The sequence below is a fragment of the Paractinoplanes durhamensis genome, assembly GCF_016862175.1.
GTDB lineage: Bacteria > Actinomycetota > Actinomycetes > Mycobacteriales > Micromonosporaceae > Actinoplanes > Actinoplanes durhamensis.
On record NZ_BOML01000059.1, the window covers coordinates 1 to 226,687 of the forward strand.

Here is a 226,687-nt window from a genome sequence, read left to right on the forward strand (position 1 = left end):
GAAATGGCCCACCCGGGCAACTGGGTGGGCCATTTTCGTGCGCAAAAGTAGAGCAATTAGTCGTGGCCGGCCCTCGGAAAAGGGGTCGGCCACGACTGTTTCAGCGGCTTTCCACCGCCGTGCGGATCTGCTGGAACAGCGGGGTGGCGTCGGCGAGCGTGCGGTTCGGGAACATCGCCAGGGCGAGGCTTCCGTGGTCGGCCCAGCCGCAGACCGGCAGTTCGCCGGAGTCCGACTTCGTGGTTCCGCACTTCATCGTGCCGCCCAGGTCGCCGGCGGGTACGTCGTGGAGATCGGTGACCGCGCCCTGGTTGTCGGAGATCAGGTTGAACGCGGTGTCGAGGTCGTCCTCGGGCGTCCAGATGAGCGTGGTGCCGCCGAAGATCAGGACGTTCTTGTCGCCCGGCTCGGTGTAGACCGCGGCGACCGTCTTGTCGAGGTCCACCTCGGCGGCGAGGGCGGTCTGCAGGTAGTCGGCGGTGGACTTCGCGTCCTCGGACGTGTCCAGGGTCAGCGAGCCGATCTTGTCGGGGGTGGCCAGCTGGGCGTCCTTCTGGGACGAGATCTGCCAGGCGGTGTAGCCCAGCACACCGGCCCCACCGACCGCCGCGACCAGGAGCGAGGAGAGGACGATCATGCGCGCCTTCGACCTCGGGCGAGGGGCCGTTTCGGGCTGCTCCTCGGCGAGCTCTACGGGGCCGATGTCGATCGGGGCGTCGGACATTGCGCGAGCGTAGCAATCCACCCCCATCGGAGGAGGTGCGAATTCGCCGTCGACACCGGGCTCCGTAGACTTGTCGGGTGACCGATACGACCGAGACCCGCACCCCCGACAGCCGGCCCACCGGTGGCCTCTCCGCCCAGTACCAGCCGGGCGAGGTAGAGCAGCGGCGGTACGAGACGTGGGTATCGGCGGGCTACTTCACGGCCGACCCGGCCAGCGACAAGCCGGCCTTCTCGATCGTCATCCCCCCGCCCAACGTGACCGGCTCGCTGCACGTCGGCCATGCCCTCGACCACACCATCCAGGACGCCCTTTCCCGCCTCAAGCGGATGCAGGGTTTCGAGGTGCTGTGGCTGCCCGGCATGGACCACGCCGGCATCGCGACGCAAAACGTGGTGGAGCGCCAGCTCGCCGCGCAGCAGCTGTCCCGGCACGACCTGGGCCGGGAGAAGTTCGTCGAGAAGGTCTGGGAGTGGAAGGCCGAGTCCGGCGGCGCGATTCTCGGCCAGATGCGCCGGCTCGGCGACTCCGTCGACTGGAGCCGTGAGCGGTTCACGATGGACGAGGGCCTGTCCCGGGCCGTGCAGACCATCTTCAAGCGGCTCTACGACGACTCGCTGATCTACCGGGCCAACCGGATCATCAACTGGTGCCCGCGCTGCCTGACGGCGCTCAGCGACATCGAGGTCGAGCACACCGACGACGAGGGCGAGCTGGTCTCGATCCGGTACGGCGACGGGCCGGATGCGATCGTGGTCGCCACCACCCGGGCCGAGACGATGCTCGGTGACACCGCGGTCGCCGTCCACCCGGACGACGAGCGCTACAGGCACCTGGTCGGCACCGAGGTGGAGTTGCCGCTGACCGGGCGGCGCATCCCGATCGTGGCCGACGAGCACGTGGACCCGTCGTTCGGGACCGGTGCGGTCAAGGTGACGCCGGCGCACGACCCCAACGACTTCGAGATCGGGCAGCGGCACAACCTGCCCAGCATCACGATCATGGACGAGCGGGCGGTCGTCACGGTGCCGGGGCCGTTCCAGGGCCTGGACCGTTACGAGGCCCGGCCGGCCATCGTCGACGCGCTGCGCGAGCAGGGCCGGATCGTCGCCGAGAAGCGGCCCTACCTGCACTCGGTGGGGCACTGCTCGCGGTGCAAGACGACCGTCGAGCCGCGGCTGTCGCTGCAGTGGTTCGTCAACACCGGGCCGCTGGCCAAGGCGGCCGGGGACGCGGTCCGCGACGGCCGGGTCGCCATCGAGCCGGCCGAGCTGTCCAAGCGCTACTTCGCCTGGGTCGACAACATGCATGACTGGTGCATCTCGCGCCAGCTGTGGTGGGGTCACCGCATCCCGGTCTGGTACGGACCGGCCGGTGAGGTGGTCTGTGTCGGACCGGACGAGCAGCCCCCGACCGGTGAAGGCTGGCACCAGGACGAAGACGTACTCGACACCTGGTTCTCCTCTGCTCTTTGGCCTTTCTCCACGATGGGGTGGCCGGAGCAGACCGCGGAGCTCGCGAAGTTCTACCCGACCAGCGTGCTGGTGACCGGTTACGACATCCTGTTCTTCTGGGTCGCCCGGATGATGATGTTCGGCCTGTACGCGATGGACGACGTGCAGCCGTTCGAGGTGGTCAACCTGCACGGCATGGTCCGTGACGGGCACGGCAAGAAGATGTCGAAGTCGTACGGCAATGTCGTCGACCCGCTCGACTGGATCGAGCGGTACGGCGCCGACGCCACCCGCTTCACGCTGGCCCGCGGCGCCAACCCCGGCTCCGACGTGCCGATCAGCGAGGAGTGGTGCCAGGGCTCCCGCAACTTCTGCAACAAGCTCTGGAACGCGACCCGGTTCGCGCTGATGAACGGCGCGACGGTCGAGGGCCCGCTGCCGGAGCCGAGCGAGCTGTCCGCTATCGACAAGTGGATCCTGTCCCGGCTCCAGCACGTGATCGGCGAGGTGAACGAGCAGTTCGCGACGTACGAGTACGCGAAGGTCTGCGACACCCTCTACCACTTCGCGTGGGATGACGTCTGCGACTGGTACCTGGAGCTGAGCAAGCCGGTGCTGGCCGAGGGCAGCGCGACGACGCAGCGGGTCCTGGGCCACGTGCTCGACGAGCTGCTGCGCCTGCTGCACCCGGTCATCCCGTTCGTCACCGAGGAGCTGTGGATCGCGCTCACCGGCGGCGAGACGGTCGTGCGGGCATCGTGGCCGTCGGTCGACAAGGAGCTGATCGACGACGGCGCCGAGGAGGAGCTGGCCGCGCTGCAGAAGGTGGTCACCGAGGTCCGCCGGTTCCGGTCCGACCAGGGCCTCAAGCCGACCCAGCGGGTCACCGCCGCGCTCACCGGCCTCGGCAACGTCGGCATCGACACGCACGAGCCGCTGATCCGTTCGCTGGCCCGGCTCGACCGGCCGGACGACAGCTTCACCGCCACCGCGACCCTGGCGATCGCCGGTGCCATCACCGTCGACCTGGACACCCGGGGCACGATCGACGTCGCCGCCGAACGCGCCCGGCTGACGAAGGACAAGGCCGCCGCGGAGAAGGAGGCGGCCCAGTGCCGGGCCAAGCTCGGCAACGAGTCCTTCATCGGCAAGGCGCCCGAGCAGGTGGTCGCGAAGATCAAGGACCGCCTGGCCACGGCCGAGGCGGACCTCGCGCGAATTGATTCGGCCCTCTCAGCGTTGGCTACAGCATGAGTGAGTACGACGAGGTGGTGGCCGCGCTCAACCAGCGCGGCTTCACCCGCATGGTCTTCGACCTGCGCAAGATTCGGGACCTGATGGACGTGCTGGGCAGCCCGCAGCGGGCCTACCCGGCGATCCACCTCACCGGCACCAACGGCAAGACGAGTACGGCCCGGATGATCGACGCGCTGCTGCGGGCGCACGGCCTGCACACCGGCCGCTACACCAGCCCGCACCTGGAGACGGTGCGCGAGCGGATCAGCCTGGACGGCGAGTCGATCAGCGAGGAACGGCTGGTCGCCACCTACCAGGAGATCTCGCCGCTGGCCGACCTGATCGATGACCGCAACCCGGAACCGCTGACCTACTTCGACATGACCACCGCGATGGCGTACGCGGCGTTCGCCGACGCGCCGGTGGACATCGCCGTGGTCGAGGTGGGCCTCGGCGGCGAGGAGGACGCGACCAACGTGATCGACGCCGGGGTCTGCGTGATGACCCCGATCGGCCTCGACCACACCGAGTGGCTCGGCGACACCATCGAGGACATCGCCTGGGCCAAGGCCGGCATCATCCACAAGGGCGCCACCGTGATCAGCGCGCTGCAGACCGAGGAGGCCATGCGGCCGATCCTCGAGCGCTGCGCCGAGATGGGGGCGACCCTCGCCCGCGAGGGCCGCGAGTTCGGCGTCGTCGAGCGCTACCAGGCGGTCGGCGGGCAGGTGCTCACCCTTCAAGGGCTCGGCGGGGTGTACGACGAGATCTTCATGCCGCTGTTCGGGGCGCATCAGGCGCAGAACGCGGCGACGGCGCTCGCCGCGGTCGAGGCGTTCCTCGGCGCCGGGCCGGACAAGCAGCTCCAGGTCGAGCTGGTCCGGGAGGGTTTCGCCCAGGTCGACTCGCCGGGCCGGCTGGAGCGGGTGCGCAGCGCGCCGACGATCCTGCTGGACAGTGCGCACAACCCGCACGGCATGGCCGCCACGGTCGCCGCGCTGGAGGAGGAGTTCTCCTTCCGGCACCTGGTCGCGGTGGTCGCGGTGCTCGGTGACAAGGACGTGTCCGGCCTGCTCGACCTGCTCGAGCCGACCGCCGCCCGGATCGTGGTGACGCAGAACAGCTCGCCCCGCTCGATGCCGGTCGATCAGCTGGCCCAACTGGCCGTCGAGATCTTCGGCGAGGACCGGGTGTCGGTGGCGCAGAACATGCCGGACGCGATCGAGGAGGCGGTGGTGATCGCCGAGGACGACACATCCGGCGAGCTCAGCGGGGTCGCGGTGCTGATCACCGGTTCGGTCGTGACGGTGGCCGACGCGCGGAAACTGCTGAAGCGATGACCGAGCAGCCGGCGCCGCCGGAGAACGCGACGTCCGCCGAGGGCGAGCCGGGTGCGGCGCCGCGGCGTTCCGGTCTTCGCAATCCCCAGGCTGCCGTACGGGGTCTGGGCGCCGGCACGCTGGCACTCGAGGCGATCGTGCTGCTCCTGGCCATCCAGCCGATCCGGATCATGGGTGGCCATCTGAGCGGCTGGGGCATCGGCGCGGTGATCGCGCTGGCGGTCCTGGCGGGTGCGCTGGCCGGCATGATGAAGCGCCGCTGGGCCTGGCCGGCCGGGACGGTGCTGCAGGTGCTGCTCATCGCGTGCGGCCTGCTGCACTGGTCGCTCGCCGTGCTCGGCCTGATCTTCGGCGCCGCCTGGGCATACGCCGCCTACGTGCGCCGAACCATCCTCGGCTGACGCCCGCCCGCGGCCGCGCCCGTCCGGCTGGGGTCCGCTCGGCTGACGCGCCTTTGAAAGCGCGTCAGCCGGAAGGCCGGGTCAGCGGAAGGCCGGGTCAGCGGATGGCCCGCCACTGGGTGATCGCGATGTTGTGGTCATCCGGGTCGCGGAACGTGGCCGACCACAGCTCGAGCCGGTCGCCTCGATTGACCGCCTGCGGTGCGTGCAAGAACTTCACGCCCTTCGCGATGAGCTCGGCGTAGACCGCTTCGACGTCGCCCACCTCCAGGTTGAGGTAGATCAACCGGCCGGCCTCGGCGGACAGGCCGGTCACCGTGCGCAGCACGAGCCGGGTGTCGCCGGAGGCGAGCACCGCGCTGCCGTCGCCGTTGTCGATCTCGTAGAAGCCGAGCGTGTCCCGATAGAAGGCGATCGACCGGGCCAGATCGGTGACCAGCACGGTGATGCCCACCCCGTAGATCGCGCCGGCCGGGCCGGGCCGCGCACTCGGGTACCCCGTGATCAGGTCGTCGGCGTGCGCGTCCGGCTCGGTGCCGAGCGGCGCCGCCCAGGGCCCGACGTCCGGAGTGTCAGTTCCGGCGGTGGGTGCAACGGAAACTGGCTTGGGCGCGGCGGCGACAACCGGTTCGGGTGCTGGGGAGACGACCGTCTTGGGCGCGGCGGCGGCAACCGGTTCGGGCGCGGCGGCGACGACCGGTTCGGGCGCGGCGGCGACGACCGGTTCGGGCGCGGCGGCGACGACCGGTTCGGGTGCTGGGGAGGCGACCGTCTTGGGCGCGGCGGCGGCGGCAACCGGCTCGGGCGTGGGGGAGACAACCGGCACCGAGGCGGCGGCAACCGGCTTGGTGCCGGTCGGTGCCGGATCAGGAACCGCTGCGGCTGTGGCCGGGGCCGGGGCCGGGGCAGCAACGGGCGCCGAGGAACCCGGTGTGGGGTCCGTAACCCGCGCTGAGGCGGCCGGCGCTGAGGCGGTCGGTGTTGAGGTCGGTGGGGGTGCGGATTCGTGCTTGTCTGAGTGGCCGACCTTTTTGACGGCGGCGAAGACCGAAGCCGCCGCGGCACCTACGACGGCTGCCGCGCCCGAGACCACGCCGGGTTTGCCCTCGGCCGGGCGGGCCGGGCCGGCGGCCGCGGCCGATTCCTTGTCGTGGGCGGCGTTGGTCATGAACTGGGTGGTCGGCCGGTCGCTGGAGTCGACGATGTCCGCAGCGGGCGGCGGGGTGTAAACCGGCTGTGGCTGGACCTCGACTGGCTGGACCTCGACGGGCGGGGCGTGGGCCGGGCGCCGCGGCTCCTCGACGGGCGGGGCGATCAGGCCCTCGGCCATGGCGTCCCGCGCGGCCGGGTCGGTCCGCTCCGGAGCCGGATCCGGGTCGCCGTCGAGCGGCAGGTCGAACTCGTCGAAGCTCGGGGCCGTCGGGGCTGAGCCAGCGGCGTGCGGGGCGGCGGCGTGCGGGGCAGCGGCGTGCGGGGCGGCGGCGTGCGGGGCGGCGGCGTGCGGGGCGGCGCCGTGTGAGGCGGCGGCGTGCGGGGCCTCCGGGTGCGGGGTGGCCGGGTGCACGGTTGACGGCTCGGGGGCGACCGGTGGGGCCGTCACCGGTTCCGGTGCGGTCGGGAACGCGCTGGTCGGGGACGGTGTGGCGGTCGTCGAGGTGACGGTCGGCTCCGGGCGGCGGCGCGGCTCCGGCGCCGGCTCGTCGAGCGGCACGTCCACCGGCTGATCGAGCGGCTGATCGAGCAGGCGGTCGGTCGGCTCGTCGAGCGGGACGTCGACCGGGCGGTCGTCGTCGTGCACGGCCGGGTCGGGGCGGACGTCGGAGCGGGACGCCGTGCGCTGCTGCGGCGGGCCGGTGGGCTCGTCGCCGACGAGCGGGGCGGCCGCCGCGGCGGTGGGGGCGGTCTCCGGCTCGGCCGTGGCGGTGGCGGTGCCACCGCGGCGGTGCGGGCTCGGCCGCCCACCGGATGGACGGCTCGTCGCGGCGGCCGCGGCCGCACCCGCCGCGGCACCCGCGGTGGCTGCGGCACCCGTGGTCGCGCCGGGTGCCCGGCGCGGCAGCGGCTGCGGGGTCTCGTCGTGGTCGACCAGTTCACCCTCGAGGATCGTGCCCTCGGGGGTGTGGCGCACCACCACCGTCTCGGTGCCGCCACCGCTACCGGCGGCGGGCGGCGGGGGCGGCGGCTCGTCGGCCGGGGACCACTGCCGGTCGCGCGATGCCCACGGCGGCGGCTCCGGGTCGCCGAGCAGGTCGGTGTCGAGGTCGTCGGGGATGTCGTCGTAGGGGCCCGGCGGCGGGGGCGGCGGGTCGGCGCCGCGCTCGTGCGGGGACGCCTCGTCCCAGTTGATCCGGACCCGGCGCATGTCGTCGACGTCCACGGTGATCGGCAGCGTGTCGCCGATCATCGGCCACTTCACCACCGGGACCCGCGGCTCCCGCAGGGTCACCTCGGAGGTCGGCAGCCCGGGCGCGACCACCACGGCCTGGATCTCGGCGCGCCCGTAGACCGCCGACGACGTGGGCGGCGGCGAGATCACGCGGACCTCGGCCGTGCCGGTGACCCAGGCCCGGGCACCGCGGCGCACCACATTGACCATGCCCAGCGCGATGGAGAGCGCGAGCACGGCCAGGCCGAACACCACCACCCCCCAGCTGGACATGCCGAGGCCGAGCGCCACGACGAAGACGGCGATGGTGCCCATGACGGCCGCCACCAGCTTGCGAGCCGGTGCGATAGGACGGCCGGTCTGGTTTGCCAATGTGGACCTCCCGCTCGATACCGTCAGGTTATTGCCCGGCCGGGCCTCAGGGAAAGTGCGGTAGTCGCTTGCCGCCACTGGTGTACCGATAGGCTGAACCTCGCGCGTGTCGGTACCCTGCAGTTCTGGAGGATCTTCGTGACCAGCCCCATCGAGCGTTCCCTCGTGCTCGTCAAGCCGGATGCGGTGCGTCGCGGCCTGCTCGGCGAGATCATCTCGCGTTTCGAGGTCAAGGGTCTGGCGATCGAGGCAATGGAGCTGCGGACGATGGACGCGGCCCTCGCCGACCAGCACTACGCCGACCACGTGGATAAGGCGTTCTACCCGCCGCTCAAGGAGTTCATGACCAGCGGCCCGCTGGTGGCGCTGGTGCTCAGCGGCGACCAGGTGATCGAGGTGGTCCGCGCGATGATCGGCGCGACCGACGGCCGTAAGGCGGCCGCCGGCACGATCCGCGGCGATCTCTCCCTGTCCAACCGGGAAAACCTGGTGCACGCGTCGGACTCGCCGCAGAGCGCGGCCCGCGAGCTGGCCCTGTGGTTCCCCAAGCTCTGAACTGACGAAGAGCTGACGAAAATTTACAGCGTCTCCAGGCTCGCCGACCGGCGCGACTCGAGTTCGAAGATCTTGAGGAGCGCCGCGGCGAGGACCGCGTAGGCGAGGCCGACCAGCGCCTCCCGGCCCACCTCGGGCGCCGCCGCGGCGAACGAGTCGCCGGCCGCGAAGCGCCGGGCCGCCTCGGCCGCGTGGGTGATCGGCAGGTAGTTCCCGATCGTCACCATCCAGCCGGGCAGGCCGGAGCTGGGCACGTTCACGCCGGTGAGCAGCATCAGCAGGGCCACCGCGACGTTCGAGATCACCCAGACGTCCCGGAAGCGCAGGCCCAGCGCGCCCAGGGTGAGGCCGAAGAAGCTGCACGCCAGCGAGCCGGTCGCCATCGCCAGGAGCAGGCCGGGCAGTGCGCCCACCGGGATCCGCAGGCCCAGCAGCAGCGCGCTCACGCTGAGCGTGAAGGCGGCGATGAGCAGGCCGTTGCCGGCGTACGGCAGGGCGCGCCCGAGGAACACCACGGTCCGGCTGCGCGGGGACAGCAGCACATGGCCGAGCGTGCCGAACCGGCGCTCGTTGCCGACCGCGAGCGTGCCGCCGAAGACGCAGGCCAGCGTGGCGGCCAGGACCGCGTTGCCGACGATGTAGAAACGGTCGTCGGCGACCCGCAGCTGCCGGCCGAGGTAGGCGAAGAAGAGCAGCTGGAACAGCGGCCCGATCAGGAGCGTGCCGATGAAGACGCTCGGCCTCGTCCAGTTGAACAGGGCCCGGTAGGCGATCACGCCGCCCACGGTGATCAGCCGGAGGGTCTTCATGCGAGCGCCAAAGTGGCGGTGGCGCGAGCGCGTCGTTCGACGTACGTCAAGGCGAAGCCCCCAAGAATGAGACAGACGAGGCTGATCGCGAGGCAGATGCCGACCGAAGGCCAGACCGGGCCGCCGGTGGTGGCCTCGCGCAAAGCGCGGGCGCCCCAGGTGGTGGGCAGGACCGCGGCGATCGGAGCGGTCCAGGCCGGCAGCACGGTGATCGGGACGAGCATCCCGGAGACCAGCCAGATCGGGTATTCGAGCGTGTTGGCCAGCGCGTTGGCGTTGCGCAACAGCACGAACGTCGAGGCCAGCAGCAGCCCGAACATGCCTAGCGCGAGCACGCAGACGACGGCGGCGACCACGAACGCGGCCGGGTGCACGAAGTCGAGGCGGATGCCGTAGAGCAGCCGGCCCCAGGCCAGCGTGGCCAGCAGCGAGTACGCGCCGGTCACGCCGGTGGCAACGGTGATCGGCAGGATCACCAGGACCGGCCGCCGGGGCGCCAGCATGATCATTTCGAGGGTGCCCTGCCAGCGCTGGTTCTGGATGGCGCCGCCGGAGCCGAAGAGGACCGAGGACCAGACGCCCATCACGCCGGCGCCGACCGCGGCCTCGAGGAGGCGGTGCTGCTCGGCGCCGGAGCGGAACAGGTAGACCGCGAGGGTGGCCTGCACGATCGGGACGATCATCGCGATCGCCAGTTCGAACGGCGAGCGGCTGATCTGCTTGGCGTGCAGCAGGGTGCCGAGCAGCAGCATGCGCAGGGTCCTCATGCGGCGTTCACGATCGCGACGTACGCGTCCTCGAGGGTCGGCTCGCGGCTGTTGACCCGGCCGAGGCGGACCCCGGCCAGCTCGCGCAGGATCTCGCCCTGCACGTCCACGTGCGCGTCCGACTGGACGGTCAGCAGCTGCAGCGCGCCGCGCTCCTCGATCGCGGTCTCCCGCACCCCGGGCAGGTCGCGCAGGGCGGACACCGCGGTCTCGGGTACGCCGTACGCCTCGACCTCGACCACCCGGCGCCCGTCCGCGCGGCGCCGCAGCTCGGCCGGGGTGCCGAGGGCCTGGATCCGGCCGTCGGCGATCACCGCGATCCGGTCGCACAGTTCGTCGGCCTCGGCCATGTAGTGCGTGGTCAGCAGCACGGTGGTGCCGTTCGCGGCCAGGTCGGCGACGGTGCGGCGCAGCTCCCGGGCGGCGACCGGGTCGACGCCGATCGACGGTTCGTCGAGGAAGAGCACCTCCGGCGAGTGCAGCAGGCCACGGGCGATGTGCAGCCGCTGGCGCATGCCGCGCGAGTAGCCCTCGACCCGCTCCCGCTCCCGGCCGGTCAGGCTGACCAGCTCCAGGAGCTCGGCGATCCGTCGTTTCTGCGCGCGCGGCGGCACCCCGTACAGCTCGGCGAAGTAGCGGAGGTTGTCGAGCCCGGACAATCGCTCGTAGAGGCCGCGGTCGCCGCCGAAGACGTAACCGATCCGGCGGCGTACCTCCCGGGTCTGCCCGACCACGTCGTGGCCGCCCACCCGGGCCGTGCCGGAGGTCGGGATGAGCAGGGTGTTCAGCATCTTGATGGTGGTGGTCTTGCCGGCCCCGTTCGGGCCGAGGAGGCCGAACAGCTCGCCGCGCGGCACCGTGAAGGAGATTCCGCGGACCGCCTCGACCTCGGTCCGGCGTGGCCGGAGCCATCCGGACCGTCCCCGGTAGGTGCGGCGTAACTGATCGGCCTCGATGGCGTACTCGCTCCCCATGGGCCGGAACGCTAGGGGGCGAAGGCGTACCTAGGAAACGAATTCGGCCGGGGCCGAATCTCCGCCGAGCAGGTTGACCAGCGCGATCCCGGCCGGTTCGAGGCCGTAGAGGACGCGCCGCCCGGCCCGGCGCCGGTGCACCACCCCGGCCGCCTGCAGGCCGGCCAGGTGCTCGGACACCGTGCTGGGCGCCAGGCCGAGCGCGGTGGCCAGCCCGGTCGTCGAGGCCGGCACGGTCAGCGAGCGCAGCACCGCGGCCCGCCCCCGGCCGACCAGGATGGCCAGGCGGTCGTCGGCGTGCGGCACGGGCTCGGCGGCGAGCAGGGCGGCGCCGCGCGACTGGTAGGTCACCATGACCACCTCGGGGTGGTCGTTCGAGCAGCTCAGCGCGCCCCGCGAGAAGATCAGCGGCACCAGCAGCAGCCGTTTGTCGACCGCCTCGAAGGAATGCTCGAGCGGCTTGACCAGGGTGAGCACCGGCCGCTCCCAGCGGATCCGCTCGTGCAGCCGGGCGAGCAGGGCGTCCGGCCCGTCGGCGGCCAGCGCCCGGGCCCGGAGCAGCACCTCCTCGTCGAGCGCGGCCCGCATGGCCGGCCAGTGCGGCGCGATCGCCGCGTCCCAGTAGGCGGCGATCCCGTCGGCGAGCCGGTTCAGCGCCGCTTCCCGGTCGTCGCGGAACGGGCGGAGCAGGTCCGGCACGTCGCCGGCCGGGTAGTACGTCGCCAACTGCTCGTCGATGATCTCGGCGGGGGTCGCGCGGAACCGGTCGAGCTGCTCGCCGATGGTCGAGACCGGCGTCTCCGGGATCGGATCGAGGAAGTCCGGGAAGGACGACGGCAGCTGGAGGAAGAGCGAGGCCGGCGCGGTGGCCGGCACGGTCCGCAGGATCTCCCGGGCCCGCCGCGCCCATCCGTCGTACGGCCACGGCGCGCCGTCCGGGTTGCGGCGCAGCAGGAAGAGGCTGCAGATGACGTCGGCCAGCGGGCTGATCGCGATCCGGGTGCGGGCCAGCGTCGGTTCATCGATCTCGATGCGGATCACGGGGTGAAGTTTAAGGAACGGCCACCCGCGGGCCACGTCCGATCGATAGGCATCTCGGTATGACCTCGATCTCGCGACGCAATCTGCTGCGCGCCGGTGTAGTCGGCCTGGCCGGCAGCGCGTTCCTCGAAGCCCCTGCCTTCTCCTCGGCCGGGGTGCGACCGCTGCTCACCCACGGTGTGCAGAGCGGCGACGCCACCGCCGGTTCGGCCGTCGTGTGGAGCCGGGCCGACCGCCCGGCCCGGCTCTGGGTGCAGGTGAGCCGTCGGCCCGACCTGCGCGGCGGCCGGCTGCTGCGGGGGCCGGTCGTCACCCCGGACACCGACTTCACCGGCAAGGTGCGGCTGCGCAACCTGCCCGCCGACTCCAAGATCTATTACCGGGTACGCGCCGAGAGCCTCGACCGGCCCGGCCTCTACGGCTCGTCGGTGGACGGTTCGCTGTCCACCGCCCCGCTTCTCACCAAGGACGTCCGTTTTGTCTGGACCGGCGACGTGGTCGGTCAGGGGTGGGGCATCGACCCGGCCTACGGCGGGCTCTCATTGTTCGAGTCGATGCGCCGGCGCCGGCCGGACTTCCTGCTCCACTCGGGCGACACCGTCTATGCCGACGGACCGCTGGCCGAGGCGGTGACGCTGCCGGACGGCCGGATCTACCGCAACCTGGTGACCGAGGAGAAGGCGAAGGTCGCCGAAACCCTCAAGGAATACCGCGGCCAGTACGCCTACAACCTGCTGGACGACGCCTACAAGCGGTTCACCGCCGAGGTCGCGCAGATCAACCAGTGGGACGACCACGAGGTGCACAACAACTGGTTCCCGGGGCAGATCCTCGACGACGTCCGCTACACCGAGAAGTCGGTCGACGTGCTCGCCGCCCGCGCCCACCAGGCCTATCACGAGTGGACGCCCATCCCGTCGGCGAGCGGGCCGGTCTATCGGAAGATCTCGCACGGCCCGCTGCTCGACATCTTCATCCTCGACATGCGGACCTTCAAGGACCCGAACGACGGCAACACGTACGCCGATCCGAAGCGCGGCATGCTCGGCCAGGAGCAGCGCGATTGGCTGATCCGGGGCCTCCGGGAATCGACGGCGACCTGGAAGATCATCGCCAATGACCTGCCGCTCGGCCTGGTCGTGCCGGACGGCGCCGCCGCCCAGGAGGGGGTCGCGCAGGGCGACAACGGCGCGCCGAAGGGCCGCGAGCTCGAATTCGCCCAGGTGCTGCAGGACGCGCACCGGCACCACGTAAGCGGCATCGTGCTGCTCACCGCGGACGTGCACTACACCGCGGCCCAGCACTACGACCCGGCCCGGGCCGCGATCCAGGACTTCACGCCGTTCTGGGAGTTCGTCTCCGGGCCGGCCCACGCGGGGGCGTTCGGCCCGAATGCCCTGGATGGCACGTTCGGCCCGAAGACCGAGTTCGTGCACGCCCCGCCGGTCGCCAACACCTCCCCGGCCGACGGCTACCAGCACTTCGGCGAGGTCGAGATCGACGGCCACTCCGGCGATCTGACCGTGTATCTGCGCGACCGCGACGGCGTCTCGCTCTGGTCGACGAAGCTGACCGCACCCCGCCGGAGGTAATCCGGGTGAAGGAATCCCGGGGTGGCCGGTATCGTTGTCCAAACGCAGGCAATGAACCGGCCATCACCGGGGAGCCTCCGGAAGAAAAGGCGCAAGCCTGAGTAGAACCGGGCGGACCGGAACGCGCTTCGTAAATCCGGCGAACGAGCGGATGGGGGAAACCCCGTCAAGCGAGGTGGTACCGCGGGCGTCGACAAAGACGCTCGTCCTCGCAGTCGCATCTGTTGACTGCATCGAGGAGAACCGCCGACATGGCCTATCCCAAGCACACCGACGCCACGGGCGTACCGGCCAGCCCGGATCTGCCCGCGGTCGAGCGCGCGGTGCTCGACCACTGGGCGGCCGACCACACCTTCGAGGCGTCCGTCGCGCGCAACCCGGCCGGCGAGAACGGCACCAACGAGTACGTCTTCTACGACGGACCGCCGTTCGCCAACGGGCTGCCGCACTACGGGCACCTCTTCACCGGGTACGTGAAGGACCTGGTGCCGCGCTATCAGACGATGCGCGGGAAGCACGTGGAGCGCCGCTTCGGCTGGGACACCCACGGCATGCCCGCCGAGATCGAGGCGGAGAAGCAGCTCGGCATCACCACCAAGGCGCAGATCGTCGACCTGGGCATCGACAAGTTCAACGACGCCTGCCGTACGTCGGTGCTCGCCTACACCAAGGACTGGGAGGGGTACGTCACCCGCCAGGCCCGGTGGGTCGACTTCGAGAACGACTACAAGACCCTCGACCCCAGTTACATGGAGTCGGTCATGTGGGCGTTCAAGACCCTCTACGCCAAGGACCTGGTCTACGAGGGCTTCCGCGTTCTCGCCTACTGCTTCCGCTGCGAGACGCCGCTGTCGAACACCGAGACCCGGATGGACGACGTCTACCGGGACCGGACCGACCCGGCCGTCACCGTGACGTTCCAGTTGGAGACCGGCGAGAAGATCGCGGTCTGGACCACCACGCCGTGGACCCTGCCGTCGAACCTCGCGCTGGCCGTCGGCCCCGACATCGAGTACTCGGTGCTGGAGAAGGACGGCGAGAAGCTGATCATGGGCAGCTCGCGCGTGGCGGCGTACGCAAAAGATCTCGAAGGTTTTGATCCTGTCGGCACGGTGATGGGCCGTGACCTGGCCGGACGCCGGTACACGCCGTTGTTCGACTTCCTGGTCGAGTCGGGTGGTCCCAACGCCTTCCAGGTGCTGGCGGCCGACTATGTGACCGACGAGGACGGCACCGGGGTCGTGCACCAGGCGCCCGCCTTCGGTGAGGAGGACCAGAACGTCTGCAACGCGGCCGGCATCCCGACCATCGTGGCGGTCGACGAGCACGCCCAGTTCACCGCGCTGGTGCCGGCCTGGCAGGGCGTGCAGGTCTTCGACGCGAACAAGCCGATCATCGCGGCGTTGCGGGAGAAGGGGGTGCTGCTCAAGCAGGAGGGCTACACCCACTCCTACCCGCACTGCTGGCGCTGCGACACCCCGCTGATCTACAAGGCGGTGTCGTCGTGGTTCGTCGCGGTGACCAAGTTCCGGGACCGGATGGTCGAGCTCAACCAGGAGATCACCTGGACGCCGGCGCACATCAAGGAGGGCTCGTTCGGCAAGTGGCTGGCCAACGCCCGGGACTGGTCGATCTCCCGGAACCGGTTCTGGGGCTCGCCGATCCCGGTGTGGAAATCGGACGACCCCAATTACCCGCGGGTCGACGTCTACGGCTCCTTCGACGAGTTGCAGCGTGACTTCGGCGTCGAGGTGACCGACCTGCACCGCCCGTTCGTCGACGAGTTGGTTCGTCCGAACCCGGACGACCCGACCGGTAGGTCGACGATGCGGCGCGTGCCGGAGGTGCTGGACTGCTGGTTCGAGTCCGGCTCGATGCCGTTCGCCCAGGTGCACTACCCGTTCGAGAACAAGGACTGGTTCGAGCACCACTACCCGGGCGACTTCATCGTCGAGTACATCGGGCAGACCCGCGGCTGGTTCTACACCATGCACGTGCTGGCCACGGCGCTGTTCGACCGCCCCGCGTTCCGCAACTGTCTCAGCCACGGCATCCTGCTGGGCGAGGACGGCCGGAAGATGTCGAAGTCGCTGCGCAACTATCCGGACGTCTACCGGGTCTTCGACTCGTACGGCTCGGACGCGATGCGCTGGATGCTGATGTCGTCGCCGGTGCTCCGCGGTGGGGACATGCCGGTCACCGAGACCGCGATCCGCGATTCGGTGCGCCAGGTGCTGCTCCCGCTCTGGAACGTCTGGTACTTCTTCAGCCTTTATGCAAATGCTTCCGGCTATGAAGCGTCTTTTAGAACAAATTCCCAACACCTGCTTGACCGGTACGTGTTGGCCAAGACCAGTGAGCTCGTCTCCGACGTGCAGCGCCAGATGGATGAGTACGACATCTCGGGTGCGGCCGGCTCCGTGCGGTCCTACCTGGATGCGCTCACCAACTGGTACGTCCGCCGGTCGCGGGATCGCTTCTGGGCCGGCGACGAGGATGCGTTCGACACCCTCGCCACCGTGCTGGAGACCCTCTGCCGGGTGCTGGCGCCGCTCGCGCCACTGACCACCGAGGAGATCTGGCGTGGCCTGACCGGTTCGCGGTCCGTGCACCTCACGGAATGGCCGTCCGCGGCCGAGTTCCCGGCCGACCACAAGCTGGTGGCGTCGATGGACGCCATCCGCGACGCGGCGTCGTCGGCGCTGTCGCTGCGCAAGGCGCGAGCCCTGCGGGTGCGGCTGCCGCTGGCGAAGCTGACCGTGGCGACCGCCGACGCGACCAACCTGGCGAGCCTGGCCGACCTGCTCTCCGACGAGGTCAACGTCAAGGACGTGGTGTTCACCGACGACGTGGCCGCCTACTGCGAGCAGGTCCTGACCGTCGTGCCGCGGGCCCTCGGCCCGCGTCTCGGCAAGCAGGTCCAGCAGGTCATCCAGGCGGTCAAGAAGGGTGACTGGCAGCTGGTCGACGGCGCGCCGGTCGCGGCCGGCGTCGCGCTGCAGGAGGGCGAGTACGAGTTGAAGCTGGTCGCCGCGGACGTGGCGAACTCGGCACCGCTGCCCGCCGGGGCCGGGGTCGTCGTGCTCGACACCGTGGTGACGCCGGAGCTGGCGGCCGAGGGCGTGGCCCGGGACGTGATCCGGGTGGTCCAGCAGGCCCGCCGGGATGCCGACCTGGACGTCTCGGACCGGATCGCGCTGACCGTCTCGGCCGCCGACGCGGTCCGGGCCGCGGTCGAGACGCACCGCGACTTCGTGGCGGGGGAGACCCTGGCCACCGCGGTCGCATTCGTCCCGGCCGGGGCCGGCGGATTCGCCGGCGAGGTCGGCGACGGCGAGCAGGTCACCGTGTCAGTCAGCCGTACCGCTGGGTAACAAGATGTGAAAGAGTTAACCCGGCCCGGGTATTTGCCGCCTTCGCGGTCAATGTCCGGGCCGGGTTGTCAAGATCGACGGGGACTTCCCGCGTGGTGTCCGATAACCTCACCCTGCCACCCCCACTTTGTGCACCACCCGTACCGGAGGATCCCCGTTGCCGCTGCTCTACTCCATCGGCAAAGTCACCGTCGGCAATGCGCTGATGCTCGGCTGGCGGCCACGTGTCGAGGGCCTCGAGTTCGTACCCCGCACCGGCGGGGCGATTTTCGCCGGTAACCACCTGTCGGTCGCCGACGAGCTGTTCCTCGGCGCGGTCGTCCCCCGCCACCTGGCCTTCTGGGCCAAGGCCGAGTATTTCGACGGCACCGGCGCCGGCGGCTGGTTCACCCGCAACCTGCTCAACGGCCTCGGCGCGATCCGGGTCCAGCGGGCCGGCGGCCGGGACGCGCTCGCCGCGTTCGACGGCGCCATCCCCGTGCTGCAGTCCGGCGACTGCGTCGTCGTCTACCCCGAGGGCACCCGCTCACCCGACGGCAAGCTCTACCGCGGCCGCACCGGCGTGGCCCGGCTGGCCGTCGCGGCCGGCGTCCCGATCATCCCGGTCGGCACGCTCGGCACCGAGAAGGTGCAGCCCATCGGCCAGCCGTACCCGAAGCCGTTCAGCGGCAAGATCACGGTGAAGTTCGGCAAGCCGATCGAGACCACCGGCCGGTCCGACGACCGCACCGCGCTGCGTGCGCTCACCGACGAGGTGATGCACGAGATCCAGAAGCTGACCGGCCAGGAGTACGTGCCGCGCTACGCCCCGGCGAAACCCGCCGCCTAGCCCGCGTTTTTTAGCCCGCCGCCGGGGTCAGCACCTCGCTGCGCAGGCTGCTGACCAGCGCGGCGCTGTCCTTGATCGAGCGGCGGGTCAACAGCACGGTGGCCAGGCTGCCGTGGTCGGCCCATGCGCACACCACCACCGAGCTGCCGTCCACCCGGCCGATGCCGCAGCTCTCGTGCGCCCCGGTCTCGCCCAGGTCGAACTGCTGCACCTGCTTCAGGTTCAGCTGGTCGGCCAGGTTGTCCAGCTGCGCCTGCACGTCCGACTTCGGGGTGAACCGCCAGCCGGTCACGCCGAAGACGGTCACCCGCTTGCCGCGGCTGTCGCCGTAGACCCCGGCGAACGGGGTGCCGTCGGCCGCCTTCGCCGAGCGCAGTTGGTCGGCCAGCCGGTCGGCGGCGCGCTTGCTGGCGTTGTCGTCGCGCAGTTGCAGGTCGGAGAAGGACGCCGGCAGGTCGGCGCTCACCGGGTACTGCCGCGCCGCCGGGAACTGGAAATAGGCGAACGGCCCGCCGCAGCAGCAGAGCACGCCGAGCACGGTGAGCAGGGCCAGGCGGCGACCCCAGCGGCGTTTGCGGCGCGGCGGGGGCATTGGTCGTTGCGGGCGCGGTGCCGCCCACGGCGGCGGCGGGGGGAGTCGCCCGGGCGCGCCGGGGCGGGTCTGCACCGGCAGGCGGTTGGCCGGCGGGCGGGCTTGTGCCGCCCGAGCCGCGGCGTTTTGGGCCGCGATCTGGGCGGCGGCGTGAGCGGCGGCCGCCTTTTCGCGAGCTTTGCGTTCGTGCCGGCTGAGCTTGGGCGGCTTCGGCGGCGCGGGGGCTTTCGGTTGCGGCGCTGCCGGGGGCGGCGCCGCCGGCGCCGGCGACTCGATCCGGGTCGGCGGCATTTCAACCGGTTGGTCCAGCTTGGTGGGGTCGGTTTCGGCAATTTGCGGTACGACCGGGAAGCCGTCCCACGGTGTGTCCTGGCCTGCCCACGGGTCGACCGCGGGGATCGCGGCCCGCTCGTCGTCCGGCTCCGGGCGCCGCCGGGTCCACCGCGACTTCTTCGGTGCCGGCGGCGGCACGACGGCCGATCCGCTCCAGCGAGCCGGTGCGTCCACCGTCGAGGGATCCTCCCCGCCGTCGATGCGGGTCGCCTCAGGCAACTCGGCCGCGGGGTCGTTGTCATCCCGCTGCTGGTCAGCCATCCGTCGATCTCCTTCGCTGCCGGTGGTCCGGCCCCTGACGCAAGGTTAGAGGCGTGGCGCCAGCAATCAGGAACTGCGCGTTCCGGATTCCGAGCGCAAATGCCGGACAACCTGGGCGATGTGCCGGACGGTCTGGAGCCGTATGGTTACCGAGACATGAGAACGACACAGAGAAATGCCGTCACGTTGACCGGGAGTGATCTCGGTCAGCCGATGGTGTTCGCCCACGGCTATGGCTGCGACCAGAACATGTGGCGCCTTGTTGCTCCGGCCTTTGCGGATACGTATCGGCTCGTTCTTTTCGACCATGTAGGTAACGGCAAATCCGATCTGTCGGCCTACGATTCCGACCGTTACTCCACCCTCGACGGTTACGCCGGCGACATCCTCGAGATCCTGCACGAAAATGATCTGTGGGACGTCGTCTTCGTCGGCCACTCGGTGAGCGCCATGATCGGCGTACTCGCCGCGATCCGGGAGCCCGAGCGCTTCGCCAAGCTGGTCCTCGTCGGGCCTTCGCCGCGCTACATCAACGAGCCGACCGAGGACTACGTGGGTGGGTTCGCCCGCGCCGACATCGAGTCCCTGCTGGACTCGCTGGACAGCAACTACCTCGGCTGGTCCAGTCAGATGGCCCCGGTGATCATGGGCAACCCGGACCGTCCCGAGCTCGGTGAGGAGCTGACCAACAGCTTCTGCCGCACCGATCCGGAGATCGCCAAGAAGTTCGCGCGGGTCACCTTCTTCTCCGACAACCGCGACGATCTGCTCAAGCTCCGCACTCCGGCATTGATCCTGCAGTGCTCGGATGATGTGATCGCACCGACCGTGGTGGGTGACTACGTGCACAAGCACACCGCGGGCAGCACTCTGGTGCATTTGAATGCGACCGGGCACTGCCCCAACCTGAGCGCCCCGGAAGAAACGATCGACGCGATCAAGTCCTGGCTGTAGATCTACCGAATCGAAGCGTAGAGCGGAACGTGAGTGACTCAGGTGGGCCGGACGTGACACAAGAGTTACGACTGCCCTGGGATGACGACCCGGACGACCTGTACGAGCATGCGCCGTGCGGGTATCTGACCACGCTCCCCGACGGGACCATCGTCAAGGTCAATCAGACATTCCTGGCCTGGACGGGGTACACCCGAGGGGAGCTGGTCGGGCACCGCCGGTTCCGTGACCTGCTCAGCTCGGGCGGGCAGATCTACCACGAAACCCATTACGCGCCGCTGCTGCGGATGCAGGACGAGGTGAACGAGCTCGCCTTCGACGTGGTCTGCTCGGACAAAACCACGCTGCCCACGCTGGTCAACTCGGTGCTGGCGCGCGGGCCGGCCAAGGAGCCGCGGGCGATCCGCACCACCGTCTTCAACGCCACCGACCGGCGCAGCTACGAGCAGGAGTTGCTGGCCGCCCGCAAGCGCGCCGAGGACTCGGAACGCCGCATCCAGGTGCTCCAGCAGATCGTGGCCGACCTGGCGGCGGCACCGACCGAGGCCGAGGTGGCCGAGGCCGTGGTGCGCGCGCCCGAGCCGGCCTTCGGCGCCGCGAGCAGCAGCATCTACCTGGTCGACGCCGACCGCGACCTGATCATCGCGGTCGCCTCGACCGACCCGACCACCGGCAACTGGGACGACATGCCCCGGTCGTCGAAGCGGGCGGTGGCCCGGGTGGCCGAGCGCGGCGACCTGCACGTGGTCGGCTCGGTCGGCGAGGCCCGGCAGCACTTCCCCGATCTGGTCGACAACATGCGCAGGTCCGGCCGCAACACGGTGGTGCTGCTGCCGCTGACCACCGGCCCGACCGACGAGAACACCGGCACCGAGACCCTCGGCGTGCTGGCGTTCAGCTTCACCGGCGAGCGCAAGCTCAGCGACGCCGAGCTTCGCGTGGTGCGACTGCTCGGCCAGCAGGCCGGCCAGGCGCTCGACCGGGCCCGGCTGTACGACGACGGCCGCCGCCGCGAGGAGCGTGCCGCCTTCCTGGCCGAGACCACCCGCTGCCTCGACGAGATGCACCGGCTCAACCCGCGGGCCCGCCGGCTGATCGACCGGGTGGTGCCGGAGATCGCCGACTGGGCCGTGCTGAGCCTGTCCATCGGCAACGGCATCCATGAGGAGGCCGGCGGCTCGCCACCCGACGCCGACCTGCTGGCCCAGGCACAGCATCGGGCGACGGTGGCGAGCGTGCCGAGCTTCCCGCCGCCCGGCGATCCGCTCGGCTGCGTGGTGCTGCCGCTGACCGCCCGCGGCCGGGTGCTCGGCACGCTGTCGGTGCGGATGGCGCCGGACCGCCGGGGCGCCGCCGCCGAACGGGCCTTCCTCATCGACCTGGCCGACCGGGCCGGGTTGGCGCTGGAAAACGCGCGCCTCTACGAGCAGGAGCGGGAGACCGCCCGCACGCTGCAGCGCAGCCTGCTCGCCGCCGACCTGCCCAAGGGCGACATCCGGTTCGCGGTGGACACCCACTACCAGGCGGCCGGGCTGGACCTGGAGGTCGGCGGCGACTGGTTCGACGCCTTCCTGATCAACAAGGACCGGCTGGTGGTGGCGGTCGGCGACGTGGTCGGCCGGGGCATCGACGCGGCCACCACGATGGGCCAGCTGCGCAGCGCTATCCGGGCGCTGGCCGGGGACGCGGTCGGGCCGGCCCGGCTGCTGCAGGGGCTGGACCGGTTCGTCGAGCGGGTCGAGACGGCCCGGATGGCCACCGTGGCGTACGCCGAGGTCGACCTGAACACCGGCGAGCTGACGTACGCCTGCGCCGGTCACCTCCCGCCGCTGCTGCAGGCGCCGCTCGGCCTGCCGGAATTTCTCCTGCAGGCGCGCTCGGCGCCGCTGGGCTCCCGGGCCGGCGACACCCGGCGCACCGAGCACCGGTTGCGGCTGCCGCCCGGCAGCCGCCTGCTGCTCTACACCGACGGTTTGATCGAGCGGCGCACCCGGCCGATCGACCAGGGTTTCGAGGTGCTGTCCCGAGAGTTCGCCCGGCGGCGGGACGCACCGCTGCCCGGCCTCACCGCCGGGCTGGCCGACTTGCTGGTCGGCCGCGACCACGCCGACGACGTCTGCCTGCTCTGCCTGTCGCTGGGCAGCGAGGAGCGGATCGAACGGAGCCTGGGGGCCGACCGGCAGCAGATCGCGCTGCTGCGCGCCGACCTGCGGGCCTGGCTGGTCGCCCACGGCATCGAGCCGGAATGCCGGGACGCGGTGCTGCTGGCCTGCTCGGAAGCGGTGGCGAACGCGATCGAGCACGGTTACCGGGACGACCCGTTCGGCGTGATCGACGTGGTCGCGACGGTGACCGGCGACGCGGTCGAGGTGCGCGTCGCCGACAAGGGGACGTGGCGGGGCGCGTCCACCGACGTGGCGCGCGGCCGTGGCCTGCAGTTGATCCGCGAATCGATGGACCAGGTGCTCTTCGACCGGAGCAGCGGCACCACCGTCATCATGCGGCGCAGCCTGGAGGCCCAGTGACCGACCAATGGGTGACTTTCTCCAATTTCGGTGACGCGGCTCTGGTCCGGCTGACCGGGGAGATCGACCTGGCCAACGCGGGCGACATCGGGCGCGCGATAGTGAACCGGGTCAACGAGGCCGGCAAGGTGCTGATCGACCTCACCACGGTGTCTTTCCTGGACAGCGCCGGGGTGCGGCTGCTCGACGCGCTGGTCGGCGACCTCCTCGTGCACGGCACCCGGACCCGGCTGGTGGTGGGCGAGCGGGGTGCCGCGCGGATGACTCTCCAGCTGTGCGCCTTCCGGGAGGACATCCTGACCACCGACCTGGAGCGGGCGGCGGCCGACTTGAAATAGGGTCCAAGTACCCTGGACTTCCATGAGTGCAAGCTCCGTCTTCCCACAGCTCGAACAGCTGCTGCCCCGCGTCAGCAAGCCGATCCAATACGTGGGCGGCGAGCTCGGCGCCGTCGTCAAGGATTGGGACGCCACCACCGTCCGCTGGGCGTTGATGTACCCCGACGCGTACGAGGTGGGCCTGCCCAATCAGGGCGTCCAGATCCTCTACGAAGTGCTCAACGAACAGCCGGATGTGCTGGCCGAGCGCACCTATGCGGTCTGGCCCGACCTCGAGGCGCTGATGCGCGAGCACGGCGTCCCGCAGTTCACCGTCGACGCGCACCGCCCGGTGCGCGCGTTCGACGTGCTCGGCCTGTCGTTCGCGACCGAGCTCGGCTACACCAACATGTTCACCGCGCTCGATCTGGCCGGCATCCCGCCGGAGAGCAAGGACCGCACGGTGGACGACCCGATCGTGCTGGCCGGCGGGCACGCGAGCTTCAACCCGGAGCCGATCGCCGACTTCATCGACGCGGCCGTGCTCGGCGACGGCGAGGAGGCCGTCCTCGAGATCACCGGCATCATCCGGGAGTGGAAGGCCGAGGGCTGCCCCGGCGGCCGGGACGAGATCCTGCTGCGCCTGGCGCGCACCGAGAGCATCTATGTGCCGCGCTTCTACGACGTCGACTACCTGCCCGACGGCCGCATCCAGCGGGTCGTGCCGAACCGCCCGGACGTGCCGTTCCGGGTCGCCAAGCGCACGACGATGGACCTCGACGCCTGGCCGTACCCGAAGAAGCCGCTGGTCCCGCTGGCCGAGACGGTCCACGAGCGCTATGCGGTGGAGATCTTCCGCGGCTGCACCCGGGGTTGCCGCTTCTGCCAGGCCGGCATGATCACCCGCCCGGTCCGGGAGCGGTCGATCACCACGGTGGGCCAGATGGTGCGGGAGGGGCTGGAGTTCTCCGGCTTCAACGAGGTGGGCCTGCTGTCCCTGTCGTCGGCCGACCACTCCGAGATCGGCGACATGTGCTCCGGCCTCGCCGAGCAGTACGCGGGCACCAACGTCTCGCTGTCGCTGCCGTCGACCCGGGTGGACGCGTTCAACATCGACCTGGCCCAGGAGCTGTCGAAGAACGGGCGCCGTACCGGCCTGACCTTCGCGCCCGAGGGCGGCTCCGAGCGGATCCGCAAGGTCATCAACAAGATGGTGACCGAGGAGGACCTGATCCGGACGGTCGTCACCGCGTACTCGAGCGGCTGGCGGCAGGTCAAGCTGTACTTCATGTGCGGCCTGCCCACCGAGACCGACGACGACGTGCTGCAGATCGCCCGGATGGCGCACGAGGTGATCAAGGCGGGCCGGGTGGCCGCCGGCACCAAGGACATCCGCTGCACGGTGTCGATCGGCGGGTTCGTGCCCAAGCCGCACACCCCGTTCCAGTGGGCGAAGATGGAGCGCCCCGAGGTGATCGACGCTCGGCTCAAGATGCTCAAGCAGGAGATCAACAGCGACCGGTCGCTGGGCCGGGCGATCGGCTACCGCTACCACGACGGCGAGCCGTCGCTGATCGAAGGCCTGCTTTCCCGGGGCGATCGCCGCGTCGGGGCAGTGATCCGGCGCGTCTGGGAAAAAGGCGGACGTTTCGACGGCTGGAGCGAACATTTTTCGTACGCCCGCTGGGTCGAGGCGGCCGCCGAGGTGCTCCCCGCCTTCGGTGTCGATCTCGACTGGTTCACCACCCGCGAGCGCGAGCAGGCCGAGGTGCTCCCCTGGGACCACCTCGACTCCGGCCTCGACAAGGACTGGCTCTGGCAGGACTGGCAGGACTCGGTCAGCGAGTACGAGCAGGACGACTGCCGCTGGACCCCGTGCTTCGACTGCGGTGTCTGCCCGTCGATGGACACCGAGATCCAGATCGGCCCGACCGGTAAGAAACTGCTGCCCCTGACCCCGGTGAACAACCTGCGGATCCCGGCCTAGGAGAACACGATTCCCCCCAAGAACCAGCCGGTCGGCGGCCAGGCCCCGGTCGTGCAGCGCATCCGTATCCGGTACGCCAAGCGTGGCCCGCTGCGCTTTACGTCACACCGGGACTTCGCCCGTGCCTTCGAGCGGGCACTGCGCCGGGCCGCCGCACCGGTCGCGTTCTCCCAGGGCTTCCACCCACACCCCAAGATTTCGTACGCGAGTGCGGCGCCCACCGGCGTCGGCAGTGAGGCCGAGTACCTGGAGATCGGGCTGCAGGCCGAGGTCGACCCGGAGCAGTTGCGGCTCGCGCTGGACGCCGCCCTGTCGCCCGGCCTCGACGTGCTCGAGACGGTGGTGGCCGGCGAGGGCAGCCTCGCCGACCGGATCGACGCCTCCCGGTGGCGGATCGAGCTGACCGGGGTCGACCCGGCGGTGGCCGAGGCCGCCGTCAAGAGCTTCGTCGATGCCGAGGAAGTGCTGGTCGAGCGCATGACCAAGCAGGGCCGGCGCTCGTTCGACGCCCGTTCCGCGGTGACTCACATCGCTGTGACCGAGCAGTCCGACCTACCTTCCGGGGCGGACGGCGCACCGTGTGCGATAATCGACCTTGTCGTACGACTGGTAACACCCGCCGTGCGGCCCGATGACGTTCTTTCCGGCCTGCGTGTCGTAGCTGGTCTGGAGCCGCCGGTGCCCTCACGGGTGACCCGGCTGGCCCAGGGCACGCTCACCGCGCAGGGGGAGATCGCCGATCCGTTGGAAGCGGATCGACTGGCAGCCCACCCGGGATAGACGGGCGCCATCGGAGGGCGTCGGCTGCAAAAACAGCGGGCGCCTGTCGGCAGACTTCGGCCGCCCGTCCGACCAACGGCCGGGACCGAAATACTTGCGGCGACCCTGCGTGGCAGCGCTCACACGCGCCCGGGGCTGCCAGAACTGGAGAGCGCCCATGCTCGAAAACGAGCCAACGGGCGGTGAATTGGTCGGAGCGGTCACGCCGCCCGCCGATACCGCCGATAGCCCTACAACCACCCCTGTGCGCCGAACCAGGACCACACGCCGCAAGGCAGCCGCCCCAGCGGCCGAGGTCCCGGCATCAGAGGTTCCCGCGTCGGAGGACGCACCCGAGGCCGCACCGGTCCCGGTGAAGGCCACCCGCAGCCGTCGTAAGGTCGCCGCACCGGCGGCCCAATCGGTGGCCCAGCCGGCCGCCGAGGCCCCCGAGGACGGGGAAGCTCCGCCGGCCGAGGTGCCGGTGAAGGCGACCCGTGCCCGCCGGAAGAAGGTCGCGGCGCCCGCCGCCGCACCCGAGCCGGTCGAGGTGGTGTCCGTCGTGGCACTGCCGGTGGACGATCTCGTCGAGCCGGTCGTCGAGGAACCGGTCGTCGAAGAGGAAGCAGTCGAGGAGGAGCCGGCCGTCGTGGCCGAGCCGATCATCGGCGTGCTGCCGCTGGACGACGACTTCGTCGAGGAGGAGCAGCCCAAGCGCCGTACGCGCCGGGCGCCGCTGCCCCCCGCCGTACTCTTCATGCCGCCGGAGGCCACCGAGGAGCCGGTGGTGGCCCCGGCCGCCGCTCGCCGCACCCGGCGTGCCGCACCTGTCGTGCCGGTCGTGGCCGTCGAGCCGGAGGTCGCCGAGGCCGTGGCCGAGGTCGCCGAGCTGCCCGTCGAGGAACCGGCCGAGACCACCCGCCGCAGCCGTCGCCGCCGTCGCGGAGGCGCCGCCGAGGACGCCGAGCCGATCGAGGCCGTGGCCGTGGCCGAGGTCGCCGAGCCGATTGTCGACGAGACGGACGAGAGCGCCGACGACGTCGAGGACGACGACGACTCCGAGGACGAGCTGTCCGCGAGCCGCCGCCGTCGCCGGCGTGGCCGCCGCGGCCGTGGTCGCGGCAAGGGCCCGGCCGAGGACGGCGAGGAGTTCGCCGAGGGCGAGGAGCCGGTCGACGCGACGGCCGAGGACGAAGCCGAGGACGGCGAGGACGAGCCCGACGAGGGGGACGGCGTCACCCGCCGTCGCCGCCGCCGGCGCCGCAAGGGTTCCAGCGGCGACGGCGACACCGGGGGCATCGAGGACGGCGTGCACACCGTCGTGCGGGTGCGCGAGCCGCGCCGCAGCGACGAGGTGCAGGGCGTCTCCGGCTCGACCCGGCTCGAGGCCAAGCGCCAGCGCCGCCGGGACGGCCGCGAGCAGCGCCGGACCCGCCCGCCGATCCTGAGCGAGTCGGAGTTCCTGGCCCGCCGGGAAGCGGTCGACCGGGTCATGGTCGTCCGGCAGAAGTCGGACCGGACCCAGATCGCCGTGCTGGAAGACGGCATCCTGGTCGAGCACTACGTGGCCCGGGCCACCTCCGGCACCATGGTCGGCAACGTCTACCTCGGCAAGGTGCAGAACGTGCTGCCGAGCATGGAGGCGGCGTTCGTCGACGTCGGTCGCGGCCGTAACGCCGTGCTCTACGCCGGCGAGGTCAACTGGGACGCCACCGGTCTGGAAGGCCGGGCCCGCTCGATCGAGCAGGCGCTCAAGTCCGGCGACTCGGTGCTGGTGCAGGTCACCAAGGACCCGATCGGGCACAAGGGCGCCCGGCTGTCCAGCCACATCGCGCTCTCCGGCCGGCACCTGGTCTACGTGCCGAACGGCAACGCGTCCGGGATCAGCCGCAAGCTGCCGGACAACGAGCGCAAGCGGCTCCGGGACGTGCTGAAGAAGCTGGTGCCGGACGGCGCCGGGGTCATCGTGCGGACCGCGGCCGAGGGTGCCAGCGAGGACGAGCTGGCCCGCGACGTGAAGCGTCTGCAGGCCCAGTGGGAGGACATCCAGCGCCGGTCCGCCGAGGGCCACGCGCCGGTCGCTCTCTCCGAGGAGCCCGACCTGGTCATCCGGGTGGTCCGGGACCTCTTCAACGAGGACTTCCGCGAGCTCGTGGTGCAGGGCGACCAGGCGTACGGCGAGGTCGAGGAATACCTCAACTCGGTGTCGCCGGACCTTCTCGAGCGTCTGCACCGCTACACCGGGGTCGCCGACGTCTTCGCCGACAAGCGGATCGACGAGCAGATCCTCAAGGGTCTCGACCGCAAGGTGTTCCTGCCCTCGGGCGGCCACCTGGTGATCGACCGCACCGAGGCGATGACGGTGGTGGACGTCAACACCGGTAAGTACACCGGTGCCGGCGGCAACCTCGAGGAGACGGTCACCCGGAACAACCTCGAGGCGGCCGAGGAGATCGTCCGGCAGCTGCGGCTGCGCGACCTCGGCGGCATCGTGGTCATCGACTTCATCGACATGGTGCTGGAGAGCAACCGCGACCTGGTGCTGCGGCGACTCACCGAGTGCCTGGGCCGGGACCGCACCAAGCACCAGGTCACCGAGATCACCTCGCTCGGCCTGGTGCAGATGACCCGCAAGCGGATCGGGTCCGGCCTGCTCGAGGCGTTCAGCGAGACCTGTGACCACTGCAAGGGCCGGGGCGTGCTGATCCACACCGAGCCGGTGCCGGAGAAGCGCAGCAACGGTGGCAGCGGCAACGGCGGCGGCACCCAGGTCAAGGCGGTTGCCGCGGCGCCGCGGATCGAGCAGCCGGCCGCACCGCAGCAGCAGCAACCGCAGCAGCAGCCGGCCTCGGGCCGGTCCCGCCGGCGGCGTGGCGGTGCCGAGGCGGCCTCGATCGAGGCGGCCGCGGCCGAAGCGGCGGCTGCCGTGGTCGAGGGGGAGCAGATCGCTCCGCTGGAGACCGTGGTCGTGGTCGAGCCGGTCGTGGTCCAGCCGGTCGTGGTCCAGCCGATCCGGGAGAGCCCGGTCGCGATCGCGGCCGACCTGCCGCCGATCGTCGGCTCCGGCATCGTGTCGGCCGCTCCCAGCGCGGTCAGCAAGGCCGAGCCGGGCGACGACTACGACATCAGCGGCTACGACCTGTCCCGCTACGACTCGGACGTGCCGGCGGCTCCGGCCGAGGCGGCGTCCGACGAGGAGCCGTTGCGGCTGACCGGGTCGGACGACCCGGATGCGGCCGACGAGGACGACGAGGAAGAGGACGACGAGCCGGTGGGCGCGGGTGCGGGCCGCCGGCGGTCGCGGCGCGGTGGCGCCCGGCGGCGTACTCGCCCCTGATTTCGGAACGACGGTGGGCAGTTCGGTAAAGAAACCTAACTACTGAACTGCCCACCGTCGTCGAAGTCCGCTAACCTCGCGGGGATCGCCCTTCCAACCGCCCCACCGCCGCCCTTGAGCGGACTGAAGGCGGTTCCTCTTTCCCCCGAGGAGACCGACCCCGATGCGACGCCTCGCATTCCTGATAGTTCTGCCCTTCCTGGCTGCCGGTTGCTCCGGCGGCGATGACACCGCGGCCACCGCCGGCGGCGTCACGTCGGCCCCCGGCGGTTCCGCGGCCGCGCCGGCACCGGTCGACCCGTCCGCGGCGGCGGCCGGCGACAAGGCCCTCTCCGGCAACACCAAGGCGATCTGCGACCAGGCCACCCGCACCAGCACGAGCTTCGGCGAGACCTTCATCGCCGACCTCAAGCTGCAGATCGATGCCGCCGGTAAGGATGCGGCGGCCAAGAGCCGGGCCCAGGAGAAGATCGACCAGGATGTGTCGAGCTACTCGGGCGCGCTCGCCGGCATGGCGAAGCTGGCCGACGACAAGGCGCTCAAGAGCGCGCTCACCCAGATGAGCAAGCAGGTCAAGGCGTTGAAGGGCGACGTCACCAAAATCAACGCGGACAAGATGTCGGAGATCACGGCTACCCTGGACAAGGCCTGCGGTAAGAGCTGAGGTCCCCGGTTTGGGTTCGGCGTGGCTGATGAAGTACGCTTGCCGACGGCGCTTTTCATGCGCCTTTCCCCGCGCGATCCTGGCCGGGAAGCACCATCCGCCAAGCAGCGGTCTCATCGCTGCGTAAGTCTCAGGGAGTCCGCGTCCGATGTACGCGATCGTCAAGACCGGCGGCAAGCAGTACAAGGTTGCCGAGGGCGACGTGATCGAGGTCGAGAAGCTCGCGGGCGTGCCCGGCGATGCGCTCACGCTCGCCGCAGTCCTCCTCGTCGACGGTGACAACCTGGTGACCGACGCGGCCAAGCTTGCCAACGTTACGGTGTCCGGCGAGATCGCCGAGCACACCAAGGGTCCGAAGATCCGGATCCACAAGTTCAAGAACAAGACCGGCTACCACAAGCGCCAGGGGCATCGTCAGCCTCTGACCAAGATCAAGGTCACCGGCATCAAGAGCGGGAAGTAAGGGGCGGATCACTCATGGCTCACAAAAAGGGTGCGTCCAGCTCGCGCAACGGCCGTGACTCCGCCGCTCAGCGGCTCGGCGTCAAGCGGTTCGGTGGCCAGCTGGTCAACGCGGGCGAGATCCTGATCCGTCAGCGCGGCACGAAGTTCCACCCGGGCGAGCTCGTCGGCCGTGGCGGCGACGACACGCTGTTCGCGCTGGCCAGCGGCAACGTGCTCTTCGGCACCAGCCGTGGTCGCAAGACCGTCAGCATCGTTCCGGTCTCCCAGTAATTCTTGCAGCAGCGGGCCACGGACCCTCCGGGGTTCGCGGCCCGCTGTTTTTGTTTTAGGAGTTGAGCAAGTGACCACGTTCGTCGATCGGGTCGTGCTGCACCTGCAGGCGGGTGACGGCGGGCACGGCTGCGTCTCGGTACGCCGGGAGAAGTTCAAGCCACTCGGTGGGCCCGACGGTGGCAACGGCGGGCACGGCGGCAGCATCACGCTCGTCGTCGACCCGCAGCAGCACACGCTGCTCGACTTCCACTTCCACCCGCACATCAAGGCGCCCACCGGCACCAGCGGCGCGGGTGCCAACCGGGACGGCGCCAACGGCAAGGACCTGGTCGTGCAGGTGCCGGCCGGCACCGTCGTGCACAGCGAGGACGGCGAAGTGCTGGCCGACCTGGTCGGCGAGGGCGCCACCTTCGAGGTGGCCCGCGGCGGCCGTGGTGGCCGGGGCAACGCCTCGCTGGCCAACACCCGGCGCAAGGTGCCCGGTTTCGCCGAGCTCGGCGAGCCCGGCGAGCACCTCGACGTGGTGCTCGAGCTGAAGAGCGTGGCGGACGTGGGGCTGGTCGGCTTCCCGTCGGCCGGCAAGTCGTCGCTCATCTCGGTGATCTCCGCGGCCAAGCCCAAGATCGCCGACTACCCGTTCACCACCCTGGTGCCCAACCTGGGCGTGGTGCAGGCCGGCGACCAGACGTTCACCGTGGCCGACGTGCCCGGGTTGATCCCGGGTGCGGCCACCGGCAAGGGCCTCGGCATGCAGTTCCTGCGGCACATCGAGCGCACCTCGGTGCTGGTGCACGTGCTCGACGCGGCCACGCCGGAGATCGACCGCGACCCGCTGGCCGACCTCGACGCGATCGAGGCCGAGCTGTCCGCGTACGGCGGCCTCGAGGACCGGCCGCGACTCGTGGTGCTCAACAAGATCGACATCCCGGACGGCCGGGACCTGGCCGAGATGGTCCGCCCCGACCTGGAGGCCCGTGGCTTCCAGGTGTTCGAGGTCAGCGCGATCACCCGCGAGGGGCTCAAGGAGCTGATGTTCGCCCTCGCCGCCACGGTCGCCGAGCACCGGCTCGCCACCCCGGAGCCGGAGCCGACCCGGGCCGTCGTCCGCCCGCGCGCGGTCGACGAGAGCGGCTTCACCGTCGAGCAGGACGAAGAGGGCGTCTTCGTGGTGCGCGGCAGCAAGGTCGAGCGCTGGATCAAGCAGACCAACTTCGACAACGACGAGGCCGTGGGCTACCTGTCCGACCGTCTCGACCGGCTCGGCGTCGAGGCCGAGCTCGGCAAGAAGGGCGCGAAGGCCGGCGATCCGGTGCGGATCGGCGTGATGGAGTTCGACTGGCAGCCCAACGCCGGCGAGTACGTCACCGGGCCGCGCGGCACCGACTCCCGCCTGGAGGAGGACACCCACCGGGCCAGTGCGTCGCAGCGGCTCGCCGCCCGCAAGGCACGCCGGGTCCGCTCCGACGACGAGCTGCTGCACATGGCTCCGGACGGCACGGTCACCACCCTGGCGAACGCCCAACGGCCGGTGCTCGTCACCGAGTCCGACGATGAGGACGACACCGGCGAATAGGACGTTGTCCAGCTTGACGCAACCATCCGGCAAGGGTGCTCGCTTAGAGTCACCGTCGTGCTGATCGAATCCCGCCCCGGCCTGGACCCGGAACTCGGTGCCCTGGTCACGGCCCAGCAAAGGGAGATCCGGGAGATTGACGGGGGCATGAACACCAAGGTGTTCATGCCTCACGATGACTCTGCGTATCTGGTGGCGGTCGTCAACGAGCGGGCCGTCGCGTGCGGCGCCTGGCAGGCGATGGAACCGGGCGCGGTCGAACTCAAGCGGATGTATGTGCGGCCGGCCTTCCGCGGCCGGGGCATCGCCCGCCAGATGATCGTCGCGATCGAGGAGGAGGCGCTGGCCGCGGGCCGGCCGGTCATCCGGCTCGAGACCGGCAACTATCTGCCCGCGGCGATCGCCCTCTACCAGTCGTCGGGCTACCAGCCGATCCCGGCCTACGGCCCGTACGTCGGCAACCCGTACAGCGTCTGCTTCGAGAAGCGCCTGGCGGCGTTAGTCCACCCGTCCAACCACCCCGCCACCACCCTTGGCCGGACTAAAGACAGAGTCCAATAGCCACCTTCGTACGGCGTACCGTCGCAAGCGCCGCAGGCTGCACCCGGGCCTTGCCCTCCGCCAAGATCTCGCGGACGTGGCCGGGGTCGGCGGAAAGCTCGGCGTGCCGCGCCCGGATCGGCGCGAGCAACTCGACCACCGCGTCGGTGACCTCGCGTTTCAGCGCGCCGTAGGACGTGAACTCGCCCGGCTTCTCGTCGGTGCAGGCGCTGAGGATGGCGAGCAGGTTGCTGACGCCGGGCTGATTTTCCGGATCGTGCCGGACGATGCCCACGGTGTCGGTCACCGCGCGCGAGATCGCCTTGCGGATCGTCTCGGGCGGGTCGAGCAGACCGATCCGGCCGGCCGGCGTGGGGGCGCTCTTGCTCATCTTCCGGGTCGGATCGGCCAGGTCCATGATCCGTGCGGCCGCGTCGGGGCGAATGCCCTCGGGCACGGTGAAGGTCTCCCCGTAGCGTGCGTTGAACCTTAGCGCGAGCGTGCGGGCCAGCTCCAGATGCTGGCTCTGATCCTCGCCGACCGGCACCTGGTCGACGTCGTGCACCAGGATGTCGGCGGCCATCAGCACCGGATAGGTGAGCAGGCTCAGCCGCACCGGCCCGCCCGCCGCCGACTTCTCCTTGAACTGGATCATGCGAGCCGCCTCGCCGAAGGCGGCCGTGCACTCCAGTAGGTAGTGCAGCTCGGTGTGCTCGGGGACCTGCGAGTTCGCGATGATCGGCGTGCGGTGTGGATCGACGCCGGCCGCCAGCAGCAGGGTGGCCACGTCGAGCGTGTTCGCCCGCACCTGGGCCGGATCGTGCTCCATGGTCAGCGCGTGCAGGTCGGCGATCATCGCGATCGAGTCGGTGGCCGCCTGCGCGGCGACCAGCGGGCGCATGGCGCCCAGCAGATTTCCGAGGTGCAGCTTGCCGGTCGGCTGAAAGCCGGTGAGTCGCTTGGTCATGGCGGGATTCCTTCCGTACGGGGTAGGTGGCGCCCCGCCGGAAACCGGCCGTTACATGCGAGAACGGCCGCCCGGAGGGGGCGGCCGCGATGAGGTCATGCGCGTCTGGGTGAGCCGCCCGTCAGGGCAGCCACCAGCAGAGGTTCGTGGCGCGCATAACGCCATGCTACCGCGAGGCGGTCATGTGCCGGACCGGCCGGACGGGCATGATGGTCGTCATGCCGCTGACCCGCTCCGAGGCCACCGCCCGGGCCGCCATCGTCGACGTCCACTCCTACGAGGTGCACCTCGACGTCACCGCGGCGGAGGAGACGTTCGGCGCGCGGACCGTGGTGCGGTTCGGGGCGCGGCCGGGCGCGTCGACGTTCCTCGAGTTCGAGCCGGTCCGGATCCAGTCGATGACCCTGAACGGGGCGCGGGTGCCGGCCGAGGCGGCCACCGGCGGGCGGCTGGAGCTGACCGGGCTCGCCGAGGAGAACGAGCTGGTCGTCGCGGCCACCATGCGGTATTCGAACGACGGCGAGGGCCTGCATCGCTACACCGACCCGGCCGACGGGAACGTCTACCTCTACCAGCACCTGTTCATCAACAACGGCGGCCGGGTGCTGCCCTGCTTCGACCAGCCGGACATGAAGGCGTCGTTCCAGGTGGCGGTCACCGCGCCGGCCGACTGGAAGGTCGCCGCCAACGGTGAGCTGATCTCCGCGGCCGACGGCGTGTGGCGGTTCGCCCCGACCAAGCCGATCTCCACCTACCTGGCCTCGCTGTTCGCCGGGCCGCTGCACGTGGTCACCGACGAGCACGACGGCATCCCGCTGGCGCTGTACGTGCGGGCCGCGCTCGCCGCCGACCTCGACCGGGACGCCGAGGAGCTCTTCACGATCACCAAGCAGTGCCTGGACCGCTACCACGAGATGTTCGACATCCGGTACCCCTTCGGGCACTACCAGCAGGCGTTCGCCCCCGAGTTCAACTTCGGCGCCATGGAGTACCCGGGGCTGGTGGTCTTCCGGGACGAGATGATCTACCGCTCGGCGGTCACCGAGAGCCAGCGGGAGAGCCGGGCCAACGTCATCGCGCACGAGATGGCGCACATGTGGTTCGGCGACCTGGTGACCATGGCCTGGTGGGACGACCTGTGGCTGAACGAGTCGTTCGCCGAATACCTGGGCACCCGGGTCGCGGCCGAGGCCACCCGGTTCACCGGCGCGTGGACCACGTTCGCGATGCAGCGCAAGGCGTGGGGCCTGCGCGCCGACCAGCACCCGTCCACCCACCCGGTGGCGCCGATCGAGGTCGCCGACACCGACCAGGCGCTTCTCAACTTCGACGGCATCTCGTACGCGAAGGGCGCCGCCACCCTCAAGCAGCTTGTCGCGTTCGTCGGCGACGAGGCGTTCCTGGCCGGGTTGAACGACCACTTCGCAGCGCACGCGTACGGCAATGCCACGCTCGCCGACCTGCTCGCGGCGCTGACCAAGTCGAGCGGGCGGGACCTCGCCGGATGGTCCGACGTGTGGCTGCGCCGGGCCCAGGTCAACACGCTCCGGATGTCGCTCTCGCCGGCCGCCGTCGAGCAGACCGCGCCCGAGGGTTACCCGACGCTGCGGCCGCACAAGATCGGCATCGGGCTGTTCGACCGGGCGCCGGACGGCTCGGTCAATCGCCGGACGACCGTGCTCGCCGAGGTCGACGCCGAGCCGCGCACCCTGATCCCGGCCGTCGACGGCGAGCCCGCGGCCGACCTGGTGCTGCTCAACGACGGCGACCTGACGTACGCGAAGATCCGGCTGGACGACGCCTCGACCGCGGCCGTCTCCACCGTCCTGCCGCTGCTCTCCGACTCGCTGGCCCGGGCCGTGCTCTGGGCCGCCACCCTGGACGCCGTGGTCGACGGCGAACGGCCGGTCGCCGAGCTGGTCACGCTGGTGCTGACCGCGCTGCCGGTGGAGTCCGAGGTGGTGATCGTCGAGGACGTGCTGCGGGCCACTCGCAGCCTGGTCGACCGCTACTCGACCCGGGAGACCCGGCCGGCCGCGCTCGAGCTCGTGGCGCAGGCCGCCGACCGGCTGCTGGCCGTCTCCGAGCCGGGCGGGTCCCGGCAGCTGGCCGCCGCCCGCGGCCTGATCGGCGCCACCGCCCAGACCGGCCGGCTGCGCGGCTGGCTGGCCGGCGAGGGCGTGCCCGAGGGGCTGGCCATCGACGACGACCTGCGCTGGCTGATCCTCTACCGGCTGGTCGTGCTCGGCGCCGCCGACCTGGACGGCATCGACGCGGAGTACGCCCGCGACCGCAGCGCCACCGGCGCCCAGTGGGCCGCGCGCTGCCGGGCCGCGGTGCCGTCGGCGGAGGCCAAGGCGGCCGCCTGGCAGTCGATCGTGGCGGACACGACGCTCTCCAACCGGCTGGTCGAGATGACCGCGTCCGGCTTCTGGCACTCCGAGCAGCTCGATCTGGTCGCGCCGTACGTGTCCCGGTACTTCGCGGAGATGCCGGCGATGATGCGGGTGCGCAGCGGGATGAGTGCGGAGAAGACCGCCAAGTACGCGTACCCGGAGCTCTCGGTCGATCCGGAGACCCGGCGGTACGCCGCCGAGCTGCTGGCCCGCGAAGATCTTGATCCGATTCTCCGCCGCGTCGTGCAGGACAGCGACGATGACATGCGCCGTGCCCTCCAGGCCCGCTTTTAGAGCTATTCTCGCGTTTCGCGACGTTACCCTCCGTTACCCTTCCCCTGACGGGGGAGGGGTCCGTGGAGTGGTCCGAGGAACTCGCCAGTGGCCTGTTGCAGGCCGCGCCGGACGCGATCCTGGTGATGTCCGGCAATCACATCGTGCTGGTCAACGACCGGGCCGTGGAGCTCTACGGCTGGACCCGTGACGAACTGCTCGGCAAGACCATCGACACCCTGATCACCGACGATGCCAAGCTGATGCTGGCCGAGCGGCGCCGCAAGATCGCGGAGGGCCGGCCGGGGCCGATCGGCGCGGTCACCACCACCATCCGGCGCCGGGACGGCAGCGAGATCCCGGTCGAGTCCTCGGTCTCGATCGTCGACACCCCGCAGGGCCGGTTCGCCGTCGCGGTGGTGCGCGACCTCACCGAGCGTGCCCGGGCCGAGCAGGAGAAGGCCCGGTTGCGGGCCGAGGCCCACGTGCACCGCAGCCAGCGGCTGGAGAGCCTCGGGCAGCTGGCCGGCGGGATCGCGCACGACTTCAACAACATGCTCGGCGTGATCGTCAACTACGCCAACTTCGTGATCGAGGAAGCCGCCGAGCCGGCCCCGGACCTGTCGGCCATCGCGGCCGATGCCAAGCAGGTCGTGCAGGCCGGCAAGCGTGGCACCGACCTCACCCACCAGCTGCTGTCGTTCGCCCGGCGGGAGGTGGTCCGGCCGCAGCCGCTCGACCTCAACGAGTCGTTGTCCGAGGTCGAGGAGATGCTGCGGCGCTCCCTCGGCGAGCAGGTCAACCTGATCGTGCGGCCGGGCGAGGGCCTGCCGCCGGTCCTCTGCGATCCGGGGCAGATCTCCCAGCTGCTGGTCAACCTGGCCCTGAACGCGCGGGACGCGATGCCGGGCGGCGGCGATCTGGTGATCGACACCGGGCGGCACGGCGAACAGGTGCGACTGCGGGTCGGTGACTCGGGCACCGGGATGACGCCGGAGGTGGCCGAGCGGGCCTTCGAGCCGTTCTTCACCACCAAGGGAAGCGGCTCGGGGACCGGGCTGGGGCTGGCCACCGTCTACGGGATCGTCACCCAGGCCGGTGGGGACGTCAGCATCGCGACCACGCCCGGAGCGGGTACGACCATCACCGTACTGTTTCCTGCTGTCGCTGCTGCTTCATCTTCTTCGGTTTTGTCGGATTCGCCGGCGGTACCCGCGCCCGCGCGGGGCGAGACGTTGCTCGTGGTCGAGGACGAGGCGGCGCTGCGGGAAGTGGCCGGGCGGATCCTGTCCGGGGCCGGCTATCACGTGCTGACGGCCGAATGTGGGGCCGAGGCGCTGGCGCTGGCCGTCCGGCACGAGGGGGCCATCGACATGCTGGTCAGCGACGTGGTGATGCCCGGGATGTCGGGCAAGGAGCTCGCCGAGCGGCTGGTCTGCGCCCGGCCGGCCACCCGGGTGCTCTACATGTCCGGGTATGCGCAGCCGGTGCTGCACTCGCAGGGCACACTCGACCCGGGCGTCGCATTGCTGGAGAAGCCGTTCACCGCGACGGACCTGCTGGTAGCCGTCCGCAGTCGCCTGGACGATTGATCTACGTCCAGCCGCCCCGCCCACCACCCTTGATGGGAATGACGCTTATATTTCACGAATGCGCAGGATCGGGATCATGGGTGGCACCTTCGACCCGATCCACCACGGTCACCTGGTGGCCGCCAGTGAGGTAGCCGCTCGCTTCGATCTTGACGAGGTCGTGTTCGTGCCGACCGGGCAGCCCTACGAGAAGGGCAAGGTTTCCCCGGCCGAGGACCGCTACCTGATGACGGTGATCGCGACCGCGTCCAACCCGCGCTTCTACGTCAGCCGGGCCGACGTCGACCGGGACGGGCCGACCTACACCGTCGACACCCTGCGGGACATGCGGGCGATCTACGGACCCGACGCCCAGCTCTACTTCATCACCGGGGCGGACGCGCTCAATCGCATCCTCGGCTGGAAAGATGCGCTCGAGATGCTGACCATGGCGCATTTCGTGGGCGTCACCCGGCCCGGCTTCGAGCTCTCCGACGACCACCTCCCCGACGACTCGGTCACCCTCGTCGAGGTGCCGGCGATGGCGATCTCGTCGTCGGCCTGCCGGGCCCGGGTGGCCGCCGGTGACCCGGTTTGGTACCTGGTGCCCGACGGTGTTGTGCAGTACATCAACAAGCGAGGCCTCTATCGGGGCTCGGGAAATGTCACACCGGTGTGAGACGCTTGTATCTCCGGGACACCAGCCCGGCTCACCGACCGAGGGGACGCTCTTGCCCGTCACCGAACGCGCTCTTGAACTGGCGATGACGGCCGCCCAGGCCGCCGCCGACAAGAAGGCGCAGGACATCGTCGTCATCGACGTCGCCGAACAGCTCTACATCACCGATGCCTTCGTGATCGCCTCGGCGTCGAACGAGCGCCAGGTCGCCTCGATCGTCGACGCCATCGAGGAAGCCCTGGCCAGCCTGCCGGAGAAGGCAAAGCCCGTGCGCCGCGAAGGCGAGCGTCAGGGTCGATGGGTGCTGCTCGACTACGTCGACATCGTCGTGCACGTCCAGCATGCCGAGGAGCGCGAGTTCTACGCCCTCGACAAGTTGTGGAAGGACTGCCCGACAATGCCGTTCGTCGACCGCGACATGGTCGACGCCGAAGCGTCGTGAGCAGGCTTATCGTCTGGCGTCACGGCAACACCGACTGGAACGCGTCGCACCGCGTCCAGGGGCAGACCGACGTGCCGTTGAACGCACTCGGCCGGCAGCAGGCCGTCGACGCGGCCGAGCTGCTGATCAAGATGAAGCCCGACGCGATCGTGGCGAGCGACCTGCACCGGGCCGCCGACACGGCCGCGGCGCTGGCCGCGCTCACCGGCCTGTCGATCAGCTACGACAAGCGGCTCCGCGAACGGTATTTCGGCAATTGGCAGGGCCTCACCATGACCGAGGTGGCCGAGCTCCACCCTGATCAGTACGACCGGTGGACCCACGGCCAGGAGGTCGGCGGCGAGGTGGAAACCCTCGCCGACCTCGGCAAACGGGTCTCCGAGGCGTTGCTGGCAGCGGCCGCCGTGTCGCCGCCCGGCGGCACCGTCGTGGTGGCCACGCACGGTGCGGCCGCGCGGCAGGGCATCGGGCACCTGCTCGGGTGGCCGCTCGAGCAGTTGCGGACGCTGCGGGCGCTGCAGAACTGCCATTGGGTCGAGTTGACCCATGACCGGGAGCGCGGGTGGCAGGTCGCGGCGTACAACGTCGGGCCCTTCACCGATCGTCCGGTCCCGCCGCCGGTCTGACCTTCTTTTGGTCGTTCTTCTCCGCGGTCTGAGGAACCGAGCTTGATCCGGTAGCGTCCAAGCATCATGGTGATTCGTCGATCTGCCGTCGCTGTCCTGGGTCTGATGCTGTGCCTCGCCGGTTGTGCGAACAACACCGATCAGGCCGGGGCTACCGAGCCTTCATCGGCCTCGGCCGCCCCAACCTCGGCCGCCCCGACCACCGAGCCCAGCAGCGCCAAGCCCACCGCGGCCGGCGCCGAGACCATCTCCGGCACGGTCGAGGCCGGGGTCGAGCCCAACTGCCTGCTCCTGCAGGACACCAAGGGCTCCCACCTGCTGGTCTTCGACGATGCGGCGATGCGCGCCGACGCCGCCGTGGGCAAGAAGGTCACCCTGACCGGGCGCTCCGAACCGACCATGATGTCCACCTGCCAGCAGGGCATCCCGTTCATCGTGACGTCGGTCACGCCGGCCTGATCGCCGGCGCTTTCGGGCGTTGATCGGCTCCCGTGCGGCCGGGCGGGCGCCGATCGGTTAACGTGCCCGCATGCCCGTCGCGGTCGTCACCGACTCCACCGCGTACCTGCCCGCCGAACTGAGCGGCTCGTATGACCTGACCGTCGTGCCCCTGACCGTGGTGATCAACGGTGTCGACGGGCTGGAAGGCCTGCAGATCCAGCCGGCCGAGGTGGCCCGGGCGTTGACCGCCCGCCGGTCCGTGGTGAGCACCTCCCGGCCCGCGCCGTCCCAGTTCGCCGAGACCTACCGGCGGCTCCTCGACGCCGGCGCCGACGGCATCGTCTCGGTCCATCTCTCCGCGAAGCTGTCCGGCACGTTCGAGGCGGCCTGCCTGGCGGCGGCCGAGGTGGGCGACCGGGTCCGGGTGGTGGACAGCGAAACCACCGGGATGGGCCTGGGGTTCGCCGCGCTGGCGGCGGCCAAGGCCGCGAGCGACGGCAAAGATCTCGATTCCGTACGCGGTGAAGCCGCCGACCACGCCGCCCGCGTCAGCACCCTCTTCTATGTGGACACGCTGGAGTTCCTCCGCCGTGGTGGCCGGATCGGCGCGGCTTCGGCCCTGCTCGGCACCGCGCTCTCGGTGAAGCCCATCCTTCACGTGCTCGACGGCGCGATCGTCGTCCGGGACAAGGTCCGCACCGCCGGCCGGGCCCTGGCCAAGCTGGTGGATCTCGCGGTCGAGGCGGCCGGCGACGGTGAGGCGGACATCGCCGTGCACCACCTGCTGGCCCCGGACCGCGCCACCGCCCTGGCCGACGCCGTCGCCATGCGCCTGGGCGACCGTTTGCGCGACTGCTACATCACCGAGATCGGCGCGGTGGTGGCCGCCCATGTGGGGCCCGGCCTGGCCGGCGTCGTGGTCCACCGCCGTTCCTGACCGCCCGCCTTCGCCTAGCCGTGTGGCCAGGCCGTTGCGGTCCAGCGGGCCGGGTCGAAACCCGGTGCGACGGTCAGGTGAGCGGACAATTCCGCCCAGTTGCAGATGTCCGCGCCGACCTGGACCTCGTCGGCCGTCGGTAGCAGCGTCGGCTCGTCGCGCTCCCAGACGGCGCGCGTGCGCCAGCCCTGCTCCCCGGAGCCGACCAACTGCAGCTCGGCCAGCCTCGGCAGCCCCACCCCGCTCTGCTCCGAACCGTTCGCGTCTCCCGTGCCTGCGTCGCTCGTGCCCGCGTCTCCCGTGTTGCTTGTGCCCGCGTCGGGGCCGCCCGCGTCGGGGCCGCCCGCGTCGGGGCCGCCCGCGTCGGCAGCGGCCTGGGTGGCCTGGCGGGTGTACTCCTGGACGGCCAGGACCCGCTCGGCGCGCGCGACCGCGTGGTGCAGCGGGTGGCCGGGTGGTGCGTCGTACGGCACCGTGCAGCCGTTCTCGTCGCTCGCGTAGGCCATCGGGGTGATCGGCCGCGACGAGGTCGCGTAGATCTCCTCCGCCTGCGCGAACAACCCGCCCAGGTGGCCGCTCCCATCGGCCGTGACCAGCAGCGTGCCGCGCTCCGGTGCGAACGCCACCGGCGCACCACCGACCTGCCCGGCAAGCCGCTCGAGCCAATGCTGCAGCAGCAGATGCGACGTCCAGTACGCATCGCCGTCGTCCACGAACCGCACCACCACCGGCTCGTTCGCGACCCCGTGCAGCACCGCCCCGGACAGGTTCGCCCGGGCTGCCTCGAAGACCTCCGCCGCGCTGACCCCCCAACTCCGCGGCTGGTCGGGCCCGACATACGTCATCGTGTCCGGGCTGTCGACCACCACGAACTCGTGCAGGAACGGCAGGACCGGGCGGCGGAGCAGGGTGCCCGGCGTGCCACCGCGCAGGACCGGGCGCAGCAGCGGCCGAGCTTCCGCCCAGCCCAGCGGCAATCCGGGCGACCGCACCAGGCCGGCGACGAACCGGTCGACCCGTTCCCGCCGGCGCCCGCCCCGCGTCGCCAGTAGCGGGGCGAGTTCCAGAATCGTCGGGGTCGCGTCGCCGTCCGCGGTGAAGCGGATCCGGAAACCGCGTGCGTCGTACTTGGCGTCGGTGAACCCGGCCCGCCGCAACCGCCGGATGACCTGACCGGCAAGTCGTGCCCGGGCAACCCTCCGTAGCAGGCCCACCCGACGCCTCTTCTCTCCCTGAAGGTCGCCGACCTTATCGCACGGGCCTGTCAATCTGCCGCCCCAGAATGACGCTCGCTTCAAGATCCTCATCGGACCGCAGGTCAGCGACGAGACCGGCTTCCCGAATCGCGCTCGCGGCCGCATCGGCCTGCGTCTCGGTGACCTCGGAGAGCATGATTCCGCCCGGGGCGAGCCAGTCGACGGCCCCGGCCAGCACCGCCCGGAACACGTCGAGGCCGTCGCTGCCGCCGTCCAGCGCGGTGTGTGGTTCGTGATCGCGGGCCTCGGCCGGCAGCAGCGGAATGTGCCTGGTCGCGACGTAGGGGACGTTCGCCAGCAGCACTGCGATCCGGCCGCGCAACTCGGTGGGCAGGGCCTCGAAGAGGTTCCCCTGGTAGACCTGGGTGTCCAGATTGTCCAGGGCGCAGGCGACCGCGACGGGATCGACGTCCGCCGCGTACAGGTCGATCGCCGGCTGCCGGTGCCGGACGGCCATGCCGAGCGCGCCGGACCCGCAGCAGAGATCGACCACGACGTCACCCGGTCGAGCGGCTTCGACCGCGACACGGACCAGGAGCTCACTGCGTACCCGAGGAACGAAGACACCCGGCCGTAGCCGCACCCGGACGCCGCCGAAGTCGGCGTAGCCGACGACCTGCTCGAGCGGCTCGCCCAGCGCGCGCCGATCCACCAGCGTGGCCAGCTCGGTCCCGTCGGCCGCCGCCGCGCCCAGCACGGCCGCCTCGTCCTCGGCAAAAACGCAGCCCGCGGCCCGTAGTCGCATGATCGCCTCGGCCATCGCCGGAGCTGTAATCCCCGCTGTCACACGGAGTCTTTAGCACAAATAGGGAGGCCGTGGGAGTTATCCACAATTCGAGGTTGTCCACAGGGCGCCGGGCAACGGCCCGGCGAAATCCCTACCGTGCCTGACGTGCGAGAGGACCAAGTCGTAGCGGAAAGGCTGCGGTCGGTCATGGCCGCGACGCCACTTCGGGTACGCGACCAGACCGCCACCGCCGGCCCCGGCCGTGCCCAGTCGGGGAGTCCCGTGGGCCCTTCCCGATACGCCTCGGCCCTCGGCGATCTCGCCGAGGTCGGCGAGCCGCTGAACTGGTCCGACATCGTCACCGCCTGGCCGGACGACGTCGATCTCGAACCAGCACCCGACGAGCCGGCCCCACCAGCCCGAATCGAGCTCGGCAGCACCCCGCGGGTCGAGCTCGGCGGCACCCCACGGCGGCCCGCGGCGGACCACACGGGTGGCTATCCGCCCGGCACGCCGTGGGCGTCGCCACCGGGAGCCGTACCGATCGACCGCCCGCCATCACCACCGCCGGGAGCCGCCCCGGCAAACCATCCGCCGTCCCGGCCGGCGGCCTCCCCTTCCGCCCACCTGCCGCCCGCAACGCCGCTGGACCGCCCGCCGCCCGCAACGCCGATCGACAGTGCTGTCGATCCGTTCCCCAGTCATCTCGGAGATTTGATGGACGAGGCCGAATCGTTCCGGTCCTACCGGATGCCGGCCGTCCGGCCCGCCGGCCCGGAACGGCGCCCCCTGCCACCGCCGGCGTGGGTGCTGCCCGAGGTTCCGCACGTGGACCGGTCGGCCGGCGCCGACCCCTCGTGGCCGGTCTCGCCGGGCCCGGCCGGCGTGGACGTGTACCCCGACGACGAGGAGCCGAGCCTCAGCGCCGGCGCCTTCGGCGGTCGCGGAGCGGACGGTGGCCGCCGGTTCGGCCTCGGTGCGTTCGATCCGGGCCGGCGTGGCGTCCGGACCCTGGCCGTGATCGCCGTCGTCGTGATCGTGATCGCGGCTTTTCTGGCCTGGCGGGCCCGGCCGCGGGTCGACACGGTCGCGCCGCCGTCGTTCGAGACGACCGGATCGCCGGCCGGCGATCCGACCGGTGGCGGCGGCCCGGGCTCGGCAGCCTCGGCGGGCGCATCGGCCACCGAGGTGGTGGTAGCGGTCGGTGGCAAGGTCCGTCGGCCCGGCCTGGTGCGGCTGCCGCCGGGCGCCCGGGTGGCCGATGCGCTGACCGCCGCCGGCGGGGCTGATTCCGGCGTCGATGTGGCGATGCTCAACCTGGCCCGCAAGGTCATCGACGGCGAGCTGATCATGGTTGGCGTCACCCCGTCGCCGGGCGTGGTCCTGCCCACCGGCCCGGCCGCCACCGGGCCTGCCGGTGGTGCGGCGCCGGCGGGCGGCCCGGTCAACCTGAACACCGCCACCCTCGCCGACCTGGACACGCTGCCCGGCGTGGGCCCGGTCCTGGCCCAGCGCATCCTCGACGCCCGGGCGGCGCAGGGCGGCTTCAAGTCGGTGAGCGACCTGCGCAAGGTCGACGGCATCGGCGACGCCCGCTACGAGCAGCTCAAAGACCTGGTGACGGTGTGACCGGGGGCGTGCCGGACCTGCGGCTGACCGGGTTCGCGGTGGCGACCTGGCTGTCGTCGCTGGCCGCGCTCTACCTCTCGGCCCGTTCCGGCATCCTGCTCGGCGCCGTGGCGCTCGGCGGCGCGACCCTGGCCGGGATCTTCATGGCTCGGCAAAGCCGGATGCCGCCGCCACGGCGCCCGGGGTCTGCCGCGCGCCAGCCGTCAGGCCCCGCCACGGCGGATGGGCGATCAGCCTCGGCCGCCGTGCGCTGGATCGGTCTGGCGGTGCTGCTGGGGGCCGGGTGCGGGGCGGTCGTGACCGGGGCGCGGGTCACGGTCCGGGAGTCGGGTCCGCTGGTCGCGCTGGTGCGGGCCGGGGACCCGGTGCGCGTCGAGGCTGTCGTCCGCGACGATCCGCGGGCCCTGCGTGGTTCGCCGGCGATGCCGCCGACCTATCTGGTCGCGGTCGATCTGCTGGCGGTCGGTGCCGATGACGCGGCTCCGCTGCGTCTGCGGGCCCGGGCGCTCGTCCTGGGCAGCGACCCGGGCTGGCAGGGTCTGCTGCCCGGCCAGCGGGTGACCGCGCGCGGGAAGCTGATGCCGCCGCGCGGCGGTGACCTGCGGGCGGCCGTGGTGTCGGTGAAGGAGGCGCCGGAGTTGACCGGCCGGCCGTCCTGGGCCCAGCGGGCGGCCGGCGTGCTGCGGGCCGGGCTGCAGCACGCCTGCGAACCGCTGCCCGACGATTCCGGCGGGCTGCTGCCCGGCTTGGTCGTGGGGGACACCAGCCGCCTGGATCCGGCGTTGAGCGACGACTTCCGTACGACAGGAATGACCCACTTGATGGCGGTAAGTGGGGCGAACGTGGCGATCATTCTGGGCGTCGTGCTCTTCGCCGTGCGGCGGGCGCGGGCCGGGCCGGTGGTGCAGGCGGTGATCTGTACCGCGGTGCTGATCGGCTTCGTGATCCTCGCCCGGCCGTCGCCGAGCGTGGTGCGCGCCGCGGCGATGGGCGCGATCGGCCTGATCGGTCTGGCCTCCGGGCGACCCCGGGCGGCGCTCCCGGCGCTGGCGGCGGGAGTGGCGGCGCTGATTCTGTACGACCCGGAGCTGGCGGCTGATCCCGGCTTCGCGCTGTCCGTGCTGGCCACCTCCGGTCTGCTCCTGCTGGCGCCGGTGTGGCGGGACGCCCTGCGCCGCCGTGGATGGCCGCCGGGCGCCGCCGAGGCGCTGGCCGTTCCGGCGGCCGCCCAGGTGGCGTGCGGTCCGGTCGTCGCCGGCCTCTCCGGCACGGTCAGTCTGGTCGCGGTGCCGGCCAACCTCGTGGTGGTGCCCGCCATCGCGCCCGCCACCCTGCTCGGCGTGGGCGCGGCCCTGCTGTCGCCGGTGTGGCCGGGCGGGGCCGAGTTCGCGGCCTGGCTCGGCGACTGGCCGGCGCGGTGGCTGGTGATCGTGGCGAGGTACGGCGCGCGGGTTCCGGCCGGCGCGCTGCCCTGGCCGGACGGGGTGTGGGGTGCGCTGCTGCTCGCGGTGATCACGGTGGCGCTGCTGTTCGCGGCGCGACGGCCGGTGCTCCGCCGGCTGGCCCTGGTGACGGGGCTGGCCGGGATGCTGGGTGCGATGCCGGTGCGGCTGTTCGCCTCGGGCTGGCCACCGGCCAACTGGATCGTGGTGGCGTGCGCGGTCGGGCAGGGCGATGCCATCGTGCTGCCGGCCGGCCCGGCCCGGGCCGTGGTGGTCGACGCCGGGCCGGAACCCGACCCGGTCGACCACTGCCTGCGGCGGCTCGGGGTGCGGCAGGTGGTGCTGTTCGTGGTCAGCCACTTCCACGTCGACCACATCGGTGGCGTGACCGGCGTGTTCCGTGGCCGGACGGTCGGCGCGGTCGCCGGTCCCGATTGGCCCGACCCACCGGCCGGCCGGGCTGCAGTGGTGGCCGCGGCCCGCCCGGTGCCGTTGCACGCGATCGGCCCCGGCTGGTCGTACGAGGTGGGTGGGCTGCGGCTGACCGTGATCGGGCCGTTCGAGCCGCTGCACGGCACCAACTCCGATCCGAACAACAACTCGCTGGTCCTGCGGGCCGAGCTGCGCGGCGAGACGGTGCTGTTGCCGGGCGACGCGGAGACCGAGGAACAGGACGAACTCCTGCGCCATCTGGGGCCGGCGGCGCTGCGGGCCGACGTCCTCAAGGTCTCTCATCACGGGTCCAGCTACCAGTCCACGACGTTCCTCGATGCCATCGACCCGGCCGTGGCCCTCGTGTCGGTGGGGAAGGACAACGACTACGGGCATCCGAACGCCTCGCTCCTGGCGCGGCTTGCCCGCGGCGGTGCGCGGGTGTCGCGAACCGACCAGGCGGGCGACCTGGCCGCGGTTGCCACCGGGCACGGCCTCGCGGTGGCCGCCCGAGGCGACCCTCCGGACCGCTGACCTGCCGCGCCACTGACCGGCGGGATCGCTGACCGGCGGGATCGCTGACCCGCCGGACCGATGGCCGGTCGGCCAGAATGCGGGGGTGGAGCGAGAGACGATCACGGCCGGGGAACTGACGTTGCGGCCGTTCGTGGCCGGGGACATTCCGTGGGTGTACGAGGTGTCGCTCGACCCGGCCGTGCAGCGGTTCCTGGAGATCCCGATCCCGTACCGGATGTCCGATGCCGAGTTCTTCGTGCGGGAGATGGCGATCGCGGCCTGGGACAACCGTTCCCGGGCCGAGTTCGTGATCTCCGGTGGCGCGGGGGAGCGGCTCGGGCGGGTCGGGTTCGGGCTGGACGGGCGCGGTGCGGGGCAGATCGGGTATTGGCTCGATCCGGCCGCACGCGGGCGCGGGGTGGCCACCGCGGCGGTGCTGATGCTGTGCGGATGGGGGTTCGGGCGGCTCGGGCTCGACCTGATCGAGTGGCGGGCCGAGGTGGGCAACATCGCTTCGCGCCGGGTTGCCGAGAAGGCCGGCTTCCGGCTGGAGGCCACGCTTCGGCAGCGTCTCGTGCACCGGGGCGTACGGGTGGACGCGTGGGTCGGGTCGATGCTGGCGTCCGAGTTGTTGCGATAGGAGCGCTTCACGGCCGGGCTGCCGACACGCCCGGGTCCGGTCGATTGATACGAATTCGGGGTGATCGATGGCGGTTGCCGGTGGGCCGGTTACCTGCACAGACATCCAGCCTGATCGAGCGACTCTACGGTCACCGGGCCATGGCGAGGCGCCAATATGTCGGCTTTCGCATTCGGTGATCAGCCGTCTGCGCGAAGGAGTGAGGCTCGCGGAAACGTCAGCCCCCCGTGCGACGATATTGCGCGTGAACACCGCATCTCCCGATCCGTTAGTGCTCGTCCTCGGCGACGAGGAGCTTCTCGCCGCGCGCGCGATCACCGCGACGGTCGATGCGGCCCGGGCAGCCGACCCCGGGGTCGACGTCCGGGAATATGAGGGCGGGGCGCTCGCCGCCGGTGAGCTCGACGAGATGCTGAGCCCGTCGCTGTTCGGCGGCCGCCGGGTGCTGGTGATCCGGAGTGGACAGGATGCGCGGAAAGACCTGATCGCCGCCCTGCTGGGCTATGCGAAAAATCCCGACCCCGAGGTCACGCTGATCGTCGCGCACGTCGGTGGTGCCAAAGGCAAGGCCCTGGCCGACGGATTGCGCACGGCCCATGCCGCTGTCATACCGGCCGCGAAGCTCAAGGGCGACCGGGAGCGCATCGCATTCGTCCGGGACGAGTTCCGCCGCAACGGGGGCCGGTGCGACGATGCGGCGGCGTCCGCGCTGCTCGCGTCGGTCGGCAACGACCTCCGGGAGATCGCAGCGGCCTGCTCGCAGCTGCTGGCCGACACCGACGGCAAGATCACCGAAGGCGTGGTGGCGCGCTACTACAAGGGCCGGGCCGAGGTGAGCGGCTTCACCGTGGCCGATGCGGCGATGATCGGCGACGTGCCGGGTGCGCTCGAGGCGCTGCGCTGGGCGCTGCACGTCGGCGTCGACCCGGTGCCGATCGCCGACGCGATCGCCGACGGCGTCCGCACGGTCGCCAAGGTCGCCGCGGCCGGCCGCGGCAACCCGTATCAACTGGCCAGCTCGCTCGGCATGCCGGCCTGGAAGATTCAGCGAGCGCAGGAGCGCAGCCGCGGCTGGACCCCGGAGGGCCTGGTCGACGCGATGCGCGCCGCCGCCGACTGCAATGCCGCCGTCAAGGGCGGTGCCGAGGACCGGGGATACGCCCTGGAGCAGGCAGTCTTCGCCGTCGCCGCGGCTCGTCGCGGGGGTGGGGCCCGATGAGATCCCGCCGGCCCGAGGGAGCCCACCGCCCGCTGTATGTCCGGGTGCTCCGGCTGCAGCACGTGACACCCAGCGGCTTCCTCTGCTTCGTCTTCCTCGAGGGCGCGATCGCGCTGGGCATCCTGCTGGCCCTGGCCGAGCTGGTGAGCTGGTGGGGCGTCCTGGTCCTGCCGATCACCGTCGCCGTGATGGTCAAGCTCAACGACGTGATCGCCGGCGCCTTGAGCCGCCCGGCGCCCCCAGCCGCATCCTTCCCACGAGCCCAGCCGCTGCGCCCGGCCACCGCGGCCGGCCCCGCCACCGGTCCCGACGCGAGACTGGCCAACGGCCCGGCCACGTTCGGCGCCCCGATGACCGGTCCCGCCGCGCTGCGGCACTCGGTCACCGACGCCGGCTCCCCGAGCGCCCCCGCCGTCGTGAGCCGAGCGACCCCGCCGACCCGGATCTCCGGCGAGGCCACCACCCGACTCCCCGGCGTGATCAGCCGAGAACAGGGCGCCCCCATCATGCGTCCGTGGGCCGAGGAGGCCGAGGCCCACCAGCAGCGAGTCCGCCAGTCGGCCAGAGGCCGCTACGAGTAGCCACCCGAAGACCAATACGCGGTGCCGAGATGCGGACGCACCGCGATCTCTGGTCGCCGGCGCGGAGGCAGACGGCTGGCCCCAGGCACAGATAACTGCTGCGGTGGCCGAACGATGGCGCCGAGAATTGCAGTTGGGCGCGGCCAACTCCTGTGGTGATGGAGCGCTGGAGCCGGCGGCGACAGCGCCGGTGTGGCCAGGCGGTGGAGATTGGGCTGAGCGCGGGTGACAGCGCCGTGGTGGCCGGCCGCTGGTGTTGGCTGAGCATGGGTCGGAGCAGCGCTGCGGTGCCGGGCACTGGCGAGCGCTGAGCGCGGTGATGGCGGGCGCTGGTGTTCGCTGAGCGGGTCGCAAGGCTGCGGTAGTCGTGCGTTGGCCTGCGCTGAGCGCGGACGCTCGGGTGGCGCCGCGGCGCCGGGCGGTCGTATGCGCTGCGCCGCCCGAGGAGTCGCCCATCACGGCCGGGGCGGTATTGCTGCGCTCGTGCGCGCTGAGCCCAGGCGGCAACGCTTCGGTGGCCGGGCGTTCTGAGCGCGGTGCGGAGTTATGGCCGGGTGCCGGTTTGGCTGAGCGTGCGCTCTGGTGGTGCTGCGGTGGCAGGGTGCCGGCGTGGTGCTGCGGTGGCCGCAGGGTGCCGGCGCTGCAGGCTGCGCCACTGGCGGGGCGCGGATGGGCGGCGCTGTGGCAGGCCCGTGTGCTCGGCCGAGAGGCGGCGGCGGGGAGGGCCTGGGGGTGGGGTGGCCGTTCGGGGTTTGCCACTTACGCAGAACGAAGGGCCCGGGCCGGCGAAGCTGGGCCCCGGCCCGCCCCCGGCGGGAGCGACGGTCTGTACCCACCGCTCAGGTGCGACATCCTGATCTTGAAGTTGATCGGGAAACGACGCGGGCACCGGCTCGGACTTGGTGTCCGGCGGTGCCCGGGTACGGTCGAAGACCGGCTCGCGTTCGAGCTCGGCGCGGCGGCTTCCGTGCTGCCGCGCCTGGCCTGAGGGATCAGGCAGACAGCGCGGCGATGCGCTTGGCGATCGCCGACTTGCGGTTGGCCGCCTGGTTCTTGTGGATGACGCCCTTGCTGACAGCCTTGTCCAGCTGACGCGAGGCGTCACGCAGCAGCGTGGTGGCCGTCTCGGTGTTGCCCGCTTCGCTCGCTTCGTTGAGCTTGCGGATCACCGTCTTCAGCGACGACTTGACCGACTTGTTGCGCAGACGGGCCTTCTCGTTCTGCCGGTTGCGCTTGATCTGGGACTTGATGTTCGCCACGCGACAGCCTTGTCCTGACTAGGTGTTCGGAAACTGGTCTCTAGCGGGTGGTGGCTGGAGCAGCGAACAGCGGCGCGTCACCACACGCGATGAGCCAGACTACCAGGACCGTCGCTACCCCGCCAAAACGGCTACCAGCCGCGGCGGTCGGAGAGCCAGGCCAGGGCCTGTTCTCCGCTGAATCGCTGGTGCTGGCGGCTGTGCGGGGAGGCGCTGCTGGGGCCGCCGTCGGCGCGGATCAACCAGTAACCGGACAGGGCGGCCAGGGCGCCGTCCACTCCTTCGGGTGGTGGATTCCACGGGGCCAGGTAGGCGTCGGCGTCCAGGCCGCTCGCGAAGGCGCTGATCAACAGAGTGATCGTGTCGAACCACGGGGCGCCGAGGCAGGGCCAGGTCCAGTCGCAGAGGCGGGCGCGGCCGGATCGGTCGATCAGGACGTTGTCGATGCGCAGGTCGCCGTGCATCATGCCGGGGCCGTCGACCAGGGCGGGGAGGGATTGTTCCAGGGCGGCCAACTCGGGTAGATGTGCGGGAGCGGCAGTGTGGTGGGCGGTTCGCGGCATTGGTTCCCGGCCGGCCGCTATTTCCGACCACCAGGACATCTCGGATCGGATGATCTCGGCGAGCGAGGGGAGGCCGGGGGTGGTCGGGGTGGTCAGTGCCGCGGCGGCGGTTGACCAGGCTTGCAGGGTGGCGTCCAGTTCGGCCGGCTGCCACGGCAGGGTGGGGACGTGGCCGTCTATCGCTTCCAGGCATAGGACGAAATATCCGGACTCCTCCATGCTCCAGAGCGGGCGGGCGGCGTCGATCTCCGGCGGGAGGGCGGCGGTGATGGCGGCCTCGCGGGCGTACCACTGAGAGTTCGGATCTCGCAGCGGGGCGGCCTTGAGGAAGAAGTTCGGGCCGCCCCCGGTGCTGATCAAGGCGGCGAATGCCCTGGTGAAGCCGCCACCGGCGCTCTGCACGGCGGCTATCGGTGCGCCCAGCCGGGCCGCTATCGCCTTGCGCAGGCTTTTCGGCAGGTCGGACCACTGGGGGCGGACGGCGGTGGCGCCGTACGCGACATCGGGAAGTGAGATCGGCCGCACCCGACCATCCTGCCGTCCCCGTTTTTGTCGTACCCGGCTGGCAGGATCCTCGCCATGAGAACCGACGACTTCTGGGCCGTGATCGGGCGGGCGACCGCCGATCGGCCCGCCACTCCGGCCGAGGTGGCCAAGCGTGCCGCCGCCGACCTGGCCACCTGCGAGCCGGAGGAGATCGTCGCCTGGGCTCGGCACCTCGACAAGGTGATGGTCGCCTCCGGCACCGAGGATCTGTGGGCGGCGGCCTATCTGATCCACGGTGGGTGCACCGAGGAGGGGTTCGACAACTTCCGCGGCTGGCTGATCGCGCACGGGCGGGAGACCGTGGCGCGTTCCGTCAAGTCGCCCGACGATCTGGCCGAGATGCCGGCGGTGCGGGCCGCTTCGGAGAATGGCGCGGTCTTCGAGGCGGAAGAGGTGCTGTCCATCGCGGCCGAGGCTTATCGGCAGGCGACCGGGTCCGAGTTGCCGCCGGGGGAGACGGCGGCGATCAGGCCCGACGCGGCCGACCTGTGGGATTTCGACAACGAGGAGGAGATGCAGAAGCGCCTGCCGCGGTTGTCCGCTCTGTTCCTCGAGCCGCCGGAGTAGGCGGGAAACTGGGTCGCCCTGGGCGGGGTGGCTCGCCGAGACTTGGGGCCATGAAGGCTGAGCGAGGGACGGTCGCGGCGGTCAGTTGTAACGACACCTATGCGTTCATCAAGCCGGTTCGGGGCGAGATCGTGCTGATCGCCGGGGTCGGGGTCAAGGGCGATGTGCACGCCGGGCTGTACGTGAAGCACCGGGGACGGGTGCGGAACGATCCGACGCAGCCGAACTTCCGGCAGGTGCATCTGATTCAGCAGGAGCTTTTCGGCGAGGTCGGTGCGAAGGGCTATGACGTCGAGGCCGGCAACCTCGGGGAGAACGTGACGACCAGCGGCGTCGACCTGCTCGGGTTGCCGCGGGGGACGATTCTTCGCTTCGGCCCGGCGGCGGGCGAGTGCGATTCGGCGGCGGGCGCGGGCGGTCCGGCGGCGGGCGCGGGTGGTCCGGCGGCGGGTGAGGGTGGCGCGGAGGCCGCTGAGGGCGCCAGGGAGACGGTGCCGGCGGTGGGTGCGGGTAGCGGGAGTGTCGGCGCGGGCGGGGCGCTGGCGGCGGTGCTGGAGGTCGCGGCGGCCGCGGAGCTCGGGCCGGGGAACGCCGGCGCGGCGGTGGCGATCGCGGCGGCGGCCGCGCGGGATCGGGGAGACGATCCGCGGCCGGCGGTCGTGGTGGCCGGGCTGCGGAATCCGTGTGGGCAGATCAACGGGTTTCGGGACGGGCTGCTCAAAGAGGTGCTCGGGCGGGACGAGCGTGGTCAGGTCGTCCGTAAGGCCGGGGTGATGGCGGTCGTGCTGCGTGGTGGGCCGATCCGGACCGGGGACATGGTCACCGTGGAGCTGCCACCGGCGCCGCATGCGCCGCTTGAGCCCATCTGACGTCCAGCGTGCGCGGTGAGCGTGGCGGGCGTGCGGGGTTCCGAACGGGTGTGAGCGGGGCTTGCGCGCGGACGTGGGACGATAGAACGCGCCGGCAGGCCGCCGGAGTCTCAGCCAAGCTTTCGACGAACGGACGAACGTGCCTGGACCGCTCGACCCCGCTGTGAATGTGATCGGGGCTACCGACCCGAGTCGCATCCGCAACTTCTGCATCATCGCGCACATCGACCACGGCAAGTCGACCCTGGCCGACCGGATGCTGCAGATCACCGGGGTGGTCGACCCGCGGCAGATGCGCGCCCAATATCTCGACCGGATGGACATCGAGCGGGAACGCGGCATCACCATCAAGTCGCAGGCCGTTCGGATGCCGTGGACGGTTCGCGAGGGGGACAAGCGGGGCGACACCGCGGTCCTCAACATGATCGACACGCCGGGGCACGTCGACTTCACCTATGAGGTCTCCCGCAGCCTGGCCGCCTGTGAAGGTGCCGTGCTGCTGGTCGACGCCGCGCAGGGGATCGAGGCGCAGACCCTCGCCAACCTGTACCTGGCGATGGAGAACGACCTGCACATCATCCCGGTGCTCAACAAGATCGACCTGCCGGCCGCGCAGCCGGAGAAGTATGCCGAGGAGCTGGCCAAGCTGATCGGCTGCGAGCCGGCCGACGTGCTCCGGGTGTCCGGCAAGACCGGCGTGGGCGTGGGCCACCTGCTCGACGAGATCGTGCGGCAGTTCCAGGCGCCGGTCGGGGTGGCCGACGGTCCGGCCCGCGCGATGATCTTCGACTCGGTGTACGACGTCTATCGCGGCGTGGTCACCTACGTGCGGGTCATCGACGGGCGGATCGAGGCCCGCGACCGGATCAAGATGATGTCCACCGGTGCGGTGCACGAGTTGCTCGAGATCGGCGTCGTCTCGCCCGAGATGGAGAAGGCGGGCGCGCTCGGCGTCGGCGAGGTCGGCTACCTGATCACCGGCGTGAAGGACGTTCGCCAGTCCCGGGTCGGTGACACTGTCACCGGCAACCTCCGGCCGGCCAAGGAAGCGCTCGGCGGCTACAAGGACCCGAAGCCGATGGTCTACTCGGGTCTCTACCCGATCGACGGCTCCGACTACCCGGCCCTGCGGGACGCCCTCGACAAACTCAAGCTCAACGACGCCGCCCTGGTCTACGAGCCGGAGACGTCGCTGGCGCTGGGCTTCGGGTTCCGGGTCGGCTACCTCGGCCTTCTGCACCTGGAGATCATCGGTGAGCGGCTGGAGCGCGAGTTCAACCTCGACCTGATCTCCACCGCGCCGAACGTGGTCTACCGCGTCTACACCGAGGACGCCGAGGAGCGGGTCGTCACCAACCCGTCCGAGTTCCCCACCGGGAAGATCGCCGAGATCCACGAACCGGTGGTGCGGGCGACCGTGCTGGTTCCCAACGAGTACGTGGGTGCGGTCATGGAGCTGTGTCAGTCGCGGCGCGGCAGCCTGCTCGGCATGGAGTACCTGTCCGCCGAGCGGGTGGAGCTGCGCTACACGCTGCCGCTCGCCGAGATCATCTTCGACTTCTTCGACCAGCTGAAGAGCAAGACCAAGGGGTACGCGTCGCTCGACTACGAGCCCTCCGGCGAGCAGGTCGCCGAACTGGTCAAGGTGGACATTCTGCTGCACGGTGAGCCGGTCGACGCGTTCAGCGCCATCGTGCACAAGGACAAGGCTTACGCGTACGGCGTGAACATCGCCGCCAAGCTGCAGAAACTCATCCCCCGGCAGCAGTTCGAGGTGCCGATCCAGGCCGCCATCGGCAGCCGGATCATCGCCCGGGAGACGATCCGCGCGATCCGCAAGGACGTCCTCGCCAAGTGCTACGGCGGTGACATCACCCGTAAGCGCAAGCTGCTCGAGAAGCAGAAAGAGGGCAAGAAGCGGATGAAGATGGTCGGCCGCGTGGAAGTGCCGCAGGAGGCCTTCATCGCCGCCCTGTCGACATCCGACTCCGGGGACACGAAGGGAGCAACTAAAAAATAGGTCGGTTTGGTTTCTCGGAAGGCCGGGAATCTGGTTGCTCGACGGACGCAACGGATTGCACCACCCCCCGAGAGGACCTCAAATGACTGTCACCGGAATCATCACGGCGCTCATCGTCGGCCTCATCATCGGCGCCCTGGGCCGCCTGGTCGTACCGGGCAAGCAGAACATCCCGATCTGGCTGACCATCGTCGTCGGTATCGTCGCTGCCCTGCTCGGCACGGTCATCGCCCGGGCGACCGGCGTGGCCGACACCAAGGGTGTCGACTGGATCGAGCTGCTGTTCCAGGTCGTCCTGGCCGCTGTCGGTGTCGCCCTGGTGGCCGGCGTCGGCTCGCGTCGCCGGATCACCCGGTAATTGAATCTGGGCAAAGACGCGGCATCACCCAGCGACGCCGCGGGATGAAGAGAAGCGCCGGACCTGCAAAGGCCCGGCGCTTCACTTTGTTTTGGAGGCTCAGTTATGTGCGGAAAAGCCTCAGTAGCGGAACTTGTGCTGGGCGCTGCGGCGATTGACCCAGGCCGGTAGCTCGTCCACATTCTCCAGGTGCGGGTGCTGCTCGACCGGGTCGTGGCCCTCGGTCACGTTGCGCATGGTCACCACGTAACCCTGGACGAGGCGGTCCTCGCGCAGGTCACGGTAGGTCGCCTCGACCAGGACCTGGCTCTGGTCGGAGCGGCGCAGCGCGCAGAACAGCTTGCCGTCGCCGCTGGAGTAGAACGCCCGGCGGACCGGCCCCTGGTCGTCGGGGTGCACCAGGTCGGTGAAGGTGGCCAGTGGGGACAGCTCGGTCGAGCCGAGCAGGGTGCGCAGGGCCGGGCTCGCGTAGCGGATCCGCTGGTCCTCGTCGATCACCAGCATCAGATCGGCGGTGTTGCTGATCACCGTGCGGAGGTACTGGTCGCTGTCGCGGCGGCCGACCGCCTCGACCAGCATGATCCGGTCGAGGGCCATGGCGGCCTGACCGGCGAGCACCTCCAGGGCGTCGCGGGTCACGGCCAGCACGTCGCGGCGGGCGGTGACGATCAGGGCGCCGCCGTTCGGGCGGGCCACCGCCATCGGTTCCAGCCACAGTGGGCAGACCATGGTGCCGTAGAGGTCGTCCTCCTTCACCAGCCAGCTGCGCGAGCGCGGGCTCGACGCGGGCGGCTCGGTCGACAGGCCGGCTTCGGCGAGTTTGCGGTCGTCGGTGGCGAACAACACATCGCGCACCGAGGCGGCCGGCATGAGCTGGGCGACCGCGGCCCGCACCCCCTCCTGGACGGCCGGCTGGTCGGCGGCGGCCACCAGGGTGCCGCTGGCGGTGCGCAGCGCGTGCTCGCGGGCCGCGGCCCGGCTGTTCTGCATGACCGAGTCGGCCAGGCGGGTGATGGTGAGCAGCAGCGTGAGGCCGCCCACCACCGCGATGACCACGCCGTCCTTGACCCCGCCGTTGAGCGCCTCGATGAGCAGCACGACCGGCGGCGTCGCCACCGAGGCGCACAGCAGCACGGCCCAGTGCCCGCGCCATTGGGCCGGGTCGGGTGGCATCGGGTCGGTGAGCCGCTTCATCGACGGGTGCAGCGCGGCCAGGCCCCAGGTCACGTAAAGAATGATGTACCCGATTTCGGTGTAGGTGCCGGGCATCATCGAGTAGAGGATGTCGCTGGCCAGCATGCCGATCGAGCCGCTCAGCAGCAGGGCCGCCGAGGCGTTGCGGCCGGCCGCCAGGACCAGCCGGACGGCGACCGCGATCAGGACCAGGTCACCGATCACGTCGGCGGCCGAGATCTTGCCGATCTGGCCCTGGTCGCCGATCAGGAAGACCCAGATCACCAGCAGCGTGGTGCACGAGGCGGCGAGCAGATCGATCAGCCGGGACCGGTCACCGAGCAGTGAGCCGAACCGGGTGAACTGCATCAGCGCGGCCGCCACCAGCAGGAACATCGAAAGGTAGAAGGTCTCGGCCACATCGTCGGCGTTGATCGCGTAGAAGATGTCGCCGACCGCGAGACTGGCGACCGACGCGGCTATCAGGACCCACGGGCCGAGGCGGGCGGGCTTGTGCCACCGAACGCCGATGATGATCGCCAAACAGCTTGCAGCACCTATCAGTATCCATTCGATCGCCCTCGACACGTTCTACTTAGTACCAGGGCGGTAGCTGTCTGTCCATGCGTCTGTATACGCTCAGCGATTGGGCGTCAGAAATGGTGGACATCACGCAGAGCGACCGCCGGCCGCGCCGTCATTCGTGCCGGATGGCAACAAACCCGGACGTCAGCTGAACACCTGAGCGATCACCTGGCGCTCGTCGACGCCACCGTCCGCCGTCACCGGTTGCCATTTGCCGTCGGGGGCGTGCCACTCCAGATCGGCGAAACGTACCCGTTCGAGACCGGTGGCCGAGGCGTGCGAGACCAGCCAGTGTGCGTACCGCCAGCCCGTACTCGTATCGGACACCGCGACCGTGAGTCCGGCGGTCCGGGTGACGGTCGCCGGGGTTTTCGCCAGGCCCTTGCCCCAGTCGAGCTTCAGCCCGGCGAGCAGCGCCGCCGACGCGGCGGTGCCGCGCAGCGCCGGCGAACCGGTCACCGTGCAGGCCACCGCTCCGGTGGCTCGGCCGGTCAGGGCCCGGGCCAGCACCGCCGACTCGTCCGCCCACTTCTCGTACGCATTCGGGTAGGCCGACCGCTGCACCCGCTGCGCCGCGTCGGTGACCCGCATCTTCTCGTAGCCCTTGACCTTCTTGAGGGCCGTGTAGAACTTGTCCGCCGCGTACCTCGGGTCCTTGATCTTCTCGATCGTGCCCCAGCCCTGGCTGGGCCGCTGCTGGAACAGGCCGATCGAGTCGCGGTCGCCGTCGTCGAGATTTTCCAGCTTCGACTCCTGCAGGGCGGTGGCCAGCGCGATCACGACTGCCCTCTCGGGCATGCCGCGCCGGATGCCGACCGCGGTGATGGTCGCCGCGTTGGCCATCTGCACGAAGTCGAGCGTCACCTCACCGTCGGCCTTCACCGTGCACTCCGGGCCGAGGGTCGGCAGTTTGATCTCGCCGGGGAGGCTCCGGACCAGGCCGACCACGCTCAGTGTGCCGACCAGCGCGAGCAGCGCGAGCACCACGACCGGTGTCTTGCGCACCCGCACCTCCTAGACGCGTCCTCATGACGGGGGACAGGCAACAAGGGTAATCAACGACCGCACGACCTCATCGACACTGCGACCAGGCAGCACGGCCACCGCGATGATCACGGTTGGGCGGGGGCCGCGGCCGGGACCCAGGAAGCCGGGCGTTTCTCGCGGAAAGCGGTCACGCCCTCCCGGCCTTCGGCCGATCGGAAATAGCCCCCGGAGCGTTCGGCCAGGTCGGCCAGCTCAGCTCGGATCGGAGTTTGCGGCGTACGCCGTAGCAGCTGCTTGGTCCCGGCGAGAGCGAGCGGACCGCCCTGCACCAGCGCGTCGCAGTAGGCCGCCACCGTGGCGTCCAGGCCCTCGGCCGAGACGGCCGCCGTGACCAGGCCGATCTCCGCCGCCCGCACCCCGTCGAAGACGTTGCCGGTGAGATAGAGCTCGGTGGCCGCCCGCGGGGTCAGCCGCGGGAGCACGGTGGCGCTGATCACCGCCGGGATCACCCCCAGCCGGACCTCGGTGAACGCGAAGGTCGCCTGATGCGTGCAGACCGCGATGTCGGCCGCCGCGATCAGGCCCAGACCGCCGGCCCGGGCCGGCCCGGCGACCCGCGCCACCACCGGCTTCGGGAACTCCCAGAGCGCGGCCAGCACGTCGGCCAGCTTCTCGGCCGGCACCCTGCCGGCCTCGCGGGCCTCGGCGGTCTCCTTGAGGTCGGCGCCGGAGCAGAAGACCGGGCCGGTTTGGGTGAGCACCACCACCCGGACCGACGGGTCGGTCAGCGCGGCCGCGAGGCCGTCCAGGAGCTGGGTCATCAGCGGCGTGGAGAGGGCGTTGCGGTTGGCGGGGCTGTCCAGGGTAAGGGTGGTCACCCCGGCGGCTGTGGCGGAACGGACCAGATCCATGGCGGGAACCCTATCGGGGGCCGTGCACACTTGACGGATGGCCGGTGCTCTTCCCGATGGTGATCCCGTTCCGCTGGACGGGTCGCTCCCGCATGCCGCGGCGGCCGCCGCCGGGAAAAACGGATTCGCGGTCTATGTTCACGTTCCGTTCTGTGCGAGCCGATGCGGGTATTGCGACTTCAACACCTATACCGCCAGTGAACTGGGCGGAGGGGCCGGCCGGGACGAATACGCCGACACGGTCCTTCGGGAGTTGAAGCTCGCCGCGACCGTCATCGACCCGGAAAAAGTGGACACGGTGTTCGTGGGTGGCGGCACCCCGACCCTGCTGAGCGCCGACGACCTGGGCCGGATCCTGGAGGGCATCGACAAGACCTGGGGTCTGCGCAGCGATGCCGAGATCACCACCGAGGCCAACCCGGAGTCGGTCACCCCGGACTATCTGCGGACGCTGCGGCGCAACGGCTTCACCCGGATCAGCCTGGGCATGCAGTCGGCCAGCCCGGCCGTCCTTCGAATTCTCGATCGCACGCACACCGCCGGGCGGGCCCCGCAGGCCGCTCTGGAGGCCCGGGCGGCCGGCTTCGACCACGTCAACCTGGACCTGATCTACGGCACCCCGGGCGAGACCGCCGAGGACTTCGCCGGTTCGCTGGCCGCGGTCATCGACGCGGGCGTGGACCACGTCAGCGCGTACGCCCTGATCGTCGAGGACGGCACCCGGATGGCCGCGCGGATGCGCCGGGGCGAGCTCCCGTTCCCCTCCGACGACGTGGCCGCCGACCGCTACCTGGCCGCCGAGCAGGCGCTGACCGCGGGCGGGCTGGATTGGTACGAGGTCTCCAACTGGGCCGCCGGCGACGACGCCCGCTGCCGGCACAACATGCTCTACTGGACCGGCGCCGACTGGTGGGGGCTCGGGCCGGGCGCGCACAGTCACGTCGGCGGGGTGCGCTGGTGGAACGTCAAGCACCCCACGGCGTACGCGAAGAAGCTGGCCGATGATCACTCGCCGGGCCATGCCCGCGAGATCCTGACCGACGCGGACCGCCGGGTCGAGGACATCATGCTGCGGGTCCGGCTCCGCGACGGCATCCCGCTGACGCTGGTCGATGCGGCCGGGGCCGCGCAGGCGCTCGGGGACGGTCTTCTTGAGGCAGGGGCGTACGCGGCGGGGCAGCTGGTGCTGACCCTCCGTGGGCGCCTGCTCGCCGACGCCGTCATTCGTGACGTGGTGTGACGGGCGCGGGATGGATGAGTGCGCCGGGCCCCCGACCCGGCGACGCCCCTGCCTTTACCTGACGGCTGCCTTTACCTGACGGCCGGCGCTACTTGATGAGCGAGACGGTCATCGGGTAGTTGTAGCCCTCGTTGTTGCTGGCCTTCACGCCGGCGATGATGCCGAAGACGATGCCGACGATCATCGCGGCGATCCAGACGAAGAAGCCGATGACGATGCACGTCGTGATCCAGCCGACCAGCGCGATGATCGACCAGAGGACCTGGAAGTTCAGCGCCTTGACCGCCTCGGCCCGGACCACCGGCGACTGCGGGCCCCGGGCGAGGAACGCGATCAGCGGTGCGATCCAGCCCGCCAGCCCGCCACCGAGGAAGGCGCCGAGCGCGCCCCCGAAGTGCGCGATCAGCACCCAGGTGCGGTCGTCCGGGCCGGTGGCCTGGGGCGCGCCGTACCCGTACTGCTGCTGCTGCGGGGGCGGGTTGTAGCCGCCGGGCGGGGGACCGTAGCCGCCACCGCTGGACGGCGGCGGGTTGTAGCCGCCGGGCGGCGGTGCGTAGCCGCCACCGCTGGTGGGCGGCGGAGCGTAGCCGCCCGGCGGGGCCGGCGGCGGGGTCGGGTCGGCCGGTGGTGGTGTCGATCCGGCAGCCGGGTCGTTAGCCGCATATGGGTTGAATGGCGCGGTCGGGTCGTTCCCGTTACCTTCACCAGGCGGACGAGGCGGTTCAGTCATGGCTGCCACCGTAGGACCGCAGCTCAATCGGGTCGAGAGCGACATGCACGCGGAGTCGATGAATAGACAGCTCCACTCGATCATCGCGCTGTCGCCTGCGGCGAAGTAGACTGGCACTCTGTCGCCGGGAGTGCCAGGCCGGGAGGAGGTCGGAATGAGTCTGGATGACCGCAAGCTCGAGGTGCTGCGCGCGATCGTCGAGGACTACGTCGAGACTCAGGAGCCGGTCGGCAGCAAGGCGCTGGTCGAGCGCCACCAGCTCGGCGTCTCCCCGGCCACGGTGCGTAACGACATGGCCGTGCTGGAGGAGGAGGGCTACATCCGGCAGCCGCACACCAGTGCCGGCCGGGTGCCCACCGACGCCGGCTACCGCCTCTTCGTCGACCGTCTCTCCAAGGTCAAGCCGCTCAGCCCGGCCGAGCGCCGCGCGATCGAGCGCTTCCTGATCGGCGCGGTCGACCTCGACGACGTCGTGCACCGCACGGTCCGGCTGCTCGCCCAGCTGACCCGCCAGGTCGCGGTCGTTCAATATCCGTCGCTGGCCCGCTCGTCGGTGCGCCACCTCGAGCTGGTGCCGATCTCCACCACCCGGATCATGCTGGTGATGATCGCCGACACCGGCCGGGTCGAGCAGCGCCTGGTCGAGCTGCCGGGGCCGGCCACCGCCGACGACGTGATGGAGCTGCGCCGCAAGGTCAACGAGAAACTGGCCGGGCAGCGGCTCTCCGACACCCCGCCGCTGGTGCAGTCGCTGGTCGACGAGTGCCCGCCCGGCCGCCGCGGCACGATGGCATGTCTGGCCAGCGTGCTGCTGGAAACCCTCGTCGAGCGCAGCGAGGAGCGTCTCATGCTCGCCGGAACGGCGAACTTGACTCGGGGAGGTGTGCTGGACTTCCAGGGCACGCTTCGTCCGGTGCTCGAAGCCCTCGAGGAGGAGGTCATCCTGCTCAAGCTCATCGGTGACCTGGAGCCGAGCAAGACACGGGTCCGCATCGGCGACGAGAACGAGTTCGACAACCTGCGCTCGACCTCGGTGGTGAGCACCGGCTACGGGCCGGGTGCCACCATCGTCGGTGGGCTCGGGGTGCTCGGCCCCACCCGGATGGACTACCCCGGCACCATCGCCACGGTGCGGGCGGTGGCACGCTACGTGGGCGACCTGCTGGCACAGAATTGACGGAACCGCGCTGACATTGAGGACTCCAAACCCCGTGGCCAAGGATTACTACGGCATTCTCGGCGTGAGCCGGGAGGCAACCGACGACGAGATCAAGCGCGCCTACCGCAAACTGGCTCGGCAGTACCACCCTGACGTCAACCCGGACCCGGAAGCGCACGAGAAGTTCAAGGACATCAACGCGGCGTACGAGGTCCTGTCCGACGACCAGAAGCGGCAGATCGTCGACCTGGGCGGTGACCCACTCGCACCCGGCGGCGGGGTCGGCCCCGGCGGTCCCGGTGGTGCCGGTCCGTTCGTGGGCTTCCAGGACATCATGGATGCGTTCTTCGGCACCGCCGCCGGTGGTGGCACCCGGGGTCCGCGCCCGCGCACCCGGCCCGGCGCCGACGCGATCCTGCGCCTCGAGCTCGACCTGGTGGAGACCGCGTTCGGCGTCGAGGCGCCGATCACCGTCGACACCGCGGTGCTGTGCACCCAGTGCTCCGGGGCCGGCACCGCGCCCAGCACCCACCTGGCCACCTGCGAGACCTGCGGCGGCCGCGGCGAGGTGCAGAGCGTGCAGCGCACGTTCCTCGGCCAGGTCGTCTCGTCCCGTCCCTGCGCCACCTGCCAGGGCCACGGCACGGTCATCCCGCACCCCTGCCCGACCTGCGCCGGCGACGGCCGGGTCCGCACCCGCCGCTCACTCACCGTGAAGATCCCGGCCGGCGTCGAGGACGGAATGCGGATCCGCCTGGCCCAGCAGGGCGAGGTCGGCCCGGGCGGCGGCACGGCCGGCGACCTGTATGTCGAGATCAGCGAGCGGCCGCACGACGTCTACTCCCGCAAGGGCGACGACCTGCACTGCCGGGTCACGCTGCCGATGACCGCGGCCGCGCTCGGCACCCGGCTGACGATCAAGACCCTCGACAGTGAAGAGGCGATCGAGGTCAAGGCCGGCACCCAGCCCGCCAGCACGCTGCGCATCCGCGGCAAGGGCGTGCCGCACCTGCGCGGTCAGGGCCGGGGTGAGCTCTTCGTGCACCTCGATGTGAAGACGCCCACCAAGCTGACCGCCGAGCAGGAGCGGATGCTGCGCGAGTTCGCCAAGACCCGCGGGGAGGACGTCGCCGAGCTGAGCAAGCAGGGCGGCTTCTTCAGCCGGATGCGGGACGCTTTCAACGGTCACTGAGGTTTCGACAACGCAGAAACGCCGCCGGTGAGCTCACCGGCGGCGTTTCTGCTGGTGCTGGGTCGTTCAGCGGGCGGCGTGGGTCCGCCCGGCGTGCGCGGCCGCCTCGTGCGCGGCCTTCTTCAGCAGGTCGGCGGCGTCCCGGAGGGACTCCATCGCCGGGCTGACGTGGGCCAGGGTCAGCTCCCGCTCGACCAGGGTGAGGTCGGCGCCCCACACGTCCTCGACGATGCGGCGGATGAACGAGGTGTTGTGGTCCCAGCCCTCACGCGGGGTGCCCGGGCTGTAGCCGCCGCCGCGGGTGGTCACCACGATGGCCGGCTTGCCGTCGAGCAGCCGCTCACCGTTGGGGCCACCGGCCAGGACGAGGTCGATCCAGATCTTGGCGTGCTGCGAGACGCCCCAGTTGTAGAGGGGCAGGGCCAGGATGACGGCTTCGGCGTTGCGGACCTCGTTGTTGAGCTGCTGGGCCAGCGCCACGCCGGCCTGCTGGTGCTCGTTGCGCTGGTCCTCGGGGGTGAAGGCGCCGCCGATGGCGTTCTGCCAGGCGTCCGCGGGCAGCGGCTCGGAGCCGAGATGGCGGCGGATGAACTCGGTGCCCGGGCGGACGGACAGCCACTCGGCCTCGGCCACGTCGGCGAGCTCGGAGCTGGCCGAGTTCGGTCCCTGGATGCTGGCGTCGATACGCAGAACGGTCACGGCTCTCCCTGGTGGGTGCGAACTGGTCTGATCGACCGGTTGGTGTTGAATGTTCAAGTCGATGGTGCCACGATTCGACTTGAACATTCAAGTCGCCCGAGGGAGATACAGTGCGGTGGTGAACATCGCCACACCCCCGCCGGAGGACGAGGTCCCCTGGCTTTCCGAGGATGAGACCGTTGCCTGGGTGACCCTCACGGCGATGCTCATGCATCTGCCCGCCGCCATCGACGCGCAGCTCAAGCGCGATTCCGGCCTCAACTTCTTCGAATACTCGATCCTGGTCTCGCTGTCCCGGCCGGCCGAGCACGCGGTGCAGATGAGCAGCCTCGCCCTGCTGGCCGGCGGCTCGCTGTCCCGGCTGTCCCACGCGGTCAGCCGGCTGGAGAAGCAGGGCTGGGTCCGCCGGAAGGCGGCGACCGGGTGCACCGAGGCGGTCCTCACCGACGAGGGCATGGCCATGCTGGAGAAGGCGGCCCCCGGGCACGTCCGCGAGGCGCACCGCCTGGTCATCGAACCGCTCACCCCGGCCCAGGTCCGGCAGATGCAGCGGATCAGCCGGCAGATCCTCGAGGCCGCCGCCCCCGAGGTCGGGGCCGCGATCGACGTCGTCACGACCGTGATCCACGACTGTTGAGGCGGGTGTGGTTCTGGCTGCTGAAAAACAGCCTGAACCGGGTCGTCGTCCGGCTGGCCCGGCGCGGTCGCGGGCCGTTCGCGCTGGTCCGGCATGTGGGGCGGACGAGCGGGGCGTCGTACGAGACGCCGCTGCTGCTGGCTCGGATCGATGGTGACTTCGTCGCCGAGCTCACCTACGGGCCGCGGGTGGCGTGGCATCGCAACGTGGTCGCGGCCGCGGGCCGCTGCCAGGTTGTCGCCGGCGGCCGGATCTATGAGATCGATCGGGTCGAGGTGTTGCCGGCCGGGGACGGGCTGCGGGCGTTCGGGAATCCGGCCGCCGTCGTGCTGCGGCTGCTGCGCCGTCGTGATTTCCGGCTGCTGGTCGTCGCCCGGTCGGGCCCCTAGCTCGGCCGACTCCACACGCGAAAGGCGCGTTGCGGCCGTGCGTGGCACTTGGTCGCGTGCGGCGGCGGAAGTGCCCTCGTTCGGCGGGGAGGGGTGGCGCGTACTCGGAATGTGGCCTTAGAGAAGGTTGTCGGCTCGGTCGATCAGCAGGGGGATCAGGGCCGCGCGCCAGGTTTCCATGTGGACGTGGCCGCTGGACAGGCCGCCGTGGGCGAACTCGGGGCGGTAGACGGACGGGTCCATCTCGCTTGCCAGATCCACGCCGACCAGGCGGTTGAACGCGGCGTAGAGCATGCGCTCGACCTCGCCGAGGGTGGGTGGCAGGTAGGTGTCGCCCAGGTGATCTCGCATCGCCTGCCACACCCAGGGATCGCCGCGCAAGCCCCAGACCTCGGGCTCGGGGTCGAAGAGGTCGGCCGCCGTCTTCATGAGATCAGGTTGGCATCTGTGGTCGGTTTTCGCACGCCGAGATTTCGCGGGAGATGAAGCAAACCTTAAATAGATTTGCATCGCTTGCCGGGAGTGCGGTCGGGCGGCCTAGCGTCGATTTGTCCTTGGCGCCCGATACCCACCGCAAGGAGACATTGTGTTCCGTTCCCTCCGCCTCGCCATCGGGGCATTCGTCGTGGCGGTGACGCTGGCGTTCACCGCCGGCACCGCCAACGCGGCCGTCTGGTACTCGACCGATCGCTGGGGCACCTGGACCAGCGGCAGCTACACGCTCTACAACAACGTCTGGGGCTCCGGTTACGGACCGCAGACGATCTGGGCCAACTCGACCAGCAACTGGGGCGTGTGGGCCAACCACCCGAACACCGGCGGGATCAAGGCGTATCCGAACGCGACCCGCTACATCGGCCGGACGGTCAGCTCGATCGGCACGCTGACCAGCAGCTTCAATGTCACCGTGCCGACCAGTGGGGTGGCGTTCACCTCGGCCTACGACATCTGGTCGTCGGACAATGCGCACGAGATCATGCTGTGGATGAACTACTACGGCGCGGTCGGGCCGCTGGGCACGCTGCAGACCACCGCGACCGTGGGCGGGCACACCTGGAAGATCTACCGTGGGTCGAACGGGTCGAACAACGTCTACTCGTTCGTCCGCACCAGCAACACCAGCTCCGGCACGGTCAACGTCGCGGCGATCGCGCAGTGGATCCGGTCGGCGGGCTGGTTCGGCAACGTCACGATCGGCAATGTCCAGTTCGGATACGAGATCACGTCGTCCTCGGGCGGCAAGGACTTCGTCACGAACTCGTTCTCGGTCTCCGGCTGAGGTTCTCGGCCTGGGGTTCTCGGCCTGGGGTTCTCGGCCTGAGGTTCTCGGCCTGATCGGGGCGCGGGGTGCGTGGGACCCCCGCGTCTCAGACCGTCACGGCGGGGACCGCTGCGGTCAGTGACCAGTCGTGGCTGATGTCGGCGGCCGTGCGCAGAAGCTTCGGCAGGTGCTCCTCCAGCAGGGTCTCGATCGTGGTCTCGGCGGCGTGCACGGTCACGTTGATCGCGGCGATCACGTTGCCGTCGCCGTCGCGGACACCGGTGGCCACCGACCGGACGCCGGGCGCGAGGTCCTGGTCGGCCAGCGCCCAGCCCTTCGCCCGCACCTCGCGCAGGGTGGTGTCGAGCTCGGCGGCCGAGGGCTGCCAGCGCGCGGTGATGCCGGAGCGGGACCCCTCGGCCATCACCTCCCGTAACGCGGCCACCGGCAGGCCGGCCAGCAGCACCTTGCCCATGCTGGTGGCGGGGGCGGGAAAGCGGGTGCCGATGGTGACGGAGAGTGTGACGATCTTGGGGACGGCCACCCGCGCCACGTAGACGATGTCGGGGCCGTCGAGCTGGGCCATCGAGCTGGACTCGTTGGTCTGGGCGACCAGCTTCTCCATGTGCGGGCGGGCCACGTCCCACATGCTCAGCGCATTGACATACGCCATGCCCAGCTCCAGCACACGCGGGGTCAACGCGTAACCCCGCGCGGCCTGACGGACGTAGCCGAGCGCCTCGAGCGTGATCAGGATGCGGCGGACGGTGGGGCGGGCGAGGCCGGTGTGACCGGCGATCTCGCTGAGCGTCATGGCGGGGGTGCCCGGCCGGAAGGAGCGCAGGACGTCGAGGCCACGGGCCAGGGCCTCGATGAAGTCGGGCCCGGCGCCCCTTCCGGTGTCGGTCATGGGCTCATGCTTTCATTGGCCGGTTTCCGGACCCTACTTGGTGTACTGGTAGGGATTGTGCAGGATGCGGGACTCGGGGATCTCCGGGTTCATGCCCCGCGCCCACAGGTCCTCGCCCATCGTCTCGCGCAGGTGGTCGACGGTGGCGCCGACCTTCGCGCGGGCGGCGGCCAGGTCGACCCCGACCAGCTTGCCGTCCTGCTTGACGACCTTGCCGCCGACCAGCACGGTGTGCACGTCGCCGCGCTGCGCCTGGTAGACGACGTGGCCGTAGGGGTGCAGCACCGGGAACATGGCCGGTGAGGCGTCGTTCTTGATCAGCACCACGTCGGCCTTGCGGCCGGGGGTGAGCGCGCCGATCTCCGAGTCCATCCCGAGGGCCTTGGCGCCGCCCCGGGTGCCCCAGTCGACGACCTGCTCGGCCCGCAGGTGGTGGTGGGTGACCGTGTCCTTGGTCGAGTGCGCTTCCATGTGCTCGCGGGACCGGTCGGCGGAGAGCGTGGTGCGCATCGCCGAGAACAGGTCGCCGCTCCACCACACGCTGGTGTCCATCGACAGCGACACCGGGATGTCGTGCTTACGCAGCAGCCAGGTGGGCGGGTAGCCCTGGCCGGCGCTCTGCTCACTCTCGGTGGAGACGCTCACCGAGCCGCCGGTGGCGGCGATCCGGTGGTACGAGTCGGGGCTCAGGGTGGCCGCGTGCACGTAGACGGTGCCGGGCGTCATGAAGCCGTTCTCATACATGAGGCGGATGCCGTCGTCGTTGGTGGCGCCCCAGACCCCGGCGTGCGTGGTGACCTTGACGCCGAGCTCGCGGGCCACCTCGAAGGCGGCCTTCTCCTGGAAGGCGGGGTCGCCGGGGATGTCGAAGGCCAGCTGGAAACCGGCCAGCTTGCCGCCGTCGATGCGCCGCCGGTAGAAGTCGCGGAACGCATCCGAGGTCGACCACTCCCACGGGCCCTGCTGGATGTTGCCGTAGGCGAGGACGAACCGGCCGGGCACCGCCTCGAGGGCGTCGACCGCGGCGTCGGCGTGGTCGGTGGTCTGCAGGCCGTGCGACCAGTCGACGGTGGTGGTGACGCCGGAGTCGATCGCCTCGATCGCGCCGAGCAGGTTGCCGGCGTGCACGTCCTCGGGGCGGAACAGCTTGCCGGACTCGAGGTAATACCAGACGAAATACTGGGTGAGGGTCCAGTCGGCGCCGTACCCGCGCATGGCGGTCTGCCACATATGCCGGTGCGTGTCGACCATGCCGGGCATGATGATTCCGCCGGACGCGTCGATCTCGAGGGCGTCGTCGGGCGCGGTCAGATGGTGCCCGACCTCGGCGATCTTGCCGCCGATGACCAGCACGTCGGCGCCGGTGAGCACCGTGTGCGAGTCGTCCATGGTCAAAACGAGGCCGTTGCGGAGGACCACCGGCCGGTCGCTGTCGCTCATCGCCCATCCTTTCGAAGTTTTCCCGGTCAAGAATTCCGGACCACTGTCCGCTCAGCGGGCAGGGCGAGTTTCGCCAGTGTGCGCCCGGTCACGTTCGGGGTCAATAGTTTGTTTCGGCTGTGTGAAGCGGCCGTTGACAGTGCAGGTGTCGAGGCGCAAGCTGTTTCAGCGGACGAGTGTCCGCAGAACGGGCGGTGACGATGGTGCAGGGACCTTTGCGGGGCCCTTTGCAGGGTCTGCTGGTGGCGGATTTCTCCCGGATTCTGGCCGGGCCGTACGCGACGATGCTGCTGGCCGACCTCGGCGCGCAGGTGATCAAGGTGGAGGGGCCGGGCGGGGACGACACCCGCACCTGGATGCCACCCACCCGCGACGGCGTCTCGACCTACTACCTGGGCATCAACCGCAACAAGCGATCCATCGCCCTGAACCTGAAGGATCCGGACGATCAGGCCGTGGCGCGTTCGCTGGCCGGCCGGGCCGACATCATGATCGAGAACTTCAAGCCGGGCGGCCTGGCTCGTTTCGGCCTCGACTTCGAGTCCGTTTCTTCTGTTAACAGCAAGATCATTTACGCCAGCATCAGTGGCTTCGGTTCTGGCGCGGGTGCGGACCTGCCCGGGTACGACCTGATGGTGCAGGCGATCTCGGGTCTGATGAGCCTCACCGGCGACCCGGACGGCCCGCCCTATCGCGCCGGCATCTCGGTGTTCGACGTGATGGCCGGCATGCACGCGACGATCGGCATCCTCGCCGCGCTGCGGCACCGCGGCGAGACCGGCCGGGGCCAGCACGTCGAGGTCAACCTGCTCAGCTCCGCGCTGTCCGGCCTGGTCAACCATTCGAGCGGGTACGTTGCCGGCGGCACTATCCCGTTCCGGATGGGCAACGCGCATCCCAGCCTCTTCCCGTACGAGCCGCTGCCGTGTGCGGACGGTGAGCTGATCGTGATCGCCGGGAACGACGGGCAGTTCCGCAAGCTGTGCCAGGTCCTCGACCTGCCGGAGCTGCCGGACGATCCGCGTTTCGGGCGTAATCAGGACCGTACGGCGAATCGGGAGGAGCTGCGGCCGATCCTGGTGGAGCGGCTCGGCAAGCGCGGCAAGGACGACTGGTTCCGCGACCTGATGGCGGTCGGAGTGCCGTGCGCGCCGATCAACACGATCGACGGCGGCGTGGCCCTCGCCGAGGAGCTGGGCCTGAACCCGGTGATCGACGCCGGCGGGGTGCCCGCGGTCCGTAACCCGATCACGTTTTCCGAGACCCCGGCGGCCTACGAGCTGCCGCCGCCCGGTCTGAACGAGCACGGCGAGGAGATCCGAGAGTGGCTGAAGAACTGAGCTTTCCCACCGGGCTGGGCACCTCCACCCCGGAGACGATCTCGCTGCTCGGCAAGGATCTCGCGGCCGATCTGATGGGCAAGGTGGGCTTCGGCGAGCTGGCGTTCTGGCTGGTCGCCGGGCGCCGGCCGGCGCCCTCGGAGGTGCGGCTGTTCGAGGCGGTGCTGGTCGCCCTCGCCGATCACGGCTTCACCCCGACGGCGATCGCGGCCCGCCTGACGTATCTTTCGGCTCCGGACTCGCTGCAGGGGGCGCTCGCCGCCGGTCTGCTCGGCGGCGGCTCCCGGTTCCTCGGGGTGACCGAGGACTGCGGCCGGTTCCTCGCCGAGACCCTGGTCGCGGCCGGCACCGAGCGCGACTACGACGTCATCGCCCTGGAGGCGGTGCAGAAGGCCCGGGAGCAGAAGAAGTTCATCCCCGGCCTCGGCCACCCGGTGCACAAGGAGCGGGACCCGCGCACCCCGGTGCTGATCGCGATCGCCGAGGAGGAGGGCCTGCGCGGCCCGCACCTGCGGCTGTTCGAGGCGATCGGCCGGGTCCACCCGCAGGTGCTCGGCAAGACGCTGCCGCTCAACGGCGCCGGGGTGTGCGGCGCGGCCCTCGCCGACCTGGGGCTGCCGACCGACCTGCTGCGCGGGTTCGCCCTGCTGGCGCGGGCGGCCGGGCTGCTCGGGCAGCTCGCCGAGGAACGCCGCCGGCCGATCGCCAACGACATCTATCTCACCGTCGATCGCAACGCCGTCTACGAACCCCGAGAGGACTGACTATGGCCAGCATCGTCGCGGTCATCGCCTCGACCCACCACCCCTTCTACTACAAGGCCAGCACGGCCACCGGCGAGGACCGGCCGCCGTTCGCCGACGAGTGGGTCCGGAAGATCACCGCCTTCCGGGAGACGCTCACCAAGGCGAACCCGGACGTCCTCGTGATGGTCGGCTCGGACCACTTCCATCAGCTGTGGCTGGACAACATGCCGCAGTTCCTGGTCGGCAAGGCGCCGTTCTACGACGCGAACTGGTACAACGAGGAGCGCGAGTTCGGCCTGCCGAAGATGCTGCTCAAGGGCCAGGAGGACCTGTCGTCGCACATCCTGCGGGCCGGTCTGGACTCGGGTTTCGACCTGGCGTTCAGCAACGAGCTGCGGATCGACCACAGCGTCACCTGCCCGATCATCACGTTGCGGCCCGAGGCCGACCTGCCGATCGTGCCGATCTACACCAACATCTTCGCCCCGCCGCTGCCGCAGCCGTCGCGCTTCGTCAAGCTCGGGGAGGCGATCCGGCGCATCGTTGAGGAATGGCCGTCGCACCTCCGCGTGGCCGTGATCGGCACCGGCCACCTCTCCCTAGAACTGGGTGGACCGCGACAATTCGGACCGCACGGGCCTGACCCCGAGTTCGATCGCCGGGCGGTCGAGTGGATCGCCACCGGGGACCTCGACAGCTGCCTGCGGGAAGTCTCGCTGGACAGCCTGCACTCGCCGGGCAACGCGACCCACGGCTTCATGGACTTCATGCTGATGATGGGCGTGGCCGGGGCGGGCGCGAAGGCCGACTATGTGGACACGCTGGACCTGTTCCACACCATGGAGGCCTATTTCACCTGGTACCCGAACGGAGTTCCGGCATGAGCGCCTGCACCGAGCGGCACTTCCGTGAGGTGGGACGCCAGGCCGAAGGCGAGGGCCAGAAGGGCATGCCAACGGAGGGCTCAGCATGAGCAAGTACCTGCTGAACAAGTTCCTGTACACGGTGGACCGCGACCCCGCACTGGTGGAGCGCTACCGGTCCGAGCCGCACGACATGGTGGCCTGGTGGGAGTCCACGATGGCCAACGCGGTGCTCAACTCGCACGGCGGCGAGGCGTCCACCTGGCTGTCGTTCACCGACGAGGAGCGGGCCGCGCTGGCCGACCACGACCACTGCAAGCTCTTCGAGCTGGGTGCGCACCCGTTCCTCACGCTGACGCTGTTCATCGCGATGTTCGAACGGGACAACACCGAACCCCTCGAATATCAGAAGGCGTACGGTGCACGGATGGCCCACTTCTCGATGCCGTACCCGGACATCGCTACATGATCCCCGCGGCCGTGCTGCGCGTCTGCGGCCGGCCTCCGTCGCTGGAGAAGCGACGGCCGCCCGTGCCGGGCGCCGGCGAGGTGCCGATCACCGTGGCGGCGGCGCCGATCACCCCGCTCGACCTGCTGTGTGCCTCCGGCACCAGCTATTTCGGGACGCCGGCCACGCCGTACGTGCCGGGTGTGCAGGGGGTCGGCTACCGCGAGGACGGTACGCCGGTCTGGTTCGCCACCTCGGCCGGAATGCGCCCGGGCGACGGCAGCATGACCGCCCTCGTCTCGGTGCCCTATGTGGACGTGGTGCCGTTGCCGCGGGGCGTGCCGCTGCCGTTGATCGCGGCGCTCGGCCTCTCCGCGGTGGCCGCGCACTCGGCGCTGACCCGCACCGGCGGGCTCACCCCGGGCGAGACCGTGATCGTGCTCGGGGCCGGCGGTGTGGTCGGTCAGGCCGCGATCCAGCTGGCCCGGCTCTCCGGCGCCGGCCGGGTCGTCGCCGTGTGCCGTTCGGCGCAGGCGCAGGACCGGGCGGTCCGGCTCGGCGCCGACGCGGCCGTCCCGCTGTTGCCGGACGACGACCCGATGTCGCTCGCCGACCGGCTGCGGGACGCCTCCGGCCCGGCCGACCTGGTGCTCGACCCGGTGTTCGGGGTGCCCGCGGCGGCCGCGCTGCGGGTGCTGCGGCCCGGCGGGCGGCTGGTCAACCTGGGCAGTTCGGCGTCGCCGACCGCGCCGATCGACTCGGCCACCCTGCGCAGCGGTTCGCTGCACGTGCACGGCTACACCAACAACGCGCTGTCCACCGCCCAGCGGGCCGAGTCGCTCACCGAGGTCGCCGAGCACGCGGCGGCCGGCCGGCTGACCGTGGACCACGAGGTGGTGCAGTTCGCCACGGTCGCCGAGGCCTGGGCCCGGCAGGCGGCCGGGGACACCGACGGCCGGATCGTGCTGGTGCTTTAGAGCGGCGCGATCACCGTCCCGACCAGCACCGCAGGGTCGGTGATCGCGTCCAGCGACGTGATCCGGCCGCCGGTGAGACCGACCCGCACGGCCACCACGATCTCGGTGCCGCGCAGTACCGCGATGCCGAGGGCGCCGTCGACCAGGGCTGGGCGGGCGGCCTGGGCGCGACCGGCGAAGTACCGCGCCACCGCTGCCGATCCCTGGTTCTTGACGATGTCGTCGACCCGCATCTCGACGTCCGGGTCGAGCAGGGTGAGCAGCGTGCCCAGCTCGCCGCCGCGGGAGGCGGTCAGGAACGCGTCCACCACCTCCCGGCCGGCGGGTGCCTCCGCCGGTGTGGCCCGGACCCGCCGCCGGGCCCGGCTGGCCAGTTGCCGGGCCGCGTCCGGGGAGCGGCCGACGATCGGGGCGATCTCCTCGAACGAGACGGCGAACAGGTCGTGCAGGACGAAGGCGAGCCGCTCGGCCGGGGTGAGGGTCTCCAGGACGACCAGGAGCGCGAGCCCGACCGAGTCGGCCAGCAGAGCCTCCTGCTCGGGGTCGCTGCCGCCGTCGCCGGGTGGCTCCGCGGCGTACTCGTCCTCGCGGCGGGCCGTTCGTTGTCGCAGCATGTCCAGGCAGACCCGGCCGACCACGGTGGTCAGCCAGGCGGCGAGGTTGTCGACGCCGTCGTCGCCGGTGCGGCTGAGCCGAAGCCACGCCTCCTGGACCGCGTCGTCGGCCTCGGTCGCCGAGCCGAGCATCCGCAGGGCCACCGCGCGCAGCCGCGGCCGGTTCGTCTCGAAGCTTGCGGCCAGAACGTCGTCGTTCGTCATATGCCCTCCCGAGGCTTTTGTGGCTTACGCCACATCGGTCACATTCGCTGATGCGGGTTCGTCACCCACACGACGGATGACATCGCGCCGATGTGACGGCGCCGAGAGGAGAAACATCATGACGGCTCGGATCGAGAACCCCGCGACGCTGCTGCCGGACGCCGTGAAGGCGATCAACCTGCTCTACAAGGAGGCCCACTCGGCCGGCGTCGAACCGGCCATCCTCGAGTTGGTACACCTGCGGGCCAGCCAGATCAACGGGTGCAGCGCCTGCGTGGACTCGGGTGCCCGCAACGCCCGCAAGAACGGGGAGACCGAGGAACGGCTGTTCGCGGTGGCCGTGTGGCGGGAGACGCCGTACTTCACCGAGGCCGAGCGGGCCGCGCTCGCCCTGGCCGAGGCGGCCACCCGGCTGGCCGACCGGCCCGACCCGGTGCCGGACGACGTCTGGGCCGCGGCCGCCGCGCACTTCGACGACAAGCAGCTGGCGGCCATCGTGCTGTGGATCGCGACCACGAACTTCTTCAATCGGATCAACGCGACGACCAAGCAGCCCGCTCCGCAGAATTGGGGATGAGAGTGTCGTAGGTCCGGTCTAGCATCGCCCGCATGACGGGGACCGAAAAGCCACGCGTCGTGCGTGTGGCGGCCTGGCTGACGCTGGCACTGGCGCCGGCCGGGCTGCTGCTCGTGCTCGACGGCATTCTGGAATTGCAATGGTGGGGCAGCGCGGGCGCGACCCGCCTGCTCGCACTGCTCGACAGCATCGACACCGAGTACGGCATCGCGGCGCCCGCCCTGCTGCGCAGCCGGGAGGGCGCGGTCGAGCTGATCGTTCTCGGGGTCTTCTGCCTCGGGTATTCATTGCTCGGCATCTGGCTGCTGCGCGGCCGGCTGTGGGCCCGCACCTGGGCGTTCGCGGCCGGCGCCGCGGCCGTCCTGTTCGGAGTCATCGGGGTCGGCGGCGACGCGACCGAGTCGCGCACCCTGTCCACCTACTTCGACGCGCTGACCGGCTCGGTGCTCACCGACCGCATCCCGCAGGTGCAGGCGCTGCTCTACCCGGGGTGGTATTCGTGGGCCGAGGACATCGCGCAGGGCCTGCAACTGCTCCTGTCACTGGCCGCGTTCGCCGGTCTCGCCGCCGCGGTGATCTCGCACAGCGACTGGTTCACCGGGGGCCGGGCCGTGGACGCGCCGCCCGACGACTGGGATTCCGCCCTGTCCCGGGTGCGTGAGCAGTCCCGCCGGCAGCGCGAGGCCGACTCCTGACCCTCGCTATCCGGACCAGGGCACCCGGGCCTGGCCGCGGGCCGGCCCGGGGACGCTCGCCCGGCCGGAGAAGACGCTGGTCAGGCCGGGTTTACCGGTCGGCGGGCGAGGTCGTCGGCGCAGCGCGATCAGCACGATGACCAGGGCCACCAGCGCGGCCACGCCCAGCGCGATCAGCAGCGTCCGGGCGAACGGGAAGCCTGACTTCGCGACCTCCGGGCGGGGCAGCGTGATCTCGCCGGCGCCCGGGCCGACGGTGACCGTCACCGTCGCGGGCAGGATGTCCGGCGTCAGGAAGCGCACCAGATAACGGTCGCGGAGCGTGGACTCGACCTGGTCGAGGGCGGGCACCACGACCGGCTCGGCGGCCGGCGCGAAGAAACCGCCGGTCGACGCGGCCGCCGCCGACCAGTAGTCGCCGGCCGTGGCCGTGCCGACCACGACCAGCAGCGTGCCCTCGGCGCGGAACTCGGCGGCGATCTTGTCGGCGTCCTCGTCGCCGGCGGCCGGCGCCGACGTGTACATCACCACGAGCCGGCGGCCGGTCGTGGTCTGTTTGAACTGGGTGCGGGCCAGCGCCAGGGCGGCGGCGGTGTCCCGCTCACCGCCGGCCGTGATCGTGGTCAGCGCCGACACCACCCCGGACGGGCCCTGCTGCGGTGCGGTGAGCACGGCGGCCGGCTTGCGGTCGGGGATGACCACCGACGCGGTGCCGGCCGGGGCTTCCAGGATGAAGCGGGCGGCGGCGCTCAGCCAGGCCGGCAGCGTGCCGGCGCCGTCGGCGGAGGCGTCCACCACGAGGGCGACCGACATGCCGGCCGACATCACCGGGAGCAGGTCGGCGGGCTGGGCCTTGCCGTCCACCCGGACCTTGGCGGTGCGGCGGTCGGCGGCGTCGACGGCGGCCAGGTCGACCACGAGCGTGGTGTGCCAGGAGGCGTTGAGGGCCGCGGCGATCGGCATCGGCACGGTGGGGATCGGCGGGGCGCTCGACCTGGAGGCGGACGGCTTGGCGGTGGAGGGGCTGGTCGACGGCTTGGCCGACTTGCTGCTGGACGGGCTGGCCGACTTGCCACCGGACGGGCTGGTGGAGGGCGCGGCGAGCGGCTGTGCGGCGAGCGGCTGTGCGGCGAGCGGCTGTGCGGCGAGCGGCTGTGCGGTGGCCTGCGCGGCGGGCGCGGGCGCGGTGGCGATCGGCGGCACGGCGGTGGCTGGGGCGGCGTTCGTCAGGGCCGCGATCAGCGCGGCCACGACGGCGGCGGCCCTAGGCCAGGTCGGCGAACGCAATGACATTGTCCCGGTAGCTGCCTTGGTTCCGATCGAAGCTTCCGCCGCAGGTGACCAGCCGGAGCGTGGGGTCGAGGGTGGGTGCGTAGACGAGGTCGGTGGGAAACTCTACCTTCGGCACGCGGGACACTTTAGTGATCTTGAAGGTGGCGGTGGTGCCGTCGGAGCGGTCGACCCGCACGGTGGTGCCGGGCCGCACGGCGGACAGGCCGATGAAGATGCCGGGGCCGGTCTTCGAGTCGACGTGGCCGAGGATCACCGCGGGGCCGGGCTGGCCGGGGCGCGGGCCCGGTTCGTACCATCCGGCCACGTCGGTGCGGCCGGGGACCGCGATCGTGCCGTCCTTCTGCAGGCCGAGCCGTTCGACGTTGCTGTCCACGTGCAGGGCCGGGATGCGCAGCCGGACCGGCACGGCGACGGCGTCGTAGGTGCGGTCCGAGTGGAAGGCCGGCGGGGCCGAGGCCGGGGCAGCCAGTGCGGTTGCCGTCACCCCCGCCGTCACCCCAGCCGTCGCCGCGGTTGCCGGCCGCGGCTGGTCCTCCCAGCCCAGGCCGCCGAGCAGGGCCAGGGTGAGGGCGGCGAGGGCCGGGACGCGGACGGCCGGCGGCATCAGCGCCCCGGCTGGGCGGGAGTCGGCTGGGCGGGAGTCGGCTGGGCGAGAGCCGGTCCGGGGCGGGACGACACGGTCGCGGCCATGCCGCCGTAGCCGGTTTGGGCGCCGCCGCGTGGCAGCCGCGCCGCCACGCTTGCCCCGAACGCGTCGGCCAGGGTCCGGGCCAGGTCGAACATCTGCTGGTACGTCTCGTAGGCGACGTCGTGGGCGGTGGCGTAGTCCTTCGACGCGTATGCGTCGGCGTGCCGCATCAGCATCGCGTCGTGCTTCCGCAGCGCCGCCGCGAGGTCGCCGGTGCCCATCCGCTTGCCGGTCGCGCCGGCCAGGAACGCGCCGAGTCGCTGCTCGATGCCGGCCATCGCGGTCTTCGCCGTGTCCTTTTTCGCCTGGTCGGTGCCGGCCTGGGCGTACGCCACCAGATGGTCGGTGTGATCGGCCCACAGCGACTGGAACTGCTTGGCCGCGGCCGCGCCGAACAGGGTGTCGATGGCGGCGGCCAGGTCGCGGGTGTTGCCGTTGATCATGTCGCCGGAGGCGGCGAAATCCGGTGTGCCGGTCACCGCGGCCCGGGTCAGGTCCTCGATCAGCACGGCGTGCTCGGCGAGCAGCTTGCCGAGCTGCGACCGCAGCCGCCACAGCGGCTCGCGGAGGGTGCCGGCGTCGGCGGGCGGCAGCAGCGCCCCGGCCAGGGTCAGCCCGAGGTCGTAGGTGTGCTGGTAGCCCATCCGGTAGAGGTCGTCGGCGGCGGCGTAGTCACCGGCCGCGTACGCGTCGGCCTGCCCTGTCAGATGTCCGACATGCTGCACGACGGCGGCGCGGGCCGCGGCCGAGCTGAGCCGGCCCTGCGACGCCCCGGCGAAGAAGTCACCGAGCGATTCCTCGTATTCGGTGAGCTCGTGCACGGCGTCGCCCTTGGCCGCTTCGTCACGGGCGGCGAGGGCCCCGGCGTACGCAAAAAGCTCGATGATGTGTTCTGACCACAGTGGACTGAACTTGTCCGCCGCCGGTTTGCCGAAAAGCTGCCCGACCAGGGCGGTCATGTCGGTGGTGTTGCGGCCCAGGGCGGCGTTCGCGGCTTGTACGAAGTCGTCGTCGCCCCGGATCCGGCTGCGCATCAGGTCGGCGGCGAGGACCGAATGCTGACCGAGGAGCGCCTCGAACCGGATGGCCAGATCGGCCGCCGCCGGGGTGGCCTGGGCGACCGGAACGGCGCCGGGGGAGGGCAGGAGGAGGAGCAGGCCTGCGCAGAGGATCGGCAGCGCCCGCCAGAGCTGGCCATTTCCACGTTTCCGCATGTGCATCGTCCGGCCGTATCCATGAGTTTACGGATCAGAAAGCGTTAAGGATCAATCTTCGAGGCCGACCATACGCCCCGGCCGTCGGTCGGCGCGAGGCCGGAAAGCGACACCCCCCACACGGTGCGTCCATGCAGTAGCGTCCGAAAACATGGTGACGGTGGGACAGCTCGTCGCCGGGCGCTACCGGGTCCTGCACCCGCTCGCCGAGGGCGGGATGAGCCATGTCTGGCTCGCCCACGACGAGGTCGACGACATCCCGGTGGCGATCAAGAAGTGCGCCTTGCCGGCGGGCCTCACCCCCGACGAGGAAGACGTGTTCCGGGTGTGGACCGCCCGGGAGGCCCGCTCGTTCGTCCTGGTCGACCACCCCAACGTGGTGCGCACGCTGGATGTGCTGCATGAGGACGATGCGCCCTGGATCGTGATGGAGTTCGTCGCGTCCCGATCGTTGCAGCAGGTGCTCGACGAGTCCGGCCCGCTGCCGCCGGCCCGGGTCGCCGGCATCGGCCTGGCCGTCCTGGAGGGCCTGCTCGCGGTGCGCCGGGCCGGTCTGCTGCACCTCGACGTGAAGCCGTCCAACGTGCTGATCGCCGACGACGGCCGGGTGATGCTCAGCGACTTCGGGCCGGCCGTCACGGCCGAGGGGGTCCGGGCCCTGGCCGGGGTCGGCATCGTTCTCGGCTCGCCGAAATACCTCGCGCCGGAGCGGCTGCTCGACGGGCTGGCGCTGCCCGAGTCCGACCTGTGGTCGCTGGGCGCCACCCTCTACCACGCGGTCGATGGCCGGCCGCCGTTCGTGCGGGCCACCACCGCGGAGACGCTGCGCGCGCTCACCGACGAGACCCCCGAACCGCCGCGGCAGGCCGGCCCGCTCACCGAGGTGATCGTGGCCCTGCTGCGCCGGGTGCCGTCGGCCCGGCCCGAGCCGCCGATGGTCGAGCACGCGCTGCGGGCGGTGATCGGGCAGCCGGCCGACCGCCGGGGGCTGCCGCCGGCCGCGGCCCCGCCGGTGCCGGCCGAGCCGGGCCGCAAGCGCCGGATCGCGGTCGCCGCCGCCCTGATCGGGGTGCTGATCGCGGTGGGCGCCGTGGTCGGCCTGGTCCGCCCGGAGGACCGCGCCGGCAGCCCGGCCGTGGCGAGCCCGCCGTCCGCGGCGCCGCCGGCCGCGCCCGCCGGCTGGTACTGGTACATATCGCCGGTCGGCCTGCGGGTGATGCTGCCGGCCGAGTTCCCGGTGTCGGGCGGGGTCTTCGGCGTCTCGGTCGCCGGTTCCGCCACCCGGCCGCACCTGGAGATCTCGACGGTGGCCGACCAGTCGGCAAACCTGCTGGAGACGCTGACCACCACCGAGGGCAGCGTCGGCATGCTCGACTACCGGCGGCTGCGGATGGCGCAACTGCCGGACGGTGCCGAGTGGGAGTACACGTATCGCAGCGGCGGCCTGCTCGGCGACATGCATGCGCTGCAGCGGCTGGTCATCCTGGACGGGCACGTGTACCGGTTCGAGTGGGAGGTCCCGGCCCGGAGCTGGGTGTCCGAGCTCTCCCGGTTCAACATGATCGTCGACAGCTTCCAGCCGTCGTCCGGCGGCTGACGGCCGGTCCGATAGCCGGTCCGATAGCGTGCGGGAGTGTCCGCACCCCTGTTCCTCGTCGACGGCCTGCCCGCCGGTTCTTCGTACACCCTCGACGGGCCGGAGGGCCATCACGCGGCCACCGTGCAGCGGCTGCGGGCCGGTGAGGTGCTGATTCTCGCGGACGGGCGCGGTGGCAGTGCGACCGCCGAGGTGACCGCGGTCGGCCGGGGCAGCGTCGACGTGACGATCACCGGGCGCGACCTGGTGCCGGCGCCCGACCCGCGGCTCGTGGTGGTGCAGGGCATCGCCAAGGGCGACCGCGGCGAGCTGGCCGTGCAGGCGATGACCGAGATCGGGGTCGACGAGATCCTGCCGTGGGCGGCGTCGCGGTCGGTGGCGCAGTGGCGCGGCGACCGCGGGTTCAAGGCCCGCGACAGGTGGGCCGCGACCGGCCGGGAGGCGGCCAAGCAGGCCCGGCGCTCCTGGCTGCCGCTGGTCGGCGGCGATCCGGACTGCTCGACGAAGCAGGTGTCCGCCCGGCTCGGTGCGGCCGCGGCCGCGTTCGTGCTGCACGAGGAGGCGACGACCCGGCTGGCCACCGCCGAGCTGCCGGCGGCCGGGGAGATCGTGCTGGTGGTGGGCCCGGAGGGGGGCATCAGCGACGCCGAGCGGGTGGCCTTCGAGGAGGCCGGCGCGACCGCCGTGCGGCTGGGCCGCGAGGTGTTGCGTACGTCGACCGCTGGGGTTGCCGCCCTGGCGGTTCTCTCCGCTCGCCTCGACCGCTGGTAGAGCTCAGCGCTGACGCATCAACTGGCGGCGGTCCAGGCCCGGCAGCGTGATGTGCTCGTCGAGGCCGTCGCCGGTGGCGATCCGGCCGGCGACGCGGGCGGCGATCCGGCGGGTGAGCAGCCGGCGCAGGCCGCGGGCGCGGATCTCGCCGTGGAAGTCGCCGCCGGGGGTGCGCAGCCGGCCGGCCTGCCGGGCGATCGACGGGATGAGCTCGGCGAACGGGGTGTAGAGAGCCTCGGTCGAGGGCGAACCCAGGTACTCGAACGGCGCCGAGCCGGCCATCGGCTCGAAGCGCACGCCGATCAGCTTCAGGTTGCGGTGGGCGCGGTGGTCCAGCATGGCGACCAGATGGCGTACGCCGGCCAGCCGGCCCGCGTTGAGGAAGGTGCGGTAGAGCAGCGTGCTGACGGTCAGCCCGGACCGGCCGCCGCGGTAGGCGGGCCGCACGGCGAGCGTGGCGAAGTCCCAGATCCGGCCGTTGACCAGGTTGTGCACGGTCACGATGGCGGACAGCGAGGTGCCGATGCGCTCGGGTGCGTCGTCCAGGGTCTTGCCGCCACCGTCGATCACCCGGGCCGCGCCGGCCGGCATCCCGGTCCGCCGGTCGAGCACGATGAAGAACAGGCTGTCGTCCTCGTAGCGGCGGTACTCGGCGGCCATCTGACCGGCGTCGTTGCCGAACGACTCCTCGAAGACCTGCCGTTCGAGGGTGCGGGCCACGTCGGCCATCGGGGAGGCGGAGCTGACCGCGAGGGCCACGAAGCGGCTGCCGGTGGAGGGGTGCGCGGCGAGGGCGGCGGCGGTGCGCTGCCGGACGGTGGGCTCGTCGAGGTCGTACGACACGATCAGAACCCCTTCGCCACGATCTCGGTGGTCCGGAAGTACTGCTCGGTGAACTCGACGACCTTGGCCGGGTCGAACGCCTTGCACGTGTAGATGTCGACGCTGAAGAACGAGACCGGGCGCTCCCACGAGTAGAAGTGCGCGCCCGAGGTCTCCCAGTGGATCCAGCCGGCCCAGCCGTAGAGGTCGCTGACGTGGGTCACCGGCTCGATCAGCGTGATCATGTCGGTCACCACCGAGAGCTTCGACAGGTAGTCCTTGATGTGCTCGTCGGTGATCACGAAGGTCGGGTAGCCCTCGACGACCAGTCGCTGCCGGGTGATCATCGGCGCCAGGTCACGGTACGCAGCGGGGTCGGCTGCGACGGCGTCGTTACGGAGCGTGTTTTCGATCGGGAGCACGAGCGACATCTTGTGGTCCATTTCTGCGTCGGGAGCTGGCATATCAGGGTGAATCGGACTCATCTGACTTTAGCCAAAAACTACGCAGAGTCAAAGCGCTCGACATTACAGAGAGTTAGAACACATGCGGATCATGACCCGGCGGGGTTGGTTAGGCTAGCCTTCCGTCATGGTCTTGACGCGCGCCGCGAGCGATGCGCGCCCGGCGACCGGCCGGCGGCGTTCGTCGGCGCCCCGGCCTTGATCTGGTGGATCCGCCGGGCCAGGGTCGGTACCCGATGAGTCTCCACTTCGGCCGCCGCACCGTCGTGCTGCGCCCGGTCACCCCGCTGCCGGTCGGGGTGCTCACCGTGGCCGTCGGCGGGGTCTATTTCGTCTGGCTGCTGCTCAGGCAGGGGAGGAAGCAGTGAGTCTCGCCGCGCAGGACATCACCGTCGGCTACGACCGGAAGGTCATCAGCGAGCATCCCGACCTCGAGGTGCCGGACGGCCGGTTCACCGCGATCAGCGCCGAACCGGCGAAACAGGTGGCACGGCGGCTCGGGCTGCTGCCGCAGTCGTCGATCGCCCCTCCGGTGGCGGGCACCCCGCTGGTGATTCCCGGGCGGCTGCCGTGAACGTCCTGTGGCGGGCGCTGACCCGCAACCGCTGGCGGCTGCTGGCCGGATCCCTGCTGATCGCCCTGCACCAGGCGTGCGAGGCGTTCGTGCCGATCGTCATCGGCGAGACCGTCGACCAGGCCGTGGCGACCGGCTCGCTGTCCCGGCTGCTCACCTGGATGGCGGTGCTCTGCCTGCTGTTCCTGCTGCTCACCACCGCCTACCGCAACGGGGCGCGGCAGCTGATGCGGGCGCTCGCCGACGAGTCGCACGCGCTGCGCCTCGAAGTGGCGGCCAAGGTCCTCGACCCGCGGGCCGAGGTGCGCACCGGTGACGTGCTGACCATCTCGACGACCGACGCCGACCACGCCTCCTACCTGCTCGACTACGTGCCGCGGATCGTCGGCGCGCTGGTGGCCACGGCGGTCAGCGCGGTCGGGCTGTTCGTGATCTCGGTGCCGCTGGGCCTGGTCGTGCTGCTCGGCACCCCGCTGGTGCTGATCGCGCTGCAGCGGGCCGCGCCCCGGATCACCCGCCGCGTCGCCACCCGGCAGGAGGTCGCCGGCCGGGCCTCCTCGCTGGCCACCGACCTGGTCACCGGGCTGCGGCCGCTGCGCGGCATCGGCGCGCAGGAGGCCGCCGACGCCCGCTACCGCGAGGTCAGCCGGGAATCGCTGGACGCCACCCTGCTCGCGGCCCGCACCCAGGGCCTGTTCCAGGCTGCCTCGTCCAGCGTCAGCACCCTGCTGGCCTGCGGCATCGCCATCCTGGCCGGCTGGTTCGCGCTGACCGGCCGGATCAGCGCCGGCGAACTGGTCACGGTGATCGGCCTGGCCGCGTTCCTCGGCGAGCCGTTCGGCACGCTGTCGGCCGCGCCCGGCTGGGTGGCCACCGCGCGGGCCTCCGCCGACCGGATCGCCGACCTGCTCGGCACGTCCCCGGTGGTCGTCCCGGCGGTCGCCGCGCCGATCCGGCCGGCCGGCGGCGAGTGCCTCGGCGTGGTCGCCGAGACCGACGCCGCCACCCTGGCCGGCATGTACGACGACGGCTCGCCGGACGTGCTGGTCGCCCCGCACCACCCGGAGCTGTTCTCCGGCACGATCCGGGAGAACATCGTGCTCACCAGCGACCGCAAGCTCGACGAGGTGCTGCGCGCCTCCTCCGCCGACGACGTGGTGGACGCCCACCCGGACGGCCTCGACCATCCGATCGCCGAACGCGGCTCGGCCCTCTCCGGCGGCCAGCGGCAGCGGCTCGCCCTGGCCCGGGCGTTGCTCGCCCACCCGAAACTGCTGGTGCTGCATGACCCGACGACCGCGGTCGACGCGGTCACCGAGCACGCCATCGCCCGCGGCATCCGTGATCTGCGGCACGGCCCCGGCTCCGAGCTGGGCACGCTGATCGTCACGACCAGCCCGGCCCTGCTCGCGGTCACCGACCGGGTGGTGCTGCTGCGCGACGGCGCGATCGTCGCGACCGGCACGCACGCGTCGCTGGCCGCGACCGACGCGGCCTACCGGGCGGCGGTCCTGCGATGAGCTCCCTCCCCGTGGCGACGCCCCAGCAGACCGGCCGCTGGCTCTTCGGCCAGCTGCGCACCCGCCGCCTCGACCTGGCGATCACCGTCGCGGCCGGGCTGATCGCGGCCACCGCCTCGGTGGTTCCGGTGACCGCGCTGGGCCGGCTCGTCGACCTGGTCCGCGACGGCTCGTCCGCGTCGGCGCTGCTGCCGATCGCCGTCATGGTCGCGGCCGCCGCGGTCATCGGCGGGGTCGCCGCCGGGGCGACCACCACCCTGGTCAGCCGGCTCGGCGAGCGCATCCTGGCCACCCTGCGCGAACAGACCGTCGGCATCGCGCTGCGGCTGCCCGCCACCGTCCTCGACCGGGCCGGCCGCGGTGACCTGCTGTCCCGGGTCGGCGCCGACGTGGCCGCGATCGGGACGGCCACGGCCGAGGTGCTGCCCACCGTCATCTCGGCGGCCTTCCTCGGCATCCTCAGCGTCACCGCGATGTTCGGCCTGGACTGGCGGCTCGGCCTGGCCGGCCTCGCGTCGCTGCCGCTGTATCTGGTGGCGTTGCGCTGGTATCTGCCGCGGTCCGCGCCGGTCTACGCCCGGGAGCGGACGGCGATCGGGGAACGCTCGCAGCTGCTGATGGAAAGCCTTCAGGGGGTACGCACGGTGCATGCCTACCGCCTCGAGGAGCGGCACCTGGCCGGCGTCGACGGTGCCTCGGCCCGCGCCCGGGACCTGTCGATCGGCGTGTTCACGCTGTTCACCCGGTTTGTCGGCCGGATCAACCGGGCCGAGCTGGTGGGTCTCGCGACGATCCTGGCGGCCGGTTTCTGGTTCGTGCGTTCCGGCTGGGTGACGGTCGGCGAGACCGCGGCCACCGCGGTGCTGTTCCACCGGCTGTTCAACCCGATCGGGATGATCCTGTTCACCTTCGACGAGATCCAGGAGGCGGGGGCCGGTCTGGCCCGGCTCGTCGGGGTCGGCACCCTGGCGGTGGCGCCGGCCGGCACCGTCCAGCTGAACCGGACCGACCTGACGCTGAGCAACGTCTGCTACGCCTACGACGAGCGGGTGCAGGTGCTGCGCGACATCAACCTGCGGGTCGCGCCGGGCGAGCGGGTCGCGCTGGTCGGGTCCACCGGCGCCGGGAAGACCACGGTGGCGTCGATCGCGGCCGGCATCCTGCGCCCCCAGTGCGGTACGGCGTCGGCCGCCGGCACCCCGGTCGACGAGTTGGCCCCGGGGGTCGTCGCGATCGTCAGCCAGGAGACGCACGTGTTCGCCGGGCCGCTCATCGAGGACGTCCGGCTGGCCCGCCCGCACGCCCCGGCGTCGTCGGTGCGGTCGGCGCTGGCCACCGTCGGCGCCCTGGACTGGGCGTCCGCGCTGCCCGACGGGCTGGACACGCAGGTGGGGGAGGGCGGCCATCCGCTGACCGCCGCGCAGGGGCAGCAGCTCGCGCTGGCCCGGCTGGTCCTGCTCGACCCGGCGGTGGCCATCCTGGACGAGGCCACCGCCGAGGCCGGCAGTGCGGGCGCGCGGGCCCTGGAGGAGTCGGCGCTGGCCGCCACCCGGGGCCGCACCACGCTGCTGGTGGCGCACCGGCTGACCCAGGCCGCCTCCGCGGACCGCATCGTGGTCCTGGAGCACGGCGCGGTCCTGGAGGAGGGCACCCACGACGAACTGGTCGCCGCGGGTGGCCGCTATGCCGAGCTCTGGCAGGCCTGGCAATCGCGTACCTGAAGCTGACCTCCGCTACCCGGGCGGGGGATCACGAGATCGTCACCGTCGACTCCAGGCGCTGGTCGTCGAGGGCGTGCGCGGCGATGATCCGGTACTCGCCGCCGACGGTCTGCCAGCCTTCATCCGCCCAGATCTGGAACGTGCGCGGCGGCAGCGGGATCCGCACGGTCACCGTCTCGTCCGGGTGGGCCTCGACGTTCGCGAAGCCGGCCAGCCAGCGCGCCGGGCGTTGCTCGTCGGGGGCGGCCGGGGCCACGTACACCTGCACCACCTCGCGGCCGGAACGCCCGCCCGCGTTGGTCAGGGTGACCACCGCCTCGGTCGCGTCGACGGCCATCTCGTCGTAGCGCCACGTCGTGTAGCCGAGGCCGTGCCCGAACGCGTACAGCGGCGCCGCCTTCTGCCGCAGCCAGCCGCGGTAGCCGACGAACACGCCCTCGTCGTAGGCGACGACCCCGCCCGCCGGGGTGATCTTCAGCACCGGGCAGTCCTGCTCCCGGCGCGGCCAGGTGGTGGGCAGCCGCCCGCCCGGCTCGGCCGTCCCGAGCAGCACGTCGGCCAGCGCGGCGCCGCCCTCCTGGCCGGGGAACCAGGTCAGCAGCGTCGCCGCCACCTCCTCGGCCCACGGCATCAGCACCGGCGAACCGGCGTTGACCACCACGATCGTGCGCGGGTTCGCGGCCGCCACCCGGGACACCAGCTCGTCCTGCCGGCCCGGCAGCGCCAGCGAGACCCGGTCGAAGCCTTCCGACTCGACCTGCTCGGTGGTGCCGACCACGACGACCGCCACATCGGACTCGGCGGCCAGCGCGACCGCCTCCTCGATCATCCCGTCCTCGTCCGGCGTCGGCGGCCGGTGCCCCAGCGTGGTCGCGACCGAGTGGGCGTGGCCGGGCACGATGGTCTGCTCCAGCCGGACCCGCACCGGCGTGCCGGCTTCCAGGTAGTCGGTGACCCGCTGCTCGCGGGGCGACAGCAGCAGGTCGGCGCGGCCGGTGCCCGGCGGGTGCAGGGTCCCCTCGTACCGCACGCTGCCGTTGATCGACAGGCGGAACGTGCCGAATCCGGAGACCGCGAACGTGTGCTCGCCGGTGTCCTGCGGGGTGAACGTCGTGGCCAGGCTCAGGCCGTCGACCGACGGCATCTCCAGGCCGCCGGGCAGCGAGCCGATCCAGCGCACCGCGGCGGGTTCCACGTCGAACTCGTGCGCGCCGATGGTCACCCGGGTGCGGCTGTGCAGGGCGGGCAGGAACGGGCGCGGGTCGGCGCCGACCGCGTACTCCACGTCCACCCCGGACAGCGCCCGCCGGATGCCGTCCAGCGGCGAGACCGTGTGCGGCGGGGACACCTGGGCGCTGCCGCCGCCGAGCACCCGCGCGTCCATCGCGAGCGCGCCGATCACCGCGACCTTGCTCAGCCCGGCCGATTCCAGCGGCAGCGTCCAGTTCTCGTTGCGGACCAGCACGAACGAGCGGGCGGCCAGTTCGTGCGCGGTCGCATCGCCGTCGAGCTCTTCCGGCGGCGTGATCTCCGGGCCACCGTCCAGGGCGCCGACCCGCAGGGCGAGCAGCAGCACCCGGCGTACCTTGTCGTCGATCACCTCTTCCGGCACCTCGCCGGAGCGGACCGCCTCGACCAGCTTCGCGCCCCACGGGTTCTCCAGCTGCGGCATCGCGATGTCCAGGCCACCGAGCGCCGAACCCACCGTCGACCGGGCGGCCCGCCAGTCGGACACCACCACCCCGTCAAAACCCCATTCCTTTTTGAGTACGTCCTCCTGCAGGCGCCCGTTCGACGCCATCGACGTGCCGTTCACGCCGTTGTAGGCGCTCATCACGCCCCACCCGCCGGCCTCGACGACCCGCTCGAACGGCGGCAGGTAGATCTCCCGCAGGGTCCGCTCGCCGATCCGGACATCCACCTCCATCCGGTCGGTCTCGAAGTCGTTGCCCACCAGATGCTTCACCGTCGTGCCCACCCCGTGCTCCTGCACGCCGCGCACGAAACCCACCGCGATCTCGCCGCTGAGCAGCGGATCCTCGGAGTAGCACTCGAAGTGCCGGCCGCCCAGCGGGGTCCGCTGCAGGTTCACCGTCGGGCCCAGCACCACGTGCACGCCCTTGCGCCGGGCCTCCTGGCCGAGCAGCCGGCCGGCCGTCTCGGCCAGCTCCGGATCCCAGGCCGCGGCCAGCGCGGTCGGGCTCGGCAGCGCCACCGACGGGTCGTCCGGCGCCCACCCGGTGCCGCGCACCCCGATCGGCCCGTCCGACATCACCAGCGAGCGCAGCCCGATCCGTTCGATCGCGGGCAGTGACCAGAAGTCCTGACCGGCCAGCAGCGAGATCTTCTCCGCCAGGTCCAGTTGTTTGAGGAGGTCGTCGACATCGGTCATGGTTCGCTCACGCATACCCCCACCCTAAGATCGTTCGGGTGGACAACGACTGCCTGTTCTGCCGCATCGTGGCCGGTGAGATCCCTGCGACCGTGGTGCACGAGACCGACACGACGCTCGCGTTCCGCGACATCGACCCCAAAGCGCCGGTGCACGTCCTGGTGATCCCGAAAGATCATCACCCCGACGTGGTCGCCCTGGCGCGTGACGATCCGGCCGGCTCCGCCGCCCTGCTCGCCTCAGCCGCCGCGGTGGCCGAGGCCGAAGGCCTGCTCACCGACGGTTTCCGACTGCTTTTCAACACCGGGGGGTACGCCGGGCAAGAGGTGTTCCACGTGCACGCCCATGTGGTCGGTGGTGCCCCGCTCGGCCCGATGCTGGCCCCGCGATGAGCGCGATCCCCCGCCTGGAGCACGCCGCCCGTAAGGCCCAGGCCACCGGGCGTGTCCCGGCCCTGTCGGTGGCGCTGCACCGGGCCGACCGCGAGCCGTGGATCTTCACGGTCGGCGACTCCGGCAACCCGGCGCACCCGCTGGACGCCGACAGCCGCTTCCGGATCGGCTCGGTCACCAAGACCTTCACCGCGGTGCTGGTCATGCAGGCCCGCGACGAGGGCCTGCTCGACCTCGACCAGCCGCTCGCCGCCTACCTCGACCTGCCCGCGCACGGCGACGCGACGATCCGACGGCTGCTCTCGCACACCGCCGGTTTCCAGCGCGAGCCCTTCGGCGACGTGTGGGACACGCTGGTGTCGCCGTCCGCGGCCGAGCTGCTCGCCCAGCTCGACCGGGCCGAACGGGTGCTGCCCAACGGCCGCCGCTTCCACTACTCGAACCTCGCCTTCGCCGTCCTCGGCCAGCTCGTCGCGAAACTGCACGACACCACCTGGGAGCAGCTGCTCGCCGACCGGATCCTCGGCCCGCTGAACCTCACCGCCACCACCGTGCAGCCCCCGCCCCAGGCCGCCGTCGGTTACGTCGTGGACGCCTACTCCGACGCGGCCCGGCCCGAACCGCAGCTCGACGCGGGCGGCGCCGGCCCGGCCGCGCAGCTGTGGAGCACCGCCGCCGACATGGCGACCTGGGCCGCGTTCCTGGTGTCGCCGGAGACCGCCGACCCGGGCGGCAAGGTCCTCGCCGCCGCGACGGTCGACGAGATGCGCTGGCCGCACACCACCCGCGAGCAGGACGTGTGGGCCGGCGGCTTCGGCCTCGGGCTGATGCTCGCCCCGCAGGGCCGCCGGGCGATGCACGTCGGCCACAACGGCGCCATGCCCGGCTTCCTGGCCGGCGTGCACGGCCGGCGCGGCGGCGACGGCACCCCCGGCGGGCTCGGCTGCGCGGTTCTCGGCTCCTCCGGCACGGCCGGCGAGATCAACGACCTGGTGCACGAGTTGCTGCAGCTCAGCGTCGAGATCGACCCGGCCGCGATCACGCCGTGGCGGTCCGCGCCGCCGGCCCCGCGCGAGTTCCGCTCGGCGCTCGGCGTCTGGTGGAGCGAAGGGTCCTCGTTCGTGTTCTCGTGGCACGGCGGCGCCCTGCAGTCCCGGGTCGCCGAGGCGGCCGCGGACGTGCCGCCGTCGGTCTTCGCGCCGGTCGCCGGCTCGCCGGACGTGCTGCGCACGGTCTCCGGGCGGGAAGCCGGCGAACTGCTGCGGCTGACCCGCGACGACAGCGGCGCGATCGTCCGGATGCACTGGGCGACGTACCGCTTCACCCGCGTGCAGGACGCCTTCGACGGGGTGCCCGCGTCGAACGGCCCGGAGTAGTTTCACGGCTCGCCGCGGCCGCCCGCCCTGCCGCCCGCTCGGCCGCCCGCCCCACCGCCCGCTCGGCCGCCCGCCCCGCCGCCCGAAATGGCATCGGCGGTCGGGCGGCCGAGCGGATACGATGGCACGATCCTTACGCACGTCGCCGCAACTCGGCGACGACAAGAATGAGAGCAGGTGCGGAGGCCCGCGGGCCGTCCTATGACCGGTACGCCGAACCCTTCCAGCGCGGGCTCCAGCGGCGCGGCACGGGTGCAGACCAAGATCTCGGTTTCCGACCCCAAGATCATGGTTAACCTGCTGGGTGCCAAGGATGAAATCCTGCGGCTCGTCGAGCGAACCCTCGCCAGCGACGTCCACGTCCGTGGCAACGAGATCACCATCACCGGTGACCCGGGCGAGAACGCCACCGCCGAGCGGCTCTTCTCCGAACTCATCGAGTTGATCGAGAAGGGCGAGACCCTCACCGTCGACTCCGTCCGGCGCACGGCGACCATGCTCGAGGAGAACGTCTCCGAGCGGCCCGCCGAGGTGCTGACCCTCAACATCCTGTCCCGGCGCGGGAAGACCATCCGCCCCAAGACGCTGGGCCAGAAGCGCTACGTCGACGCCATCGACCAGAACACCATCGTCTTCGGCATCGGCCCGGCCGGTACCGGTAAGACGTACCTGGCGATGGCCAAGGCGGTGCAGGCGCTGACCGCCAAGCAGGTCAGCCGGATCATCCTGACCCGGCCGGCGGTCGAGGCCGGCGAGCGCCTGGGCTTCCTGCCCGGCACCCTGAACGAGAAGATCGACCCGTATCTCCGGCCGCTCTACGACGCGCTGCACGACATGCTCGACCCCGAGTCGATCCCGCGCCTGATGGCGGCGGGCACGATCGAGGTCGCGCCGCTGGCCTACATGCGCGGCCGCACGCTCAACGACGCGTTCATCATTCTCGACGAGGCGCAGAACACCACGCCCGAGCAGATGAAGATGTTCCTGACCCGGCTCGGCTTCGGGGCGAAAATCGTTGTCACCGGTGACGTCACGCAGGTCGACCTGCCCGGCGGGACGACCAGCGGTCTCCGGATCGTTCGCGAGATCCTGCACAATGTCGAGGACGTGCACTTCGCGGAGCTGTCCAGCGCCGACGTGGTCCGGCACCGCCTGGTCGCCGAGATCGTCGACGCGTACGCCCGCTACGACGTCGAGCAGGAACAGCTCGCCACCCAATCCGTCCACGCCGTGCCGGGCCGCGCCGCATCCGCGGGCCGCCCCGGGCGCAGGCGCTAGCTAAGGGGTATAGACCTCCACATGTCCATCGAGATCGCCAACGAGTCGGGAGTCGAGGTCGACACCGACGCGATCCTCGCGGTGGCCCGGTACGCGCTCGACGAGATGGGGGTCAACCCGCTCGCCGAGCTGTCGATCCTGCTCGTCGACATCGACTACATGGCCGAGCTGAACCACCGCTGGATGGGTGGTGACGGCCCGACCGACGTCCTCGCGTTCCCGATGGACGAGGGCAGCGTCGACCACGGGCCCGGCGAGGCCGGCACCGGCGAGCCGGCCCTGCTCGGCGACATCGTGCTCGCCCCCGAGGTGGCCGCGAAACAGGCCGCCGCGGCCGGCCACTCGGCCGCCGACGAGCTGCACCTGCTCACCGTGCACGGCGCCCTGCACCTTCTCGGCTACGACCATGCCGAGCCGGAGGAGGAGCGCGAGATGTTCTCGCTGCAGAACCGCCTGCTGCAAAGCTGGCGGTCCACCCGTCAGGCCGGCTGATCCTTATGGAGCCGGCCCATACTTTCGCGGCCCATTCTTTCGCGGCCGGCGCGGCCTCGGCCGGTCTGCCCGACTTCCAGCTGATCACCCTCGCCGTCGCGCTGGTCTTCCTGGCCGGTCTGGCCTCGATGGCCGACGCGGCGCTCGGCACCGTGTCGCAGGCCCGGGCGGCCGAGATGGCCCGCGAGGGCGAGCGCGGCGCGGCCGCCCTCGCCGCCGTCGCCAAGGACGTGGTGCGCCACCTCAACCTGCTGCTCCTGCTCCGGCTGATCTGCGAGCTCACCGCGACCACCCTGGTCGCGCTGGTCGCGGTGGACAGCTGGGGGATCGGCTGGCGGGCCGCGCTGGTCACCGCGGGCGCGATGACACTGGTGAGCTTCGTGGTGGTGGGGGTCGCGCCGCGGACGGTGGGGCGGCAGCACGCCTACGCGGTGGGCCGGGCGGCGGCACCGCTGGTGCGCTGGCTCGGCAAGGTGCTCAACCCGCTCGCGTCGCTGCTGATCCTGATCGGTAACGCGGTGACCCCGGGCAAGGGGTTCCCGGACGGCCCGTTCGGCAGCCAGGTGGAGCTGCGCGAGCTGGTCGACCTGGCCGAGCAGCGCGGCGTCGTCGAGCACGGCGAGCGCGAGATGATCCATTCGGTGTTCGCCCTCGGCGACACGATCGCCCGCGAGGTGATGGTGCCGCGCACCGAGATGGTGTGGATAGAGGCGGCGAAGACCCTGCAGCAGGCCCTCTACCTGTTCCTGCGGTCCGGTTTCTCCCGGATTCCGGTGATAGGGGAGACCGTCGACGACGTGCTGGGCGTGCTCTACCTGAAGGACGTGATCCGCCGCACCCAGTCGGGTGATCCGGCGGCGACCGCGCAGGCGGTGGCCGAGATGATGCGCCCGGCGACGTTCGTGCCGGAGTCCAAGCCCGTCGACGACCTGCTGTCCGAGATGCAGGCGGCCCGCACCCACCTGGTGATCGTGGTCGACGAGTACGGCGGCACGGCCGGGCTGGTCACCATCGAGGACATCCTCGAGGAGATCGTCGGCGAGATCACCGACGAGTACGACGTCGAACGCCCGCCGGTGGAGCACCTCGAGGACGGCGCGGTGCGGGTGACCGCCCGGTTGCCGATCGAGGACCTCGGCGAGATCTTCGGCGTGGAGCTGCCCGCCGACGAGGTGGAGACCGTGGGCGGCCTGCTCGCGCAGACGCTGGGCCGGGTGCCGATCCCGGGCGCCCACGTGGACGTGGGCGGCCTGCACCTGGTCGCCGAGGGCACGACCGGCCGGCGCAACCGGATCGACTCGGTGCTGGTGCGCCGGGTCGAAGCCGCGGAGCCGTCCGACGAACCAGACTCTGAATCCGAGACCGAGGAAAGACAGACCGCAGATGCCTGACCCGACCCAGCCCGACCCGAGCCGACCTGATCCGGCCGCCGGCGCCGCCGTGCCGGCGACCGACGCCGCGCTCAGCGCCGAGGACAACAAGTTGGTCATCCTGGCGCGGAGCGCGCGCGCCCGGGTGGGTGCGGTCGAGGGTGCTGCCGTCCGCGATCAGGACGGTCGCACCTACAACGGCGCCACGGTGTCGCTGCCCAGCCTGTCGGTGACCGCCCTGCAGCTGGCGGTCGCTCTCGCCGTGTCGTCGGGTGCCTCGGCGATCGAGGCGGCCGCGGTCGTGACCGAGGCCTCCGAGCTGGACGGGGCCGGGCACGCGGCGGTGCGGGACCTGTCGGCGAGCGCGCCGATCCACGTCGCGGCGCCGGATGCGACCCTGCTCGGAACGGTCAGCGCATGACCTCGTCGAGTTCCGGCCCGGGTTCTGACGGCGAACGCCGGCTGACGCCGGGCGAGCGTAATGAGCTGCGCCGCCAGGAGCGGCGCGCGGCCCGCCGGACCGAGGCGGCCGGCACCTCGGACGGGCGTGGCGCCCAGCGTGGCACCGGCCGAAAGGCCGACGGCGCGGAGAAGACAAACCGGCGGACCTCCTCTGCCCGTACCCCGGGGCGGCCCGGGCCGGCGTCGACGGTGCCGTCGCGTACCCAGAAAAAGCCGGAGGTTGAGCCGCGGACCTTCACCCCGAAGGTTCATCGGCATGCCGAGGCGGCGCGCAGCGACGCGAGGGATGACACCTACCGCGCTGGTTTCGCCTGTTTCGTCGGGCGGCCGAATGCCGGGAAGAGCACCCTGACCAACGCGATCATCGGCCAGAAGATCGCCATCACCTCGAACAAGCCGCAGACCACCCGGCACGTGATCCGGGGGATCCTGCACCAGGAGAACTCGCAGCTCGTCCTGGTGGACACGCCGGGGCTGCACCGGCCGCGGACGCTGCTGGGGGAGCGGCTCAACGATCTCGTGCGGGAGGTGTGGAGCGAGGTCGACGTGATCGGCATCTGCTTCCCGGCCGACGAGCCGGTGGGGCGTGGTGACCGGTTCATCTCGGCGGAGATGGCCGAGCTGAAGGCGACCGTGATCGCGGTGGTGACCAAGGTCGACCTGGTGGGTCCGCAGCGGCTGGCCCAGCATCTGCTGGCCGTCAGCGAGCTGTACGACTTCGCGGAGATCGTGCCGGTGAGCGCGGTCTCCGGACATCAGGTGCAGCAGTTGGTCGACGTGATGGTGAAGTACATGCCGGAGTCGCCGCAGCTGTACCCGGCAGACGTGCTGACCGACGAGCCCGAGCAGGTGCTGATCGGCGAGCTGATCCGCGAGGCGGCGCTCGAGGGAGTGCGCGACGAACTGCCCCACTCGATCGCGGTTCTGGTCGAGGAGATGCAGGTCGAGGGCAAGTTGACCAAGATCTACGCGGATCTGTACGTGGAGCGGGACAGCCAGAAGTCGATCGTGATCGGCGCGAAGGGTGCGCGACTTAAGGAAGTTGGGAGCAAGGCCCGAGGTGAGATCGAGCAACTTCTGGGTACCAGGGTGTACCTAGATTTACATGTTCGAGTCGCCAAGGAGTGGCAGCGTGATCCTCGTCAATTGCGCAAGCTGGGATTCTGATATTGCGGTTTATGGGATAATTCACGCTGGTTTGCAGGGACGTACGGTGCTTCGGTAACTCAAGAGTCATGCGGAACCGGTACCTGGACCTCCTGCGGGCCATCGCAACCGTGCGTGTGGTGGTTTACCACTCCTCCGGATGGACGGCGCTGACCATCGTGTTCCCGGCCATGTCGGTGATGTTTGCCCTGGCCGGGTCGATGATGGCGGCGTCCCTCGACCGATATGGACCGTGGGCGGTCGAACGCCGCCTGCACCGCCTGCTGCCCGCGCTGTGGGTGCTGGTCGGTGTCGCGGTGCCCGCCATGCTCGCGGCCGGCCTGGTCTGGGACTGGAAGATCCTGCTCTGGGCGTTCCCGATCGAGGACCCGCCGGCCACCGGTTTCTGGCTCGAAGGTCTCGCCGCGATGTGGTACCTGCGCGACTTCCTCTGGCTGGTGCTGCTGTCGCCGCTGGCGCTGCCGTTGTTCCGGCGGGCACCCCTGGTGACGATCCTGGTTCCGTACGTCGCGCTCGCCGTCATCACCTTCGCCGGCCTGACCCCGCCGCCGGTCCTGCGGGACCTGGCCCTCTACGGCGGTGCCTGGCTGCTCGGCTTCGCCCACCACGACGGCATGCTCAAGCTGACCGCCCGCCGGTGGTGGCTGATCGGTGCCCTGGCGATCGCCGGCGCCACCTGGGCGTTCACCCACCCGGGGCCGCGCGGGCTCGACCTCAACGACATCCCGCTCGGCAACGCGCTCTGGTCGGCCGCGTTCATCCTGGTCGCCCTCGGCATCAACCCGATGGTCCGGCCACGCCGCATCCTGACGATCCTGAACGCCCGGGCCTTGACCATCTACCTGTGGCACGTGCCGTTCATCGTGGTGGTGGCCCGCTTCGCGACCTGGTCCGGCCTGCCGATCTTCGGCTGGGTCGGGATCAGCTGGCGGCTGGTCGTGGTGACCCTGCTGCTGACCGGCGTGGTGCTGGCGGTGGGCTGGATCGAGGACGTGTCGGCGGGCCGGCGGCCACAGCTGGTGCCGGGCGTGTCCAAGCGGCGGATGCCGGTGTCGCCGGCCCCGGCCATGACCCCCGTGACCGCGACGGCGACGGCCAGGTCCTAGCGGCTCAGTTCCGCCGGTCTTCGGCCGAATTCGTCGATGATGGAGACGACGTATCCGGTCGAGTCGCCGACGCTCGAGTCGGCGCACGAGGCGCTGCGCCGGCTGTACGGCCCGCACACCGAGGACCTCTGGAAGACGCTGCTGTTCAGCGCGGGGCTGACCGGCGACGAGACCGATCCGGGCTCGTTCGGCCGGATGGTCGTGTCGATGCAGGCGGCCACCGGGGTCACCCAGCTGTGCGGCCGGGCCCTCGCGATGCGGGCGGCGACGTTCAAACGACTCACCGCCGCACCTACCGAGGTCACCGTGGTGCGTGCCGCCGCGCCGGAGGAGTACTGATGAGCGACGACTTCCGCCGGATGGCCGTGCTGGCCGGCATCGACATCGACAACCCGGAACTGCGCCGGCGGCTGGACGCGCTCAGCGAGCGGACCGCGGCCCTGCTCGGCCGGCCGAGCAGCCTGGTCAGCATGGTGCTGGACAGCGCGCAGTTCTTCGCCGGGTCGTACGGGCTGGACGGCTGGCTGGGCGAGATGGGCGGCACGCCGATCGAGTGGTCGTTCTGCGTGAACGCGGTCCGGTCGGGGCAGTCGTACGTGGTGCCGGATGCGGCCGCCGACGCGCTGCAGTCCGGTAATCCGCTCGTCTACATCGACGGGATCCGCAGTTACGCGGGGGTGCCGCTGGTGGTCGACGGCGAGGTGCTCGGGGCGCACTGCGTGCTCGACAAGGCGCCCGGCGAGTTCACCCCGGACGATCTCGGCGAGCTTCGCCGGGGTGCCGACGAGATCGTCGCCCTGCTGTCGTCCTACCGGCTCCCCAGCCCGGTCATCGTTCCCTGACCAGCAGCGGCTGGGCGACCTGGCCGACCTTTCCGGCCAGGTCGAACATCTCGCCCTCGGCCAGCCCCAGGCCGTCGTCGGAGACGATCGTGCGGGCCGCCAGGTGCACCCACTCGCCGGCCGGTTCGCGCAGCATGGTCGCGGTCATGGTCGGCGGGATGGACAGCCACTTCTCGAACGGCAGGACCGCGGACAGCCCGTTCGCCGAGTCGGCGACGATCAGCGCCCGGTCCTGGCCGAGCAGGTCGACCCCGTCGATCAGCGGCATCCGCACCCGGCTCCACACGTGCGTCTCGCCGAGCTCGTCGAGCCCGCCCCTGGTGCACCGCCACTCGATCGCCCGGCCGTAACCCCAGTCGCCGGCGAACCGGTCCTCCTGGTCGGGCAGCAGCTCGGCCCGGCGCTCCCCGGCCACCTGCTCCCCCTCCGCCGGCGGCCTCGGGCCCGGCGCGATGTGCCAGGCCCGGGCGCTCACCGCCACCCGGCCGTCGATCACCATCGTGGCCTCGTTGAGCGCGGTGAGCCGGCCCGGCTTGACCGGGGACACCTCGATCCGGGACGTGCGGCGGGGTATCGGGCCGAGGAAGTCCACCGAGAGCCGGGCCAGGCGCAGGCCGTCGAGGCGCATCACGTGGCCGAGCAGGGCGGCCGGCGGGCCGCCGTGCTGCATCGCGCTGTCCCAGGGGCTCTCGGTGAATTCGGTCGGTTCGTAACGGTCGTCACCGAGTGGTAGGTAAAAGCTCACGAGGTCGAGGCTACGGTCACGTCCCCGCTCGTCACCCGCACGTCGATCACATTCTTCGCCGTGGCGTCGCTGGTCAGGCCTTCGAGATGCTCGTCGCCCGAGCCGGAATGGGTGGTCACCCGGTATTTGCTCGGCGGCACCTGCACCCAGATGTCGCCGCTGGTGGACTGGGCGGTCACCGAGTTGGGCGCGGTCAGCTCGACGTGCATGTCACCCGAGGTGACCTTGAGGTCGGCCGGCCCGGCCACCCGGATCGCCTGCACGTCGCCCGAGGTCGAGTGCACCTTCACCGAGCTCTTCGAGTCGGTCACCATGATGTCGCCGGACGTGGCCTTGATCGCGACGGCGCCGGTCGCGCCGGTCACCGACACGTCACCGGAGGTCAACTCCAGGTCGGTGATGCCCACCCCCTTGAGGACGATGTCGCCGGAGTGCTCCTTGCCGCGCACGTTCACCCCGGTGGGCGTCTTGATCTCGTACGACACGGAGCAGTTCGGCCCGCACGACGTGTCGATGTTGAGCGTCGTGCCGTCCAGCGTGTATGGGCTGCCGGGGTTGCTCGACCGGCGGATCACCCGGCGGATCGACGTCTCGGTGACGTCCCCGGACGTGACCGTCACGTCGCCGCTGCCCCCGGTCAGCACGATGTCGGTGATCTTGCCCTTCTCGGTGTCGTCGTAGGTCATCTTCGCCCCGATCACGCCGGCGCAGCCGGTCAGGGCGGTCGTCGACGCGGCGATGAGGGCGAGGACTGCGGCGCGCCGGATCAGGGTCGTGGTCATGGCTCAGACGCTATGCGGCGGCGCATCAACGGCACCATCAGTCCTCCCACTGAGGTCTCCCCGATGCTGCCCCCGAGACGACCCTGAGACCGCGTCAGGGTTTGTCGCACCCCCGGGGCAGAATGACTCCCGTGCCCACCGGATCCGGCTACCGCCGACAGCTCTACCGCGACGACGCGGTCGTGCTGCGCGTGCAGAAGCTCGGCGAGAGCGACCGGATCATCACGCTGCTCACCCGCCGCAACGGCCGGCTGCGCGCGGTCGCCCGCGGCGTGCGGCGCACCAACTCCCGGTTCGGTGCCCGGCTCGAGCCGTTCGGCCACATCGACCTGCAGCTGGCCGGCTCGCCCGAGGGGGTCGGCAGCTCGCTGCACTCGGTCAGCCAGGTCGAGGCGGTGGCGCTCTACGGCAAGCAGTTCCTCACCGACTACCCGCGCTACACCGCGGCCAGCGCCATCGCCGAGACCGCCGAGCGGCTCACCCCGGTCGAGCGGGAGCCGTCGCTGCGGCTGTTCCAGCTCACCCTGGGGGCGCTCAAGGCCCTCGCCGCCGGTGAGCACGCCGGCCCGCTGGTGCTCGACGCCTACCTGCTGCGGGCCATGTCAACGGCCGGCTGGGCGCCGGCGATCGCCGAGTGCGCGGTCTGCGGCACCCCCGGCCGGCACGCCGCGTTCTCGGTCCCGGCCGGCGGCGCGGTCTGCCCCGACTGCCGCCCGCCCGGCGCCGCCCACCCGAGCCCGGCCACCCTCGGCCTGATGAGCGCGCTCACCTCCGGCGACTGGCAGGTCGCCGACGCGTCCGAGCCGCCGATCCGCCGGGAGTGCAGCGGTCTGGTCGCCGCCCACCTGCAATGGCACATGGAGCGGGCGCTGCGCTCGCTGCCGCTGGTCGATCGACGGGAGAGTTCCTGATGCCGCGCCCATCCACCCCGCGCCCACCTACCCCGCACCTTTCCGGGGTCCGCCCGCCGGAGCTGCCCAAGGCCGCCCTGCCGAAGCACGTGGCGATCGTGATGGACGGCAACGGCCGCTGGGCCAAGGACCGCGGGCTGTCCCGCACCAAGGGCCACGAGCAGGGCGAGTATTCGTTGTTCGACACCATCGAGGGCGCCATCGAGCTCGGCATCCCCTACCTGTCGGCGTACGCGTTCTCGACCGAGAACTGGAAGCGCTCGCCCGAGGAGGTGCGCTTCCTGATGGGCTTCAACCGCGACGTCATCCGCCGCCGCCGCGACCAGTTGGTCGACCTCGGGGTGCGGGTCGTCTGGTCCGGCCGGGCCGGCCGGCTGTGGAAGAGCGTCATCTCCGAGTTGCAGACCGCCGAGGAGATGTCGAAGGACAACAAGACGCTCACCCTGCAGTTCTGCGTCAACTACGGCGGGCAGGCCGAGATCGCCGACGCGGCCGCCGCCATCGCCCGGGACGTCGCGGCCGGCAAGCTCAAGGCCGACCGGGTCAACGAGAAGACCATCGCGCGCTACCTCTACCACCCCGAGGTTCCCGAGGTCGACCTGTTCCTGCGCCCGTCCGGCGAGCAGCGCACGTCCAACTTCCTGCTCTGGCAGACGGCGTACGCCGAGCTGGTCTTCCTCGACACGCTGTGGCCCGACTTCGACCGCCGCCACCTCTGGTATGCGTGCGAGCTCTACGCCTCGCGGGACCGGCGGTTCGGCGGCGCCATCCCCAACCCGATCGCGCCGGGTGCGCCGGTCACGTCGTCAGGATCCGAACGGTAGCGTCGGTGTCGGACAGATCCGGCAGTACGGCGTGGGCGCCCGCGAGCACCAGGTCGGCCATCGTGGTCGACCCGGTCGCCACGCCCACCGCCAGCGCGCCGTTGGCCAGCGCGGCCGTCACGTCGTGCACGGTGTCGCCGATGACGACCGGGGCGAACCTCTCGCCGTACTTCGCCTCGGCGCGTTCCAGGCTCCGGCGTACCAGCGTGGCCCGCACGGCGTCGTCGGTGCCGTAACCGCCGACCTCGGCGTCGAAGGCGCCGCTGAGCCCGAAGGCGGCCAGTTTGGCTGCCGCCACCTGCGGCACGTTGCCGGTGACCAGCGTCTGCACGACGCCCGGGTCCGCGCCGAGCCGCTTCAGCACGTCCTGCACGCCGGGCATCAGCGCGCCCTGCTCGCCGAACTCGTGCTGCAGGGCCAGCACGTGCTCGACGTAGCGCACGAAGAACACCTCGGGCGTGCAGTCGGTGACCCCGTGCCGGGCGAACACCTCGACGCAGATGTCGGTGTCGGTGCGGCCGCCGAAGATCGGCGTCTCCCGCCACTCGCGGCCGGTGAGCTCGGTGAATGCCGCGCGCCAGGCCCGGGCGGCCACCCCGCCGCCGCGCAGCAGGGTGTAGTCGATGTCCCACATGACCAGGCGTCTCAGTTGGGTACTCACTCCTGGAGTGCCCGTTCGATGTGCTCGACCTTCGCGGTCAGGGCACCGGTGACTCCGGGCCGCACGTCCGCCTTGAGCGACACGCTGACCCGGTGCCCACTCTTCGCGACGGCCTCCACGGCCTCCTTCACGACGGCGAAGCATTCGTCCCACTCACCCTCGATCGTGGTGAACATGGCGTCCGTCCGGTTGGGCAGGCCGGAGGCCCGCACCACCCGCACGGCGTCGGCGACGAGGTCGCCGACGGATTCGCCGGCTCCGATCGGCGTAACAGAAAACGCAACCAGCATGCGGCCATAGTCGCAGCAGGCTCCGGGCCCGGCGCAAGCCTTACCGGCCCCTGTGGCCGATCTGTGCTGAGGGTGAGAGAGCGCTCTCACGCGCTGATCCCGGTCCGTTCTGCCGGTCGGGCCGGTGTGAAGAGATCGCGCTTCTTTAATGTCCTTGACGGAGTGAGTACTCACTCCTTAGCTTGGAGGCATGACTGAGACAACACCCCGGCGCCGGGCGCCGGGCATGAGCCCCGACCAGCGACGCGAGATGATCGTGGCGGCCGCCGTGCCGTTGCTGGTGGAGCACGGCTCCACGGTGAGCACCCTGCAGATCGCGAAAGCGGCCGGCATCGGCGAGGCGACGATCTTCCGGGCCTTCGCCGACAAGGAGGAGTTGCTCGCCGCCTGCATCGCCGCCGTGGTGCGCAACGACCAGGTCCTGGCCGAGCTGGACGCGGTGCCGCTCGACCAGCCGCTGGCCGCCCGGCTCACCGAGGCGGCGGCCACCCTGCAGGCCTACCTGACCCGGATGGGCACGGTGATCGGCGCGGTGTACGCGGCGGGCCGCCGGGCGGCCGAGCGAGGCGACCCCCGCGAACTCGGCGATCAGCGTGGTGGCCGGGCCGAAGCCGTCGACCGCACCCGGGCGGCGATCCTCCGCCTCCTCGAGCCCGACCGGGCCACGCTGCGGCTGCCGCCCGAGCAGCTCGCCGACGTCTTCCTCGCCATGCTGTTCCCGCAGCGCGGCGTTCCCGGCGGCGCCTACGTCCCGGTCGAGACGATCGTGGACGTGTTCCTCAACGGTGTCCTCGCGTAGGGTTCTCGGGTGCTTGACGGGGAGATTTCGGCAGCGGCGGCAGGTAATTGGGTTCTCGGGGATCGGCCGGTCAATCGCATGGGATTCGGATCCATGCGGCTCACCGTGGATCCGGATCCGGCAGCGGCCATCGCGGTGCTACGGCGGGCGGTCGAACTCGGGGTCGACCACATCGACACGGCCGCGTTCTACGTTTCCCCGGGCGGCCCGCTCGACGTCGGTGACGGACCGGCCAGGTATGCGACCGAGCTCATTCGGCGCGCTCTCACCCCGTACCCGGAAAGCCTTTTTCTTACCACCAAAGTGGGGCCCGGGATTTTGCCGGACGGGAGCTTCGGCGAGGCTCGCACAGCAGCGCAGCTGCGGTATCAGGTCGAGGAGAATCTGCGGCGGCTCGGCGTGGAGCGGCTCGACCTGGTCAATCTCCGGGTGTTCCGGGGCAGTGACTCGATCGGGGAGCGATTCGCGGCGCTCGCGGCGATGCGGGACGAAGGGCTGATCCGGCATCTGGGGCTTTCCGCGATTCGCCCGGAGCAATTGGACGAGGCGTCGGCCATCGCGCCGGTCGCCTGCGTGCAGAACAGTTTCGCGGTCGATCTCCGGCGTAATGCCGAGCTCCTGCGGATCTGCGGTGAGCGGGGGATCGCCTTCGTGCCGTTCTTCGCCATTGCCGGGCAGGGCAAGGAAAGCGGCGCGAGTACGACCCGGGATGCGGCGGTCGAGGCGGTGGCGGCGCGGCACGGGGTCACCACCCATCAGGTACGGCTGGCCTGGACGCTGCACCAAGGCGAGCACGTGCTCGCCATTCCGGGGACCGGAAGCGTTCCGCATCTCGAGGCGAACATCGCGGCCGGGGCGATCCGGTTCAGCGCGGGCGATCTGTCCGAACTGGGCAGCTGAGCCGGCCTTGCTGGGCAGCTGAGACCGCCTTCGAATCAGGCAGGACCTTCCGAGTTCGCCGGTTGGTCATGAGATCGACAGCGACCGTTGAGATCACCCCGCGACTGTGTCGACGTAACCGCATGAGTCGATCTTTCGTCGGGAGCACTCCATATGGGTCACGGCCACGACCACGATCACGACCACACCCACGAGACCGCCGGCGGTGACCTGTCGCCTGCCATGGATCTGAGCATCCCGGACAGCGAGCTGTCGCCGTCGGACGTGTCCCGCCGCGGGTTCCTGCGCGGTGCGGGTCTGCTCGGTGCCGGTGCCGCCGCGTCCGTGCTGGCCTCGCCGTCAGCCGCCTCGGCCGCCGCCTCTGCCGGTCTGCCGCATGCGCACGGCCCGGTCGGCGGCGGAACGGACAAAGGCGGATTTGTCTGGCTTGCTGGTGACCATCACATTCACACCCAGTACAGCTCGGACGCCCAGTACCGGGTGCTCGACCAGGCCAAACACGGTCACGCGTACGGCCTCGACTGGCTGGTCATCACCGACCACGGCAGCAACGAGCACGCCAAGATCGGTGTGGAGAAGGTCAACCCGGACATCCGCAAGACCCGCGAAGAGCTCAAGGGTCTGCTGACCTTCCAGGGCCTGGAGTGGAACATCCCGGCCGCCGAGCACGCCACCGTGTTCGTGCACCCGGGCAAGAACGAGGTCGAGGTGCTCAAGCAGTTCGAGCAGACCTACGACGGCTCGCAGCTGCCGGCCACCAACACCGAAGCGCAGAACGAGGCCGCCGCGGTCGCCGGCATCAAGTTCCTCGCCTCACAGGTGAAGGCCCGCAAGGTCGAAGGCGCGCTGTTCCTCGCCAACCACCCGGCCCGCCGCGGCATCGACTCGCCGCACGAGATCCGCAACTGGCGTGACGCCGACCCGACCGTCGCCATCGGCTTCGAAGGCGCGCCCGGCCACCAGGCCGCCGGCATTCCCGCCGCGTACGGCCGGGGCGGCGCCCGCGGCTACTACGACAACAACCCGTCGGCCGCCTCCTACGCCGGCTACCCGCTGGAGAGCTACCGCACCTGGGGCGGCTTCGACTGGATGACCGCCACCGTCGGCGGCCTGTGGGACAGCCTGCTCGCCGAGGGCAAAGCCTGGTGGATCACCGTCAACTCGGACTCGCACGTCGTCTACCTGGACCAGTCCGAGCGCGGCCCGGGCAGCGACTTCGCCACCAACGGCAAACACAACGACCCGGTCTACTCGGGCAAGACGCTGACCACCGCCGGTGACTTCTGGCCGGGCTACTACGGCCGCACCAACGTGGGGGCCGGCTCCTTCTCGTACAAGGCGGTCATGGACGGTCTGCGGGCCGGTCGCGTGTGGGTCGACCACGGCCGGCTCATCAAGGGCCTGGACGCCCGGGTCCGGACCGCCGGCGACCGCCGCTGGGACACCGGCACCCCGCTCGGCGGCGTCGCCCAGGTCAAGCGCGGCACCTCCACCGAGCTGACCCTCGACATCGACCTGCAGGACGTGCCGAACTTCGCCGCGTTCGTACCCGTACTCAAGCGCGTCGACGTGATCGTCGGCACGGTGACCGGCCCGGTCACCGACAAGGACAGCTTCAAGGCGCCGGACACCAAGGTGGTCAAGTCGTTCGACGTGGCCGCGGGCGCCAAGAGCATCTCGCTGACCCACTCGCTGGGCCGCCTGGACAAGCCGTTCTACGTGCGGGTCCGCGGTACCGACGGCAACCGCACCCAGCCTGGTCTGATGGGTGCCGCGGTCGACCCGTACGGTCCGAAACTGGACGTGATCGGCGACGCCGACCCGTGGGGCGACCTGTGGTTCTACACCAACCCGATCTGGGTTCTGCCGAGGTGACGTTGTATCGATCCGTGGCGTCCGTGGCTGTTCTCCGCACCGTCGGGGTCAGTCTCGGGCACCGCGATCTCGCCTCGGCCGATCACTGGATCCTGGACCTCGACGTCCGGCCGGTGCTGGCCTGCACCCACCTCGTGGCGGAACCCCACCGGCACGTGGCGATCAGCCTCACCACCGCGGCGGCATACGAATCCGCGCCCGGTCTGGAGCAGGCGGCGGAATCGGCGGCGGCCGGAAAGTTCGGGCGCGCCGTCATCTTCCCCGGCGTGGAAGATCTGGTCGGCATGCTCACCGCCGGAGAGATCCGGGAACGGAGCGCTATCGACCGGGTCGAGGTGCTCGGCTCGGGCGTCGCCGATGACGACGCCCGGGTGGACACCCGCGACTTTGTCCGCCCGCAGTACCGCGACGGCGAGCTGATCCTGACCACCACGCCGGCGGCCGGGGGTGTCCTGGTCCCGTTCGAATCGCGGGAACCCACCCCCTGCTGTGCCAATCATTGACCCTACGCTGGGCCGATGTCCCTGAGGTCGATGTCGCTGAAGTCGAAGCTGGCTGAAGGACGTGGCGGGGTGCTGCTGTTCGGCATCACCCCGCCACGTCGCAGCGCCACCCCGGAGAAGATAAAGGAAATCGCCGCGGTCACGCTCGGCCGGCTGGCCGGCCTGAACCTCGACGGCCTGATTCTGTACGACATCGACGACGAGTCCGACCGGGTCGCGGACGAGCGGCCGTTCCCCTATCTGCCGACGATCGACCCGGTCGAGTTCCACACCCATCTGGGTGATTGGGACCGGCCGATGGTGATCTACCGCTGCGTCGGGAAGTACGCCGAGGACGAACTGCGGTCGTGGCTGACCACCGCCGACACCGACCGGGTGCTGAGCGTCTTCGTCGGAGCATCATCGGGGGACAAGCCGGTGCGGACCGACCTGCGCCGGGCGCAGGCACTGCGCGCGGAGGTACGCCCGGAGCTTCCGCTGGGCGCCGTCGTCATCCCCGAGCGCCATGCCCGCGGCGGCGAGGAGCACCTGCGCATGCTCACCAAGCAGGAGCGCGGCTGCGAATTCTTCATCTCCCAGGTGATCTACGACGCAGGCGAGGCGAAGGACCTGGTCTCCGACTACTTCTACGCCTGCCGCGAGCGGGACATCACGCCCCGCCCGGTGATCTTCACGCTCTCCCTCTGCGGCTCGGCGAAGACCCTGGAGTTCCTGAAGTGGCTCGGTGTCGACGTGCCGCGCTGGCTGGAGAACACCCTGCTGAACGCGCCGGACCCGCTGGCCGAGTCCTACCGGGAGGCGCTCGCGATCGCACAGGACCTGCGCGAGTACTGCGAACGGCTGGGCATGCCGTACGGCTTCCACGTCGAGTCCGTCTCGATCCGCAAGGCCGAGATCGAAGCCGCCATCCGCCTCACCGAGGAGTTGGGCCGGCACCTGCGCGCGACCGCGGTTCTTTCCGGCTAGCCGGAGGTTATCCACAGGCGGCGAAGAAGGCGGGAAATTGGTCGTATGCCTGTGCCAGCCTGTCGGGGTGGTGGAGGAGTTGGAGCAGGTTCGCGGTGTGCTCGCCGAGTGCGGCGAAGCACCACTGTGGTCGTGCTCCGACCCCGAGGTCGTGGACGGGCTCACTCAGGCGTGGGCATGCGTGCAGCAGGCGCTGGCGATCATGGCGCACCTGATCCGGGAAGCGGAGACCCGGGGCATCCCGCAGAAGGAAGCCGCGTCGAGCACCCCGGTGTGGCTGCGGCAGCGACTTCGCACGAGCATGTGGGAGGGCAAACGGCTCGCGAAGCTCGCCGCTGCCTTCGACCACTCCCCGGCCCTCGACGCGGCCGTCACCAAGGGCGAGATCTCCGCCGAGCAGGCGTGTGTGATCGCGGAGTCGATCACCGATCTGCCCGCTGACGCCGGCATCGACACCCGGACGCAGGCCGAATCGCTGCTGATCAACTATGCGGCCGACTTCGCGCCGGGGACTCTCGGCAAGCTCGGCGCCCGGATCCTGGCACACGTCGACCCGGAGGCAGCCGACCGGCACGACGAGGAGGCGCTGCGAAAGCAGGACGAGCGCGCCCATCGTGGCCGGGGATTCACTCTGAGCCCGCGCGGCGACGGCCGGGTGCGATTGTCGGGCTGGCTGGACACGACGGCCGCGGCGATCGTGAACGCGGCGCTGGATCCGTTGTGTCACCCCGGCCGGGATGCGACCGTCGAAGCCGGCCTGGCCCGCACCCCGGAGCAACGGCGTGCGGACGCTCTGGTCGATGTCTGTACCCGGGTCATGCGCGGCGGCGAGTTGCCCGCGTCCGGCGGGGAAGCGGCGCAGGTCGTGGTGACGATCCCGATCGACACTCTGCGAACCGAGCCGGGCGAAGCCTCTCCTGTTGCGGTGCTTGACACGGGTGCGCCGGTCAGTGCTGCCGAGGCGCGGCTGCTGGCCTGTGATGCCCAGATCATTCCGTCGGTGCTCGGCACCGAGGGTCAGGTCCTCGACGTCGGTCGTGCCCGGCGGCTCTTCACCGCCTCCATTCGGCGAGCGCTGGTGCTGCGCGACCGCGGGTGCACCTTCCCGTCCTGCGATCGGCCGGCCAACTGGTCGGATGGGCATCACGTCAAGCCCTGGGCCGACGGCGGACCCACGGCGTTGTCCAACGCATGCCTGCTCTGCCGGCACCATCACCGAGTCATCCATCGCACCGATTGGCAGGTTCGCATCGCCTCGGACGGCCACCCCGAGTTCATCCCACCGGCAGACGTCGACCCACAACGTCGTCCCCTGCGCAACACCTTCCACCGGCGCGAATAGGCCACTGGCCCGGAGTGGCGAGACCCGCCGCGGTCGGTGGAGGAGAGTGACGGCGCCGCCGGTAGATCCGGACGGACACGTCGGGTCAGGCCGCGGGGGCGGCCCGTAAGATCGTGGATATGCCTGATCTTGCCGTGCGCTTCGGGCGGCTTGCCGATGAGTACGAGACGCGGAAGCAGGCAGCGACCGCGGCCGTCGCGAGCTGGGACTGGTATACCTGGCCGGGCCTTGACCCACGCCCGCTGCACTTCGAGCGGGACCTGCTCAAGCCTGGGCGCCGCCTGGATGCTCGGCCGCCGGTGGACCGCGATGTCCAGCGGATCGGGTTCGACGCCCAGGGCCGTGTGGCCGTGATCGAGGAGTACAGCGGGTTCCTGAACGGCCGCCTGTACTACGAGACGTTCCTCCACTACGGCGATGACGTGGTCGAGGCTGCGCATTTCGATACCGACCGTCCGATCTACCTGCACGAGTACCGCTACGAGGACGGGCTGATGCGTTCGGCCGAAACGGTCGCTCGGGGCGGCTCGGGGCGCGAGTCCTACGCGTACACCGGCGGGCGGATCAGCCGCATCGAGATCGAGCACAGTGGCCGCTCCCAGGCCGCATTGGTGGCCGAGCACGACGACCGTGGTCTGCTCCGCCTGGTCGAGGCCATGGGCAGCGCAACGCGAGTGCGGTACGTCCGGCCGCCGGCCGGATTCGACCTGGAGGTGGCCTGCGGCACCGTCGAGGACATGTTGGTCGCGCTTATTCCGGCCGCGGCGGCACGGTTGGCGGTCGACGAACCCATCGACTGCCTCGCCCTCAGCTACGGCCAGGCCACGCAGTTGTCGATCGAGATCACTGCGGCTACGGCGGAGGAGCGCGCCGAGCTGAGGTCTATCGATGCCGACGCTGTCTGGTCGCCGGCGGAGTTCGAGACCGGCACGGCCCTCGACCTCGACCTCGACCTCGACGGCACTGCCCTCGACGGCACTGCCCTCGACGGCACTGCCCTCGATGACACTGCCCTCGACGACACTGGCCCGATACAGCTGGTGCGGCAGGAGCTCAAACTGCTCGACGCGGACGACGTTGACGTCAGCGCCGGATCCGAGCTCGGCCGGCGGCTGTTGTGCGCGGTCGCGCTGCGGCTCAACCGGCACGACTGGTCGGCCACGCTGCCGGTCACCGACGATTTCGTGGTGTACGCGGTCGACCTCGAGCTGGCCGATCTGGACCGAAATCTGGCCGACTGCCTGCCGCCGGACCGCCTCGCCCAGCTCCGCGAGCAGGGCCCTGGCGCGGTTGGCGGAGAAGAGTGACGCCGTCGCCGGTGAGGTCGTCGAGTGCCTGGTGGCGGCCGGTCATAGCCATCACCAGCGCTACCAGTGGGCCGGTCACCTCGGGGCCGGTGCCGTGGCTCCAGCCGGCGTCGGCCGCCCGCAGCCGTACCCCAGCAATTCTGTTCTTTGCGCCGATCAGCATGTTGCTGCCCGCATAGAAGTCGGCGACGGCCGTCAGGTGTTCGACCGGGTGATCGCGGTAGGCGCCGGCTGCGCGGAAGATATCCTCGCCGATCGGCCAGCGACACCCGCTCGGCGCGGATCGCGCTCCAGGTATCCATGACCCTCCGCTGTGAGTGGGCACCGCCGCCTGTCTCCAGGACATGATGTCAAGCCGGCCGCTCCGCCGGTGGCCACATCACTCGAAAGCGAGGTCGATCAGTTGGCGACGGCAGGCGCGGGCCGCGGCCGACAGCCGGTGGTCGCGGTGGTGGATCACGCCGATCTCCGGGTGGGCGGGAGCGGGGCGGAGTTCGCGTACGCCGATGGCCGGGCCGGGGGATGCCGCGGCCGTGCGGGCCAGGATCGCTACGCCGAGGCCGGCGGTGACCAGCTCGCGGATGCTCGCCGCGGTGTGGGTCTCGAACGGGACGTTCGGTTCGAAGCCTGCCCGGTGGGCGGCGTCGTCGAGGATGGCGCGCAGGCCGCTGCCGGGCGGCAGGCAGATGAAGGGCTCGCCGCGCAGTTCGCTCAGCGGGAGCGGTCCGCCGCGGGCCAGCCGGTGTGCGGGCGGGACGATCAGGACCACCTGTTCGCGGGCGATGCGGCGGGCGGAGAAGCGGGACGACAGGTCGGCGTGCACGGGGCCGACCACCAGGTCGACGGTGCCGGCGTCGAGCTCGGCGAGCAGGGCCGCGATCAGGCCGGAGCGCAGCGCCAGGGTCAGGCCGGGGTGGCGGGTGTGGAACCTGGACAGCGCCTGGGGCAGGTCGTAGCCGCCGACGACCGCGGTGGCGCCCAGCGTCACCCGGCCGGTGAGGACGGCGGCGAGGTCGGCCAGGTCATGGCGGGCGCCGTCGAGTTCGCCGAGGGCCCGGCGGCAGCGGGTCAGGAACAGCTCGCCGGCTTCGGTCAGGGCGACCCGCCGGGTGGTGCGGGTGAACAGTTCGGCGCCGAGTTCGGCCTCGAGGGCGCGCACCTGGGCGGACACCGCGGACTGGGCGACGTGCAGGTGCTCGGCCGCCCGGGTGAAGCCGCCGAGCCGGGCGACGGCCTCGAAGTAGGTGAGTTGCCGCAGCTCCATGCGATTCATCTTCGATCGAGATGAATGGCAGCGCAACCAGGTCTTGGACATATCAAACCGGCCGGGCCAGGCTCACCACCATGGAGCAGCGAAACCTCGGAAAACTGGTCACCTCCGCGATCGGGCTCGGCTGCATGGGCTTCTCCCAGGCGTACGGGCCGGCCGACGACGAGGTGTCGCTCGCCGTGATCGGCGATGCGCTCGACCACGGCATCACCCTGATCGACACGGCGATGAGCTACGGCCAGGGCCACAACGAGCGTCTGGTCGGCCGGGCCATCGCCGGGCGTCGCGACGAGGTGGTGCTGGCCACCAAGTTCGGCATCGTGCGCGGCCCGGACGGGCCGGGCCTCGACGGGCGTCCCGAGAACGTCCGCGGCTACTGCGACGCCTCCCTGCAGCGGCTCGGTGTCGACGTCATCGACCTCTACTACCTGCACCGGGTCGACCCGCGGGTACCGATCGGCGAGACGGTCGGTGCGATGGCCGAGCTGGTCGCGGCGGGCAAGGTGCGCCATCTCGGCGTCTCCGAGGTCAACCCGGCCCAGCTGGAGCAGGCGGCCGCGGTGCATCCGATCGCGGCGGTCGAGTTCGAGTGGTCCCTGGCCTGGCGGGAGCCGGAGGACGACGTGGTGCCGGCCGCCCGGCGCCTGGGCATCGGCCTGGTCCCGTACAGCCCGCTCGGTCGTGGTCTTCTCACCGGAACCCTGCCGGCCGGGCCGTTTCCGGAGGGCGACTTCCGCCGCACCGACCCGCGTTTCCACAGCGAGAACCTCACCGCCAACCTTGATCTTGTACGGGCCCTGACCGGTGCCGCCGACGCGCGTGGGGTGACACCGGGCCAGATGGCGCTGGCCTGGCTGCTGGCGCAGGGCGACGACGTGGTGCCGATCCCGGGCACCCGCGACCGGGCGCGTCTGGCCGAGAACGTCGCCGCCGTCGGCGTCCGCGTCGACCCGGACGCGGTGGTCCCGCGCGAGGCGTGGCGCGGCGACCGGACGTCGTTCGCAGCGCACGGAACCCAACGGGCTAAATGATCGGGCGGAACAACCCCAGCGCGATGGTGGTGGTCAGGACGAGGACGGCCGTGGCCAGCGCGGCTACCACCAGGAGAGTGTCCGACCGGGTGAAGGTCTGGCGCCGGGCGTAGCTGCGCGGGATGCCCGAGTCGAAGCCGCGCGCGTCCATCGCCACCGCCAGCCGGCCGCCCCGGCGCAGCGCCCCCACAAGCAGCGCGAACGCCGTGGCGGCGAACAACCGCAGGGCCGCGACCGGATTACGGCCGGCGTCGACGCCGCGGGCCCGGCGGGCCAGGGTGAGCATCTGCCATTCGGCGCCGAGCAGGGGCAGCAGCCGGAACGCAGCGAGCGCGCCGATCGCGAACCGGGCCGGCGCCTTGGCGTTCTGGACGAGGGCGTCGGCCAGGTCGGTCGGGTCGGTGGTGGCGAAGACGATGACGCCGGGCAGGGCGATCGCGAACAGCCGCAGGATCAGCCCGAGCGCGGCGGTCAGCACGCCGGTGGTGATGTCGAACGGGCCGAGTCCGATCAGGAGGGTTCCGCCGCGGTCGGCCGCGAACAGAACCATGGTGAACAGCACGCCGAGCCCGCCGAGCAGGAGCGGCCATGCCCGCCGGGCCAGCACCGCGTACCGCAGCCCGAACAGCGGCAGCAGGGCCAGCTCGATCGCCAGCGCGATCGCCGGGGTGAGCGGGTCGAGGGTGCTGATCAGCGGCAGGGAGAAGAGCAGCGCGGCGGCGAGCTTCGCGACCGGATTGCGCCGGGCGAGCAGCGCGGACGGGTCGGCCACCGGCTGGGTGAGCAACGTGGTCATGAGCGCCGCCGCTGGGGGAGCGGTTCGTGCAGGCGTGCCGAGGTCAGCGGGAGGGTCCGGTCGGCGAGGGTCTGCACGAAGTCGTCGTCGTGGGTCACCGCCACCACCGCGTGCCCCTCGTCGCGCAGCGTTGCCAGCAGCGTGACCAGCTCGATCCAGGTGCGCCGGTCCTGGCCGAACGTCGGCTCGTCGAGGACGAGCAGGCGGGGGGCGGTGGCCAGGGCGGTGGCGACGCTCAGCCGGCGGGCTTCGCCACCGGAGAGGGTGTACGGGTTGGCCGCCGCCAGCTTCGTGAGCCGGAGCCGGTCCAGCAACGCGTCCACGATGCCGGTGATCTCGGTGCCGGTACGCCCGAGCCGGCGCGGCCCGACCGCGAGTTCATCGGCGACCCGGGATGTCACGAACTGGTGCTCCGGATTCTGGAAGACCGACCCGATCCGCGACGTCAGGGTCGCTGCCCGCCACTTGTGCGGCGGTTTCGGGTCGCCGAACGCCGACACCTCGCCGCCGGTCGGCGCGAGCAGCCCGCCCAGCACGAGCGCGAGCGTCGACTTGCCGGCGCCGTTCGGCCCGGTGACGGCGAGAACCTCACCCTCGCCGACGGACATCGACACCCCGCGTACGCGGTGCGCGACGGTGATGTCCTCGGCGCGGACCACCGAACCGGCGGCCGCTGAGCCGGACTTCAGCGGCGGGAAACGGAACCCGGGCACCCACACGCCTTCGTCGGCGAGCCGATCCCCGTACGCGGCGAACACCATCTCGGGGGTGCCGTCGGCCCGGATGCCGCCGCCCGCCTCCAGCACCACCACCCGGTCGACCAGCGGCAGCGCCTCGGCCACCCGATGCTCGACCAGGATCAGCGTGGTGTCGTCGTCCCGTGAGCGGACGATGGCCTCCCGGACCAGGTCGGCGCCGGCCGGGTCGAGGTTGGCGGTCGGCTCGTCGAGGAGCAGCAGTCCGGGGCGGAGCGCGAGCACCCCGGCCAGCGCGAGCCGCTGTGCCTCCCCACCGGACAGTGCCGCCGTCGACCTGGTGATGGGGTAGGGGAAGCCGACCCGGTCGAGGGCGTCGCTGACCCGTGGCCAGATCGCGGCGGCCGGCACTCCCCGGTTCTCCAGGCCGAACGCCACGTCGTCGCCGCTGCGGGCCATGACCAGCTGGGTCTGCGGGTCCTGGAAGACGATGCCGACCCGGTCGCGGGCCGCGGCGGGGGAGCGGCCGTCGATCTCGACGGTGCCGGCCTGTTCACCCGAGTCACCGGGGAGCAGGCCGGCCAGCGCAGCGAGCAGGGTGCTCTTGCCGGCCCCGGAGGGTCCGAGCAGCAGCACCCGCTCGCCGTGGTCGATGCGCAGGTCGACGTCGCGGACCGCCCAGGCGCGGCGGCCCGCATGCCGCCACCCGAAGCCACGAAGAACGACTGCGCTCATGACCAGACCGTGTTCATGACCAGACCGTGCTCATGATCAGATGGAATCAGGGATCAGACCAGCGCGCGCGAGCGCCCCGCCGCGAACCGGTCGAGAACTCCGGTCTGGGCGAGGGCCCGCACCAGCAGCACGCTGCCGAGGCCGGCGATCACGAGGGACGACACCGCGGTGATCGCGATGTAGGGGATCCGCATGGTGGCCCAGGACGTTTCCGGGTACCAGACGACCGCGTCGTACACCGAGGCGACGATGCCGGCGGTGGCGCCGGCGAGCAGTGCCACCGGCAGGTTGTAGAGCTTGTAGGCGAACGCCGCGAAGATCAGCTCGGCGCCGAGTGCTTCGAGCGGGCCCTGCACGACGAGGGTCCAGCCCCAGCTGGTGCCGATCGCGACCGAGACGAGCGAGGCGAGGGTGAGGGTGTAGAAGGCGGCGCCCGGCTTGCGGACGATCAGTGCGCCGAGGACGGCCGGGACCAGCCACATTCCGTAGAGCACGGCGCGGCCGGGGAGCGGGATGGCGTCGGCCGGCCCGTTCCAGAGCAGACCCCACGCCCAGAAGATGACGCCGAACGCGACCGCGACGATCGAGGCGATCACGATGTCGATCGTGCGCCACCGGTTGGAGTTGGTTGCCATTTTCGTACCTCCCAGTTTGCCTCGTGAGCAAGCGCAGTGGGAGGAGACGCACGCCGTGTGCCCAGGCGTCATTGCCTGCGGACACGGCGCGGCTGGAGAAAAGACCGAGCTTCCTGCGCTGGCATTACCCAGATCAGGTACGAGGGTCTGCGGTTGCCCGCACTCTCAGCGCTGTGCGCTCCCCTGTCGGATCGAAGTTTGTTCGCGACCTACCTCGACCATCGCATCGCCTGAGTGATGCACATGGTCTCCGCTGTCGCGAACAAGCTTCGCTGCATATGTTTCGATGACGCTAACACCGTTGTAGGGCCGGGGACAGCGAGGGAGTGATCACATGGAGATCAAAGCGCGCGGAATGACCTTCGACGTGTACGAGGGTGGGCCCGCCGACGGTGAACCCGTCCTCCTGCTGCACGGGTTCCCGCAGGACCACCGTGAGTTCGATTTGATCCTGCCTCGGCTGCACGCCGCGGGGCTTCGGACGTACGCCGTTGACCAGCGCGGATATTCGCCCGGCGCCCGCCCCGACGACGTCAGGTCCTACCGGATCTCCGAGCCCGCCGCCGACGCCATCGCGATCCTCGACGCGCTCGGGGTCGAGAAGGCGCACGTCATCGGCCATGACTGGGGAGCGCAGGTCGGCTGGCTGCTCGCCGCCGAGCACCCGGACCGGGTGCGCACCCTCACCGCGGTCTCCGTCCCGCATCCGCGCGCGCTCCGCCTGGCGCTGCGGGTCCGGCCCACCCAGCGTGCCCGGTTCGCGTACTTCGCCGTCTTCCGCAGCCCGATCGCCGAGCGTTTCCTGCTCGGCGGGGGCGCGGCCGTGCTCAAGGCGATGCTGCGCCCGATCGGCGACCGGGCCGCGCTCTACGTGGACGCGATGCGCGAGCCGGGCCGGCTGACCGGCGGCCTCAACTGGTACCGCGGCCTGGCGGGCGGCGACCTGACCAGCGCCGGCGTGATCACGGTGCCCACGACGTACGTCTGGAGTGACCGCGACGGTGTCGTCGCCCGGACCGCCGCCCTGCGCACCCGGGACTGGGTGGAGGCCGACTACCAGTTCGTCGTGCTGCGCGGGGTGAGCCACTGGGTGCCGGAGCAGGCCCCGGAGGCGCTGGCCGACGCCGCTCTGCACCGCATCACCGGCGACGCCCAGACCCGGTCAGACCCAGGCGCTTGAGTTCCAGCGCGGCCAGGGCGTCGACCGCTGCGGCGTCGCCGTTGCGCCAGCTCTGCGCGATGTCCGGGCCCAGCTTGGCGAGCTCGTTCAGCGGCTGGCTGGCGAGCGCGCGCAACGCCAGCAGGTCGCGTCCGGCGGGCTCACCGCGTACCGAAGAAGCCACCGCGGCCCGGCGCATCCAGCGCAACCGCAACGGGAGCCAGAGGAACAGCACCAGCGCGAGCGGAACGGCCAGCGCGATCAGCGTGATGATCAGCGCCAGCTGATCGACGATCTGCTGTTGCTGCACGCCGGCGTCGGCGAGCGAGCGGGCCGCGTCGGCGGCGCCGTTGAACGGCTTGACCAGCTGGTCACCGACCAGCGGCACCCGGCCGACCTTGCCGCCGGCGTCGGCCAGGTTGTCGGCGATGCCGCCGCCCGCGCTCTGCAGTTTCTGACCGGGCACGGCCAGCTTCTCGACCATGTCGTGGACCCAGAGACCGGCACGGATCCACAGGTAGACCCAGAGGACGACGGTGATGTCGGTGAGCAGTTGACGGATGGCGGTGGGGAGCCGCTCGGCGTAAAGCTTCACGGCGCTCAGCGTCCCACTCAGCGTTTCGCTGCGCACTCCGGGCAGGTGCCGAAGATCTCCATCGTGTGCGAGACGTCGACGAAGCCGTGCTTGGCGGCCACCCGATCGGCCCACGACTCCACCGCCGGGCCCTCCACCTCGACCGCCCGGCCGCACGACCGGCACACCAGGTGATGGTGGTGGCCCTGGCTGCACCGGCGGTAGAGGTGCTCGCCGCCCGGCGGCCGCATCACGTCGATCTCGCCGGCGTCGGCGAGACCCTGCAGGGTGCGGTAGACGGTGGTGAGGCCGACGCGTTCGCCGCGCTCGCGCAGCATCGCGTGCAGGTCCTGGGCGCTGTTGAAGCCCTCGGTGTCGTTGAGCACGGCGCTCACCGCACTGCGCTGCTTGGTGTTTCGTTGCGCGGCTGACTCGGCGTTCACGATCGGACCTCCCTCGCATGGCTGACCGCGTCGGCGACGATGTGCGCGACGTGGTCGTCCACCAGCGAGTATGCGATCTCCCGGCCGCGGCGTGCACCCCGGACCACTCCGGCACCGCGCAGCACCCGCAGGTGCTGGGAAACGAGCGGCTGGGGCGCACCCAGCTTCTCCACCAGTTCGTGCACGCAGCGTTCGCCCACACCGAGCTCGGCGACGATCGCGACACGGATCGGCGCGGACAGGGCGCGCAGCAGTTCCCCGGCCGACTCGTACGCCTCATAACCGGTCGCGGTCGTCATCGCAGTGCCCAATTTAGCGTGTGGCGCGGCGGGACCTTCATCCCTGGAGGACGACATCTGGCGGTTCAACCTCCCGGGGGTGGTGGGCGCGGCGGCGCAGCGCCCGGACGACGCCGCTGCCGAGCGCGATGGCCACGAACACGGCGAGGGCGAGGATGACGGTGGTGGCGCCGGGCGCGGTGTCGATCTCCGCGGAGACGGCCACGCCGGCCCCGGCGGCGCCGAGCCCGATCACCATGCCGAGCGCCATGGTGCTGCGGAAACCCCGGGTGACCTGCTGGGCGGCGGCCACCGGGACAACCATCAGGGCAGAGACGAGAAGCAATCCGACGGTACGCATGGCGATGGTCACGGTCACCGCGGTGGTCACCGCCATGAGCAGATTGAGCGTACGCACCGGAAGGCCGCTGACCTTCGCGTACTCCTCGTCGTTGCAGACCGCGAACAGCGCCGGCCGGAACACCGTCATGGCGGTCAGCACCGCGACGCCGAGGACGGCGATCACCACGACGTCCTGCGGTGACGTGGTGATCAGCGACCCGAACAGGTACTGCATCAGGTTGGCGTTGCTGCTGTCGTCGGACAGCCCGACCAGGACCACGCCGCCCGCGATGCCGCCGTAGAAGAGCAGGGCCAGGGCCAGGTCGCCGGAGGTGCGGCCACGCTGGCGGATCAGCTCGATGCCGACCGCGCCGATCGCCGACACGATCACCGCGCTGATCACCGGGGAGTGGTGCAGCAGCAGGCCGACACCGACGCCGGTCAGCGCCACGTGCCCGATGCCGTCGCCGATCAGCGACAGCCGCCGCTGCACCAGGTAGATGCCCAGGGCCGGGGCGGCCAGGCCGATCACCAGCGCGCCGATCAGCGCGCGGATCATGAAGTCGTACTGAAATAGGTCGATGATTCGTCATTCCTGTCAAGGGCGGCGGCGGGGTGGTCGGACGGGCCATCCTCAGTTCGCTGTCATCCGATTCGTCATCCGGTCGGTGGGTGCCCATTCGCAGATGCCGGCCTTCTCCAGGGCGGCGTGCGGGTGCACGTGGTCGTGGTCGGGGTCGGCGTGGTGGCCGGCCGGTTCGGGCGGCGCGCCCTCGTAGGCGATCCGGCCCTCGTGCACCACGACCGCCCGGTCGATGAGTGGCCGCAGCGGGCCGAGTTCGTGCGCGACCAGCAGGATCGTGCCGCCGCCGGCCGCGAACCGGCCCAGTGCCGCGGCGAACGCCTCCTGGCTGGCCGCGTCGACCCCGGCCGTCGGTTCGTCGAGGACCAGCAGGTCGGGGTGGCCGGCCAGGGCGCGGGCGATCAGGGTGCGCTGCTGCTGGCCGCCGGAGAGCGTGGACACCGGGTCGCCGATCCGGTCGAGCAGGCCGACGTCCTGCAGCGCGGCCACGACGGCGGCCTTGTCGGCGGTGCCGGACGGGCGGAAGATGCCGCGCCGGGCCAGCCGGCCGGACGCCACCACCTCGCCGACGGTGGCGGGTACGCCGCTGCCGGCCCCGAGCCGCTGCGGGACGTAGCCGACCCGGGCCCAGTCGCGGAATGTGCGCTGGGCGGTGCCGAACAGGTCGATCTCGCCGCGGGCCGCCGGGACCAGGCCGAGGATCGTGCGGATCAGGGTCGACTTGCCGGAGCCGTTGGCGCCGAGGATCGCGACCACTTCGCCGGGCTGGGTGGACAGGGAGATGTCGTGCAGGATCTCCCGGCCGTCGTAGCCGACTGCCAGATGCCGTACGTCGACGACGCCCTTCGGATCAGCAGCAGTCATGTGGTGCACCCCAATGCCGTGGTGAGTGCGGCCAGGTTCGCCCGCATGACGGTGAAGTAGTCGGACTGGGCGTCGGTCAGGCCTTCGAGCGGGTCCAGCACGGCGGTCTGCGCGCCGACCTCGCGGGCGATGGTCTCGGCGACCTTCGGGCTGACCAGGGTTTCGAAGAAGATCGTGGTGGTGCCGGTCTGCCGGGCCTGTTCGGCGACCGCGGCGAGGCGCTGCGGGGACGGCTCGGCCTCGGGGGAGATGCCGGTGATGCCGACCTGGGTCAGGCCGTACCGGGTGGCCAGGTAGTTGAACGCGCTGTGGCTGGTGACGAGTTCACGCCGCTGACAGGTGGCCAGGCTCTTCGCGTACTCAAGATTGAGCTCCCGCAGTTGGGTCTGCAGTTCCTTGGCCCGGGTGCGGTACGCCTCGGCGTGCGCGGGATCCTTGCCGGCCAGCGCCTCGCCCAGTTTTCCGGCGATCGTCTCGAAGCGGACCGGGTCGAGCCAGACGTGCGGGTCCATGCTGCCCTCGGCGTGCTCCTCGGCATGCCCGGCGTCCTCAGCGTGTCCGTCGCCGTCGGCCAGCGGCAGCAGCTGGACCGCCGACGCGGCGTCGAACGAGCGGCCCTTCGCCTCCTGCTTCACGGCGGTGTCCACGGCCGGCTGGAATCCGCTCAGGTGGACCGCGAGGCCCGCGTCGGCGACGTCCGCGACCTGGCGCGGGTTGAGCTCCACGTCGTGCGGTTCGGCGCCGGGCTTGGTGAGATTGGTGACGGACACCACATCGCCGCCGATGCGTTCGCTGAGGAACTGCAGCGGGTAGAAGGCGGTGACCACGTTCAGCTTGCCGTCGGTGAACCCGTTCACCGACGCCCGGGCGCCGCAGCCGGCCGCCACGGCGAGGGTGAGGACGGCGGCGAGCAGAGCGCGGTGCATAGCACCCACTGTCGCCGACAATGATAATGATTGTCAAAAGCGCATAGGTGTGAGTTCAGACCGCTTTCGCGACCACCGCGGCCAGCAACAGGGCGAGCATCACCAGGCGCAGGGCGCGGGTCGAGCCCTTCTGCACCGGCCAGGTGGTGAACGTCAGCGCGGCCAGACCGGCCGCGAGCAGGAACAACAGTGCCGCGCCGACGATCCCCGGCAGGAACAGGCCGGCCATCATCAGGGCCAGCGCCACGATGAAGGCCGTGGTCGGATTCACCCGTGCCAACCGGCGCAGCAGGTTGTCGGACGTCGCCACCGTGTCGCCTCCTCGCGCTGCGTACGCTCGTCGCATGCTCGTGCTCAACCGCTTCGTCGTCCAGCCGGAAACGCAGGACGGTTTCGTGCTCCGGGGGCATGCCGCCCTGGCCGCGCTGGCCGAGCGCCCCGGTTATCTCTCCGGCCGCCTCACCCGCGCGATCGACGATCCCGCTCACTGGACCTTGGTCACCGAGTGGGAGTCCGTCGGAGCCTACCGGCGCGCGCTGAGCGGCTTCGACGTCAAGGTCCACGCCACCCCGCTGCTGGCCGAGTCGATCGACACACCGTCGGCGTTCGAGACCCTGGCCAGCGCCGCGCCCGGCGGGGAGGTCGTCGTCACCGCCAGCGACCGGGCCGCGGACCCCTGGCGCTGACGACTAATCTGGCTGCTATGACGACGGCGTCTCACGTTCCCGCACCCCCGCAGGGCCCCGGCGTCTACCCGCCCTTCCCGGCGCCGCCGGTCGAGGGCAAGGGCAAACGCATCGGCTGGGGCATCGGCATCGCCGCCGGCGTCATCGTGCTGATCTGCGGCGGCGGCACCGCCGCGCTCATCGGCATCGGCGTCTCCACCTCCGGCTCGCTGCAGGAGCGGGCCGAGGCCGCGGTCGGCGACTACCTCGACGCGGTCGCCGCCAAACGCTACGACCAGGCGTACGGCCTGCTGTGTGACGATGCGCAGCAGGACGAGAGCGCGGCCGAGTTCCGCACCCGGGTCACCGGCGAGCAGACCATCACCGACTACACGTTCGGCGATCTCAATTTCGTCACCCTCGCCCTGCCGGTCGACGCCACCTACAGCGACGGCGCCACCGCCGAGCTCGAGGCCTACCTCGGGCAGGACACGAGCACGGGCGCGTTCGAGGTGTGCCGCCTCGGGGAGTAATCTCGCTGTTTGTCCTGATCGCGGTCGGTCCTGACCGCGTCCCTGCTATTCCCCGCCGACACCCAGCCGGCGTAGGAGGAACATGCCCGCCGACCGTATCGACGCCGTCGTCTCCCTGGCCAAGCGCCGCGGATTCGTCTTCCCCTCCAGCGAGATCTACGGAGGAACCCGCTCGGCCTGGGACTACGGTCCGCTGGGTGTGGAGCTGAAGGAGAACGTCCGCCGCCAGTGGTGGCGCACCATGGTTCAGCAGCGCGACGACATCGTCGGCCTCGACTCCGCCGTCATCCTCTCGCGTGACGTGTGGGCCGCGTCCGGTCACCTCGAAGCGTTCGTCGACCCGCTGACCGAATGCCAGTCGTGCCACAAGCGGTTCCGCGCCGACCACCTCGAGGAGGCGTACGAGGCGAAGCACGGCTCGCTGCCGTCCTCGCTGCAGGAGCTGAACTGCCCGAACTGCGGCAACAAGGGCACCTTCACCGAGCCGAAGATGTTCAACGGCCTGATGAAGACCTACCTCGGCCCCACCGAGAGCGCCGAGGGCCTGCACTACCTGCGCCCGGAGACCGCGCAGGGCATCTTCGTGAACTACAACAACGTCGCCACCGCCGCCCGGAAGAAGCCGCCGTTCGGCATCGCCCAGGTCGGCAAGAGCTTCCGCAACGAGATCACCCCGGGCAACTTCATTTTCCGTACGCGTGAGTTCGAGCAGATGGAGATGGAGTTCTTCGTCGAGCCCGGCAGCGACGAGACGTGGCACGAGTACTGGCTCGAGCAGCGCTGGAACTGGTACCGCGACCTGGGCCTCTCGGAGAGCAACCTGCGCTTCTTCGAGCACCCCAAGGAGAAGCTGTCGCACTACTCGAAGCGCACCGTCGACATCGAGTACCGCTTCCAGTTCGGCGGCACCGAGTTCGCCGAGCTCGAGGGCATCGCCAACCGCACCGACTTCGACCTGACCACGCACTCCAAGCACTCCGGCGTCGACCTGTCCTACTTCGACCAGGAGAAGCAGGAACGCTGGATGCCGTACGTGATCGAGCCGGCGGCCGGGCTGACCCGCGCGGTGCTCGCGTTCCTCCTCGAGGCGTACGACGAGGACGAGGCCCCCAACACCAAGGGCGGCGTCGACAAGCGCACGGTCATGCGGTTCGACCCGCGCCTGGCGCCGATCAAGGTCGCGGTGCTGCCGCTGTCGCGCAACCCCGAGCTGTCCCCGAAGGCCCGCGAGCTCGCCGCGAACCTGCGCAAGCGGTGGATCGTCGAGTTCGACGACTCGCAGGCGATCGGCCGGCGCTACCGCCGGCAGGACGAGATCGGTACGCCGTTCTGCGTCACTGTCGACTTCGACACCCTGAACGACAACGCGGTCACGGTGCGCGACCGCGACACGATGAAGCAGGAGCGGGTGTCCCTCGAGCAGATCGAGGACTACCTGATCAAGCGCCTGCCCGGCTGCTGAGGGTTCTTTCTAGAACTCGAACCCGCCCGGTCGGCCGTTACGGTCCGCGATGAGCCCGGCCAAGGTCGCGATGGCGATCTCGGCCGGGGTCCGCGCCCCGATGTTGAGGCCGATCGGGCGGTGCACCCGCGCGATCTGGTCATCCGGCACGCCGAGCTCGCGAAGCATGCCGACGTGCGGCCCTTCGATCGCCGGTTTCCCAAGGATCCCGATCCAGCGTGTTTCCGCCGCCAGAACTTCCTTGAGCACCGTCCCGATCTCACCCCGGTGATGGTCACTGAGCACGACATCGGTGCTCGCATCAAGCTCGGCCGCCGCAAGATCGTGCACAACCCGATCCCCATGCGCGCGAGGCGTCCCGAGAAGCCGCGTCTCATCCGGCTCCACCAGAATGGCGTGAAACCCGAGCTCAACAGCAAGCCGAAGCATGACTTCAGCCACCGAAGACTCAAACACCACAACAAGCCGCCGCGGTCCGCCAGCATCCATGTCCCCGACTGTGCCAGATCGACGCAGCGACCGCGTGCCCAACGCATCCCTTGATGCGTGACAGGTGGTCATGCGACTAGAATCGTGGCAGCGCCGAAGGCCCCAGGAAAGCGTTAACCCCGGCGGCATGCCGAAGCAGAGGCGACCGGGGTCTTCGAACGGAACTGTATCGCACGGCGGGGGAGGAAGCTAGGAGATGCTCGCTGATTTATCCGAAATAACGGTTATGAGGCAGCGGATCTCACCGGAAAGGCTGGGTCCGTATGTCGCGGCTTCGGGTGGCGACATCTCCGAAGCCCTGAACCTGTACGTCTGGAACGCCGAGATGACGGCGGCGCTCGCCACGACGATCGGGCACGTAGAGATCGTGCTCCGCAACGCGGTCCACGAGAACCTGAAGGCATGGTCAACTCGCTGTTTCGCGGAGCCGAGATGGTATTTGGATGTTGGCCATGTCCTGCAATCGCGCGCGACGGACGACGTCCGCATCGCACGGCGACGAGTTGTCCGGGACGGAAGCAGGGCAGAGACGGCCGGCCTGGTCGTCGCGGAGCTCAGCCTCGGATTCTGGCGATACCTACTTGCCAATCACTACGACCGAACGCTCTGGCGAACGACTCTCCATGAGGTCTTTCCGGGTCGATCTCGGCGGGTCGTCCGCGATGCTGTCGAGGTGTTGCATCTATCCCGGAATCGGATGGCACACCACGAGCCGATGTTCAACCGCCCGATCGCCGACATCCACGCCACGGCGATGGAACTGGTCGGGTGGATCTGCCCGGTGAGCAGAGCCTGGATCGAGCGACATTGCCGCACGGCCGAGACGCTGCGGGCCAAACCTTGAAGAGAAGCCGCGTCTTGTCGGGTGGCGGCCGCACCTGGAGCACCGCATGGATCGGCTGGAAGATCTCCGTGCCGTCCAGCTCTCCGCGGACGTGGAGGAGCTGAGGGCGGGATTGAAGAGATCATCGGGCTGCTTGATGTGCTCATAAAGCGGGACGTCGGGCGCTAGCCGGGCGGGCGATTCGGAGTCGCCGGGCTGGGCGTGTCACGCTTGTGGGCGTGACTGCACCGCTCATGCTCGGCGACCACGTCGTCAATCCTCCTGTCGTGCTCGCGCCGATGGCGGGGATCACCAACGTGGCGTTTCGGCGGCTCTGCCGGGAGCAGGGCGGCGGGGTCTATGTGTGCGAGATGATCACGACCCGGGCGCTTGTCGAGCGGATTCCCAAGACGCTCAAGATGATCTCGTTCGCTGAGGACGAAGGGTTTCGCAGCCTTCAGCTCTACGGGGTCGATCCCGATGTCACCGCGGCCGCGGTGCGGATGGTCGGTGAGGACGGGCTGGCCGATCACGTCGACCTCAACTTCGGCTGTCCGGTGCCCAAGGTCACCCGGCGTGGGGGTGGGTCGGCGCTGCCGTGGCGGCGGCGGCTGTTCGGGCGGATCGTCTCCCAGGCTGTCGCGGCGGCCAAGCCGTTCGGGATTCCGCTGACCATCAAGATGCGCAAGGGCATCGACGACGACCACCTGACGTACGTCGAGGCCGGCCTGGCCGCGCAGGAAGCCGGCGTCGCCGCGGTGGCGCTGCACGCGCGCACCGCCGAGCAGCGCTACTCCGGCAAGGCCGACTGGGATGCCATCGCCACCCTCAAGCAGGCCCTCGACGTGCCGGTGCTCGGCAACGGCGACATCTGGGAGGGCTCGGACGCGCTGCGCATGGTCGAGCACACCGGCGTCGACGGGGTCGTCGTCGGCCGCGGCTGCCTCGGCCGCCCGTGGCTGTTCGCCGACCTGGAGGCGGCGTTCACCCAGGGCGCCGGCTACCGGCCGGTGCTGCCCACCCTGGGCGAGGTCGCGAAGATCATGTCCCGGCACGCCGAACTGCTGGTCGACGCCCTCGACGACGAGAAGCACGGCTGCGCCGATTTCCGCAAGCACGTCGCCTGGTATCTGAAGGGCTTCCCGGTCGGCGGTGACCTGCGCCGCAGCCTTGCCATGATCACCTCGCTGGCTCAGCTGGACGACCTGCTCGCGCTGCTCGACCCGTCGCTGCCGTTCCCGGCCGACGCCCTCGGCCAGCCGCGCGGCCGGGTCAACGCCCCCGGCAAGGTTTCCCTGCCGTACGGCTGGCTCGACAGCCGTGACGACGAGACGGTCCCCGAGGGTGCCGAGACCGAAGACTCCGGCGGCTGAGTTGTCCGGTGCTGTTTTGTCCGGAGCCGAATCCATCCGGGCGGTGTTGGCGGGGGAGCTGAGCTACGAGGACGGCCTCGACGCCCTCACCGTCGCGTCCGACGCCGACGCGGCCCTCCACCAGGCGGTGGCGGCCGCCGCCGACCGGCTCTTCCAGGCCGGGTGGCAGCCGGCCGAGCTCTACCGGGTGGTGGCCCGGCTCGGCGACCCGGTGCAGGCGCAGGTCGTGGCGGGCGCGGCGGGTCGGTATCTCGCACAGTTCCGGGACGTCGACCCCAGATGGCAGGCGCAGGTCGAGGAATTGCCGCGGAACACCGTCCGCGCCGATCGGATCCGGCTGCACGACGCCACCCTCGGGCTCCTTCTCGAACTGCGCAAACTGCCGCGCATCGACACCCTGATCCCGCCGCCGGGCACCATTGCGGCGACCCGATATCGGGGGGCGAGCAATCGCGTCCTGGAACGGGTGCGGGCCCTTCTGGCCAAGGCCGAGGGCACCGATTTCCCGGCCGAGGCGGAGGCGTTCTCGGCCAAGGCCCAGGAGCTGATCGCCAAACACAGCATCGAATCGGTCCTCACCGCCACCCCGGATGCGGCCCCGCTCGCCCGCCGGCTCGGCGTCGACCATCCCTACGAGAGCGAGAAGGCCACCCTCCTCGACGCGGTCGCCCGGGCCAACCACTGCCACACCGTCTGGTCGCCCGAATTGGCGTTTTCCACGGTGTTCGGATTCGACGCCGACATCGACGCGGTGGAAATGCTCTACACGTCGCTGCTGGTGCAGGCGAACCGGGCGATGGCCCGCGACGAGCCGGCCAAGGGAAAGGCCCGTGTCAAAGCGTTCCGGCGCAGTTTCCTCGTCGCCTACGCGCACCGCATCGGCGAACGCCTCGAGCAGGCCACCCGGCACGAGATCGCCCGGCACCACACCACCGACCTGCTGCCCGTGCTGCACAGCCGCGACCTGCAGGTTCAGGAGGCGGTGACGCGGGCCTTCCCACGAACGGTGCGAGCGCGCGGCAGCCGCGTCGACAGCCTGGAGGGCTGGGAGTCGGGCCGGGCCGCGGCCGACGAGGCCGAATTGGCTTGAGCTGATTTGGCTTGACCGGCGGAGGAGCATGGGGTCATGCATCCGGTTTGACGCTGATCGCCGCTTCTCTACGCCGTCCGCGCCTGCGCCGACGGAGTCCTCCTCTACCCGGTCTACGCGCTGCTGTTCGCCGACGCGGGCCTGTCCACCAGCCAGATCTCCACGCTGTTCATCATCTGGTCGGTGGTCTCGTTCGCCTTCGAGGTGCCCTCCGGCGCGCTCGCCGATGCCTGGTCCCGTCGCGGCCTCTACGCGATCGGTCAGCTCCTCACCGCCGCCGGTTACGGAATGTGGCTGATCTGGCCGGCCTTTCCCGGCTTCGCGCTGGGCTTCGTGCTGTGGGGCCTCGGCGGCGCGCTCAGCTCCGGAACCCTCGAAGCCCTCGTCTACGACCAGGTCGGCGACGCATATGCCAAGGTCATCGGCCGGGCGGGCACGGTCGGGATTCTCGCCACGCTCGCGGCCACGCTGCTCGCGACGCCGGCTTTCACGGCGGGCGGCTACCACCTGGTGGGCATCGCCAGCATCGCGACGGTCACCCTGGGTGGCCTTCTCGCGCTGCGTCTGCCAGACACACCAACCAATGCGGAATGTACGCGTGACGACTCCGACGACCGCAGCGACGGCAGTTATCTGCTGCTCCTGCGGTCCGGGCTGCGCGAATCGGTCAAGGACCGGCGCACGATCCTGGCCCTGGTGGTGGCCGCGCTGCTGCCGGGATTCAGCGCCCTCGACGAATACCTGCCGCTGCTCGCCCGGGAAAAGGGCGCGCCCACGGTAGCCGTACCCGTGCTGTATGCCCTGACCGCACTCGCGATGGCCGCCGGAAGTGCGCTCGCCGGCCGCTTCGCCGCGTCCTCGTTTCTGGCGGCTTCCGCCGCCGCGGCGGCGGTATTGCTCGCCGCCGGTGTTCTCATTCCGCACCTGGCCGGCATGGTCGCCGTTTCCGCCGCGTTCGGCCTGCTGCAATTCGGCATGATCCGCGCCGAGACCCGCCTGCAGGAACAGATAACCGGCCCGGCCCGCAGCACGGTCCTGTCGGTGAGCGGGTTCGGCGCGGAGGTTTTCGCCGTCATCCTGTACGCCTGGTTCGCCCTGCCGATGACATTGACGGCGTTGTGCGCTCTCGCCGCGATCCCGTTGCTGTTGACGGCCGCCATCGAGATCGGCGCCGGGAGAATCGCCCGTCGCGGATGAGGGGCCGTGGGCCGCCGGCGCACACGATGGCGGGGAGGGCGGTGCGGGCCCTCCCCGCCGGGAGCGGGCATGGTGGCTGCCGGTCAGACGTCGAGGTCGTTTTCGATCCGGCGGAGCTGGTGACGAGCCATGGCCAGGTTGGAGCGGTCGCGGCGCAGCGCCACGTACAGGAACAGGCCCTTGCCGGAGCGGCTCGTCAGGGGGCGGATCATGTGGTATTGGCTGTCCAGCGTGATGAGGATGTCCTCGATCTTCTCGGTGATGTTGAGCATCTCCATCGCGCGGAGCTTGGCCCGCACCACGTCGGTGTTGCCGGCCGCGGCGACCGTCAGGTCGAGTTCCTTGCCGCCGCCGACGGTGCCCAGCGCCATACCGCTCGTGTGGTCCACGAGGGCGACGCCGACGGCTCCGTCGATTTCCATGATCTCTTTGAGTGCGGTGTCCATGTCGGGCATGGGGTGGGTTCCTCCGTTTGCGATGGGATGGCGTGCGGTGGGATGGCGGTCCGCCGCGGCGGCGGAACCGGATCGGCCGGTCGCCTATTGGCGCCGGGAGTTGCTGGACAGGGTGGAGTTGGGCGGGGAGGCGCTGGACAGGGTGGCCATCGGGGTGCGCCGCGCGAGCGGAGCGCTCGGCCCGGGCTGCGTGGGGATCTCCGGGCGGACCTGCGGTTTCGCCTCCACGGTGAGGATCCGTACGAGGCGGCGCACGCATCGGCGCGCCTCCAGGTGGACCATGGCGAGGTTGGCGTCGCCGGACGTGACCAGGGTGAGCAGCGTGTTCTGGCCCGCGGTGTAGGTGGTGATGTAACCCCGGTCGCACTCGACCACCGATTCGCGGAGGGCACCGTGGTTGACCGCGTGCGCGAACCGCCGGGCCAGCGCCAGGTGGGCGGCGGCCAGCGCGGCGAGACTGTCCGGTTCGAGGCCGTGTGCGTCGTGCGCCACCACCAGGCCGTCGGTGCTGGCGAGCACGCAGCCCTTCAGCTCCGGCACCCGGGAACGCAGGCGGTCGAGTTCCTGGAGCACCGCCGGATCCACCGTCATCCTCGGTCTCCCCCTTACTCTTCGATCTCGGGTTCTTGGTTATCGGACCCGGCGTGTCGTACCGCGGAGGTGCGCGCGTCACCGCAAGGCCCGCAATGCGGTGCGAATGCGTTTGAGCAGGACTTCGTCGGTGCCGGGATGGGTCTGCGGGGGTTCGGCGGCGATCTCTTTCGGCAGTTTCGCGCCGGGTTTTCGGCGGGCCAGCCGCGGCGGGCGGTACACCGTCCCGTTCGCGGTGCTCTCCTCGGCGGGCACCGGCTCGACGAGGGCCGGCGAAGGGAGTGGCGGCGGGGATGGTGCCGCCGGCCGCACCCCCGCGACCACCGGCACGGTCGGCACGTCGTCGGGGCGGACCGCCGAACGAGGGACGCCCACCGCCGTGCCACGAGCCCGGGGCAGCCGCACGAACTCGGGAGCTTCCGCCCGTACCTCCGGAAGCTCCAAAAGCCCCAGCGCCGCAAGCCGGCGCAGCTCCTGAATGGTCGCGAAGCCGGCCCGTCCCAGCAGTAATGCCAGGTCGGCCGGGGTGCGCTGGCCGTCCGCGTGCACCAGCAGCTCCCACTGCAACGCGGTGAGCGTGACCCGTTCCCGCGGCGGGCGAGCCACCGGGGTGACCGCCGCCGTGTCCACCCGGGCGTCCGGGAAGATGTCGTCGAGCAGCTTCGTGCGGCGGCGCACCTCCCGGTTGACCGCCGCCGGGTCGATGTGCGCGATCGGGCCCAGCCAGTGCGTGGCGCCGCCGAGGAACTCGACCGGTGCCATGGTCGGCGCGAGCGTGAAGTAGGCGGCGTCGTAGGTGGCGCCGAGCACGCACAGTTCCAGCTCGCCCTGGGTGAGGTGGCCCTGCTCGACCAGCAGCCGGCCCACCTGAGCGGTCGAGGTGCCCTGGTCGAGGGCGTTCTGCCAGGTCCGGCCGGCCAGCCGGCCGGACGCGGTGAGCAACTCGCCCACCCCCGGCGCGGCCGGTGACTCGGCGTAGATGACCCGGCCCTCGAGAACGTAGACCGCCCCGCCCGGGTGGCCCCCCACGACCAGGGCTCCGGTCTGCCGGTCGGCCGAGACCTGGGTGAGCAGGCGCGCCGGCGTGGCGGTCTTCGAGGCGCTCACTCGCTCTCCCCCCAACTCAAGTGGCAACCAGCTCATCGGCGAGTTTCTGCATGCGGCGGCGGGCCACCGCGAGATTCCCCTGTTGCCGGTCCAGCCAGACGTAGAGGACCAACCGGCTGTCGAAGTCGGTGTGCACGAGCCGGAGCAGGTGATAGCCGCCGGCCGTCGTGATGATCAGGTCTTCCAGCAGGTCGTGCGGTAACGCCGAGACGAACAGCGACCGGCTGGTCGCGGCCTGGACCACGTCCGCCGTCCCGGCCGCGGCCGCCTCATGGTCGGAGTTCGGTGCGGCTCCGGTCGTGGCGACCGGGAAGCCGGTGGTGTAGTCGACGATGCTGGCGCCGACCGCGCCAGGTATCGCCATGGCCTCCTGTAAACAGTGATCGACGCCCGGCACGTCTCTCCTCAAGCAGATTTCCCCCGACCGGATGGCGACCCGAGATGCATGAACATGCTTGCGGTGTCACCGTGGGCCATCCTGCGGCGGCCGCGCGGTGACCAGTCGCACCCGCTGTGCGTCATGGTCGACGGTCTGCGCCGTTGTGGTCCGGCCCGGCTGGGGGCATTGTCGGGACCGAGCGCTCTCGGCGGGAGCGCGTAACATGATCGTCACTTTTCGATAAGGGGGGCGCCATATGCCGATCCGCTGGGAACAGATCGTCGTGGACGCGGAGGACCCGCATCGGCTGGCCCGCTGGTGGGCGGAGGCACTCGGGTACGCGATCGTGCACGAGGCCCCGGACGAGGTGGAGATCCGGCGCACTCCCGACGAACTGCCCGGCCTGCTGTTCACCCCGGTGCCGGAACCGAAGACGGTCAAGAACCGCCTGCACATCGACCTGCGCCCGGAGGATCAGGAGATGGAGGTGGAACGCCTGGTCAACATGGGGGCCCGGCTCGCCGAGATCGGCCAGCACAGCGTCCCGTGGGTGGTCCTGGCCGACCCGGAGGGCAACGAGTTCTGCGTCCTGTCCGAGAAAAAGCGCTAGTAGCGGAAGCGGGCCATCAGCGTCGAGATCTCGCCGGCCGCGGCGCTCACCACCTCGGCCGAGTTGCGCGTCGTGTTCGCGCCCTCCGCCGTCGCCTCCGTCGACCTGGTGATGTTGGTGACCGTGCCGGTGATCTCCCCGGCCGCGGCCGACACGTCGCTCACGTTCCGTGACATCAACTCGGTGGTCGCCGACTGCTGCTCCACCGCCGCCGCGATCGTCCGCTGACCGTCGTCGATCTGCTCGATCACGGCGGTGATCGAGGCGATCGCCGCCGCCGTCCCGGTCGTCATCTCCTGCATCGCCGAGATCTTCGCGGTGATGTCCGCGGTCGCCTGGGCGGTGGCCTGGGCCAGGTCCTTCACCTCGGTCGCCACCACCGCGAACCCCTTGCCGGTCTCGCCGGCCCGGGCCGCCTCGATCGTCGCGTTCAGCGCCAGCAGGTTGGTCTGCTCGGCGATGTTGGTGATCAGCTGGACGATGTCGCCGACCTCCCGGCTCGCGTCGCTCAGCTTCGACACCGCCGCCGCGGTCTGGGCCGCGTTCTGGGTGGCCTCACTCGTGGTAGCCGTCGCCGACGCCGTCTGCCGGGCGATCTCCCGGATCGACGCGGCCAGCTCGTCCATCGCCGTCGTCATGTCACCGACGGCCGCCGCCACGTGCCGCGCCGACGTGTCCGCGCTGCGCGCCTGTGCCGACGTCCGCTCGGCCGAGCCGTCCAGGTCGCCGGCGAGCGTCCGCAGGTCGCCGCTGGCCGAGGTCAGCGTGCCGATGCTGGTGGCGGTCGACGCCACCGTGTCGCGCAGCGACCCCATCGCGCCGTTCAGCGCCCCGGCCATCTCGCCCAGCTCGTCGCGGTGCAGCACCGGCACCCGCACGGTCAGGTCGCAGCCGGCCGCCGCCCGCAGGCCGGTCAGCATCTCCTGCAGCGGCCGCCGGATCGCCCGCAGGGTCCGCCACCCGGCCAGCACGGTGATCAGCGCGCCGGCCAGGGCGGCCAGCCCGATGAGCCAGTCGCTCTTGCGGGCCGACGACACGCCCTGCTCGCTGGCCGCCTGGACCGCCGCCAGCATGCTGTCGTCGAGGGCGCCGAGATCCTCCTCGAGTTCCGCGTAGATCTTCAGGTAGTCGCCGAGCTGCCCGGCGGCCGCGGCGTGATCGGTCGCGGCGGTGCTCACCACCTGCGCCGCCGTCTCCTGGTAGGTCACCAGCCGCGGCCGCACCCGGGCGTAGTCGTCCAGCAGGGCGGCCGGCGCCTCGAGCGCGGCGGCGTCGTAATTGTCGAGAAGAGTCTGACCGTGCTCGGTGACCTCGTCCACCGCGTACGCCGAGCGCTGCGCCGCCGACGTCGCGTACATCGCCGACATCACGTCCGCCCGCAGCGCGTCGTGCATCATGTCCGCGTTCCACTGGTGGCTCATCCCGTCGGACACCCGCGCGATGTCCCGGTTCGCGTCCGCCTGCACATGCGAGCTGTAGATCGAGAACCCGGCCACCAGGCCCACCGAGATCAGACCGGCCGCGCCCATCAGCAACAGGCGGGCCACGATGGTCACACTCCGGCCACCCCGCGATTCGGACTCCACGGCTACTACATCGGCATCGGCTCGTGGGCGCTTAGTGTGGAGTCTTCAGGCATTTCACGGGTGGAGGCGGGGCGGTCCATGGACGGGGGATCATGACGGCGCTCGACGCCCAACGCTGGATAAGCGAACCCGCCAAGGACAGCGGCTACGGAAGGACCCCATATCAGCGCGATCGGGCACGCGTGCTGCATTCGGCCGGCTTCCGCCGGCTGGCATCCAAGACCCAGGTGCACACGGCCGGGTCCGACGATTTCCTGCGTACGCGCCTGACGCACTCCCTGGAGGTCGCCCAGATCTCCCGCGAGATGGGCACCCGGCTCGGCTGCGACCCGGACGTCGTCGACGTCGCCGGGCTCGCCCACGACCTCGGCCACCCGCCGTTCGGCCACAACGGCGAACACGCCCTCGACCAGGTCGCCGAGGCCTGCGGCGGCTTCGAGGGCAATGCACAGACCCTTCGGGTGCTCACCCGCCTCGAAGCCAAGGTCCCCGGCGCCGGCCTCAACCTCACCCGCGCCTCCCTCGACGCCTGCGCCAAATACCCCTGGTCGCGTAAACCCGGAAACCGCAAATTCGGGGTGTACGCCGATGACCGCGCCGTCTTCGACTGGATGCACCCGGCCGAGCTCGGCGAGCGCCGCTGCCTGGAGGCGCAGGTGATGGACTGGGCCGACGACGTCGCCTACTCGGTGCACGACGTGGAGGACGGCGTCCACGGCGGCTACCTGACGTTGCGCCCGCTGCTCGACGACCCGGCCGAACGGGCCGCCCTCTGCGCCGACGTCGCCGAGACCTACTCCGACGAGCCGGCCGACGCCCTCGCCGAGGCGCTCGACCAGTTGCTCGCCGACCCGGCGGTGACCCCGGTCGCCGACTACGACGGCACGTTCGACGCCCAGGTCGTCCTCAAACGGATGACCAGCATCCTCACCGGCCGGTTCGTCGCGTCGGCGATCGGCGCCACGCAGAGCCGCTACGGCGCCGACCCGGTCCGCCGCTACGAGGCCGACCTCATCGTGCCGCGCACCGTCCGTAACCAGTGCGCGCTCCTGAAGGGTATGGCGTTGCGCTACGTGATGCGTACCCGGGCCGCCGAGGACTGGTACGACCAGCAGCGCACCATCCTGGTCGAGTTGGTGCACGCTCTCACCCGTACACCGGAAAGGTTGGATGTGGTCTTCGGGCCGTTGCATGCCGCCGCCGAGAGCGACGCCGCCGCACTCAGAGTGGTCATCGACCAGGTCGCGTCCCTCACCGACCACGCCGCGGTGGCGTGGCACCGAAGCCTGGTGACGACGCACACCTGACCCTGCTGGCGGGGCGCACCCGGCGCGAGGCAGGATGTATGCCGTGGCGGGCAGGGTCAAGGACGAGGACATCGCGCTGGTCCGGGACCGGACGTCGATCGCTGACATCATCAACGAGTCGGTGACGTTGCGACCCGCGGGCGGCGGCAACCTGAAAGGGCTGTGCCCTTTCCACGACGAGAAGACACCATCCTTCACGGTCGCACCTGCCCGAAATGTGTACTATTGCCATGGTTGCGGCCAGGGCGGGGACGCCATCAAGTTCCTGATGGACGCGGAACACCTGTCGTTCATGGAGTCGATCGAGCGGCTCGCGTCGCGGGCCGGCATTCAGCTGCGGTACGACACCGACAACTCGCCGAACGTGCCGCGGCCGCAGGTGGGTCAGCGGCAGCGGCTGCTCGCCGCCCATGCGAGCGCGACCGAGTTCTATCGCGACCAGCTCAGCACGCCCGGCGCTCGTAAGGCTCGGGAGTTCCTCGCTCAGCGTGGGTTCGGGCGGGACGCCGCCGAGCGGTACGGGTGCGGCTTCGCGCCGGACTCGTGGGACGCGCTCGCCAAGCATCTGCGGCAGAAAGGCTTCACCGCCGAGGAGCTCAACACAGCCGGGCTCACCAAGCCGGCCCGCTCCGGGTCGCTGATCGACCGGTTCCGGCGGCGGCTGCTGTGGCCGATCAAGGACCTGTCCGGCGACGTGATCGGGTTCGGCGCGCGGAAGCTGTTCGACGATGACGACGGCCCGAAATACCTGAACACGCCGGAGTCGCCGCTCTACAAGAAGTCGCACGTGCTCTACGGCATCGACCAGGCCAAACGGGAGATCGCCAAGCGTGGGCGGGCGGTGATCGTGGAGGGTTACACCGACGTGATGGCCTGCCACGAGGCCGGTGAGCCGACCGCGGTCGCGACCTGCGGCACCGCGTTCGGCATCGACCACATCGGCGTGCTGCGGCGGCTGCTGATGGACAGCGACAGCTTCACCGGCGAGATCATCTACACGTTCGACGGGGACGCGGCCGGGCAGAAGGCGGCGCTGCGCGCCTTCGAGGAGGACCAGCGTTTCGTCGGGCGTACGTTCATCGCGGTCAGCCCGGACAACATGGACCCGTGCGAGTTGCGGCTGGCCAAGGGTGATCTCGCGGTCCGCGACATGATCGCCGGGCGGGAGCCGCTGGTCGACTTCGCGCTGCGGCACACGATCAGCCGCTTCGATCTGGACACGGTGGAGGGCCGGGTCGAGGCCATGCGCCGCGCCGCCCCGCTCGTCGCCAAGATCAAGGACAAGGAGAAGCGGCCGGAGTACGCCCGGAAGCTCGCCGGTGATCTCGGGATGGACCTGGAGCCGGTGCAGCGGGCCGTCAACTCGGCGCTGCGCGGCGCCGAGGAGCAGTCCCGGCCGGCCGCGCGCCAGGTGGTGGCGCCGCAGCGGCTGGTCGAGCGGGAGTCGCTGAAGCTGGCGCTGCAGGAGCCGGTGCTGGCCGGGCCGATGTTCGACACGGTCGAGCCGGCCGACTACGGCGACGACGTCTACAAGGCGATCCGGGCCGCGATCGCGGAGGCCGGCGGTGCGTCGTCGGCGTCGTCGGGCGGCGCGGTGTGGATCGAGAAGGTCCGGGACTGCTGCGACGACCTGGCCGGCAAGGGCCTGATCTCCGAGCTGTCGGTGGAGCCGCTGCACGTGGACGGGGCGGTCGACCCGCGGTACGTGCAGATCACCGTGGCCCGGCTGCAGGTGGGCTCGGTGACCACCCGGATTCGTGACTTGAAGTCGAAGGTGCAGCGGCTCAACCCGGTGGCGCACAAGGATGAGTACCTGGCGTTGGCCGGTGAGCTTTTCTCTCTCGAACAGCAGGCACGCGCGTTGCGCGATCAGGCGGCAGGTGGACTGTGAGTTTCCTTCGGCGTAAGCCCAAGCTTCCCGCGGAGTTGCGGCCCGCGCTCGGCAAGGACGAGCGGGTGGTGGCGTGGTCCGCGGTGCCCACCCCGGAGGGTGAGCGGGCGCTCGTCGCCACCAACCACGGGCTGGTCCTGCCGGACGGCAAGCGGCTGGGCTGGCACGAGATCCACAAGGCGGCGTGGTCGGGGCAGGAGCTGCGGGTCACGCCGGCCGAGCCGGCCGAGGACCGCGACGAGTATGCGGTGCTGGTGGACGGGCCGGTGCTGTCGTTCCTGCTGCTGGAGCCGGGGCAGTTGCCGGACCAGGTGCGCAACCGGGTGACCCGGTCGGTGGCGTACACGTCGCATCACACGCTGACGACGGGCGGGGTGCGGGTGGTCGGCCGGCGGGTGCCCGGCCGGAACGGCTTGAGCTGGGCGGTCCGCTACGACGCGGGTACGCCGGTGAAGTTGCCGGCCCTGGTGGAGCTGACCGGCGAGCTGGTGTCGGCGGCGCAGGAGGCCACGGCTCCGCCGGACTGACTTTTTGTCATACCCCTTCTCTAGGGTCGTGCGCGTGGAATCACTCATTCATGCGCGTGGCCTCGTGAAGCGGTTCGAGGGTTTCACGGCCGTCGACGGGATCGACGTCGACGTGCGCCGCGGCGAGGCGTTCGGGTTCCTGGGCCCGAACGGCGCCGGGAAGAGCTCGACCATGCGCATGATCGGCTGTGTGTCCCCACCGACCGACGGCGTGCTGCGCATACTCGGGCTGGACCCGCGGCGCGACGGCCCGAAGATCCGCGCCAAGCTCGGCGTGTGCCCCCAGCTCGACAACCTCGACATCGAGCTGTCCGTCCGGGAGAACCTGACGACCTACGCCCGGTTCTTCGGGATTCCGCGCCGGGTGGCCCGGCAGCGGGCCGACGAGCTGCTGGAGTTCGTGCAGCTCACCGAGCGGGCCGACAGCAAGGTGGAACCGCTGTCCGGCGGCATGAAACGGCGGCTGACGATCGCCCGGGCGCTGGTCAACGAACCGGAGATCGTGCTGCTCGACGAGCCGACCACCGGCCTCGACCCGCAGGCCCGGCACCTGGTGTGGGAGCGGCTGTTCCGGCTCAAGCAGCAGGGCGTGACGCTCGTGCTGACCACGCACTACATGGACGAGGCCGAGCAGCTCTGCGACCGGCTGGTCGTGATGGACGGCGGCCGGATCGTCGCCGAGGGCTCGCCGCGGGCGCTGATCGAGCAGTATTCGACCCGCGAGGTGGTGGAGCTGCGGTTCGCCGCCGAGTCCCAGGAGGCGTATGCGGAGAAGCTCGCCGGCCTGGGGGAGCGGCTCGAGGTGCTGCCCGACCGCATCCTGCTGTATGTGGCGGACGGTGACAAGGCGGCGGCCGAGGTGCAGCGGCGGTCGCTGGCGCCGGCCAGCGTGCTGGTGCGGCGCAGCAGCCTGGAGGACGTGTTCCTGCACCTGACCGGCCGGACGCTGGTGGACTGATGGTCGCCGGGGCGTACGTGTTGGAATATCACCTGGTCAACTACCGCCGCACGTGGCGGTCGAGCGCGCTGTCCACGCTGGTCCTGCCGCTGCTGACGATGCTGGGGTTCGGGGTCGGCGTCGGGTCGTATGTGTCCGGCGGCGTCGAGGGAGCGCCCTATCTCGACTGGATCGTGCCGGGGCTGATCGCGTCGACCGCGGTGCAGACCGCGATCGGCGAAGCCACCTGGCCGGTGCTGAGCTACTTCGAGTGGCTGAAGGTCTACTTCGCGCAGGCGGCCGCGCCGCTGCGGGTGGCCGACATCCTCGGCGGTCACCTGGCGTTCATGGCGTTCCGGGTGCTGACCGCGGCCGCCGCGTTTCTCGTGGTCGCGGCCGTGTTCGGCACGATCCACTCGTGGTGGGCGCCGCTGACCCTGGTGGTGTCGGTGCTGACCGGGCTGGCGGTGGCGGCGCCGTCGGTGGCGTACAGCTCGAGCATCAGCAGCGACAGCTACCTGGCCATCCTGATGCGGTTCGCGGTGCTGCCGATGTCGCTGTTCTCCGGGGTGTTCTTCCCGGTGGAGTCGCTGCCGGTGGTGCTGCGCTGGGCCGCCTACGTGCTGCCGCTGTGGCACGGGGTCGACCTGAGCCGGGACGCGATGCTGGGCCTGGCGCCCGGCTGGATCGGCCTGCTGCACGTGGTCTATCTGCTGATCTGGTGCGTGGCCGGCTGGGCCGTGGCGCACCGCTGTTTCCGTCGCCGGTTGGTGGTCTGAGATGGTCACGTTCTTGATGCCCAGATTCGTCCCCCGGCTGGTCTCGTTCGAGGGGATGGGCCGGCGGTCCGCGTCGGTGACCGAGCGCAACATCGCCTGCCTGCGCTCGATGTACTGGGTGGTGATGGTGTCCGGCTTCGTCGAGCCGGTGCTCTACCTGTTCTCGATCGGCGTGGGGGTGGGCGCGCTGATCGGTGATCTGCCGCTGCCCGGCGGGCGCCTGGTCGGCTACGCCGAGTTCGTCGCGCCGGCCATGCTGGCCTCGGCCGCGATGACCGGGGCGCTGTCCGAGACGACCTTCAACTTCTTCGGGAAGATGAAGTTCATGCGGCTGTACGAGGGGATCCTCGCCACGCCGGTGCGGCCGATCGAGATCGCCCTGGGCGAGCTGGCCTGGGCGATGGTGCGCGGGGTTCTCTACTCGGCCGCGTTCCTCGGGATCATGGTGGCGATGGACCTGACCAGCGCGGCGCGGGCGCTGGCGATGTTCCCGGCGACGGTCCTGATCGGGTTCGCGTTCGGTGCGCTCGGCATGACCGTGTCGACGGTCATCCGCAGCTGGCAGGATTTCGACCTGATCGTGGCCGGGCAGTTCGCGCTGCTGCTGTTCTCCGGCACGTTCGTCCCGCCGACCGCCTACCCGGCCGTGGTGCGCTGGCTGATCGAGGTGACCCCGCTGTACCGGTCGGTCGACCTGGTGCGCGCACTGAGCCTGGGTCCGGTGGGCTGGACCCAGGCTCTCGACGTGCTCTACCTGCTGGCCGTGCTCGTGATCGGTTTGACGGTCGCGGGCCGGCGGATGGAGAAGATGCTGTGTAAATAGCGGGAGCTAGTTGGTGCTCAGGCCGCGCTCGCTGCCCTTCTTGAGCTTGCGGTCGTCGCGCAGCTCCAGGAACGGCTCGTCGGTCGGGTCGTGGCCGGCCGCGATGGCCCGGCCGCGCTCCAGCTCGGCGTCGAGTTCGGCGCCGAGCAGGACGGCGATGTTCGAGATCCACAGCCAGACGAGGAAGGCGATGACGCCGCCGAGCGTCCCGTAGGTCTTGTCGTAGTTGGCGAAGTTGGCCAGGTAGATCGCGAACCCGCCGGACGCGATCAGCCACAGCAGAACCGCGAAGATGCCGCCGGGGCTGACCCAGCGGAAGCCGCCGGTCTTCGCGTTCGGCGACGCCCAGTAGAGGATCGCGAACATCAGGCTGATCAGCACGATCAGCACCGGCCACTTGGCGATGCTCCAGGTGGTGACGGCGACGCCGCCGAAGCCGAGCTTCTCGCCGACGACCCGGGCCACGTCGCCGGTGAAGACCACGATGAAGGCCGACGCGATGAGCATGATGCCGATGACGGCGGTGACCCCGACCCGGATCGGCAGCGTCTTCCAGATCGGCCGTCCCTCGGGCACGTCGTAGACGGCGTTGGACGCGCGCATGAAGGCGGCGACGTAGCCGGACGCCGACCAGAACGCCAGCACGATACCGAGGATCGCGGTGAAGCTGGATGCCCCCGAGTCGCCGACCTGGTCGAGGACGGTGTTGACCAGCTTCGTGACTTCCTGGTTGCCGGCCAACTCGCTGACCGTGTCCTTGACCGTGTCCTGCCCGTTCGGGCCGAGCAGGCCGACGATCGACACCAGCACCAGCGCGCCCGGGAAGATCGACAGCACGCCGTAGTAGGTGAGGGCGGCCGCCCAGTCCGAGATGTTGTCCTCGGAGAACTGCTTGAAGGTCCGCTTGACCGCGGCGAAGATGCCCTTGCCGCCGAGCCCGGTCGGCGAGTGCGGGCCGGCCGCGGGCGGCGTCGCCTTGGTGTCGTAGTCCTTCTCCGGGCCGGTCCTGGTGGTCCGCGCGGCCTTGAGGTCGAAGTCGTCCGAGCCGCTCGCGTACGCCTTGTCGTCCCGGCCTTCGCGCTTGTCGCCGGCAGCGGTCTCGGTGGCGGCGGTCGCGGTGGCAGGGGTCGCGGTGGCGGCGGCGGGGCCCTTCTCATGCTTGTCGGCGTCCGAGTCGGACCTGTGGAAGAGCTTCATAGCGGGATCCCCTCCGGGCGCTGGTCTTTCCGGCCGCCCACCGCACGCGAGCTTTTCCTCCCCGCCACGTGCGAATACGGCCTGTAACGGCAATGCCCACGGGGAGCCCGTTCCTAACCCGCCGCACTCCGGGGTCGAAGCCTCCTTGGTCAACAGCGGGGCGCGGTGCCAACTTTTGCCTCTGGTGACGAAAGTTGGGATAGATCTGGGAGAAGGTCTGGACTGCCGTGGCAGAACGAGCCTAATGTGACCGGCACAACACCGAGTGTTTCGACGGTGTGAACAGGCCGCGGAGGTGTGTCCGTGTATCTGGTTGATGCTCTCCACCTGCGGATATTGCGACTTCTGCGGGACGAAGGGGCGGTTTCCCGGGCCGAGCTCGGTGATCGCCTCGAACTGACCCGGCCCCGGCTTCTCGCCGAGGTCGAACGCCTCATCACGGCCGGCCTGATCGCCGAGGCGGGCATGGCGGCCTCCCGTGGCGGCCGGCGATCGACGCTGGTGGAGATCCATCCGCGGTTGCGGTTCGCGGCGGTGGACCTCGGGGCCAGCTCGATCGACATCGAGGTGGTGAACGGGCGGCTCGAGCCGGTCGCGACCTACCGCGAGGCGGCCGACATCCGCTCCGGGCCCAAGGTGATCCTGCAGCGGGTCAACGAGTTGCTGGCCAAGGCGCGCATCGACGGCGCCTACGAGCGGCTCGACGCGGTCGGCATCGGGGTGCCGGGGCCGGTGAGCTTTCGGGACGGGGTGCCGGTCTCGCCGCCGATCATGCCGGGCTGGGACCGCTACCCGGTGCGCGAGCTGCTGGCCCGCGAGCACAGCTGCCCGGCCGTGGTGGACAACGACGTCAACATCATGGCGATCGGGGAGCGGCACGGCGGGGTCGCGCATTCGGTCGACGACTTCCTGTTCGTGAAGATCGGCACCGGGATCGGCTGCGGCATCCATCTGGCCGGCACCGTTTTCCGCGGGGTCGACGGGTGCGCCGGCGACATCGGGCACATCCAGGTCGACGCGAACGGGCCGGTCTGCTCGTGCGGCAACGCCGGCTGCCTGGAGGCGCTGTTCAGCGGGGCGGCCCTGGCCCGGGACGCGCTCGCCGCGGCCCGGGCCGGGGAGTCGCCGGCGCTGGCGGAGCGGCTCGCCGGGCGGCTCGCCGGCGGCGAGGAGCTGACCGCCCGGGATGTGGCGGAGGGGGCGGCCGAGGGGGACGTCACCTGCATCCGGCTGATCCGCGAGGGCGGGCGGCGCGTCGGTGGTGTGCTCGCCACCCTCGTGTCGTTCGCCAATCCCTCGATGATCGTGATCGGGGGTGGTTTGGCCCAGCTCGGGCACGTACTACTGGCGGAGATCCGCAGCGTCGTCTACCGCCGTTCGCTGCCCCTGGCCACCGGGAACCTTCCGGTCGTGCTGTCCGAGCTGGGCGGCCGCGCGGGCGTGACCGGCGCGGCCGTGCTGGCCAGCGACATGGCTTTCGAGCAGGCGTCATGACCGCGGCCGGAGAAAGCGTCACCGGCGAGGTGGTCCTGCGGCTCACCGACGTGGTCAAGACGTTCCCCGGGGTGCGCGCGCTCGACGGCGTGCAGCTGGAGGTGCGGGCCGGGGAGGTGCACTGCCTGCTCGGGCAGAACGGCGCCGGCAAGTCGACGCTGATCAAGGTGCTGGCCGGGGTGCACCACGCGGACGACGGCGAGATCAGCTGGCTGGGGGAGCCGTTCGCGCCGGCCACGCCGCAGGCCGCGATGCGGGCCGGGATCGCCACCATCTACCAGGAGCTCGACCTGGTCGACGACCTGTCGGTGGCGGAAAATGCGTTCCTCGGCCACGAACGGAGCCGGTTCGGCTTCACCCGGCGCCGGTCGACGGCGGCGAGGACCCGGCAGATCCTCGGCCGGCTCGGGCACGCCGAGATCCCGCCGCGCCGCGCGGTGCGGGCGTTGCCGGCCGCCGGGAAACAGATCGTCAGCATGGCCCGTGCGCTCTCGCACGACGCCCGGCTGATCGTCATGGACGAGCCCAGCGCCGTGCTCGCCCATGACGAGGTCGCCAACCTGTTCCGGATCATCCGGGAGCTGACCGCGCAGGGCATCGCCGTCATCTACATCTCGCACCGGCTCGCCGAGATCCGCGAGATCGGCGACCGGGTGACCGTCCTCAAGGACGGCCGCACGACGGCCGCGAACCTGCCGGCCCGCACCACCCCGACCCGGGAGCTGGTCGGCAAGATGACCGGCCGCAGCATCGAGTACGTTTTCCCGCCGCGCCGCGAGCTGACCCCCACCGAGCCCATTCTTGTGGTGGAGGGACTCACCCGGCACGGCGAGTTCGCGGACGCGTCGCTCGCGGTCGCGCAGGGCGAGATCGTGGGCATCGCCGGCCTGGTCGGCTCGGGCCGCTCCGAGCTGCTGGAGACCATCTTCGGCGCCCGCCGCGCCGACGCCGGCACGGTCACCCTGGCCGGACGCCGGATCACCGGCGTCGGGTCGGCCGTCGCCCGGGGCATGGGCATGGCCCCCGAGGAACGCAAGAGCCAGGCGCTGCTGCTCGACGAGCCGGTCTACAAGAACATGACCCTCGCGTCGTTCGCCGGCTTCGCGCACGGCGGGTTCACCGACGCCCGTGACGAGCGGGCCGCCTCCCTCAAGACCGCCGACCTGCTCGACCTGCGGCCGCGCGACGTCGACCGGCCGGCCCGCACCCTCTCCGGCGGCAACCAGCAGAAGGTCGTGGTGGGCCGCTGGCTGCTGCGCGGGTCCAAGGTCGGCGGCACCAAGCTCCTGCTGCTCGACGAACCGACCCGCGGCGTCGACGTGGGGGCCCGCGCCGAGCTGTACCAGGTGATCCGCGGGCTCGCCGAGGACGGCGTGGGCGTGCTGCTGGTCTCCAGCGAGGTGCCCGAGGTGCTCGGTCTGGCCGACCGGGTCCTGGTCATGCGGGAGGGCCGGCTCGTGCACGAGGCGCCGGCCGACGAGCTCGACGAAGACACCGTTCTCGACCTCGTGATGGCGGGGTCGCTCCTGGAAGGAGAGCCCACGTGATCACCGAGACGGCGCCTCCCGAGGCCCGGACGGAACGGCGGCACCTCGACGAGGGACTGGTACGCAACCTGGGTCTGGTCGGGGTGCTGATCATCCTGGTGGTCATCGGGATCATCACCAGGCCCGAGCTGTACTCCGACCCGACCTGGGTGCGCAACAACGTGCTGGTCATCCTCCAGCAGGCGGCCGCGATCGGGGTGGTCACGGTCGGCATGACCTTCGTGATCATCGGCGGCGGCATCGACCTGTCGGTCGGCGCGATCATCGCTCTCTCCGGCGTGTGGGCGACCACGCTCGCCACCCAGAGCTACGGCGCCGGCGGCATGATCTTCACGGCCCTGGTGGTGGGCATCGCGGTCGGGGTCGTCAACGGGGTGCTCATCTCGTACGGCAAGCTCGTTCCGTTCATCGCGACCCTCGCCATGCTGGTGTCGGCCCGCGGCCTCGCCGCGCAGATCTCCGGCAAGCAGACCCAGGTCTCCGCCAACGACACGATCAACGGCATCGCCACCACCAAGCTGATCGGCGTACCGCTGCTGGTGTGGATCCTGGCCCTGGTGGTGGCGGCCGGATGGGTGCTGCTCAACCGCACCACGTTCGGCCGGCGCACGGTCGCGGTCGGCGGCAACCCCGAGGCGGCCCGGCTGGCCGGCATCAACGTCAAACGCCACACCCTTTACCTGTACGCGCTGTCCGGCCTCTGCTGCGGGCTGGGCGCGATCATGTTGACGTCCCAGGCGACCAGTGCCCAGGCCGCCATGGCGAACCTCTACGAACTGGATGCGATCGCCGCGGCGATCATCGGCGGCACGCTGCTCAGCGGCGGTCGCGGCACCATCGTCGGCGCCCTCTTCGGGGTGCTGGTCTTCTCCACGATCACCAACCTCTTCGCGATCAACAACCTCTCCACCGAGGTCCAGAACATGGTTAAGGGCGGCATCATCGTCGCCGCCGTGTTGATCCAGCAGTTCCGGTACCGCTCTCTCACGCAACTGCTCAAGCGCTGATCTCTTCGCCCCGCTCGCCCACTCCGGTCCGGCGAGCGTGGGTACCCCTTGGGAGGAATCATGTCCGCTTCGTCTTTCAAACTCGATTTGTCCCGTAGGCGCGTTCTGTTCGGAGGCGCGGCCGTCGGTGCCGGCGCCCTGCTCACCGCCTGCACCAGCAACGACCCCGGCACCGACGCGCAGGTCAAGACGAACGCCAGCGGGGACGCGAACGCCGTCCCCGGCCAGAAGGTCGTCATCGGATTCTCGGCACCGGCCGCCGACCACGGCTGGATCGCCGCCATCACCAACAACGCCAAGGCGCAGGCCGCCGCGTACTCCGATGTGGAACTCAAGTCCGTCGAGGCCGGCGCCGACGCGGCCGCGCAGCGAGCCGCCCTGGCCACGCTCATCTCGCAGAAACCCACCGTGATCGTGATGCTCCCGCACGACGGCAAGGAGCTCAACGCCACCGGCCTGGAGGCGATGCGGGCCGGCATCCCGGTGGTCAACCTGGACCGCGCGTTCCCCTCCCAGGCCGCCTACCGGCTGCAGATCAAGGGCGACAACTTCGGCATGGGGCTGGCCGCCGGTGACTACATCGGAGCGCAGCTCAAGGCCAAGGGCGTCAGCAATCCGATCATCGGGGAAATCCCCGGCATCGACTCGCTCGAGCTGACCCAGGAGCGCTCGCAGGGTTTCAACACCGCATTACAGGCGTACGGGTTCAAGGTGGCCAACCGCAGACCGGCCGAGTTCACCGCCGACTCGGGACAGGCGGCCGCGACCGCGCTGCTGCAGGCGCTGCCCAAGATGGACGCCCTCTGGAACCACGACGACGACCAGGGCATCGGCGTGCTCGCCGCGATCAAGCAGGCCAACCGCAGCGACTTCTTCATGGTCGGCGGGGCCGGCTCCAAGTCCGCCATCGACGCGATCGTCGCGGACAACAGCGTGCTGAAGGCGACCGTGACCTACAGCCCGTCGATGGCCTCGTCGGCGATCTCGCTGGCCCGCCTGATCGGCCAGGGGAAGGGCCTGAGCGACCTGGTCGAACTGCAGGTGCCCAAGGAGATCACCCTCGCCTCGGAGACGATCACCAAGGAGAACGCCGCGCAGTACGCCAAGCTCGGGTTCTGAGGTCACGCAGTAACAACGCAGCACACAGTAGGGGGATCTATGTCGGAACAGCTGCGGGTCGGCATGGTCGGCTACGCGTTCATGGGCGCCGCGCACTCACAGGCGTGGCGCACCGTGAACCGTTTCTTCGACCTGCCGCTGTCGGCACGGATGCGGGTGGTGTGCGGCCGCTCCCCGGACGGGGTGGCGGCCGCGGCCGGCAAGCTCGGCTGGGAAACCCACACCACGGACTGGCGTGAAGTCATCGACCGGGACGACGTCGACCTGGTCGACATCTGCACGCCCGGCGACACGCACGCCGAGATCGCGCTGGCGGCGCTCGCCGCCGGCAAGCACGTGATGTGCGAGAAACCCCTGGCCAACTCGGTGGCCGAGGCACGCGAGATGGCCGCGGCGGCGACGGCGGCGCAGGCCCGGGGCGTACGCAGCATGTGCGGTTTCAATTACCGCCGGGTGCCCGCCGTGGCCCTCATGCAGCGCCTCGTCGCGGCCGGCCGGATCGGCGCGATCCGCCACGTGCGCGCCGTCTACCTGCAGGACTGGATCGTCGACCCGGAGTTCCCGCTGGTCTGGCGGCTGCGTAAGGAGGTCGCCGGGTCGGGTGCGCTCGGCGACATCGGCGCCCACATCATCGACATGACCCAGTTCGTGACCGGCCAGTCGATCAAGTCGGTCACCGCGATGACCGAGACGTTCGTCCCGACCCGCCCGCTGCCGTCCGCCTCCGCCGGGCTGTCGGCGGCGTCCTCGTCCGGGGCGTCCGCCGCCCGGGGCGACGTGACCGTGGACGACGCGGCGCTGTTCCTCGCGCGGCTCGACGGCGGGGCGATCGCCACCTACGAGGCGACCCGGTTCGCCACCGGCCGCAAGAACGGGATCCGGGTCGAGCTGAACGGCTCGCTCGGCTCGCTGGTCTTCGACTTCGAGCGGATGAACGAACTCAGCTTCTACGACGCCACGCTGCCCACCGCCGACCAGGGCTTCAGCCGGATCCTGGTGACCGAGCCCGACCATCCGTACATGGCGGCGTGGTGGCCGCCCGGGCACCTGATCGGCTACGAGCACTCCTTCACCCATGAGATGCGCGATCTGATCGAGGCGATCGGGGTCGGCAAGGACCCGGCGCCGTCGTTCACCGACGCGCTGCAGATCCAGCTGGTGCTGGACGCGGTCTCCCGCTCGGCGGAGTCGACCCGGTGGACCGACGTGGAAAGCGTCTGACCCCCGGATCGCATGTGGCCCGGGATCGCATGTGACCCGATCGCATTTGGCCCGATCGCATTTGGCCCGATCGCATTTGGCCCGATCGCATTTGGCCCGATCGCATTTGACGTCCGTCGCGGAGCCGGTGAGGGAACGGCGCGGTTGCGCCCCGCGCCGGGGCCGGCCCGCGACGGCCTTGCTCTGCTTACGTAGTCGCGGCTTACGTAGTCGCGGCTTGCTGAATCGCGGCTTGCTGAATCGCGGCTTGCTAAATCGTGGTTAACGCGGATCTTGGCCGACGAAATCGGGCCCGGGTAAACGATCGGGCGGGCCGGGCGGAGCCCTCCGCGGTGATCGTTCGCTCGCACGAGTGATCGTCGCGTGCGTGTCCGAACGTGCACATGACGCACATCGATGACGCTCTCCGGGGGCCGTGCACGCTGTCCGCACACCCTCCTACAGGCAGGTCACCGTATCCGCAGACATCGGTGATCGTCGATCGAGTGTGGGCTCCTCGATCATGTTGAGGCCGGTCACCGCGTCGCACGGTTCGTACGCCGCTGATCCTGTGGACACATGACGCTCGTATCCGAGGGTAGATGGACCCCACGGATGGAGGCGTCATGGCAAGCCGACGGACCGCCCCGCACGCGTCGAGCACCGGCGGCGGCATGGTCCATACTGGACGCCGAAGCACGCGCGGATGCACGTGCATCTGCACTGGCGGGCTCAGGCGGGGAGGACTCTGATGCGGCTGCGACATCCTTCCGGCCGGATCGTGCACCTGAGTTGTGAGATCGCCCCACGACCCGAGAGCAATCTACCGGGGCTCGTCGGCCGGCTCGACACCTACGGTGCCGTTCGTGGCCGGCTCGGCGTCGACCGGCTCGGCGTCAACCTGTGGCTTCCCCCCGCACTCGCCGCCGCACTCGCCGTGGAGAGCCGCGCCCGCACCCGGCTTCGTGCCGAACTCGACGCCCGCCGGCTCGAAGTCGTCACGTTGAGCGGGGCGCCCTTCGCCGAGGGCGGCGGCGAGCAGCCCGCCGTCACCCAGCCCTTCAACGAGGCCGATCCGGCCTGGACCGAGCCCGCCCGCCGCGAGTACACCCTCGACCTGGCCCGCATCCTGCTCGACCTGCTCGACGCCGACGCGGTCCGCGGCGCGGTCAGCACCATCGGCCTCGGCCAGCGGGCCGGCTGGGCCGAAGCCTCCGAGAAGGCCAGCACCGGCATCCTGCGGCGGCTCTCCGCCGGGCTCGCCGACCTCGCCTGGCAGAACGGGCGCGCCGTCCGGGTCGGCTTCCAGCCCGGCGCCGGCTACGTCCTCGACACTCCCGAACAGACCGTGGCCGCGCTCAGCCGCATCGACAAGGAACGCCTCGGCGTCTGCCTCGACCTCGGTCACGTTGCCCGCACCTGGGCCGATCCGGCCGCCGGCATCGAGTCGCTCACCGACGCCGGCCTGTCGATCATCGAGGTGCGGCTCGCTGCCGTGCCCGGCGGCACGACCGAGCCATGGCGCACCGCCCTGCGACAGGTCTTCGGCGCCGCCGGGCCCCTCACCGAATATCTGACGCTGCTGTCGCGCTACCCCGACCCGACGCCGGAGCAGATGGCGGCCGACGTCGCGTACCTCCTCGCGGAGCTCGCCGCGCTCGGCCTCGCGCCGGAGAACGAGCCCTGCCCCGCGCGCTGACCGCTCTTGCCTCGCCCCCGGGGACCGATAGAGTCGGACGTGGCTCTGCCGTGATCGGTGGGTCGCTTCGGGAGGCGCAAACCCGGGGTGTCCGCGACGTCCGGCCGGTGGCGCCACGCCATGGCCGGCCTTCCCTCGCCGTCCGCCGATGACGGCTGCAGTCAGCCGATCGCATCAGGGCTGACGAGATCAGGGGAGTCAGACATGGCCCGACCCATCACGCTCTTCACCGGCCAGTGGGCCGACCTGCCCTTCGACGAGGTGTGCGGGCTCGCCGCCGAGTGGGGCTACGACGGCCTCGAGATCGCCTGCTGGGGTGATCACTTCGAGGTGGACCGGGCGCTCGCCGAGCCCGACTACATCGACCGCAAGCGCGCCCAGCTGGAGAAACACAACCTCAAGGTGTTCGCGATCTCCAACCACCTGGTCGGCCAGGCGGTCTGCGACCACCCGATCGACGAGCGCCACCAGGACATCCTGCCGCCCGCGATCTGGGGCGACGGCGAACCGGAGGGCGTGCGGCAACGGGCCGCCGAGCGGATGAAGGACACCGCCCGGGCCGCCGCCCGCCTGGGCGTCAACACCGTCGTCGGCTTCACCGGATCGTCCATCTGGCACACGGTGGCGATGTTCCCGCCCGCGTCGCCGGCCATGATCGACCGCGGTTACCAGGATTTCGCCGACCGGTGGCACCCGATCCTCGACGTGTTCGACGAGGTCGGGGTGCGCTTCGCGCACGAGGTCCACCCCAGCGAGATCGCGTACGACTACTGGACCACCCACCGCACCCTGGAAGCGATCGGGCACCGCCCCGCGTTCGGGCTCAACTGGGACCCGTCGCACTTCGTCTGGCAGGACCTCGACCCGGTCAACTTCATCCTCGAGTTCAAGGACCTGATCTACCACGTCGACTGCAAGGACGCGAAGGTCCGCACCGGCGACGGGCGGCGCGGCCGGCTCAGCTCGCACCTGCCCTGGGCCGACCTGCGCCGCGGCTGGGACTTCGTCTCCACCGGCCACGGCGACGTGCCCTGGGAGGACTGCTTCCGGGCGCTGAACGCGATCGGCTACGACGGCCCCCTCTCGATCGAGTGGGAGGACGCCGGGATGGATCGCCTGGTCGGCGCGCCGGAGGCGTTGCAGTTCGTGCGCCGGCTGGCCTTCGACCCGCCGTCGGCCGCGTTCGACGCGGCCTTCTCCTCGTCGTCCTGACCGTCGGGTCGTCCTGATGGTGGCGGGGGCGGCCATCGGCCGCCCCCGCTCACGCATGACCTACGGCCGCGGCTGCTCGCTCGCTATCCGGACGAGTTCGACCAGACCGCCCGCGTACTCCTGCGACTCGGCGTGGGCCTCGTCGAACGGTGGCTGGAAACCGACGCCCTCCCACTCCTGCGTCGACTCGTTCCAGATGTCGTTGCCGATCTCGAAGTCCCAGGCGTCGATGCCCAGGTCGTAGTAGAGCTGGTCGGCCGAGTTGCCGGCCGCCGAGTAGAGCACGTCCGCGACCGGCCCGGTGTACGACGGCCAGGTCACCGTGCCGCGCTCGGCCGAGATCGCCCCGACGATGCGGCGCGCGCTGTCCAGGAAGAACTTCGACTCGTCGATCGACGGCCGCGGCAGCGTGACCCGCCCGTCGGCCCGGTAGGCGCCCGGCGGCCACATGAAGTAGCCGCCGTAGCTGTGCACGTTCAGCGCGAACTTGATGTTCGGGTGCGCGCCGGCGAGGGCGATCACGTTGCTGCTCTCCGCTTCGGACAGCTCGGCGGTGCCCGCGTACGTGCCGGACAGGCAGTTCGCGCTGCCACCCACATAACCGTCGAAATAGGACCCGACCGCGTAGTTGCGGTTCACGTCGACGCCCCACGAATCGCGGTAGCGCGGGTCGCGGCTGGTGCCCGTACAGTGATTGACCAGGTTTTTCCGTTGGAAGTTGTAGTCGTTGAACGAGTAGTTCGCGCCGTCCGGGTTGACCGTCGGGATCACGAAGATGTCCACCGAGTCGACCAGCTGCTTCGTGGCCGGGTCGGTGGCGTAGTTGGCCAGCAGCCGTTCGGCGAACTCGAGCGTCACCAGCGGGGTCGCCCACTCACGCGCGTGCTCCTGGCTGTAGGCCAGCACCCCGGTCTTCGATCCGTCGCGCACCTTGCCGATCCGCAGCGCCTGCACCGTCCACGGCTTCGGCGACACCTCGGTGCCCTTCAGCCCGTCGTCGAGCGCGACCGGCCCGGCGACCGGCATCGGCAGCCCGGCCGAACCGGCCTCGACCGACGCGCGGAACTGCCGCGGATACTTCGCGGACAGGAACGCGGCCACGTCGTCGGTCGAGCTGATCACCTTGCCGCCGGCATCGGTGGCCAGCTTCACGGTCAAGACCCGGTCCCGGTACGCCGCCGACAGCGGCTGATCTGCCGTCCCGGGATCGACCGTCTTCACCTGAACACCGTTCATCCCCTGGTCGCCGAACTTCACCGAGTCCACCACGACGGCGGCGACGTTCGGGTCGCCCAGATAGGCCACCGCGGTACGCCGGTAACCCTGGGTCCTGTTCGGCAGGTTGAGCACGTCGAGCAGCTTCGGGTACTGCCGCTTCAGCCGCTTGATCCGCGCGGCGATGTCGGCCGGCGTCATGTACGCCTCGACGAAGTCCTTCTGATAGCCGCTGGGCAGCGCCGGGGGAGTGGCGTTCGGCCAGACCGCCGGCGTGACCGTCCGGCTCTTGCCGCCCAGGCTGGAGGTGGCCACCACCTGGATGGGCGAGTTCGGGGTGATTTGCGCCGGCAGCGGCTGCGGAACCGCGTAGTGGTACTGGTATTCGCCGGAATCCTCGAACCGCACCAGCTGGTAGGAGCCGGTGGCACCGTCGGCCGTGGTCCAGGTGACGGTGATCTCGACGTCCGGATCGTCGGCGGCCGTGGTCGCGACCTGCGTCTGCAGGAAGGTGCGGCCGCCGGTGGTCCACCAGTACGCCTGCAGGAACTGCAGCGTGTCGGCGGCCAGCCGCTGCGGGCTCGCGGTGGCGCGGCCGGCCGTGTCGCCCTCCCGCTGGATCACCTGGACGGCCTGCGCGCCGTCGCCGGTCAGCGCGGCCAGCTGCGCCGCGTCGACCACCAGGTCGGCGAGCACGGCGCCGCCGGCGGAGGTGCGCGGCCGGGCAGCGATGTCCGCACCCTCGGCGACGAGCCGCTGCAGCGCGGCCTCGCTGGGCAGGCGGAACCGGATGAGAGCGTGCTCGGCGTCGCCCAGCGCAATTGCTGCGGCGGGCTGAGCCTTGGCGGGCTGGGCCTTGGCGGGCTGGGCCTTGGCGGGCTGGGCCGCCGCGGCACCGGCCGCGGGCGGCATCAGGGAGATGGTGAGAACGATTGCGGAGAGCGCCGCGACCGTTCGGCCCCGTGAGGACATGAAGCCTCCTGCGTCATCGAAGGATGTCGCTATCACCTCATCCAGATCATCGAGATATGTCAATCATTGGACCGGGGCGCGGGCCACTGCACGCGCCGCACCGTGGACGCGTGGGGTTGGCGCAGCTGGGTTCGGCCATGGTTGTTGTGGACGTCCCACCGTGTACTCATATGAAGCGGTGGCGGACCGGAAGCCCGCCACCGCAACGGGTTTTACCGCTCGTGGAGCAGGGTGTGGGTCTGGCTGATCTCGGGCCAGGACTTCGGCATCGCCGGCTTGGTCAGGGACTTCGAAGCCGGCACCGGCTTGGACGGGGTGTAGAGCCAGGCCTGGAACAGGGCGTTCAGGTCCTGGCCGGAGATCTTCTCGGCCAGGGCGGTGAACTCCGCGGTCGTGCCGTTGCCGTAGCGGTGGTCGGCGGTCCAGGTCCGCAGGATCTCGAAGAAGGCGTCGTCGCCGACCGCCACCCGCAGCTGGTGCAGGGTCATCGCGCCGCGGTCGTAGACGGCGTCGCCGAACAGCTCGGCGGTGCCGGGGTCGGCGGGCGCGGTGGTCCAGATCGAGGCGTCGTCGGGGTAGGTCGCGTAGAGGTAGTCGAAGATGTCCTGGGCGGTGCCCTCGTCGTTCTTCTCCGACCACAGCCACTCCGCGTAGCTGGCGAAACCCTCGTTGAGCCAGATGTGCTGCCAGTCGGCGACGGACACCGAGTCGCCGAACCACTGGTGCGCGTTCTCGTGCACGACCACCGAGGTGTTGGCGCCGCGCCGGAAGAACGAGGCCGCGAAGTTCGGGCGGGTCTGGTTCTCCAGGGCGAAGCTGATCGAGCCGGGCGGCAGCACGACGCCGCCGCGCGCCTCGAACGGCCACGGGCCGAAGATCGTGCTCTCCCAGTCGGTGATCTCGGCGGTGCGCTCGACGCTGGCCCGCGCGCCGTCCCGCAATTCGGGGGTGAGCAGCTGCGAGTACGCGTTGTAGACGGTCTGGCCGTTCGCGGTGGTGTCGGTGGCGATGTCGTACTGGCCGACGGTCAGGAACGCCAGGTAGGTGGCCTGCGGCTTCAGCGACCGCCAGCTCCACCGGGTGTACCCGAGGCTCTCCTGGACGGGCGGCCGCGGCATGGTGCCGTTGCTGATCGCCTCCACGCCGGTGGGCACCGCGACCGAGACGTCGAACGTCGCCTTGTCGGTCGGGTGGTCGTTGCTCGGGAACCACCACCAGGCGATCTCCGGCTCCCCGATGGCGAGGGCACCGTCGGCGGTCTTCGTCCAGGCGGTGAAGCCGGCCGCGACCTTCGTGGACGGCACGCCGGAGTACTGCACGACCACCGTCATCGCGCCGCCGGTGCTGACCGTGCGGGCGGGCGTGACGACCAGCTCGTGGTCGCCCTCGCGGGCGAACGTGGCCGGCCGGTTGTTCACGTAGATGGACGAGACGTCGAGGACGAAGTCCAGGTTGAACCGGTTCAGATCCTGGGTGGCGGTGGCCAGGATGGTGGTGGTCCCGGTCAGCTTGTCGGTCGCCGGGGTGTAGCGCAGCCGGATGTCGTAGTGGCCGACGTCGTAGCCGCTGTTGCCGTAGTCCGGGTAGTAGGTGTCGCCGATTCCCGGACCGCCCGGTGCGGGTGCCGCTTGTGCGGGTACACCCGTTCCGGCGAGGGTCAGTGCGGTAGCGGCCATCGCTACCAGCAGTCTTCGCACGGGAGCGTTCCTTCCGTCCGCGGACCGGGTCACGGTCCGCCGGTTGGTTGCAGGTCCCGCCGAACATATCGAAGTACATCGACATCGGTTGTGGTGAATGCCACATGCTCTGAGTAATTCCCGAGATACCGCCCGTGGTCGGTGGGCGCGCTGTGGCGCCGCTCGCCGGCGGCCGAGGTGCCGGCCACCGTTTAGCAACCGAGCTGCTCCGCGCTTTCGGTTCAGGCCTTCCGGGTCTTGTCGATCTTCGTGGCTGACGACATGACCTCGGGCCGCGTATCCGTTCCCCGGATGCGGTCCCGGAAGGAGCTCGGATGCGCAAGACCCGTCCCCTCGGCCCCGGTTTCCTGGCGGCAACCGTCGTCGCCACCGGCCTGGTAGCGCTGCCGGCGGTCCCGGCCCTCGCCGCGACCGCCGGCACCGCGCCCGTCGGCACGGCGCACGCCACCGGCGCGCTGATGCCCTCGGCGCGGATCGCGGCCGTGCTCAAGACGCGGGCCCAGGGCGTGCTGCCGGCGAGCGTCGACCTGCGCTCGGGTGCCCCGGCGGTCGGTGACCAGGGGCAGGTCGGGTCGTGCGTGGCCTGGTCGATCGGGTACAGCCTCAGCGGCTACTACGCCCGGAGCATCACCGACAGCGGCGTGCCGTACGCGCCCCTCTACCTCTACATGCGCACGGTCCAGGGGACGCCCGGCCCGAGCACCGGCCTGTCGGTGGCGGCCGCGCTGCGCAACGAGCAGTCCGAGGGCATCGACACCCAGGCCGACTACTGGCAGGGCACCACCGACTACAGCGTCTACCCGACCGACGGGCAGGTCACCAACGCGGCCAACTACCGGATCACCGGCTGGACGACGCTGTTCTCCGGCGCCCAGGGCGGGACGACGGCGCAGGCGGCGATCCAGCAGTCGCTGGCCGACGGCGCGCCGGTGTCGATCACCATCCCGGTGTACTCGGCGTTCGACAGCATCAACTCGATGACGCCGTACACCAGCACCACCGGCACGCTGCGCGGCTACCACCAGGTGACCGCGTACGGCTACGACTCGTCCGGCCTGATCATCCGTAACTCGTGGGGCAAGTGGTGGGGCAGCGGCGGCGACGCCAAGCTGGGCTGGTCGTTCGTGAACAGCAGCGTGCTGGCCGCCTACACCGTCTCCGGCATCACCGACAAGGGCCAGGTCTCCACCGGGTCACCCAAGGTCACCGGCCTGTCGGCGCAGAAGGCGGCGGCCGGAACGACAGTGACGATCACGGGTACGAACCTGACGGGTGTCACGCAGGTCAAGTTCGGCACGGTCGCGGCCGACTTCACCAACGTCACCACCGGCACCGGTGCCGCCGCGATCGCCGCGGTCGTTCCCGCCGGGCAGAAGGTCGGCAGCGCGGTCGACGTGACCGTCACCAACGGCGCCGGCACCAGCGCGGTCGTGGCGGCCGGCAAGTTCACCTACGCCACCCCGGCGCCGACCGTGAACACGCTGTCCACCGCCACCGCGACCACCCTCGGCGGCACCGTGGTGACGGTGACCGGCAGCAACCTGACCGGCGCGACCGTCAAGCTGGGCACCACCGCGGTGGCCGCCCGGGCGATCACCGCGACGTCGCTGACCTTCACCGCACCGGCCCGCGCGGCCGGCCCGGTCGACGTCAGCGTCACCACCGCCGGCGGCACCACGTCGACGCCGCTGACCTACGTCGCCCCGGATGCGCCGGTCGTGTCGTCGGTGAGCGTCACCACGCTGACCACCAAGGCGAACACCGCGCTGGTGGTGACCGGTACGTCGTTCGTCGGCACGGTCACCGCCACCGTCGATGGCCGGAACGCCACCGTCACCCGGGTCAACGACACCCAGGTGAAGGTCACCGCCCCGGCCCACGCGGCCGGCACCGTGCCCCTGGTGATCAAGGCGGCCGGCGGCAGCACCACCCCGGTCGACCTGACCTATGTCGCCCCGGCGCCGGCGGTCACCTCGCTCAGCCCGTCGGCCGGTTCGGCCACCAAGGGCGCCACGGTGACCGTTTCCGGCTCCAACTTCACCGGCGCCACCAGCGTCAAGGTCGGTGACAGCGAGGTCGCGTTCAAGGTGCTCGCCGACACCAAGCTGCAGGTGACCATCCCGGCGGGCGCGGTCGGTACCTACCTGGTCAAGGTGACCACCGGCAGCGGGACCAGCGCGAACGTGGTGAAGTACACCGCCCGCGCCTGATCCGCGAAACCGGCCCGCTCCTCATCGAGGAGCGGGCCGGCGTCGTTTCCTCAGGCCCCGTAGTAGGCCTTCTTCATCAGCTCCTGCATGTCGGTGAGCATCGGCATCCGCGGGTTGGCCGGGGCGCACTGGTCCTCGTACGCGTTGAGGGCCTGCTGCGGCAGCGCCGCCAAGAATTCCTTTTCGTCGAGCCCGAGCTTCGCGAACGACTGCTCGATGCCGACCGCGTCCCGCAGCTGCTCGACGGCCGCCGCGAGCGATTCCGGCCCCGGGTCGCGCAGGCCGAGCATCGTCGCGATGTCGGCGAACCGCTCCGGCGCCCGGTAGCTCTCGTACTTCGGCCAGCCGGACAACTTGGTCGGAACCGTTCCGTTGTAGCGGATCACGTGCGGCAGCAGCACCGCGTTGGTGCGCCCGTGCGCGATGTGGAACGTCCCGCCGAGCGTGTGCGACATCGCGTGCACGATGCCGAGGAACGCGCTGCCGAACGCCATGCCGGCGATCGTGCCGGCGTTGTGCATGCGCTCCCGGGCGTCCGGGTCGGCGTCGTTCACCGACTTCTCGAGGTTCGCGAAGATCAGCCGGATGGCGTGCAGGGCGAGCCCGTCGGTGAAGTCGTTCGCGTAGACCGACACGTACGCCTCGATGGCGTGGGTGAGGGCGTCGAAGCCGCTGTCGGCGGCGATCACCCGCGGCAGGCTGGCGGTAAGCACCGGGTCGATGATCGCGACCGTCGGCGTCAGCGCGTAGTCGGCGAGCGGGTACTTCTTGCCGGTGCGGTGGTCGGTGATCACCGCGAACGGGGTCACCTCGGCGCCGGTGCCGGAGGTCGTCGGGATGCAGACCAGCTTGGCCCGCTCACCCAGCGGCGGGAAGGCGAACGCCCGCTTGCGGATGTCGAAGAACTTCTCCCGCATGTCCTCGAAGTCGACCTCGGGGTGCTCGTACTTCAGCCACATCACCTTGGCCGCGTCCATCGCCGAGCCACCGCCGAGCGCGATGATCGTGTCCGGCTTGAACGACCGCATCAGCGAGGCACCACGGTCCACGGTCTTCATCCGCGGTTCGGGCTCCACATCGTCGATGATCTGCAGGGCGACCTGGTTGGGCCGGCGCTGCAGCACCCGGTTGAGCCGGTCCACGAAACCGAGCCGGGTCATCGACTCGTCGGTCACCACGGTGACGCGCTGGACGTCCGGCATGTCGGACAGGTAGCGGATGGCGTGCGGTTCGAAGTAGATCTTCGAGGGGACCTTGAACCACTGCAGGTTGTTCGTCCGCCGGCCGATGCGCTTGATGTTGATGAGGTTCACCGCCGAAACGTTGTTAGACACCGAGTTGTGCCCGTAGCTGCCGCAACCCAGCGTCAGAGAGGGGAGGAAAGCGTTGTACATGTCGCCGATGCCGCCCTGCGAGGCCGGCGAGTTCCAGATCACCCGGACCGCCTTGACCTTCTCGCCGAACTGCCGGGCGAGGTCCGCGTCCTCGGTGTGGATGACGGCGCTGTGCCCGAGCCCGTGGAACTCCACCATCTCGGCGGCCAGGCGCATGCCGTCGGCGCGGTTCTTCGAGTGCAGCACGGCCAGCACCGGGCACAGCTTCTCCCGGGTCAGCGGCTCGGCCGGGCCGACCTCGGCCACCTCGGCCAGCAGGATCGAGGTCTGCGCGGGCACGCTGAAGCCGGCCTGCGCGGCGATCCAGGACGCGGACTGGCCGACCACCGACGCGTTCAGCGTGGCCTGGGCGCAGTTCTCCCCGCGCGCCGCGACGCCGAAGATCAGCTGCTCCAGCATCCGCTTCTCCTCCGGCGTGCAGAGGTGCGCGTGCAGGCCGCGGAACTCGGCGATGGCGGCGTCGTAGATCGGGTCGTCGATGATCGCGGCCTGCTCGGAGGCGCAGATCATGCCGTTGTCGAACGACTTCGACAACACGATGTCGTTGACCGCCCGCTTGAGTTTGGCGCTCTTCTCGATGTACGCAGGAACGTTGCCGGCGCCGACGCCCAGCGCGGGCTTGCCGGTCGAGTAGGCCGCCCGGACCATGCCGTTGCCGCCGGTGGCGAGGATCGTCGAGACGTCCGGGTGCTGCATGAGTGCCGCGGTGGCGGCGACCGACGGCTTGTCCACCCACTGGATGCAGTTGGCCGGGGCGCCGGCCGCGATCGCCGCGTCCCGCACGATCCGGGCCGCCTCGACGCTGCACCGCTGCGCGGCCGGGTGGAACGCGAAGACGATCGGGTTGCGCGTCTTCAGCGCCAGCAGCGCCTTGAAGATGGTGGTGGAGGTGGGGTTGGTGACCGGAGTGATGCCGGCGACCACGCCGACCGGGTCGGCGATCTCGATGATCCCGCTGATCTCGTCCTCGCTGATCACCCCGACCGTGCGCATCTTGTCCATGCTGTGCGTCACGTGCTCACAGGCGAAGATGTTCTTGACGGCCTTGTCCTCGAAGACGCCGCGGCCGGTCTCGTCGATGGCCAGCTGGGCCAGGGCCGCGTGGCGGTCGAGCGCCGCGACGGAGGACTTCTTGACGATCCGGTCGATCCGTTCCTGATCGAACAGGCTGTAGTCACCGAGCGCCTTCAGCGCGTTGGTCACCAGCGTGTCGATCATGTCTGCCAGCTCCGAAGGCGCCATTTCGGTCGTCTCGTGGGCGGTCATCGCGTATCACCTCATCGGTCTGATCGAGGGCTTGTCGGCCCTACGTTCTCATCGTTGCCTCCACCGGACGCTGCCTTCAGGGAATTGTGGCCGTATCGCCCCGGGCCTTTCGGCCCCTCCTTCTGAAGGGCCGTTTAGGCTGGTTCGCGGGCTTTCGGGCCGGTCGGCCCCCGGTCCAAAGGACCATTGGCCCGGGCTGCCGGGGCCGCTGCGGTGCGATGCTGATGCAGGAGCCTTCTGCGGGCGCCGCCGGAGTGTGAAGGGAAGCAAACCTCGATGAGCGAGAACAACGTACGACCCACCCAGCCCGACCCGTGGCGCGGTTTCACCGACGGCGCCTGGCGGAGCGGGGTCGCGGTCCGTGACTTCATCCAGGCCAACTACACACCTTACGACGGCGATGCCGCTTTCCTCGCCGGGCCGACCGACCGGACCACCGCCGTGTGGGCGAAGCTGTCCGCGATGTTCCCGGAGGAGCGCGAGCGCGGCATCTACGACGTGGACGCGAACACCCCGTCCACCATCACGTCGCACCGCCCGGGCTACATCGACCAGGACACCGAGCTGATCGTCGGGCTGCAGACCGACGCGCCGCTGCGCCGGGCGATCATCCCCAACGGTGGCTGGCGGATGGTGGAGGGTGCGCTGAAGACCTACGGCTACGAGCCGTCGCCGGTCATCGCCGACATCTTCACCAAGTACCGCAAGACCCACAACGCCGGCGTCTTCGACGTGTACGACCCGAACATCCTCGCCGCGCGCAAGGCCCACATCATCACCGGGCTGCCCGACGCGTACGGCCGTGGCCGGATCATCGGCGACTACCGGCGGGTCGCGCTCTACGGCGTCGACCACCTGATCGCCGCGAAGAAGGCCGACAAGCTGGCCAGCACCGGCCCGTTCACCGAGGCCACGATCCGCCGGCGCGAGGAGTTGTCCGAGCAGATCCGGGCGCTGAGCGAGCTCAAGGAGATGGCCGCGTCCTACGGCTACGACATCTCCGGCCCGGCCGCCACCGGCCGCGAGGCGATCCAGTGGCTGTACTTCGCGTACCTGGCGGCGGTGAAGGAGCAGAACGGCGCGGCCATGTCGCTCGGCCGCACCTCCACCTTCATCGACATCTTCCTGCAGCGCGACATCGCTGCCGGGGAGCTGACCGAGACGCAGGCCCAGGAACTTGTCGACGACTTCGTGATCAAGCTGCGGATCGTGCGCTTCCTGCGCACCCCCGAGTACGACGCGCTGTTCTCCGGCGACCCGACCTGGGTCACCGAGTCGATCGGCGGCGTCGGCACCGACGGCCGGCCGCTGGTCACCCGCACGTCGTTCCGCTACCTGCAGACCCTCTACAACCTGGGCCCGGCGCCCGAGCCGAACATGACCGTCTTCTGGTCACCGGCCCTGCCGGAGGGCTTCAAGCGGTTCTGCGCGCAGGTCTCCATCGACACCAGCGCCATCCAGTACGAGTCCGACGAGCTCATGCGGCCGCGCTACGGCGACGACACCGCGATCGCCTGCTGCGTCTCCGCCATGGAGGTCGGCAAGCAGATGCAGTTCTTCGGCGCCCGGGTCAACCTCGCCAAGACGATGCTCTACGCGATCAACGGCGGCCGGGACGAGGTCACCGGCGTGCAGGTCGGTCCGGCTCTGCCGCCGATCAAGAGCGACGTGCTGGTGTACGACGAGGTCGCGCAACGGTTCGACACGATGATGGACTGGCTGGCCGGCACCTACGTCGACGCCCTCAACATCATTCACTACATGCACGACAAGTACGCCTACGAGCGCATCGAGATGGCCCTGCACGACTCGGACATCCTGCGCACGATGGCGTGCGGCATCGCCGGCCTGTCGGTCGCGGCCGACTCGCTGTCGGCGATCAAGCACGCGACCGTCCGCGTCGTACGCAATGAGGACGGCCTGATCACCGACTACGTGACCGAGGGCGAGTTCCCGACCTACGGCAACAACGACGACCGGGCCGACAAGATCGCCACCGAACTGGTCGAGATCTTCATGTCGAAGATCCGCAAGCACCCGACCTACCGCGACGCGCTGCACACCCAGTCGGTGCTGACCATCACGTCCAACGTCGTCTACGGCAAGGCCACCGGCAACACCCCCGACGGCCGCCGGGCCGGCGAGCCGTTCGCGCCCGGCGCCAACCCGATGAACGGCCGGGACAAGCACGGTATGGTCGCGGCGGCGCTGTCGGTGGCCAAGCTGCCCTACGAGCACAGCCTCGACGGCATCTCGCTGACCACCACGGTCACCCCGGCCGGCCTCGGCAACACGAAGACGGAGCAGGTCACCAACCTGGTCGGCGTGCTCGACGGCTACAACAGCGTCAACGGCTTCCACATGAACGTCAACGTGCTCAACCGGGCCACTCTGGAGGACGCGATGGCGCACCCGGAGAACTACCCGCAGCTGACCATCCGGGTCTCCGGCTACGCGGTCAACTTCGTCCGGCTGACGACCGAACAGCAGAAGGATGTCATTTCCCGTACGTTCCACGGGTCGCTGTAACCATGGTCGCCCGGCCCCTCCCGGCGCCCGACACCCTGGTCCCGACCGGTTCGGTGCACTCGTGGGACGTCGTCACCGCCGCGGACGGGCCGGGCACCAGGTTCGTGACGTTCCTGGCCGGCTGCCCGTTGCGCTGCCTCTACTGCCACAACCCGGACACGTGGCAGCGGCGCAACGGCCAGCTGATGGCGGTCGAGGAGCTGGTCGCCAAGATGCTGACGTTCCGGCCGTTCATCCAGGCGGCCGGCGGCGGCGTGACGGTCTCCGGCGGCGAGCCGCTGCTGCAGCCCCGCTTCGTCGAGGCCTACCTGCACCGCTGCAAGAAATACGAGATGCACACGGCCCTGGACACGTCCGGCTACCTGGGCGCCCGAGCCACCGACGCCCTGCTCGACGACACCGACCTGGTCCTGCTGGACGTGAAGTCCTCGATCCCCGAACTGTACAAAAAGGTCACCGGCATGCCGCTGGCCCCGACGGTCACGTTCGGCGAGCGCCTGGCCGAGCGAGGCAACCGCATCCGCCTGCGCTTCGTGCTGGTGCCGGGCCTGACCGACGACCCGGAGAACGTCGCCGGCGTGGCCAAGCTCGGCGCGGCGTGGGGCAACGTCGACCGGGTGGACGTCCTCGGCTACCACCGCCTGGGCGTCTCCAAATACGAGGAGCTGGGCCTCCGCTACCCGCTGGACGGCGTGGAGCCCCCGACCCCGGCCCAGCTGGCCGCGGCCGCCCAAATCTTCGCCGACCACGGCCTCGAGGTCAGTGCGACCTGATTCCGGTCCCGCCGGCGACCAGCGCGAATAGCATGAGGTGATGGATCCGCTGCGGCCCAAGGTCAGTCCGAACACCGTGAAGCAGTTCGCGCACGGGGAGCTGGTGAAGGACACCGGCACCTATGTCACGGAGCTGGTCGTCGAGCGTGCCGACTACGTGTTCCACCACCATCTCGGGGGTGGGGCCAGTGCGGTGTCGCGGCAGTTCCGGGTCGGCTACGAGATCGGGGCGGCGGGGGACCTGACCGTGTGGTCGGTCGGGGTCGACCCGCAGACGGACACGCCGGACGAGAGCGTCAAGCGGATCATCACCTACGGTCCGCACGGGTGGCTGTCGCTCCACGGGCCCGCCCGGCAGCTGGGGCACCGGCCGGTTGACCCGTCGGCGATTCTGCGCGACGCCTGACGGGAGACGTACGCGTTCGGTGGCACAGTCTTCGGGAGATCGCTCGGCGCCGACCCGGAGGGCGTGGCCCGGGCCACCGAGGCGCGGCTGGCCCTGCCGCACCGCTTCACGGTGCCCGACATCTGGATGCTGGCCGACCAGTTCGCGGAGAAGCGGGTCGAGTTCCTGCTCAATCTCGCGGTCCGGCCGGACGGGTCCCTGGCCCCGCTGGACATCGGCGATCTGCGGATCGGGCAGGGGCCGGAGTGGCGGCACACCTGGGGCTGGCTCAGCGCCGAGATCGACGCCGGGCTCGCGCGGGAGGCGGTTCGCCTGGCGGCTCGGATCATGCGGAGCGACGCGGTCACCGACGGGCTGTCCCGGGCGGTGCGATCCACCGTGCCGGCCGAGCGGATGGTGGCGATCGCGGTGGTGCGCCGCTGGTCGCTGACCCTGCAGGTGATGACGTGGCTGGAGGATGCGCTGGCCGCCGACTGGGCGGATGTCCGGGCGGCCGATCTGGCCTGTCTTGCGTTCGCCTCGGTCAAACCGGAATGGCCGCGGCGGCTGATGGCGGTCAGCCACCGGTCGACGGAGGTGAAACCGGTCCTGCGGCGGATGCGGTTGTGGAAGTCCGGCCGGTGTGCCCTCGACGCCAACTACCTGCCCTCGTGGGAGACCAACACCGGGATGATCTGGAGCCTGTTCGCGGCCACCCCGGCGCTGGCCCGGGTCTCCTCGCCCACCTATGCGGACTCGCCGTGGTGCCGCCGGGAGTCCGAGCTGATCGACTATCTGCTGAACACCGCCGACTACCTCCCCGGCCGGCTGGTGATCGACACCGGCCTCGACGCATTGCGGGCCCTCGACGATCTCGCCGACCGCTGGAACCCGGCGGACGAGTTCGGCGGGACCATGCCGGAGTTCCCGCCGATCCTGACGGTGTGGCGGCCCCGGCCGATCCCGCGCAACCATCTGGCGGTGCTGCGCGCCGGTGGAGCGTTGCGCGCGATGAGCGCGTTCCTCCGCGATCCGGACCTGGTCAACCGGCTCGTCCCGATCCTCGTCGAGCAGGGGACGCTGCCGTGCACGCCACCCACCAACGACCCGGAGGGCTGGGCGTCGTACGCCCGTATCTTCCGCGATCTCGCATCGCTGGCGCCGCAGGCCGCCCTGTCGCTGCCGCCCGGCTACGGCCCGGAGCAGGTCGAGCGGGACGTCGAGCTGTGCGGCGGCATCCCGGACCTCACCGCGGGGACGCCGGCGCTGGACGACATCCTGGTCGCGATGGAGTTCTTCCGCTCGGTCTGGCCACCGCTGCTCGACGAACGCTACGGCCGTTTTCTCGTGGTGGACCTCCGCGGCCACACCGGCGAGTCCTTCGCGGCCGCCGCGGAACGCAGCCTGGACCGGGGGATGCTCGCGTTCCGGGTGCCGGTGCCACTGTGGCTGTTGCAGAACGCGGACCAGGACGCCAGTTCGTGGGGGCTGCCCGGCGACCCGCCGATCCTCACCGAGCACGTCGACTCGCAGTTCGCCTGGATGGTGGAGGCCTGGCCCGGGCAGGCCGAGACGATGGCGCGCTATCCGGCCGACTCGGGGCTCATCGCGTCACCGGCGCTGCGCCAGGTCCTCGGGGCGCCCTAGGGTCAGCCAGCGGTACGGGTCGTCGAGCACCTCGCGGACGGCCGAGCGGGCCGCGCCCACGGCCGGGGCCTCGATGCCGTAGGTGGCGCGGACGACTGCGGGGCGGGCGCCCGTGTACTGGGTGGCGATGGCCCGTTCCACCTCGGGGGCGATCCAGTCGTAGTGGTCCCGGTAGATGCCGCCCAGCACTATCCGGTCCAGGTCGAGCAGGGTCAGGTAGCTCGCCACCACGCCGCCGAGGATCGTGCCGGCGCCGGGCTGCAGGGCGCCGGGGCCGGCGTACATCTCCAGGCAGCCTCGATGGCCGCATGGGCACTCGGGGCCGTTCGGGTCGATCCGGACGTGGCCGATCTCGCCGCTGTGCCCGTGCCGGCCGCGGTAGAGGCGGCCGTCGACGACCAGGGCGGCCGCGATCCGGGTGCGGGCGCTCACGTACAGGAAACTCTCGCCCGCTCGTAGCAACTCGTCCTCGGCGAGGGCGGCGTAGTTGGCCTCGCCGTCGACCACGACCGTGCCGCACAGGGTCAGGCCGGCTTCGGCGACGGCATCTCTGGCCGGCCCGCCGATCGCGCGCCGGTCGGTCGCCGAGCGGCAGAAGCGGATCCGGCCGGTCAGGTCGGCCACGCAGGCCACCGCGTGGCCGGTGTCCAGGTCGAGGCCGAGGCCGGCCGGACCGTCCGGCGACAGCTCCAGGGCGGTGCCGCGCCGGCCCACGCCGGAGCGGGTGGTCTCGCCGGCCTCGCGGACCAGGCCGCCGGCGATCAGCTCGTCGATCAGGCTGCTCGTGGTGGAGCGGTTCAGGCCGGTGCGGGCCGAGATGCCGGCCCGGGAGATGTCACCGGGGCTTTCCGCCACGTGACGCAGCGCGAGCGCGAGGTTGTGGGCCCGGGTGCCGATTCGGGGCGGCGACAAAGTGGGCGGCGACACAATTGGCGGCGACAAAGTGGGCGGCGACACAATGGGTGGCACGACGATTCCTTTCACCCGCACCGCGCGATTCTAGCGCCGATGATAAGGCCTTTCATGTGCGCTTATTCACGCCGTACACAATTGTTGATGATCTTCAAGGGTCTTTGGCCCTGTGAAGCGCGGGACCAAAGTATTGCCTGCTCAGGGCCGTTTGGAATGGGTGTCGGCGGTGTTGTCGATTTGTTACGGGGGCTCGTGTCAGTGGCCGGAAAAGCGGGGGTATGTTGGCGGCGGCAACAAAACCTGAAGAACGGCAAATAAAAGAAAGGAGGCGTCGGGGTGGCTAAGAAACTCCGCGTCTTCGCAGCGGTGGCCATGGTTGTTTCGCTGGCCGCGACGACGGCCTGCAGCAGCAGCCGTGACGAGGACAGCAGCAGCTCCGGCTCCGGCTCCAGCTCCAACCTGATCGGCATCGCGATGCCGACCAAGAGCCTCGAGCGCTGGAACAACGACGGCGCCCACCTGGAAGACCTGCTGAAGAAGGCGGGCTACACCACCACCTTGCAGTACGCCGACAACAAGGTGGACCAGCAGATCACCCAGATCCAGAACATGATCAACCAGAACCCGAAGGTTCTGGTGGTGGCGTCGATCGACGGCACCGCGCTCGGCCCGGCCCTGGAGAAGGCGGCCCAGCAGAAGATCAAGGTCATCGCGTACGACCGGCTGATCAACTCGACGGCGAACGTGGACTACTACGCGACCTTCGACAACTACCAGGTCGGCAAGCTGCAGGGCGAGTACGTCGTGAAGCAGCTCGGCCTGGACGCCGGCAAGGGCCCGTTCAACCTCGAGCCGTTCGCCGGGTCGTCCGACGACAACAACGCCAAGTTCTTCTTCTCCGGCGCCTGGGACGTGCTCAAGCCGTACGTCGACAGCGGCAAGCTGGTCATCCCGTCCGGCAAGAAGCTCGCCAGCGACGCCGACTGGAAGAACGTCAGCATCGACGGCTGGAGCTCGCAGAAGGCCCAGTCCGAGATGGACAACCGGATCAACTCGTTCTACACCGGCGGCAAGAAGGTCGACGTCGTGCTGTCCCCGAACGACTCGCTCGCGCTGGGCATCGAGCAGTCGCTCGAGTCGAAGGGCTACAAGGTCGGTGCCGACTGGCCGGTCATCACGGGTCAGGACGCCGACCTGGCGAACACCAAGAACATCCTGGCCGGCAAGCAGTCGATGACCGTCTGGAAGGACACCCGGACCCTGGGTGACCAGGTCGCCAAGATGGTGGACCAGATCGTCAAGGGCACGACCGTGGAGACCAACGACACGTCCTCGTACAACAACGGCGTCAAGGTCGTCCCGTCGTACCTTCTCGCACCGGTCGTCGTCACCAAGGACGACGTCAAGACGAAGCTGGTCGACTCCGGCTTCTACACCGCCGACAAGCTCGGTCTCTAATCAAGTCTCGGCCAGGCCTTCCACTCACCGAGGGCCTGGCCGTCCGGCGAAAAGTGGCCACCATGAGTCCGATCCTTGAAATGCGCGGGATCACCAAGACCTTCCCCGGCGTGAAGGCGCTGCAGGACGTCACGATGACCGTGGCGCGCGGCGAGGTGCACGCCATCTGCGGCGAGAACGGCGCCGGCAAGTCCACCCTGATGAAGGTGCTCAGCGGGGTGTACCCGCACGGCAGTTACGACGGCGAGATCGTCTTCGAGGACCAGCCGTGCCAGTTCAGGACCATCCGCGACTCCGAAGAACGCGGCATCGTGATCATCCACCAGGAGCTCGCGCTCAGCCCGTACCTCTCGATCGCGGAGAACATCTTCCTCGGCAACGAGCGCTCCAAGCGGGGCGTCATCAGCTGGACCGAGACCAACAAGCAGGCCGCCGACCTGCTCGCCCGGGTCGGCCTGGACGAGCACCCGGACACCAAGATCATCGACCTCGGCGTCGGCAAGCAGCAGCTCGTCGAGATCGCCAAGGCCCTGTCCAAGCGGGTCAAGCTGCTCATCCTCGACGAGCCGACCGCGGCGCTCAACGACGAGGACAGCGCCCACCTGCTCGACCTGATCCGGCACCTGCGGGAACAGGGCATCACCAGCATCATCATCTCGCACAAGCTGAACGAGATCGCCGCGATCGCCGACACCACGACGATCATCCGGGACGGCCGGAGCATCGAGACGCTGGACATGCACGGCGCCGAGCCGGTGAGCGAGGACCGGATCATCCGCGGCATGGTGGGCCGGGATCTCGCCCACCGCTTCCCGGCTCATACCCCGTCCATCGGCGCGGAGATCCTCCGGGCGGAGAACTGGACGGTGCACCACCCGATCGACCGGTCCCGCACCGTCGTGGACGGTGCCGCGCTGGTCGTCCGGGCCGGCGAGATCGTCGGGCTGGCCGGTCTGATGGGGGCCGGGCGGACCGAGCTGGCGATGAGCATCTTCGGCCACAGCTACGGCAGCAACATCTCCGGGCAGCTGTTCCTGCACGGCAAGCCGGTGACGATCAGGTCGGTCGACGTGGCCATCGCGCACGGGATCGCGTACGCGACCGAGGACCGCAAGCACTATGGCCTGAACCTGATCGAGGACATCAAGCGGAACACGTCGGCGGCGCAGCTGTCCCGGATCTCCCGCTTCGGCGTGGTCGACGCGGCCAAGGAGATCACCCTCGCCGATCAGTACCGCCGCGAGATGAAGACCAAGGCGGAGAGCGTCGACGTGCCGGCCGGCAAGCTGTCCGGCGGCAACCAGCAGAAGGTCGTCCTGTCCAAATGGCTCTTCGCCGAGCCGGACGTCCTCATCCTCGACGAGCCCACCCGCGGCATCGACGTCGGCGCCAAGTACGAGATCTACGAAATCATCAACCGCCTGGCGGACGCCGGTAAGGCCGTGCTCGTCATCTCGTCCGAGCTGCCCGAACTGCTCGGGGTCTGCGACCGGATCTACGCGATGAGCCAGGGCCGGATCACCGGCGAGATTGCCCGCGCGGAGGCGACCCAGGAGGGCCTCATGCGCTACATGACCATGGAGAAGAAAGCATGAGCGCATCGACGACGCTGGAGCCGCCGCCCCCGGCGACCGAGCCGTCCAGCAAGAACAACAGTGGTTCGCTGTCCGCTTACCTCGGGCAGAACCTCCGGCAGTACGGCATGATGGCGGCCCTCGTGGTGATCGTCGTGCTGTTCCAGTTCACCACCGACGGCAAGCTGCTCTACCCGAACAACATCGCCGCGCTGATCCAGCAGAACGCGTACGTTCTGGTGCTCGCGATCGGCATGGTGATGGTCATCGTGGCCGGGCACATCGACCTGTCGGTCGGCTCGGTGGTCGCCTTCATCGGCGGCATCTGTGCCCTGCTGATCAGCGACCACAACGTGCCGTGGCTGCTCGCGGTGGTCATCTCGATCATGATCGGCGGCCTGGTCGGCTGCTGGCAGGGCTTCTGGATCGCCTACGTCGGCATCCCGGCCTTCATCGTCACCCTCGGCGGCATGCTGCTCTTCCGCGGCCTGGCGATCGTGCTGGTCGGCACCACGGTGGCCGGCCTGCCGACGAGCTTCAACGACATCAGCAACGGCTCGCTGCCGAACGCCCTGGGCTTCCTCGGCGACCTGGACGGCCTGACCCTGGTGATCGGTGTGGTCGCGATCGCCGGTCTGGCGTTCAGTCAGATCCGGGCGCGGCGTTCGCTGCTGCGCAACGACCTGCGGGTCGAGCCGTTCGCCGCGTTCGTGGCCAAGCTCGCCATCTCGGTCGCGGTGATCGCCTACATCACCTACCTGCTGGCCGAGAGCGCGGGCGGCACCCCGATCGTCCTGATCATCGTGGGCGTGCTGGTGCTGCTCTACACGTTCGTCATGAACAACACGGTGTTCGGCCGGCACATCTACGCGATGGGCGGCAACCTGCCGGCCGCGATGCTCTCCGGCGTGAAGACCAAGCGGGTCAACTTCATGATCTTCGTGAACATGGGTCTGCTCGCCGGCGTGGCCGCGGTGGTCACCACCTCCCGGGCGGGTGCGGCGGTGGCCGCGGCCGGGCAGAACTTCGAGCTGGACGCGATCGCCGCGGCCTTCATCGGTGGCACGGCGGTCAGCGGCGGCATCGGCAAGGTGACCGGCGCGATCATCGGTGCGTTCATCATGGGCGTACTCAACATGGGTCTTTCCATCATGAACGTCGACCCGGCCTGGCAGATGGCGGTCAAGGGTCTGGTCCTGATCGTCGCGGTGGCGTTCGACATCCTGAACAAGCGCCGCGCGAAGTAACCCCCTCGAAGTCGGTGGCGTCGTCCGGAGATCCCGGCGGCGCCACTTGATCTTCAGCCGTCACAGCCAGCGGATTCGGCGGAACAGGACGCACAGCAGCACCGAAATGGCGGTCGCGACCGCGATCGTGGACCAGAACAATGCGGTTCCGTGCGCGCGGTGCAATTCCTCGAAATCCTCGGTCATCTGGTAGACGCCGGCGAGAATTCCCCAGCCCGCCAGGACCGCGCCGATCGCCGCTATCCGGCGCATGTCGGAATTCTGCGCGACGTCGACCTGGGTCAGGTTGGCGTGCAGCATCGAATTGATGGCGTCGTCGCAGTACAGGACGCGCTCGACCACCTGCGCCAGTTCGTTCTCGATCCCACTCAGGCGCCTCGGTGTCGTCGGCGGCCGGCCGAGGATCGTCGTCAAGGGCTGCCGCAGCGGAATAACCGCGCGTTTCACGGTCATCAGCTCGCGCTTGTATCGGTATATCGCGCGCGATCCGGTCAGGCCGTCCGCCGCATTCGCGAAGACGGTCTCCTCGATCCGATTCAGCATCGCGACCAATTCGTCGGTGCATTCCGCGAAGCCGGCCATCACCCGCTCGATCAGGCCGAGCAGCAGAACGGACCTGATCTCGGAGACCTCGGCCGGGCGATGCCGGTCGCCGGCTCCGAGAGCCTGGATCCGGCGGGCGACGGCATCGAGGTCGATCGCGCCGTCCGCGCTGACGGTCAGTACGTAATCGTCGGCGAGCACCAGCACGATCGGCTCGGTCACCACCCGGTCCTGGGCCGCGATCCAGTGTGTGGTCAGGAATGCGAACGAGACGGCGTTGCCGTGCTCGACGATCCGGATCCGCCGCGGCCCGATCAGGGCCGCCTCCAGCAACTCGTCGCCGTCGGCGAAGCCGGAGGTCGAGACGAAGGTGCGCACCCCGCTGTCGTCCGCCCGGTCGAGGTGCTGCCACGTGACGCCGGCCGCCATGCGCCGGTGCATGGACAGCAGCCCGCGGCCGCGCTCGATCTCGCCGGTCGCGTGCAGGTGCCGCCAGATCCGGCTACGGCTGGGTCCGTCGTCCTCGGTGAATGAACGCATCGGCATCGGACAATACTGCATGCGTTCCGGATGCAGAATGCATGACGATCTATTTCCGGGAGATGACGTGGCCCGGTAAAGAGGAAGTATCGGTCATGCCGAAAAACGACGCAGCTGCTATGTCGCGCGGGCCTCTTTCCACGGGATACCCTGCCGTGGTTTCGCTTCGGGCACCGCCAGGCCTCGGCACAGATCTGTCAGACGTTTTCGAGGGTGTATGAAGATCAAATTCGGGTCCAGTGGCCGGCATCATCTTGCGGAAGATCGACTTGGTGTTTTCTCGGTACTTTTCTTCACCTTGAGTGCAGTAGCTCCACTGACCGTCTGCGCCGGTGTTTTCCCCACCACCTACGCCGTTACCGGAATGACCAGCATTCCGGCGGCAATGATCATGGTCGCGGTCATTCTCGCCGTGTTCTCGATCGGCTACGTCGCGATGGCCAAGCAGATCGTCAACGCCGGCGCGTTCTACTCGTTCGTGGCCCGCGGGCTGGGCCGGCCGATGGGCGTGGGCGCGGCCTTCGTCGCGGTGGCCGCCTACAACGCGCTGCAGGTCGCCCTCTACGGCGCGCTCGGCGCCTCGGTCTCGCAGTACCTGGCGCAGCACTTCGGCTGGCACGTCGCCTGGTGGGTCTGCGCCGGGCTGGCCTGGGCGGCCACCGCCGTCCTCGGCAACCTGGCCGTCGACCTCAACGGCCGGCTGCTCGCCGTGCTGCTGGTGGTCGAGCTGGTCACGATCACCGCGATCACGGTGTCCGGCCTGACCCACCCCGCCCAGGGGCAGGTCTCGGCCGGGCCGCTGCTGCCGTCCGGCCTCACCGTCGCCGGCTCCGGTGCGCTCCTGGTCATCGCGGTCCTCGCGTTCACCGGTTTCGAACAGGCCGCGGTCTTCTCCGAGGAGGTTCGCGACCCGCGCCGCACCATCAACGTCGCCACCTTCGTGTCGGTCGGCCTCATCGGCATCCTCTACGCCGGCGCGAGCTGGGCGATGACCGTCTTCTACGGCGTCGGCACGGTGGCCGATGCGGCAAGCCGACTGGGCCCGGCGTCGTTCTTCCGGCTGGGTGGCCCGGCGGTCGCCTCGGTGGCCGAGGTGCTGTTCCTGACCAGCCTCTTCGCGGCCATGCTGAGCTTCCACAACGCCGTCTCGCGGTACATGTTCGCGCTCGGCCGGGAGCGCGTGCTGCCCGCCGTGATGGGGCACGTCAACCCGCGGACGTCGGCGCCGCAGGTGGCCTCGCTCGCGCAGAGCACCCTCGGGCTCCTGGTCATCGCCGGCTACGCCGCGGCCCACCTCGACCCGATGGTCAACCTGTTCTTCTGGCTCGGGACCGCGGGCGGGTTCGGCGTGCTCATCCTGCTCTGCGGCACGAGCGCCGCGGTCATCGGCTTCTCGCTGCAGCGGCGCAACGGCCGCGCGCTCCGGCAGCCCGGCGACCCCGGCGTCTGGGCCTCGCTGGTGGCGCCGGCGGTCGCGCTGGCCGCCCTGCTCGCGCTGCTCTGGCGCGCCTCGGTCGACTACGCGGCGATCCTCGGGGTGCCGCCGGAGAGCGACGCGGCCTGGGCGTTCCCGCTCGCCTATCTGCTGGTGGCGCTGGCCGGCGTCACCTGGGGCCTGGTCATCAGGCAGACCCGGCCGCTGGTCTACAACTCCATCGGGATGGGCCCGATGGCGCTGGCCCTGCGGTGACCGGAGTAACCATGCAGCGTTATCGAGCTCTCCTGGCCGGCAACTGGCAGTACGGTGCCGACAGCCTCAACCTCCCGGACCTCAAGGGCCCGCTCAACGACATCTCCCGGATGGCGGCCGCGCTCAGCGACCAGGAGATCGGCATGTTCGCCTGGCGCGACATCCGCACCCTGCCGGAGCGGGCCTCGCACGAGATCCTCTACGCGGCGGAGTCGTTCTTCCAGGGCGCCTCCTACGACGAGGTGCTGTTCTTCTACTACAGCGGGCATTGCCTGGCCGACGAGGACGGCGCGCTCCTGCTGTGCGGCAACAACAGCACCCTCGCCCGCAAGCGCAGCACCACGGTGCCGCTCGACGCGGTGATCCGGCTGGTCGACGACTGTGCGGCGTCGGCCGTGGTGATCGCGGTGGACGGCAAGTACACCGGCGCCGAGGCCGCCGAGCAGTTCGTGAGCCAGGCCCGCGGCAAACGCCGGCTCGTGCTGCTCGGCATGTCCGGCGGCGAACGGATCCAGGACGAGCCGCAGGAGATGGGGCTCAGCCTGTTCACCAGCTACCTGGTCCGCGGGATGCGGGGCGACGCCGCGCAGCCGGGCGCGGCCCGGGTGACCTTCGCCGACCTCTGCCACTACGTGCAGCTGCGGTTGCAGGACCCGGCCGACTCGGTGGCCTTCTCGTACGACGAGGACCAGGCCCGGATGCAGCTGGCCCGCGCGCTGACCGCGCCGCGCGCCGACTCGGAGAGCGACGACCGGCTCGAACTCGGCGGGCCGGCGTCGACCCTCACCGTCTCCGAGGCGCTGCTCGAGCTGGGCGAGGTGGAACCGGACGAGGTGCTGCCGGTCGAGGTCATCTACGTCTCGGCGCGGACGCTGGCCGGCTACCCGGCGCAGTGGCGGGCGCGGACCTCGGCGAAGTGGGTCGGGCTCGGGCGGTTCCCCGACCGGCTGGAGATCACCCTGCGGCCGGCGGCCGACGAGACCCGTGCCAACATCGAGATCCGCAACGAGGAGACCGGAGCCACCCGTACGGTCCGGATCTCCGCCCGGCTGCGCCAGCAGCGGATGCCACCGGCCGCGTACGGGCCGGTCCGCGCGGTCGTCCCGATGACCGCCGACCTGCCGAGCCCGTGGCACGACCTCGGCTTCGAGCAGCAGCAGCGGCTCATCGACGGGCTGCTGGCGCTCTCCGGCATGCGCGACGGCGACCTGCGCAGCTTCTACGTCCAGGAGCTGGAGGCGAAGATCGGCCGGCCGCTGCACCTGGAACGGCACGCCGAGGCCCGGCACGACGTCTGGTCGATCGTCCGGGCCTGCCTGGACCGGCCCGGGACGCTGGGGCTGCTGGCCCGGATGCTGACCGTGTTCCACGGCGACACCGGCGCCACCCGGGAGCTGATCCGGCTGGTGGACAGCTTCGACGTCGGGTCGGAGCAGCCGGAGCCCGGCCCGCCCGCCGCGTCGGCCGGTTTCCGGCTGGCCGACGAGTACTTCTTGCTCTCGCACGGCCCCGACGGCCAGCCGGTGGTGAACCGGGCGATCATCGGGGCCGGCCTGGCCGGTGCGGTCGTCGGCGAGCTGATGCTGCTCGGCCGGCTGGAAGCCGCGAACGGTGCGGTCCGGCGGGTGCCGGGCAGCGAGTTCGGCGAGCCGGCCTACCGCGCGGTGGGGTCCGCCCTGGACAATTCGGCGCGCCCCGGTGACCTGCTCGATCTGATCAACCGGCTCCGCCGGGACATCCCGCCGTGGATCAGCCAGCGGCTCGTCGACCAGCGGGTGCTCCGGCCCGAGACGAACCGGGGGCTGTTCGGCCGCCGTTCGGTCCGCTACCCGGTCGTCGACCCGGCCCGGGCCAGCGAGCCGATGACCCGGATGATGCGCATGATCATCGACCCGGACGCCGGCCCGGACCGGCAGAGCGCGATGCTGGCCGCCCTGATGACCGTGACCGGCCTGCACAGCGTGCTGGTCGAGGACGGCAACCGGGCGCGCGTCGAGGAGCGCCTCGGCCAGGTCGCCCTGGACGGCGACTTCGGCGAGGTGGCGTCGGCGGTGGACCGATCGATCGCGCTGATCACCTACGGCCCGACCCGGCGCTGAAACCGGCCCGGCAACAGTAAGCAACCGAACCACACCTTCACATCACTCTCCGAATGGGCGCGACTACGCCGCTGCTCGCGGCCAGTGGCACCACCCCGACCGTCTACCCGGTCGCCGCGGACGCCTCGATCACCCTGGACGGCAAGAAGGTCACCCTGGCCGCGCTGCCGGTCCGCGCCCACATCGCGGTGCTCGGCACGGTCACCGGCGGCACCTGCACCGCCAAGTCGCTGACCGCACTGTCCCGCTGGCAGCTCAACCTGGCCGGCACGGTCGCGGCCGTCGACGCGGCCAAGGCGACGGTCACGGTCAACACCGGCTCGCCGGCGGCCGCGGTCAAGCTGAACGTCAACCCGAACGCGACCGTCCAGGTCAACGGGGCCAAGGTCGCCCTGTCCGCCCTGCCGATCGGCGCCACCGTCAACCTGACCGGCACCGACTCCACCACCGGCGCCTCGGTCCTGGGCATCAGCGCCAAGGTGAAAAGCTGACCACGCTCATGCTGAGTCGGTATCAGCCCGCCCGGGATTCCGGGGAAGCGATCTGAACGGTCCGTTCCAGGACCAGCAGCCGCTTGTGCAGCGGAGGTACATGGGCGCCGGAGAGATCGTCGAGGATCCGGCGCGCCATCCGTGCCTGGTCCATTGCCGCCTTCGGATCACCGGCCGCGGCAAGCGCGTCACCCATCGCGGTCAGCGCGGCGACCTGCCGGAACGAGTCGGAGACCAGTTCGCCGAGGAGGATGGCGCGCTGTCCGCTGTGTACGGCCTCCGCGTGCATCTCCAGGTTGCGTTGAACGTCGGCGAGAGTGATCAGCGTGTCGCACTCCGCCTCCTGATCGTGGGCGTGCGCGTGGATGACCCGCGCGGTCTCGCAGTGCCATAACGCCAGCCGGAGCTGACCCGAGGCCAGGTAGAGGGCGCCGAGACCACTGTGGCTCTGACCGGTTCCCCGTTTGGCGCCGATCCGTTCCCGGATCGCGAGCGCCTGGTGGTAGTTCTCGGCGGCTCGCTGGTACTGCCCGAGCTGCAGGTTCGCCGCGCCGAGCCAGTTCAGAACCGCCGACTCGCCGACCGAGAGACCCATCTTCCGGCAAGCCTGGAGTGCCCGTTCGTAGATCTCGATCGCCCGCGGTACCTCACCGAGGCTGACGTAGGTCGACGCAAGATTGTGTGAACAGAGCGTCTCGGCCTCGAAGTTCCCGGTCGCGGCGGCGAGATGGCGGGCTTCGATGAAGGCCGCGACGGCCCGGTCGTAGTCGTGTACGGCGAAGTAGGTCGCACCGAGATTGTTCAGGATTCCGATCTGGCCGACTTCGTGCTCGTCCCGGCGGGCCGCAACCAAGGCCTGTCGGTTGAGCTCGAGGATGTCGCCCCGGCAGCCGTAGCGTTCCAGGATCTCGTGGACGACGCCCGGGATCTGCCAGCCGTGCCGATCGAATCCGTGGTTCTGTGCCCATCGGCTGACCGCGCACAGATTGTCCTGCTCGGCCGCACACCAGTTCATCGCCTCGGTGTCGGTTCCGAAAGACATCGGCTGGACGTCCGGGGCAGACGGAAGATCGGTCATCGGCGGCCATTCAGGGGCGGTGACCGCGACGGCTCCGGCGGCCGACAACAGATACCAGTCCAGCATTCGCCGCTGCTCCTGCCGGACCACGGCGGGGTCGTCGCCGGCGGACCGCTCGACCGCGTACTGGTGCAGGAGACCGTGGAAGCGATAGCGACGAGTGGAGTCGTGGTTGATCATGTGTGCTTTGGCCAGGACGTTCAGCAGCGCCTCGGCGTGCGCCACGGGCAGGCCGGCGATCGCGGCCGCGGCATCCGGGCCGAAGTTCGTTCCGGGATGGTGCGAAATCTGGCGGAAGAGGCGGGCCGCGTCCGCGCCCAACGCACGGTACGACCAGTCGAACACGGTAGTGAGAGCCGCAGCCTGATCGTCTTCGCCGGCGGTCTCGAGAAGGCGGTGTCGCAGTTCTCCGGCAAGTTCGGCGATGCCGGATCGAGGTCGCTCCGCCACTCGCTCGCCGATGATCCGGAGAGCCAGTGGCAGGCCGCCGGACAGCTCGGCCAAAGCGGTCAGGCCGTCCAGATCCGAGGCGTCCTTGGATCCCACGATGCGCGCCAGCAACGACGTCGACTCGTCCTCGGAAAGTGGCGCGACCGTGACGGTACGAACCCCGTCGCGGATGGTCAGTCCACTCAGCCGGGTGCGGCTGGTGATCACCGTCAAGCAGTTCATGGATCGAGGAATCAACGGGCGCACCTGGGCGGAATCCAGAACGTTGTCGATGAGGAGGAAGATTCGCCGGTCGCCGATCAGGTCCTCGAAGCGATCCCGGCGCTGCTCCAGCGAGACCGGAATCTGGTCCGGTGGCACGCCGAGTATGCGCAGGAACCTCTCGAGCGCGTCCTGTGGGTCGACGGGCGAGGCAAGACCGTACGCGCCCGCGTCGAGATAGAGCTGGCCGTCGGGGAACATCTGACGGCGACGATGCGCCCAGTGGGTGGCGAGAGTGGTCTTTCCCACGCCGGGCATGCCGGTGATGACGACGACGTTGCCGCGCATTTCACCGAGTTCATCGAGCAGGGCTTGACGACCGGTGAAGTCCGCGATGTCCGGGCGCATGTGGCGGGGAATCCGATCGGCGGTCGACCAGGAGGCCGAGCGGGTCGGCACGATGTCGACGTCAGGCTCGGTGCGCATCTCCTTGCGGAACCTTCGCCGAAACGCGATCACGAAGCGTTTGGCTTCATCGTGGCGGCCGACCGTGGACAACGCCCTGATCCAGCAGCGGGCCAGCCCTTCATCCAGGTCGTATATCTGTATCAGACGGTCCAGCTGATCCAGCACGGCGTGCGGTCGGCCGCACGCCAGCTGACTTTCCGCGAGCAGTTTGTGAGCGTCGAGCAGAACATCGCCCAGCGATCGGCGTAGTTGGTCCGCCCGTGCCCCGCCGAGTTCCGGCAGCGGGTCCCCGCGCCAGAGCGGGAGCGCCCGCAGGAGAATCTCCGCGGAGGATTCCGGCCGCCCTTGCGCGGTGGCTTCCCGGGCCTCGGTCAACTGCCGCCGGAACCGATGAAGGTCAATCGTGCCGGGATCGACGTCCAGCCGATAGGCGCCGATTCCTGACACGCGGACCAAAGCCTTGTCGAGTCCAGCCTGAGCGAGCGCGGCCCGCAGGCGGCTGGCGAGTGAATACAGCGTCGGCCGATGATCCACGTTGCCCGGGCGACCCCAGAGAAGCTCGATCATCGTGCTCACCCGGACCGGTTCGCCAGCGTGATAGAGCAATACGGCGATCATGCCGCGCTGTTTCGCCGGCCCGAGCGGGATGACCCGTCCGTCGTGGATCAATTCTGTCGTGCCTAGTATGCCGAATTCCACGTGCGCCCCCATCAACACGTAATAAGGCCGCTACTCAGTGTGTTCTACCTGGGCAACCAGGCGACCGTCCGCGACGCATCGCGCGATATCTGACATGCCATCGCCAGTTCACGTGCATTCGCCCGGCAAGGTCTCTGCAATGTCCCTGGCAATGCTCCCAGCCCATGGTGGACGCATTCGAAATGATGATCTGGGGGTGGGTGGGATGGCTGATCCGGATTGGGTCCGTGCGCCGATTGGCATCGACTCGGAGCGATGGGTGTCCAGGCCTGGATGCCGCACGTTATTGATCGTGGTCCACACGATGGCGAGTTGCCATCGACTCCTGGACATTGTCGATCTAGTTGAGTCGGACATGCGGGTACAAGTGGTTTTCACGGTGGCGCCGGACGTCTTCAACGCCGATGTGAACGCCCATCTGCAACGGCTGGGGGCACTCGTGGTGCCCTGGCAGCAGGCGATCCGGGAGTCGTTCGATCTGGCGATCGCGGCATCTCATGGCGGGCTTCACGAACTGCACGCGCCGGTGATGCTGATGGCCCACGGCGCGGGACGTGCCCGGCTGTTGCTCTCCTCCGCACAAGGCACGCTGCCCGGCGCAGAACCGACGGTCTATGGGCTCGATGCGCCCCGGCTCGTCCGGGACGGCCGCGTGGTGGCATCTGCGCTCGTGCTGTCGCACGAGAATGAACTTCTGGTCCTGGCCCGGCAGTGCCCCGATGCGCTCCGCGTCGCTGTCGTCGCCGGCGACCCTTGTTTCGACCGGCTCATGGGCAGTCTTTCCCAGCGTGGGTACTACCGCCGGGCATTGGGCCTGAGCGACCGTCAGCGGCTGGTCGTCGTGACTTCGACGTGGGGCACGGACGGACTGTTCGGTGGAGTTCCGGAGCTGCTTCCAGCGCTGATGGACCAGCTGCCGCCGGATCGATTCAGGGTGGCGTTGCTGCTGCATCCGGCGATCTCGGGGGCCCACGGGCACCGGCAGGTCGCTGCATGGACCCGCGCATGTCGAGATGCGGGGATGATGTTGGCCGACCCGGCGGACGACTGGCGGGCCTACGTCGCGGCCGCCGATCACCTGATCGGCGATCGGGGGTCGGTCACTGCCTACGGTGCCGCCGTCGGGCTGCCCGTCCTGCGGGTTTCGGCGAGCGACGGCGGCCGGACAGCCGCCGGCTCCCCGCAGTCTCTGGTCTTGAAAAGCGTGGACCGCCTGGACATCACGAAGCCCCTGCGGGCTCAACTGATGGCTGCGCGCCCGGTCGATCACCGGCAGGTGACGACCGCGATCACCTCCCGTCCGCACCGATCCGGCCGCCTGCTCCGGGGAGCGATGTTCCGGCTGCTCGGGCTCGTCAACCGGAGCGGTAGCCGGAATTTCACCCCGGTCGGGGTGCCCATCCCGCGCCCGGTCGGAGTGCCGTCGTGACCCCGCCCGGCGATCCGGTCATCGTCGTGGTCGGGAGGCCGTCCAGCTCGGAGGCGCTCGCCGATGTCCTCGTCGCGCCGAGCGGCACGTCAGGAATCGCCGATCTGTTCAGCCGGTTTCCCGGCGCATCTCTGGTGCTGGTCATGGGCGCTGGTGACGTGATCGGCATCGGTTTCCGGAACGGGCTCAGGCTCACCGTCCGGCCGACCGGGAGCAGCGGGGTCGACGTCCTGGGGCTGGCTGATCACCTGTACGCCTGGTGGTGCGGGAACCTGGCGGCGGAGGGCAGCCGCACGTGGTGACCCGTGTGTTTCCAGGAGTTCCGCGGCCCGCTGCAGGCAGAGCCGGCTCCGGGTGGCGTCCCCGCGACGTGCGGCGATTCGGGCCGCCAGTTCCAGAGCGTCCGCCTCGCCGATGGCGGCACCGAGGCGTTTCATGCCTTCGATCGCCTCGGTCACCGCCAGGTCGGCGGCGGCCAGGTCGCCGCCATCGAAGTAGGCGCGGGCGAGCCCGAGTTTCACCCGGACCGGGTTGTACGGGTCGTCAGCGACCGACTGATCGAGCAGCCGGCCGGCCTCGCGGAGGAGTTCGACAGCCTCCGCGAGGTTTCCCCGCCCGGACAGCAGGTCCGCGAGACTGATCAGGGTGAGCCCGATGTCCCGGCTGTTCCCGAGCCGCCGCCGCGTGGCGAGCACGTCCGCGAGGAGTTCCGCGGCGGCGTCGGCCCGGCCCGAGTCGCGGTAGGCGAGGGCCAGCATCTCCTGGGCCTCGACGCTCCCTTCGGCGTCGCCGGACTCGGCGTACGTCGTCACCGCCTTCCGGAGCAACTGCTCGGCCCGATCGTGCTCGCCGAGCGTGGTGCAGGTACGCCCGAGTCGCTTGAGCATGCGTCCCTCGGCTCGCGGATCACCCCACATCCGGGCCGCCGCGAGGCCGCGGACGTCGATGTCCTTCCGGTCGGTGCTCTTGCGGTACAGCTGCACGGGCCACAGCACGTCCGACAGATGCCAGGCCAGCTCGGCCCACCTGTGGTCGAGGGCGACCTGGCCGGCGGCGCTCAGGTTGGAACGCTGCCGGTCCAGCCATGCGAGAGCCTCGTCGCGGTCGCTGAACGCCGGGAGCTCGCTCGGTGAGGTCCGATAGGAATAGACGAGGCGTCGCCGGTACGGCGTGACCACCACGTCAGCCGCGCTCGCCGCCCCGAGGTACCACTCCGACATGGCGAGCATCGCCTCCTCGCGGACCGCCTCGGTGTCCTCCGCCACCACCTTTTGGCGGGCGTGGAGGTGGATGAGGTCGTGGAGGCGGAAGTGCTCTTCGGCGACCTCCTGGAGCAGGCTGGACTCGAGTAGGACGCCGATCAGCCGGTCGGCCTCTCCGGCGGGGGAACCCGCCTGGATTCCCGGGAGGAGCGCTGCGGCCGGCCCGAGGCCGAACTCCCGGCCGGGGTGCAGCGAGAGCCTCCGGTAGAGAGCCGCGGCGGAGGCGTCGAGTGCTTGATAGGACAACTCGAACGATCCACTCACCGACGACTCCCGGTCCGGTGTCTCGAGCCGGGCCAGCCGCTGGGTCTCGGCGGCCAGCGTCGCGACGACCCGGGCCAGACTCAACCGCGGACGTGTCGAAAGCCGGGCTGCGGCCAGGCACAGCGCGATCGGCAGTCCGGCGCACAGTTCGGCGAGCCGTTCGGCCTGCTCCCGTTCGCCGTCGATCCGTTTCTCGCCGAGGAAGTTCGCCAACAACGTCAGCGACTCCGCGGTGGTCAGAGGCGTGATCTCCAGGAGAACCGCACCCTCCGCGATGAGGCCGGAAAGGCGAACGCGACTCGTAATCACGGTCATGCTCGACGACGAGGATGGCACCAGAACGCGTACCTGGGCGGCGGAGAAAGCGTCATCCAGGACTACGAGCAGCGAACGGCCCGCGGTCTGTGACCGGTACAGCGCGGTGAGTTCCGCCAGCGTCGGTGGCAGGGCGCCGGCCGGGACACCCAGTGCCCGCAGGAACGACCGCAACGCCTCAGCCGGTTCCACCGGCGGGACCAGGCCGAAGCCGCCGAGGTTCAGGTAGAGCTGGCCCGCCGGGAACGCGTCCTCGGCCAGGCGGGCCCACTGCCGAGCCAGCGCGGTTTTGCCGACACCGCCGGGACCGCTCAGCACGACGACGGTCGAACCGGCGTCCATTGCGGACCGGAGGGATCGGACTTCCGCACCTCGTCCGGCGAAGTGCGGGGGCGGGGCGGCGGCTTGGTGCGGGGTTGCGGCCGCCGGCGGTACGCCGTGGAAGTGCACACCGCCGTGGATGTCGAGGGCCTGAACGCTGGGGCCGGCGACGATTCCCGAGATCGTATTACCCGGCGATCCTCTGTTGTTGTCCGCGGCGGAACGATGACTCAACGTACCTCCCACAGTGGGCAGGGTGGTCAGAACTTGATGCCCCCGCGAATGGTTCGCGCCTGCACCACCTGTTCCGCCTGGCCACTGAAGTTGTTGACCACCGCCGAGCCCTCGGCTGATCCGCTTGCGGTGGCGCCGTGCCACGCCGCAAGCGCCTGCCGGGCGAAGCCTGGATCCTCGACCATGACCCGGGTCAGGTAACGCGCGAATGCCTCGATGCGCTCGGCGTCGCCCGGATTTTCGAGCGCGGCGGTGAGGCTGTCGGCCTCTGGTGTGCCGTGCCCGAATCGAGCGCGAATGATCTCGCAGAGCGACTTGAACGCGCTCCTGCTGCCGGCGACCAGGAGTTCCGATCCCTGTGCGGACAAAGCCGACGCGATAGCCGGCACAACTTCCTCGAACATGCGCGGTACCCCCGGTTGTCAAGGAGTACATCAGCCTAATGACGACCGAGCGGCTCCAGGACCCCCTCATTCATCGGGCAAGCTATATGTCAAAACGCGCGAATCGCCGGATGCACCGACCGGGGAGGTGCGCTGCGGTCACTCGAAGAGGGTCGGCGAAACGTCCACATCGGACTCAGCGATGCGGCTCCATCTGGGGGCAAAGGCGTACGAAACTCAGGTTGATGACCCATTCGTTACCTTAAGTGCTTTACAGGAGTATTGCGGCGGGCGGCGCAGGGGTGGATCATCTGTCCGCGCATTGATCATTTACGGACATGAACTCCTGAGGAGCCTCAGTTGTTACTTACCCATGCGATCTCGCTCGTGTCGGATCCGGCGACGCTGGCTCAGGTGATCGCCGCGATCGAGTGCTGGATGAAGTGGTTGTGACGCCAGTTCCCTCCATCGCGAGGTAGGGGTACGTCGGTGTGGTTGATCTCCAGGTCAACCACACCGATTTTTTGTGTCGAGGCATGTTCGCACGACTAGCAGTCAGGCGTCAACTAGTCATCAAGTCCCGGTCCGTCGAAGCCCTAACCCACCACGGATCGGAGCGGGATTCCCGCCGAACGCAGGTCGCTGACCAGGTTTCGCAGGAACGGGTGCTCGTCGAACGGCAGGCCGTCCGGGTTCGGGATGGTCAGGTAGGCCGAGTCGCCGACCACCGCGACCGTCGCGTTGCCGGTGTAGCGGGCGACCAGGTCCCGGGTCCGGGTCAGGTCGCCGGTGGCCACCTGCAGGCGGCTCGGGCGCCACTCGCCGCCGAGGTTGGCCGGGGCCGGCTCGGCCGCGGCGGCCACCCGGGCCGGGTCGAGGCTCGGGGCGCGCAGCGCCGGCTGCGGGGTCGTGGCCGGGTAGAGCAGGGCGTTGGCCACCAACTGCAAACCGCTCTCGTTGTAGGCCCGGAACAGCGGGTTGAACGCGAACAGCACCGCCCGCCCGGCACCCGTGGGTTCGTCCACCACCACCGACGTTCCCTTCAGGACGTCCTCGTGCACGGTGTAGCCGTTGTGCCAGAACGTGTCGTCGGCCGGGTAGCGCAGCACGTTCACGCCGGTGGTGCTCGGGGTGAGGATGGCGTCGCCGTTGTTGAACTCGAAGTCTTCGGCCGGGCGGCCCAGCGCGACCGGGCTGCGGCCGTCCACATCGACCCGCAGGTGCGAGCCGATCACCAGGTAGTCGTCCGGCTTCGCCTTCTCGGTGGTCGAGGTCAGGCCGGCCGCCCGGGCCAGCCGGGTGCCCTCGTTGCGCAGCCCCACGTAGGTGTGGCCCTGCGCGATCCAACTCCGCAGGTTGGCCTGGCCGGTCGCGGTGAGACCGCCGGTTGCGCTGCTGCCGTCCGGGACGAGCAGGACCGTACGGCCGGTGAACGCGGCCGTGTTGTCGTTGATGTCGGCCGTGGTCACCGGCGTGAGGTTCAGGCCCCACTTCTGGCCCAGCACGTAGCGGGCCTCGCCGTACGAGCCGGACGTGGTGCTGATGCCGGTGCCGCGGAACAGGCCGACGTCGGGCCGGGCGATCGCCGTGCCGGCGGCGGGCCGGGAGCGCGGGCTCAGGGTGACGCCGAGCGATCGCGCGAGCCGGTCGACGGCCGGCGTGACGGAAGCCGCGGACACCAAGATCAAATCCTTGGTGCGTACGGGTGTGACGCCCTGCCCGAGGAGCTGGAAGGTCAGCTGCGCCGCCGAGGCCGAGTCCGCGGCGTACGCGTAGGAGCCGTTGCGTGGCGCCGAGCCCGCCCGGCCGCCCTCGATCTTCTTCACCAGCTCGGCCCGGGGCCGCACCGCGTCGCCGGTGTAGATGGTGTCGATGCCCATCAGCAGCGGGTTGCTCCACGACGACACGTCATAGAAGTACGGGAACGGAGCGTACGGGTCCTCGCCGAGCGTCGCCTGGATCCAGTGCTTCTGCGGCTGGTCCATCGGGATCCAGTAGGCGCCGGCCGGCACGGTCACGTTCGACGCGGTGCGGCCGCCGAAGACCCGGGCGTTGCGCACCTTCGCCGGCTTGGTCACCTCGTACACCTCGACGTCCATCCGGCGCAGCCGCTCGACCAGCCGGCGCACGTCGCCGAGCTGGCGCCCCGGCATCAGGAAGTACGACTTGACCTTGATGTCGGGCACCGGGAACTGGACGGTGTTCTCCGGCTGCACCACCTCGTTGGGTTCGAGGGTGCCGGCCCGGCCCTCGGCGAGCGCGTCCGCCCAGATCTTGTAGTAGCCGCTCAGCACCTCACGCTTGTTGGCGGCCGCCCATCCGAGGGTCGCCCACTGGGTGTTGAACTGCTGCTGCACCCGATCCTGGACGGCCGAGGCGCTGCCCTTCTCGTACGTCATGCCGGCCGCCCCGAACCCGGTGGCCGGAACCGTGTCGCCGTAGCCCATGTAGAACAGGTCGTAGGTGTCGTAGTTGAAGTAGCACTCGGTGGTGACCGTGTCGGTGCAGGCGCCGTGGTAGCCGAACCCGGCCTTGTTGGCCGCGCCGATCCGGTTGATCCAGTCGACCGGCGCGTCGGCGATCTCGTGGTGGATCGGGTCGGCGTTCGGCGGGAAGAAGTATTGCTGCCCGCCCATCTCGTGGGCGTCGATGAAGACCTGCGGCGGCAGTTCGCGGAGAAGTTCGAGCTTGCTGTCGGTCTCCGGCTGGGTGCGCGCGAACCAGTCCCGGTTGAGGTCGAAGCCGAACTCGTTCTGCCGCCGGCTCGCGTCCCGGCCGTCCGGGTTCTGGGTCGGCACGATCACCGTGATCAGGTTGTCGTTGCGCTGCCGCACCGCGCACGACAGCCCGGCGGCCAGCTCGTAGAGCGTCTTGAGAGCGGCGTCGGCACCGCTCTTCTCGCCACCGTGCACATTGCCGGCGATCCAGACGATCGCCGGGGACTTCGCGGCGATCCGGCGCGCCCGGCTCGCCCGGGTCACCCGGGGATCGCGCAGGCTGCGGATGTCGTCGACCGCGCCGGGGCGGCCGGACACGATCGCGTACGGCAATGACTGGCCGAGCACGCTGGTCCCCATCGTGCCGGTGACCACCCGGTCCGACGCCCTGTCGACCGCGCCCAGGTAGTCGCGGATCTCGCCGTTGGTGACGACCCGCTGCTGACCGAGGCCGAGCGGGAAACCGAGGACCGTCTCCGGGGAGGGCACCGTGCTCAGGTGGGCGGCCGGATCGTCGCTGCAGGCGGCACTCGCCGGGGTCGCGGCCAGCTGCGGGATCAGGGCGGCCGTCAGCACCATCGCCATGGCGCCGGCCAGTCGGGTAATGCGCAACGCGACCTCGATTCAGGGCTTTCGGGCAACTCCGCAGAACTGGTAGACGTCGGTGCCGGCGGTCGGGTCGCCGGGCTCAGGGTGCCATTTGGTGCAGGTCACCACGCCCGGTTCGAGCAGGTTCAGCCCTTCGAACCAGCGCAGCATGCCGGCCTTGTAGCGCAACGTGATCGGCGGCGTGGCGGTCTCGTTCCACTGTGCTGCCGCGGCCGCCGACTCCTCGGGCTTGATCTCCAGGGTCGGGTGCGCGATGGCCAGGTAGCTGCCGGACGGGACCGCGTCGACCAGGCGCCGCACCACACCGAGGGCCTCGTCGTCGTCGCCGATGAAGTTGAGGACGCCGAGCAGCATGACCGCGATCGGCCGGTCGAAGTCGAGGGTCCGCCGGGCGACGTCGAGGATCGTCGTGGTGTCCCGGGCGTCGGCGTCGATGTAGTCGGTGGCGCCCTCGGGGGAGCTGGTCAGCAGCGCGCGGGCGTGGGCCAGGACGAGCGGGTCGTTGTCGCAGTAGACGATCCGGCTCTCCGGCGCGATCGCCTGGGCGACCTCGTGGGTGTTGTCGGCGGTGGGCAGCCCGGTGCCGACGTCGAGGAACTGGCGGATGCCGGCCTCGCCGACCAGGTGCCGGACGGCCCGCTGGAGGAAGGCCCGGTCGGCCCGGGCCGACGTGACGATGTCCGGCAGGAACTGCTGGACCTGGTCGCCGACCGCCCGGTCGGCGGCGAAGTTGTCCTTGCCGCCCAGCCAGTAGTTCCAGATCCGCGCGGTGTGCGGCACGCCGGGGTTCAGGGCGCCGTTCGATTCATCGGGCACCGCAGCATCATAGATCCACGCTGCTCGATCGTGGGGGGAATGCTGTCCCGGGCATCCGCGCAACCGTAGGGTGGTGCGGGGGAGGCCGACCACCGTCGAAAGGACGATCAGCGATGGCACTGTCCGACCGACCGGCCGAGCGGCACCGTCAGGTAGCCGGCCTGTTCACCGAGCGGGTGCGGGGCACCCGTGACTGGGATGCGCCGGCGCCGGTGGCCGGCTGGGCCGCGCGCGACGTCGTACGACATCTGACCGAATGGTTTCCGGGTTTTCTTGCCGCCGGTGCCGGGATCGAGCTGACCCGGGGCCCGGCGGTGGACGAGGATCCGGTCGCCGCGTGGCAGGTGCACAGCGACGCGGTGCAGGCGGTGCTGGACGATCCGGCGACGGCCGACCGCAAGCTCACCAACGAGCACATCGGCAGCCTGCCGCTGGACGCCGCGATCGACCAGTTCTACACGTCCGACGTGTTCATGCACACCTGGGACCTGTCCCGGGCGACCGGCCAGGACGAACGGCTCGACCCGGACTTCTGCGGGCGGCTGCTGGCCGGCATGGAACCGATCGACGAGCTGCTGCGCTCATCGGGCCAGTACGGCCCGCGGGTCGAGGTGCCGGCCGGCGCGGACGTGCAAACCAGGATGCTCGGGTTCATCGGCCGCGATCCGTCCTGATCGATCCCCGGGTAGGGTGCCACGCGTGACGCGTGCACTCTGGCCGAACGACCCACGCCGGCTCGGTGACTACGAACTGCTCAGCCGGCTCGGCGAGGGCGGCATGGGTGCCGTCTACCTGGGCCGGGCGCCCGGCGGCCGGCTCGTCGCGGTCAAGGTGATCCGCCCCGAGCTGGCCTGGGACACCGAGTTCCGCGGCCGGTTCCGCAGCGAGGTCAGCCGGGCCCGTGAGGTGCCCGGCTTCTGCACCGCCGCGGTGCTCGACGCCGACCCCGACCACGCCACCCCGTACCTGGTCGTCGAGTACGTCGACGGGCCGAGCCTGCGCGAGGTGATCAAGGAGCAGGGCCCGCTGTCCGGCGGCACCCTGCACGGCGTCGCGGTCGGGGTGGCGACCGCGCTCGCCGCCATCCACGGCGCCGGGGTGATCCACCGCGACCTCAAGCCGGAGAACGTGCTGTTCGCGCTGGGCACCCCCAAGGTGATCGACTTCGGGATCGCCCGGGCGCTGGAGGCGACGAGCCGGCACACCCGCACCGACCAGATGGTCGGCACCGTGTCCTACATGGCGCCGGAACGGTTCGACAGCGAGTCCGACCGGGAGGCCGGCCCGCCCGCCGACGTCTTCGCCTGGGGCGTGGTGGTGGCCTACGCGGCGACCGGCCGCACCCCGTTCCGCGGCGACTCGCCGGGCGCCACCGCGGCCCGCATCCTGACCCAGCCGCCCGACCTGGCCGGGCTCGACGGGCCGCTGCGCGACCTGGTCGGCCGGGCCCTGGCCAAGGACCCGGCGCAGCGCCCGACCGCGCCCGAACTGCTTGACCGGCTGCTGGCCACCGAGTCCGGCAAGGCGCTCGACCAGCAGCCGGAGCTGCGCCAGGCGGCGGAGGCGGCCGCGCACATCGAGCCGGTGCACACCGATGCCGTTCCGCGGCGCCGGGTCGGCCGCACCGTGGCCGCGGCCGGCGCGGCGGTCGTGCTGGCGACCTTCGCCGCCTTCGTCGCGCTCGACGACCCATCCCCGGCGCCGAGTTTCGTGGCCGCCGCACCCAGCTCGGTCGCGGCCGTGCCGGCCGCGAAAGCCAAGTCCCGGGTCCAGGGGCCGTCGCTGATCGACGGGCTGGACCGCCCCGGGCAGTGGAAGGCGACCCCGAAGTCGGACGACGCCGCCGGCTGGTGCACCTTCGAGGCCAAGCGCCTGCTGGTGACGACCAGTTCGTCCAGCGTGTACACCTGCACCGGCCCGGCCGACACGTTCGCCGGCGACCAGACGATCACCGTCGACGCGACCGTGGTCACCGCGGAGGCCTGCGCGGCGATCTGGTTCCGGGTCGTCGACCGCGGCGGCTACCAGGCGTCCTTCTGCCCGGCGGAGATCCGGCTCGGGCTGGACAACGACGGCGAGATGATCGGCGAGCAGAAGGTCGCCTCGACGCTGTTCCGGCCCGGGCAGACCCATCGGGCCGCGATCGCCGTGCGCGACGAGACGGCGCACGTGACGGTCGACGGGGTGGAGGTGCTGAGCGTGCCGCTCACCGACCCGCTGCTGGCCGGCGGCAAGGTGGAGCTGGGCGCGATCAACGACGCGAACAGCGGGGACTCGATGGCCGCGTTCGCCGACGTCGAGCTGCGGTCGCCGACGGTGGATCCGCAGGTCACGTTCCCCGACCTGACCGGCACCGGGCCGGCCACGTCGGTGGTCAAGCTCTACGCCTACGACCCGGCCGCGCACGTCGCGGTGGCCGAGCCGGTGCTGTACCTGGACGGCACGGACTACTGCACGCGCTTCAAGATCAAGCAGGGCGACGGCCGGTGCGAGCAGGAGACGATCATCGTCGAGAGCCACCTGAAGGTCACCGTCCCGACGGCGAACCGGCCCGCCCTGACCACCTGGGACGATCCGACCGGGGAGGGTGACTGCATCGGCACGATGCGAAGCGGCGGGCTCTGCCCGATCAAGCAGGCCGCCTTCACCGCGTGGCTCAAGGGGGACCCGCAGGGTCTGGCCGCGATCACCACCAGCGGAGGGACCGCCACCAAGCTGGCCCAGATGTACCGGCCATGACAGTCGTTCCCCATCGATCACATTGATGGGGAACAATGTCTGGCGGGGATGACAAAATGATCAAGGAACTTGTCACGGTTCTTGTCCTCGTCGGCGCGCCGGCCTTGGTGAAGGCCGACGACTACACCTTTCAGCTGCTCGGCAAGGCCGCGCCGGACGAATGCTTCGCCGGCATCGGCAATCCCTATCCGTCCCGGCCGCCGTGCGCGCAGGGCCAGGCCAAGGTCAACCAGTCGTACGTGTGGGGCCTGACCCGGGCCGGCGAGCAGGTGTGGTTCGGCACCGGCGCCAACGTGCACTGCCTGACCAGCGGCGGCTCGCTCGGCGAGGACGATCCGGTGGTCAACGACGACTACGTCTGCGAGTACGGCGAGAGCCAGGTGGTCGCGAACCACCCGACCGTGCCCGGCGAACTCGGCGACGTCCGGCCGCCGCAGGTCTGGCTCTACGACACCGGCACCAAGGTGCTGACCGACGAGACCGCGGCGATCACCGGCGCGTCCACCGAGGACAACGCGCGGCTGCGCAACACGCTGGGCCTGCGGTCGGCGGGCAACCTCGACGGCGTGGTGCTGCTGGCCGGCCCGTCGCTCAGCAACACCCTCAACGTGTTCGCGTTCGACACCGCCACCCGCCGCTTCCTCGGTTCGCGGACGCTCCTGCTCTACAGCAACGCGCGGACCTTCCTGGTCGCCGAGAACTCCCTCTACCTGGGCGTCGGCACCGGGCAGGGCGGCGGTCGCGGGGGAGCGGTGCTGCGCTGGGCCGGCAACCGGGCCACGCCGTTCACCTTCGACAAGGTCGGTGACCTGCCCGCCCAGGCCGCCGACCTCGCCTACCTCGACGGCCGGATCTACGCGACCACCTGGAGCGCGGCCAACGCCACCACCATCGGCCGGCTCGCCGGGGTGTGGCGGAGCCCGGCGCTGCCGATCCGGGCCGGGCAGATCCGGCAGTGGACGCAGGTCTTCGACGCGAGCCGCTACGAGACCGACCCGCTCATCCGGACGACGTACGGCTTAGGCGGGGTTGCGGCTTTTGGTGGTTATCTCTATTGGGGCACCATGCATGTGCCGTTGCAGGCCTCCCTCGCCCACCAGGCTAAATACCCCCAGCCGACCGACGAGGCGGTGCGTCTGCAGGCCCGCAACACGCAGCGCGGCCTGAGCATCTGGCGCGGGAAAGACCTCGGAACCCCCAACCAGAAGATCGAGTTGCTGTACGGCGAGAGCACGCTCCCCGCCTACGCGCCGGAGACCGCGACCTGGTCGTCGGTGCCGACCGGATGGACGCCGCTGTACGGCCGCTCCGGCTTCGGCAACAGCCTCAACAACTACACGTGGCGGATGACGGTGGCCGGCGACCGGCTGTTCGTGGCCACCATGGACTGGAGCTACCTGGTGCACGACCTGCTGCCGCAGGCGCCACCCACCGATCCCGCGCTGTGGGGCGCCGACCTGTGGGTGTTCCCGTCGGCGGCCGAGGCGGCCCAGCCGATCAACACGACTGGCCTGGGCAATTACCTCAACTACGGCATCCGCAACATGGTCGCCGACGGCGACGACCTCTACCTGGGCATGGCCAACCCGATGAACCTGCGCACCGACCCCACCGACGACGTCCCCGAGGGCGGCTGGGAGTTGATCGAACTCAGCCGGGGGCGAGACGCGTACGCAGATCGGCTTTGAGGATTTTGCCGACCTTCGACCTCGGCAGGTCGTCCCAGATCTCGATCTGCTTCGGGGTTTTCACGCTGCCGAGACGCTCCTTCACGAACGCGGCGATCTCCGCCTTGTCCACCGCGGCGCCCTCGCGGAGCTGGATGACGGCGGTCACCCGTTCGCCCCACTTGTCGTCGGGCAGGCCGATCACCGCGCAGTCCTGGACCGCCGGGTGCTGCATGAGGGCCTGCTCGACCTCGGTCGAGTACACGTTGAAACCTCCGGTGATCACCATGTCCTTGGCGCGGTCCACGATGAACAGATAGTTGTCGTCGTCGAGATAGCCGATGTCGCCGGTGTGATGCCAGCCGTGCGCCGAGGCGGCCGCGGTGGCCGCCGGATCCTGGTGGTAGCCGCGCATCACCAGCGAGCCGCGGGCCACGATCTCGCCGGTGGCGCCGCGCGGCAGCAACTCGCCGTCCGGGCCCATGATCGCCACCGTGACCAGCGGCGACGGGCGGCCGGCCGAGGACAGCCGGGCCGTCGCGACGCTGCCGTCCGGCAGGTAGTGGTCGGCCGGCGCCATGGTGGAGATCATCATCGGCGCCTCGGTCTGGCCGAACAGCTGCGCCATCGGGCCGATCCGGCGCAGCGCCTCCTCGAGCCGGGCCGCCGACATCGGGGCCGCGCCGTACCAGAAGCACCGCAACGCCGACCGGTCGGCGCCGTCCAGATCGGGATGGGCCAGCACCATGTAGATCAGCGTCGGCGGCAGGAACGTGTGGGTCACCCGGTGCCGTTCGAGGAGCGTGATGAACTCGGCCACGTCCGGCTTGCGCATGATGACGATCTCGCCGCCCCGGGCCAGGACCGGGAAGCACAGCACCCCGGCGGCGTGGGTGAGCGGGGCCAGCGCGAGATAGACCGGCCGGTCCGGCCAGGGGTAGCTCATCAGCGTGATCGCGGTCATCGCCTCGAGGTTGGCCCCGGTCAGCTCGACGCCCTTGGGCCGGCCGGTGGTGCCGCCGGTCCCGACGATCATGGCGAGGTCGTCCTTGGCGTCCAGGTCGACGGGGCCGGCGGCGCCCAGGAACTCGTCGAACTCCGTCTCCAGGCACACCAGCGTCGTCAGCGCCGGGAGCCCGTCGCGGATCTTTGCGACCAGCGGCGCGAACGCCTCCTGGTAGATCAGCGCCGTACACCCGAACAGGTGCAGGAGCTCCCGGTTCTCGTACGCCTCGTTGCGGGGGTTGATCGGACACCACACCGCGCCGGCCCGGCTGATGCCGAACACACAGGTGAAGGCGGTCGGGTCGTTCCCGGAGAGCACCGCCACCCGCTCTCCGGGAACGACCCCCCGAGCAGCCAGCGCCGCGGCTACGCGCACGCTGAGCTGCCGCACCTCCTCGTACGTCCGGGTCTCACCGTTGGTGGTGAGACACGGCGCGTCCGGGTCGAGGGAGGCACCCTTGTCCAGATAGTCGACGAGCCGCATGACTCAGCTCTCGACCGTGACCGTCGGCTCGCGGACCAGGCCGAAGCTGGTCAGCACGCCGAGCAGCTCGCGGTGCCCGAAGGCCTGGCAGGCCGAGGCGAAACCCACGCGCCGCGGCGGGCGCTGCAGCAGGTGATAGGCGGCGTACGCCTGCATCAGCCCGGTCTGCTTGTAGTTCGAGTTGCCGTAGATGACGCAGTGCGCCCGGCCGAGCGGCCCGGACGCGTGCACCGAGTCGACCGACTTGTTCAGGCGCGGGTTCTCCCGGGGCGGCATCTGGTTCATCACCTGCGAGGCGGTGGCGGTGAGCGCCGCGTACCGGTCCTCGGGATTCATGTCCTTCGTCGCCTCCAGGGCGCCCGCGACGATCTGCGGAACCCCGTGCATCAGGGCGTTGTTGAAGACGCCGCCGAGCACCTTGACGTTGGCGACGCGCGGGTCGCTGCGGTACCAGACCGGGTGCGAGGTGCCGCCCCACGGCAGTGCCAGGGCGAGTTCGTGCTGACCGGGCAGCACCAGCTGGTAGAGGCCGGCCGACGGGTCCCACGGCTCGTACCGGTTCTGCTCCAGCCGGAAGGCGCCCGAGGTGGCCGCGTTGACCAGGATGGTCAGCGTGGACGCGATGGTCGGGCTGCCGCCCCAGAACACCGCGATGTCCAGCGTGTCCAGGCCCGGCTTCTCCAGGCACAGCTCGGCCGCGATCTCGCCGGTGGTGTACATCTGCGCGATGCCGGGCGCGAGCAGCAGGCCGGCGGCGGCGAAGTCGGAGCCGTACTTCTCGTCGCAGGTGATCATCCAGTCCTGCTCGCCGGTGGTGTCCAGGTAGTGCGTGCCGGCGGCCAGGCACGCCTCGACGACCTCCGGCCCGTACACGCTGAACGGCCCGACCGTGTTGCACACCACCGAGGCACCGCGGAACAGCTCGGTGAGTTCCTTGGTGTCGTGCGTGACCTCGACGATCTCGTAGTCGGCGGTCTCGATGCCGGCCACGTTCTGCCGCATCGAGGCGTCGAGCTTGCCTTCATCGCGGCCGGCGGCGACGAACGGCACGTTGTACTCGCGCAGGTACTCGCAGATCAGCCGGCCGGTGTAGCCGGAGGCGCCGTAGACGACGACGGGCTTGGCAGCCATGGTCACATCCCCATTCCGCCGTCGACCGGCAGGCCGGCGCCGTTGATGAAGCGGGCCGCGTCGGAGGCCAGGAACACCACGGCGTCGGCCATGTCGCCGACCTCACCCAGCCGCCCCGAGGGAGTCAGCTCGATGACGGCGCCGACCGCCTCCTCCGGCGAGCCGAACAACCCGAGCCGGGCCACGTCGTTGGCCAGCCCCGCACCCATGGCCGTGGGGACAAGGCCGGGATAGATGCAATTGACGCGTACGCCGTACCCGAGCTTGCCGGACTCCATCGCGGCCACCCGGGTGAGCCGGTCCACGCCGGACTTGGTCGCCGAGTAGACCGAGATGCCGGGGAACGCGATGGTCGCGGCGACCGAGGCGACGTTGATGACCACCCCGCCGCTCCGCCCGCTTTGCTGGCTCGCCGCGCCGCCCGGCCGCATCGCCCGGAAGGCGTGCTTGATGCCGAGGGCGGTGCCGAGCAGGTTGACCTCGAGCTGCTTGCGGACCGCGGCGGGGTCGAGGTCGACGATCAGGCTGGTGATCTCGATGCCCGCGTTGTTGACCACGATGTCGAGCCCGCCCATGATGCCGTTCGCCTGGTCGACGGCGGCCGCCCAGTTGGCGTCGTCGGTCACGTCGAGGTGCACGAAGCCGCTCTTGTTGCCGAGCGACTCGGCGACCTTGGGACCGAGGTCGTCCTGCAGGTCGGCGACGACGACGGAGGCGCCGGCATCGGCGAGCGCGCGGGCCATGCCTTCACCGAGGCCCTGTGCGCCGCCGGTGACGAGGGCGCGGCGGCCGGTGAGATCGATCTGTGCCATGAGGGCTCCCGAGGGGGTGGTCGAGGACGAGAGACCTACATCACATGCCTGAGCTTGACACTTGTCAAGAGATGTTTGGACAGTCGTCAAGCTCGTACGATGGTCGCTGTGACCCCGACGAATACCTCGCGCCGCGCGGCGCCGCGGCCGGTCGACAAGTTCGACCGCCGCCGAGACGAGCTGGCCGAGTCCGCGCTGACCACGCTCGGCGAGTTGGGGTATGCCCGGGCCAGCCTGCGCGAGATCGCCGGCAACTCCCCGTTCAGCCACGGCGTCGTCCACTACTACTTCGACGACAAGCTCGAGCTGGTCATCTACAGCATTCGCTACTACAAGGCGAGATGCGTGACCCGCTACGACGCGGTGGTCCGCGACTCCACGTCACCGGCGGAGCTGGTCGAGGCGTTCGCGGCCAAGCTGGCGCAGACCATCCGCGACGAGGCCCCGATGCACCGCCTCTGGTACGACCTGCGCATCCAGAGCATGTTCGAGGAGCCGCTGCGCGAGGCGATCACCGAGATCGACGGCACGCTGCAGGCCATGATCTGGCGGGTGGTCGACCGCTACGCGACCCTGTCCGGCCGCCCACCATCGGTGAACGCCTCAGCGGCATACGGCATGCTCGACGGCTTGTTCCAGCAGGCCCTGCTGGCCTACGCCACGCTGGGCGACGAGGTGCTGGACGGCCTGGCCACCCAGGTCCGAGCCGTCCTGCCCCTGCTCGTCCGCTGACTCACGCCCGGGCGGTTCTGCCCTGCTGGAGGATGCGGATCGGGTTGCCGGACGGGTCGCGCAGGCCCATGTCGGTGCCGTAGAAGTGCTCGGTCGGCTCCTGGGTGAAGTCGGTGAAACCGCTCGCCTTCAGCGTCTCGTACAGGGCCCGGACGTCGTCGGCGATGAGGGTGAGGCCGGTCAGGGCGCCCTTCGCGATCAGCTCGCGCAGCTGCTCGGCGGTCGCGTCGTCGTGCAGCGGCGCGCCCGGCTGCTCCAGCGAGATCTCGGTGCTGCCGTGGCCCGGGACGCGGACGGTCAGCCAGCGGTAGGACCCCTGCTGGACGTCGTTGCCCTTCTCCAGGCCGAGCTTGCCGACGTAGAACTCCAGCGCCTCGTCCTTGTCGAGGACGTAGATGGATGCGACGTTCAGCTTCGTGATCATCGTGCGTTCTCCTGTCATCGGATCGAAGTCAGGTTAGGGAGATCGCCGGGCCGATGGCTTCTCCGAAACTGCTGGATCGCGGCCGGGTGTTCGCCATCTGGACGCAGCCGGGCACGCCGGCCGGCCGGTGATCGCGGCGGTAGCCCGACGGCGTCTCCCCGACGATCTCCCGGAACGTACGGCTGAACGTGCCGAGACTGTTGAAGCCGACGTCGGTGCAGACGTCGGTGACGCTGCGGCCGGTCTCCCGCAGCAGGAACATCGAGCGTTCGATCCGGCGCCGCTGCAGATAGCGGTGCGGCGTCTCGCCGAAGGTGGCGCGGAAACAGCGGCTGAAGTGGGCCGGCGAGAGGTGCGCGACCGCCGCGATGGCCCGGACGTCGAGCGGCCCGGCGAAGCCCAGGTCGATCGCGTCGCGGGCGCGCAGCAGGCGGCGGTTGAGTTCCTCGGTCTCCCGGCTCACGGCGCAACGATAACGGCCGCGCGCCCTGCCGGGCACGCGGCCGTACCTGCGGAAACTAGCTGGCCAGGAAGGATCTGATCTGGGTCAGGGTGACCGTGTCGGTCAGGTAGCCGATGTGCGTCTGGCACGCCACGTAGTTGTTGGTGGCTCCGCTGAGAACGGTGCTGGTGTACGGAATGATGATGCCGTCACACGGCGAGTACCAGGTGCCGTACTTGGTGCTGCCCGGCGTCTCGTCACCGGCGCTCAGCGTGTTGATGAACGACGAGCCCGGATACATCTGCTGGCACGTGGTGTAGATCAGGCAGGCACTCGCGTAGGTGGTGCCGTGGTTGGCCCCGGCGATCGAGGCGAGGTGCCGGACGTACTGGGCGCCGCCGAGCTGCTTGAGATACCAGAGACTGACCAGCCCACCCATCGAGTGGTTGACGATGTCGACCTGGGCCGCGCCGGTGCGAGCCCGGACCTGGCTGACGTAGGTGGCCAGCCCCTGCGCGTTGGTGATGTTGTTGCCGTAGGAGTTGTACTCGTACGCGAAGAGCTCGCTGTTGGAGTAGCCGCCGGCGCGGAACACCGAGATGGCGGTGGTCCAGTTGGAGGCACTGCCGGTGTAACCGTGCACGAAGACCACCGGCGTGCCGGGAGCGGCGGCCGCAGGCAGAGCCGGACTGAGCGCAAGCGCGGCCAGCACGGCAGTGAGGAGGACGACGAGACGACGCATGAAACCCTCCATGGGGTGTTCGGGGTCTCTGCAGCCTCAGTGCAAAAACCACCCCACGCATCGGCAAAATCGCCAGCCATCTATCTTTGGGAAGCCCGCAGTGATCTACGACGTGTACGGATACGGCGAGCCCGTCCTCGGCGACCAACCCGGCCGACTGGCCGAGGCTCTCGGCGTAGGGTGGGTCGAACACGACAGCGACTACCGCGGCCGCTACCTCGCGGCGCGCCCGCAGGCCGGCGCCGGCAAGCTCCGTCTCCAGTCCAACGATCTTCGTGACGGCGACTACGAGTACTTCCAGGAGCCCGACTTCCCGGACTGTCGCTACCTGCTGTTCGTCGATGGATTCGACCGCCCGGATGAGGTACGGACCAAACTGGCTCCACTGACTCAGTGGCGGTTCCTCTGCCGCAGCGTCGTGGAGTAGCGGTCAGCGACGCCTTCGTGCCGAGGCTGATGGCCATGATGGATGCATGTGGATGCGGTTGTGGGTGCGGGCCGGGCTGGCGGTGGGGCTTCTGGTGCTCGTCGGGGTGGGCGCGTTCTGGGTCGGTCGCGTGACCGGGGGTCGGCCTGCGGCTGTCGATCGTGGGTATGCGGCGGGGCATGCCGATGGGGTGCTTGAAGGGCGGGCCGAACAGGCCACGGTGAATCTGCCGGCCGGCGACAAGGCGGTCTTCGACTCCGGCTATCTGGCCGGGGAAGCTGACGTCTTTGCCGGGTACGACGGTGGCTGGGACCGTGGCAGTCCGTACGTCATCGTGCTTGTTCCGGGTGGGCCGGGGGTTACCTATCGCATCGCGTCGCGCGATCGGCTTGAGCCCGGGGTGGGCTACTTCCTCTGCGCGGACGGGCACAGCCTCTGCCAGGCGCCGCGCTGACTCACGCGGACAGGGCGGAATCCAACGTTGGTGGCAACACCACGATGTCGCCGGTCGGGTCCAGGAATGCCACTGCCGTAGCGCTGGCGTTCGGTAGTCAGGGCGACGAGGAGCTGGGTGCGAGGCTTCGTCGAGAATCGGGACGCCGGCCGACTGCTGCAGGTAGACGCCGAGCATGTCGGATTCGCTGGCGGCGACCGCGATACCGAGGGCGGTGGTGACCACGGACGGTCCACGCCTCGCCGTCCTTGGCAGCCACCCGGGCCAGGGTCGAGACGAGGAAGAACGCCATGTTGAGCAGGAACAGCCAGTGGATTCGGCCACCCAGGCTCCGCGGCGGGCCGAACTCATGCCGGAACGCCTTCACCTACTCATGTTTGTCTGATCCTCGGCGGGGCCGAGCGTCGTAGGCTGGCGGCATGCGGATCGCGGTGACCGGTGGGACGGGCAAGCTGGGCCGGGCGGTTGTCGCCGGGCTGAGGGAGCGCGGCGACGAAGTGTTCAACCTGGATGCGGCGGCCGAGCGGCCGGACATTCGGATCGATCTGACCGATTACGGGCAGACCGTGGAGGCGCTCACCGGGATCGACGACCGGTACGACCGGATCGACGCCGTCGTGCATCTCGCGGCGATCCCGGCGCCGGGCATCACCGGTAACGCGGCCACCTTCCACAACAACATCACCGCCACCTACAACGTGTTCGCCGCGGCCCGCGCGGCCGGCATCACCAACGTGGTGTGGGCGTCCAGCGAGACGCTGCTGGGCATCCCGTTCGACACCCCGCCGCCGTACATTCCGCTCGACGAGGACTACCCGGCCCGCCCCGAGTCGCGGTATGCGCTGGCCAAGCACCTCGAGGAGACGATGGCGGCGCAGTTCTGCCGCTGGAACCCGGCGCTGAAGATGATCGGCCTGCGCTTCTCCAACGTGATGGACCCGGCGGACTACGCCGAGTTCCCGTCCTTCGACGCCGACCCCCGCGCCCGCAAGTGGAACCTGTGGGGCTACATCGACGCCCGCGACGGCGCCCAGGCGGTCCGCCGCGCGCTCGACCACGACGGGACGGGCGTCGAGATCTTCATCATCGCCAACGCCGACACCGTGATGAGCCGCTCGTCGGCGAGCCTGGCCGCGGAGGTCTACCCGGACGTCAAAATCACCAAGGAGCTCGGCGAGCACGAGACGTTGCTGTCGATCGAAAAGGCAAAGCGACTTCTTGGGTACGCTCCCCAGCACTCCTGGCGCAACCACGTGTGAGGCGCCGCCCGTCTAGGGTGGCACCCATGGCTGACCATGGATGGATCGGACCGGCGCTGGCCGCCAACCGGTCCACCCCGCCGGACGTGCTGGCCGAGCTGGCGGAGACGCTCGACCTCGACATTCAGCTCACGGTGATCCGGTCGCGGATCGGGCGCCCATCCCTCGAACCGGTGGCCGGGATCCTCGCCGACAGCCCGCACCCCGACGTGCGGATCGAGCTCGCGCGGGCCACCTTCGTCCCCGACGAGGTGCTGGTCCGGCTCGCCGGCGACCCGATCCGCCAGGTGCGCTGGCAGGTGATCTGGCGGCCGACCGAGGTGGCCGGGGTGCCCGAGGGCCGCAGCTACGTGCCGGCCGAGGCGTACGCCGTCCTCGCTCGTGACGACGACGAGGTCACCCAGCTGGAGCTGCTCGGCAGCGAAGAGGCTCCGGTGCACGTCAAGCGGGAGGTCGGCCGCCGCAACGCGAAGCTCCGGGACCGGGTCCTGCTCGCGTTCGGCGAGGAGGGCGAGGCGCGGGCCGCCTACGAACGCCTGCTCACCGCGGGGAACGACGAGCAGCGGCGGCGGGCGCTGGAGTCCGACCGGTTCCGGCCGCCGGCGGAGCAGGTGCCCCGGCTTCTGGCGGACGAGCCGCACCGGTTGCCGGCGATCGAGCGGATCCCGCTGGACGACGAACTCGCCCGGGCGCTGGTCGCCGACGACGACCCGAAGGTGCGGCGGGCGGTGGCGGTCAATCCGGACCTGTCGCGCGAGCTGATGGAGATTCTCGCCGCCGACCCGGACCGGTATGTGCGCAAGGCGCTCACCGAGCGGCCGTACGTTCCGTTCGACCTGCTCGAACAGATCGACTACGAGCCGGAACCGGAGGCGTACCGGGTGGCTTGGCTGTGGGACCGGCAGCATGACATGGCGCTGGTCGCCGAGTACTCATGGTCGCGCAACCGCTCCTATCGGCAGACCGTCGCTCAGGTGCGGGGACTCCCGCGCGAGATCGTCGAGCGGCTGGCCCGCGACGAGGACTACAAGGTCCGGATGTTCCTGACCGCCTTGAACGGCGAGCACGTGCCGATCCCCGTACTCGAAGAAATGGTCCTGACCTGGACCGGCCACAGCAGCTCCGAGATGGCCCGTAACCCACGCCTGCCGGCCGAGTTCATCGACCGCCTGACCCGCTCGGACGACACCCACCATCGCCGGCTGGCCTCCTACACGGGCCGCCTGACCGAGGAGCAGCGCGCCCGGCTCGCCGCCGACCCCGACGAGGACCTGGCCGCCCGGATGAAGCCACCGCCCACCGTGGAGCAGCTGCGCGCCCGGCTGGCCAGCCCGTCCCCGGAGATGCGGGACGCGGCCGCCCGCCGCCCCGAGCTGCCCGCCGACCTCATCAGACAGTTATGGGCATCGAGGTGACGAAGGATTCGGGTACGTTGCGTCGATGGAGTTTCAGGACGTCGTCCGGCACCGCCGCATGGTTCGCCACTACGACCCCGACCGGCCGGTTCCGCCGGAGGTGGTCGACCGCATCGTCGACAACGGCCTGCGCGCGCCGTCGGCCGGTTTCTCCCAGGGCTGGGGCTTCCTGGTGCTGGACACGCCCGCCGACATCGAGCTCTTCCGCACGGCCTCCCGTCCCGCCGAGAACCCGGAGCGATGGTTCGCCGCGAACGTCCAGGCGCCCCTGCTGATCGTCCCGCTCGCCAACAAGGACGTCTACCTGGACCGGTACGCCCGGGCCGACAAGGGCCACACGGATCGCTCCGACGCGTGGTGGCCGGCGCCGTACTGGGACATCGACACCGGCTTCGCCTCGCTGCTGATGCTGCTGACCGCGGTCGACGCCGGCCTGGGCGCCTGCTTCTTCGGCCTCCCCGCCGACCGCGTCGACACGTTCCGCACCGAGTTCGGGGTGCCCGAGCAGTACAACCCGATCGGCGCGATCTCGATCGGCTACAGCGACGAGCCGCCCCGCGACTTCAGCAGCCGCCGCCGCCCCAAGGCCGACGTGGTGCACCGGGGCCGGTGGCAGGAGCCGGCCTAGCCGGCGGCGAGCCGGACGAACAGGGCGTGCGCGGCGTCCACCTCGGCCGGGTCCTCGCCGGCCAGCAGATCCATCAGCAGGCCGCGGGAGACCGCCACGCCCAGGCGTAGCGCCGCCCGGTCGGTCTCGATGCCGAGCCGTTCGCCCGCGCGCCCGGCCTCGTCCAGCCAGCTCGCGGTGAGCCCGGCCGGGGCCGGTGCGGCGCCGCGAGCGGCCAGCGCGAACACCTCGAAGAAGAGCCGCACGAACGGGCGGACCTCGGGGCTGGAGACGGCCCGCCAGACGCCGGTCATCAGCTCGGCCGGGTCGGTCGCGGTCTCGGCCAGCGCCGTCATGGTGGCCCGCTGCTGCGCCTCCATCGCGCCGACCACCGCCGCGAGCAGGCCCTCCCGGGATCCGAAGTGGTAGAGCAGCATCCGGTGGCTGCTTCCCACGCCGGTGGCTATCTCGCGCAGGCTGCGGTCGGCCAGGCCGTCGCGGGCCGCGAAATCGAGGATGCGGGACAGCAACGCGGAGCGGGAATCAGGCATGTACCAAATGGTACAGTGACCGCATGCGCTACCAGGAAACCACTCTGATCGACGCGCCGGTCGAGCTGATCTGGCGCCTGACCACCGACATCGACGACTGGCCGGCCTTCCTGCCGACCGTGCAGCGACTCGACCGGCTCGACGCCGGTGAGCTGCGGGTCGGCAGCACCGCCCGGCTCAAGCAGCCGGGGCAGAGCAGTGCCGTCTGGACCGTGACGCGCCTCGAACCGGAGCGCGATTTCAGCTGGCGGACCAGCCGGGCGGGGGTCCGGATGACCGGCCGCCACCTGCTGGCGGCGGTCGACGGGGGCACCCGGATGACCCTCGTCCTGGAGACCGAGGGCCCGGCGGCCGGCCTGCTGTCGGCCCTGTTCGGCGGCCTGATGCGGGCCTCGCTCCGCCGGGAGGCGGCCGGCTTCGCCCGCCAGGCGGCCGCGGTCGGCTAGGCCGCCGGGAAGCTGACCGTGATCGCGAGGCCGCCGCCCGGGTTCGGCACCACCCGCAGGTCCGCGCCGTGGTGGTCGGCGATGGCGGCCACGATGGCCAGCCCCAGTCCGCTGCCGTCACCCGACGGGCCGAGCCGGGCGAACGGCGCCAGGATCTTCTCGACCGCGTCGGCCGGCACCACCGGCCCGGTGTTGCGGACCGACAGCACCGCGTGCGCCCCGGCCGTGCGCGTCTCGACCTCGACATGGCCGCCGTCGACGTTGTAGCGGATCGCGTTGTCCAGCAGGTTGCCGATCAGGCTGGCGAGCAGCGCCGGGTCCGCCCGGGCCACGACGGCTCGCTGGAGGTCGGTGCGCACGGTCCGGCCGGCGGTGTCGCTGGCAACGGTGAGAGCGGCCAGATCGACCGGCTCGGCGACCCGGGAATCGCCCTGGGCCAGGGCCAGCAGCGACGTGACCAGCCGCTCCAGCTGATCGCCGACCTGCAGCAGCTCCGCGCACACGGCGCGCAACGTGGCCTCGTCGGCGTCCGGGTCGGCCAGGGTGACCTGGATCAGGGCCCGCTGGACGGTCAGCGGGGTGCGCAGTTCGTGCGAGGCGTCGGCGACGAAGCGGCGCTGGGCGGCATAGGCGGCGTCGAGCCGGGCGTAGAGCCCGGCCAGCGTGGCGGACAGGTCGGCGAACTCCTCGTAGCGGCCGAGCTCGCCGTGCCCGGGCAGCCGGTCGGCGGTGGCGCCGGCCGCCGCCGAGGTGAGCTCCCGCAGCGGCCGCAGCGCGCGCCCGGCCAGCGCCCAGCCGATCGGGGCGGCGGCGAGCGCGACCACGATCAGCCCGACCGCGACCGTCGCCAGCACCGCCGGAGTGTTGCTCACCGTGCTGGTAGCGGCCGCGCCGAACGGCTGGGTGGACCGGCCGGTCCACGTGCCGAAGCCGGCGACGGCCACCGGGACGGCCCCCAGGGCGACGGTCGCGGTGGCATAGGACAGGGCGAGTCGCGTACGCAATCGTGGTTTGTCAATCGCCGGCACGGTAGCCGCCCTCCCGGACCGTCGTGATGATCGGCGGCTCGCCGAGTTTCGCCCGGAGCCGGCCGAGCGTGGTCTTGACCGTGGTGGTGAACGGGTTGGCGGCCTCGTCCCAGACGTGGTCGAGCAGCTCCTCGGTGGACACCACCACGCCGGGCCGGGTGAGCAGGTGGGCCAGCACCGCGAACTCCTTCGGGCTCAGCGGCACCGGCCGGCCCGCGCGGGTGACGGTGCGGCGGGCCGGATCCAGCTCGACGTCCGCGCAGCGCAGCACCGGCGGTATCGGCGGGACGGCCCGGCGGGCCAGCGCCCGGATCCGGGCGACGAGCTCGGGAAAGTCGAACGGCTTGGTCAGGTAGTCGTCGGCGCCCAGGTCGAGACCGTGGACCCGGTCGGACAGCGTGCCCGCAGCGGTGAGCATCAGGATCCGGGCCGGCAGCCCGTGCGCACCGGCCTGCCGGCACACGTCGTCGCCGGAGATGGTCGGCAGGTCACGGTCGAGCACCAGGACGTCGTACGGAATGAGGTCGAGGTTTTGCAGTGCCCTGTCGCCGTCGGTGACGACGTCCACGGCGAAGCCCTCGCGGCGCAGCCCGGCCCCGATCGTCCGGGCGAGCAGCTCGTGATCCTCGACGACCAGCACGCGCATGCGGCCCAGCATGCCAGCGCGCGGGTGACAGCGGGGTGACGGTCGCTTGTCACCGGGCTGTCACCGGCTCCCGCGTAGAAATCCGCGGCATGATCCTGGAGACCGAGACACTCGCGAAGAGATACCGGCGACGGTGGGCGTTGCGCGACTGCACCCTCGCCGTGCCCGAGGGCGCGATCGTCGGCCTGGTCGGGCCGAACGGCGCCGGCAAGACCACCCTGCTGCAGCTGATCGTCGGCCTGCTGACCCCGACCGCCGGTGCGGTCCGGGTCCTCGGCGGCCGCCCGGACGCGGCGATGCGGTCCGGCCGGGTCGGGTTCGTCGCGCAGGACGCCCCGACCTACGCCGGGCTGACCGTCGCCGACCACCTCGCGCTGGGCGCGGGGCTCAATCCCCGGCGCTGGGACGCGGCCGCGGCGGGGGAGCGGGTGGCCCGGCTCGGCCTGTCGCCCCGGCTGCGGGCCGGCCGGCTCTCCGGCGGCCAGCGCGCCCAGCTGGCCCTCACCCTCGCCCTGTCGAAACGCCCCGACCTGCTGGTCCTCGACGAGCCGGTGGCCAGCCTGGATCCGCTCGCCCGCCGCGCGTTCCTGGACGAGACCGTGGCGGCGGCGACCGCCACCGGCACCGGGGTGGTGCTCTCCACCCATCTGGTCGCCGACCTGGCGCACACCTGCACCCACGTGGTGGTCGTGGCCGGCGGCCGGGTCCGGCTCGCCGCCGAGATCGCCGGCCTCGACGACCTGGAGCGCGTGGTGCTCGACGAATTAGGAAAAGATGAACTGGGGAGGGCCGCATGATTCGGCTGGCGCTGCGTCAGTTCCGGTCCGCGGCCTGGACCGCCGCGATTGCCCTGGTCGCCGTCGCCGCCGTCGTGGTGGCGACCCGCCCGCACGTCGCCGCGGCAGGAGTTCAGGCCATCGTGCCGCGGACCGCTTTCGGCCTTGTGGTGATCGTGGCGCCCGCTCTGATCGGCGCGTTCTGGGGTGCGCCGCTGGTCGCGCGGGAATTCGAGGCCGGCACCCACCGCCTGGTGTGGGCCCAGAGCATCAGCCGCAGCCACTGGCTGGCGGTGAAGCTGGCGGTGGCCGGCACCGCGGCGGTCGCGGCGACCGCCCTGCTCAGCGCCCTGGTCACCTGGTGGGCGGCACCGCTCGACGACGCGGCCGCCGCCGTCTACGGCACGTTCGACGCCCGCGACGTCGCGCCGGTCGGATACGCGGTGTTCGCCCTGGCGTTCGGGGTGACCGCGGGCCTGGTCCTCCGCCGGACGCTGCCGGCCATGGCGCTGACCCTGGTCGTCCTGCTGACCACCCGGATCGTGGTGACCGGATGGCTCCGGCCGCTCGCGGTCGCCCCGACGGTGGTCACCCAGCCGCTGGACCCGGACCGCACCGGCTACGGCTCGGGCGGCAACATCCTGCTGGGCATCGGCCCGAGCCGGCTACGACCGGAAGCACCGGACATTCCCGACGCCTGGGTTCGTTCCGTGCGCATTCTCGACGCCGCCGGAAAGCCGCTGACCGATCAGGTGCTGCGGGCGACCTGTCCGGCGGTGACCGCGGCGAAACCGGGCGGCCCGGCCGGCCCGGCGCCGGAATCGGTACGGCTGCAGATGCACGATTGTGTGACCCGGATCGGCGACAAATACCACGAGGTGATCACCTATCAACCGGGCGATCGCTATTGGACCTTCCAATGGTGGGAGTTCGCCATTTTCGTGGTACTGGCGGCAATTCTAGGCGGATACGCCTTCCAGCGGCTGCGACGCACGGCCTAGCCGGTGCGCGCCCCGCGGTCGGGCCCGCTGCCGGCCGGGCGGCCGCAGCGGCAGCCCGATCAGCAGCGCCAGGCTCACCAGCACGTACAGGTTGGCGGTCAGGAAACCGAGGAGCCCGTTATAGGTGTGCCAGACCAGATGGCTGCACAGCAGGCCGTAGGCGGCCAGCAGGCCGACCAGCGCGACCAGGCGCCGGCGGCCCGGGACGTCCCGGGCCGCCGCGTGATCGAAGAGCACGGCGAGCGCCGGGATCAGCCACACCAGGTGGTAGACCCAGGTCATCGGGCTGATCAGGCAGGCGACGATGGCCGCCAGCGCGAACCCGGCGACCCGGTCGGCGAGCCCGCCGCTGCGGCGCACCCGCCACAGCCAGACCGCCAGCACCAGGGCGGTGGCGGCGACCCAGAACATCGTGGCGCCGTGCGGGTACACCCGGTGCATGGTGCCGTTGAGCGACTGGTTGTCGGTCCAGGACGGCTCGCCGATCCGCTGGATGTCGAAGAGTTTGCTGGTCCAGAAGTCGATCGACTCGTGCGGGGCGGCCACGGCCGACAGCAGCGTGACCCCGGCCGCGGTGGCCGCGGCGGTGAAGGCGGCCCGCCGCTCCCGGATGATCAGGAGGTAGGCGATGAAGATCGCCGGGGTCAGCTTGACCGCGGTCGCGACGCCGATGCCGATGCCGGTCAGGACGTGCCGGCGCGGCAGGGCGACCAGCAGGTCGACGGCGACCAGCGCGAGCAGCAGGATGTTGATCTGGCCGTAGCTGAGGGTGGAGTCCCACGGCTCGAACGGCACCAGCAGCACGTCCGCCGCGGCGACCACCAGCGGCAGCCACCAGACCCGCCGCTGGGCGGTCCAGCGCAGCAGCAGAGCCAGGATCAGCGGCGTCGCGGCCGCCGAGGCGAACGCCTGGATGGTGCTGATCGCGGGCCAGGGCAGCACCGCCATCGGGCCCATGATGATCGCGGCGAACGGCGGGTAGGTGAAACCCCAGCTCCGCCCGTCGTCCGGCAGGCCGTACCCGTAGAGCGAGCCGCCGTGCCACCACGAGTGGACCGCGCCCGCATACACCTGGAGGTCGAACGAATCGTGCCGCAGGCTGACCCGATGGGCGTAGACCATGTTGAACGCCACGACGGCCAGAATCACCGCTGTCCCGATAATCGTGCGTTTCCGCGATGACCAGGCGGCAATACGGTCGCGTACGGGAATTGCCATTGCTGTTTCCGTTCCTCATGCTTCCGGGCGGCGACGCAGAGATTACCGACGGCGCAGGTCGGCAGTTATCGGTGCGATGGCGGACCCGGAACAGCCGAAAGGACGGGGGCGAAAAGCGTCATCGAGTTCGAAATGGCGCGGACGGCGATTCATCGCCGATAAAGTCGGCAACCGGTACGGGGTCGCCCGTACGGCTGACGAAAACAACCGTTGCGCCGATCCACTGTGGTCTATTCGCGACCAGAATGGGTCGGCGCGGGCGGGGGCCGACACCCGCCCCTTCACGGTGGAGTGCTCGATGAGCGGCTGGCAGCTGACCGGCTACACGCCTGTTCGTCCGCTCGGGGCGGGTGCTTCGGGCAGTGTCGTGCTCGCCACCCACGACCCGAGCGGCACCGCGGTCGCGATCAAATATCTGGCGCGCGGCCTCGGCGACGACCCGTCCTTCCGGGAAGCCTTCCGGAAAGAGGCGCGGCTGCTCGGCCAGATCGACGACCCGCACATCTCCCGGCTGTACGAGTACGTCGAGTCCGCCGAGGGCGCGGCGATCGTGATGGAGCTGGTCAACGGGGTGTCGCTGCGGCAGATGCTGCGCGAGCACGGCCCGACCACCCCCGAGGCGGCGCTGGCCGTGCTGAAGGGCTCGCTCGCCGGGCTGGGCGCGGCGCACGCCCGCGGCGTCGTGCACCGCGACTACAAGCCGGAGAACGTTCTGGTCACCGAGGACGGGCAGAGCAAGCTCGCCGACTTCGGCATCGCCACCCCGATCGGCGAGGGCGCCGACACGATCGTCACCGGCACGCCCCGCTACATGGCCCCCGAGCAGTGGACCGGGGTCCCGGCCACGCCGGCCTGCGACATCTACGCCGCCACCGCCACCTTCTTCGAGTGCCTCACCGGCCGCCCGCCGTACGACGGGCCGAACCTCTTCGCCCTGCACGAGCTGCACGCCAACGCGCCGATCCCGACCGATCCGGCCCCGCCGGCGGTGCACCATCTCCTCCGGTACGGCATGGCCAAACTGCCGGCCGACCGGCCCCAGCACGCCGCCGCCTTCCTCGACATCCTGGAGCGGGTGGCCGGCAGCGCGTACGGGCCGGGGTGGGAGGAGCGCGGGATCGGTGCGCTGGCCCGCCGGGCCGCGCTGCTCGCCGCGCTGTGGCCGTTCCCGGACGGCAACAGCGGCGCCACCAGCCTCGCCTCGACGGCGGTCGGCGCCTCCGCGGCCGGCCGACCGGCCCGGGCCCGCCTCGGCCGGAAGCGGATCGCGCTGGCCGGCAGCGCCATCGTCGCGGCCCTGCTGGTCGGCGGGGCCGGATACCACTACGCCGCGGCCGGGAGCCCGGCCGTCGCGGGCGGCCCGGCGAGCCCGACGCCCGATCCGACGGTGGTCGAGACCACCATTACGGACCCGCCGGCGATCCCGTCGGCTTCTCCCACCCCGAGTCCGACCCCGTCGACCTCGTCGGCCTCGTCGAGCCCGACCGTCTCGGCCACGCCGACCACGACGAAACCGGCGACGCCGACCACCCCGCCGACGAAGGCGCCGACCACGACGAAGGCGCCGACCCCCACGCCGAAGCCGTCGACAAGCACGGTCCCGCCCGACACCACCGCCCCGATGATCGGCGGGGCCGGCGCGAGCCCGACGTCGATCGAGGGGGAGCGCTGCCAGTACGGCGTCAAGACCAGCACCGTCACGGTCACCGTCACCGACGACCGGAGCGACGCGTCCGCGCTGACGGTCAGCTTCACCTACGTCCTGGGCAGCGCCACCTCGACGGTCGGGATGAAGTCGGCCGGGAAGGGCCTCTTCCAGGGCACGCTCGGCCCGCTGGGAGTGCCGAGGGCATCCACCCGCATCCCGATCACGGTGGTCGCCGCCGACGCCGCCGGCAACTCGGCCCAGTCGTCGAAACCGACCTACGTGACCCTCGTCAACACCTGCACCCCCGGTTAGGAGTACGCCGTGCCGGAGGAACCCTTCGACGGCCGGCCGATGCCCCCGCCCGTCGATCCGTGGGCGACCATCGACCGTCCCGTCCCCACCGTCTACCTCGGCGGCCCGGATACGACCGTGCCGGCCGCCCGGCCGGCAAAGCCACCGCCCCCGGCCGAGGAGTACCGGTTCGGGCCCGGCGTGCCGGTGACGCCGGCGCCCGCCCCCGCCTGGCCGGCCGCCGCCCCGCCCCGGCGCCCGGTCTGGCGCCGGGTCGTGTCGCTGCTCTCCAGCCTGCTGACCCTCGCGCTGGTCATCGTGGTCGGGCTGTACCTCTGGCAGCGGCTCCGCCCGATCGAGGTGGAGAGCGTCTCGGTGGCCGTCCCGAAGCCGGCCGGCACCCGCTGCGACGTCACCGTCGACGTGATCGCCACCGTGCACACCAACGGGCGGAGCGGCGTCCTCGAATACCAGTGGTTCCGGTCCGACGCGGCCCCGGGCGCCGTCCTCACCGAGCAGGTCGGCAGCGGCCAGCGCGTCGTCACCCTCACCCTGAAATGGGCGTTCAGCGGCGTCGGCACCACCATCGAGACCGCCAAGATCAACATCGTCAAGCCGTCGCCGCTGCAGGCCGGCACGCAGGTCGCCTACCGCTGCCGGCGCCGCTGACCGAGCGGCCCCTCAGTGCTCGTTCTTGATCACGAAGTATGAGCCGCGGATCGTGCCGGCCAGCTTCGACTTCTGCCGGGCGAACTTGAACGCGCCGAGCTCCGCCGGGATCTCCATCCCGTCGGAGAGCTTGAACCCGACCGCGCGCTTCCCGCCGTCGTCGACCGTGTACATCACGTTGATCGACAGGCCGCTCGCGTAGAAGACGTACGCCATCCTGATGTTCTCGACCTGGAAGGTGTTCGCCTCCAGCGGGGGCGAGGCGATGACCAGGCCGCGCTCCTTCTCGAGGATGCCGCTCACCCACGCGATCGCCGGCTGCGCCTCGGCGGCGGGCTCGACCGTGAAGACGTGGTCGTACTTGTTCTTGAAGTACCGGGCCTCGTTCGCCCGCAGGCCGGCGAGGGCGTCCGCGACCGGCGACGACTCCAGGCCGACGGTCGACACGGTGGTGAAGTCCACGACGTAAGACATGCGAAAACGCTACAGCGCCGGGCGATCAGAGTAAGGCGGCTTGCTCTACCTGGCCTCCCGGCATTCTTGGATGCTTCCTCCTGTCAGAGCCGAACGACTCCGGGGGGAGGAAAACCATGAAGTCCACGCTCGAGATGAAGAAGGCGAGCACGGCCAAGAAGATCGACGTTCGCCGTACCGGCGACGTGCGTCTTACGACGGCCGCGTTCTGTTCCAACAGCTGCTACTGGGTGGCGGTCTGACGCATGGCGAGTACGGACGGCCCGCAGTTCGCTCCGGGCCGTCCGTACGGACAGCGGGGGGTTACCGATGACTGACGGGCGCATCACGTTCCACCCGCTGAGCTTCGTCCCGGAAGGGGCCGACGTGGTCGTGGGCCGGGGCGACACCGGAACCTACGCGGTGCTGCCGCACGACGGGGCCGCACTGCTGCGGCGGCTCATCGGCGGTTCGACCGCCGCCGAGGCCGCCACCTGGTACGAGCGGAACTTCGGCGAAGCCGTGGACGTCGACGACTTCCTGGGATCCCTGACCGACCTGGGATTCGTCACCTCGCCCGGCAGCGCGGTCGCCGGCACCGCCACCGCGCCCCGGTTCCAGTGGCTGGGGCGGGCGTTGTTCTCCGCGCCCGCGTGGCTGATCTACGCGGCGGTCGTCGTGCTCGCGCTGATCGAGCTCGCCGGGCGGCCGGATCTGCGGCCCGCCGCCTCGCACGTGTATTTCACCGCATCGCTGGTCACGGTCCAGGTCGTGCTGATGTTCGGCACGATCCCGCTCAGTTTCCTGCACGAGGCCTACCACGTCCTGGCCGGTCAGCGCCTCGGCCTGCACAGCCGGCTCGGCATCAGCAACCGCTACAACTTCGTGGTCTTCGAGACCAAGAACAACGGCTTGCTGAGCGTACGCCGTGGGCAGCGCTACCTGCCGTTCCTGGCCGGGATGCTGATCGACGTGGTGATGGCGGCCGCCTTCACCCTGGCGGCGGGTGCACTGGCCGGCGGCGGCGCTTTCTCGGCGTACACAAGCCGCCTCTGTCTTGCTCTGTGTTTTTCGATCGTCGCCCGCCTCGCCTGGCAACTGCTGCTGCATCTGCGCACCGACCTCTACTACGTCCTGAGCACCGCGCTGAACTGCTACGACCTGCACGACGCGAGCCGATCCATCCTGGCCAACCGATTTCGCCGGCTCACCGGCCGGACGAGTGGCCTGGTCGACGAGACCCAGTGGACCGACCGCGACCGCAGGGTCGGCAGTTGGTACGGATGGTTCATCGCCCTCGGGTTCGCCGGCACCGTCGTGCTGGCCGTCGTCTTCACCGTCCCGATCGCGGTGACCTACGCCGCCCGCGCGGTCCAGGGGGTCCTGGCCGGAACCGGGACGTGGCACTTCTGGGACTCGCTGATCTCGCTCGCCATTCTCGCCGTCCAGTTCGTCCTGCCCGCCGTGCTGGCGTGGCGCAAGCGACGGCACCATCGGGCACGCAAGCCGAGGCTGCGCGCCAGCTGAAGGAGACTGATACCGGATGTTGCGCTATCCGCATGTCGTCGGAGCCCGGGCCCGGGACCGGCTTGCCATGACCGAATTGCCCGCGGGGGCGGTCGTCGCCCACTGCCACCAGGGTCTGCGGGGACCCTTCACCGGGGTGGACACCGTCCTCGAGGCGGTGCTGCCCGACGTCGTCCGCCGGTGGCCGGATCTGGTCGATGCCCACCGCTTCGAGCTGCTGGAGGCGATCCCGGAGCTGAGCGCACTGATCGGCCCGCCGGCGAGCACCCTGGCCAAGGACGCGCCGTTCGCCGAGCGGACCCGGTGGTACGGCCGGATCATGACCCGATGCTTCTCGCAGGGCATGATCACCCTCCTGCGCGACTACGCGCTGCGCCTGCGCGCGGCCGGTGGTGCGCCACCGACCCTGGTCTTCGACGACGTCCACCGGGCCGAGTCGGCGACCCAGCAGTTCGTCGCGCTCTTCGTCCGCCGGGTCGGCGCGGATCTGTGGCCGGCGGTGATCGGCAGCGACGGCGCCGTCGAGCCCGAACTTCAGGCCGCCCTGGCCGACTTCGCCGACCGCGTCGACGCCGTGCCGCGACCGGACTCCCGCGTCCGGAGCGGCGCGGAACTGGCGGCCGAATACGTCTGGTCGGACGGGACCAGCGACAACCCGGCGGCCTACCGGGCCTATCGGGATCTCGACGCCACCGAGCGCGCGGCCATGCACGACCAGCGCGCCGCCGAGCTCGAGCCGGACGCGACCTGGGGGGTACGGGTCGCCGCGCTCGTCCACCACCTGGAGCGCGGCACCGATCCGCGCGGCAAGGGGGTCGAAGCCCTGCAGGCCGCGGCCGAATACCTCACGTTCATGGGGTTCCAGGAGGCGGCCGCGGCGATGAGCGAGCGGGGGCGGGCGCTCACCGACCCCGACACCGAACCGGAGACGTACCGGAAATTCACCAACATCCTGATCGCCCAGGTGCTCGGGCTGGGCCGGCTGGACGAGGCCGAGGCCCTCTGCAGCGAGGTGCGGCAGCGCTACGCCCAGCCGTTCGCCCACATGACCACCAGCTACTTCCTGGCGATGATCTACACCCGGTTCGCCGAGCCCCGCGACCACGAGAAGGCCATCGGCTTCCAGAACAACGCCGTCGTCATCGCGAAAAGCCTGGCCGACGAGCGGCAACGGCTCGTCTACAGCGGCTTCCACGACAACGGGCTGGCGCTGATCGAGATGCATCGGGGCAACCTGGCCCGCGCGCTGACCCTGGTCGACGACGCGATGGCCCGGGTGGACGCCAAGCTCGGCGCGGACGAGTGGGTGCTGCACCGGTCCCAGTTGCTCTACAACCGCGGCCGCCTGCTCGGCGCGACCGGCCACGACGACGAGGCGTACGCGACGTTCACGACGTTGTCCGAGCTCGACCCGCACTACACCGACTACCTCTCCGAGCGCGCCAAGATCTCCCGTAAGCGGGGTGATCTGGCGGCCGCCATCCGTGACTACGACCGCGCCGACGAGCTGGGGCCGCCGTTCGTCGAGCTGTTCCACAACCGCGGGTCGGCCTATGCCGAGCTCGGCATGGTCGAGAAGGCCCGCGCCGACTTCGACTTCGTCCTCGACATGGAACCGGACGAGGCGGACACCCTGCTGAGCCGGGCCGAGCTGCTCCTCGGCGAGGGCGAGCTGGAGGCCGCGGCGGCGGACGCCTCGCGCGCGCTGGCGATCTTCCCCCGTGACCCGCGACTGCTGTGCCTGCGCGGCATGATCCACCTGGTGGCCGGGAACGCCGCCTCGGCCCGGTCCTACCTGGACGCCGCCCTTCAATGGGATCCGGACTACCCGGCCGCGCTGATCAACCGGGCGGTCGCGCACTTCGAACTGGCCGAACCCGGCCTGTCCGCCGACGACCTGACCCGGGCCCTGGAACTTGTCGGGCCCGACGCGGACCTGCTGCTCAACCGCGGGATCGCGCATGCGGCCCGGGCGGACACCGCGGCCGCGCTGGCCGACTTCGACGCGGCGCTCGAGCTGCCCGACGCCGATCGTCCGGAGCTGCTCCGCCGCCGTGCCCTGTGCCTGGTGTCGTCATGACCGTCAGCCCGCAGGACTTTCGGGACGCGATGGCCTGCCTGGCCATGCCGGTCGCGGTGGTCAGCATGGTCGACCAGGCCGGCGGGTGGCACGGCGCGACCCTCGGGTCGGTGGTCTCGCTCTCCCTCGATCCGCCGCTGGTGATGTTCGCGGTCGGGCGCGGCACCGGCGTGCACCGGCCGTTGTGCGGCAGCGACCGCTTCTGCATCAGCATCCTCGGCGCCGGGCAGCGGGCCGTTGCCGAGCAGTTCGCCGGGGCCGCGGCCGGCCGGTTCGCCCGCGGCATCGTGCCGGTCGGCGGCATCCCGGCGGTCGGCGCGGCGGCGTGCTGGCTGGTGTGCGGGCGGTCCCGGCTGGTCGAGGCGGGCGACCACACCATCGTCATCGGCTCGGTCGAGGACGTGCGGCCCGGGACCGGCGGGTCGCTGGTCTATCACGGGCGCCGCTACCACCGGCTGTCAGGCGCGCTTTCAGGTGCCGAGCAGGACGCGGAGCTCGGCTCGTCCGGCCAGGCCGAGCTTGTCGTAGGCGCTCTGTAGATAGTTGGAGACCGTTCGCGGCGACAGACCCAGCCGGGCGGCGATCTGCGGGCTGGTCAGCGACGGGGCCAGCAGCACCACCTCGCGTTCGCGGGTGGTCAGCTGGGACGGCAGCCGGCCCTGATCCAGCAGCGGGGTGCGGGCGCCCTCGCAGCGCTGGGCCAGGGCCTCGGCCCGCTCCTGGAACAGGGTCGCGGGCTTGTGGTGGCCGGCGCGGCGGTGGGCGTGGGCCGCGGCGGTGGCGGTCTCCGCGGCCAGCAGCAGGCGGCCCTGCTGTTCGAAGGCGTCGGTGGCCCGGCCGAGGGCGTCCGCGTCGCGCCGGGCCAGGGCCCGGGCCGCCATCGCCTCGTCCGCATGCCCCAACTCCGCCAGCCGGGCGTGCACCGCGCTCGCCGCACCCAGCCGGGCGGCGTCGTAGAGCGCGGTCGCCTCCGCTTCCTTCTCCGTGGCCGCGGCCAGGCAACACTCGATCGCACGCCCGATCTCGCCCCGGGCGGCGTGCGACCATGCCCGGCGCAGAGCGATCCGTGCGGCCAGGACACCGGTGTGGGGGTGATCGCAGGGGTCGGCCAGCTCGGCCATCCATTCGCACTTTCGGCTCCTGGTCAGCGCCGCGGCTTCGCGGAAACTCGCGGCGGCGGACCGCACCCGCCCCTGCATCGCTTCCGCCCGGCCGCGCAGCCCGGCCCAGGTGGCGGCCGCTTCCCGGATCTCGGCCGCGACCGACTCCCGGTAGCCGCGATCAGCCAGTTCCTGCGCGCCGTGCAGGTCTTTGCGGGCCAGGCACGCTTCGAACTCCGCGGTGTCGGGCCCAGGGTGGTCGGTCGGCTTCTCGGGGAGCAGGCCGCGGACCCGGCGCAGGGTGCTGGTCGTCAGCAGGCGCCGCACCAGGGGCCCGGACAGCGGCGGCGCCAGGCAGGCCCGCTCGGCGTCGACCCGGATCAGGCCGGCGCGCTCGGCGGCTTCCACCGCGGCCGGTTCGACAAGGGTCTCCAGCAGCGACATCGGCATCGCCTCGGCGCACGCGAGGACTTCTACGACCTGGCGCGCGGCCGGCCCGGCCTTGTCGAGCCACCGTCCGTACGGTCCGTTGTCGACCAATGCCCGCAGTGCCAAGGGATTGCCGCCGGACAGGCGGGTAAGCCGGTGCCGGTCGATCGCGTCCGCGCCGGCTACTCGATCGACCAGCGCGGCCATCGCGTCCCCGGGCAGCGGGGTAATCGGCAGGCCGGTGATCCGGCCGCTGTTCCACAGGTCGGCCAGCGCCTCCGGCACGTCGCCGCCGGTGGTGCCGATCAGGAACACCGGGCACGCGGTCACCAACTGCGCGAGCAGCGCGTCCGACGCGTCGTCGAGGAAGTGCACGTCGTCCACGACCAGCACCGTCCGGGCCGGCCCGCGGAACCTCGCGATCAACCGGGACAGCAGGGCGCGCCCGTCGCCGGGGCCGGGGGACAGGTGGGTGATCGCGCCGTACGGGATCGTCTGCAACGCCCGGCACGCGGTGACCCGTTCCGCCGGGGCCAGCTGGGCGGCCGCCTCCTGCGCCAGCCGGCTCTTGCCGACGCCCCACGCGCCGGTGAGCAGCACGCCGGTCAGGTGCGGGCGGCGGAAGGCGGCCTCGATCGCGGCGAGTTCACCGACCCGGCCGGTCAGTGGCCATTCGGCCATGGTGTGCCCCTCACGGTCGGTGGCGCGGACTCCCGACACCGTGCCGCCGGGGGCAGCGGGGTCACATCCGTGTCCGGCGCGGACGTTCTTGAGGGCGGGTCCGTAGCACAGCCACGACCACGGCACATCGGTCTACGTGAATCGGATTCCGGTTCGGCGGCCGTCGTGTTGCCGACTCGCCGGGCGACGCCGTGCGGCTAACGTCCCTTTTCGACAGTCAGCACGACGTTGGGGGGACGACGATGCGACTGCTGTGTCCCACCGTGGTCGGGCGCGGCCCGGAGCTGGATCTGCTCGACGATCTGCTCTCGGCGACCGTGTCCGGCCGCGGAAACACCGTGTTCCTGACGGCGCCGGCCGGCCTCGGGAAGTCCCGGCTCACCCGCGAGGCCCAGGCGTACGCGGCCGATCTCGGCATGATCGTGATCCGCGGCCGCGCGGCGCCGTCGGTGCAGTACCGGCCGCTGACCGAGGCACTGCTCGGCCTTCAGCGGACGGTCGACCTCGCCGAACTCACGCCGTACCGTGCGGCGCTCTCCCGGCTGGTCCCCGGCTGGGGCCCGGACCGGCCGGGCGGCGACAGCCATCCGATCCTGCTGGCCGAGGCGGTCCTGCGGGTGCTGAGCGGCGTCGCCAAGGGCCGCGGCTGCCTGCTGATCCTCGAGGACCTGCACGACGCCGACGCCGACACCATGATGATCGTCGACTACCTGGCCGACAACGTCGCCGACGAGCCGGTCCTGGTGCTGGCCACGACCCGGCCGGAACCGGACATCATGACCATGGCCTACGCCATGGAACAGCGACATGCCGCGGTCGTACGCCGCATGTCGCCCCTCGACGACCACGCCGTCCGGGCGATGGGCGCGGCGTGCCTCGGGGTGCCGCCCGCGTCGATCCCGGTCGCCGCGCTGGACCGGATCGTCAACTCCGCGGGCGGCGTCCCGTACTTCGTCGAGGAGCTGCTCACCGGCATGGTCGACGACGGCACGCTGGTCCGCGCCGACGACGGCTGGGCCGCCCCCGACGCCGCGGCCGTCGGCGTTCCGGATGCCGTCCGGGCCGCCGTGGTCGCCCGCACCCGGCGGCTGCCGCCACACGCGCATCGCCTGCTGCTGATGGCCGCCGTCTACGGCCAGCCCTGCCCGGGCGCGCTGCTCGGCGCCGCGGCCGGCCTCGACGAGACCACCCTGATCGACGGGCTGCGCACCGCCGTCGAGGTCCAGCTGCTGGTGGTCTCCGCCGGCCACTACACGATCCAGCACGCCCTGGTCGGCGAGGCGCTGCGCGCGGCGACCCTGCCGGAGGACCTCGCCGTGCTGTCCCGGCTGGCCGCGGCCGCGATCGAGAGAGTCTTTCCCGGTCAGGCCGGCGAGTGGTGCGTGCTGGCCGGGCGCCTGTGGCAGCAGGGCGGCGACAACGGCCGGGCCGCCGAGCTGTTCCACCGGGCCGCCCGGCGCGCGGCCGAGCAGGACGGCGTCCGCACCGCGATCGCCCTGCTCGAACGCGGACTCGAACTGGTCGACGGCGACGCCACCGCCGCCGGGCCGGCCTCCCGGATCGTCGAGGCCCTGCTGGAGATGCTGGTCGTGGCGGGCGAGGTGACCCGGGCCCGCGAGTTCGCGGCCCGCCTGGATCGGCACGCCACCGGAGAGGAACGGGCCGCCGTGCGTCTCCGGCTGGCCCGGGCCGCCCTCACCGGCGGCCACCTGGAGGCGAGCCGGCGTGACCTGGCCCGGGCCCGGGCGCTGCTCGGCCCGCAGCAGGACGAGGCCCAGCAGGCGGCCGTCGACGTGGTCGCGGCCCGGATCGCGGTCACCGACAGCGACGCCGACCGGCTCGCCCGGGCCCGGATGCTGGCCGAACGGGCCCTGCGGACCGCGGAGCGGCTCCCGCTGCCCGAGATCGCCTGCGAGGCCCTGGCCGTGCTCGGCTCCTGCGCCCGGGTGCACGACCTGGACCGCTCCGACGAGCTGTTCGACCGCGCGCTCATGCTGTCCGAACAGCACGGCCTCACCCTGTGGCAGATCCGGTTCCTGTTCCAGCTCGGCACCAACGCCGCGATCCAGCGCGCCGACCCGGCCGGCCTGATCGCCGCCCGGGACACCGCGCTGCGGACCGGCGCCCTGATCACCGCGCTGAACGGCGACGCCGAGCTGTCCGTGCTGTACGTCAGCCGCGGCGACTACGAGACCGCGACCCGCTACGCCCGGCGATGCGAACAGTCCGCCCACCGGCTCGGCCTGGCCGACCTCCGCCTGATCGCCCTCGGCCTGCGCATCTGCGCGGCCGCGCACCAGGGCCGGCGGGACGAGGTCACCGCCCTGCACGCCGAGTACGACCGGCTCGGCGGCCGGCACTGCGGTTTCACCCCCGCGCTGAAAGGCTTCGGCCTGGCCCTCTGCTCACTCTTGGAAGAGGACCACACCCGGGCGTACGCCGAGATCACCGAGGCCGCCGCCGAGGAGCTGCACCGCCCACCCGAGTACCTGTCGCTGGTCCACGGACTCCACCTGGCGCTCACCACCGTGGCCGGCGCCGCGGGCCGCCCCGAGTACGACGCGATGGCCGCGTCGGCCCGCGGCCAGGCCGGCTGGAACCGCCTGTTCATGCTGGTCGCCGGCGCGGTCCTGGCCGGCCGGGACGGCGACGGCGAGCGGGCCGAACGCCTGATGGGCGAGTTCGACGAGGTGTCCGAGCCGTACCCCCTGGGCCGGCACCTGGGCCTGCGGCTGGCGGCCGAGGCCGCCGTCACCGACGGCTGGGGCCGGCCCGCACCCTGGCTCCGGGCCGCCGAACAGCACTTCCACACGGCCGGCAATCCCCGGGTGGCGGACGCCTGCCGCGCGCTGCTCCGCCGCACCGGCGAGACCGTGCCCCAGCGCCGGCACGGCGTGGCCGCGATCCCGTCGTCGCTGCGCCGGGCCGGCGTCACCGCCCGCGAATACCAGGTGCTCGAGCTGCTGGCTGAGCGCCTGACCAACCAGGAGATCGGCCGGAAGCTGTTCGTGTCCCCACGCACCGTGGAGACACACGTGGCCCGGCTGCTTTCGAAGACCGGGCTGGCGGACCGTACGGCCCTGGCCAGACACGCCCACGGAGGACACCTGTGAAATCGGCCCTCGCTTTCGTCCTGGCCGCCACCGTCCCGCTGATCGCCGCGACACCCGCGCACGCCGCGCCGGTTCCGGCCCGGATCTGGTGGGACGTGACGGCCCCCGCGGCGAAGATCTACGGCGAGCTGCAGGCGGTCAGCGCCCGCTCGTCCACCGACGTGTGGGCGGTCGGCACCGGCCACCTGGGCGACGACGAGTCGCACGCCCAGGTGAACCACTGGGACGGCATCAGGTGGCAGTCGGTGCCCGAGGTCGCCTCGGAGGCCTGGGTCGAGCTCAACGGGGTAGGAACCCTGCCGTCCGGCGAGGCCGTCGCGGTCGGCAGCGAGACCGCCGGCGGCCGCACCCTCCCGCTGATCGAGAGCTACGCGGCCGGCGGCGGCGCGGGCCGGGTGATCCCCGGCCCGATCCCCGCCGACGGAGGCGCGTGGCAGGGCATCGACCTGCGAACGGCCACCGACGGCTGGGCGGTGGGCACGTCCGGTTCGCAGGTCTCCCAGACCCTGATCGCCCATTGGAACGGCACCGATTGGCAGCAGGTGCCGAGCCCGAGCCCCGGCACGGTGAGCAGCCGCCTGACCGCCGTGACCGCGGTGGCGGCCGACGACGCGTGGGCGGTGGGCGAGATCCAGAACAAGTCGGACACGAAGCTGGCAAGTTCCCTCCTGCTGCACTGGGACGGCTCGTCCTGGACCCAGGTGGACGTCCCCGACCCCGGCCTGGTCCGCACCAGGCTGCTGGCCGTGGACGCGGCGGCAGCAGGCGAGTTGTGGGCGGTGGGCTACACCCAGGACACCCCGTCCGACGACCCCGACCCGGACGAGCTGCAGCAGGGGGTAGCGCTGTACCTGTCCAACGGAACATGGCGGGTGCTGCGCTCATCCCAGCCAACGGTCACCGAGTTCACCGGCGTGGTAGCGATCGCCCCGAGAGAGGTGGTCCTGGCCAGCTACCTGCTGTTCGCCGGCGCCGAACACACGAACATCGAGGAGTGGCGAGGATCAGCCTTGGTCCCCGACTGGATCAACCCAGGCACATCGAACAACGAACACATCGGCTCCGCCTTGACCGCCATAGCCGCCGAGCCCGACACCGGCCGCCTGTGGTCCGTGGGTTGGCAGGCAAACACCTTCACCGGCCGAGAACAGCCCTACAGCCTGCACTCCACAACCTGACCCGCCGCCGGATTGTCGGGGCCGGACGTCAAACTCGGCGGACGACCAGCCCCGGCTTCGTCTCGGCGGCAGCTCCCAGCTGCGTGATGTCGTCCGGGTCGCTGGTGAAGACGATCGCGCCATACGCCAGAGCGACGGTGACCACAGCCGCGTCGACGACATCGCGGGTCCCCGCCTTGCCGCACAGCACGCCGGCCGCCTTCGCCGTCTCGACGCCGACCGGCACAACCTCGCAGCTGTGCAGGAACCGACCGAGCTGAACCTGCCGCCGGGCATCACGCCAGGCCTGAGCAACGACGATGGCGGGAACAAGAAGGCGGCGTCCTTCTTCCACGGCGAGGTGATGGACTATCCACATGCGACGGTTGTCGCGATCGATCGCCAGCAGCGCGCCCGCGTCGTACACATAGGGGATGTTCACGCGGCGGCCGTGGGTGGCACCCCGAAGGCCTCGGCGTCAGCGGCTGCCATCTCCGCCCGAGCTGCCGCGAGCTCCTCGCCCGTGAACGCACCGTGCTCTGCCTGCCACTCGGCCACAAGATGCCGGCCCACCCGTCGCCGGAGTTCGCTCTCGGCCGCATTCGCGACCAGCCGCGAGAGCGGCACGCCGTCCTCCCGCGCCGCCGCGCCAAGAGCCTCGACCAGCTCCTCCGGGAGGGTAACCGTGACCTTCCTAACCGCCATACAAAGACCATACACCGATATGGCACCCCGTCGTCGCCGAAGCTTGCTCATGTCTAGTGACTATAGTCGTACGACACGGTAGCGCCACCCCTGGTAGCGAGCAGGCATCTGCAAACGCGGAATTCCAAACCTTCTCTCGTTGGCGTAACTTCGCGCCAGCTCACGGCTCGCACTGGGCCCCTCGCACTGGCTGATCGTTCAGCAGCGTCCCGCGCTTGCGACATGCTGCCTGGCGCCCGGGGGCTGTGATGTTCGTTGCGTTCGTGGTGGCCGGACGGGCGGCTTCCAGTCGCCTCCGGGATGTCAGAAGTGTGCCATGTGCGTCGCGCCCCCTTGAGGGATGACAGAACTTTGACATCGCAGGCCCTTGATCGCTCGCGTATTTCCAGCGCTATTGCGGCCTGGTCGGTCCGGCGGCTACAGAGTTGGAACACTCAAGAAATGTCAGAGTAATGACTCGCGGTCAATCTGCTCTCACTAGCAACAGCAGCCGGCGGCACGGGGCGGGGAGTTCGGACGACGGCGGCTCGGCCCTGGAGATCTTCATCCGCACGATCTGCCGTGCCGCGACCCCGGCGTCACGGCCCCTTCAGCAGGAACGGAGTTCTCACATATGTTCACCACCAGTAAGCGGATACGCATGGCTACTGGCGCCATCGGGACGACCGTCATCCTCGTGCTCGCCGGCTGTGGCGCCCGAGCCGGCGACGACACGGCCGCCGCCGGGGCGTCCGCGGCCGCCAGCTGCGTCGACACCTCCGGCAGCACCATCAAGCTCGGCTTCCTCAACTCCCTTACCGGTGGCATGGCGATCTCCGAGAAGACCGTCTCCAACGTGCTGCACATGGCCGCCGACGAGATCAACACCAGCGGCGGCATCCTCGGCAAGAAGATCGAGTACGTCCAGGAAGACGGCGCCACCGACTGGCCCACCTTCGCGGAGAAGACCGAGAAGCTGCTCACCCAGGACTGCGTCGCCGCGATCTTCGGCGGCTGGACCTCGTCCTCACGCAAGGCCGTGAAGCCGGTCGTCGAGAAGCTCAACGGCCTCTTCTTCTACCCGGTGCAGTACGAGGGCCTCGAGTCGTCGCCGAACATCTACTACACCGGCGCGACCACCAACCAGCAGATCATCCCGGCGATGGACTTCCTCGCCTCCAAGGGGGTGAAGAGGCTGTTCCTGGCCGGCAGCGACTACGTCTTCCCCCGCACCGCGAACGCGATCATCAAGCTCTACGCGGCCAAGCTCGGCATCCAGATCGTCGGTGAGGAGTACGTACCCCTCGACAAGGACGACTGGACCAGCCAGGTGGCGAAGATCGTGGCGGCCAAACCCGACTTCATCTTCAACACCATCAACGGCTCGTCGAACGTCGGCTTCATCAAGGCGTACTACGACGCCGGCCTCACCCCCGCGAAGACGCCGATCATCTCGGTGTCGATCGCCGAGGAGGAGGCGCCGGCCATGGGCCACGCGGTCACCGGTAACTACGCGTCCTGGAACTACTTCCAGTCGCTCAAGACCGACACCAACCCGAAGTTCATCCAGAGCTGGAAGGCCTACCCGAACAGCAGCGGCGTCACCTCCGACCCGATGGAGGCCGCCTACATCTCGCTGTACCTGTACAAGTCCCTCGTCGAGGCGGCCGGCTCGTTCGACGTCAACGCGGTGAACGCCGCGGCGAAGACGCACACCATCACGTTCGACGCGCCGGAGGGCAAGGTCACGCTCAACGGCAAGAACCACCACATCTCCAAGCCGGGTCACATCGGCCAGATCAACGCCGACAACCAGTTCGACATCGTCTGGGCCTCCGACAAGTTCATCGAGCCGGACCCGTACCTCGAGGGCTACGACTGGTTCCCGGCGGACATCCGCAAGCAGCTCGTGGGTGCAGCGGGCTGATCGCCCTACCCCGCACGGATGCGGGGTGCGTGTCGCCGACGGCACGCACCCCGCGCACCCGGATCCCGAATCGCACAGAGAGCGATAGCACGTGGACGCACTGATCCCACAGCTGCTCAACGGCAGCGCACAAGGTGCGCTGCTCCTACTGGCCGCGCTCGGCCTCTCGCTCACGTTCGGCCAGATGGGCGTGATCAACATGGCCCACGGCGAGTTCCTCATGATCGGCGCCTTCAACGCCTACCTCGTCCAGCAGGTCATCACCTCCAGCGACCTGTCGATCCCGGTCGCGCTGCCGGTCGCGTTCGTGGTCGCCGGCCTGTTCGGCCTCCTGCTGGAGGTCACCATCATCCGATGGATGTACCGCAGGCCCCTCGACACGCTGCTCGTCACGGTCGGTGTCAGCCTGATCCTGCAGCAGGCGGCACTGCAGATCTTCCCGTCCCAGGGCGTCCCGGTGGAGAAACCCAGCTGGCTCGACGGGCAGCTGAACGTCCTCGGCTACGAATGGCCGCTGCGGCAGCTGTTCACCATCGTGCTCGCGGCCGTCTGCGTCGCCGCGCTGTCGGCCTGGCTGAAGTACACCGCGTTCGGCCGCCGCATCCGGGCGACCGTGCACAACCGGGACCTCGCCGAGACCTCGGGCATCTCCACCCGCACCATCGACCGCCTCACCTTCTTCGTCGGGTCGGGTCTGGCCGGGGTCGCCGGCGTGGCCGCGTCGCTCATCGGCGGCACCAACTCCCAGATGGGCGCGCAGTACATCATCCCGGCCTTCCTCGTCGTCGCCGCCGGTGGCATCGGCCAGCTCAAGGGCACCATCATCGCCGCGTGGGCGGTGGGTGTCGCCCTCTCGTGCTTCGCCTACTGGACGACCGGCAGCTTCGCGCAGGTGCTCGCCTTCATCCTCGTGATCGTCTTCCTGCAGGTACGCCCGCAGGGCCTGTTCACGGTGCGAACCAGGAGTCTGGCATGACCAAGCTGAAGCCATGGCCCTCCCTCAGAGGTATCGCAGGACTCGGCGGCATCGCGGTGTTCGCCGTCCTGCTCCTCGCGGTCGCCCCCGTCGTACTCTCCGATCACTGGATCAACAACCTCGGCAAGTACTGCTGCTGGGCCATCGCCGCCGTCGGCATCGGACTCGCGTGGGGCCGGGGCGGGATGCTGGTGATGGGGCAGGGGGTGTTCTTCGCCCTCGGCGCCTACGCGATGGCTATGCACCTCACGCTGGAGACCGCCGGTGACCGGGTCCCGGGGTTCATGGTGCTCTACGACCCGCTCGCGCCGCTCCCGGTGTTCTGGGAGCCGTTCCGCAGCGCCGGGTTCACCCTGCTGGCGATCGTGCTGCTTCCGGTGATCGTGGCCGGCATCCTCGGCTACGCGCTGTTCAAGCGCCGGGTGAAGGGCGCGTATTTCGCGATCCTGACGCAGGCGCTCGCCGTCGCGCTGGCCACCCTGATCAGCTCCACGATCCGCGAGACCGGCGGCGACACCGGGCTCAGCGACTTCAAGTTCTTCTTCGGCTTCGTGCTGAACGACCCGGCGAACAAGGTCATGGTGTACAGCATCGCGGCCGCGCTGCTCATCGTGTGCCTGCTCGCGGTGTGGCAGTTCTACCGCAGCCGCTTCGGCGAGCTCCTGGTCGCCACCCGGGACGCCGAGGAGCGCGTGCGTTTCCTCGGCTACGACCCGGCCAACGTCAAGCTCGTCGCCTTCGTCGTCTCCGCGCTGATGGCAAGCATCGGCGGAGCGATGTTCGTGCCCATCGTCGGCATCATCACCCCGGCCGAGATCGGCGCCGCCGCCTCGATCCTCATGATCGCGGGCGTTGCCTTCGGCGGCCGGGCGTCGCTCTTCGGCCCCGCGCTCGGCGCGATGGCGGTCGGATGGGGGCAGTCGAGTCTCGGCTCGACCTGGCCCGACGGCTGGACCTACATCCTCGGTCTGCTGTTCGTCGTCGTCATCCTCCTCCTGCCGAACGGACTGTCGTCGCTGCCGGCCAGGTTCGCGGCGATACGCCGGCGCCCGGCCGAACAGCCCACCCCGGCGATCGTCGTCGCCGAGCTTGAGGAGGTGCGATCGTGAACGACGCTTCGCTCGTCGTCACGGATCTCCGTGTCGAGTTCTCGGGCTTCGTCGCGGTCGGCGGCGTCTCCTTCGACGCGCACGCCGGCGAGGTCCGGTTCCTCATCGGCCCGAACGGCGCCGGCAAGACGACCTGCATCGACGCCATCACGGGGCTGACCAAGGGCACCGGGTCGGCGCGGCTCGGCGAGACAGAGCTGCTCGGCAAGCAGGTACACAAGATCGTCCGTCTCGGGGTCGGCCGCACGTTCCAGACCGCGAGCGTCTTCGACGAGCTGACCGTGCTGCAGAACCTCGACATCGCCGCCGGGCTCCACCGCTCCTCGGCCTCGCTGCTGTGGGCCCGGCGCGGCGTCGACCCGTCGATCGAGCACGCGGTGGAGGAGACCGGACTCGCCGGCGAGCTCGCCACGCCGGCCGGCATCCTGTCGCACGGCCAGAAGCAGTGGCTGGAGATCGCGATGCTGCTCGTGCAGGACGCGAAGGTGCTCCTGCTCGACGAGCCGGTCGCCGGTATGAGCCACGACGAGCGCACCGCGACCGGCGAGCTCCTTCAGCGCATCGCGGTGAAGCGGATCGTGCTCGTGGTCGAGCACGACATGGACTTCATGCGCCGCTTCGCCACCCGCGTGACGGTGCTGCACCAGGGCAAGGTGCTCTCGCAGGGCACGGTGGCCGAGGTTCAGGCCGACCCCAAGGTGCAGGAGGTCTACCTCGGCACCGCGGGCGCCGCCACCACGGCCGCCATGGCGGTCGTGCCCGAATCAGTGGCCGAGACGCTGAAGCTGACGGAGGACTGACATGCTCGAGCTCACCGACATCGAGGCCGGCTACGGGCGCACGCGGGTGCTGCACGGCGTGACGGTGCCGGCCGGCAAGGTGGTGGCCGTGCTCGGCCACAACGGTGCCGGCAAGACGACCCTGCTGCGCCTCGCGATCGGTCTCATCAAGCCGACGAAGGGCCGCGTGCTGTTCGACGGCGAGGACATCTCGTCGCTCGCCCCCAACAAGCGCGTTGCCCGCGGTATGGCGTACGTGCCGCAGGGTCAGCAGGCGTTCGGCCAGCTCACGACGATGGAGAATCTGCAGCTCGTCGCCGACGGGCGCCGGCGCGGCAAGGCCCTCATCGAAGCGCAGATGGCCCGCTTCCCCGCGCTGGAGAAGTTCGCCACCCGGAAGGCGGGCCTGCTCTCCGGCGGGCAGCGCCAGCAGCTCGCGATCGCCCGCGCCCTCATCACCGAGCCGAAACTGCTCATCCTCGACGAGCCGACCGAGGGCATCCAGCCCACGATCGTCGCCGAGATCGAGCAGACCATCATGCAGCTGGCCGGCGAGGGCATCAACGTGCTGCTCGTCGAGCAGCACATCGGGTTCGCCCTCGAGGCCGCCGAGCGCTACGTCGTGCTCGCCTCGGGCTTCGTCGCACAGATCGGTGATGGTGGTTCGGCAGCCGCATCCACCGTGCGAGCCGCCATGGCGATCTGAGGCGATGTGACCCACGCCGGCAATGCCGTCGTAACACCGGACAGCGAGTATGCCCCCACGCAAGGTGCCTTAGGGGATGCCACTGTGTCGACGGACAACGCGCGTGCGGCCGCAGAGGACAGCCTGGAGGACTACGCCTTCCGCTATGTGCCGCGCACCTTCCGGCGGTGGAGCGCGGCCTCGGTCGGCGCGACCGCCCTCGGGTCCATCGCGTTCCTCGCCGACTTCTCGATCGGCGCGAGCATCGGCATCGACCACGGCACCCCCAACGCCGTGCTCGGCATCCTGTTCGCGTCGGTCATCATCCTCATCGTCGGCGTGCCCGTCGCCTACTACGCCGCCCGCTACAACCTCGACCTCGACCTCATCGCCCGTGGCTCCGGATTCGGGTACTACGGATCCATCATCACGACCGTGATCTTCGCGGGCTTCACCTGCATCTTCTTCGCCCTGGAGGGCGCCATCATGGCGCAGGGGCTGCAACTGGCGACGGGGATGCCGCTGTGGATCGGCTATCTCATCTCGACGGTCGTCGTGATCCCGATCGTCATCTACGGCATGCGTGCGCTGGAGCGCCTGCAGTTCTGGACCACGCCCCTGTGGCTGGCCCTCGCCCTGCTGCCGCTGCTGTGGATCGTCGTCTCCGACCCCGAGGCGGTCCGCGCCTTCACGTCGTTCACCGGCAACTCCGACGGCTCGATCAGCTTCGGCGCCGTGGTCTCGAGTGCGGCCGTGTGCTTCGCCCTCACCCCGCAGCTGGCGGAGCAGATCGACTACCTCCGCGCCATGCCGCCGCGCACGCCGTCGAACGCCCGCTCGTGGTGGACATCGTTCGCGTTCGCCGGCCCGGGCTGGGTCGTCTTCAGCGGCACCAAGCAGGTGATCGGGGTGTTCCTCGCCGTCTACCTTCTCGTGCGGGTCGAACCCGGTCTCGGGCACCATGCGACCGAACCGGTCAAGCAGTTCGTCGGGATGTACCAGACCCTCGTCCCCAACTGGCTCGCGATCGTCCTCGCCGTGGTGCTCATCGTGGTCGCGCAGGTGAAGATCAACGTGACGAACGCGTACTCGGGCTCACTCGCGTGGTCGAACGTCTTCACCCGGATGGCGAAGCACTACCCGGGTCGTACGATCTTCGTGCTGTTCAACCTCGTGATCGCGTACGTGCTCATGATGTTGGACGTCTTCACCCTCATCTCCTTCGTGCTGAGCCTCTACGCGAATGTCGTCATGGCGTGGCTCGTGACGATCGCCACCGATATCGTGATCAACAAGCGAGTGCTGCACATCTCGCCACGCTTCCCCGAGTTCCGCCGCGGCATGCTGCACGACTGGAACCCGGTGGGGCTCGTGTCGGTGGGGCTCGCCTCGGTGCTGTCGTTGCTCGCGTTCGCCGGGTTGCTCGGCGCCGCGGTCAAGCCGTTCTCGGTGCTCATCGCGATCGGCGTCGCGTTCGTGGCCACGCCGGTCATGGCCCTCGCCACGCGGGGGCGCTACTACCTGCGTCGCCGCTCCGACGGCATCGATTCCCCGCGGTTCGACGAGCACGGCAACCCCTCCGGCGAGCGGCTCCGCTGCCACGTCACCGGCTATACGTTCGAGCGGCCGGATATGCTGGCCTCGGCCGAGCGAGGACCGCGCGGCGAGGTGCAGTACGTCTCGTCGCTGGCGCTCACGCTCGACGATTCCGATCGCTACGTGCTCCCGCCGGAAGTCGCCAGGCCCACGCACTGGGCGACCACCCGAGGAAGGGGGGCGTGATGGAGGAGCCGGTCGACACCGCGACCGCGATCCTCGCGAGCGCCGCGGTGCTGCTGCGCGAGCGTACGTTCGACGATATTTCCTATCGTGCCCTCGCCGACGAGGTCGGCATCTCGGAGCGCACGATCTACCGCCAGTACCCCACGCGCGCGCACCTGATCGCCGCACTCTCGAACTGGATCGAGCAGGCCTTCTTCCCGCTGCCGCCGTTCGTGACCGTGTCCGATTTCCGGGCCGCCGTGCACGAGCGCTTCCGGGCCTTCGACGCCTCGCCCGCGTACGCGTACGTCGGCGCGCGGGCGTCCGCGATCTCGCCGACGCTCGACATCGAGCCGGCCTACATCACGCGGGCGATCGAGGCGATGCTCGACGTGGCGGCGCCGACGCTCAACCGGCGGGATCGGCGGCGGCTCGCGGCATCCCTGCGGTACTTCTCGTCGGCGATGTTCTGGGCGCGCCTGCGCACGGGCTTCGACATGGACGCCGGCGAGATCTGCGATGCGTTCGATCGCGCGGTGGGCGACGTGCTCGCCAAGCTGCTCGACGCGACGTGGGCGGAGAGATGACCGAGCTGAGCGGTACGCAGGTGGCGATCCTCGCCGCCTACGCCGAGTTGATCGAGGAGCTGGGCAGCGACGACGTGTCGAACCGGGTCATCGCGCGCCGGGCCGGCATCGCCGAGCGCACGGTGTTCCGCAACTACCCCACGCGGGTCGACCTGCTGCTGGCGACCGCAGCGTGGATCGAGGCGACGGTGTTCGCCCGCGAGGAGTCGCACTCGATCTTCGACATCCCCCTCGCGATCCGCGACGCGATGCAGCGGTACGACGCGCGCCCGGAGCTGGCGCACGTCGTCGCCGAGACGGCGATGCGCGGCGTGAACGGCGCGGCGCCGTCGCCCGGCCGGGCGCAACTCGAGCGGTTGCTGGATGCCGAGGTGCCCTCCCTCGACGCGGCGCAGCGCAGGGCGGTCATCGCGGCGCTGTCGCACCTCGACTCCGTCGGGACGTGGGTGACGTTCCGACGCGAGTTCGGGATGGACCGGCGAGACATCGCCGACACCGCCGCGTGGGCGGCGGAGGCGGTGCTCGACAGCATCCGCGACCGCGTCGCCCGGTAGCGGGGCGCACAAGCCCGACTGCATCACCCCATCATCTGCGGTTCCGTTTGAAGTAGCGCGCGGTCACGTAGGAACTCACCGCCTCACCGAGCTTGCCGCCCTGTATGTCGGCGGTACGGAAGTGGATGCCGCCCCAGACCCGTGCCCCCAGCAGTTCCTCGACCGCTTGGGAGAAGCTGGTGAAGTACCGCGTGGTCCCCGAGGCCACGCTGTAGGCGGAGAAAGCAACGTGATCGCGGCCGAGGAACGTGCGCATTGTTGCCATGCGCGCCGCGGTTGAGCAGGCATGTCCGGACGGGTGGTCCGGGAATGGCGGCGTGATCAGCAGCGGAGTCCAGGTGGGGTCCGCCGTGGTGCTCGGGTTGCCGTCGGTGTCGGCGAGCCGGACCGCGGTGATCGGCCGCCAGAAACCCCACGCCCGCTTGTCGTCGAAGCAGGCGATCTGGGCGTCGAGCGCGATGACGTCAACCATGGCGAACATCCGTGCCGTCTGCAGCACGCTCAGGTGTTGCGTCTCGGCGATCTGGCGCTTGATCTGCC

208 protein-coding genes, 1 pseudogene and 1 riboswitch (1 of these 210 cut by a window edge) are annotated in these 226,687 nt (G+C 70.6%); of the genes and pseudogenes, 135 read left to right on the forward strand and 74 right to left on the reverse strand.

Annotation, left to right across the window (positions count from 1 at the left end):
- Positions 1-100 precede the first annotated feature (100 nt).
- Positions 101-724: a hypothetical protein gene (locus Adu01nite_RS36635; protein WP_203733899.1), complete on the reverse strand. Its 624-nt coding sequence runs from the start codon at positions 722-724 to the stop codon at positions 101-103.
- Positions 725-801: 77 nt separating this feature from the next.
- Between Adu01nite_RS36635 and Adu01nite_RS36640 the strand changes: the two genes are divergently transcribed.
- The 3 genes from Adu01nite_RS36640 to Adu01nite_RS36650 are packed head-to-tail and all read left to right on the forward strand — an operon-like array spanning position 802 to position 5,155.
- Positions 802-3,432 (forward strand): valine--tRNA ligase, encoded by a 2,631-nt coding sequence (locus tag Adu01nite_RS36640; RefSeq protein ID WP_203733900.1) that lies wholly within the window; start codon positions 802-804, stop codon positions 3,430-3,432.
- Positions 3,429-4,754 carry a bifunctional folylpolyglutamate synthase/dihydrofolate synthase gene (locus Adu01nite_RS36645; RefSeq protein ID WP_203733901.1) on the forward strand — a complete coding sequence of 442 codons (1,326 nt, stop codon included), beginning with the start codon at positions 3,429-3,431 and terminating at the stop codon, positions 4,752-4,754. Before Adu01nite_RS36640 ends, Adu01nite_RS36645 begins: the two co-directional genes overlap by 4 nt.
- A complete protein-coding gene (locus Adu01nite_RS36650) occupies positions 4,751-5,155 on the forward strand; it encodes a DUF4233 domain-containing protein (RefSeq protein WP_203733902.1) in 405 nt (134 codons plus the stop codon). The genes Adu01nite_RS36645 and Adu01nite_RS36650 overlap by 4 nt, the downstream gene beginning before the upstream one ends.
- A gap of 97 nt (positions 5,156-5,252) precedes the next feature.
- On the opposite strand, the gene Adu01nite_RS48210 is transcribed toward Adu01nite_RS36650, so the two are convergent.
- Complete coding sequence (locus Adu01nite_RS48210) at positions 5,253-7,856, reverse strand: VOC family protein (RefSeq protein WP_239132975.1); 2,604 nt, start codon at positions 7,854-7,856, stop codon at positions 5,253-5,255.
- Between the two features lie 195 nt (positions 7,857-8,051).
- Between Adu01nite_RS48210 and ndk the strand changes: the two genes are divergently transcribed.
- Positions 8,052-8,468 carry a nucleoside-diphosphate kinase gene (gene ndk, locus Adu01nite_RS36660; protein ID WP_379128643.1) on the forward strand — a complete coding sequence of 139 codons (417 nt, stop codon included), beginning with the start codon at positions 8,052-8,054 and terminating at the stop codon, positions 8,466-8,468.
- 23 nt (positions 8,469-8,491) lie between these two features.
- Here the strand turns inward: ndk and Adu01nite_RS36665 are convergent, their stop codons facing one another.
- Genes Adu01nite_RS36665 through Adu01nite_RS36680 form a run of 4 tightly spaced genes read right to left on the reverse strand, consistent with a single transcriptional unit; the run spans position 8,492 to position 12,059 of the window.
- Positions 8,492-9,277, reverse strand: a complete 786-nt coding sequence (locus Adu01nite_RS36665) for an ABC transporter permease (RefSeq protein ID WP_203733903.1) — start codon at positions 9,275-9,277, stop codon at positions 8,492-8,494.
- Positions 9,274-10,044 (reverse strand): ABC transporter permease, encoded by a 771-nt coding sequence (locus Adu01nite_RS36670; RefSeq protein ID WP_239132976.1) that lies wholly within the window; start codon positions 10,042-10,044, stop codon positions 9,274-9,276. The genes Adu01nite_RS36665 and Adu01nite_RS36670 overlap by 4 nt, the downstream gene beginning before the upstream one ends.
- On the reverse strand, positions 10,041-11,018 hold the full coding sequence (locus tag Adu01nite_RS36675; RefSeq protein WP_239132977.1) for an ABC transporter ATP-binding protein: 978 nt from the start codon (positions 11,016-11,018) through the stop codon (positions 10,041-10,043). Before Adu01nite_RS36675 ends, Adu01nite_RS36670 begins: the two co-directional genes overlap by 4 nt.
- A 30-nt stretch (positions 11,019-11,048) precedes the next feature.
- Complete coding sequence (locus Adu01nite_RS36680; RefSeq protein ID WP_203733904.1) at positions 11,049-12,059, reverse strand: ArsR/SmtB family transcription factor; 1,011 nt, start codon at positions 12,057-12,059, stop codon at positions 11,049-11,051.
- Between the two features lie 59 nt (positions 12,060-12,118).
- Here Adu01nite_RS36680 and Adu01nite_RS36685 point away from each other — a divergent pair, with 59 nt between their 5' ends.
- The 3 genes from Adu01nite_RS36685 to Adu01nite_RS36695 all read left to right on the forward strand — a co-directional run bounded on the left by Adu01nite_RS36685 (position 12,119) and on the right by Adu01nite_RS36695 (position 17,854).
- Positions 12,119-13,651 carry an alkaline phosphatase D family protein gene (locus Adu01nite_RS36685; RefSeq protein ID WP_203733905.1) on the forward strand — a complete coding sequence of 511 codons (1,533 nt, stop codon included), beginning with the start codon at positions 12,119-12,121 and terminating at the stop codon, positions 13,649-13,651.
- Between the two features lie 251 nt (positions 13,652-13,902).
- Positions 13,903-17,025 carry an isoleucine--tRNA ligase gene (ileS, locus tag Adu01nite_RS36690; protein ID WP_203733906.1) on the forward strand — a complete coding sequence of 1,041 codons (3,123 nt, stop codon included), beginning with the start codon at positions 13,903-13,905 and terminating at the stop codon, positions 17,023-17,025.
- Positions 17,026-17,182: 157 nt separating this feature from the next.
- The gene (locus Adu01nite_RS36695; RefSeq protein ID WP_203733907.1) at positions 17,183-17,854 is read left to right on the forward strand and encodes a lysophospholipid acyltransferase family protein; all 672 of its coding nucleotides are present in this window, start codon (positions 17,183-17,185) and stop codon (positions 17,852-17,854) included.
- Between the two features lie 10 nt (positions 17,855-17,864).
- On the opposite strand, the gene Adu01nite_RS36700 is transcribed toward Adu01nite_RS36695, so the two are convergent.
- Positions 17,865-19,040: a hypothetical protein gene (locus Adu01nite_RS36700; RefSeq protein WP_203733908.1), complete on the reverse strand. Its 1,176-nt coding sequence runs from the start codon at positions 19,038-19,040 to the stop codon at positions 17,865-17,867.
- 156 nt (positions 19,041-19,196) lie between these two features.
- Between Adu01nite_RS36700 and Adu01nite_RS36705 the strand changes: the two genes are divergently transcribed.
- The 11 genes from Adu01nite_RS36705 to Adu01nite_RS36755 all read left to right on the forward strand — a co-directional run bounded on the left by Adu01nite_RS36705 (position 19,197) and on the right by Adu01nite_RS36755 (position 32,455).
- Positions 19,197-19,994, forward strand: coding sequence for an alpha/beta fold hydrolase (locus tag Adu01nite_RS36705; protein WP_203734095.1), 798 nt, complete (start codon positions 19,197-19,199; stop codon positions 19,992-19,994).
- Between the two features lie 53 nt (positions 19,995-20,047).
- Positions 20,048-22,519, forward strand: a complete 2,472-nt coding sequence (locus tag Adu01nite_RS36710) for a SpoIIE family protein phosphatase (RefSeq protein ID WP_203733909.1) — start codon at positions 20,048-20,050, stop codon at positions 22,517-22,519.
- 11 nt (positions 22,520-22,530) lie between these two features.
- A complete protein-coding gene (locus Adu01nite_RS36715) occupies positions 22,531-22,857 on the forward strand; it encodes an STAS domain-containing protein (RefSeq protein ID WP_239132978.1) in 327 nt (108 codons plus the stop codon).
- Between the two features lie 22 nt (positions 22,858-22,879).
- Complete coding sequence (locus tag Adu01nite_RS36720) at positions 22,880-24,823, forward strand: TIGR03960 family B12-binding radical SAM protein (RefSeq protein WP_203733911.1); 1,944 nt, start codon at positions 22,880-22,882, stop codon at positions 24,821-24,823.
- Between the two features lie 51 nt (positions 24,824-24,874).
- Positions 24,875-25,603 carry a TIGR03936 family radical SAM-associated protein gene (locus Adu01nite_RS36725; RefSeq protein ID WP_203733912.1) on the forward strand — a complete coding sequence of 243 codons (729 nt, stop codon included), beginning with the start codon at positions 24,875-24,877 and terminating at the stop codon, positions 25,601-25,603.
- A gap of 157 nt (positions 25,604-25,760) precedes the next feature.
- Positions 25,761-28,919: an Rne/Rng family ribonuclease gene (locus tag Adu01nite_RS36730; protein ID WP_203733913.1), complete on the forward strand. Its 3,159-nt coding sequence runs from the start codon at positions 25,761-25,763 to the stop codon at positions 28,917-28,919.
- 163 nt (positions 28,920-29,082) lie between these two features.
- Positions 29,083-29,583, forward strand: coding sequence for a hypothetical protein (locus tag Adu01nite_RS36735; protein WP_203733914.1), 501 nt, complete (start codon positions 29,083-29,085; stop codon positions 29,581-29,583).
- A gap of 148 nt (positions 29,584-29,731) precedes the next feature.
- The gene (gene rplU, locus Adu01nite_RS36740) at positions 29,732-30,046 is read left to right on the forward strand and encodes a 50S ribosomal protein L21 (RefSeq protein ID WP_203733915.1); all 315 of its coding nucleotides are present in this window, start codon (positions 29,732-29,734) and stop codon (positions 30,044-30,046) included.
- A 14-nt stretch (positions 30,047-30,060) separates the two neighbouring features.
- Positions 30,061-30,318, forward strand: coding sequence for a 50S ribosomal protein L27 (gene rpmA / locus Adu01nite_RS36745; RefSeq protein ID WP_203733916.1), 258 nt, complete (start codon positions 30,061-30,063; stop codon positions 30,316-30,318).
- A gap of 70 nt (positions 30,319-30,388) precedes the next feature.
- Positions 30,389-31,894: a GTPase ObgE gene (obgE, locus tag Adu01nite_RS36750; protein WP_203733917.1), complete on the forward strand. Its 1,506-nt coding sequence runs from the start codon at positions 30,389-30,391 to the stop codon at positions 31,892-31,894.
- Between the two features lie 57 nt (positions 31,895-31,951).
- Complete coding sequence (locus Adu01nite_RS36755) at positions 31,952-32,455, forward strand: GNAT family N-acetyltransferase (RefSeq protein ID WP_203733918.1); 504 nt, start codon at positions 31,952-31,954, stop codon at positions 32,453-32,455.
- Here the strand turns inward: Adu01nite_RS36755 and trpS are convergent.
- Positions 32,436-33,401, reverse strand: coding sequence for a tryptophan--tRNA ligase (gene trpS / locus Adu01nite_RS36760; RefSeq protein WP_203733919.1), 966 nt, complete (start codon positions 33,399-33,401; stop codon positions 32,436-32,438). The two genes, Adu01nite_RS36755 and trpS, sit on opposite strands and share 20 nt — an antisense overlap.
- A gap of 218 nt (positions 33,402-33,619) precedes the next feature.
- Between trpS and pepN the strand changes: the two genes are divergently transcribed.
- From pepN to Adu01nite_RS36795, 7 genes are all read left to right on the forward strand, one after another.
- Positions 33,620-36,091 (forward strand): aminopeptidase N, encoded by a 2,472-nt coding sequence (gene pepN, locus Adu01nite_RS36765; protein WP_203733920.1) that lies wholly within the window; start codon positions 33,620-33,622, stop codon positions 36,089-36,091.
- 62 nt (positions 36,092-36,153) lie between these two features.
- Positions 36,154-37,662 carry a hybrid sensor histidine kinase/response regulator gene (locus Adu01nite_RS36770; RefSeq protein WP_203733921.1) on the forward strand — a complete coding sequence of 503 codons (1,509 nt, stop codon included), beginning with the start codon at positions 36,154-36,156 and terminating at the stop codon, positions 37,660-37,662.
- Between the two features lie 58 nt (positions 37,663-37,720).
- Positions 37,721-38,320, forward strand: coding sequence for a nicotinate-nucleotide adenylyltransferase (gene nadD, locus Adu01nite_RS36775; RefSeq protein ID WP_203733922.1), 600 nt, complete (start codon positions 37,721-37,723; stop codon positions 38,318-38,320).
- A 52-nt stretch (positions 38,321-38,372) separates the two neighbouring features.
- On the forward strand, positions 38,373-38,762 hold the full coding sequence (gene rsfS / locus Adu01nite_RS36780; protein WP_203733923.1) for a ribosome silencing factor: 390 nt from the start codon (positions 38,373-38,375) through the stop codon (positions 38,760-38,762).
- Positions 38,759-39,388, forward strand: a complete 630-nt coding sequence (locus Adu01nite_RS36785) for a histidine phosphatase family protein (RefSeq protein WP_203733924.1) — start codon at positions 38,759-38,761, stop codon at positions 39,386-39,388. Before rsfS ends, Adu01nite_RS36785 begins: the two co-directional genes overlap by 4 nt.
- Before the next feature lie 66 nt (positions 39,389-39,454).
- Entirely contained in the window at positions 39,455-39,847 is a 393-nt protein-coding gene (locus Adu01nite_RS36790) for a hypothetical protein (protein ID WP_203733925.1), read from the forward strand.
- Between the two features lie 70 nt (positions 39,848-39,917).
- Positions 39,918-40,766 carry a DegV family protein gene (locus tag Adu01nite_RS36795; RefSeq protein ID WP_203733926.1) on the forward strand — a complete coding sequence of 283 codons (849 nt, stop codon included), beginning with the start codon at positions 39,918-39,920 and terminating at the stop codon, positions 40,764-40,766.
- Between the two features lie 14 nt (positions 40,767-40,780).
- On the opposite strand, the gene Adu01nite_RS36800 is transcribed toward Adu01nite_RS36795, so the two are convergent.
- The gene (locus Adu01nite_RS36800) at positions 40,781-41,980 is read right to left on the reverse strand and encodes a DUF1444 domain-containing protein (RefSeq protein WP_203733927.1); all 1,200 of its coding nucleotides are present in this window, start codon (positions 41,978-41,980) and stop codon (positions 40,781-40,783) included.
- Between the two features lie 34 nt (positions 41,981-42,014).
- Positions 42,015-42,782: a putative protein N(5)-glutamine methyltransferase gene (locus Adu01nite_RS36805; RefSeq protein WP_203733928.1), complete on the reverse strand. Its 768-nt coding sequence runs from the start codon at positions 42,780-42,782 to the stop codon at positions 42,015-42,017.
- 684 nt (positions 42,783-43,466) lie between these two features.
- On the opposite strand from Adu01nite_RS36805, the gene Adu01nite_RS36810 reads away from it, so the two are divergent.
- The 5 genes from Adu01nite_RS36810 to Adu01nite_RS48215 all read left to right on the forward strand — a co-directional run bounded on the left by Adu01nite_RS36810 (position 43,467) and on the right by Adu01nite_RS48215 (position 49,208).
- Positions 43,467-44,378, forward strand: a complete 912-nt coding sequence (locus Adu01nite_RS36810; RefSeq protein WP_438871113.1) for a ComEA family DNA-binding protein — start codon at positions 43,467-43,469, stop codon at positions 44,376-44,378.
- On the forward strand, positions 44,375-46,786 hold the full coding sequence (locus Adu01nite_RS36815; protein WP_239132979.1) for a ComEC/Rec2 family competence protein: 2,412 nt from the start codon (positions 44,375-44,377) through the stop codon (positions 46,784-46,786). Before Adu01nite_RS36810 ends, Adu01nite_RS36815 begins: the two co-directional genes overlap by 4 nt.
- Positions 46,787-46,871: 85 nt before the next feature.
- Positions 46,872-47,408 carry a GNAT family N-acetyltransferase gene (locus Adu01nite_RS36820; RefSeq protein WP_203733929.1) on the forward strand — a complete coding sequence of 179 codons (537 nt, stop codon included), beginning with the start codon at positions 46,872-46,874 and terminating at the stop codon, positions 47,406-47,408.
- 235 nt (positions 47,409-47,643) lie between these two features.
- Positions 47,644-48,627 carry a DNA polymerase III subunit delta gene (gene holA / locus Adu01nite_RS36825; protein ID WP_203734098.1) on the forward strand — a complete coding sequence of 328 codons (984 nt, stop codon included), beginning with the start codon at positions 47,644-47,646 and terminating at the stop codon, positions 48,625-48,627.
- The gene (locus Adu01nite_RS48215) at positions 48,624-49,208 is read left to right on the forward strand and encodes a hypothetical protein (RefSeq protein ID WP_239132980.1); all 585 of its coding nucleotides are present in this window, start codon (positions 48,624-48,626) and stop codon (positions 49,206-49,208) included. The genes holA and Adu01nite_RS48215 overlap by 4 nt, the downstream gene beginning before the upstream one ends.
- 992 nt (positions 49,209-50,200) lie before the next feature.
- Here Adu01nite_RS48215 and rpsT read toward each other — a convergent pair.
- Positions 50,201-50,467, reverse strand: a complete 267-nt coding sequence (rpsT, locus tag Adu01nite_RS36835) for a 30S ribosomal protein S20 (protein WP_203733930.1) — start codon at positions 50,465-50,467, stop codon at positions 50,201-50,203.
- Positions 50,468-50,598: 131 nt separating this feature from the next.
- Entirely contained in the window at positions 50,599-51,555 is a 957-nt protein-coding gene (locus Adu01nite_RS36840; RefSeq protein WP_203733931.1) for a phosphotransferase, read from the reverse strand.
- A 54-nt stretch (positions 51,556-51,609) separates the two neighbouring features.
- Here Adu01nite_RS36840 and Adu01nite_RS36845 point away from each other — a divergent pair, with 54 nt between their 5' ends.
- From Adu01nite_RS36845 to Adu01nite_RS36860, 4 genes are all read left to right on the forward strand, one after another.
- A complete protein-coding gene (locus tag Adu01nite_RS36845; protein ID WP_203733932.1) occupies positions 51,610-52,143 on the forward strand; it encodes a DUF4240 domain-containing protein in 534 nt (177 codons plus the stop codon).
- 50 nt (positions 52,144-52,193) lie between these two features.
- On the forward strand, positions 52,194-53,012 hold the full coding sequence (locus Adu01nite_RS36850) for an MOSC domain-containing protein (RefSeq protein ID WP_203733933.1): 819 nt from the start codon (positions 52,194-52,196) through the stop codon (positions 53,010-53,012).
- Between the two features lie 139 nt (positions 53,013-53,151).
- A complete protein-coding gene (gene lepA, locus Adu01nite_RS36855; RefSeq protein ID WP_203733934.1) occupies positions 53,152-55,032 on the forward strand; it encodes a translation elongation factor 4 in 1,881 nt (626 codons plus the stop codon).
- A gap of 82 nt (positions 55,033-55,114) precedes the next feature.
- A complete protein-coding gene (locus tag Adu01nite_RS36860; RefSeq protein ID WP_203733935.1) occupies positions 55,115-55,390 on the forward strand; it encodes a GlsB/YeaQ/YmgE family stress response membrane protein in 276 nt (91 codons plus the stop codon).
- A gap of 120 nt (positions 55,391-55,510) precedes the next feature.
- Here the strand turns inward: Adu01nite_RS36860 and Adu01nite_RS36865 are convergent, their stop codons facing one another.
- The 3 genes from Adu01nite_RS36865 to Adu01nite_RS36875 all read right to left on the reverse strand — a co-directional run bounded on the left by Adu01nite_RS36865 (position 55,511) and on the right by Adu01nite_RS36875 (position 59,046).
- The gene (locus tag Adu01nite_RS36865) at positions 55,511-57,106 is read right to left on the reverse strand and encodes a PAS domain S-box protein (RefSeq protein ID WP_239132981.1); all 1,596 of its coding nucleotides are present in this window, start codon (positions 57,104-57,106) and stop codon (positions 55,511-55,513) included.
- 186 nt (positions 57,107-57,292) lie between these two features.
- Positions 57,293-58,159, reverse strand: coding sequence for a hypothetical protein (locus Adu01nite_RS36870; RefSeq protein WP_203733937.1), 867 nt, complete (start codon positions 58,157-58,159; stop codon positions 57,293-57,295).
- Between the two features lie 101 nt (positions 58,160-58,260).
- Positions 58,261-59,046: an enoyl-CoA hydratase-related protein gene (locus Adu01nite_RS36875; protein ID WP_203733938.1), complete on the reverse strand. Its 786-nt coding sequence runs from the start codon at positions 59,044-59,046 to the stop codon at positions 58,261-58,263.
- A gap of 37 nt (positions 59,047-59,083) precedes the next feature.
- Here Adu01nite_RS36875 and hemW point away from each other — a divergent pair, with 37 nt between their 5' ends.
- Positions 59,084-60,286, forward strand: a complete 1,203-nt coding sequence (gene hemW / locus Adu01nite_RS36880) for a radical SAM family heme chaperone HemW (protein ID WP_203733939.1) — start codon at positions 59,084-59,086, stop codon at positions 60,284-60,286.
- An 88-nt stretch (positions 60,287-60,374) separates the two neighbouring features.
- Here the strand turns inward: hemW and Adu01nite_RS36885 are convergent, their stop codons facing one another.
- Positions 60,375-61,016 carry a DUF4870 domain-containing protein gene (locus tag Adu01nite_RS36885; RefSeq protein WP_203733940.1) on the reverse strand — a complete coding sequence of 214 codons (642 nt, stop codon included), beginning with the start codon at positions 61,014-61,016 and terminating at the stop codon, positions 60,375-60,377.
- 154 nt (positions 61,017-61,170) lie between these two features.
- On the opposite strand from Adu01nite_RS36885, the gene hrcA reads away from it, so the two are divergent.
- Both hrcA and dnaJ read left to right on the forward strand, forming a co-directional pair.
- On the forward strand, positions 61,171-62,193 hold the full coding sequence (gene hrcA, locus Adu01nite_RS36890) for a heat-inducible transcriptional repressor HrcA (protein WP_203733941.1): 1,023 nt from the start codon (positions 61,171-61,173) through the stop codon (positions 62,191-62,193).
- A 34-nt stretch (positions 62,194-62,227) separates the two neighbouring features.
- Positions 62,228-63,367 carry a molecular chaperone DnaJ gene (gene dnaJ / locus Adu01nite_RS36895; RefSeq protein ID WP_203733942.1) on the forward strand — a complete coding sequence of 380 codons (1,140 nt, stop codon included), beginning with the start codon at positions 62,228-62,230 and terminating at the stop codon, positions 63,365-63,367.
- A gap of 66 nt (positions 63,368-63,433) precedes the next feature.
- Here the strand turns inward: dnaJ and Adu01nite_RS36900 are convergent, their stop codons facing one another.
- The gene (locus tag Adu01nite_RS36900; RefSeq protein ID WP_203733943.1) at positions 63,434-64,066 is read right to left on the reverse strand and encodes an FMN-dependent NADH-azoreductase; all 633 of its coding nucleotides are present in this window, start codon (positions 64,064-64,066) and stop codon (positions 63,434-63,436) included.
- Between the two features lie 118 nt (positions 64,067-64,184).
- Here Adu01nite_RS36900 and Adu01nite_RS36905 point away from each other — a divergent pair, with 118 nt between their 5' ends.
- Positions 64,185-64,703: a MarR family winged helix-turn-helix transcriptional regulator gene (locus tag Adu01nite_RS36905; RefSeq protein WP_239132982.1), complete on the forward strand. Its 519-nt coding sequence runs from the start codon at positions 64,185-64,187 to the stop codon at positions 64,701-64,703.
- A gap of 5 nt (positions 64,704-64,708) precedes the next feature.
- Positions 64,709-65,092, forward strand: coding sequence for a PNPOx family protein (locus tag Adu01nite_RS36910; RefSeq protein WP_203733944.1), 384 nt, complete (start codon positions 64,709-64,711; stop codon positions 65,090-65,092).
- 117 nt (positions 65,093-65,209) lie between these two features.
- Here the strand turns inward: Adu01nite_RS36910 and Adu01nite_RS36915 are convergent, their stop codons facing one another.
- On the reverse strand, positions 65,210-65,521 hold the full coding sequence (locus Adu01nite_RS36915; protein WP_203733945.1) for a hypothetical protein: 312 nt from the start codon (positions 65,519-65,521) through the stop codon (positions 65,210-65,212).
- Between the two features lie 157 nt (positions 65,522-65,678).
- Between Adu01nite_RS36915 and Adu01nite_RS36920 the strand changes: the two genes are divergently transcribed.
- Positions 65,679-66,371 (forward strand): GH12 family glycosyl hydrolase domain-containing protein, encoded by a 693-nt coding sequence (locus tag Adu01nite_RS36920; protein ID WP_203733946.1) that lies wholly within the window; start codon positions 65,679-65,681, stop codon positions 66,369-66,371.
- Positions 66,372-66,459: 88 nt separating this feature from the next.
- Here Adu01nite_RS36920 and Adu01nite_RS36925 read toward each other — a convergent pair whose 3' ends face one another.
- Entirely contained in the window at positions 66,460-67,263 is an 804-nt protein-coding gene (locus Adu01nite_RS36925) for an IclR family transcriptional regulator domain-containing protein (protein ID WP_203733947.1), read from the reverse strand.
- Positions 67,264-67,296: 33 nt separating this feature from the next.
- Positions 67,297-68,703 carry an amidohydrolase family protein gene (locus tag Adu01nite_RS36930; RefSeq protein WP_203733948.1) on the reverse strand — a complete coding sequence of 469 codons (1,407 nt, stop codon included), beginning with the start codon at positions 68,701-68,703 and terminating at the stop codon, positions 67,297-67,299.
- 200 nt (positions 68,704-68,903) lie between these two features.
- On the opposite strand from Adu01nite_RS36930, the gene Adu01nite_RS36935 reads away from it, so the two are divergent.
- The 5 genes from Adu01nite_RS36935 to Adu01nite_RS36955 all read left to right on the forward strand — a co-directional run bounded on the left by Adu01nite_RS36935 (position 68,904) and on the right by Adu01nite_RS36955 (position 73,077).
- Positions 68,904-70,043 (forward strand): CaiB/BaiF CoA transferase family protein, encoded by a 1,140-nt coding sequence (locus Adu01nite_RS36935; RefSeq protein ID WP_203734100.1) that lies wholly within the window; start codon positions 68,904-68,906, stop codon positions 70,041-70,043.
- Entirely contained in the window at positions 70,028-70,807 is a 780-nt protein-coding gene (locus Adu01nite_RS36940) for a citryl-CoA lyase (protein WP_203733949.1), read from the forward strand. The genes Adu01nite_RS36935 and Adu01nite_RS36940 overlap by 16 nt, the downstream gene beginning before the upstream one ends.
- A 2-nt stretch (positions 70,808-70,809) precedes the next feature.
- Positions 70,810-71,673: a DODA-type extradiol aromatic ring-opening family dioxygenase gene (locus tag Adu01nite_RS36945; protein ID WP_203733950.1), complete on the forward strand. Its 864-nt coding sequence runs from the start codon at positions 70,810-70,812 to the stop codon at positions 71,671-71,673.
- Between the two features lie 85 nt (positions 71,674-71,758).
- Entirely contained in the window at positions 71,759-72,121 is a 363-nt protein-coding gene (locus Adu01nite_RS36950) for a hypothetical protein (RefSeq protein ID WP_203733951.1), read from the forward strand.
- Entirely contained in the window at positions 72,118-73,077 is a 960-nt protein-coding gene (locus tag Adu01nite_RS36955) for a quinone oxidoreductase family protein (protein WP_203733952.1), read from the forward strand. Before Adu01nite_RS36950 ends, Adu01nite_RS36955 begins: the two co-directional genes overlap by 4 nt.
- Here Adu01nite_RS36955 and Adu01nite_RS36960 read toward each other — a convergent pair.
- The gene (locus Adu01nite_RS36960; protein ID WP_203733953.1) at positions 73,074-73,895 is read right to left on the reverse strand and encodes a sigma-70 family RNA polymerase sigma factor; all 822 of its coding nucleotides are present in this window, start codon (positions 73,893-73,895) and stop codon (positions 73,074-73,076) included. The genes Adu01nite_RS36955 and Adu01nite_RS36960 overlap by 4 nt on opposite strands.
- A 118-nt stretch (positions 73,896-74,013) precedes the next feature.
- On the opposite strand from Adu01nite_RS36960, the gene Adu01nite_RS36965 reads away from it, so the two are divergent.
- Positions 74,014-74,472: a carboxymuconolactone decarboxylase family protein gene (locus Adu01nite_RS36965; protein WP_203733954.1), complete on the forward strand. Its 459-nt coding sequence runs from the start codon at positions 74,014-74,016 to the stop codon at positions 74,470-74,472.
- A 32-nt stretch (positions 74,473-74,504) separates the two neighbouring features.
- Positions 74,505-75,167 carry a hypothetical protein gene (locus Adu01nite_RS36970; RefSeq protein ID WP_203733955.1) on the forward strand — a complete coding sequence of 221 codons (663 nt, stop codon included), beginning with the start codon at positions 74,505-74,507 and terminating at the stop codon, positions 75,165-75,167.
- Positions 75,168-75,173: 6 nt separating this feature from the next.
- On the opposite strand, the gene Adu01nite_RS36975 is transcribed toward Adu01nite_RS36970, so the two are convergent.
- From Adu01nite_RS36975 to Adu01nite_RS36985, 3 genes are read right to left on the reverse strand one after another with little or no spacing between them, the layout of a single operon-like run.
- Positions 75,174-76,460: a hypothetical protein gene (locus Adu01nite_RS36975; RefSeq protein ID WP_203733956.1), complete on the reverse strand. Its 1,287-nt coding sequence runs from the start codon at positions 76,458-76,460 to the stop codon at positions 75,174-75,176.
- Complete coding sequence (locus tag Adu01nite_RS36980) at positions 76,432-77,064, reverse strand: class F sortase (protein ID WP_203733957.1); 633 nt, start codon at positions 77,062-77,064, stop codon at positions 76,432-76,434. The genes Adu01nite_RS36975 and Adu01nite_RS36980 overlap by 29 nt, the downstream gene beginning before the upstream one ends.
- The gene (locus Adu01nite_RS36985) at positions 77,064-78,362 is read right to left on the reverse strand and encodes a hypothetical protein (RefSeq protein ID WP_203733958.1); all 1,299 of its coding nucleotides are present in this window, start codon (positions 78,360-78,362) and stop codon (positions 77,064-77,066) included. Before Adu01nite_RS36985 ends, Adu01nite_RS36980 begins: the two co-directional genes overlap by 1 nt.
- A gap of 151 nt (positions 78,363-78,513) precedes the next feature.
- Between Adu01nite_RS36985 and Adu01nite_RS36990 the strand changes: the two genes are divergently transcribed.
- Positions 78,514-79,959 (forward strand): serine/threonine-protein kinase, encoded by a 1,446-nt coding sequence (locus Adu01nite_RS36990; RefSeq protein WP_203733959.1) that lies wholly within the window; start codon positions 78,514-78,516, stop codon positions 79,957-79,959.
- Positions 79,960-79,995: 36 nt separating this feature from the next.
- Positions 79,996-80,730: a 16S rRNA (uracil(1498)-N(3))-methyltransferase gene (locus tag Adu01nite_RS36995; protein WP_203733960.1), complete on the forward strand. Its 735-nt coding sequence runs from the start codon at positions 79,996-79,998 to the stop codon at positions 80,728-80,730.
- A gap of 3 nt (positions 80,731-80,733) precedes the next feature.
- Here Adu01nite_RS36995 and Adu01nite_RS37000 read toward each other — a convergent pair whose 3' ends face one another.
- Both Adu01nite_RS37000 and Adu01nite_RS37005 read right to left on the reverse strand, forming a co-directional pair.
- The gene (locus Adu01nite_RS37000; RefSeq protein WP_203733961.1) at positions 80,734-81,573 is read right to left on the reverse strand and encodes a hypothetical protein; all 840 of its coding nucleotides are present in this window, start codon (positions 81,571-81,573) and stop codon (positions 80,734-80,736) included.
- A 2-nt stretch (positions 81,574-81,575) separates the two neighbouring features.
- Complete coding sequence (locus tag Adu01nite_RS37005; protein ID WP_203733962.1) at positions 81,576-81,983, reverse strand: S-adenosylmethionine decarboxylase; 408 nt, start codon at positions 81,981-81,983, stop codon at positions 81,576-81,578.
- A 269-nt stretch (positions 81,984-82,252) separates the two neighbouring features.
- Here Adu01nite_RS37005 and Adu01nite_RS48635 point away from each other — a divergent pair, with 269 nt between their 5' ends.
- The 4 genes from Adu01nite_RS48635 to Adu01nite_RS37020 are packed head-to-tail and all read left to right on the forward strand — an operon-like array spanning position 82,253 to position 85,831.
- Positions 82,253-82,384 (forward strand): hypothetical protein, encoded by a 132-nt coding sequence (locus Adu01nite_RS48635; RefSeq protein WP_275414745.1) that lies wholly within the window; start codon positions 82,253-82,255, stop codon positions 82,382-82,384.
- Positions 82,381-82,590 (forward strand): hypothetical protein, encoded by a 210-nt coding sequence (locus Adu01nite_RS37010; protein WP_203733963.1) that lies wholly within the window; start codon positions 82,381-82,383, stop codon positions 82,588-82,590. Before Adu01nite_RS48635 ends, Adu01nite_RS37010 begins: the two co-directional genes overlap by 4 nt.
- The gene (locus Adu01nite_RS37015) at positions 82,587-84,110 is read left to right on the forward strand and encodes an ABC transporter transmembrane domain-containing protein (protein ID WP_203733964.1); all 1,524 of its coding nucleotides are present in this window, start codon (positions 82,587-82,589) and stop codon (positions 84,108-84,110) included. Before Adu01nite_RS37010 ends, Adu01nite_RS37015 begins: the two co-directional genes overlap by 4 nt.
- Positions 84,107-85,831: an ABC transporter ATP-binding protein gene (locus tag Adu01nite_RS37020; protein WP_203733965.1), complete on the forward strand. Its 1,725-nt coding sequence runs from the start codon at positions 84,107-84,109 to the stop codon at positions 85,829-85,831. The genes Adu01nite_RS37015 and Adu01nite_RS37020 overlap by 4 nt, the downstream gene beginning before the upstream one ends.
- Before the next feature lie 28 nt (positions 85,832-85,859).
- Here the strand turns inward: Adu01nite_RS37020 and Adu01nite_RS37025 are convergent, their stop codons facing one another.
- On the reverse strand, positions 85,860-88,238 hold the full coding sequence (locus Adu01nite_RS37025) for a beta-glucosidase H (protein WP_239132984.1): 2,379 nt from the start codon (positions 88,236-88,238) through the stop codon (positions 85,860-85,862).
- Positions 88,239-88,261: 23 nt separating this feature from the next.
- On the opposite strand from Adu01nite_RS37025, the gene Adu01nite_RS37030 reads away from it, so the two are divergent.
- The 10 genes from Adu01nite_RS37030 to Adu01nite_RS37075 all read left to right on the forward strand — a co-directional run bounded on the left by Adu01nite_RS37030 (position 88,262) and on the right by Adu01nite_RS37075 (position 96,708).
- Entirely contained in the window at positions 88,262-88,615 is a 354-nt protein-coding gene (locus Adu01nite_RS37030) for an HIT domain-containing protein (RefSeq protein ID WP_203733966.1), read from the forward strand.
- On the forward strand, positions 88,612-89,991 hold the full coding sequence (locus tag Adu01nite_RS37035; protein ID WP_203733967.1) for a serine hydrolase domain-containing protein: 1,380 nt from the start codon (positions 88,612-88,614) through the stop codon (positions 89,989-89,991). Before Adu01nite_RS37030 ends, Adu01nite_RS37035 begins: the two co-directional genes overlap by 4 nt.
- Before the next feature lie 201 nt (positions 89,992-90,192).
- Positions 90,193-91,269: a PhoH family protein gene (locus Adu01nite_RS37040; RefSeq protein WP_203733968.1), complete on the forward strand. Its 1,077-nt coding sequence runs from the start codon at positions 90,193-90,195 to the stop codon at positions 91,267-91,269.
- Between the two features lie 21 nt (positions 91,270-91,290).
- Entirely contained in the window at positions 91,291-91,761 is a 471-nt protein-coding gene (gene ybeY, locus Adu01nite_RS37045; protein ID WP_203733969.1) for an rRNA maturation RNase YbeY, read from the forward strand.
- Between the two features lie 5 nt (positions 91,762-91,766).
- On the forward strand, positions 91,767-93,152 hold the full coding sequence (locus Adu01nite_RS37050; RefSeq protein ID WP_203733970.1) for a hemolysin family protein: 1,386 nt from the start codon (positions 91,767-91,769) through the stop codon (positions 93,150-93,152).
- Positions 93,145-93,552, forward strand: coding sequence for a cytidine deaminase-like protein (locus tag Adu01nite_RS37055; protein WP_239132985.1), 408 nt, complete (start codon positions 93,145-93,147; stop codon positions 93,550-93,552). The genes Adu01nite_RS37050 and Adu01nite_RS37055 overlap by 8 nt, the downstream gene beginning before the upstream one ends.
- A gap of 230 nt (positions 93,553-93,782) precedes the next feature.
- Complete coding sequence (era, locus tag Adu01nite_RS37060; RefSeq protein ID WP_203734103.1) at positions 93,783-94,760, forward strand: GTPase Era; 978 nt, start codon at positions 93,783-93,785, stop codon at positions 94,758-94,760.
- Between the two features lie 68 nt (positions 94,761-94,828).
- Positions 94,829-95,866, forward strand: coding sequence for an acyltransferase family protein (locus Adu01nite_RS37065; protein WP_203733971.1), 1,038 nt, complete (start codon positions 94,829-94,831; stop codon positions 95,864-95,866).
- A 36-nt stretch (positions 95,867-95,902) separates the two neighbouring features.
- Positions 95,903-96,205, forward strand: coding sequence for a hypothetical protein (locus tag Adu01nite_RS37070; protein ID WP_203733972.1), 303 nt, complete (start codon positions 95,903-95,905; stop codon positions 96,203-96,205).
- Positions 96,205-96,708, forward strand: coding sequence for a GAF domain-containing protein (locus Adu01nite_RS37075; protein ID WP_203733973.1), 504 nt, complete (start codon positions 96,205-96,207; stop codon positions 96,706-96,708). The genes Adu01nite_RS37070 and Adu01nite_RS37075 overlap by 1 nt, the downstream gene beginning before the upstream one ends.
- Here Adu01nite_RS37075 and Adu01nite_RS37080 read toward each other — a convergent pair.
- A complete protein-coding gene (locus tag Adu01nite_RS37080; RefSeq protein ID WP_203733974.1) occupies positions 96,695-97,453 on the reverse strand; it encodes a thioesterase family protein in 759 nt (252 codons plus the stop codon). The genes Adu01nite_RS37075 and Adu01nite_RS37080 overlap by 14 nt on opposite strands.
- The gene (locus Adu01nite_RS37085; RefSeq protein WP_203733975.1) at positions 97,450-98,235 is read right to left on the reverse strand and encodes a DUF4097 family beta strand repeat-containing protein; all 786 of its coding nucleotides are present in this window, start codon (positions 98,233-98,235) and stop codon (positions 97,450-97,452) included. Before Adu01nite_RS37085 ends, Adu01nite_RS37080 begins: the two co-directional genes overlap by 4 nt.
- Positions 98,236-98,357: 122 nt before the next feature.
- On the opposite strand from Adu01nite_RS37085, the gene recO reads away from it, so the two are divergent.
- Positions 98,358-99,146, forward strand: a complete 789-nt coding sequence (recO, locus tag Adu01nite_RS37090) for a DNA repair protein RecO (protein WP_203733976.1) — start codon at positions 98,358-98,360, stop codon at positions 99,144-99,146.
- Complete coding sequence (locus Adu01nite_RS37095) at positions 99,146-99,970, forward strand: isoprenyl transferase (protein WP_203733977.1); 825 nt, start codon at positions 99,146-99,148, stop codon at positions 99,968-99,970. Before recO ends, Adu01nite_RS37095 begins: the two co-directional genes overlap by 1 nt.
- Here Adu01nite_RS37095 and Adu01nite_RS37100 read toward each other — a convergent pair.
- Together Adu01nite_RS37100 and Adu01nite_RS37105 are read right to left on the reverse strand one after the other, a co-directional pair.
- Positions 99,945-100,631: an HAD family hydrolase gene (locus tag Adu01nite_RS37100; protein WP_239132986.1), complete on the reverse strand. Its 687-nt coding sequence runs from the start codon at positions 100,629-100,631 to the stop codon at positions 99,945-99,947. The two genes, Adu01nite_RS37095 and Adu01nite_RS37100, sit on opposite strands and share 26 nt — an antisense overlap.
- The gene (locus Adu01nite_RS37105; protein ID WP_203733978.1) at positions 100,628-100,921 is read right to left on the reverse strand and encodes an MTH1187 family thiamine-binding protein; all 294 of its coding nucleotides are present in this window, start codon (positions 100,919-100,921) and stop codon (positions 100,628-100,630) included. The genes Adu01nite_RS37100 and Adu01nite_RS37105 overlap by 4 nt, the downstream gene beginning before the upstream one ends.
- 190 nt (positions 100,922-101,111) lie before the next feature.
- Between Adu01nite_RS37105 and Adu01nite_RS37110 the strand changes: the two genes are divergently transcribed.
- The 7 genes from Adu01nite_RS37110 to Adu01nite_RS37140 all read left to right on the forward strand — a co-directional run bounded on the left by Adu01nite_RS37110 (position 101,112) and on the right by Adu01nite_RS37140 (position 108,613).
- A complete protein-coding gene (locus Adu01nite_RS37110; RefSeq protein ID WP_203733979.1) occupies positions 101,112-101,720 on the forward strand; it encodes a TetR/AcrR family transcriptional regulator in 609 nt (202 codons plus the stop codon).
- A 78-nt stretch (positions 101,721-101,798) separates the two neighbouring features.
- Positions 101,799-102,620 (forward strand): aldo/keto reductase, encoded by an 822-nt coding sequence (locus Adu01nite_RS37115; RefSeq protein ID WP_203734105.1) that lies wholly within the window; start codon positions 101,799-101,801, stop codon positions 102,618-102,620.
- Positions 102,621-102,773: 153 nt separating this feature from the next.
- The gene (locus Adu01nite_RS37120; RefSeq protein WP_203733980.1) at positions 102,774-104,495 is read left to right on the forward strand and encodes a CehA/McbA family metallohydrolase domain-containing protein; all 1,722 of its coding nucleotides are present in this window, start codon (positions 102,774-102,776) and stop codon (positions 104,493-104,495) included.
- Between the two features lie 23 nt (positions 104,496-104,518).
- Positions 104,519-104,998 (forward strand): hypothetical protein, encoded by a 480-nt coding sequence (locus Adu01nite_RS37125; protein WP_239132988.1) that lies wholly within the window; start codon positions 104,519-104,521, stop codon positions 104,996-104,998.
- 15 nt (positions 104,999-105,013) lie between these two features.
- A complete protein-coding gene (locus tag Adu01nite_RS37130; protein ID WP_239132989.1) occupies positions 105,014-105,964 on the forward strand; it encodes a methylenetetrahydrofolate reductase in 951 nt (316 codons plus the stop codon).
- Positions 105,965-106,031: 67 nt separating this feature from the next.
- Positions 106,032-107,306, forward strand: a complete 1,275-nt coding sequence (locus Adu01nite_RS37135; protein ID WP_239132990.1) for an HNH endonuclease signature motif containing protein — start codon at positions 106,032-106,034, stop codon at positions 107,304-107,306.
- Between the two features lie 119 nt (positions 107,307-107,425).
- Positions 107,426-108,613: a hypothetical protein gene (locus Adu01nite_RS37140; protein ID WP_203733982.1), complete on the forward strand. Its 1,188-nt coding sequence runs from the start codon at positions 107,426-107,428 to the stop codon at positions 108,611-108,613.
- Between the two features lie 379 nt (positions 108,614-108,992).
- Here the strand turns inward: Adu01nite_RS37140 and Adu01nite_RS37145 are convergent, their stop codons facing one another.
- Positions 108,993-109,877 (reverse strand): LysR family transcriptional regulator, encoded by an 885-nt coding sequence (locus Adu01nite_RS37145; protein ID WP_203733983.1) that lies wholly within the window; start codon positions 109,875-109,877, stop codon positions 108,993-108,995.
- An 80-nt stretch (positions 109,878-109,957) separates the two neighbouring features.
- Here Adu01nite_RS37145 and Adu01nite_RS37150 point away from each other — a divergent pair, with 80 nt between their 5' ends.
- Positions 109,958-110,914 carry an aldo/keto reductase gene (locus Adu01nite_RS37150; RefSeq protein WP_239132991.1) on the forward strand — a complete coding sequence of 319 codons (957 nt, stop codon included), beginning with the start codon at positions 109,958-109,960 and terminating at the stop codon, positions 110,912-110,914.
- Here the strand turns inward: Adu01nite_RS37150 and Adu01nite_RS37155 are convergent.
- From Adu01nite_RS37155 to Adu01nite_RS37165, 3 genes are read right to left on the reverse strand one after another with little or no spacing between them, the layout of a single operon-like run.
- Complete coding sequence (locus tag Adu01nite_RS37155; protein ID WP_203733984.1) at positions 110,907-111,710, reverse strand: energy-coupling factor transporter transmembrane component T family protein; 804 nt, start codon at positions 111,708-111,710, stop codon at positions 110,907-110,909. The two genes, Adu01nite_RS37150 and Adu01nite_RS37155, sit on opposite strands and share 8 nt — an antisense overlap.
- The gene (locus Adu01nite_RS37160) at positions 111,707-113,140 is read right to left on the reverse strand and encodes an ABC transporter ATP-binding protein (RefSeq protein WP_203733985.1); all 1,434 of its coding nucleotides are present in this window, start codon (positions 113,138-113,140) and stop codon (positions 111,707-111,709) included. Before Adu01nite_RS37160 ends, Adu01nite_RS37155 begins: the two co-directional genes overlap by 4 nt.
- Positions 113,141-113,193: 53 nt before the next feature.
- Positions 113,194-113,775 (reverse strand): ECF transporter S component, encoded by a 582-nt coding sequence (locus Adu01nite_RS37165; protein WP_203733986.1) that lies wholly within the window; start codon positions 113,773-113,775, stop codon positions 113,194-113,196.
- Positions 113,776-113,867: 92 nt separating this feature from the next.
- Positions 113,868-113,970: riboswitch (TPP riboswitch) on the reverse strand.
- 139 nt (positions 113,971-114,109) lie between these two features.
- On the opposite strand from Adu01nite_RS37165, the gene Adu01nite_RS37170 reads away from it, so the two are divergent.
- Positions 114,110-114,955, forward strand: a complete 846-nt coding sequence (locus tag Adu01nite_RS37170) for an alpha/beta fold hydrolase (RefSeq protein WP_203733987.1) — start codon at positions 114,110-114,112, stop codon at positions 114,953-114,955.
- Here the strand turns inward: Adu01nite_RS37170 and Adu01nite_RS37175 are convergent.
- From Adu01nite_RS37175 to Adu01nite_RS37205, 7 genes are read right to left on the reverse strand one after another with little or no spacing between them, the layout of a single operon-like run.
- Positions 114,915-115,529: a hypothetical protein gene (locus Adu01nite_RS37175; RefSeq protein ID WP_203733988.1), complete on the reverse strand. Its 615-nt coding sequence runs from the start codon at positions 115,527-115,529 to the stop codon at positions 114,915-114,917. The two genes, Adu01nite_RS37170 and Adu01nite_RS37175, sit on opposite strands and share 41 nt — an antisense overlap.
- A gap of 17 nt (positions 115,530-115,546) precedes the next feature.
- A complete protein-coding gene (locus Adu01nite_RS37180; protein ID WP_203733989.1) occupies positions 115,547-115,951 on the reverse strand; it encodes a Fur family transcriptional regulator in 405 nt (134 codons plus the stop codon).
- A complete protein-coding gene (locus tag Adu01nite_RS37185) occupies positions 115,948-116,250 on the reverse strand; it encodes an ArsR/SmtB family transcription factor (RefSeq protein WP_203733990.1) in 303 nt (100 codons plus the stop codon). Before Adu01nite_RS37185 ends, Adu01nite_RS37180 begins: the two co-directional genes overlap by 4 nt.
- A 37-nt stretch (positions 116,251-116,287) precedes the next feature.
- Positions 116,288-117,154: a metal ABC transporter permease gene (locus tag Adu01nite_RS37190; protein ID WP_203734109.1), complete on the reverse strand. Its 867-nt coding sequence runs from the start codon at positions 117,152-117,154 to the stop codon at positions 116,288-116,290.
- A gap of 51 nt (positions 117,155-117,205) precedes the next feature.
- Positions 117,206-118,018, reverse strand: coding sequence for a metal ABC transporter ATP-binding protein (locus Adu01nite_RS37195; protein WP_203733991.1), 813 nt, complete (start codon positions 118,016-118,018; stop codon positions 117,206-117,208).
- Positions 118,015-118,944 (reverse strand): metal ABC transporter substrate-binding protein, encoded by a 930-nt coding sequence (locus Adu01nite_RS37200; RefSeq protein WP_203733992.1) that lies wholly within the window; start codon positions 118,942-118,944, stop codon positions 118,015-118,017. Before Adu01nite_RS37200 ends, Adu01nite_RS37195 begins: the two co-directional genes overlap by 4 nt.
- Before the next feature lie 55 nt (positions 118,945-118,999).
- A complete protein-coding gene (locus Adu01nite_RS37205) occupies positions 119,000-119,254 on the reverse strand; it encodes a DUF6703 family protein (protein ID WP_203733993.1) in 255 nt (84 codons plus the stop codon).
- 34 nt (positions 119,255-119,288) lie between these two features.
- Between Adu01nite_RS37205 and Adu01nite_RS37210 the strand changes: the two genes are divergently transcribed.
- The 3 genes from Adu01nite_RS37210 (at position 119,289) to Adu01nite_RS37220 (ending at position 121,604) form a co-directional block, all read left to right on the forward strand.
- Entirely contained in the window at positions 119,289-119,630 is a 342-nt protein-coding gene (locus Adu01nite_RS37210; RefSeq protein WP_203733994.1) for an antibiotic biosynthesis monooxygenase family protein, read from the forward strand.
- 17 nt (positions 119,631-119,647) lie between these two features.
- A complete protein-coding gene (locus tag Adu01nite_RS37215) occupies positions 119,648-120,142 on the forward strand; it encodes a hypothetical protein (RefSeq protein WP_203733995.1) in 495 nt (164 codons plus the stop codon).
- A gap of 82 nt (positions 120,143-120,224) precedes the next feature.
- Positions 120,225-121,604, forward strand: coding sequence for a glycine--tRNA ligase (locus tag Adu01nite_RS37220; protein WP_203733996.1), 1,380 nt, complete (start codon positions 120,225-120,227; stop codon positions 121,602-121,604).
- A 9-nt stretch (positions 121,605-121,613) separates the two neighbouring features.
- On the opposite strand, the gene Adu01nite_RS37225 is transcribed toward Adu01nite_RS37220, so the two are convergent.
- The gene (locus Adu01nite_RS37225) at positions 121,614-122,093 is read right to left on the reverse strand and encodes an XdhC family protein (protein ID WP_203733997.1); all 480 of its coding nucleotides are present in this window, start codon (positions 122,091-122,093) and stop codon (positions 121,614-121,616) included.
- A gap of 226 nt (positions 122,094-122,319) precedes the next feature.
- Between Adu01nite_RS37225 and Adu01nite_RS37230 the strand changes: the two genes are divergently transcribed.
- The 4 genes and pseudogenes from Adu01nite_RS37230 to Adu01nite_RS37245 form a co-directional block, all read left to right on the forward strand.
- Entirely contained in the window at positions 122,320-122,937 is a 618-nt protein-coding gene (locus tag Adu01nite_RS37230) for an Abi family protein (protein WP_203733998.1), read from the forward strand.
- Between the two features lie 233 nt (positions 122,938-123,170).
- Positions 123,171-124,289 carry a tRNA dihydrouridine synthase DusB gene (gene dusB / locus Adu01nite_RS37235; protein ID WP_203734110.1) on the forward strand — a complete coding sequence of 373 codons (1,119 nt, stop codon included), beginning with the start codon at positions 123,171-123,173 and terminating at the stop codon, positions 124,287-124,289.
- Between the two features lie 16 nt (positions 124,290-124,305).
- Entirely contained in the window at positions 124,306-125,379 is a 1,074-nt protein-coding gene (locus Adu01nite_RS37240; protein ID WP_203733999.1) for a DUF2786 domain-containing protein, read from the forward strand.
- A gap of 99 nt (positions 125,380-125,478) precedes the next feature.
- Positions 125,479-126,576 (forward strand): annotated as a pseudogene (locus Adu01nite_RS37245) (MFS transporter); the annotation flags it as partial.
- Between the two features lie 83 nt (positions 126,577-126,659).
- Here the strand turns inward: Adu01nite_RS37245 and Adu01nite_RS37250 are convergent.
- From Adu01nite_RS37250 to Adu01nite_RS37265, 4 genes are all read right to left on the reverse strand, one after another.
- Entirely contained in the window at positions 126,660-127,031 is a 372-nt protein-coding gene (locus Adu01nite_RS37250; RefSeq protein ID WP_203734000.1) for a hypothetical protein, read from the reverse strand.
- An 84-nt stretch (positions 127,032-127,115) separates the two neighbouring features.
- A complete protein-coding gene (locus Adu01nite_RS37255; protein WP_203734001.1) occupies positions 127,116-127,622 on the reverse strand; it encodes a roadblock/LC7 domain-containing protein in 507 nt (168 codons plus the stop codon).
- A 78-nt stretch (positions 127,623-127,700) separates the two neighbouring features.
- Positions 127,701-128,729, reverse strand: a complete 1,029-nt coding sequence (locus tag Adu01nite_RS37260) for a DUF4388 domain-containing protein (protein WP_203734002.1) — start codon at positions 128,727-128,729, stop codon at positions 127,701-127,703.
- Positions 128,730-128,745: 16 nt separating this feature from the next.
- Complete coding sequence (locus tag Adu01nite_RS37265) at positions 128,746-129,093, reverse strand: roadblock/LC7 domain-containing protein (RefSeq protein ID WP_239132992.1); 348 nt, start codon at positions 129,091-129,093, stop codon at positions 128,746-128,748.
- Between the two features lie 271 nt (positions 129,094-129,364).
- Between Adu01nite_RS37265 and Adu01nite_RS37270 the strand changes: the two genes are divergently transcribed.
- Positions 129,365-129,718: a VOC family protein gene (locus Adu01nite_RS37270; RefSeq protein ID WP_203734004.1), complete on the forward strand. Its 354-nt coding sequence runs from the start codon at positions 129,365-129,367 to the stop codon at positions 129,716-129,718.
- Here Adu01nite_RS37270 and Adu01nite_RS37275 read toward each other — a convergent pair.
- On the reverse strand, positions 129,715-131,274 hold the full coding sequence (locus Adu01nite_RS37275; RefSeq protein ID WP_239132993.1) for a methyl-accepting chemotaxis protein: 1,560 nt from the start codon (positions 131,272-131,274) through the stop codon (positions 129,715-129,717). The genes Adu01nite_RS37270 and Adu01nite_RS37275 overlap by 4 nt on opposite strands.
- Before the next feature lie 122 nt (positions 131,275-131,396).
- On the opposite strand from Adu01nite_RS37275, the gene Adu01nite_RS37280 reads away from it, so the two are divergent.
- Genes Adu01nite_RS37280 through Adu01nite_RS37305 form a run of 6 tightly spaced genes read left to right on the forward strand, consistent with a single transcriptional unit; the run spans position 131,397 to position 137,568 of the window.
- The gene (locus Adu01nite_RS37280; RefSeq protein ID WP_203734005.1) at positions 131,397-132,611 is read left to right on the forward strand and encodes a deoxyguanosinetriphosphate triphosphohydrolase; all 1,215 of its coding nucleotides are present in this window, start codon (positions 131,397-131,399) and stop codon (positions 132,609-132,611) included.
- Positions 132,612-132,645: 34 nt separating this feature from the next.
- Positions 132,646-134,502, forward strand: coding sequence for a DNA primase (dnaG, locus tag Adu01nite_RS37285; protein WP_203734006.1), 1,857 nt, complete (start codon positions 132,646-132,648; stop codon positions 134,500-134,502).
- The gene (locus Adu01nite_RS37290) at positions 134,499-135,029 is read left to right on the forward strand and encodes a hypothetical protein (RefSeq protein WP_203734007.1); all 531 of its coding nucleotides are present in this window, start codon (positions 134,499-134,501) and stop codon (positions 135,027-135,029) included. The genes dnaG and Adu01nite_RS37290 overlap by 4 nt, the downstream gene beginning before the upstream one ends.
- A 34-nt stretch (positions 135,030-135,063) precedes the next feature.
- Complete coding sequence (locus tag Adu01nite_RS37295) at positions 135,064-135,987, forward strand: ABC transporter ATP-binding protein (protein ID WP_203734008.1); 924 nt, start codon at positions 135,064-135,066, stop codon at positions 135,985-135,987.
- On the forward strand, positions 135,987-136,745 hold the full coding sequence (locus Adu01nite_RS37300) for an ABC transporter permease (protein WP_203734009.1): 759 nt from the start codon (positions 135,987-135,989) through the stop codon (positions 136,743-136,745). The genes Adu01nite_RS37295 and Adu01nite_RS37300 overlap by 1 nt, the downstream gene beginning before the upstream one ends.
- Positions 136,746-136,758: 13 nt before the next feature.
- On the forward strand, positions 136,759-137,568 hold the full coding sequence (locus tag Adu01nite_RS37305) for an ABC transporter permease (protein WP_379138130.1): 810 nt from the start codon (positions 136,759-136,761) through the stop codon (positions 137,566-137,568).
- Positions 137,569-137,574: 6 nt separating this feature from the next.
- Here the strand turns inward: Adu01nite_RS37305 and Adu01nite_RS37310 are convergent, their stop codons facing one another.
- Positions 137,575-138,765 (reverse strand): YihY/virulence factor BrkB family protein, encoded by a 1,191-nt coding sequence (locus Adu01nite_RS37310; protein ID WP_203734011.1) that lies wholly within the window; start codon positions 138,763-138,765, stop codon positions 137,575-137,577.
- 303 nt (positions 138,766-139,068) lie between these two features.
- Here Adu01nite_RS37310 and Adu01nite_RS37315 point away from each other — a divergent pair, with 303 nt between their 5' ends.
- The 7 genes from Adu01nite_RS37315 to Adu01nite_RS37345 all read left to right on the forward strand — a co-directional run bounded on the left by Adu01nite_RS37315 (position 139,069) and on the right by Adu01nite_RS37345 (position 148,043).
- A complete protein-coding gene (locus Adu01nite_RS37315; RefSeq protein ID WP_203734012.1) occupies positions 139,069-140,259 on the forward strand; it encodes an ROK family protein in 1,191 nt (396 codons plus the stop codon).
- Complete coding sequence (locus Adu01nite_RS37320) at positions 140,256-141,806, forward strand: sugar ABC transporter ATP-binding protein (RefSeq protein ID WP_203734013.1); 1,551 nt, start codon at positions 140,256-140,258, stop codon at positions 141,804-141,806. Before Adu01nite_RS37315 ends, Adu01nite_RS37320 begins: the two co-directional genes overlap by 4 nt.
- Positions 141,803-142,813: an ABC transporter permease gene (locus tag Adu01nite_RS37325; RefSeq protein ID WP_203734014.1), complete on the forward strand. Its 1,011-nt coding sequence runs from the start codon at positions 141,803-141,805 to the stop codon at positions 142,811-142,813. Before Adu01nite_RS37320 ends, Adu01nite_RS37325 begins: the two co-directional genes overlap by 4 nt.
- Before the next feature lie 60 nt (positions 142,814-142,873).
- Entirely contained in the window at positions 142,874-143,932 is a 1,059-nt protein-coding gene (locus Adu01nite_RS37330; protein WP_203734015.1) for a substrate-binding domain-containing protein, read from the forward strand.
- A gap of 39 nt (positions 143,933-143,971) precedes the next feature.
- On the forward strand, positions 143,972-145,153 hold the full coding sequence (locus Adu01nite_RS37335; RefSeq protein ID WP_203734016.1) for a Gfo/Idh/MocA family protein: 1,182 nt from the start codon (positions 143,972-143,974) through the stop codon (positions 145,151-145,153).
- Positions 145,154-145,883: 730 nt separating this feature from the next.
- The gene (locus Adu01nite_RS37340) at positions 145,884-146,831 is read left to right on the forward strand and encodes a sugar phosphate isomerase/epimerase family protein (RefSeq protein WP_203734017.1); all 948 of its coding nucleotides are present in this window, start codon (positions 145,884-145,886) and stop codon (positions 146,829-146,831) included.
- Between the two features lie 204 nt (positions 146,832-147,035).
- Positions 147,036-148,043: a sugar phosphate isomerase/epimerase family protein gene (locus Adu01nite_RS37345; protein WP_203734018.1), complete on the forward strand. Its 1,008-nt coding sequence runs from the start codon at positions 147,036-147,038 to the stop codon at positions 148,041-148,043.
- Positions 148,044-148,103: 60 nt separating this feature from the next.
- On the opposite strand, the gene Adu01nite_RS37350 is transcribed toward Adu01nite_RS37345, so the two are convergent.
- Both Adu01nite_RS37350 and Adu01nite_RS37355 read right to left on the reverse strand, forming a co-directional pair.
- Positions 148,104-150,230, reverse strand: coding sequence for a M14 family zinc carboxypeptidase (locus Adu01nite_RS37350; protein WP_203734019.1), 2,127 nt, complete (start codon positions 150,228-150,230; stop codon positions 148,104-148,106).
- 212 nt (positions 150,231-150,442) lie between these two features.
- Positions 150,443-151,906 carry a M1 family metallopeptidase gene (locus Adu01nite_RS37355; protein WP_379138127.1) on the reverse strand — a complete coding sequence of 488 codons (1,464 nt, stop codon included), beginning with the start codon at positions 151,904-151,906 and terminating at the stop codon, positions 150,443-150,445.
- Positions 151,907-152,241: 335 nt separating this feature from the next.
- On the opposite strand from Adu01nite_RS37355, the gene Adu01nite_RS37360 reads away from it, so the two are divergent.
- Entirely contained in the window at positions 152,242-154,137 is a 1,896-nt protein-coding gene (locus tag Adu01nite_RS37360; protein WP_203734021.1) for an IPT/TIG domain-containing protein, read from the forward strand.
- Positions 154,138-154,187: 50 nt separating this feature from the next.
- Here Adu01nite_RS37360 and adhE read toward each other — a convergent pair whose 3' ends face one another.
- A complete protein-coding gene (gene adhE, locus Adu01nite_RS37365) occupies positions 154,188-156,797 on the reverse strand; it encodes a bifunctional acetaldehyde-CoA/alcohol dehydrogenase (protein ID WP_203734022.1) in 2,610 nt (869 codons plus the stop codon).
- Between the two features lie 276 nt (positions 156,798-157,073).
- Here adhE and pflB point away from each other — a divergent pair, with 276 nt between their 5' ends.
- The 4 genes from pflB (at position 157,074) to Adu01nite_RS37385 (ending at position 162,131) form a co-directional block, all read left to right on the forward strand.
- Positions 157,074-159,326, forward strand: a complete 2,253-nt coding sequence (gene pflB / locus Adu01nite_RS37370; protein WP_203734023.1) for a formate C-acetyltransferase — start codon at positions 157,074-157,076, stop codon at positions 159,324-159,326.
- Between the two features lie 2 nt (positions 159,327-159,328).
- The gene (gene pflA, locus Adu01nite_RS37375; RefSeq protein WP_203734024.1) at positions 159,329-160,099 is read left to right on the forward strand and encodes a pyruvate formate-lyase-activating protein; all 771 of its coding nucleotides are present in this window, start codon (positions 159,329-159,331) and stop codon (positions 160,097-160,099) included.
- Positions 160,100-160,139: 40 nt separating this feature from the next.
- Positions 160,140-160,505: a hypothetical protein gene (locus Adu01nite_RS37380; protein ID WP_203734025.1), complete on the forward strand. Its 366-nt coding sequence runs from the start codon at positions 160,140-160,142 to the stop codon at positions 160,503-160,505.
- Positions 160,506-160,568: 63 nt separating this feature from the next.
- Positions 160,569-162,131, forward strand: a complete 1,563-nt coding sequence (locus tag Adu01nite_RS37385) for a hypothetical protein (protein WP_203734026.1) — start codon at positions 160,569-160,571, stop codon at positions 162,129-162,131.
- Here Adu01nite_RS37385 and Adu01nite_RS37390 read toward each other — a convergent pair.
- A complete protein-coding gene (locus Adu01nite_RS37390; protein WP_239132995.1) occupies positions 162,096-163,121 on the reverse strand; it encodes an ROK family transcriptional regulator in 1,026 nt (341 codons plus the stop codon). The genes Adu01nite_RS37385 and Adu01nite_RS37390 overlap by 36 nt on opposite strands.
- 258 nt (positions 163,122-163,379) lie before the next feature.
- Between Adu01nite_RS37390 and chvE the strand changes: the two genes are divergently transcribed.
- From chvE to mmsB, 3 genes are all read left to right on the forward strand, one after another.
- Positions 163,380-164,501 carry a multiple monosaccharide ABC transporter substrate-binding protein gene (gene chvE, locus Adu01nite_RS37395; protein ID WP_203734027.1) on the forward strand — a complete coding sequence of 374 codons (1,122 nt, stop codon included), beginning with the start codon at positions 163,380-163,382 and terminating at the stop codon, positions 164,499-164,501.
- Between the two features lie 62 nt (positions 164,502-164,563).
- A complete protein-coding gene (mmsA, locus tag Adu01nite_RS37400; protein WP_203734028.1) occupies positions 164,564-166,096 on the forward strand; it encodes a multiple monosaccharide ABC transporter ATP-binding protein in 1,533 nt (510 codons plus the stop codon).
- Entirely contained in the window at positions 166,093-167,322 is a 1,230-nt protein-coding gene (gene mmsB / locus Adu01nite_RS37405; protein WP_203734029.1) for a multiple monosaccharide ABC transporter permease, read from the forward strand. Before mmsA ends, mmsB begins: the two co-directional genes overlap by 4 nt.
- Positions 167,323-167,382: 60 nt before the next feature.
- On the opposite strand, the gene Adu01nite_RS37410 is transcribed toward mmsB, so the two are convergent.
- Positions 167,383-168,411 carry a magnesium transporter CorA family protein gene (locus Adu01nite_RS37410; protein WP_203734030.1) on the reverse strand — a complete coding sequence of 343 codons (1,029 nt, stop codon included), beginning with the start codon at positions 168,409-168,411 and terminating at the stop codon, positions 167,383-167,385.
- A 211-nt stretch (positions 168,412-168,622) separates the two neighbouring features.
- Between Adu01nite_RS37410 and Adu01nite_RS37415 the strand changes: the two genes are divergently transcribed.
- The 3 genes from Adu01nite_RS37415 to Adu01nite_RS37425 are packed head-to-tail and all read left to right on the forward strand — an operon-like array spanning position 168,623 to position 172,685.
- Positions 168,623-170,095, forward strand: coding sequence for an APC family permease (locus Adu01nite_RS37415; protein ID WP_203734031.1), 1,473 nt, complete (start codon positions 168,623-168,625; stop codon positions 170,093-170,095).
- Between the two features lie 11 nt (positions 170,096-170,106).
- On the forward strand, positions 170,107-172,194 hold the full coding sequence (locus Adu01nite_RS37420) for a GPP34 family phosphoprotein (protein ID WP_203734032.1): 2,088 nt from the start codon (positions 170,107-170,109) through the stop codon (positions 172,192-172,194).
- 53 nt (positions 172,195-172,247) lie between these two features.
- Entirely contained in the window at positions 172,248-172,685 is a 438-nt protein-coding gene (locus tag Adu01nite_RS37425; protein ID WP_203734033.1) for a hypothetical protein, read from the forward strand.
- A gap of 22 nt (positions 172,686-172,707) precedes the next feature.
- On the opposite strand, the gene Adu01nite_RS37430 is transcribed toward Adu01nite_RS37425, so the two are convergent.
- The gene (locus Adu01nite_RS37430) at positions 172,708-175,581 is read right to left on the reverse strand and encodes an AfsR/SARP family transcriptional regulator (RefSeq protein WP_203734034.1); all 2,874 of its coding nucleotides are present in this window, start codon (positions 175,579-175,581) and stop codon (positions 172,708-172,710) included.
- A 205-nt stretch (positions 175,582-175,786) separates the two neighbouring features.
- Here Adu01nite_RS37430 and Adu01nite_RS37435 point away from each other — a divergent pair, with 205 nt between their 5' ends.
- A complete protein-coding gene (locus Adu01nite_RS37435) occupies positions 175,787-177,010 on the forward strand; it encodes a hypothetical protein (protein ID WP_203734035.1) in 1,224 nt (407 codons plus the stop codon).
- 89 nt (positions 177,011-177,099) lie between these two features.
- Here the strand turns inward: Adu01nite_RS37435 and Adu01nite_RS37440 are convergent, their stop codons facing one another.
- The 4 genes from Adu01nite_RS37440 to Adu01nite_RS37455 form a co-directional block, all read right to left on the reverse strand.
- Positions 177,100-179,550 carry a tetratricopeptide repeat protein gene (locus tag Adu01nite_RS37440; protein ID WP_369076829.1) on the reverse strand — a complete coding sequence of 817 codons (2,451 nt, stop codon included), beginning with the start codon at positions 179,548-179,550 and terminating at the stop codon, positions 177,100-177,102.
- On the reverse strand, positions 179,433-179,810 hold the full coding sequence (locus tag Adu01nite_RS37445) for a hypothetical protein (protein ID WP_203734037.1): 378 nt from the start codon (positions 179,808-179,810) through the stop codon (positions 179,433-179,435). The genes Adu01nite_RS37440 and Adu01nite_RS37445 overlap by 118 nt, the downstream gene beginning before the upstream one ends.
- Positions 179,811-180,385: 575 nt before the next feature.
- Positions 180,386-183,118 (reverse strand): M14 family zinc carboxypeptidase, encoded by a 2,733-nt coding sequence (locus tag Adu01nite_RS37450; protein WP_239132997.1) that lies wholly within the window; start codon positions 183,116-183,118, stop codon positions 180,386-180,388.
- Between the two features lie 12 nt (positions 183,119-183,130).
- On the reverse strand, positions 183,131-183,931 hold the full coding sequence (locus Adu01nite_RS37455) for an SAM-dependent methyltransferase (protein WP_239132998.1): 801 nt from the start codon (positions 183,929-183,931) through the stop codon (positions 183,131-183,133).
- A gap of 113 nt (positions 183,932-184,044) precedes the next feature.
- Here Adu01nite_RS37455 and Adu01nite_RS37460 point away from each other — a divergent pair, with 113 nt between their 5' ends.
- The 3 genes from Adu01nite_RS37460 to Adu01nite_RS37470 are packed head-to-tail and all read left to right on the forward strand — an operon-like array spanning position 184,045 to position 188,358.
- The gene (locus tag Adu01nite_RS37460; RefSeq protein ID WP_203734038.1) at positions 184,045-184,605 is read left to right on the forward strand and encodes a TIGR03086 family metal-binding protein; all 561 of its coding nucleotides are present in this window, start codon (positions 184,045-184,047) and stop codon (positions 184,603-184,605) included.
- A gap of 25 nt (positions 184,606-184,630) precedes the next feature.
- Positions 184,631-186,670 carry a serine/threonine-protein kinase gene (locus tag Adu01nite_RS37465; protein WP_203734039.1) on the forward strand — a complete coding sequence of 680 codons (2,040 nt, stop codon included), beginning with the start codon at positions 184,631-184,633 and terminating at the stop codon, positions 186,668-186,670.
- 56 nt (positions 186,671-186,726) lie between these two features.
- Positions 186,727-188,358: a hypothetical protein gene (locus Adu01nite_RS37470; RefSeq protein WP_203734040.1), complete on the forward strand. Its 1,632-nt coding sequence runs from the start codon at positions 186,727-186,729 to the stop codon at positions 188,356-188,358.
- Here Adu01nite_RS37470 and Adu01nite_RS37475 read toward each other — a convergent pair.
- The 3 genes from Adu01nite_RS37475 to Adu01nite_RS37485 are packed head-to-tail and all read right to left on the reverse strand — an operon-like array spanning position 188,321 to position 191,769.
- Positions 188,321-189,826 (reverse strand): AMP-binding protein, encoded by a 1,506-nt coding sequence (locus Adu01nite_RS37475; protein WP_203734041.1) that lies wholly within the window; start codon positions 189,824-189,826, stop codon positions 188,321-188,323. The two genes, Adu01nite_RS37470 and Adu01nite_RS37475, sit on opposite strands and share 38 nt — an antisense overlap.
- 3 nt (positions 189,827-189,829) lie before the next feature.
- On the reverse strand, positions 189,830-190,957 hold the full coding sequence (locus Adu01nite_RS37480; protein WP_203734042.1) for a DUF5938 domain-containing protein: 1,128 nt from the start codon (positions 190,955-190,957) through the stop codon (positions 189,830-189,832).
- A gap of 2 nt (positions 190,958-190,959) precedes the next feature.
- Positions 190,960-191,769, reverse strand: coding sequence for an SDR family NAD(P)-dependent oxidoreductase (locus tag Adu01nite_RS37485; RefSeq protein WP_203734043.1), 810 nt, complete (start codon positions 191,767-191,769; stop codon positions 190,960-190,962).
- Positions 191,770-191,877: 108 nt separating this feature from the next.
- Between Adu01nite_RS37485 and Adu01nite_RS37490 the strand changes: the two genes are divergently transcribed.
- A complete protein-coding gene (locus Adu01nite_RS37490) occupies positions 191,878-192,501 on the forward strand; it encodes a TetR/AcrR family transcriptional regulator (RefSeq protein ID WP_239132999.1) in 624 nt (207 codons plus the stop codon).
- A gap of 1 nt (position 192,502) precedes the next feature.
- Here Adu01nite_RS37490 and Adu01nite_RS37495 read toward each other — a convergent pair whose 3' ends face one another.
- Genes Adu01nite_RS37495 through Adu01nite_RS37505 form a run of 3 tightly spaced genes read right to left on the reverse strand, consistent with a single transcriptional unit; the run spans position 192,503 to position 194,109 of the window.
- A complete protein-coding gene (locus tag Adu01nite_RS37495; RefSeq protein WP_203734045.1) occupies positions 192,503-192,925 on the reverse strand; it encodes a VOC family protein in 423 nt (140 codons plus the stop codon).
- 28 nt (positions 192,926-192,953) lie between these two features.
- On the reverse strand, positions 192,954-193,388 hold the full coding sequence (locus Adu01nite_RS37500; RefSeq protein WP_203734046.1) for a helix-turn-helix transcriptional regulator: 435 nt from the start codon (positions 193,386-193,388) through the stop codon (positions 192,954-192,956).
- Between the two features lie 55 nt (positions 193,389-193,443).
- On the reverse strand, positions 193,444-194,109 hold the full coding sequence (locus Adu01nite_RS37505) for an esterase/lipase family protein (protein WP_203734047.1): 666 nt from the start codon (positions 194,107-194,109) through the stop codon (positions 193,444-193,446).
- Between the two features lie 100 nt (positions 194,110-194,209).
- On the opposite strand from Adu01nite_RS37505, the gene Adu01nite_RS37510 reads away from it, so the two are divergent.
- From Adu01nite_RS37510 to Adu01nite_RS37530, 5 genes are all read left to right on the forward strand, one after another.
- Positions 194,210-194,536: a hypothetical protein gene (locus Adu01nite_RS37510; protein WP_203734048.1), complete on the forward strand. Its 327-nt coding sequence runs from the start codon at positions 194,210-194,212 to the stop codon at positions 194,534-194,536.
- Positions 194,537-194,582: 46 nt separating this feature from the next.
- The gene (locus Adu01nite_RS37515; RefSeq protein ID WP_203734049.1) at positions 194,583-194,990 is read left to right on the forward strand and encodes a hypothetical protein; all 408 of its coding nucleotides are present in this window, start codon (positions 194,583-194,585) and stop codon (positions 194,988-194,990) included.
- Positions 194,991-195,409: 419 nt separating this feature from the next.
- Entirely contained in the window at positions 195,410-196,249 is an 840-nt protein-coding gene (locus Adu01nite_RS37520; protein WP_203734050.1) for an NAD-dependent epimerase/dehydratase family protein, read from the forward strand.
- 26 nt (positions 196,250-196,275) lie between these two features.
- Complete coding sequence (locus Adu01nite_RS37525) at positions 196,276-197,664, forward strand: hypothetical protein (RefSeq protein ID WP_203734051.1); 1,389 nt, start codon at positions 196,276-196,278, stop codon at positions 197,662-197,664.
- Between the two features lie 25 nt (positions 197,665-197,689).
- Positions 197,690-198,292, forward strand: coding sequence for a nitroreductase family protein (locus Adu01nite_RS37530; protein ID WP_203734052.1), 603 nt, complete (start codon positions 197,690-197,692; stop codon positions 198,290-198,292).
- On the opposite strand, the gene Adu01nite_RS37535 is transcribed toward Adu01nite_RS37530, so the two are convergent.
- Positions 198,289-198,822, reverse strand: coding sequence for a TetR/AcrR family transcriptional regulator (locus tag Adu01nite_RS37535; protein ID WP_203734053.1), 534 nt, complete (start codon positions 198,820-198,822; stop codon positions 198,289-198,291). The genes Adu01nite_RS37530 and Adu01nite_RS37535 overlap by 4 nt on opposite strands.
- A 23-nt stretch (positions 198,823-198,845) precedes the next feature.
- Between Adu01nite_RS37535 and Adu01nite_RS37540 the strand changes: the two genes are divergently transcribed.
- Complete coding sequence (locus Adu01nite_RS37540; protein WP_203734054.1) at positions 198,846-199,268, forward strand: SRPBCC family protein; 423 nt, start codon at positions 198,846-198,848, stop codon at positions 199,266-199,268.
- On the opposite strand, the gene Adu01nite_RS37545 is transcribed toward Adu01nite_RS37540, so the two are convergent.
- Together Adu01nite_RS37545 and Adu01nite_RS37550 are read right to left on the reverse strand one after the other, a co-directional pair.
- Positions 199,265-200,272: a sensor histidine kinase gene (locus Adu01nite_RS37545; protein ID WP_203734055.1), complete on the reverse strand. Its 1,008-nt coding sequence runs from the start codon at positions 200,270-200,272 to the stop codon at positions 199,265-199,267. The two genes, Adu01nite_RS37540 and Adu01nite_RS37545, sit on opposite strands and share 4 nt — an antisense overlap.
- Positions 200,273-200,282: 10 nt before the next feature.
- Positions 200,283-200,942: a response regulator transcription factor gene (locus Adu01nite_RS37550; RefSeq protein WP_203734056.1), complete on the reverse strand. Its 660-nt coding sequence runs from the start codon at positions 200,940-200,942 to the stop codon at positions 200,283-200,285.
- A gap of 89 nt (positions 200,943-201,031) precedes the next feature.
- Here Adu01nite_RS37550 and Adu01nite_RS37555 point away from each other — a divergent pair, with 89 nt between their 5' ends.
- Together Adu01nite_RS37555 and Adu01nite_RS37560 are read left to right on the forward strand one after the other, a co-directional pair.
- On the forward strand, positions 201,032-201,739 hold the full coding sequence (locus tag Adu01nite_RS37555) for an ATP-binding cassette domain-containing protein (protein ID WP_203734057.1): 708 nt from the start codon (positions 201,032-201,034) through the stop codon (positions 201,737-201,739).
- Positions 201,736-202,719, forward strand: a complete 984-nt coding sequence (locus Adu01nite_RS37560; RefSeq protein WP_203734058.1) for an ABC-2 membrane transporter-related protein — start codon at positions 201,736-201,738, stop codon at positions 202,717-202,719. Before Adu01nite_RS37555 ends, Adu01nite_RS37560 begins: the two co-directional genes overlap by 4 nt.
- On the opposite strand, the gene Adu01nite_RS37565 is transcribed toward Adu01nite_RS37560, so the two are convergent.
- A complete protein-coding gene (locus tag Adu01nite_RS37565; RefSeq protein ID WP_203734059.1) occupies positions 202,678-203,868 on the reverse strand; it encodes a glycosyltransferase 87 family protein in 1,191 nt (396 codons plus the stop codon). The two genes, Adu01nite_RS37560 and Adu01nite_RS37565, sit on opposite strands and share 42 nt — an antisense overlap.
- A 367-nt stretch (positions 203,869-204,235) precedes the next feature.
- Between Adu01nite_RS37565 and Adu01nite_RS37570 the strand changes: the two genes are divergently transcribed.
- Both Adu01nite_RS37570 and Adu01nite_RS37575 read left to right on the forward strand, forming a co-directional pair.
- Complete coding sequence (locus Adu01nite_RS37570) at positions 204,236-205,897, forward strand: serine/threonine-protein kinase (RefSeq protein ID WP_203734060.1); 1,662 nt, start codon at positions 204,236-204,238, stop codon at positions 205,895-205,897.
- Positions 205,898-205,906: 9 nt separating this feature from the next.
- Entirely contained in the window at positions 205,907-206,545 is a 639-nt protein-coding gene (locus Adu01nite_RS37575; protein WP_239133000.1) for a hypothetical protein, read from the forward strand.
- Positions 206,546-206,557: 12 nt separating this feature from the next.
- On the opposite strand, the gene Adu01nite_RS37580 is transcribed toward Adu01nite_RS37575, so the two are convergent.
- Entirely contained in the window at positions 206,558-207,019 is a 462-nt protein-coding gene (locus Adu01nite_RS37580; RefSeq protein ID WP_203734061.1) for a DUF8821 family protein, read from the reverse strand.
- Positions 207,020-207,135: 116 nt separating this feature from the next.
- Between Adu01nite_RS37580 and Adu01nite_RS48640 the strand changes: the two genes are divergently transcribed.
- From Adu01nite_RS48640 to Adu01nite_RS37595, 4 genes are all read left to right on the forward strand, one after another.
- A complete protein-coding gene (locus Adu01nite_RS48640) occupies positions 207,136-207,261 on the forward strand; it encodes a hypothetical protein (RefSeq protein ID WP_275414747.1) in 126 nt (41 codons plus the stop codon).
- A 67-nt stretch (positions 207,262-207,328) separates the two neighbouring features.
- On the forward strand, positions 207,329-208,525 hold the full coding sequence (locus Adu01nite_RS37585) for a hypothetical protein (RefSeq protein WP_203734062.1): 1,197 nt from the start codon (positions 207,329-207,331) through the stop codon (positions 208,523-208,525).
- Positions 208,526-208,541: 16 nt separating this feature from the next.
- Positions 208,542-210,605, forward strand: coding sequence for a tetratricopeptide repeat protein (locus tag Adu01nite_RS37590; protein WP_203734063.1), 2,064 nt, complete (start codon positions 208,542-208,544; stop codon positions 210,603-210,605).
- On the forward strand, positions 210,602-211,144 hold the full coding sequence (locus tag Adu01nite_RS37595; RefSeq protein ID WP_203734064.1) for a flavin reductase family protein: 543 nt from the start codon (positions 210,602-210,604) through the stop codon (positions 211,142-211,144). The genes Adu01nite_RS37590 and Adu01nite_RS37595 overlap by 4 nt, the downstream gene beginning before the upstream one ends.
- Here Adu01nite_RS37595 and Adu01nite_RS37600 read toward each other — a convergent pair.
- Positions 211,076-212,815 (reverse strand): helix-turn-helix transcriptional regulator, encoded by a 1,740-nt coding sequence (locus Adu01nite_RS37600; protein WP_203734065.1) that lies wholly within the window; start codon positions 212,813-212,815, stop codon positions 211,076-211,078. The two genes, Adu01nite_RS37595 and Adu01nite_RS37600, sit on opposite strands and share 69 nt — an antisense overlap.
- Before the next feature lie 242 nt (positions 212,816-213,057).
- Here Adu01nite_RS37600 and Adu01nite_RS37605 point away from each other — a divergent pair, with 242 nt between their 5' ends.
- Positions 213,058-215,928 (forward strand): ATP-binding protein, encoded by a 2,871-nt coding sequence (locus tag Adu01nite_RS37605; protein ID WP_203734066.1) that lies wholly within the window; start codon positions 213,058-213,060, stop codon positions 215,926-215,928.
- The gene (locus tag Adu01nite_RS37610; protein ID WP_203734067.1) at positions 215,925-217,106 is read left to right on the forward strand and encodes a hypothetical protein; all 1,182 of its coding nucleotides are present in this window, start codon (positions 215,925-215,927) and stop codon (positions 217,104-217,106) included. The genes Adu01nite_RS37605 and Adu01nite_RS37610 overlap by 4 nt, the downstream gene beginning before the upstream one ends.
- A 28-nt stretch (positions 217,107-217,134) precedes the next feature.
- Here Adu01nite_RS37610 and Adu01nite_RS37615 read toward each other — a convergent pair whose 3' ends face one another.
- Positions 217,135-217,527, reverse strand: a complete 393-nt coding sequence (locus Adu01nite_RS37615; protein ID WP_203734068.1) for a PIN domain-containing protein — start codon at positions 217,525-217,527, stop codon at positions 217,135-217,137.
- Positions 217,524-217,841 (reverse strand): ribbon-helix-helix domain-containing protein, encoded by a 318-nt coding sequence (locus Adu01nite_RS37620; RefSeq protein ID WP_203734069.1) that lies wholly within the window; start codon positions 217,839-217,841, stop codon positions 217,524-217,526. The genes Adu01nite_RS37615 and Adu01nite_RS37620 overlap by 4 nt, the downstream gene beginning before the upstream one ends.
- Positions 217,842-218,430: 589 nt before the next feature.
- Here Adu01nite_RS37620 and urtA point away from each other — a divergent pair.
- The 8 genes from urtA (at position 218,431) to Adu01nite_RS37660 (ending at position 226,147) form a co-directional block, all read left to right on the forward strand.
- Positions 218,431-219,696, forward strand: a complete 1,266-nt coding sequence (gene urtA, locus Adu01nite_RS37625) for an urea ABC transporter substrate-binding protein (RefSeq protein ID WP_203734070.1) — start codon at positions 218,431-218,433, stop codon at positions 219,694-219,696.
- Positions 219,697-219,787: 91 nt separating this feature from the next.
- The gene (urtB, locus tag Adu01nite_RS37630) at positions 219,788-220,672 is read left to right on the forward strand and encodes an urea ABC transporter permease subunit UrtB (RefSeq protein WP_203734071.1); all 885 of its coding nucleotides are present in this window, start codon (positions 219,788-219,790) and stop codon (positions 220,670-220,672) included.
- Entirely contained in the window at positions 220,669-221,781 is a 1,113-nt protein-coding gene (gene urtC, locus Adu01nite_RS37635) for an urea ABC transporter permease subunit UrtC (RefSeq protein WP_203734072.1), read from the forward strand. Before urtB ends, urtC begins: the two co-directional genes overlap by 4 nt.
- Positions 221,778-222,581 carry an urea ABC transporter ATP-binding protein UrtD gene (gene urtD, locus Adu01nite_RS37640; protein WP_239133001.1) on the forward strand — a complete coding sequence of 268 codons (804 nt, stop codon included), beginning with the start codon at positions 221,778-221,780 and terminating at the stop codon, positions 222,579-222,581. The genes urtC and urtD overlap by 4 nt, the downstream gene beginning before the upstream one ends.
- Position 222,582: 1 nt before the next feature.
- Positions 222,583-223,266, forward strand: coding sequence for an ATP-binding cassette domain-containing protein (locus Adu01nite_RS37645; RefSeq protein WP_203734073.1), 684 nt, complete (start codon positions 222,583-222,585; stop codon positions 223,264-223,266).
- 84 nt (positions 223,267-223,350) lie between these two features.
- Entirely contained in the window at positions 223,351-225,027 is a 1,677-nt protein-coding gene (locus Adu01nite_RS37650; RefSeq protein ID WP_203734074.1) for a purine-cytosine permease family protein, read from the forward strand.
- Positions 225,027-225,593, forward strand: a complete 567-nt coding sequence (locus tag Adu01nite_RS37655; protein WP_203734075.1) for a TetR/AcrR family transcriptional regulator — start codon at positions 225,027-225,029, stop codon at positions 225,591-225,593. The genes Adu01nite_RS37650 and Adu01nite_RS37655 overlap by 1 nt, the downstream gene beginning before the upstream one ends.
- On the forward strand, positions 225,590-226,147 hold the full coding sequence (locus Adu01nite_RS37660) for a TetR/AcrR family transcriptional regulator (RefSeq protein ID WP_203734076.1): 558 nt from the start codon (positions 225,590-225,592) through the stop codon (positions 226,145-226,147). Before Adu01nite_RS37655 ends, Adu01nite_RS37660 begins: the two co-directional genes overlap by 4 nt.
- 31 nt (positions 226,148-226,178) lie before the next feature.
- Here the strand turns inward: Adu01nite_RS37660 and Adu01nite_RS37665 are convergent, their stop codons facing one another.
- Positions 226,179-226,687 carry the final stretch of a vanadium-dependent haloperoxidase gene (locus tag Adu01nite_RS37665; protein WP_203734077.1) on the reverse strand. 754 nt of this gene lie beyond the right edge of the window, so 509 of the gene's 1,263 nt are visible here — the last part of the coding sequence; the start codon falls outside the window, past its right edge; its stop codon occupies positions 226,179-226,181.

Excerpts from the sequence above, each read along its gene's own strand:
- Adu01nite_RS48640 (WP_275414747.1), top strand. The coding sequence starts at position 207,136 with ATGAAGTCCACGCTCGAGATGAAGAAGGCGAGCACGGCCAAGAAGATC.
- dnaG (WP_203734006.1), top strand. The coding sequence starts at position 132,646 with ATGTATGCCGTGGCGGGCAGGGTCAAGGACGAGGACATCGCGCTGGTC.
- Adu01nite_RS36935 (WP_203734100.1), top strand. The coding sequence starts at position 68,904 with ATGGTGCAGGGACCTTTGCGGGGCCCTTTGCAGGGTCTGCTGGTGGCG.
- Adu01nite_RS36665 (WP_203733903.1), bottom strand. The coding sequence starts at position 9,277 with ATGAAGACCCTCCGGCTGATCACCGTGGGCGGCGTGATCGCCTACCGG.
- Adu01nite_RS36860 (WP_203733935.1), top strand. The coding sequence starts at position 55,115 with ATGACTGTCACCGGAATCATCACGGCGCTCATCGTCGGCCTCATCATC.
- Adu01nite_RS37170 (WP_203733987.1), top strand. The coding sequence starts at position 114,110 with ATGGAGATCAAAGCGCGCGGAATGACCTTCGACGTGTACGAGGGTGGG.
- Adu01nite_RS37345 (WP_203734018.1), top strand. The coding sequence starts at position 147,036 with ATGGCCCGACCCATCACGCTCTTCACCGGCCAGTGGGCCGACCTGCCC.
- Adu01nite_RS37660 (WP_203734076.1), top strand. The coding sequence starts at position 225,590 with ATGACCGAGCTGAGCGGTACGCAGGTGGCGATCCTCGCCGCCTACGCC.
- Adu01nite_RS37330 (WP_203734015.1), top strand. The coding sequence starts at position 142,874 with ATGTCCGCTTCGTCTTTCAAACTCGATTTGTCCCGTAGGCGCGTTCTG.
- Adu01nite_RS37480 (WP_203734042.1), bottom strand. The coding sequence starts at position 190,957 with ATGGCTGCCAAGCCCGTCGTCGTCTACGGCGCCTCCGGCTACACCGGC.
- dusB (WP_203734110.1), top strand. The coding sequence starts at position 123,171 with ATGCTCGGCGACCACGTCGTCAATCCTCCTGTCGTGCTCGCGCCGATG.
- trpS (WP_203733919.1), bottom strand. The coding sequence starts at position 33,401 with ATGACCAAGCGACTCACCGGCTTTCAGCCGACCGGCAAGCTGCACCTC.
- Adu01nite_RS37495 (WP_203734045.1), bottom strand. The coding sequence starts at position 192,925 with ATGATCACGAAGCTGAACGTCGCATCCATCTACGTCCTCGACAAGGAC.
- Adu01nite_RS36675 (WP_239132977.1), bottom strand. The coding sequence starts at position 11,018 with ATGGGGAGCGAGTACGCCATCGAGGCCGATCAGTTACGCCGCACCTAC.
- pflB (WP_203734023.1), top strand. The coding sequence starts at position 157,074 with ATGAGCGAGAACAACGTACGACCCACCCAGCCCGACCCGTGGCGCGGT.
- Adu01nite_RS37280 (WP_203734005.1), top strand. The coding sequence starts at position 131,397 with ATGACGGCGCTCGACGCCCAACGCTGGATAAGCGAACCCGCCAAGGAC.
- Adu01nite_RS37570 (WP_203734060.1), top strand. The coding sequence starts at position 204,236 with ATGAGCGGCTGGCAGCTGACCGGCTACACGCCTGTTCGTCCGCTCGGG.
- Adu01nite_RS36845 (WP_203733932.1), top strand. The coding sequence starts at position 51,610 with ATGAGAACCGACGACTTCTGGGCCGTGATCGGGCGGGCGACCGCCGAT.
- Adu01nite_RS36645 (WP_203733901.1), top strand. The coding sequence starts at position 3,429 with ATGAGTGAGTACGACGAGGTGGTGGCCGCGCTCAACCAGCGCGGCTTC.
- Adu01nite_RS37160 (WP_203733985.1), bottom strand. The coding sequence starts at position 113,140 with ATGAGCGCAGTCGTTCTTCGTGGCTTCGGGTGGCGGCATGCGGGCCGC.
- Adu01nite_RS37035 (WP_203733967.1), top strand. The coding sequence starts at position 88,612 with ATGAGCGCGATCCCCCGCCTGGAGCACGCCGCCCGTAAGGCCCAGGCC.
- Adu01nite_RS36705 (WP_203734095.1), top strand. The coding sequence starts at position 19,197 with ATGAGAACGACACAGAGAAATGCCGTCACGTTGACCGGGAGTGATCTC.
- Adu01nite_RS37130 (WP_239132989.1), top strand. The coding sequence starts at position 105,014 with ATGTCCCTGAGGTCGATGTCGCTGAAGTCGAAGCTGGCTGAAGGACGT.
- Adu01nite_RS36960 (WP_203733953.1), bottom strand. The coding sequence starts at position 73,895 with ATGACGAACGACGACGTTCTGGCCGCAAGCTTCGAGACGAACCGGCCG.
- Adu01nite_RS36700 (WP_203733908.1), bottom strand. The coding sequence starts at position 19,040 with ATGGCTGACCAGCAGCGGGATGACAACGACCCCGCGGCCGAGTTGCCT.
- Adu01nite_RS37225 (WP_203733997.1), bottom strand. The coding sequence starts at position 122,093 with ATGGATGCTGGCGGACCGCGGCGGCTTGTTGTGGTGTTTGAGTCTTCG.
- Adu01nite_RS36735 (WP_203733914.1), top strand. The coding sequence starts at position 29,083 with ATGCGACGCCTCGCATTCCTGATAGTTCTGCCCTTCCTGGCTGCCGGT.
- pepN (WP_203733920.1), top strand. The coding sequence starts at position 33,620 with ATGCCGCTGACCCGCTCCGAGGCCACCGCCCGGGCCGCCATCGTCGAC.
- Adu01nite_RS36915 (WP_203733945.1), bottom strand. The coding sequence starts at position 65,521 with ATGAAGACGGCGGCCGACCTCTTCGACCCCGAGCCCGAGGTCTGGGGC.
- Adu01nite_RS37535 (WP_203734053.1), bottom strand. The coding sequence starts at position 198,822 with ATGCCTGATTCCCGCTCCGCGTTGCTGTCCCGCATCCTCGATTTCGCG.
- Adu01nite_RS37360 (WP_203734021.1), top strand. The coding sequence starts at position 152,242 with ATGCGCAAGACCCGTCCCCTCGGCCCCGGTTTCCTGGCGGCAACCGTC.
- Adu01nite_RS36650 (WP_203733902.1), top strand. The coding sequence starts at position 4,751 with ATGACCGAGCAGCCGGCGCCGCCGGAGAACGCGACGTCCGCCGAGGGC.
- Adu01nite_RS37445 (WP_203734037.1), bottom strand. The coding sequence starts at position 179,810 with ATGTTCGAGGAAGTTGTGCCGGCTATCGCGTCGGCTTTGTCCGCACAG.
- Adu01nite_RS36985 (WP_203733958.1), bottom strand. The coding sequence starts at position 78,362 with ATGCGGAAACGTGGAAATGGCCAGCTCTGGCGGGCGCTGCCGATCCTC.
- Adu01nite_RS37040 (WP_203733968.1), top strand. The coding sequence starts at position 90,193 with ATGACCGGTACGCCGAACCCTTCCAGCGCGGGCTCCAGCGGCGCGGCA.
- Adu01nite_RS37425 (WP_203734033.1), top strand. The coding sequence starts at position 172,248 with ATGGGCGCGACTACGCCGCTGCTCGCGGCCAGTGGCACCACCCCGACC.
- Adu01nite_RS37075 (WP_203733973.1), top strand. The coding sequence starts at position 96,205 with ATGAGCGACGACTTCCGCCGGATGGCCGTGCTGGCCGGCATCGACATC.
- Adu01nite_RS37525 (WP_203734051.1), top strand. The coding sequence starts at position 196,276 with ATGGCTGACCATGGATGGATCGGACCGGCGCTGGCCGCCAACCGGTCC.
- nadD (WP_203733922.1), top strand. The coding sequence starts at position 37,721 with ATGCGCAGGATCGGGATCATGGGTGGCACCTTCGACCCGATCCACCAC.
- hrcA (WP_203733941.1), top strand. The coding sequence starts at position 61,171 with ATGAGTCTGGATGACCGCAAGCTCGAGGTGCTGCGCGCGATCGTCGAG.
- Adu01nite_RS37120 (WP_203733980.1), top strand. The coding sequence starts at position 102,774 with ATGGGTCACGGCCACGACCACGATCACGACCACACCCACGAGACCGCC.
- Adu01nite_RS37215 (WP_203733995.1), top strand. The coding sequence starts at position 119,648 with ATGACGACGGCGTCTCACGTTCCCGCACCCCCGCAGGGCCCCGGCGTC.
- Adu01nite_RS36950 (WP_203733951.1), top strand. The coding sequence starts at position 71,759 with ATGAGCAAGTACCTGCTGAACAAGTTCCTGTACACGGTGGACCGCGAC.
- Adu01nite_RS37250 (WP_203734000.1), bottom strand. The coding sequence starts at position 127,031 with ATGCCCGACATGGACACCGCACTCAAAGAGATCATGGAAATCGACGGA.
- Adu01nite_RS37595 (WP_203734064.1), top strand. The coding sequence starts at position 210,602 with ATGACCGTCAGCCCGCAGGACTTTCGGGACGCGATGGCCTGCCTGGCC.
- Adu01nite_RS37165 (WP_203733986.1), bottom strand. The coding sequence starts at position 113,775 with ATGGCAACCAACTCCAACCGGTGGCGCACGATCGACATCGTGATCGCC.
- Adu01nite_RS37435 (WP_203734035.1), top strand. The coding sequence starts at position 175,787 with ATGGCTGATCCGGATTGGGTCCGTGCGCCGATTGGCATCGACTCGGAG.
- Adu01nite_RS37085 (WP_203733975.1), bottom strand. The coding sequence starts at position 98,235 with ATGACCACGACCCTGATCCGGCGCGCCGCAGTCCTCGCCCTCATCGCC.
- mmsA (WP_203734028.1), top strand. The coding sequence starts at position 164,564 with ATGAGTCCGATCCTTGAAATGCGCGGGATCACCAAGACCTTCCCCGGC.
- Adu01nite_RS37220 (WP_203733996.1), top strand. The coding sequence starts at position 120,225 with ATGCCCGCCGACCGTATCGACGCCGTCGTCTCCCTGGCCAAGCGCCGC.
- recO (WP_203733976.1), top strand. The coding sequence starts at position 98,358 with ATGACTCCCGTGCCCACCGGATCCGGCTACCGCCGACAGCTCTACCGC.
- Adu01nite_RS37050 (WP_203733970.1), top strand. The coding sequence starts at position 91,767 with ATGGAGCCGGCCCATACTTTCGCGGCCCATTCTTTCGCGGCCGGCGCG.
- Adu01nite_RS37270 (WP_203734004.1), top strand. The coding sequence starts at position 129,365 with ATGCCGATCCGCTGGGAACAGATCGTCGTGGACGCGGAGGACCCGCAT.
- Adu01nite_RS37185 (WP_203733990.1), bottom strand. The coding sequence starts at position 116,250 with ATGACGACCGCGACCGGTTATGAGGCGTACGAGTCGGCCGGGGAACTG.
- Adu01nite_RS36670 (WP_239132976.1), bottom strand. The coding sequence starts at position 10,044 with ATGAGGACCCTGCGCATGCTGCTGCTCGGCACCCTGCTGCACGCCAAG.
- urtA (WP_203734070.1), top strand. The coding sequence starts at position 218,431 with ATGGCTACTGGCGCCATCGGGACGACCGTCATCCTCGTGCTCGCCGGC.
- Adu01nite_RS37055 (WP_239132985.1), top strand. The coding sequence starts at position 93,145 with ATGCCTGACCCGACCCAGCCCGACCCGAGCCGACCTGATCCGGCCGCC.
- Adu01nite_RS36930 (WP_203733948.1), bottom strand. The coding sequence starts at position 68,703 with ATGAGCGACAGCGACCGGCCGGTGGTCCTCCGCAACGGCCTCGTTTTG.
- Adu01nite_RS37255 (WP_203734001.1), bottom strand. The coding sequence starts at position 127,622 with ATGACGGTGGATCCGGCGGTGCTCCAGGAACTCGACCGCCTGCGTTCC.
- urtC (WP_203734072.1), top strand. The coding sequence starts at position 220,669 with ATGACCAAGCTGAAGCCATGGCCCTCCCTCAGAGGTATCGCAGGACTC.
- Adu01nite_RS36975 (WP_203733956.1), bottom strand. The coding sequence starts at position 76,460 with ATGTCATTGCGTTCGCCGACCTGGCCTAGGGCCGCCGCCGTCGTGGCC.
- Adu01nite_RS37355 (WP_379138127.1), bottom strand. The coding sequence starts at position 151,906 with ATGGCCGCTACCGCACTGACCCTCGCCGGAACGGGTGTACCCGCACAA.
- Adu01nite_RS37310 (WP_203734011.1), bottom strand. The coding sequence starts at position 138,765 with ATGAAGCTCTTCCACAGGTCCGACTCGGACGCCGACAAGCATGAGAAG.
- Adu01nite_RS37020 (WP_203733965.1), top strand. The coding sequence starts at position 84,107 with ATGAGCTCCCTCCCCGTGGCGACGCCCCAGCAGACCGGCCGCTGGCTC.
- Adu01nite_RS37300 (WP_203734009.1), top strand. The coding sequence starts at position 135,987 with ATGGTCGCCGGGGCGTACGTGTTGGAATATCACCTGGTCAACTACCGC.
- Adu01nite_RS36810 (WP_438871113.1), top strand. The coding sequence starts at position 43,467 with ATGGACGAGGCCGAATCGTTCCGGTCCTACCGGATGCCGGCCGTCCGG.
- Adu01nite_RS36970 (WP_203733955.1), top strand. The coding sequence starts at position 74,505 with ATGACGGGGACCGAAAAGCCACGCGTCGTGCGTGTGGCGGCCTGGCTG.
- mmsB (WP_203734029.1), top strand. The coding sequence starts at position 166,093 with ATGAGCGCATCGACGACGCTGGAGCCGCCGCCCCCGGCGACCGAGCCG.
- Adu01nite_RS36875 (WP_203733938.1), bottom strand. The coding sequence starts at position 59,046 with ATGGATCTGGTCCGTTCCGCCACAGCCGCCGGGGTGACCACCCTTACC.
- Adu01nite_RS37155 (WP_203733984.1), bottom strand. The coding sequence starts at position 111,710 with ATGACCACGTTGCTCACCCAGCCGGTGGCCGACCCGTCCGCGCTGCTC.
- Adu01nite_RS48215 (WP_239132980.1), top strand. The coding sequence starts at position 48,624 with ATGAGATCCCGCCGGCCCGAGGGAGCCCACCGCCCGCTGTATGTCCGG.
- Adu01nite_RS37460 (WP_203734038.1), top strand. The coding sequence starts at position 184,045 with ATGGCACTGTCCGACCGACCGGCCGAGCGGCACCGTCAGGTAGCCGGC.
- Adu01nite_RS37655 (WP_203734075.1), top strand. The coding sequence starts at position 225,027 with ATGGAGGAGCCGGTCGACACCGCGACCGCGATCCTCGCGAGCGCCGCG.
- Adu01nite_RS37515 (WP_203734049.1), top strand. The coding sequence starts at position 194,583 with ATGTGGATGCGGTTGTGGGTGCGGGCCGGGCTGGCGGTGGGGCTTCTG.
- rplU (WP_203733915.1), top strand. The coding sequence starts at position 29,732 with ATGTACGCGATCGTCAAGACCGGCGGCAAGCAGTACAAGGTTGCCGAG.
- Adu01nite_RS37380 (WP_203734025.1), top strand. The coding sequence starts at position 160,140 with ATGGATCCGCTGCGGCCCAAGGTCAGTCCGAACACCGTGAAGCAGTTC.
- Adu01nite_RS36850 (WP_203733933.1), top strand. The coding sequence starts at position 52,194 with ATGAAGGCTGAGCGAGGGACGGTCGCGGCGGTCAGTTGTAACGACACC.
- Adu01nite_RS37530 (WP_203734052.1), top strand. The coding sequence starts at position 197,690 with ATGGAGTTTCAGGACGTCGTCCGGCACCGCCGCATGGTTCGCCACTAC.
- Adu01nite_RS36730 (WP_203733913.1), top strand. The coding sequence starts at position 25,761 with ATGCTCGAAAACGAGCCAACGGGCGGTGAATTGGTCGGAGCGGTCACG.
- Adu01nite_RS37150 (WP_239132991.1), top strand. The coding sequence starts at position 109,958 with ATGGAGCAGCGAAACCTCGGAAAACTGGTCACCTCCGCGATCGGGCTC.
- Adu01nite_RS37485 (WP_203734043.1), bottom strand. The coding sequence starts at position 191,769 with ATGGCACAGATCGATCTCACCGGCCGCCGCGCCCTCGTCACCGGCGGC.
- Adu01nite_RS37230 (WP_203733998.1), top strand. The coding sequence starts at position 122,320 with ATGAGGCAGCGGATCTCACCGGAAAGGCTGGGTCCGTATGTCGCGGCT.
- ybeY (WP_203733969.1), top strand. The coding sequence starts at position 91,291 with ATGTCCATCGAGATCGCCAACGAGTCGGGAGTCGAGGTCGACACCGAC.
- Adu01nite_RS36795 (WP_203733926.1), top strand. The coding sequence starts at position 39,918 with ATGCCCGTCGCGGTCGTCACCGACTCCACCGCGTACCTGCCCGCCGAA.
- Adu01nite_RS37555 (WP_203734057.1), top strand. The coding sequence starts at position 201,032 with ATGATCCTGGAGACCGAGACACTCGCGAAGAGATACCGGCGACGGTGG.
- Adu01nite_RS36925 (WP_203733947.1), bottom strand. The coding sequence starts at position 67,263 with ATGACCGACACCGGAAGGGGCGCCGGGCCCGACTTCATCGAGGCCCTG.
- Adu01nite_RS37195 (WP_203733991.1), bottom strand. The coding sequence starts at position 118,018 with ATGACTGCTGCTGATCCGAAGGGCGTCGTCGACGTACGGCATCTGGCA.
- Adu01nite_RS36805 (WP_203733928.1), bottom strand. The coding sequence starts at position 42,782 with ATGGCCGAGGCGATCATGCGACTACGGGCCGCGGGCTGCGTTTTTGCC.
- Adu01nite_RS37340 (WP_203734017.1), top strand. The coding sequence starts at position 145,884 with ATGCGGCTGCGACATCCTTCCGGCCGGATCGTGCACCTGAGTTGTGAG.
- Adu01nite_RS37415 (WP_203734031.1), top strand. The coding sequence starts at position 168,623 with ATGAAGATCAAATTCGGGTCCAGTGGCCGGCATCATCTTGCGGAAGAT.
- Adu01nite_RS37095 (WP_203733977.1), top strand. The coding sequence starts at position 99,146 with ATGCCGCGCCCATCCACCCCGCGCCCACCTACCCCGCACCTTTCCGGG.
- Adu01nite_RS37645 (WP_203734073.1), top strand. The coding sequence starts at position 222,583 with ATGCTCGAGCTCACCGACATCGAGGCCGGCTACGGGCGCACGCGGGTG.
- Adu01nite_RS37070 (WP_203733972.1), top strand. The coding sequence starts at position 95,903 with ATGATGGAGACGACGTATCCGGTCGAGTCGCCGACGCTCGAGTCGGCG.
- Adu01nite_RS37115 (WP_203734105.1), top strand. The coding sequence starts at position 101,799 with ATGGGATTCGGATCCATGCGGCTCACCGTGGATCCGGATCCGGCAGCG.
- Adu01nite_RS37025 (WP_239132984.1), bottom strand. The coding sequence starts at position 88,238 with ATGCGTGAGCGAACCATGACCGATGTCGACGACCTCCTCAAACAACTG.
- Adu01nite_RS36965 (WP_203733954.1), top strand. The coding sequence starts at position 74,014 with ATGACGGCTCGGATCGAGAACCCCGCGACGCTGCTGCCGGACGCCGTG.
- Adu01nite_RS37140 (WP_203733982.1), top strand. The coding sequence starts at position 107,426 with ATGCCTGATCTTGCCGTGCGCTTCGGGCGGCTTGCCGATGAGTACGAG.
- pflA (WP_203734024.1), top strand. The coding sequence starts at position 159,329 with ATGGTCGCCCGGCCCCTCCCGGCGCCCGACACCCTGGTCCCGACCGGT.
- Adu01nite_RS37065 (WP_203733971.1), top strand. The coding sequence starts at position 94,829 with ATGCGGAACCGGTACCTGGACCTCCTGCGGGCCATCGCAACCGTGCGT.
- Adu01nite_RS36980 (WP_203733957.1), bottom strand. The coding sequence starts at position 77,064 with ATGCCGCCGGCCGTCCGCGTCCCGGCCCTCGCCGCCCTCACCCTGGCC.
- Adu01nite_RS37110 (WP_203733979.1), top strand. The coding sequence starts at position 101,112 with ATGACTGAGACAACACCCCGGCGCCGGGCGCCGGGCATGAGCCCCGAC.
- Adu01nite_RS37580 (WP_203734061.1), bottom strand. The coding sequence starts at position 207,019 with ATGTCTTACGTCGTGGACTTCACCACCGTGTCGACCGTCGGCCTGGAG.
- Adu01nite_RS37350 (WP_203734019.1), bottom strand. The coding sequence starts at position 150,230 with ATGTCCTCACGGGGCCGAACGGTCGCGGCGCTCTCCGCAATCGTTCTC.
- Adu01nite_RS36635 (WP_203733899.1), bottom strand. The coding sequence starts at position 724 with ATGTCCGACGCCCCGATCGACATCGGCCCCGTAGAGCTCGCCGAGGAG.
- Adu01nite_RS37585 (WP_203734062.1), top strand. The coding sequence starts at position 207,329 with ATGACTGACGGGCGCATCACGTTCCACCCGCTGAGCTTCGTCCCGGAA.
- Adu01nite_RS37210 (WP_203733994.1), top strand. The coding sequence starts at position 119,289 with ATGCTCGTGCTCAACCGCTTCGTCGTCCAGCCGGAAACGCAGGACGGT.
- Adu01nite_RS37335 (WP_203734016.1), top strand. The coding sequence starts at position 143,972 with ATGTCGGAACAGCTGCGGGTCGGCATGGTCGGCTACGCGTTCATGGGC.
- Adu01nite_RS37540 (WP_203734054.1), top strand. The coding sequence starts at position 198,846 with ATGCGCTACCAGGAAACCACTCTGATCGACGCGCCGGTCGAGCTGATC.
- Adu01nite_RS37105 (WP_203733978.1), bottom strand. The coding sequence starts at position 100,921 with ATGCTGGTTGCGTTTTCTGTTACGCCGATCGGAGCCGGCGAATCCGTC.
- Adu01nite_RS37475 (WP_203734041.1), bottom strand. The coding sequence starts at position 189,826 with ATGCGGCTCGTCGACTATCTGGACAAGGGTGCCTCCCTCGACCCGGAC.
- Adu01nite_RS37505 (WP_203734047.1), bottom strand. The coding sequence starts at position 194,109 with ATGCGTCGTCTCGTCGTCCTCCTCACTGCCGTGCTGGCCGCGCTTGCG.
- Adu01nite_RS36945 (WP_203733950.1), top strand. The coding sequence starts at position 70,810 with ATGGCCAGCATCGTCGCGGTCATCGCCTCGACCCACCACCCCTTCTAC.
- Adu01nite_RS37470 (WP_203734040.1), top strand. The coding sequence starts at position 186,727 with ATGATCAAGGAACTTGTCACGGTTCTTGTCCTCGTCGGCGCGCCGGCC.
- Adu01nite_RS37145 (WP_203733983.1), bottom strand. The coding sequence starts at position 109,877 with ATGGAGCTGCGGCAACTCACCTACTTCGAGGCCGTCGCCCGGCTCGGC.
- Adu01nite_RS36685 (WP_203733905.1), top strand. The coding sequence starts at position 12,119 with ATGACCTCGATCTCGCGACGCAATCTGCTGCGCGCCGGTGTAGTCGGC.
- Adu01nite_RS37605 (WP_203734066.1), top strand. The coding sequence starts at position 213,058 with ATGCGACTGCTGTGTCCCACCGTGGTCGGGCGCGGCCCGGAGCTGGAT.
- Adu01nite_RS37520 (WP_203734050.1), top strand. The coding sequence starts at position 195,410 with ATGCGGATCGCGGTGACCGGTGGGACGGGCAAGCTGGGCCGGGCGGTT.
- Adu01nite_RS37320 (WP_203734013.1), top strand. The coding sequence starts at position 140,256 with ATGACCGCGGCCGGAGAAAGCGTCACCGGCGAGGTGGTCCTGCGGCTC.
- Adu01nite_RS36990 (WP_203733959.1), top strand. The coding sequence starts at position 78,514 with ATGGTGACGGTGGGACAGCTCGTCGCCGGGCGCTACCGGGTCCTGCAC.
- Adu01nite_RS37590 (WP_203734063.1), top strand. The coding sequence starts at position 208,542 with ATGTTGCGCTATCCGCATGTCGTCGGAGCCCGGGCCCGGGACCGGCTT.
- Adu01nite_RS36720 (WP_203733911.1), top strand. The coding sequence starts at position 22,880 with ATGAGTGCAAGCTCCGTCTTCCCACAGCTCGAACAGCTGCTGCCCCGC.
- Adu01nite_RS37265 (WP_239132992.1), bottom strand. The coding sequence starts at position 129,093 with ATGGCGATACCTGGCGCGGTCGGCGCCAGCATCGTCGACTACACCACC.
- Adu01nite_RS37550 (WP_203734056.1), bottom strand. The coding sequence starts at position 200,942 with ATGCGCGTGCTGGTCGTCGAGGATCACGAGCTGCTCGCCCGGACGATC.
- hemW (WP_203733939.1), top strand. The coding sequence starts at position 59,084 with ATGGCCGGTGCTCTTCCCGATGGTGATCCCGTTCCGCTGGACGGGTCG.
- Adu01nite_RS37560 (WP_203734058.1), top strand. The coding sequence starts at position 201,736 with ATGATTCGGCTGGCGCTGCGTCAGTTCCGGTCCGCGGCCTGGACCGCC.
- adhE (WP_203734022.1), bottom strand. The coding sequence starts at position 156,797 with ATGACCGCCCACGAGACGACCGAAATGGCGCCTTCGGAGCTGGCAGAC.
- Adu01nite_RS36885 (WP_203733940.1), bottom strand. The coding sequence starts at position 61,016 with ATGACTGAACCGCCTCGTCCGCCTGGTGAAGGTAACGGGAACGACCCG.
- Adu01nite_RS37200 (WP_203733992.1), bottom strand. The coding sequence starts at position 118,944 with ATGCACCGCGCTCTGCTCGCCGCCGTCCTCACCCTCGCCGTGGCGGCC.
- Adu01nite_RS48210 (WP_239132975.1), bottom strand. The coding sequence starts at position 7,856 with ATGGGCACCATCGCCGTCTTCGTCGTGGCGCTCGGCCTCGGCATGTCC.
- rpmA (WP_203733916.1), top strand. The coding sequence starts at position 30,061 with ATGGCTCACAAAAAGGGTGCGTCCAGCTCGCGCAACGGCCGTGACTCC.
- Adu01nite_RS37620 (WP_203734069.1), bottom strand. The coding sequence starts at position 217,841 with ATGAGCAAGCTTCGGCGACGACGGGGTGCCATATCGGTGTATGGTCTT.
- Adu01nite_RS36790 (WP_203733925.1), top strand. The coding sequence starts at position 39,455 with ATGGTGATTCGTCGATCTGCCGTCGCTGTCCTGGGTCTGATGCTGTGC.
- Adu01nite_RS37420 (WP_203734032.1), top strand. The coding sequence starts at position 170,107 with ATGCAGCGTTATCGAGCTCTCCTGGCCGGCAACTGGCAGTACGGTGCC.
- Adu01nite_RS37005 (WP_203733962.1), bottom strand. The coding sequence starts at position 81,983 with ATGTCGCTCGTGCTCCCGATCGAAAACACGCTCCGTAACGACGCCGTC.
- ileS (WP_203733906.1), top strand. The coding sequence starts at position 13,903 with ATGGCCTATCCCAAGCACACCGACGCCACGGGCGTACCGGCCAGCCCG.
- Adu01nite_RS37410 (WP_203734030.1), bottom strand. The coding sequence starts at position 168,411 with ATGCCGATGCGTTCATTCACCGAGGACGACGGACCCAGCCGTAGCCGG.
- Adu01nite_RS36955 (WP_203733952.1), top strand. The coding sequence starts at position 72,118 with ATGATCCCCGCGGCCGTGCTGCGCGTCTGCGGCCGGCCTCCGTCGCTG.
- Adu01nite_RS37600 (WP_203734065.1), bottom strand. The coding sequence starts at position 212,815 with ATGGCCGAATGGCCACTGACCGGCCGGGTCGGTGAACTCGCCGCGATC.
- Adu01nite_RS48635 (WP_275414745.1), top strand. The coding sequence starts at position 82,253 with ATGAGTCTCCACTTCGGCCGCCGCACCGTCGTGCTGCGCCCGGTCACC.